This is a genomic window from Peptostreptococcus russellii, assembly GCF_003012055.1.
GTDB lineage: Bacteria > Bacillota > Clostridia > Peptostreptococcales > Peptostreptococcaceae > Peptostreptococcus > Peptostreptococcus russellii.
The window spans coordinates 1-230686 of the sequence record NZ_JYGE01000002.1; the positions used below are offsets into that span (position 1 = coordinate 1).

Annotated in this window: 204 protein-coding genes, 1 other RNA gene and 4 pseudogenes; 175 read left to right on the forward strand and 34 right to left on the reverse strand. The window is 32.3% G+C overall.

The window, feature by feature from the left end:
* Nucleotides 1–116: 116 nt before the first annotated feature.
* Both dhaK and UF10_RS00965 read right to left on the reverse strand, forming a co-directional pair.
* The gene (gene dhaK, locus UF10_RS00960; RefSeq protein WP_106775985.1) at nt 117–1880 is read right to left on the reverse strand and encodes a dihydroxyacetone kinase subunit DhaK; all 1764 of its coding nucleotides are present in this window, start codon (nt 1878–1880) and stop codon (nt 117–119) included.
* 403 nt (nt 1881–2283) lie between these two features.
* A complete protein-coding gene (locus UF10_RS00965; RefSeq protein ID WP_106775986.1) occupies nt 2284–3417 on the reverse strand; it encodes a glycerol dehydrogenase in 1134 nt (377 codons plus the stop codon).
* A 507-nt stretch (nt 3418–3924) separates the two neighbouring features.
* Between UF10_RS00965 and UF10_RS00970 the strand changes: the two genes are divergently transcribed.
* Nucleotides 3925–4980: a PocR ligand-binding domain-containing protein gene (locus UF10_RS00970; RefSeq protein WP_106775987.1), complete on the forward strand. Its 1056-nt coding sequence runs from the start codon at nt 3925–3927 to the stop codon at nt 4978–4980.
* Between the two features lie 365 nt (nt 4981–5345).
* On the opposite strand, the gene aroF is transcribed toward UF10_RS00970, so the two are convergent.
* Nucleotides 5346–6152 carry a 3-deoxy-7-phosphoheptulonate synthase gene (gene aroF / locus UF10_RS00975; protein WP_106775988.1) on the reverse strand — a complete coding sequence of 269 codons (807 nt, stop codon included), beginning with the start codon at nt 6150–6152 and terminating at the stop codon, nt 5346–5348.
* Between the two features lie 358 nt (nt 6153–6510).
* Here aroF and UF10_RS00980 point away from each other — a divergent pair, with 358 nt between their 5' ends.
* A complete protein-coding gene (locus tag UF10_RS00980; RefSeq protein WP_106775989.1) occupies nt 6511–7353 on the forward strand; it encodes a DUF5685 family protein in 843 nt (280 codons plus the stop codon).
* A 14-nt stretch (nt 7354–7367) separates the two neighbouring features.
* Nucleotides 7368–8747 (forward strand): MATE family efflux transporter, encoded by a 1380-nt coding sequence (locus UF10_RS00985; protein WP_330403876.1) that lies wholly within the window; start codon nt 7368–7370, stop codon nt 8745–8747.
* 470 nt (nt 8748–9217) lie between these two features.
* Here UF10_RS00985 and UF10_RS00990 read toward each other — a convergent pair whose 3' ends face one another.
* Entirely contained in the window at nt 9218–10765 is a 1548-nt protein-coding gene (locus UF10_RS00990; protein ID WP_106775990.1) for a hypothetical protein, read from the reverse strand.
* Nucleotides 10766–11061: 296 nt separating this feature from the next.
* Nucleotides 11062–11754, reverse strand: a complete 693-nt coding sequence (locus UF10_RS00995) for a class A sortase (RefSeq protein WP_106775991.1) — start codon at nt 11752–11754, stop codon at nt 11062–11064.
* A 500-nt stretch (nt 11755–12254) separates the two neighbouring features.
* Here UF10_RS00995 and UF10_RS01000 point away from each other — a divergent pair, with 500 nt between their 5' ends.
* The 7 genes from UF10_RS01000 to UF10_RS01030 all read left to right on the forward strand — a co-directional run bounded on the left by UF10_RS01000 (nt 12255) and on the right by UF10_RS01030 (nt 20011).
* On the forward strand, nt 12255–13586 hold the full coding sequence (locus UF10_RS01000) for an MSCRAMM family protein (RefSeq protein ID WP_106775992.1): 1332 nt from the start codon (nt 12255–12257) through the stop codon (nt 13584–13586).
* A gap of 568 nt (nt 13587–14154) precedes the next feature.
* The gene (gene sufC / locus UF10_RS01005; RefSeq protein WP_106775993.1) at nt 14155–14919 is read left to right on the forward strand and encodes a Fe-S cluster assembly ATPase SufC; all 765 of its coding nucleotides are present in this window, start codon (nt 14155–14157) and stop codon (nt 14917–14919) included.
* On the forward strand, nt 14909–16330 hold the full coding sequence (gene sufB, locus UF10_RS01010) for a Fe-S cluster assembly protein SufB (protein WP_106775994.1): 1422 nt from the start codon (nt 14909–14911) through the stop codon (nt 16328–16330). Before sufC ends, sufB begins: the two co-directional genes overlap by 11 nt.
* Before the next feature lie 10 nt (nt 16331–16340).
* Nucleotides 16341–17171, forward strand: coding sequence for a SufB/SufD family protein (locus tag UF10_RS01015; RefSeq protein WP_106775995.1), 831 nt, complete (start codon nt 16341–16343; stop codon nt 17169–17171).
* A gap of 115 nt (nt 17172–17286) precedes the next feature.
* Nucleotides 17287–18522, forward strand: coding sequence for an aminotransferase class V-fold PLP-dependent enzyme (locus UF10_RS01020; RefSeq protein ID WP_106775996.1), 1236 nt, complete (start codon nt 17287–17289; stop codon nt 18520–18522).
* Nucleotides 18512–18955 carry a Fe-S cluster assembly sulfur transfer protein SufU gene (sufU, locus tag UF10_RS01025; protein ID WP_106775997.1) on the forward strand — a complete coding sequence of 148 codons (444 nt, stop codon included), beginning with the start codon at nt 18512–18514 and terminating at the stop codon, nt 18953–18955. The genes UF10_RS01020 and sufU overlap by 11 nt, the downstream gene beginning before the upstream one ends.
* A 240-nt stretch (nt 18956–19195) precedes the next feature.
* A complete protein-coding gene (locus tag UF10_RS01030) occupies nt 19196–20011 on the forward strand; it encodes a hypothetical protein (protein ID WP_106775998.1) in 816 nt (271 codons plus the stop codon).
* Between the two features lie 548 nt (nt 20012–20559).
* On the opposite strand, the gene UF10_RS01040 is transcribed toward UF10_RS01030, so the two are convergent.
* Nucleotides 20560–20964: a hypothetical protein gene (locus UF10_RS01040; protein WP_106776000.1), complete on the reverse strand. Its 405-nt coding sequence runs from the start codon at nt 20962–20964 to the stop codon at nt 20560–20562.
* 82 nt (nt 20965–21046) lie between these two features.
* Nucleotides 21047–21784 carry an HAD family hydrolase gene (locus UF10_RS01045; RefSeq protein ID WP_106776001.1) on the reverse strand — a complete coding sequence of 246 codons (738 nt, stop codon included), beginning with the start codon at nt 21782–21784 and terminating at the stop codon, nt 21047–21049.
* A 200-nt stretch (nt 21785–21984) separates the two neighbouring features.
* On the opposite strand from UF10_RS01045, the gene UF10_RS01050 reads away from it, so the two are divergent.
* From UF10_RS01050 to fabZ, 18 genes are all read left to right on the forward strand, one after another.
* Nucleotides 21985–23247: a hypothetical protein gene (locus tag UF10_RS01050; protein WP_106776002.1), complete on the forward strand. Its 1263-nt coding sequence runs from the start codon at nt 21985–21987 to the stop codon at nt 23245–23247.
* A gap of 469 nt (nt 23248–23716) precedes the next feature.
* On the forward strand, nt 23717–25504 hold the full coding sequence (iorA, locus tag UF10_RS01055) for an indolepyruvate ferredoxin oxidoreductase subunit alpha (RefSeq protein ID WP_106776003.1): 1788 nt from the start codon (nt 23717–23719) through the stop codon (nt 25502–25504).
* Between the two features lies 1 nt (nt 25505).
* On the forward strand, nt 25506–26078 hold the full coding sequence (locus UF10_RS01060; protein WP_106776004.1) for an indolepyruvate oxidoreductase subunit beta: 573 nt from the start codon (nt 25506–25508) through the stop codon (nt 26076–26078).
* A gap of 253 nt (nt 26079–26331) precedes the next feature.
* Complete coding sequence (locus UF10_RS01065; RefSeq protein WP_106776005.1) at nt 26332–27228, forward strand: bifunctional enoyl-CoA hydratase/phosphate acetyltransferase; 897 nt, start codon at nt 26332–26334, stop codon at nt 27226–27228.
* A 168-nt stretch (nt 27229–27396) separates the two neighbouring features.
* Nucleotides 27397–28452: a butyrate kinase gene (gene buk / locus UF10_RS01070; protein WP_106776006.1), complete on the forward strand. Its 1056-nt coding sequence runs from the start codon at nt 27397–27399 to the stop codon at nt 28450–28452.
* 345 nt (nt 28453–28797) lie between these two features.
* Nucleotides 28798–29526, forward strand: a complete 729-nt coding sequence (locus tag UF10_RS01075; protein ID WP_242969002.1) for a helix-turn-helix transcriptional regulator — start codon at nt 28798–28800, stop codon at nt 29524–29526.
* Between the two features lie 420 nt (nt 29527–29946).
* On the forward strand, nt 29947–30495 hold the full coding sequence (locus tag UF10_RS01080; RefSeq protein WP_106776007.1) for an acetyl-CoA carboxylase biotin carboxyl carrier protein: 549 nt from the start codon (nt 29947–29949) through the stop codon (nt 30493–30495).
* A complete protein-coding gene (accC, locus tag UF10_RS01085) occupies nt 30488–31852 on the forward strand; it encodes an acetyl-CoA carboxylase biotin carboxylase subunit (RefSeq protein ID WP_106776008.1) in 1365 nt (454 codons plus the stop codon). The genes UF10_RS01080 and accC overlap by 8 nt, the downstream gene beginning before the upstream one ends.
* 29 nt (nt 31853–31881) lie before the next feature.
* Nucleotides 31882–32727, forward strand: coding sequence for an acetyl-CoA carboxylase, carboxyltransferase subunit beta (accD, locus tag UF10_RS01090; protein ID WP_106776009.1), 846 nt, complete (start codon nt 31882–31884; stop codon nt 32725–32727).
* Between the two features lie 4 nt (nt 32728–32731).
* Nucleotides 32732–33472, forward strand: coding sequence for an acetyl-CoA carboxylase carboxyltransferase subunit alpha (locus UF10_RS01095; protein WP_330403878.1), 741 nt, complete (start codon nt 32732–32734; stop codon nt 33470–33472).
* A gap of 18 nt (nt 33473–33490) precedes the next feature.
* Nucleotides 33491–34066, forward strand: a complete 576-nt coding sequence (locus tag UF10_RS01100) for a MarR family winged helix-turn-helix transcriptional regulator (RefSeq protein WP_106776010.1) — start codon at nt 33491–33493, stop codon at nt 34064–34066.
* Nucleotides 34056–35117 (forward strand): beta-ketoacyl-ACP synthase III, encoded by a 1062-nt coding sequence (locus UF10_RS01105; RefSeq protein ID WP_106776011.1) that lies wholly within the window; start codon nt 34056–34058, stop codon nt 35115–35117. Before UF10_RS01100 ends, UF10_RS01105 begins: the two co-directional genes overlap by 11 nt.
* A gap of 30 nt (nt 35118–35147) precedes the next feature.
* Nucleotides 35148–35372 carry an acyl carrier protein gene (locus UF10_RS01110; protein WP_106776012.1) on the forward strand — a complete coding sequence of 75 codons (225 nt, stop codon included), beginning with the start codon at nt 35148–35150 and terminating at the stop codon, nt 35370–35372.
* An 82-nt stretch (nt 35373–35454) separates the two neighbouring features.
* Nucleotides 35455–36393, forward strand: coding sequence for an enoyl-[acyl-carrier-protein] reductase FabK (gene fabK / locus UF10_RS01115; RefSeq protein ID WP_106776013.1), 939 nt, complete (start codon nt 35455–35457; stop codon nt 36391–36393).
* On the forward strand, nt 36386–37330 hold the full coding sequence (gene fabD / locus UF10_RS01120; RefSeq protein ID WP_106776014.1) for an ACP S-malonyltransferase: 945 nt from the start codon (nt 36386–36388) through the stop codon (nt 37328–37330). Before fabK ends, fabD begins: the two co-directional genes overlap by 8 nt.
* A gap of 3 nt (nt 37331–37333) precedes the next feature.
* Nucleotides 37334–38080, forward strand: coding sequence for a 3-oxoacyl-[acyl-carrier-protein] reductase (gene fabG / locus UF10_RS01125; protein ID WP_106776015.1), 747 nt, complete (start codon nt 37334–37336; stop codon nt 38078–38080).
* Between the two features lie 12 nt (nt 38081–38092).
* Nucleotides 38093–39328 (forward strand): beta-ketoacyl-ACP synthase II, encoded by a 1236-nt coding sequence (gene fabF / locus UF10_RS01130; protein WP_106776016.1) that lies wholly within the window; start codon nt 38093–38095, stop codon nt 39326–39328.
* A 28-nt stretch (nt 39329–39356) separates the two neighbouring features.
* Nucleotides 39357–39782, forward strand: a complete 426-nt coding sequence (fabZ, locus tag UF10_RS01135) for a 3-hydroxyacyl-ACP dehydratase FabZ (RefSeq protein WP_106776017.1) — start codon at nt 39357–39359, stop codon at nt 39780–39782.
* 110 nt (nt 39783–39892) lie between these two features.
* Here the strand turns inward: fabZ and UF10_RS01140 are convergent, their stop codons facing one another.
* The gene (locus tag UF10_RS01140) at nt 39893–40147 is read right to left on the reverse strand and encodes a hypothetical protein (protein WP_106776018.1); all 255 of its coding nucleotides are present in this window, start codon (nt 40145–40147) and stop codon (nt 39893–39895) included.
* Nucleotides 40148–40379: 232 nt separating this feature from the next.
* On the opposite strand from UF10_RS01140, the gene UF10_RS01145 reads away from it, so the two are divergent.
* The 5 genes from UF10_RS01145 (at nt 40380) to UF10_RS01165 (ending at nt 44934) form a co-directional block, all read left to right on the forward strand.
* Nucleotides 40380–41408 (forward strand): MBL fold metallo-hydrolase, encoded by a 1029-nt coding sequence (locus tag UF10_RS01145; RefSeq protein ID WP_242969003.1) that lies wholly within the window; start codon nt 40380–40382, stop codon nt 41406–41408.
* A gap of 186 nt (nt 41409–41594) precedes the next feature.
* Nucleotides 41595–42410: a GTP pyrophosphokinase gene (locus UF10_RS01150; RefSeq protein WP_106776019.1), complete on the forward strand. Its 816-nt coding sequence runs from the start codon at nt 41595–41597 to the stop codon at nt 42408–42410.
* 28 nt (nt 42411–42438) lie between these two features.
* Complete coding sequence (locus UF10_RS01155) at nt 42439–43137, forward strand: metallophosphoesterase (RefSeq protein WP_106776020.1); 699 nt, start codon at nt 42439–42441, stop codon at nt 43135–43137.
* Nucleotides 43138–43252: 115 nt separating this feature from the next.
* Nucleotides 43253–43954, forward strand: a complete 702-nt coding sequence (locus UF10_RS01160; protein ID WP_242969004.1) for a 5' nucleotidase, NT5C type — start codon at nt 43253–43255, stop codon at nt 43952–43954.
* A gap of 362 nt (nt 43955–44316) precedes the next feature.
* Nucleotides 44317–44934 (forward strand): YczE/YyaS/YitT family protein, encoded by a 618-nt coding sequence (locus UF10_RS01165; RefSeq protein ID WP_106776021.1) that lies wholly within the window; start codon nt 44317–44319, stop codon nt 44932–44934.
* 84 nt (nt 44935–45018) lie between these two features.
* Here the strand turns inward: UF10_RS01165 and fba are convergent, their stop codons facing one another.
* Nucleotides 45019–45942 (reverse strand): class II fructose-1,6-bisphosphate aldolase, encoded by a 924-nt coding sequence (gene fba, locus UF10_RS01170; protein WP_106776022.1) that lies wholly within the window; start codon nt 45940–45942, stop codon nt 45019–45021.
* Between the two features lie 285 nt (nt 45943–46227).
* Between fba and UF10_RS01175 the strand changes: the two genes are divergently transcribed.
* From UF10_RS01175 to ssrA, 17 genes are all read left to right on the forward strand, one after another.
* Nucleotides 46228–46716: a hypothetical protein gene (locus tag UF10_RS01175; protein WP_106776023.1), complete on the forward strand. Its 489-nt coding sequence runs from the start codon at nt 46228–46230 to the stop codon at nt 46714–46716.
* Nucleotides 46717–47521: 805 nt separating this feature from the next.
* A complete protein-coding gene (locus tag UF10_RS01180; RefSeq protein ID WP_106776024.1) occupies nt 47522–48667 on the forward strand; it encodes an MGDG synthase family glycosyltransferase in 1146 nt (381 codons plus the stop codon).
* A gap of 420 nt (nt 48668–49087) precedes the next feature.
* Entirely contained in the window at nt 49088–49780 is a 693-nt protein-coding gene (locus UF10_RS01185; protein WP_106776025.1) for a polysaccharide deacetylase family protein, read from the forward strand.
* A 16-nt stretch (nt 49781–49796) separates the two neighbouring features.
* A complete protein-coding gene (locus UF10_RS01190; protein ID WP_106776026.1) occupies nt 49797–50813 on the forward strand; it encodes a lysylphosphatidylglycerol synthase transmembrane domain-containing protein in 1017 nt (338 codons plus the stop codon).
* A gap of 625 nt (nt 50814–51438) precedes the next feature.
* Nucleotides 51439–52782, forward strand: a complete 1344-nt coding sequence (rpoN, locus tag UF10_RS01195) for an RNA polymerase factor sigma-54 (RefSeq protein WP_106776027.1) — start codon at nt 51439–51441, stop codon at nt 52780–52782.
* Nucleotides 52783–53139: 357 nt separating this feature from the next.
* Nucleotides 53140–54189 (forward strand): sugar-binding transcriptional regulator, encoded by a 1050-nt coding sequence (locus UF10_RS01200; protein WP_106776028.1) that lies wholly within the window; start codon nt 53140–53142, stop codon nt 54187–54189.
* Nucleotides 54190–54244: 55 nt separating this feature from the next.
* On the forward strand, nt 54245–55252 hold the full coding sequence (gene gap / locus UF10_RS01205) for a type I glyceraldehyde-3-phosphate dehydrogenase (RefSeq protein ID WP_106776029.1): 1008 nt from the start codon (nt 54245–54247) through the stop codon (nt 55250–55252).
* 337 nt (nt 55253–55589) lie between these two features.
* Nucleotides 55590–56789 carry a phosphoglycerate kinase gene (locus UF10_RS01210; RefSeq protein WP_106776030.1) on the forward strand — a complete coding sequence of 400 codons (1200 nt, stop codon included), beginning with the start codon at nt 55590–55592 and terminating at the stop codon, nt 56787–56789.
* A 40-nt stretch (nt 56790–56829) separates the two neighbouring features.
* Nucleotides 56830–57570, forward strand: coding sequence for a triose-phosphate isomerase (gene tpiA / locus UF10_RS01215; RefSeq protein WP_106776031.1), 741 nt, complete (start codon nt 56830–56832; stop codon nt 57568–57570).
* Nucleotides 57571–57594: 24 nt separating this feature from the next.
* Complete coding sequence (gene gpmI / locus UF10_RS01220) at nt 57595–59121, forward strand: 2,3-bisphosphoglycerate-independent phosphoglycerate mutase (protein WP_106776032.1); 1527 nt, start codon at nt 57595–57597, stop codon at nt 59119–59121.
* Nucleotides 59122–59368: 247 nt separating this feature from the next.
* Nucleotides 59369–60661 (forward strand): phosphopyruvate hydratase, encoded by a 1293-nt coding sequence (gene eno / locus UF10_RS01225; RefSeq protein ID WP_106776033.1) that lies wholly within the window; start codon nt 59369–59371, stop codon nt 60659–60661.
* Between the two features lie 316 nt (nt 60662–60977).
* On the forward strand, nt 60978–61613 hold the full coding sequence (locus UF10_RS01230; protein ID WP_106776034.1) for a DUF3841 domain-containing protein: 636 nt from the start codon (nt 60978–60980) through the stop codon (nt 61611–61613).
* Between the two features lie 103 nt (nt 61614–61716).
* Nucleotides 61717–61947: a preprotein translocase subunit SecG gene (secG, locus tag UF10_RS01235; RefSeq protein ID WP_207654540.1), complete on the forward strand. Its 231-nt coding sequence runs from the start codon at nt 61717–61719 to the stop codon at nt 61945–61947.
* 174 nt (nt 61948–62121) lie between these two features.
* Entirely contained in the window at nt 62122–64263 is a 2142-nt protein-coding gene (gene rnr / locus UF10_RS01240; protein WP_106776036.1) for a ribonuclease R, read from the forward strand.
* Nucleotides 64264–64443: 180 nt separating this feature from the next.
* Entirely contained in the window at nt 64444–67098 is a 2655-nt protein-coding gene (locus tag UF10_RS01245) for a YfhO family protein (protein WP_106776037.1), read from the forward strand.
* A gap of 115 nt (nt 67099–67213) precedes the next feature.
* The gene (gene smpB, locus UF10_RS01250; RefSeq protein WP_106776038.1) at nt 67214–67669 is read left to right on the forward strand and encodes an SsrA-binding protein SmpB; all 456 of its coding nucleotides are present in this window, start codon (nt 67214–67216) and stop codon (nt 67667–67669) included.
* A gap of 78 nt (nt 67670–67747) precedes the next feature.
* Nucleotides 67748–68097: a transfer-messenger RNA gene (ssrA, locus tag UF10_RS01255) on the forward strand.
* Between the two features lie 323 nt (nt 68098–68420).
* Here ssrA and UF10_RS01260 read toward each other — a convergent pair.
* A complete protein-coding gene (locus UF10_RS01260; protein ID WP_106776039.1) occupies nt 68421–69263 on the reverse strand; it encodes a hypothetical protein in 843 nt (280 codons plus the stop codon).
* A 330-nt stretch (nt 69264–69593) separates the two neighbouring features.
* Between UF10_RS01260 and UF10_RS01265 the strand changes: the two genes are divergently transcribed.
* The 13 genes from UF10_RS01265 to nrdF all read left to right on the forward strand — a co-directional run bounded on the left by UF10_RS01265 (nt 69594) and on the right by nrdF (nt 84985).
* A complete protein-coding gene (locus UF10_RS01265; RefSeq protein WP_106776040.1) occupies nt 69594–70013 on the forward strand; it encodes a GtrA family protein in 420 nt (139 codons plus the stop codon).
* Nucleotides 70014–70165: 152 nt separating this feature from the next.
* Nucleotides 70166–71104, forward strand: a complete 939-nt coding sequence (locus tag UF10_RS01270) for a glycosyltransferase family 2 protein (protein WP_106776041.1) — start codon at nt 70166–70168, stop codon at nt 71102–71104.
* A gap of 146 nt (nt 71105–71250) precedes the next feature.
* Entirely contained in the window at nt 71251–71808 is a 558-nt protein-coding gene (locus UF10_RS01275) for a hypothetical protein (RefSeq protein ID WP_106776042.1), read from the forward strand.
* Nucleotides 71809–71921: 113 nt separating this feature from the next.
* Nucleotides 71922–72227: an MTH1187 family thiamine-binding protein gene (locus UF10_RS01280; RefSeq protein WP_106776043.1), complete on the forward strand. Its 306-nt coding sequence runs from the start codon at nt 71922–71924 to the stop codon at nt 72225–72227.
* 362 nt (nt 72228–72589) lie between these two features.
* Complete coding sequence (locus UF10_RS09425; protein ID WP_330403880.1) at nt 72590–73117, forward strand: hypothetical protein; 528 nt, start codon at nt 72590–72592, stop codon at nt 73115–73117.
* Between the two features lie 16 nt (nt 73118–73133).
* Nucleotides 73134–73772 (forward strand): class I SAM-dependent methyltransferase, encoded by a 639-nt coding sequence (locus tag UF10_RS09430; protein WP_334293812.1) that lies wholly within the window; start codon nt 73134–73136, stop codon nt 73770–73772.
* A 237-nt stretch (nt 73773–74009) separates the two neighbouring features.
* Nucleotides 74010–75224, forward strand: a complete 1215-nt coding sequence (gene dltD / locus UF10_RS01290) for a D-alanyl-lipoteichoic acid biosynthesis protein DltD (protein WP_106776044.1) — start codon at nt 74010–74012, stop codon at nt 75222–75224.
* Between the two features lie 143 nt (nt 75225–75367).
* Nucleotides 75368–76972, forward strand: a complete 1605-nt coding sequence (gene dltA / locus UF10_RS01295) for a D-alanine--poly(phosphoribitol) ligase subunit DltA (RefSeq protein ID WP_106776045.1) — start codon at nt 75368–75370, stop codon at nt 76970–76972.
* 12 nt (nt 76973–76984) lie between these two features.
* Entirely contained in the window at nt 76985–78145 is a 1161-nt protein-coding gene (gene dltB, locus UF10_RS01300) for a D-alanyl-lipoteichoic acid biosynthesis protein DltB (RefSeq protein ID WP_106776046.1), read from the forward strand.
* Between the two features lie 195 nt (nt 78146–78340).
* Nucleotides 78341–78580, forward strand: coding sequence for a D-alanine--poly(phosphoribitol) ligase subunit DltC (dltC, locus tag UF10_RS01305; protein ID WP_106776047.1), 240 nt, complete (start codon nt 78341–78343; stop codon nt 78578–78580).
* Nucleotides 78581–78848: 268 nt separating this feature from the next.
* Nucleotides 78849–81389 carry a L,D-transpeptidase family protein gene (locus tag UF10_RS01310; RefSeq protein ID WP_106776048.1) on the forward strand — a complete coding sequence of 847 codons (2541 nt, stop codon included), beginning with the start codon at nt 78849–78851 and terminating at the stop codon, nt 81387–81389.
* Between the two features lie 252 nt (nt 81390–81641).
* Nucleotides 81642–83756: a class 1b ribonucleoside-diphosphate reductase subunit alpha gene (gene nrdE, locus UF10_RS01315; protein ID WP_106776049.1), complete on the forward strand. Its 2115-nt coding sequence runs from the start codon at nt 81642–81644 to the stop codon at nt 83754–83756.
* A 206-nt stretch (nt 83757–83962) separates the two neighbouring features.
* Complete coding sequence (nrdF, locus tag UF10_RS01320) at nt 83963–84985, forward strand: class 1b ribonucleoside-diphosphate reductase subunit beta (RefSeq protein ID WP_106776050.1); 1023 nt, start codon at nt 83963–83965, stop codon at nt 84983–84985.
* Nucleotides 84986–85190: 205 nt separating this feature from the next.
* On the opposite strand, the gene UF10_RS01325 is transcribed toward nrdF, so the two are convergent.
* Entirely contained in the window at nt 85191–85709 is a 519-nt protein-coding gene (locus tag UF10_RS01325; RefSeq protein WP_106776051.1) for a Gx transporter family protein, read from the reverse strand.
* 305 nt (nt 85710–86014) lie between these two features.
* Between UF10_RS01325 and UF10_RS01330 the strand changes: the two genes are divergently transcribed.
* The 5 genes from UF10_RS01330 to UF10_RS01345 all read left to right on the forward strand — a co-directional run bounded on the left by UF10_RS01330 (nt 86015) and on the right by UF10_RS01345 (nt 92860).
* Nucleotides 86015–86779, forward strand: coding sequence for a MerR family transcriptional regulator (locus UF10_RS01330; protein WP_106776052.1), 765 nt, complete (start codon nt 86015–86017; stop codon nt 86777–86779).
* 194 nt (nt 86780–86973) lie between these two features.
* Nucleotides 86974–88758: an oligoendopeptidase F gene (gene pepF, locus UF10_RS01335; RefSeq protein WP_106776053.1), complete on the forward strand. Its 1785-nt coding sequence runs from the start codon at nt 86974–86976 to the stop codon at nt 88756–88758.
* Between the two features lie 165 nt (nt 88759–88923).
* Nucleotides 88924–89094, forward strand: coding sequence for a hypothetical protein (locus UF10_RS09210; protein ID WP_170062417.1), 171 nt, complete (start codon nt 88924–88926; stop codon nt 89092–89094).
* Nucleotides 89095–89144: 50 nt separating this feature from the next.
* Entirely contained in the window at nt 89145–91007 is a 1863-nt protein-coding gene (locus tag UF10_RS01340) for a sigma-54-dependent Fis family transcriptional regulator (RefSeq protein WP_106776054.1), read from the forward strand.
* Nucleotides 91008–91552: 545 nt separating this feature from the next.
* A complete protein-coding gene (locus UF10_RS01345; RefSeq protein ID WP_106776055.1) occupies nt 91553–92860 on the forward strand; it encodes an L-cysteine desulfidase family protein in 1308 nt (435 codons plus the stop codon).
* Nucleotides 92861–93042: 182 nt separating this feature from the next.
* On the opposite strand, the gene hpt is transcribed toward UF10_RS01345, so the two are convergent.
* Nucleotides 93043–93588, reverse strand: coding sequence for a hypoxanthine phosphoribosyltransferase (gene hpt / locus UF10_RS01350; protein WP_106776056.1), 546 nt, complete (start codon nt 93586–93588; stop codon nt 93043–93045).
* A 377-nt stretch (nt 93589–93965) separates the two neighbouring features.
* Here hpt and UF10_RS01355 point away from each other — a divergent pair, with 377 nt between their 5' ends.
* The 4 genes from UF10_RS01355 (at nt 93966) to UF10_RS01370 (ending at nt 99044) form a co-directional block, all read left to right on the forward strand.
* Complete coding sequence (locus UF10_RS01355) at nt 93966–94295, forward strand: ArsR/SmtB family transcription factor (RefSeq protein ID WP_330403882.1); 330 nt, start codon at nt 93966–93968, stop codon at nt 94293–94295.
* 300 nt (nt 94296–94595) lie between these two features.
* Entirely contained in the window at nt 94596–97130 is a 2535-nt protein-coding gene (locus tag UF10_RS01360) for a CoA-disulfide reductase (protein WP_106776057.1), read from the forward strand.
* A 293-nt stretch (nt 97131–97423) separates the two neighbouring features.
* Nucleotides 97424–98698, forward strand: coding sequence for a cell wall-binding repeat-containing protein (locus tag UF10_RS01365; protein ID WP_146130753.1), 1275 nt, complete (start codon nt 97424–97426; stop codon nt 98696–98698).
* A 124-nt stretch (nt 98699–98822) separates the two neighbouring features.
* Complete coding sequence (locus UF10_RS01370; RefSeq protein WP_106776059.1) at nt 98823–99044, forward strand: hypothetical protein; 222 nt, start codon at nt 98823–98825, stop codon at nt 99042–99044.
* A gap of 57 nt (nt 99045–99101) precedes the next feature.
* On the opposite strand, the gene dapA is transcribed toward UF10_RS01370, so the two are convergent.
* Nucleotides 99102–99986 (reverse strand): 4-hydroxy-tetrahydrodipicolinate synthase, encoded by an 885-nt coding sequence (gene dapA / locus UF10_RS01375; RefSeq protein WP_106776060.1) that lies wholly within the window; start codon nt 99984–99986, stop codon nt 99102–99104.
* 567 nt (nt 99987–100553) lie between these two features.
* Here dapA and UF10_RS01380 point away from each other — a divergent pair.
* From UF10_RS01380 to tnpC, 19 genes and pseudogenes are all read left to right on the forward strand, one after another.
* On the forward strand, nt 100554–101747 hold the full coding sequence (locus tag UF10_RS01380; protein ID WP_106776061.1) for an L-serine ammonia-lyase, iron-sulfur-dependent, subunit alpha: 1194 nt from the start codon (nt 100554–100556) through the stop codon (nt 101745–101747).
* Nucleotides 101748–102032: 285 nt separating this feature from the next.
* Nucleotides 102033–102800: a class I SAM-dependent DNA methyltransferase gene (locus UF10_RS01385; RefSeq protein WP_106776062.1), complete on the forward strand. Its 768-nt coding sequence runs from the start codon at nt 102033–102035 to the stop codon at nt 102798–102800.
* A gap of 118 nt (nt 102801–102918) precedes the next feature.
* Nucleotides 102919–103794: an Hsp33 family molecular chaperone HslO gene (gene hslO / locus UF10_RS01390; RefSeq protein WP_106776063.1), complete on the forward strand. Its 876-nt coding sequence runs from the start codon at nt 102919–102921 to the stop codon at nt 103792–103794.
* A gap of 94 nt (nt 103795–103888) precedes the next feature.
* Complete coding sequence (locus UF10_RS01395; protein WP_106776064.1) at nt 103889–104671, forward strand: pseudouridine synthase; 783 nt, start codon at nt 103889–103891, stop codon at nt 104669–104671.
* A gap of 74 nt (nt 104672–104745) precedes the next feature.
* The gene (rlmD, locus tag UF10_RS01400; protein ID WP_106776065.1) at nt 104746–106110 is read left to right on the forward strand and encodes a 23S rRNA (uracil(1939)-C(5))-methyltransferase RlmD; all 1365 of its coding nucleotides are present in this window, start codon (nt 104746–104748) and stop codon (nt 106108–106110) included.
* A gap of 566 nt (nt 106111–106676) precedes the next feature.
* Nucleotides 106677–108344, forward strand: a complete 1668-nt coding sequence (locus UF10_RS01405) for an N-6 DNA methylase (protein WP_106776066.1) — start codon at nt 106677–106679, stop codon at nt 108342–108344.
* The gene (locus tag UF10_RS01410) at nt 108344–108697 is read left to right on the forward strand and encodes a hypothetical protein (protein ID WP_106776067.1); all 354 of its coding nucleotides are present in this window, start codon (nt 108344–108346) and stop codon (nt 108695–108697) included. The genes UF10_RS01405 and UF10_RS01410 overlap by 1 nt, the downstream gene beginning before the upstream one ends.
* A gap of 39 nt (nt 108698–108736) precedes the next feature.
* The gene (locus UF10_RS09390; protein ID WP_278309084.1) at nt 108737–108865 is read left to right on the forward strand and encodes a hypothetical protein; all 129 of its coding nucleotides are present in this window, start codon (nt 108737–108739) and stop codon (nt 108863–108865) included.
* A gap of 129 nt (nt 108866–108994) precedes the next feature.
* Entirely contained in the window at nt 108995–109123 is a 129-nt protein-coding gene (locus UF10_RS09310) for a type I restriction-modification system subunit M N-terminal domain-containing protein (protein WP_242969005.1), read from the forward strand.
* A gap of 61 nt (nt 109124–109184) precedes the next feature.
* Nucleotides 109185–110745: pseudogene (locus UF10_RS01415) on the forward strand (IS3 family transposase); the annotation flags it as partial.
* A 544-nt stretch (nt 110746–111289) separates the two neighbouring features.
* Nucleotides 111290–111886, forward strand: coding sequence for a PAS domain-containing protein (locus tag UF10_RS01425; RefSeq protein WP_170062418.1), 597 nt, complete (start codon nt 111290–111292; stop codon nt 111884–111886).
* Nucleotides 111861–112691, forward strand: coding sequence for a class B sortase (srtB, locus tag UF10_RS01430; protein WP_106776069.1), 831 nt, complete (start codon nt 111861–111863; stop codon nt 112689–112691). Before UF10_RS01425 ends, srtB (UF10_RS01430) begins: the two co-directional genes overlap by 26 nt.
* Nucleotides 112692–112787: 96 nt before the next feature.
* Nucleotides 112788–120986, forward strand: coding sequence for a Cna B-type domain-containing protein (locus UF10_RS01435; RefSeq protein ID WP_106776070.1), 8199 nt, complete (start codon nt 112788–112790; stop codon nt 120984–120986).
* 5 nt (nt 120987–120991) lie between these two features.
* On the forward strand, nt 120992–122557 hold the full coding sequence (locus tag UF10_RS01440; protein WP_106776071.1) for a SpaH/EbpB family LPXTG-anchored major pilin: 1566 nt from the start codon (nt 120992–120994) through the stop codon (nt 122555–122557).
* A 104-nt stretch (nt 122558–122661) separates the two neighbouring features.
* Nucleotides 122662–123528, forward strand: coding sequence for a class C sortase (locus UF10_RS01445; RefSeq protein WP_106776072.1), 867 nt, complete (start codon nt 122662–122664; stop codon nt 123526–123528).
* The gene (locus UF10_RS01450; protein ID WP_106776073.1) at nt 123525–124271 is read left to right on the forward strand and encodes a hypothetical protein; all 747 of its coding nucleotides are present in this window, start codon (nt 123525–123527) and stop codon (nt 124269–124271) included. Before UF10_RS01445 ends, UF10_RS01450 begins: the two co-directional genes overlap by 4 nt.
* 210 nt (nt 124272–124481) lie before the next feature.
* Nucleotides 124482–124838 (forward strand): IS66 family insertion sequence element accessory protein TnpA, encoded by a 357-nt coding sequence (tnpA, locus tag UF10_RS01455; RefSeq protein WP_242969021.1) that lies wholly within the window; start codon nt 124482–124484, stop codon nt 124836–124838.
* On the forward strand, nt 124828–125184 hold the full coding sequence (gene tnpB / locus UF10_RS01460; protein ID WP_106776075.1) for an IS66 family insertion sequence element accessory protein TnpB: 357 nt from the start codon (nt 124828–124830) through the stop codon (nt 125182–125184). The genes tnpA and tnpB overlap by 11 nt, the downstream gene beginning before the upstream one ends.
* 112 nt (nt 125185–125296) lie before the next feature.
* Nucleotides 125297–126871 carry an IS66 family transposase gene (gene tnpC / locus UF10_RS01465; protein ID WP_242969006.1) on the forward strand — a complete coding sequence of 525 codons (1575 nt, stop codon included), beginning with the start codon at nt 125297–125299 and terminating at the stop codon, nt 126869–126871.
* Between the two features lie 301 nt (nt 126872–127172).
* Here the strand turns inward: tnpC and UF10_RS09315 are convergent, their stop codons facing one another.
* From UF10_RS09315 to UF10_RS01515, 8 genes are all read right to left on the reverse strand, one after another.
* Complete coding sequence (locus UF10_RS09315; protein WP_242969007.1) at nt 127173–130604, reverse strand: DUF7601 domain-containing protein; 3432 nt, start codon at nt 130602–130604, stop codon at nt 127173–127175.
* On the reverse strand, nt 130591–131220 hold the full coding sequence (locus UF10_RS01485) for a Spy0128 family protein (protein ID WP_242969008.1): 630 nt from the start codon (nt 131218–131220) through the stop codon (nt 130591–130593). The genes UF10_RS09315 and UF10_RS01485 overlap by 14 nt, the downstream gene beginning before the upstream one ends.
* 19 nt (nt 131221–131239) lie before the next feature.
* Complete coding sequence (srtB, locus tag UF10_RS01490) at nt 131240–132226, reverse strand: class B sortase (RefSeq protein ID WP_330403884.1); 987 nt, start codon at nt 132224–132226, stop codon at nt 131240–131242.
* Nucleotides 132227–132234: 8 nt separating this feature from the next.
* Nucleotides 132235–133362 carry a DUF7601 domain-containing protein gene (locus UF10_RS01495; protein ID WP_106776078.1) on the reverse strand — a complete coding sequence of 376 codons (1128 nt, stop codon included), beginning with the start codon at nt 133360–133362 and terminating at the stop codon, nt 132235–132237.
* A gap of 58 nt (nt 133363–133420) precedes the next feature.
* Complete coding sequence (gene lepB, locus UF10_RS01500) at nt 133421–133963, reverse strand: signal peptidase I (protein ID WP_106776079.1); 543 nt, start codon at nt 133961–133963, stop codon at nt 133421–133423.
* On the reverse strand, nt 133964–134797 hold the full coding sequence (locus UF10_RS01505) for a hypothetical protein (protein WP_106776080.1): 834 nt from the start codon (nt 134795–134797) through the stop codon (nt 133964–133966). It abuts the gene before it with no gap.
* Nucleotides 134798–135176: 379 nt separating this feature from the next.
* Entirely contained in the window at nt 135177–136520 is a 1344-nt protein-coding gene (locus UF10_RS01510) for a relaxase/mobilization nuclease domain-containing protein (protein ID WP_106776081.1), read from the reverse strand.
* A gap of 1 nt (nt 136521) precedes the next feature.
* A complete protein-coding gene (locus UF10_RS01515) occupies nt 136522–136875 on the reverse strand; it encodes a plasmid mobilization protein (protein WP_106776082.1) in 354 nt (117 codons plus the stop codon).
* A gap of 407 nt (nt 136876–137282) precedes the next feature.
* Between UF10_RS01515 and UF10_RS01520 the strand changes: the two genes are divergently transcribed.
* Nucleotides 137283–137426: an SHOCT domain-containing protein gene (locus UF10_RS01520; protein WP_106776083.1), complete on the forward strand. Its 144-nt coding sequence runs from the start codon at nt 137283–137285 to the stop codon at nt 137424–137426.
* 192 nt (nt 137427–137618) lie between these two features.
* Here UF10_RS01520 and UF10_RS01525 read toward each other — a convergent pair whose 3' ends face one another.
* On the reverse strand, nt 137619–138797 hold the full coding sequence (locus UF10_RS01525; RefSeq protein ID WP_106776084.1) for an IS110 family RNA-guided transposase: 1179 nt from the start codon (nt 138795–138797) through the stop codon (nt 137619–137621).
* 273 nt (nt 138798–139070) lie between these two features.
* Here UF10_RS01525 and UF10_RS01530 point away from each other — a divergent pair.
* The 13 genes and pseudogenes from UF10_RS01530 to UF10_RS01590 form a co-directional block, all read left to right on the forward strand.
* A pseudogene (locus UF10_RS01530) lies at nt 139071–140843 on the forward strand (recombinase family protein); the annotation flags it as partial.
* Between the two features lie 687 nt (nt 140844–141530).
* The gene (locus UF10_RS01535) at nt 141531–143102 is read left to right on the forward strand and encodes an SIR2 family protein (RefSeq protein WP_106776085.1); all 1572 of its coding nucleotides are present in this window, start codon (nt 141531–141533) and stop codon (nt 143100–143102) included.
* Between the two features lie 77 nt (nt 143103–143179).
* On the forward strand, nt 143180–143674 hold the full coding sequence (locus UF10_RS01540; RefSeq protein ID WP_106776086.1) for a PcfB family protein: 495 nt from the start codon (nt 143180–143182) through the stop codon (nt 143672–143674).
* Nucleotides 143675–143733: 59 nt separating this feature from the next.
* Nucleotides 143734–144234: a replication initiator protein A gene (locus UF10_RS01545; RefSeq protein ID WP_106776087.1), complete on the forward strand. Its 501-nt coding sequence runs from the start codon at nt 143734–143736 to the stop codon at nt 144232–144234.
* Between the two features lie 307 nt (nt 144235–144541).
* On the forward strand, nt 144542–144772 hold the full coding sequence (locus UF10_RS01550; RefSeq protein ID WP_073126811.1) for a helix-turn-helix domain-containing protein: 231 nt from the start codon (nt 144542–144544) through the stop codon (nt 144770–144772).
* A gap of 11 nt (nt 144773–144783) precedes the next feature.
* The gene (locus UF10_RS01555; RefSeq protein WP_106776088.1) at nt 144784–145389 is read left to right on the forward strand and encodes a DUF1819 family protein; all 606 of its coding nucleotides are present in this window, start codon (nt 144784–144786) and stop codon (nt 145387–145389) included.
* A 14-nt stretch (nt 145390–145403) separates the two neighbouring features.
* Entirely contained in the window at nt 145404–145961 is a 558-nt protein-coding gene (locus UF10_RS01560; protein ID WP_077369894.1) for a DUF1788 domain-containing protein, read from the forward strand.
* A 19-nt stretch (nt 145962–145980) separates the two neighbouring features.
* Nucleotides 145981–149574 (forward strand): BREX system P-loop protein BrxC, encoded by a 3594-nt coding sequence (gene brxC, locus UF10_RS01565; RefSeq protein WP_106776089.1) that lies wholly within the window; start codon nt 145981–145983, stop codon nt 149572–149574.
* Nucleotides 149575–149596: 22 nt separating this feature from the next.
* On the forward strand, nt 149597–153139 hold the full coding sequence (gene pglX / locus UF10_RS01570) for a BREX-1 system adenine-specific DNA-methyltransferase PglX (RefSeq protein WP_106776090.1): 3543 nt from the start codon (nt 149597–149599) through the stop codon (nt 153137–153139).
* A gap of 14 nt (nt 153140–153153) precedes the next feature.
* Complete coding sequence (gene pglZ / locus UF10_RS01575; protein WP_106776091.1) at nt 153154–155748, forward strand: BREX-1 system phosphatase PglZ type A; 2595 nt, start codon at nt 153154–153156, stop codon at nt 155746–155748.
* Nucleotides 155749–155763: 15 nt separating this feature from the next.
* Nucleotides 155764–157809, forward strand: coding sequence for a protease Lon-related BREX system protein BrxL (gene brxL / locus UF10_RS01580; RefSeq protein WP_106776092.1), 2046 nt, complete (start codon nt 155764–155766; stop codon nt 157807–157809).
* Nucleotides 157810–157871: 62 nt separating this feature from the next.
* A complete protein-coding gene (locus tag UF10_RS01585; RefSeq protein ID WP_146130754.1) occupies nt 157872–158828 on the forward strand; it encodes a nucleotidyltransferase domain-containing protein in 957 nt (318 codons plus the stop codon).
* 1 nt (nt 158829) lies between these two features.
* Nucleotides 158830–159360 carry a Cap15 family cyclic dinucleotide receptor domain-containing protein gene (locus tag UF10_RS01590; RefSeq protein WP_146130755.1) on the forward strand — a complete coding sequence of 177 codons (531 nt, stop codon included), beginning with the start codon at nt 158830–158832 and terminating at the stop codon, nt 159358–159360.
* 176 nt (nt 159361–159536) lie between these two features.
* On the opposite strand, the gene UF10_RS01600 is transcribed toward UF10_RS01590, so the two are convergent.
* Nucleotides 159537–159890 carry a plasmid mobilization protein gene (locus UF10_RS01600; protein WP_106776093.1) on the reverse strand — a complete coding sequence of 118 codons (354 nt, stop codon included), beginning with the start codon at nt 159888–159890 and terminating at the stop codon, nt 159537–159539.
* A gap of 411 nt (nt 159891–160301) precedes the next feature.
* On the opposite strand from UF10_RS01600, the gene UF10_RS01605 reads away from it, so the two are divergent.
* Both UF10_RS01605 and UF10_RS01610 read left to right on the forward strand, forming a co-directional pair.
* Nucleotides 160302–160445 carry an SHOCT domain-containing protein gene (locus UF10_RS01605; RefSeq protein ID WP_106776094.1) on the forward strand — a complete coding sequence of 48 codons (144 nt, stop codon included), beginning with the start codon at nt 160302–160304 and terminating at the stop codon, nt 160443–160445.
* Between the two features lie 59 nt (nt 160446–160504).
* Nucleotides 160505–162274 (forward strand): recombinase family protein, encoded by a 1770-nt coding sequence (locus UF10_RS01610; protein WP_106776095.1) that lies wholly within the window; start codon nt 160505–160507, stop codon nt 162272–162274.
* A 272-nt stretch (nt 162275–162546) separates the two neighbouring features.
* On the opposite strand, the pseudogene UF10_RS09530 reads toward UF10_RS01610, so the two are convergent.
* Nucleotides 162547–162627: pseudogene (locus tag UF10_RS09530) on the reverse strand (hypothetical protein); the annotation flags it as partial.
* Between UF10_RS09530 and UF10_RS09215 the strand changes: the two are divergent.
* From UF10_RS09215 to UF10_RS01630, 5 genes are all read left to right on the forward strand, one after another.
* Entirely contained in the window at nt 162614–162784 is a 171-nt protein-coding gene (locus tag UF10_RS09215; protein WP_170062419.1) for a hypothetical protein, read from the forward strand. The pseudogene UF10_RS09530 and the gene UF10_RS09215 sit on opposite strands and share 14 nt — an antisense overlap.
* A gap of 606 nt (nt 162785–163390) precedes the next feature.
* Complete coding sequence (locus tag UF10_RS09220; RefSeq protein ID WP_170062420.1) at nt 163391–163549, forward strand: hypothetical protein; 159 nt, start codon at nt 163391–163393, stop codon at nt 163547–163549.
* A gap of 290 nt (nt 163550–163839) precedes the next feature.
* Nucleotides 163840–164124 carry a type II toxin-antitoxin system Phd/YefM family antitoxin gene (locus tag UF10_RS01620; protein WP_106776096.1) on the forward strand — a complete coding sequence of 95 codons (285 nt, stop codon included), beginning with the start codon at nt 163840–163842 and terminating at the stop codon, nt 164122–164124.
* Nucleotides 164117–164401: a type II toxin-antitoxin system RelE/ParE family toxin gene (locus UF10_RS01625; RefSeq protein ID WP_106776097.1), complete on the forward strand. Its 285-nt coding sequence runs from the start codon at nt 164117–164119 to the stop codon at nt 164399–164401. The genes UF10_RS01620 and UF10_RS01625 overlap by 8 nt, the downstream gene beginning before the upstream one ends.
* 357 nt (nt 164402–164758) lie before the next feature.
* Complete coding sequence (locus tag UF10_RS01630) at nt 164759–167746, forward strand: cell wall-binding repeat-containing protein (RefSeq protein WP_106776098.1); 2988 nt, start codon at nt 164759–164761, stop codon at nt 167744–167746.
* A 336-nt stretch (nt 167747–168082) separates the two neighbouring features.
* On the opposite strand, the gene UF10_RS01635 is transcribed toward UF10_RS01630, so the two are convergent.
* A protein-coding gene (locus UF10_RS01635; RefSeq protein ID WP_242969009.1) for an IS3 family transposase occupies nt 168083–169215 on the reverse strand; the annotation gives its coding sequence in 2 pieces (ribosomal slippage) (nt 168083–168945 and nt 168945–169215; 1134 coding nt in all).
* 553 nt (nt 169216–169768) lie between these two features.
* On the opposite strand from UF10_RS01635, the gene UF10_RS01640 reads away from it, so the two are divergent.
* From UF10_RS01640 to UF10_RS09445, 3 genes are all read left to right on the forward strand, one after another.
* Nucleotides 169769–169981 carry a type II toxin-antitoxin system Phd/YefM family antitoxin gene (locus tag UF10_RS01640; protein WP_106776099.1) on the forward strand — a complete coding sequence of 71 codons (213 nt, stop codon included), beginning with the start codon at nt 169769–169771 and terminating at the stop codon, nt 169979–169981.
* A gap of 29 nt (nt 169982–170010) precedes the next feature.
* On the forward strand, nt 170011–171054 hold the full coding sequence (locus UF10_RS09440; RefSeq protein WP_330403888.1) for an N-6 DNA methylase: 1044 nt from the start codon (nt 170011–170013) through the stop codon (nt 171052–171054).
* 144 nt (nt 171055–171198) lie between these two features.
* A complete protein-coding gene (locus tag UF10_RS09445) occupies nt 171199–173289 on the forward strand; it encodes a restriction endonuclease (RefSeq protein WP_330403890.1) in 2091 nt (696 codons plus the stop codon).
* Between the two features lie 349 nt (nt 173290–173638).
* On the opposite strand, the gene UF10_RS01650 is transcribed toward UF10_RS09445, so the two are convergent.
* Nucleotides 173639–173992, reverse strand: a complete 354-nt coding sequence (locus UF10_RS01650) for a plasmid mobilization protein (RefSeq protein ID WP_106776100.1) — start codon at nt 173990–173992, stop codon at nt 173639–173641.
* 430 nt (nt 173993–174422) lie between these two features.
* Here UF10_RS01650 and UF10_RS01655 point away from each other — a divergent pair, with 430 nt between their 5' ends.
* From UF10_RS01655 to UF10_RS01665, 3 genes and pseudogenes are all read left to right on the forward strand, one after another.
* On the forward strand, nt 174423–175703 hold the full coding sequence (locus UF10_RS01655; protein ID WP_106776101.1) for an IS110 family RNA-guided transposase: 1281 nt from the start codon (nt 174423–174425) through the stop codon (nt 175701–175703).
* 366 nt (nt 175704–176069) lie between these two features.
* Nucleotides 176070–176213, forward strand: coding sequence for an SHOCT domain-containing protein (locus UF10_RS01660; protein WP_106776102.1), 144 nt, complete (start codon nt 176070–176072; stop codon nt 176211–176213).
* Between the two features lie 56 nt (nt 176214–176269).
* Nucleotides 176270–176590, forward strand: a pseudogene (locus UF10_RS01665) (recombinase family protein); the annotation flags it as partial.
* Between the two features lie 99 nt (nt 176591–176689).
* Here the strand turns inward: UF10_RS01665 and UF10_RS01670 are convergent.
* The 3 genes from UF10_RS01670 to UF10_RS01680 are packed head-to-tail and all read right to left on the reverse strand — an operon-like array spanning nt 176690 to nt 178216.
* A complete protein-coding gene (locus UF10_RS01670; RefSeq protein ID WP_106776104.1) occupies nt 176690–177406 on the reverse strand; it encodes a permease in 717 nt (238 codons plus the stop codon).
* Nucleotides 177403–177885, reverse strand: coding sequence for a permease (locus UF10_RS01675; protein ID WP_106776105.1), 483 nt, complete (start codon nt 177883–177885; stop codon nt 177403–177405). The genes UF10_RS01670 and UF10_RS01675 overlap by 4 nt, the downstream gene beginning before the upstream one ends.
* Before the next feature lie 16 nt (nt 177886–177901).
* Nucleotides 177902–178216 carry a cupin domain-containing protein gene (locus tag UF10_RS01680; RefSeq protein ID WP_058258301.1) on the reverse strand — a complete coding sequence of 105 codons (315 nt, stop codon included), beginning with the start codon at nt 178214–178216 and terminating at the stop codon, nt 177902–177904.
* Between the two features lie 121 nt (nt 178217–178337).
* Here UF10_RS01680 and UF10_RS01685 point away from each other — a divergent pair, with 121 nt between their 5' ends.
* The 18 genes from UF10_RS01685 to UF10_RS01760 all read left to right on the forward strand — a co-directional run bounded on the left by UF10_RS01685 (nt 178338) and on the right by UF10_RS01760 (nt 192920).
* Nucleotides 178338–178976, forward strand: coding sequence for a Crp/Fnr family transcriptional regulator (locus tag UF10_RS01685; protein WP_106776106.1), 639 nt, complete (start codon nt 178338–178340; stop codon nt 178974–178976).
* A gap of 168 nt (nt 178977–179144) precedes the next feature.
* Nucleotides 179145–179390 carry an SHOCT domain-containing protein gene (locus UF10_RS01690; RefSeq protein WP_106776107.1) on the forward strand — a complete coding sequence of 82 codons (246 nt, stop codon included), beginning with the start codon at nt 179145–179147 and terminating at the stop codon, nt 179388–179390.
* Nucleotides 179391–179442: 52 nt separating this feature from the next.
* Nucleotides 179443–180654 carry a recombinase family protein gene (locus tag UF10_RS01695; protein ID WP_330403894.1) on the forward strand — a complete coding sequence of 404 codons (1212 nt, stop codon included), beginning with the start codon at nt 179443–179445 and terminating at the stop codon, nt 180652–180654.
* A gap of 57 nt (nt 180655–180711) precedes the next feature.
* Complete coding sequence (locus tag UF10_RS09450) at nt 180712–180957, forward strand: hypothetical protein (RefSeq protein ID WP_330403895.1); 246 nt, start codon at nt 180712–180714, stop codon at nt 180955–180957.
* A gap of 49 nt (nt 180958–181006) precedes the next feature.
* The gene (locus tag UF10_RS01700; RefSeq protein WP_106776108.1) at nt 181007–181435 is read left to right on the forward strand and encodes a serine integrase family protein; all 429 of its coding nucleotides are present in this window, start codon (nt 181007–181009) and stop codon (nt 181433–181435) included.
* Complete coding sequence (locus UF10_RS01705; protein ID WP_170062422.1) at nt 181425–182345, forward strand: zinc ribbon domain-containing protein; 921 nt, start codon at nt 181425–181427, stop codon at nt 182343–182345. The genes UF10_RS01700 and UF10_RS01705 overlap by 11 nt, the downstream gene beginning before the upstream one ends.
* A gap of 142 nt (nt 182346–182487) precedes the next feature.
* Nucleotides 182488–182712, forward strand: a complete 225-nt coding sequence (locus UF10_RS01710; protein WP_106776109.1) for a helix-turn-helix domain-containing protein — start codon at nt 182488–182490, stop codon at nt 182710–182712.
* A gap of 15 nt (nt 182713–182727) precedes the next feature.
* Nucleotides 182728–183228 carry a hypothetical protein gene (locus UF10_RS01715; RefSeq protein ID WP_242969010.1) on the forward strand — a complete coding sequence of 167 codons (501 nt, stop codon included), beginning with the start codon at nt 182728–182730 and terminating at the stop codon, nt 183226–183228.
* A 224-nt stretch (nt 183229–183452) separates the two neighbouring features.
* Nucleotides 183453–183734 (forward strand): hypothetical protein, encoded by a 282-nt coding sequence (locus tag UF10_RS01720; protein ID WP_106776110.1) that lies wholly within the window; start codon nt 183453–183455, stop codon nt 183732–183734.
* Between the two features lie 267 nt (nt 183735–184001).
* Nucleotides 184002–187439, forward strand: a complete 3438-nt coding sequence (locus UF10_RS09325) for an AAA family ATPase (RefSeq protein ID WP_242969011.1) — start codon at nt 184002–184004, stop codon at nt 187437–187439.
* Between the two features lie 16 nt (nt 187440–187455).
* Nucleotides 187456–188760: an McrC family protein gene (locus UF10_RS01730; protein ID WP_106776111.1), complete on the forward strand. Its 1305-nt coding sequence runs from the start codon at nt 187456–187458 to the stop codon at nt 188758–188760.
* Nucleotides 188761–189183: 423 nt separating this feature from the next.
* Nucleotides 189184–189714, forward strand: a complete 531-nt coding sequence (locus UF10_RS01735) for a 2'-5' RNA ligase family protein (RefSeq protein WP_106776112.1) — start codon at nt 189184–189186, stop codon at nt 189712–189714.
* Between the two features lie 126 nt (nt 189715–189840).
* A complete protein-coding gene (locus UF10_RS01740; protein ID WP_242969012.1) occupies nt 189841–190218 on the forward strand; it encodes a hypothetical protein in 378 nt (125 codons plus the stop codon).
* 91 nt (nt 190219–190309) lie between these two features.
* Nucleotides 190310–190921, forward strand: a complete 612-nt coding sequence (locus UF10_RS01745) for a virulence RhuM family protein (protein WP_242969013.1) — start codon at nt 190310–190312, stop codon at nt 190919–190921.
* Nucleotides 190922–190965: 44 nt separating this feature from the next.
* Entirely contained in the window at nt 190966–191118 is a 153-nt protein-coding gene (locus tag UF10_RS09225) for a hypothetical protein (protein WP_170062423.1), read from the forward strand.
* Nucleotides 191119–191204: 86 nt separating this feature from the next.
* The gene (locus UF10_RS01750) at nt 191205–191438 is read left to right on the forward strand and encodes a DUF6429 family protein (protein ID WP_106776113.1); all 234 of its coding nucleotides are present in this window, start codon (nt 191205–191207) and stop codon (nt 191436–191438) included.
* A gap of 410 nt (nt 191439–191848) precedes the next feature.
* Nucleotides 191849–192451, forward strand: a complete 603-nt coding sequence (locus tag UF10_RS01755) for a TetR/AcrR family transcriptional regulator (RefSeq protein ID WP_106776114.1) — start codon at nt 191849–191851, stop codon at nt 192449–192451.
* A gap of 34 nt (nt 192452–192485) precedes the next feature.
* A complete protein-coding gene (locus UF10_RS01760) occupies nt 192486–192920 on the forward strand; it encodes a PEP/pyruvate-binding domain-containing protein (RefSeq protein ID WP_106776115.1) in 435 nt (144 codons plus the stop codon).
* On the opposite strand, the gene UF10_RS01765 is transcribed toward UF10_RS01760, so the two are convergent.
* Both UF10_RS01765 and UF10_RS01770 read right to left on the reverse strand, forming a co-directional pair.
* Complete coding sequence (locus UF10_RS01765) at nt 192884–193225, reverse strand: helix-turn-helix domain-containing protein (RefSeq protein WP_106776116.1); 342 nt, start codon at nt 193223–193225, stop codon at nt 192884–192886. The two genes, UF10_RS01760 and UF10_RS01765, sit on opposite strands and share 37 nt — an antisense overlap.
* A gap of 267 nt (nt 193226–193492) precedes the next feature.
* On the reverse strand, nt 193493–194143 hold the full coding sequence (locus tag UF10_RS01770) for an IS3 family transposase (RefSeq protein ID WP_408633950.1): 651 nt from the start codon (nt 194141–194143) through the stop codon (nt 193493–193495).
* A gap of 229 nt (nt 194144–194372) precedes the next feature.
* Here UF10_RS01770 and UF10_RS01775 point away from each other — a divergent pair, with 229 nt between their 5' ends.
* Nucleotides 194373–194516, forward strand: coding sequence for a sigma factor-like helix-turn-helix DNA-binding protein (locus UF10_RS01775; RefSeq protein WP_330403896.1), 144 nt, complete (start codon nt 194373–194375; stop codon nt 194514–194516).
* Nucleotides 194517–194700: 184 nt separating this feature from the next.
* Here UF10_RS01775 and UF10_RS09280 read toward each other — a convergent pair whose 3' ends face one another.
* Nucleotides 194701–194883: a hypothetical protein gene (locus UF10_RS09280; protein ID WP_207654542.1), complete on the reverse strand. Its 183-nt coding sequence runs from the start codon at nt 194881–194883 to the stop codon at nt 194701–194703.
* A 268-nt stretch (nt 194884–195151) separates the two neighbouring features.
* Here UF10_RS09280 and UF10_RS01785 point away from each other — a divergent pair, with 268 nt between their 5' ends.
* The 7 genes from UF10_RS01785 (at nt 195152) to UF10_RS01810 (ending at nt 202345) form a co-directional block, all read left to right on the forward strand.
* Entirely contained in the window at nt 195152–195952 is an 801-nt protein-coding gene (locus tag UF10_RS01785; RefSeq protein WP_106776118.1) for an SDR family NAD(P)-dependent oxidoreductase, read from the forward strand.
* A gap of 543 nt (nt 195953–196495) precedes the next feature.
* Entirely contained in the window at nt 196496–196819 is a 324-nt protein-coding gene (locus tag UF10_RS01790) for a ThuA domain-containing protein (RefSeq protein ID WP_242969014.1), read from the forward strand.
* 19 nt (nt 196820–196838) lie between these two features.
* The gene (locus tag UF10_RS01795; RefSeq protein ID WP_242969015.1) at nt 196839–197267 is read left to right on the forward strand and encodes a nitroreductase family protein; all 429 of its coding nucleotides are present in this window, start codon (nt 196839–196841) and stop codon (nt 197265–197267) included.
* 331 nt (nt 197268–197598) lie between these two features.
* Nucleotides 197599–197784 (forward strand): hypothetical protein, encoded by a 186-nt coding sequence (locus tag UF10_RS09175; RefSeq protein ID WP_146130756.1) that lies wholly within the window; start codon nt 197599–197601, stop codon nt 197782–197784.
* A gap of 428 nt (nt 197785–198212) precedes the next feature.
* Nucleotides 198213–199592: a DUF262 domain-containing protein gene (locus UF10_RS01800; RefSeq protein WP_106776120.1), complete on the forward strand. Its 1380-nt coding sequence runs from the start codon at nt 198213–198215 to the stop codon at nt 199590–199592.
* A complete protein-coding gene (locus UF10_RS01805; protein WP_106776121.1) occupies nt 199582–201417 on the forward strand; it encodes a DUF262 domain-containing protein in 1836 nt (611 codons plus the stop codon). The genes UF10_RS01800 and UF10_RS01805 overlap by 11 nt, the downstream gene beginning before the upstream one ends.
* A 247-nt stretch (nt 201418–201664) precedes the next feature.
* The gene (locus tag UF10_RS01810) at nt 201665–202345 is read left to right on the forward strand and encodes a type I restriction-modification system subunit M (RefSeq protein ID WP_242969016.1); all 681 of its coding nucleotides are present in this window, start codon (nt 201665–201667) and stop codon (nt 202343–202345) included.
* 295 nt (nt 202346–202640) lie between these two features.
* Here UF10_RS01810 and UF10_RS01815 read toward each other — a convergent pair whose 3' ends face one another.
* Nucleotides 202641–205544 carry a DEAD/DEAH box helicase family protein gene (locus UF10_RS01815; protein ID WP_170062424.1) on the reverse strand — a complete coding sequence of 968 codons (2904 nt, stop codon included), beginning with the start codon at nt 205542–205544 and terminating at the stop codon, nt 202641–202643.
* Entirely contained in the window at nt 205537–207021 is a 1485-nt protein-coding gene (locus tag UF10_RS01820) for a DNA methyltransferase (protein ID WP_106776123.1), read from the reverse strand. Before UF10_RS01820 ends, UF10_RS01815 begins: the two co-directional genes overlap by 8 nt.
* A 21-nt stretch (nt 207022–207042) precedes the next feature.
* Here UF10_RS01820 and UF10_RS09455 point away from each other — a divergent pair, with 21 nt between their 5' ends.
* The 31 genes from UF10_RS09455 to UF10_RS01970 all read left to right on the forward strand — a co-directional run bounded on the left by UF10_RS09455 (nt 207043) and on the right by UF10_RS01970 (nt 230652).
* Nucleotides 207043–207261: a recombinase family protein gene (locus tag UF10_RS09455; RefSeq protein ID WP_456299413.1), complete on the forward strand. Its 219-nt coding sequence runs from the start codon at nt 207043–207045 to the stop codon at nt 207259–207261.
* Nucleotides 207258–208394, forward strand: coding sequence for a recombinase family protein (locus UF10_RS01825; RefSeq protein ID WP_330403898.1), 1137 nt, complete (start codon nt 207258–207260; stop codon nt 208392–208394). Before UF10_RS09455 ends, UF10_RS01825 begins: the two co-directional genes overlap by 4 nt.
* 154 nt (nt 208395–208548) lie before the next feature.
* Entirely contained in the window at nt 208549–209517 is a 969-nt protein-coding gene (locus tag UF10_RS01830; protein ID WP_207654543.1) for a hypothetical protein, read from the forward strand.
* Nucleotides 209518–209531: 14 nt separating this feature from the next.
* Nucleotides 209532–211901, forward strand: a complete 2370-nt coding sequence (locus tag UF10_RS01835; protein WP_106776124.1) for a CFI-box-CTERM domain-containing protein — start codon at nt 209532–209534, stop codon at nt 211899–211901.
* A 3-nt stretch (nt 211902–211904) separates the two neighbouring features.
* Nucleotides 211905–212126, forward strand: a complete 222-nt coding sequence (locus UF10_RS01840; protein ID WP_106776125.1) for a hypothetical protein — start codon at nt 211905–211907, stop codon at nt 212124–212126.
* Between the two features lie 13 nt (nt 212127–212139).
* Entirely contained in the window at nt 212140–212826 is a 687-nt protein-coding gene (locus UF10_RS01845; RefSeq protein WP_106776126.1) for a vWA domain-containing protein, read from the forward strand.
* A gap of 12 nt (nt 212827–212838) precedes the next feature.
* Nucleotides 212839–213603 carry a vWA domain-containing protein gene (locus tag UF10_RS01850; protein ID WP_106776127.1) on the forward strand — a complete coding sequence of 255 codons (765 nt, stop codon included), beginning with the start codon at nt 212839–212841 and terminating at the stop codon, nt 213601–213603.
* 61 nt (nt 213604–213664) lie between these two features.
* Nucleotides 213665–214681 carry a PP2C family serine/threonine-protein phosphatase gene (locus UF10_RS01855; protein ID WP_106776128.1) on the forward strand — a complete coding sequence of 339 codons (1017 nt, stop codon included), beginning with the start codon at nt 213665–213667 and terminating at the stop codon, nt 214679–214681.
* Between the two features lie 64 nt (nt 214682–214745).
* Nucleotides 214746–215033 (forward strand): hypothetical protein, encoded by a 288-nt coding sequence (locus tag UF10_RS01860; RefSeq protein WP_146130757.1) that lies wholly within the window; start codon nt 214746–214748, stop codon nt 215031–215033.
* Between the two features lie 131 nt (nt 215034–215164).
* A complete protein-coding gene (locus UF10_RS09460; protein WP_330403899.1) occupies nt 215165–215266 on the forward strand; it encodes an N-6 DNA methylase in 102 nt (33 codons plus the stop codon).
* 32 nt (nt 215267–215298) lie between these two features.
* Nucleotides 215299–216066: a type I restriction-modification system subunit M gene (locus UF10_RS01865; protein WP_330403900.1), complete on the forward strand. Its 768-nt coding sequence runs from the start codon at nt 215299–215301 to the stop codon at nt 216064–216066.
* The gene (locus UF10_RS01870; protein ID WP_106776130.1) at nt 216059–216418 is read left to right on the forward strand and encodes a restriction endonuclease subunit S domain-containing protein; all 360 of its coding nucleotides are present in this window, start codon (nt 216059–216061) and stop codon (nt 216416–216418) included. The genes UF10_RS01865 and UF10_RS01870 overlap by 8 nt, the downstream gene beginning before the upstream one ends.
* Before the next feature lie 8 nt (nt 216419–216426).
* A complete protein-coding gene (locus UF10_RS01875; RefSeq protein WP_330403905.1) occupies nt 216427–217236 on the forward strand; it encodes a restriction endonuclease subunit S in 810 nt (269 codons plus the stop codon).
* 68 nt (nt 217237–217304) lie between these two features.
* Nucleotides 217305–218324, forward strand: a complete 1020-nt coding sequence (locus UF10_RS01880) for a type I restriction endonuclease (RefSeq protein WP_207654544.1) — start codon at nt 217305–217307, stop codon at nt 218322–218324.
* Between the two features lie 348 nt (nt 218325–218672).
* The gene (locus UF10_RS01885; protein ID WP_106776132.1) at nt 218673–218963 is read left to right on the forward strand and encodes a hypothetical protein; all 291 of its coding nucleotides are present in this window, start codon (nt 218673–218675) and stop codon (nt 218961–218963) included.
* A gap of 28 nt (nt 218964–218991) precedes the next feature.
* The gene (locus tag UF10_RS01890) at nt 218992–219381 is read left to right on the forward strand and encodes a DUF134 domain-containing protein (RefSeq protein ID WP_106776133.1); all 390 of its coding nucleotides are present in this window, start codon (nt 218992–218994) and stop codon (nt 219379–219381) included.
* The gene (locus UF10_RS01895; RefSeq protein WP_106776134.1) at nt 219378–219737 is read left to right on the forward strand and encodes a NifB/NifX family molybdenum-iron cluster-binding protein; all 360 of its coding nucleotides are present in this window, start codon (nt 219378–219380) and stop codon (nt 219735–219737) included. Before UF10_RS01890 ends, UF10_RS01895 begins: the two co-directional genes overlap by 4 nt.
* A complete protein-coding gene (locus UF10_RS01900; RefSeq protein WP_106776135.1) occupies nt 219727–220578 on the forward strand; it encodes a nucleotide-binding protein in 852 nt (283 codons plus the stop codon). The genes UF10_RS01895 and UF10_RS01900 overlap by 11 nt, the downstream gene beginning before the upstream one ends.
* Complete coding sequence (locus tag UF10_RS01905) at nt 220575–221459, forward strand: ATP-binding protein (RefSeq protein WP_106776136.1); 885 nt, start codon at nt 220575–220577, stop codon at nt 221457–221459. The genes UF10_RS01900 and UF10_RS01905 overlap by 4 nt, the downstream gene beginning before the upstream one ends.
* 112 nt (nt 221460–221571) lie before the next feature.
* Nucleotides 221572–221910: a NifB/NifX family molybdenum-iron cluster-binding protein gene (locus tag UF10_RS01910; protein WP_106776137.1), complete on the forward strand. Its 339-nt coding sequence runs from the start codon at nt 221572–221574 to the stop codon at nt 221908–221910.
* 200 nt (nt 221911–222110) lie between these two features.
* Nucleotides 222111–222389: a hypothetical protein gene (locus UF10_RS01915; RefSeq protein WP_242969017.1), complete on the forward strand. Its 279-nt coding sequence runs from the start codon at nt 222111–222113 to the stop codon at nt 222387–222389.
* Nucleotides 222390–222512: 123 nt separating this feature from the next.
* Nucleotides 222513–222713: a hypothetical protein gene (locus UF10_RS01920; protein ID WP_106776139.1), complete on the forward strand. Its 201-nt coding sequence runs from the start codon at nt 222513–222515 to the stop codon at nt 222711–222713.
* 645 nt (nt 222714–223358) lie between these two features.
* Nucleotides 223359–224222, forward strand: coding sequence for an HNH endonuclease (locus UF10_RS01930; protein WP_207654549.1), 864 nt, complete (start codon nt 223359–223361; stop codon nt 224220–224222).
* Between the two features lie 350 nt (nt 224223–224572).
* A complete protein-coding gene (locus UF10_RS01935; protein WP_106776140.1) occupies nt 224573–225439 on the forward strand; it encodes an AraC family transcriptional regulator in 867 nt (288 codons plus the stop codon).
* A gap of 94 nt (nt 225440–225533) precedes the next feature.
* A complete protein-coding gene (locus tag UF10_RS01940) occupies nt 225534–226421 on the forward strand; it encodes a cation diffusion facilitator family transporter (RefSeq protein ID WP_106776141.1) in 888 nt (295 codons plus the stop codon).
* Between the two features lie 78 nt (nt 226422–226499).
* A complete protein-coding gene (locus UF10_RS01945) occupies nt 226500–227123 on the forward strand; it encodes a TetR/AcrR family transcriptional regulator (protein WP_170062425.1) in 624 nt (207 codons plus the stop codon).
* Between the two features lie 16 nt (nt 227124–227139).
* On the forward strand, nt 227140–227841 hold the full coding sequence (locus UF10_RS01950; protein WP_242969018.1) for a flavodoxin family protein: 702 nt from the start codon (nt 227140–227142) through the stop codon (nt 227839–227841).
* 21 nt (nt 227842–227862) lie between these two features.
* Nucleotides 227863–228327 carry a GNAT family N-acetyltransferase gene (locus UF10_RS01955; protein WP_106776143.1) on the forward strand — a complete coding sequence of 155 codons (465 nt, stop codon included), beginning with the start codon at nt 227863–227865 and terminating at the stop codon, nt 228325–228327.
* Between the two features lie 34 nt (nt 228328–228361).
* On the forward strand, nt 228362–229180 hold the full coding sequence (locus UF10_RS01960; RefSeq protein WP_106776144.1) for a CPBP family intramembrane glutamic endopeptidase: 819 nt from the start codon (nt 228362–228364) through the stop codon (nt 229178–229180).
* The gene (locus UF10_RS01965; protein WP_242969019.1) at nt 229164–229781 is read left to right on the forward strand and encodes a class I SAM-dependent methyltransferase; all 618 of its coding nucleotides are present in this window, start codon (nt 229164–229166) and stop codon (nt 229779–229781) included. Before UF10_RS01960 ends, UF10_RS01965 begins: the two co-directional genes overlap by 17 nt.
* Nucleotides 229762–230652, forward strand: a complete 891-nt coding sequence (locus UF10_RS01970) for a GNAT family N-acetyltransferase (RefSeq protein WP_170062426.1) — start codon at nt 229762–229764, stop codon at nt 230650–230652. Before UF10_RS01965 ends, UF10_RS01970 begins: the two co-directional genes overlap by 20 nt.
* Nucleotides 230653–230686: the final 34 nt, after the last annotated feature.

Genomic DNA, 230686 nt, shown 5'->3' on the forward strand with positions numbered 1-230686 from the left:
GAATAGGAATAGGAATAGGAAATTTATAAAATAAAAAACAGGCCATTCTCAGCCTGTTTTTTATTATCATGAATAAGTTTATTAATAATATGAAGATTTTCTATAATAATAAGATATTACTTGCTTAATGATTCAGAAACATCAGTAAAGATTACTCCTAATCCATATGCACCAGCATCAGGATAACCTATACTTCTTTCTCCAACTGTTCCAGCTCTACCCATACGAGCAGCAATCTTTTCAGTTTCCTTAGCACCTGTAACAGCTGCCTTTGCACCTTCCTTTAGTGCATCTATTATATCTACAGAAGAATCATTATTTGCAACATCTATAATTCTATCAGCACATGGAGCTAAAGCATCTACTAGAGTCTTATCTCCAACAACAGCACCTCTACCAAATGAACGTTCGCCAGTCTTTTGAATTCCTTCAAGAGCAGCCTTCATCATCTGACCAAATTCTAGAGTAGTTAATTTCTTCTTTGATTCTGTATTTTTTCCTGCTGCACGGAATGCTGATCCCCAGATTGGACCAGAAGCACCACCACAGTATTCCATAATTACCATTGAGCATGCATCTAAAAATTCACCTATATTGCTGCTTGAATGTTCAACTATTTCATCCCATTCACGTCTTAATTGCTTGAAACCTTTTGCAACACTCATACCAAAGTCTCCATCACCTGCATGAGCATCTAACTCACAGAAAGGAACTTCATTTTTGATTATAGATTCACTCATCTTGTCAACGATAAACTTCATATTTTCAAGAGTTATTTCGTTGTTTTTGATGATTGAGTGTGAACTGTCTACAGTCATTTCATGGCTAACTTCTACATTTTGTTGATCGTTAAGTTTCATGTTTGCATATGGGATGCTTTCAACAGGACCATTTACCTTAAATGTTGGAGTATCACTTTCAGAGTCTATTAAATTCTTTAACTGTTCATCCATCTTAAGTAAAGATACAGATGCTCCTGCCATATCTATACTTGTCATATAATTTCCTACAAAAGTACGATATACCTTTATATTCTTTTCGGTAAGTACACTATTAACAGAGTTGTTTAATAGATATAGTTCCTGTAATGGAGTTGCGCCGAAACCATTTACAAGAAGAGTAGCTTCATCTCCTGATTTTAGGTTTAATTCTTCTATTAGAGAAGTAACCATTCTTTCTGCTAGTTCATCAGCAGGGATTACTTTTTCTCTCTTTATTCCTGGTTCACCGTGTATTCCTACACCGTATTCCATTTCATCTTCAGCTATTTCAAATGTTGGAGTACCCTTTGCTGGTACAGTACAAGAAGTAAATGCAAATCCTATACTTCTTACATTTGCTATAGCATTTTCAGCTGCTGACTTAACTTCAGCAAGTTCCATTCCCTTTTCAGCTGCGGCACCTGCTACCTTGTGAACAAGTACAGTACCAGCAACACCACGACGACCAACTGTATATAAACTATCATTTACAGCTATATCATCATCTACCTTTACATAATCTACTTTTATTCCGTCTTCTTCAGCTAGATATGCTGCGTTTTTAAAGTTCATCATATCACCACTGTAGTTCTTTATAATCAAAAGAGTACCTTTATCACTAGCTGTTTCCTTGATTGACTGGTAAATCTGTATCTGAGAAGGAGAAGCAAATATATCTCCGCATACTGCAGCATCCAACATTCCCTTACCTATAAATCCTGCATGTGCTGGTTCGTGACCACTTCCGCCACCGCTTATTAGACTTACTTTATTTTTATTAATTTCTTTTTTCTTTAATATTTTATATTTCTGTAAAAACTCTAATTCTGGATGGGCCATAGCCATTCCATTACACATTTCTATTACTACCGTTTCAGGCTTATTAATTATTTTTTTCATTTATATTACCTCCTTGCGAGATTAAGATCTCTTTACCTAAAATAAAATTTTATTAAAATTTAAATTGGCCTTAGATATAGATATTCTATACTTTAGAATACTCAATCAAAACTCTAAGCTATAGAATAACTTTGTCTAGATATTAAAATAGTTCTTTATAATTAAATAAAAGCATACTTTAAATAAAGTCATTTCATATAGTTTTGACAATAGCCACTATATTTATATCTAAAACTGACCAAGTATATATATTAGCCCAATCCATATTGATTGAGTGTTCAATACAGATCGGGCAATATATTCTATTGTTAAATGTAAACTAAATTGTTTGTAAGATTTTGAGTAAATCTATTTAAAAATCATATTCTCATGTGATTTTTTACTATATATTACTTATTTATTCTTATAAAAGACCAGCCTTATATTTCTTTCCTATTTCATCAGCTGTCTTTATTGAAGCTGCAACAGATTCTACTGTTATTGGGAATGGCATTGCATAGATAGATTCTTCTGGTATACAAGCCTTTTCAGCAACTTCTAAAAGTTCTTCATCAGATACTGTGCTTACTCCGATATCTTCTAGACACATTGGAAGACCAATGGCATCGCAGAAGTCTAATACTTCAATTATTTCTTCCATAGGAGCATTTTCAAGAGCTAACTGGCAAAGAGTACCAAAAGCAACTTTTTCTCCGTGGAAGTAACCATGAGTTCCTTCTAATATTGTAAGACCATCGTGAATAGCATGAGCAGCAGCTAGTCCACCACTTTCAAATCCTAAACCTGATAGGAATATATTAGTTTCTATTATATTTTCAAGAGCTGGAGTAACAACGTTCATATCACTTGCCATCTTAGCCTTTACTCCATCTTCCATTAATGATTCATAACAAGCCTTTGCCAATACAAATGCTGCATTTGTTCCCTTAGCTTCTGGGCACTTTCCTTCTCTGAATCCACAAGGAAGACCTGCATTTACCTTTGTAAATGACTGAACATTTGCTCTTGCTTCAAAGTAAGTAGATAGAGCATCTCCCATACCTGATACTAGGAAACGAGTAGGTGCATTAGCTACAACCTGAGTGTCTATTAGTATAACACTTGGGCTTTGCTTGAAGTAAGCATAATCATCAAAAGCTCCATCTGGAGTGTATAGAACTGCAGAGTGGCTAGTAGGTGCATCAGTAGCAGCTATTGTTGGAACTATGATAAGATTGTCACCTTCAGCAACACACTTAGCAGTATCTATAGCCTTACCACCACCTAGACCGATTGTACAATCACAATTTTTTTCTTTTGCTAATTCTTGTAGACGAGCAACTTCTTGACGAGAACACTGTCCTCCAAAACCACTTTCTACAAATGTTATATTAAAATTCTTTTCAGTTTCATCCAATTGTGCTTTAACACGCTTTACATCATCTGGATGTGCAATAAGTAATGCAGACTTTCCATAAGTCTGAACAAAGTAACCTAAGTTTAATAATTCATCTTCACCCTGAACATATTTAGTTGGGCATATTAACGCTTTTCTCATTTTTTTACCTCCGAAATTTTCGAACTAATTTAATTAACTTTTTGAATAATTTTTATTAACGATTAATGATTTAAGGTCGATGTTTATCTTGTTCGAAACATTTTCCTTGACTACATAATAGCATATGAGAAAACGTTAATCATTAGAGTTAGATGTCATATAATTATACTTTAGCATCGTAATTTATTTCCTAAAAGGCAAAAATTGTGTATTTATTACATAAAAATTGTAAAATGTTATTGATTTTACAAAGTTTTATGTATATAATGTAAACATCGTAAGTAATATAAAAAAACAAGTTATGAAAAACGTTTTTTTCAATAATTATACAATCAAAGCTAGTAAAATCAATGGCTCATAAGAAAACGATTTATTGAAATAATAGCTTTTTAAGAGGGAGTTTTATCCCAATAAGAAAAAAATAATATCAAAAAATAACGATTATTATAGTATTTAAATCAAATAAGATTGATAAAGTCTTATCACTGATGAAATGGAGGTAATTTTATGTTTCAAATTGAAGATATATTTGGAAATGAAGCTTGGGAAAAGTTACAGGATGCACTTGTTGATGTAACTAAATTGGCTATTACCATAGCTAATTATAGCGGAGAATCTGTAACAAAACATAGTGGATGTAGTAGTTTTTGTAATAAAGTAAGAAACAATGAAAAATTAGGCAAGTTCTGTGAAAAGTGTGATGCAAGAGGTGGATTTGAGGCGATGAGAATAAATCAGCCCTTTATATATAAGTGTCATTTTTCAATTGTAGATATAGCAATACCAGTAGTTGTAGATAATAAGTATATAGGAGCTATAATGGCAGGTCAAGTCAGGCTATCAGATAGTGAAGATGATTTGTTGGAGGTAATAATGTCTCCATCTGGCAGAGAAAATCTAGAAGAAGAAAAACAAAAGTTAATTGATGATTATAATAAGTTACCAATATTATCTATTACTCAGATACAAATGGTTGCAAATATGCTTTATTTTATGTGTAACTATATGTGTAATGAAAAACAAAAATCAATAGAAAAAGTCCAAGAGATAATAAATGATATGTTGCCCAATAATATAGTAAACGCTTATAAGGTAAAGTCATCAAATGAAAGCACCTTTGACGTTACAATAGAAAAGAGCAATCAAAACTATTATGATCTAGATGAAATAAATAAGTATACTACAGGTGAATATACATATTACAGTGAAGTAGTGAAGAAGGTATTTCAGTATATATTCTCTGGCAAGGTAAATTATCCAACTCTTAAAGAAGTAGCAGATAATTGTCATGTTAGTGTTGGTTATTTAAGTAGGATTTTTTCAAAGGAAGTTGGAGAAAGTTATTCTGAGTTTATTTCAAAATTAAAGGTAGACAGAGCAAAAAATATGTTGGAAACTAGCGATATAAGTGTATTTGAGTTAGCTGAGATGTTAGCTTATAAAGATACTGGCTATTTTATAAAAGTTTTCAAGAAACATATTGGTGTAACCCCAGCAGTATATAGAAACTTTATTAGGAAAAAAGAATTGAACAAAAAATATTGTCCGGTTCCAGTTGACTAAAAATATAAGAGCTGCAAAAGTAGTATAGAAAAAGATGATCTAGAACATCGTAATAAAAAAGAGTAAGTTGGCAAAAATAAGTTGAAAAATTATAATTAAAGAATAAATTAGTAAAAAGATGATCTGGAAAATCGCAATAGGAAAGAGCAAGCTGATAAAAATTAAGCTAGAAAGTCGTAATAGGAAAGATCAGATTAGCAAAAATTAAGTCGAAAAATTATAATAAGAAAGAATAGATTGGCAAAAAAAATAAGATAAAAAAGCAATAAAAAAAGAGATATAAGAATTCTTATATCTCTTTTTTTATGTAAAAACTTTTAGCATACAATTCACTTAAATTAGTTGCCATATTTATATTTTTCTTATTATAAAGCATTTTTAATTTTATTTATATTTTTTACAATTTCATCAAATTCATAAGGTGTTATAGCTTGTTCCTTATCTGAAAGAGCATCTTCTGGTGAGTTATGCACCTCAATCATTAGACCATCTGCACCACAGGCAACAGAAGCCAAAGACATAGGCTTAACAAGAGAACTAATACCAGTGGCGTGGCTAGGGTCAACTATAACAGGTAGATGTGTCAATTCTTTTAGCAAAGCGACCGCTGATAGATCAAGCGTATTTCTAGTCATAGTTTCAAAGGTTCTAATGCCTCTTTCACATAAGATAACCTTGTTATTTCCATTAGACATAATATATTCAGCACTAAGTAAAAGTTCCTTTATAGTATTAGAAAAACCTCTCTTTAAAAGTATGGCTTTATCTGTTTTTCCAAGCTCTTTTAATAGTTCAAAGTTTTGCATATTTCTAGCACCGACCTGAAGTATATCTACATCATCAAATAAATCCAAGTGATTTATACCAACAATTTCAGATACAATAGGAAGGCCAGTTTCTTTCTTTGCAAGTGATAAGAGATTTATTCCATCGGCTTTTTTGCCCTGAAAATCATATGGAGATGTCCTAGGCTTAAATGCTCCACCTCTTAAAATATTAGCGCCAGACTTTTTAACTGCTTTTGCAATTTCAACAATTTGTTCTTCAGATTCTACAGAGCAGGGTCCAGCTATAATTGTAAGCTCATCTCCGCCTATAGATACATCTCCTAGAGATACTATTGTGTCTTCAGGATGAAATTGTCTGCCTGACTTCTTTATGTTATCTATCATTATTTCCTCCAAATCTTAAATTTTAATTCAAAAAACTATTTTATATATCTATATTATGAGATTATTTTTTAATAAAACTATGGATATACTATTTTAAAAGATAGTTTTTCCATAGATCTAGCAGATCTCAGAGTATATTTCATAATTACATATTGATTTTATTATAATAAGTCCATACTTTGGACAAAGTATAGAGTTATTATATCATATTTTAAAGATTAATAAAAAATATTATTAATAATGTATATTCAGAAAATATAAGAAAAGTATTGAGGGCAAGGACATAGTTTTGTTTACAAAATCAACAGCTATCATATATACTAGAAAGTATATAGTTAAAGAAAGTTTGAGGTGATTTATGTTCGGTTATGTAAGAATCAATAAAATGGATTTAACATTTAGAGAGTATGAACATTATAAGGCATATTATTGTGGACTTTGCAAAAAATTAAAAAGTGATCATACGGAGCTTTCTAGATTGAGCATTAATTATGATATAACTTTTTTAATACTGATACTGACAAGTGTGTATCAAGCTAAATCAGATATATACCATGAAAGATGTATAGTGAATCCAATTAAAAAGAAAAAGCATATGTCAAATGAGTTTACAGAGTATGCTGCAGCTATGAATATACTGCTTACATACTATAAGCTAGAAGATGATGTGATGGATAGAGGAGATTTAAAGGATAAAATGGCTAGGGCTATGTTTTCTAAAAGTTTTAAAACAGCTTATGAAAAATATCCTCAAAAGTCTGAAATTATAAAATCCAAGCTAAAAGATCTTTCAAAACTTGAAGAGGAAAACTCTAGCAGTATAGATAAAACTTCTAATACATTTGGGGAGTTGATGAAGGAAATCTTTACATATAAAGAAGATGAGTACTCTGTAAGACTGGGAGAAGTTGGTTTTAATATAGGTAAATATATCTATATTATGGATGCTTATGAAGATCTGGATAAGGATATTAAATCAGGAGACTATAATCCATTTAAGGAAGCCAGTGATGACAGGGAACTTCTTAAAAAGAGGGTAGATAAATTGATAATGATGTGTCTTTCTAGATTGGAAAATGCAATTGTATCTTTAGATATAAAAGTTAATAATGGGATTATCAATAATATTATTTATTCAGGCGTTTATTTGAGATATAGGGGAGTTATGAATAAAAATACTAAGGAAGAAAATATGAAATAAATAGGGGTGATTAATTGGCTATTAGTCTTAAAGAAACTGAAAATAAAATGGAAAATATGCCTATAAATAAATTAATTATGAATGTATCGGCTCCGATAATGATATCGATGCTTGTGCAGTCTTTATATAATTTGGTAGATAGCATATTTGTATCAAAAATTAGCGAGGGAGCGATAACTGCTGTTGCCTTGGCCTTGCCGCTGCAACAGTTTATGATGGCAGTGGGGTTAGGAACTGCAGTAGGTGTTAACTCCTACTTATCTAGAAGTTTAGGAGCAAAAGATTATAACAAAGCAAATAAAGCAGCAAATAATGGTATTGTATTAGCATTTTTAAGCTTTGTAGTTTTCTTCTTTATTGGTTTGTTTTTTTCAGAAACTATAATAGGATTACAGACTAGTGATGCAGAGATAATTGCTAGGGGACCTATATATCAACAAATTTGTTGTATGGGTTCTTTGGGTATATTTATGCATCTTATGTTTGAAAGGATATTACAGTCTACTGGAAAAACTATGTACACGATGATTGCACAGTGTATAGGTGCTGTTTTAAATATCGTTTTGGATCCAATATTAATATTTGGATGGTTTGGAATGCCAAAGATGGGGCTTTCAGGTGCAGCTATTGCAACAGTTGTATCCCAATGGATAGGCGCTATGAGTGTTATATACTTTTGTTTAAAATTTAATAAAGAAGTAAAAATTTCTCCAAAATTTATGAAGTTAGATGCAAAAATAGTAAAAAATATATACAAAGTAGGTATCCCGTCAATTGTTATGATATCTATAGCATCAGTAACAGTATTTTGCTACAATAGAATACTTTCAAAGTTTTCAACTACTGCAATTGCACTTTTAGGAATATATTATAGATTACAAGGGTTTATTTATATGCCAATATTTGGTTTAAATAATGGTATGGTAGCAATAGTAGCTTACAATTATGGTGCAAAAAAAATAGATAGAATGAAAGAGTGTATATTTACTGGCTTAAAATATGGAACAGTTGTGATGGTAGTAGGAACAATTATTATGCAAGTATTTCCAAGACCTCTTTTAATGATGTTTAGTGCATCAGAAAAGATGATGAGTATGGGAGTAGTATGCTTTAGAATTTTCAGTCTATCATTTATATTAGCAGGAGTAAGTATTATATGCTCTGGTGTATTTCAAGCAGTTGGAAACGGAGTACTTTCAATGCTTATATCTATTACAAGGCAGTTGTTTATATTAGTTCCTTTAGCATATATATTTTCACTTTCAGGAAATGTAGATATGGTCTGGTGGAGTATGCCAATAGCAGAGGCTTTAGCAGTAATATTGAGTGTTTACTATCTTAGAAAATTATTGATAGATATAGATAAAATTGAAGGAAATAAACTTCTTAATTAGATCTTATCTTTAGATGTTAATCAAAATTAATAGATTTTTTATAAAAGAGAAGCAGAGAAAAATAATATAAGTAATATAAAATATATAAATATAAAAAAGTAATAGAAAAATATGAAAGCAATAAAAGACATAAATAAATAAAAGTATAAAAGATATAAAAGCAATAGAAGACATAAAAGTAATAAAATATATAAAAGCAAGAAAAATATATGAGAATAATAAAAAATCATAAAAGTAGAAGTAATCAAAAGATAGTATATAAAAAGATATGAAAATGGCTTAAACTAGTTAAAAATATGAGAAATAATTATAGTTATAAAAAATAGAAGAAATAAAAAAAGAACCGATTATTTTCGGTTCTTTTTTATTTAAAAGATAAAGTTATTGAGTATAAGCACCTAGATTATATAGAAACTTTCCTACTGTATTTTTCATAAAGATATCTCAGTACCTTATTTAAAATCAAAAATCTAGTGGCCTTTTCCAACTATTCTATATCCTTTATTATTGTCTAACTTTACAAGTGTTATAATAGGGGAGTCTTGTCCATTTAAAATAGATATTTCTTTTTTAAACTTTACATCAATATCTGTAGTAAAGCTTTCTATATGATCTTCAGGAGTGATAGCCTCTAGAGAAGAAGCGTCTATTTCAGATTTTTTGATATCACCTATCAATAAATATTCTACATTGTCTTTAAATTCATCAACCTCTTGATTTACTTGCTGGCTAACTTTTCCGCTCACTGCAGACAACTCAGCTAACCATAATTTATTAGCATTATTGTCTCCCGCATCAAGCATAGTGTAGTATTTTTTTATTAAATCTACACTAGAAAGCTTTGCTAATTCTTGTGAGTCTTCATCATTTCTCATTATAGTGGACAACCAATCGGAGTAACTTTTATTAGTTACTTCCATAAGATTTTTACCATCCAATCTTACAACATCTTGTGGATAAGATATTCCATACATAAATTTTCCAATTAATTTATCATTAACTCTTATGGCTACGATTGCAGCAGGATCATTAATCTTATAATATGATTTTTTTTCATTATCATAATTTAGGCTAGAAAAATTAGCCTTACTTACATAGTATTTTTCCAGGACAATTTTTTGGTTTTTATATTTTTCCAAGCCATCTTTGCTGTCATTTTCTGTTTTTAAAAGATCGTTTACATAAGCCCAGAATAAATTGTATCTATCTCCGTAAGTATCTTCTTTAAAATCTTTTGGAAGTTTTAATTCCAAATCTTCTCCTCGGAAGTTTATCTTTAACTTGTTTTGCTTTGCAATCTTATAAATATCACTTGAAAATTCTGTATTAATATCATCTTGATCTATTAGATTTTCAAGATAGACAGTTGCATATCTTGAAAGAGCCTTGATATTATTATCTATAAGAACCACAGATTCACTGCTGTCCAATAAAAATGGAATATCGACTTTATTCCCATCAGAACTTTTGAGAGTAATAACAGGATTAAACTTTTCAGGCGTTATTTTTTTACTGCCATTGTAGATTGGATAGCCTTGATATTTTTTGAGCTTTTCTTTATTGGCTAACATATCTCCTTCTTTTATTTTTTTAAGGTCAGAATTTAGCCTATTAATTTCGTCATTATAATTTTTCTCACTTTTAACCTTTTCTGTATAGTTCAAGTAATATAAGATTTGATTGATAACATAAGGGTCATTACTTTTTATCTCCTTACCCCAAACTATATAGTCAGATATTGCTTTTGAGTTTTTATTATTAGAGCTTCCTTTTGAGCTACCAACAGAAGCATATCCTTGATAGTTTATTTTTATTGACTTAACATCTTTTAATCCAAAAGTTTTTGAAAGATTGATTGTATCTTTAGCTAGTTTTGAATCATCTTTAAAGTTTACAGTTTCAACTTTTGAATTCGAAGTTTTATTGCGATATTCTTCCCCCTTAAGATTGCAGGCAGACAGAACCATACAAATTGATAGAAATAATGAAAAAAAACTTAATTTCTTGAGTAGTTTCATTTTCTCTCACCTCCAAATATAAAATTTTATACCGACAAGCAAATTTATAAAAGGCAGTTGTATAAAATCACCTTACATAAAGAATGATTATTTATAAAAAACAATTATAATAATAGTGTACAAAAGTCATTTAAAAAAACAGTGTACAAAAATCGTTTTAAAAAATATATAAAATAATTATGTAAAGATAGTTATAAAGATAGTTATAAAAATAGTTATAAAAATAGTTATAAAAATAGTTATATAAATATTATCTATACTAATAAAATCTTTTAATAATTGAAAATTATAGATAACTATTCAGTTATTCCTTCTAACATTCTAGACTCGCTATAAGGATACAGCTTTTTAAACTTACCGACAACAAAGTATCTATAGCCTTCCTCATCTTTGTAACAAGTCATCAAAGATACGATTGCTTTTCCATCTCCATAATTGATCAAGCCGTCATTTATTAAGTCAACTCTTGAATCATCCACCTTCATTGTCTTGTAGGTTTCGTATTCATAGATATTTTTTTTGTTTGTAAGTTTAATAACGTCTCCATTTTTTATATTAAAAAGACCTCCAAATAAAACTTTGTCATTTTTACAGTAGTGACCCGCCAAGGAATAATTACCAAGACCCATTTTTTGATCGGGCTTCATAGTACAGGCACCGTACATCAAACTATTATTTTCCAAGCCATCAAAAATTGCAATATTTTTATTGATAGATGGAATAACTAGCTGACCGACAACCATACTCATATCAGCCTTTTCCCTATTTAAGATTACACCGTTTATATCTATTGGCTCAATTTTAGATTGATCATAGGATTTTGCACCCTTATTTGCGTTTTTCTCAAGTTCCTGAGTTGATAGTTCGTCAATTTTAACTGATTCATTATTTTTTTCAAGAAGCATAGAAGAAATAGCAGGTAAAGAGAATATCAAAATACCGGCCAATATAAGTATAATAGATAGCTTTTTTTTCATATGTTTAGGCATAATACTTCTAATTGATAAATATCAGCTCTATCCCCCTCTCTATTTTTAATAAAATAAATATTGTCATACTATTACATATCATTATATCATTACACAAGGCTAGCTGACTATTAAATATTTTAAATATATTATATATAAAATAAAGCCTTTGATGAAAGTTGAAAATCAATGAAGTAATATTTTTATTTAAAGGAAATTTCTTTTATAAAAGCTATAGCAATTGCCTTAAATAGTATGGATATCAATAACTTTTATACAATAAGATATTTTAAAAAACATATTTTTATGGTATTATGTTATTAGGTATAAGTGTACGTTGTTCTTGTATTATCAATATATTAAATAAAGTCTAGAAGAGGGTAATTATATTAATTTTACAGAATATAAACATTAATACAAATTGTTAAGCACTAAAATGTATATGGATTATTTTTGCAAGATTTTATGAAATAAAGCATTTATGATAGATTAATTTAATTGTTTGGAAGGAGATGCAAGATATGAAACACAAGAAGAAAATTTTAAGTTTATTGGCAGCATTGGCAATTGCAATACCGATGACTATTCCAATGAACACTACAAATTCAGCATTTGCAGAAAGCGTTGAGTTTTTAAAGGTAGATGAGGACAACTCTGGAAATGGAGTAAAGGGTGCGGTATATGACTTTTATGAGATAAATAAAGATGGTATGTCAGATAAGAAGATATTTACAGTTACTACTAATGATAAGGGTAAGCTAGATCCTAATAGCTTTAAGAGTATAGACAAGAATTATTCAAAGAATGTTGTTGATTCAGATGGAAATTTGAATCTTCCAGTAGGCTCATATTATATTGTTGAAACTAAGGCTCCAAATAACTATATGATAAACACTTCAACAGAGTCATTTCTTGTTACTGAAGGTGGATTTTCGACTATCAATACTTCTGATAGAAAGTTCCCAACAAGTCATGGACAGTTGATAATAAGATCATCTGATAAAAGAAATGGATCGGCAGTACCTGATGTTGAAATAGAGTTATTTAAAAAGGATTCTGATGGCAAGTATCAGAGTATAGCAACTTTCTCTTCAGATGTTGATGGATACATGATTACTGCTGATAATGTGGAGATGTATAGGGGAACAGTTGTACTTCCAGTTGGAGAATATATGATTAGAGAAAATAAAGCGGTTAAAGGTTATAAAAAGATAGAAAAGGATCAATATATTTCAATATCAAAAAAGGGAGTAGGAACAACTTATAGAGTCAACTTTGCACATGATATAGCAGACACAAATGGTGGCAATACAGGAAATGGAAACAATGGATCTCAAACTACTGGAGAAAATGATAATGAATCTATAAAAGACAGAGAAACAGGTGTAAAAATTAGAGTTATCAATAAAAAGACAGATAAGCCTTTATCTAAGCAAGGAATAGCTGTATATTTATCATCTACTGGTAAGCAGGTTTATAACGGTAAAACTAACAGTGATGGATATCTTAGTCCTAATGATGCTACTGTAGGTAAGGCTATAACTGAAAATAATGTATTATATCTAGCTCCAGGAAAATATTATTATAAGTTAAGTGAGTATTCTTCAGCAAAACATCATGATTTTACTGTTGAAAAGGGAAAAATAGGAGATCAAGTATTAAAGTTGCAAGTAAACTCTGATGGATCTCTTGCAAATTCTTCAAATACAAAAAAGGGAACAAGTAGCCCATCTTCTTCAAAGTTAGCAAAGACTGGATTTGTAAATACAAAAGTATACGCTTTTGCAGGTATAGCTCTTGTATGTGCGGGTATAGCTTTAGCAGCCAAGAAAAAGAAAAATAATTGGAAATAATTGGAAATACGACATCTAATCGGGTGTCGTATTTTATTGAAATAAATATATAAAAACAAAATATAAACACCTAAAAATCCGAAAATAAATATAATATAAAATATCTAAAAGCAAGAAAGTAAATACAAAATAAAACATATCAAAACAAAAAATAAAATGTATAAAAATTAAAAAATAAACACCCTAAAAAACAAGAAATAAAAAATTTTAAGCTATAAAAAATAAAATATTTTAATTTGTTTTTATAAAAATCCAGCTTAAATTCAAAATTATTTGCCTTTTTATATTGTAAGTAGGAAAAACAATTTCTTGTTTATAAAGAATGGAAATATAGAAATTGAAATAAAAAATTATAATAAAAACAAGTTAAAAATTCTGAAAATTTAAAAAATAAAGGGCAAAAAATGATGATTTTCGGTCTTTTTTTGATGAAATAAAAAAAAATAAAATAAATCCTAGTAAATTAGTCGAGATTAATTGATTTTTTTGGGTAATCATAGTAATATAGTCTTGTATAAAACTTAAATTAAAATAAATTTATAATATAAATGAAAGGGATGTGAATTTAGTGAGCGATATTTTATTAGAAATAAAAGACCTTAGCGTAAAGGTAGGGGAAAAAGATATATTAAAAAATGTAAACCTTGTAATAAGAAAAGGGGAGACTCACGTAATAATGGGACCAAACGGTTCTGGTAAGTCTACTCTTGTAAATACGATAATGAGTAATCCAAAGTATAAAGTAACATCAGGACAGATAATATTTGAAGGAGAGGATGTAACAGCTCTTGCTGCTGACGAAAGAGCCAAAAGAGGTATCTTTATGTCATTCCAGTCTCCAATAGAAGTACCAGGTATAAGTGTTGAAAACTTTATAAGAACTTCAAAGTCTTCAGTTGATGGAAAGCCAGTTTCTGTGCTTAGATTTAATATGGATTTATCAAAGAGAATGAATGAGCTTCAGATGAAGCCAGAATATGCTGCTAGATATATGAACTACGGTTTCTCTGGTGGTGAAAAGAAAAAGACTGAAATACTTCAGATGCAGGTTCTTAATCCAAAGCTAGCTATGCTAGACGAAACAGATTCAGGACTAGATGTAGATGCTGTTAGAGTTGTTTCAGAAGGTATCAAAAACTATAAGAGTGATGATAATGCAGTTCTTATAATTACTCATCACAAAGAAATAATAAGCAACGTTGTACCAGAATTCGTGCATGTTATTATAGACGGAAAGATAGTAAAAGAAGGAGATGCATCTTTAATAAACAGAATCGAAGAAGAAGGTTATGGTTGGATTAGAGATGAGGTGAATTCATCTAATGGAAACTAAAGATTTAAAAAAGAGAACACAGATTGAAGAACAAGATCGTGGTGTTTATGATGTAAAGAATGAATTTAAGTATAAGTCTAAGACAGAAAAGGGACTTACAGAAGAAATCGTTACTCAGATAAGTAAAGAAAAGAATGAACCAGATTGGATGTTAGAGATTAGACTTGCTTCTTTAAAGAAGTTCTATGAACTATCAAACCCTACTTGGGGTCCAAATCTTGATGAAGTAAACATAGATGATATAACAACTTATATCAGACCAGATGCTGAATTGGTTGGAGACTGGGAAGAAGTTCCAGAAGATATCAAAAATACATTTGATATGCTAGGTATACCAGAAGCTGAAAGAGAAAAAAATCTATCAGGTGTTGGTGCTCAGTACGATTCAGAAGTTGTATATCACAATATACAGCAAAACCTACTAGATCAGGGAGTAATATACACAGACTTTGAAAGTGCTGTTAGATTATATCCAGATATAGTGAAAAAGTACTTTATGAAGTGTATATCAAATGCAGATCATAAGTATGCAGCTCTTCACTATGCAGTATGGTCAGGTGGATCATTTGTTTATGTTCCAAAGGGAGTAAATGTTGATGTTCCACTACAGTCTTATTTCAGACTTAACGCTCCAGGAGCAGGTCAGTTTGAACATACATTGATAATAGTAGAAGAAGGGGCATATTGCCACTTTATAGAAGGTTGTTCAGCTCCAAAATACAATGTAGTCAATGTCCATGCAGGTGCAGTTGAACTATTTGTAAAAGAAGGTGCGACTCTTAGATATTCTACAATAGAAAACTGGTCAAGAAATATGTACAATCTAAATACTAAGAGATGTATAGTAGAAAAAGATGGTAGTATAGAGTGGGTATCTGGATCATTTGGTTCAAAGGTATCTTGTCTATATCCAATGAGTATACTAAAGGGAGAAAATGCAAAATCAGAATTCACTGGTATTACATTTGCAGGAGCAGGTCAGTATCTAGATACTGGTACAAAGGTTGTTCACGCAGCTCCTAACACATCTTCAACAGTAAACTCTAAGTCTATATCAAAGGGTGACGGTGTAGCTATTTACAGAGGTCTTGTAAAGGTTACAAAGGATGCTGTAGGATCTAAGTCAACAGTAAGCTGTGAGTCACTTATGCTAGATCAAGAGTCTAGATCAGATACTATACCAGTAATTGATATAGCTACACAGGATGTGGATCTAGGACATGAGGCAAAGATTGGTAGAATAGATGATGAAGTAATATTCTATCTAATGAGTAGAGGTATTAGTGAAGCTGAAGCAAAATCAATGGTAGTTAGAGGATTTGCAGAGCCAATAGCTAAGGAATTACCACTAGAGTATGCAGTAGAAATGAATAACTTAATAAATCTAGAGCTTGAAGGTACAATAGGTTAGGAGGATACAGATGATAGCAAATACATTACCACTTATAACTTGGAGATGGCTAAAGGTAAATGAATCCCTAATCGAATTACCTGAAGTGAAGGACCAAGTAAGTGAAATAATAGCAAAAGAAAATGATAAAGTATCTACTTTATTCGATATAAATGATGTGGAAGAGGGATTCTCTTCTAGACATACAGTAATAAATGTAAAGGCAATGAAAAACTCAACAGTTGATTTATACTATGTTGCAAGATGTCATGAGGAAAACTCAGCTCTAACAGATATCAATGTAGATGTAGAAGAGGGAGCTGTTGTAAACTTTATTCAGATAGAAGCTGGAGCTAAGCGTTCAGTAACTAACTATAGAGCAAATCTTAATGGATACAAGTCTCAGACTAATGTAGAATCAGTATACTTTGTAGACAATGATAACAACTTGGATATATTCTACCATGTTAATCATATAGGAAAAGAAACTGACTCAAATATATTAGTTAATGGTGCTTTAAAGGATAAGGCAAGAAAAACATTTAAGGGTACTATAGACTTTAAAAGAGGTTCTTCAAAGTCTACTGGTAGTGAAGAAGAGTTCGCTACACTTTTAGATGAAAACGTAAGAGCAATTGCAGTACCAGTTCTTCTTTGTCAGGAAGATGACGTAGAAGGTATACATGCAGCAAGTGCTGGTAAGATAGATCAAGATATGCTATTTTACATAATGAGTAGAGGTTTAGATGAAAATGAAGCTAAGAAAATGATAGTGGAAACTAGATTATCTCCAACAATACACAAACTTCCAGACAGTCAATTAAGTAAGGAAGTATGGGAAGATATAGAAAAGAGAATATAAATTAATAATTTTACAAATTTCTAAGGCCTATGTCTTAGAAATTTGTATTAATTAAATATATTATATATTGAAAAAATTATAAAATGCTCGGAAGATTATATGTGAGGTGTAAAAAATGAACAAGGACACAATAATGGAAATAAGAAAAGAATTTCCTTATCTTGATGAAGAAAAGATAGGAAGAAAGATAGTTTATTTAGACAATGGGGCTACTTCTCAGAAACCTCAGTGTGTGATAGATGCATTGTCTAACTACTATAGCTACCAATGTGCCAACCCACATAGAGGTGCACATTATTTAGGTATGCTATCTACTGATCTATATGAAGGTGCAAGAGAAAAAGTAAGAAAGTTCATAAATGCAAAGTCAGTTAATGAAGTAATATTTGTTAGAAATACTACGGAAGCTTTAAATCTTATAGCTTATTCATATGCAATAGATAAGCTGAAAGAAGGGGACGAAATAGTAATATCAATATATGAACACCACAGTAATCTTGTTACATGGCAGTATGTTGCAGAAAAGACAGGTGCTGTGTTGAGATATGTATATCTTGATGATAATAATGAAATGGATATGAAGCAGTACAAAGACATTTTAAATGAAAAGACTAAATTGGTTGCACTTGCAGGGGCATCAAATACTGTAGGTGGAGTAATAGATGTTAAGGAAGTGACAAGATTAGCTCATGAAGTAGGTGCAGTAGTATCTATTGACGCAGCTCAACTTGCTCCTCATTTAATAATGGACGCTCAAGACTGGGATGTTGACTTTTTATCTTTCTCAGGTCATAAGATGTATGCTCCTATGGGAATAGGCGTGCTATATGGGAAGAAGGAAATACTTGATTCTATGACTCCATTTATGTATGGTGGAGATATGATAGAATATGTATATGAGCAGGAAACTACATTTGCAGCAGCACCAGCTAAGTTTGAGGCAGGTACTCAAAATGTTGGTGGAGCAATAGCTTTAGGTGCAGCGATAGATTTTATGGAAAGAGTGGGCATAGAAAATATTCATCAGCACGAATTAGAGTTGACAGAGTATGCTCATAAGAAGATGAGTGAATTAGATTTTATAGAAATTTATTCTACTCCAAACTATCTTAGATCTCCATTGATAGATTTTAATGTCAAGGATATACATTCACATGATGTATCAACTGTACTTGATAGCTTTGATATAGCTATAAGAACTGGTCATCATTGTGCAATGCCTCTACATAGTTTTATACATCAAAATTCTACATGTAGAGCAAGTTTTGCGATATACAATACATTTGAAGAAATTGACTTCTTCGTTGAAAAGTTAAAAGAAGTAAGAAAGGTGATGGGATATGGATCTTAAAAGTTTATATACAGATATGTTGCTTCAAGAAAGCAATAATAAATCTAACAGAAGAGAATTAGATGATCCGACTTTTAAAGAATTAGGACACAATCCAAGCTGTGGGGATGAAATCACACTTGAGGTTGAAATGGATGGAAATACAATTAAAGATGCAAGTTATGTAGGAGAAGGTTGTGCTATATCAAGAGCATCTGCTTCTATGATGATTGATCTTATTAAGGGTAAGGATATACATGAAGCAAAGAAGTTGACTGAAAAGTTTATAGGTATGATTAAGAAAGAAGTAGATGTTGATGATAGCCTAATAGACGAATTAGGGGATGCTGTTGTATTAGAAAATGTTTCAAATATGCCTGCTAGAGTAAAATGTGCAGTACTAGCTTGGCACACACTATCTAATATAATAGATAGCAACTTTGAAGAAAAATAATAACATATTGCTAAAAGTTATTAATAAAATAATAAACTGAAAATTTACTATTTTTTATTTGATAAAGAAAAAATATGCTAAAATATAAATATATTTAAAAAAAATAGTTAAAAAGGCGGACATCAAAGATTTATATAGATGCCCGCTTTTAGCTATTATGGATTTTTTATTTAAATTGGGGTATAATATACTAGAGATATTTTATGGTTAAGGGGTTTATTATTTCTAAGAGGTGGTATTATGGTTTATAATAAGGATAAAAGATTACTTGAATTTGATGAAGAAATAGCTTCTGTTGACGAAGAAATAGAAGCGAGTAGCAATGGAGAAATAGATTCTAATGAAGTTGATAATAGTGATTATGATGAAAAACTAGACTTAGTTGAGGAAGAAGATGACGAAGATGCTGGATTTGAACTCGATGATTCAGGAATGATTCCAATGCTAGAGGAATTAAAGGCTTTGGGAAACGACAATTCTGCTGATAAGGACAAATTTATTGATAATGAAGAGAAATTTTTAGAAGAAAAACCTGTTTTAAATCTAGATTTTGAAGATGAAAGTGAAGAAGTTACAAGAAAACTTGAAATAATGTCAGATGATAACAGTGATGATTTGCTAGAAGATGATGATGTTTTAATGGATAGTTTTGACAAAGATGAAATAATAGAAAAAAACACCCCTGATGAAAAGATAGTTGATGACTATGAAAGTATGTATGATTTTAATTATTTAGATCAATTAGATGATGATTTAGATATAGACAAACAGACTATATTTGCTGAAGATGATTTTTTGCCAGATACTTCAGATGTTAAGGTTAAGTTTTATGATGATGCAAATATAAGTGATAGCACAAATATATTAGAAGCACTTGATAAAATTGCTGATAAATCAGAGATATTAGATGAATTAGAGCGTTTATCAGACAATACCGAAGCGTTAGAGCTATTAGAAGAGGGAATGGATGATTTTCAGGATTATTTAAAGACAATGAAAAGAATAGCAAATTCATTGGAGAGAATAGCCGATTCATTAGAGAAAAAAGATATATAAACATATAAAAAAAGTAGGATTAATTTCCTACTTTTTTATTATTTTATATCTTATTTTTTCATGATAGTATTTAATAAACAAAGTAAAAAAATAGTCATAAAGCAAAAAAATAAATAAAAGAGCCAATACAAGTAGTAGCATAACAAAGTTATCAGCATTTATGGCCTTATAATCAAGAAATAAACTATAAAAATAGTATATTAGTGAAAAGGATATAGATGCATATATTAGCTTTACAATATATTGAAGATATCTTTTTTCTATATTTTTTTCTATAAGAGCCTTTGAAAGTGCATATATCGAAAATAAAAAACAATATGTAAAAAAGTGTCCTTTATTTGAAATTATAAAAAAGGCTAAAATTATAGAAGCTAGGCTGTATATAAAACTATATTTTATACCAAGTTCAATTACAATAATAGAAGGGAATAAAGATGCTAGAGCCATAAGAAATATGGTATTGCTAGGTATTATATTTATTAAAATAAATACAAGACAATTAAAGGCAAGTAGGACTCCAGAAAATGAAATCGCTCTTGCCTTGTTGTTTAGCAGCATGGTATAAGATCTCCACCCATACATTCACAGCATGAATCACAACACCATAGAGTACAACAAGTGTTGCAACAATCGCCACCACAACAGCAGCAACCACTATTATCTAGGTTGTTTCTACTTCTATTATAATAATCTGCCCTATCATTATATCCATTTCTATATTCTACATAATGATTAAAAGCTCTTTCATATTCCTTATTTTCAGGATCCATAAACTTTGCTCTTTTTATAAAGTCTTCACCCTCTTCATAGTAACCGAGGTTCATAGCTGATACACCTCTTAAAAAATACCATTCAGCAGCTCTATAATCAAAACTGCTAAGTTTGTCATAGCATCCTTTAAAGTTGCCCTTACTAAATAAATCTCTTGCACAAGAATAGTCTGCATAGCTCATATTATCACTCCTTTAAATATAAATATATGTATTTCACAGCATATAGTTTAGTGGTCTTTATAAAATTTAAAGATAATAAACTTTATTTACAACAATCTTCTATATGCATTACTTTTGGGGATAGTTGATATATAACATCTTTTCTTTCAACCATTACCTTTGCATTTTCTCTCAAGAAAAGGTCGCTACTCATATATGTCAAGAGTTCTCTGGTAGGGTTGATAGCTATAGGATTTCCAACTCTTTTTAACATTGAAATATCACCATTAGTATCTCCATATGCGAAAGATTTAGACATATCTATATCATATTTTTTTATAAAAATATCCATAGCTTTATCTTTACTCTTAGAATCCCACATTGGAATAACTTTCCCTGTCATCTTTCCATCTTCAACTATATAATTACTTCCCATATTATCATCAACATCATATTTTTCAGCCATTCTCTGAACTAGATAGTCAGGAGATCCAGATATAAATATAACTTTATGGCCTTGTTCCTTATGCCACTTTATTCTAGAACGAGTATATTTATATACTCTGTCAGCCTTTAGCTTTATTACTTGTCTACTAGCAAAATCTATATCCGATTTTTTTAGACCTACGATAGCACTTACATATTGATCTGATATTTCATACATATAATCATCGTAGTTACCCTGTCTTTTATCCCAGTTATTGTATGTAGTCTGAAGGTGGTCTGACCACTCTCCTTCATCAATTAATTCATACTTAATTAGTTTTCTAAAATGTTCTATAAGTAATGAGTCTCTATAAAGAGTTCCATCAATATCAAAAAATGCTGCTGTGTTATTCATATTTCACCGCCTTTTATAATATTATGTTCATTATATCAGAAAAAACAGTCATATTCATTAACTTTAAGTAAAAAAACCAGATAGTTAAGCTAAATTAATATAGATTTACATATTTACGTGACAAGATATGAAACTGTGGTATAATAATATGTTGAGAAAATAAATTCTAATTAACAGTTAGTTTGAACTAAGGAGGGTGTATGAATTTTAAAAAATCTTTTTGTACTAATACTAGATTAATGGGTACTATGATGCTTTTAATAGAGTGGGTAATAGACAATAAGATAATTTCACATATTTTCATGTTAGATGCTGAAGGTCTTGGTATTTCAGACTTTTATATAATGGAAGATGCATCTGAACATGATAGAGAAAGTTTTTATAGACAAAAGTATGGTGGTTTAGGTGGTATAAATATTACTATGAGCGAAGAGGAAGCTTGTTTTTTGGTATATGAATATATGAATAAAAATATTAGATATGAAAAACCGCTACCAGAAAGTTTTAGCAAGGACATAAAAAGTAAATATAGTGAGTTATATAATAAATTGAATATTTTACAAGAACACTCAGATAACGGAAATCTTAAATCAGGCTTAGATCTAGAAAGTGGTATGGATAAAAAACATTCTATTGAAGACAAGAGTTCTTCTGAAAGAATTTTATATAGAGATATGAAAAAGGCTGTTTTTAATAAGATATGTAAGAAGCTAGAAACAGATAATGAGTTTGTAAATTATATGATAATGAGGCTTGTAGCTAGAGATAAAGAATCTTTGCTGTATTATTCAGGAAATGAAGATGTTGCCAATTTACATATTAGCGATATAAACGGTGCACTTTTATATAATGAAATAGAAAAAAAGAAAGACGATAAGTTTGTCTGCAACTGTGTATATGAAGACAGTGATGGATACTATGAAGCAAAAATAGTTGTTATGATAGACAAGGAAGTTGACAAAGATGAAGAAGATATAATACATGAAAATGAAAAAATTAAGTATTCTTTGAGATCTTTCATGATAATGGACAAAAATGCTATATATGATTTTGAAGTATTTGATATTATATCAAAGGAAGAGATGATTGATATTTATAATATAGCTGATAAGTCTAAGGAAAATATGGATTTAATTGAAAACAAAATTTACAATGCGTATCCAGCTATACAAGGTATCCAATTTGAAAGTGGGGGCTTATATATACAGTATTACTTTGATAATACTCATTTGGACAGTGATGTATATGTTATAAATAATGACATAATGTTTATAATTTATTTAAATGAAGATAGGCTATTTCTTGCAACTTATAACGAAAGATCAAGAGAACTAATAGAAGAGTCATTATCAAATGAGTTAGGAAATTTAGTAAATAAGGAAAATGTATATAAATTTGAGCAAAATGTCTTATTTGACTTTGTTGAATCTGGAAATGATGATTTTTATGACTTTATAGACTAGTTTGGAATTTTATAATTGATTTATTTAATAGTATTTACTTGTATTTAAGGCTAATATAATAGATTAATTTAACATATAAAGAAAAAAGATTTATTTCTAATACTTTAAAAATAAATCTTATAGAAAGCATACAGTTTAAACTGTATGCTTCTTTTTATTTTATAAAAAAGAGCAAAGTCTATTTGTAAATATTAGAAAAATATCAACAATTTTTTTATTAAAAAGTTTTTTGATATATTTCTTCAAAAAATAAGATTAAAGGCAAGAAAGTGTTCTAAAATAATAGAAAATTGAGAAAATTAATAGATTGATAAATTGTGTAAAAAAATTACAAAATAAACAATGTGTTGACATAAAAGCTGTAAGTGATATAATTATAGTTATAGATGCGTGTTGATTAATAGCGTATCATTTGAAAACGTTTTAAAATAAATTTATGTTTTTTATTAAATACTTAGGAGGTAGTATTATGAAGAAATTAATGACAGGCGATGAAGCCATCGCTAGAGGTGTATTTGAGGCCGGTGCAAGATTTGCAGCAGCATACCCAGGTACTCCGAGTACTGAGATTTTAGAGAATCTATCAAATTATGACAGAAAATATCTATATGCAGAGTGGGCTCCTAATGAAAAGGTTGCTTTAGAATCTGCTATTGGTGCCAGTGTTGCAGGTGCAAGATCTTTTGCATCCATGAAGCACGTTGGATTAAACGTTGCAGCTGACCCATTCTTTACAGCATCTTACTCTGGTGTAAGTGGTGGTCTTGTTATTGTGTCTGCAGATGAGCCAGGACAGTTTTCTTCACAAAATGAGCAGGATAATAGACATCTTGCAAGAGCAGCTTTTGTACCTATGTTTGAACCTTCTGATAGCCAGGACTGTAAGATTATGGTTAAAGAAGCATATGAACTAAGTGAAAAGCATGATACTCCAATAATGATAAGAATGACTACTCGTGTATGTCACTCAAAGGGACTAGTTGAACTTGAAGATAGAGAAGAAGTAGCTATCAAGAAGTGGAAAAAAGAACCTACAAAGTATGTAATGGTTCCAGCAAATGCTAAGGTAAGAAAGCAGCATGTATTTAAGAGAATGGATGATCTTTATGAATACTCAAATAACTGTGAGTTCAACTTTACTGAGTACAATGATACAAAGATAGGTGTTGTTGCATCAGGTGATTGTTACTTATATGCAAAGGAAGTATTCGGTGATGACGCATCATATCTAAAGGTTGGTTTCTCTAACCCACTACCAGACAAATTGTTTAAGGAATTTGCTGAAAAGGTAGATAAAATATATGTAATAGAAGAAAATGATCCAATAATGGAAGAACATATAAAGGCTCTAGGAATTGCATGTCATGGTAAGGATATATTCCCAAGATATGGTGAGATGATTCCTGAAGTTATTAGAAAGTCAGTTTACGGTAAGGACGTTGAAATATTTGAAGAAGCTAAGGAAGTAATGATCAACCGTGCTCCTACTTTCTGTGCAGGATGTCCACATAGAGGATTTTTCTATACTCTAGGAAAGAGAAAGAATGTTATGATTTCAGGAGATATAGGATGTTATACTCTAGGATTTGGTGCTCCTTATAATGCTATGGATATGACACTATGTATGGGTGCAAGTGTAAGTATGGGTCATGGTGCAGCACAGGTATTTGGTATGGATGATGATCAGGATGTAAGAGTTGTATCTGTAATAGGTGACTCAACATTCTTCCACTCAGGAATTACATCTTTAATTGATGCTGTGTATAACAACAGTAGTGCAGTTACTTGTATACTAGACAATAGAATTACAGGTATGACAGGTCAGCAGCAAAACCCTGGTACAGGATTTACAGCTCAGGGAGAAACTGCTAGTGAAATAGATATAGAAACACTTGTTAGAGCAATAGGTGTTAAGAATATAAAGAGGGTAAACCCAAATAATTTAGATGAAGTAAATGCTGCATTTGATTGGGCTTTAGCTCTTGATGAACCATCTGTAATACTTACTTGGTGGCCATGTGCTCTAAAGGTACAGTCTGAAGAAGATAAGCAGAACTTCCCAGGATCATTCCAAGATAGATATGAAGTAGATGAAGAAAAATGTATAGGATGTAAGAAGTGTACAAAGACTGGATGTCCAGCAATATCATTTAAGACTAAAAAGAAGAAATCTTCAATAGATATTAATAAGTGTGTAGGTTGTAGTGTGTGTGCACAGGTATGTCCTGTAGGTGCAATAGGAAAGGTGGTAAAATAATATGACTAAAAATGTATTATTAACTGGAATAGGTGGTCAGGGAACAATAACTGCGAGTAAACTATTGACAATTGGACTAATGAGCGCAGGTTATGACGTTAAGATGAGTGAAGTCCATGGAATGAGCCAGAGAGAAGGTCAGGTTCTTACTCATTTGAGATATGGAGATAAGGTTTATTCACCAGTTGTTCCACTAGGTGAAGCAGATATAATTATGGGATTTGAAGAATTAGAAGTTCTTAGAAATATAGATTACTTAAAGCCAGATGGTGTAGTGGTATTAAATACTGTTAGATTTAATCCAATAGGAGTTCTTAGTGGTAAGGATAAGTATCCAGACAATACTGTTGAACTTATAAAGGAAAAAGCAGGAACACTTCACGCTTTCAATGCGACTGCAGAGGCTGAAAAACTAGGAAATCAAAAGGTTATGAATATAATCTTACTAGGTACTATAATAAAGAGTATGAAGTTAGAAGATATCGACTGGGACAAGATAATAGAAGAAAATGTCAAGCCTAAATTTATTGATGTAAATAAGAAGGCTTTAAGAGTTGGTATGGGATTAGTATAATAATATAACTCCTTAAGTAATTAAATAATATGATGCTAGCTATATAGAGAGTTGTGTGTGCCAATCTTCAACTCTATAGGTACGGGCAATGATTTGTATAGCTAGCGAATTATTAAAATTATTTATAAACTAAAATATATTATCCAAAATAGTATATAATATATTTAGAGACTAGTTACTTATAATTTTTAACTAATCTGCTAAAATTTATAAAATGAATATACAAGAAGATTACTTGTATTGGGGGTATGGTATGTTAAGAAATTTTGATGAAGTAATAGAAAAAGTAAAAGCATTTCACGAGATGAAACGTTGTGGAGTCTGCATGGCAGATGAAGCAGCAATAGGTGGTGCTTTGGCAGGTGAAGAGTTAGAGCTTGCAAAGCCTATATTTGTAGGTCATGAAGATGAAATACGTAAGATTTTAAAAGAAAAAGGTGCCAATAAGGACTATGAGATAATAAATGTTGAGTCTGATTCAGAAGGTGCTGAGAAGGTAGTAGAACTAGTTAGAGAAGGCAAGATAGACTTTATATTGAAGGGTCATATAGAAACTGCAGTGCTTATGAAGGCTGTTGTTGATAAAGAAAAGGGCTTGAGAACAGATAGACTTATGAGTCATATGTCATTTGAGCAGGTTCCTACATATCACAAATTGATTACCATTACAGATGGTGGAATGTGTATGTACCCAGATGTTGAACAAAAGCAAAAAATCATAGAAAATGCAGTTGAAATATACCATAAGTTGGGATATGAATGCCCTAAGGTAGCTTGTTTATCTGCTATAGAAAAGGTCAATCCAAAGATGCCTTCAACAGTTGATGCAGGCGAGTTAAAGGCTAGAAATCAAAGAGGAGAAATCAAGGATTGTTTAGTTGAGGGTCCAATATCTTTTGACCTTGCATATTCAAAGAGAGCGAAAGAAATTAAGGAATATGACAGTGAAGTGGCAGGAGATCCAGATATATTATTAGCTCCAGATATTCAGGCAGGAAATATATTAGATAAGACATTTAATTTTGCTGCACAAGGTAAGATGGCTGGCTTTATAGTTGGAGCCAAGTGTTTGATTCTGCTTACATCAAGAAGTGCTTCAGCTGAAGAAAAATATTTATCAATAGCTATGGCAGCACTTGTCAACAAATAAAAAGTAATTTAGCCATGAAAATTCTTTGTTGAGAGATTTATTGAAATAAAAAAGAGATATTAAATAGAAACTGTTAAGATAAATAAAATTATAAACCTAATAAAGGCAGCTTTTAGATCCCCTAATTTTGTGGGGTCTGAGACTGCCTAATTTTGAAAGGTGGTATTTATGAAAATACTGATTATTAACCCAGGTTCAACCTCTACAAAGGTTGCTATATATGAAGATTTAGAAGAAAAAATTATAGAAAATATTACGATTGATGCAAGTGTATTAAAGCAATTTGATGACTTGTATGATCAGACAGATATGAGATATAAGCAAGTGATTAAATTTTTAGATGACAATAATATAAAACTTTCTGATTTGGATGTTATAGTATCAAGAGGTGGTATGCTTCCACCTCTACACACAGGTGCATATGTAGTTGATGATGAGTTGTGCGACATTATGAGGAATCATCCAGCTCAGATACATGCATCGAATTTGGGAGCCCTTGTAGCCAGAATGATATCCAAAGAAGCTGATATACCAGCATATATATACGATGCTGTATCAGTTGATGAGTTATCTGATCTAGCAAGATTATCTGGGGTAAAGGAATATCCTAGAAGAAGTTTCTCTCATGCTCTTAATACTAGAGCTGTTGCAATGAAATATTGTGAGGATAAGGGATTAGATTATTATAATTCGTCTATAATAGTAGCTCATCTAGGTGGAGGAATATCTATGAATTTCCAGAAAAATGGTCATCTAGTAGATATATCATCATCTGATGAAGGACCATTTTCTACAAATAGAGCAGGATTTTTACCGATATACAGCTGTATTACAATAGCTGATAAGGGTGGTGCCCAGGCCCTACAAAGATATGAGGATAGCACAGGTGGACTTATATCATACTTGAACACAAATGACGCTAGAGAGGTTGAGAAGATGATTGAAGAGGGCAACGAGGAAGCCCTTATGGTCTATAAAGCTATGGCTTATCAGATAGCAAAGACGATAGGTTCATTGGCTGTAGTTGATGATGGTAAAATAGATGGAATATTATTAACTGGTGGTATGGCATATTCAAAGATGCTTACTCAGTGGGTTATAGATAAGGTATCTTTTATAGCTCCAGTAACTCTTTATCCAGGTGAATTTGAGATGAAGGCTCTTGCATCTGGAGGATATAGAGTGATGAAGGGTGAAGAAAAGGCAGATTATTTAAGATTGTAATTAAAATACCCCCACACAGAAGTAATGTGTTGGGGTATTTTGTTAATCAAAGTATAAAACTATTAATAGAAAACTATATATAATACAGAGTTATAATTAAATATAATGTAGAAATATGTATATAATACAAACTATAATAAGAGTTGTGCGTACAATATAAAACTATATATTGTTTAAAACGAGAGGTCTAAAAGATTAAATGCTAGATTAAAATATATCTGAAATATAATTAGAGTAAATTATAGATAGAAAGCAATTCTTATTTTAATAAATTTATTATAAAAAGTAATCTATTGCTTGAAAAAAATATAAAAATTGGTTATTATAAGAATTGGTGAAAACGTTTTGGAAGGAGGAAGGGCAATTCCTCCCCAACTATGTAATAGATTGGGTATACTTGCCCTAATTAATATGCAATTTGGAGAATATAAAGGAACAGTAAATGATTACGAAACTTTTATGGTATTTTTAAATACTTTAGCTGTTATCATTTCAGAAATGTTTGGAAATAATTGTGAAGTGGTAATTTCAGATCTAGATAATCCTGAGAATTCCGTGCTTTCTATATATAACGGACATGTTACAGATAGAAAAGTAGGAGATCCTCTAAATACTAGATCTGGAGAGTTGATAGAAAGAAGTAAGGGCGGCTATAATATCAATTATAAGAAAGCAAATAAAAAAATAAGGAAAGAAATTAAATCTTCTACAATAGTAACAAGAGCTTTTGGAAGAAATATATCTTTTTGTATAAATTATGATTGTGATGATTTGACAGCGATCCAAAAGACATTAAAGAAATTTTTATCTATGGGGGATGAGGTATACGATGAGTACGATGCCTTTGATAATGGGGAATTGGTAGAGCATAAGTTTATGATAGAGCTTGAAAAGATGGATAAGCCTATAGTGAATATGAATAAAAAAGATAGAATAAGTCTTATTAAAAATTTAAAAGATTCTGGTGTATTTAAGATTCAAAAAAGTGTTCCCTATATAGCAGAACAGCTAGGATTATCCAGATATACTATATATAATTATTTAAATGAAATAGAAAATAGTGACTCTGAATAAAAAAGATTTTAAAAAATGTTTAAAAAGTTTTTTATTGGGCAAACATATAATACAAACATAATAAATTAAAATACTCAATCTCCCCAAATAAGAACCTTACCCCCTAAGGTTCTTATTTATTTTTGAGAAAAAGATTTAAAAAAACATTTTAAATCAGCTTTTTAGCTGATTTTTTTATTTATATAAATAAAAAAACTAAAGTAAAGATTATCTGAAAAAAGTATCTAAGAAATAGTGTCTAAGCTTCAAAACTAAAAAAACTTTATTAATAAATAAATTGAAAAAGACTTATAAAGGTTAGATAATCTAACTTTATTTTGTATTACAAAATAAAATAAGTTGTTGACATATAAAAAACAGTGGACTATAATATAAAAAGATACTTTGACAATCAAAATAATAAATTGAAGAGGTAAAAAAATGGAGATTGAATTTATAAAAGAATTGGCTTTAACAATGAAAGAAATAGATATAAACGAATTGGAATACAGCGAAAAAAACGGTGAAAGAATAAAACTTAAAAGAAATAATAGATTCAAGAGTGATTTTGAAGGTCAAAAAAATATAAGAGAGTATAATGATTTAGATAATTGTCAAAGTAGTTATGAAAAAAAGGATTATACAGATAATACTATAAAAAATATTGATAATCAAAATGATGTTGAATTGGAAAGAAATGAAAAAAATAAGCAGGAAGCTAGTGAAAAATTAGAAGAAGAAAAAAATACTAGTATAAAATCAAATATGATTGGAACTTTTTATAGTAGCTCATCACCCGGAGAAGAAAGCTTTGTAAAAGAAAATAGCAAGGTGAAAAAGGGAGATGTTATATGTATTATTGAATCTATGAAGTTGATGAATGAGATTAAGGCACCTTTTGACTGTGAAATTTCTAAATGCTTGATTCAGGACGAAGAAATAGTAGAATTTGGTCAGGATTTGTTTGAAGTGAGGGGATTTGATGACTAGAAAGATAAATAAAGTTCTAATAGCAAATAGAGGAGAAATAGCTGTAAGAATAATTAGAACTTTAAAAGATATGAATATTAAAAGTGTGGCTATATTTTCAGATGTTGATAGGGACTCTCTACATGCAAAAATGGCAGATGAATCAATATGTATTGGACCCAGAAGTGTAAATGATAGCTATCTAAACAAAATGCAGATAATAAATGCAGCGATTGTTACAGGCGCAGATGCTATACATCCTGGATTTGGCTTTCTATCAGAAAATCCAAGCTTTGCAAAAATGTGTGAGATCTATAATATAAAATTTATAGGACCAAGTAGTAAGGTTATGGAGTTGATGGGAAACAAAGATGCATCAAAACAAATTATGAAGTCAAAGTCTATACCTGTGGTTCCTGGATCAGATGGGGTGGTAGAAAGTATAGATATGGCAAAAAAATTGGCAAATGACATAGCTTATCCAGTAATAATCAAGGCAAAATCTGGTGGCGGTGGAAAGGGTATGAGAGTTGTAAATTGTGAAAGAGAGCTTGAGGGATCTTTTAAATCTGCTCAGAAGGAGGCTGAAAATGCTTTTGCTGATAGGGATGTCTATATAGAAAAATATATAGAATCTCCAAGACATATAGAAGTTCAAATTATGGCAGATGAATTTGGAAATGTAATACACCTAGGTGCTAGAGATTGTTCTATGCAGATGAACCATCAAAAAATAATTGAAGAAGCCCCTGCCAAATATGTTGATGAAGATACACTTAATAGTCTTTATGAAATGTCTATTAATGCTACGAAAGAGCTAGGATATACAAATGTAGGAACCATAGAATATCTAGTATCAAAGGATAATCAAATATATTTTATGGAGATGAATACTAGAATTCAGGTAGAGCATCCTGTAACAGAGATGATAACTGGGATTGATATTGTAAGGGAGCAAATAAATATAGCATCTCAAAAGAAATTATCTTATAAGCAGGAAGATATAGATATTAAGGGACATGCAATTGAATGCAGAATAAATGCTTATGATTCAGAAAATAACTTTTTACCAAGTGTTGGTAAGATAGAAGGAATTAACTTTCCAGGCGGATATGGTGTGAGAATAGATAGTGCAATCTATCAAGGTTATGAGGTGTTACCATTTTATGACTCTATGCTGGCAAAGATAATTACATTTGGAAAAGATAGAGATGAGGCAATAAGTATAATGTTGAGAGCTTTAAGTGAGTTGGCAATAGATGGTTTAAAGACAAATATAAAATTTAATAAAGATATTATTGGAGGCAATGATTTTATATCTGGAAATTTCTCTACATCATACTTAGAAGATAATTTTAAAAAAAGTATAGCCGAATAGAGATTATCTAGATCATAGGAGAAGTATAGATGATATTAGAACATTTTAAAAGAAAAAAATATAAAGCTGCAAACTCTATAAATATACAGGCTAATTTTGCTGTAAAATGTCCAGAGTGTGAGGGTATATTTTTTAAAAATGATATAGACAAAAAAAATAAGATATGTCCATCATGTGGAAAGTATCTAAAAATGAGTGCAAGAGAAAGAATTGAAAGTATAGTAGATAAAGATAGCTTTACAGAGTATTTCAAGGAAAGAAAGATAAGAGATCCACTAGAATTTCCAGAATATAAAGAAAAGCAAGCTAATTTAAGAAAAAAGCTTAAAGAAGATGAAGCTTTGATATGTGGAGTAGCAAAGATAGATGACATTAAAGTAGTGATAGCGGTGATGGATACTAGATTTATGATGGCAAGTATGGGATCTACTGTTGGAGAAAAGATTACTAAAAGCATAGAGTTATCTATTAAAAAGAAATATCCGCTTGTGATATTTACTGCATCAGGAGGAGCTAGAATGCAAGAGGGGATGTTTTCTTTGATGCAAATGGCAAAGACCTCACAGGCAATAGCAAAGCATAATCAAAAGGGACTTCTCTATATTACAGTATTAACTGATCCAACTACTGGAGGGGTGAGTGCAAGCTTTGCAAGTTTAGGAGATGTAATAATTGCAGAAAAAGGAGCTTTGATAGGATTTGCAGGGCCGAGAGTGATACAACAGGTGACAGCTAGTAAACTACCTGAAGGTTTTCAAAGAGCTGAATTTCTATTGGAGCATGGCTTGGTAGATATGGTGGTTCAAAGAGAGATGATGAGAGATACAATCTCCAATATATTGAAGATACACTCTAAGATAAAAAGGAGGGGCTAATACATTGGAAGCAATTGATATAGTTAGAAAGGCAAGAGATGTCAATAGGCTCAAGGCGATGGATTATATTGAGTATTTATGTGAACCATTTGTGGAGCTTCATGGTGATAGACTATTCTCAGATGATGAAGTGATAGTTGCTGGCATTGGTATGATTGAGGAATATTCTGTAATGATAATAGGTCATCAAAAAGATCGTAACTTTGGCATGGCTAAACCTGAAGGATATAGAAAGGTTCTTAGACTGATAGAATATGCACAGAAACATAAAATGCCTGTAATTACTCTAATAGATACGCCTGGTGCTGATTGTGGTATTGAAGCAGAACAAAGAGGACAGTCAAGTGCAATAGCAAATTGTATATGCAATTTCTCGCAACTAAAAATACCGACTCTATCAATAGTAATAGGAGAAGCTGGAAGCGGTGGAGCCCTTGCACTTGGAGTTACAGATGAGATATGGATGCTAGAAAATGGTGTGTATTCTATCTTATCACCTGAAGGATTTGCGAGTATTTTATGGAGAGATACTAATAGAAAAGATGAAGCAGCAAAACTTATGAGATTGACAAGTAAGGAACTTATGGAAGATGGTTTTGTAGATAAAATAATAAAAGAAGATGGTGGAGAATTATATCATCTTAAAAATGAAGTTTTAAAATTCCTCGAGAAAAACTATTTACTTTCTACGGATAAAATTCTAAAGAAAAGACATAATAAATATAGGAAAATACTCGGGGGATAGTATGAAAGAATTGAGTGCATGAAAACTATGGAAGAGACAAACAAAAAAATAATTAATAAAAATTCTATGGAAGATAGTAGTGATGATAGGTTTGAAAAGAACAATAAATCTCTAAACTCTGTGGAGGAGTTGGACTATGATGATACAAGAAAGATTATAAATGATATCATAGTAGATTTATTTAAAAATATACTGATGATTGAAGAAACATCATTGAAATCAAGAGGGATAAAAGATTTATCTCTTACAGAAGTACATGCAATAGAGGCAGTTGGAAATAATGGTGGAAAGAGAATGTCAAAGCTTGCTAGTGATCTAGGTATATCATTGGGAACTTTGACTAGCACTATGGATAAGTTAGAAAAGAAGAATTATGCCCAAAGAATAAGAAGTGAAAAAGATAAAAGGGTAGTAATTGCAAGGCTTACTAATAAGGGTGAGCTGGTATATAAAATTCATAGAAATTTTCATGATGAGATGATTGAAAATTTGATGATAGATTTAAAATTAAAAGAAGATAAGGATTTGATACATATATTAAAAAATATAAATAAATTCTTACTAAAAGAATATGGAGGTAACAATGTCTATTAGCATAATTTCGACAGGAAGTTACGCCACAGATGAAATTCTTGATAATGAATCACTTTCAAAAATGGTAGATACAAACAATGAATGGATATTGGAAAGAACAGGGATAAAGACAAGACATATAGCAAATGATATGACAACAGAAGAGCTTGCTAAAAAGGCTTGTGAGAAGGCTATAGAAAAATTGGATATAAATAAAGAAGATATTAGTCTTTTAATATTTGCGACAATATCATCTGATACAAAAGTTCCTTCTTCATCTTATACATTGGCAGGTGGTCTTGGCATAGAAAAAGCGGTTTGCTTTGATGTAAACGCAGCATGTAGTGGATTTGTATACTCAATGACGATAGCAAAATCAATGATGAGGGATATGAATTGCAAATATGCACTAGTTATAGGTTCAGAAAGACTATCAAAGTATGTTGACTGGACAGATAGATCAACTTGTATATTATTTGGAGATGGGGCAGGCTGTGTACTATTAGAAAACAGTGAATATCAAGCTAACTTGGATGAAGAAGATAGCTTGTATAAAGAAGAAAATTTAAAAGTCAATGAATATCAAAACTCGGAAGTAAAAGCTTTAGATCTTCCAGTAAAACTTGAAATAAAAGATAGTATTTTAGCAGGAAAATATGATGAGAAAAAATATCTGACAGTGGACTCTAAGAATAAACTTACAGATGAGAGTTCGCCTTTTATAGAGATGAATGGTAGGCAGATATACAAGTTTGCTACGGATGTTGGTGTAAAAGTTATAGATAGACTTTTGAAAAGAAACAATATAAGTAGTGAAGACATAGTAATGGTGGTAGCACATCAAGCAAATAAAAGAATAATACAAACTCTTGCAGAAAAGAGCAGTTTGAAAATTGAAAAATGGTTTATCAATTTGGATAAATATGGAAACACATCATCGGCTAGTGTAGCACTTGCACTGGATGAAGCTTTAGAGAAGACAGATTTTGAAGAATATAAAGGAAAGTATCTTTTATCTCTAGCATTTGGTGGGGGCTTAAGCTATGGTGGAATCCTATTTAATATAAAATAATAAAATGAAGGTAAAAAAGGAGAATTAAAAATGTTATCAAAGGTTAAAGAAATATTAGCAGAACAGTTAGATGTAGAATTAGATTCAATAAAGGATGATAGTGATATACAAGAAGATTTAGAGGCAGATTCACTAGATGTAATGGATATAATGACAGAAATAGAGGAAGAGTTTGATATAGAAGTAGAAGATGAAGACATTGAAACACTTAGAACTCCTAAGAAAATAGCTGACTATATATCTAATAAGGCATAGTAATTTAAGCTTTAAAGGTAATAAAGTCAAATCAATATCATAAAACTGTGTATTGAAAATCATGTTATAGAAGGATAAGATTATGAAAAAAAACAATATTTGTGATTTATTAGGAATAGAATATCCTATCTTTCAGGGAGGTATGGCTTGGATTGCGGATGCTAATTTGGCATCTGCAGTATCCAATGCAGGAGGCCTTGGAATTATAGCGGCTGGTAATGCTCCAAAGGAATGGGTTGTAGAAGAGATTAGAAAAACAAAAAATATGACAGACAAGCCATTTGCTTTGAATATAATGTTACTAAGTCCATTTATAGAGGATATTATAGATGCAGTAATAGAAGAAGATATAAAAATAGTAGTGACTGGAGCAGGTAATCCAGGTAAGTATTTTAAGAAGTTAAATGAGTATGGTGTAAAAATAATACCTGTTGTACCATCAGTAGCACAGGCCATAAGGATGCAAAGAAATGAAGGTGTAGTAGCTGTAATAGCTGAGGGTGCAGAGGCTGGAGGTCATATAGGTGTTACAAATACTATGTCTTTAATACCTCAAATTGTCGATAGTATAGATCTTCCTGTAATTGCAGCTGGAGGAATAGCTGACGGAAGAGGTATGAGTGCGGCATTTTGTTTAGGTGCATCAGGAGTACAGCTAGGGACTAGATTTTTATTGGCAAAAGAGTGTAAGGTTTCTGATGGATATAAAGAAAAGGTAATAAAAGCCAAGGATACATCAAGCACAGTGACTGGTCAATCTACAGGACATCCAGTAAGAGTACTTAAAAATAAGTTTGCTAAAAACTTTAAAAAGTTAGAAGAGGCAAATGCAAGTATTGAAGAGTTGGAAAAGTTTGGATCAGGAAGTTTGAGATCGGCAGTAGTAGACGGTGATGTTGAAAATGGTTCTGTTATGGCAGGTCAAGTAGCAGGGCTTGTGAATAAAGAAGAAAGTTGTAAAGAAATAATTGATGATTTGATGCAAGGATATGAAAGGACGGTAAGGTCTATATATGAGTAAGAAAATAGCGATACTATTTCCTGGTCAGGGATCCCAGTATGAGGGTATGGGAAAGGATATACTAGAGAGTAAATCCTGTGAAGATATATATAATATATTTGAAAAAATAGTAGATAAAGAGACTTTTGAAATAGTAAAAGAGGCTTCACTTGAAAGTTTATCAAGAACTAGATATGCTCAGCTAGCTATTTTTTTGAACAGTATGTGCTTATACTCTATAATAAAAGAAGAGATACTTGATAAAGACAATATTCAAGTTGAATCAATGGCAGGGCTTAGCCTTGGAGAGTACAGTGCCTTGTGTGCATCATCTATAATTGATTTAGAGTCAGCTATAGAATTGGTATATAATAGAGGTATTATTATGGAGAAGGGAGCAGCAAACAAAGGATCTATGATGGCTATTTTAAAGTCTGATATGGATACGGTTAGTTCTTTGGTTGAAGAAGCAAGAAAAGAGCAAGTGCTGTCTATATGTAATCTAAACTCACCTTCTCAAATAGTGGTAGGTGGAGAGTACTCAGCCTTGGATAGACTTGAAAAACTATGCAAAGAAAATAAAATAAAAAGGACAGTAAGACTAGATGTAGAAGGTCCTTTTCACACTGAGATTTTGAGGGAATCATCAAATGAGTTTGAAGATTATCTAAAAAGAGTTACTTTTAAAAATAGTAATCTAGATGTATTTTCAAATCTAGATGCAAAAGTATATACAAAAGACAGTGATATAGTAGCTAAGCTCAAGGAACAAATGTGTTCAACAGTTTTATTTGAAGAATGTATTTTAAATATGATATCTCAGGGATGTGATACATTTATAGAGATTGGACCTGGAAAAACATTGACAGGATTTGTAAAAAAAATAGATAAAACAGTAGAAGTATTAAATATAGAAAAATTATCTGATATGGATAAAATAAAAAGATATGAGGTGTAAAGTATGAGTGTTGACAATAGACTTGCCTTTGTAACAGGAGGATCAAGAGGGATAGGAAGAGCAATAGTAGAAAAACTAGCAAATGATGGATACATAGTAGGTTTTAGCTATGTAAGTTCTGATGAAAAGGCAAATTCTATAGTTAAAGAGTTAGAAAGCAAGGGAATGAAGGCATTTTGCGTAAAGTTTGATGTAAAGAATTTTTGCGAAACAGAACACGCTATCTCAGAAATACAAGATAGATATGGAAGTATTGACGTATTAGTTAATAATGCTGGTATTACAAGAGATAAAATGTTTGTGAGAATGAAAGAAACTGATTTTGATGATGTTATTGATACAAACTTAAAAGGCGTATTTAACTGTACTAAGCAAGTAGCTAGAAAAATGACTAAGCAAAAATATGGAAGAATAATAAATCTTTCTTCACTAGCTGGAGTTGTAGGAAATGTAGGTCAAGCGAACTATTCTGCATCTAAGGCTGGTGTAATAGGAATTACAAGAACTTTAGCAGCAGAATTGGGTTCTTATGGAGTTACGGTAAATGCAATCGCACCAGGATTTATAAAAACAGATATGACAGATGCTGTTCCAGATAATATCAAAGAAAATATAGTGAATATGATTCCTTTAAAAGAAATTGGATGCCCAGAGGATGTTGCAAATCTTGTATCTTTTCTTGCAGGTGATTCGGGAAGATATATTACTGGCCAAGTAATCAGTGTAGATGGAGGTCTCTCAGCTATATAGAGGAGGAAAATTATGAAAAAGAGAGTTGTAATTACTGGAGCAGGTGTAATTAGCCCAGTTGGAAATAATGTATTAGATTTCATATCAAATATAAAGGGATGTGTAAATGGGGTTGGAGAAATAAGTGCATTTGATAATTCTCTGTATAAAACCAAGCTAGCAGCTGAGGTAAAAAACTTTAATCCTAAAGATTTTAATATAGAGGGAAGTAGAAAAAAAGATAGATTTTTACAATTTGCAATTGCAGCGGCCAAGGAAGCCTGTAAAAATAGTGCTTATGTCATTAATGAAGAAAATGAATTTAAAACAGGAGTGGTTGTTGGAAGTGGTATAGGTGGAATAATAAGTATAGAAGAAGAGCATAAAAAGTATTTGAATAAGGGACCTAAGAGAGTTTCATCTCATTTTATACCAAAATCAATCATAAATATGGCGGCTGGTCATGTGTCTATAGAGCTTGGGACAAGGGGTGTTTGTATATCTGATGTATCGGCCTGTGCAACAGGAACAGATTGCATAGGACACGCTTATAGACTGATAAAGGATGGATATCAAGATGCAGTATTTGCCGGTGGTTGTGAAGCATCAATATGTGAGCTTGCAATATCTGGATTTGAATCTATGACAGCTCTTTCATTTTCAGATGATATTAACAGAGCCTCAATACCTTTTGACAAGGAGAGAAATGGATTTGTTATGGGAGAGGGTTCTGCAATACTTCTCTTGGAATCACTAGATTCAGCACTTAAAAGAGATGCAAATATCATATGCGAAATAGTAGGTTATGGTCAGACAAGTGATGCCTACCATATAACAGCACCAAATCCAGATTGTAAGGGTGTAGTTAAGTCTATGCAGGACTCAATAAATGAGGCTGAGATAGATATAAGTGAAATAGATTATATAAATGCACATGGAACAAGCACAGCTTTAAATGATGAAGTGGAAACAAATGCAATCAAAAAATTATTTGAAGAACACAGCAAAAACCTAGCTGTTTCATCAACAAAGAGTATGACAGGACATATGTTGGGAGCTGCTGGATCTGCAGAAGCGTTAATATGTGCATATGCTCTAAGAGACGGTTTTATTCCATCTACTATCAACTACAAGCACAAGGATGAAAACTGCGATTTAGATTATGTAGTAGAAGGAACTAGATATGAAAAAATAGAATATGCCATGAGCAATTCATTAGGATTTGGTGGACATAATTCAACTATAGTTTTAAAAAAATATAATAAATAAAAATTTATATATTTAGGAAGGGAAAAATATGTTAAATATAGAAGAAATTAAGGAAATAATACCTCACAGATATCCCTTTTTACTAATAGATAAGATATGTGATATGGAGATAGGAAAAAGTGCCCATTCAATAAAATGTGTAACAGCAAATGAACCCTTCTTTCAGGGACATTTTCCAGAGCATAATGTAATGCCAGGTGTACTTTTGGTAGAGGCAATAGCTCAAACGGGGGCTGTATCAATACTATCTATGGAAGAAAATAAAGGTAAAATAGCATTTTTTTCGTCTATTAAAAATGCAAAATTTAGAAGAGAAGTTAGGCCAGGAGACAAGTTGGATATTTTTGTTGAAATATCTAAAATGAGAAGAAACTTTGGCGTAGGATTGGGAAAAGTTCTATGTGATGGAGAGATTTGTGTAGAGGCAGAGGTATCATTTTTTATAGAACAATAATAAATCATTATATAAGCCCTTGCATCGATGCAAGGGCTTATATAATGATTTTAAATAATCTATAAATTTTAAATATAACTTAAAATATACTCAATAGTATATTTTTATAATTATCTTCTGTTTTTTGCAACAAATGATGCTCCAAGATATTTTTTGATTTCATCTACTGGAGAAAAATCATCTATTAAAAATTCTTTTCCTGTATCTTCAAATATGACCAATACCTCGCAATCACCTTGTAAAAATGCTTTTTTGACAGTTTCTTCTCGAACTTCTCTAACCTTGATGATATCTTTTTTTTCTTTCTCAAAATCTCTTGTATAATAGCTACCCATCATAGTTATTATTTTTGTATAACGATTCATAGATCCTCCTTTTAAAACTAAACTTTATGTGATTATATTTCAGAAAATACTGAAATATATGCAATACAATCCAATATCTTTGCTACTATATAATACCAAGAAAATTGATTATAGTAAATAATAAATTATTATAAATAAAAAAATCGTAAAATTAAATAGTATAATCGTGAAATCTATATTTATTTTGTTATTTATAGGCAAACTATGGTAAAATAAAGGTGGTGATGTAACTATGAAGAGATTGAAAAAGGTTAGTGACGATGTAACTATTAAAAGGTTAAAAAATACAATTGGTGGTATAATTATGATGAAGTTAAAAAATATTAAAGGCAATACTTTCTGGATTAGGGGAGGTACCAATACAGGAGTGTATATTTTCGAGGATAGATCTGCTCTATTAATAGACACGGGTCTAGGCGGAGAAAGACAAGAAAGAATGATCGAAATATTAGATGATAACAATATCACAGTTAAGTATATTATCAGTACTCATGAGCATGAAGATCACAGTGGTGGAAATCATCAAATAAAAGAAAGATACAAGGACGTGAAGATATTTTCTTCATATAAGTCTAAATTATATATTGAGAATCCTGATATATATATGGATTTCTTAACTGGGGGGAGAAGAACCCAGATACTAGAAAAAGAACTGAGTAAGTATATACTTCATCCAAATAAAATAGATGAAGTAATTTATCCAGGGCAGACTTTAAAGCTCAATGGACACGACTTTGAGATTGTAGATTGTTCAGGTCATACGGAAGGCTGTATAGCTGTAATCACAGATGATAAGGTTGCTTTCTTTGCAGATTTAATGATTTCAAAGAATTCTTTAGAGAAGTTTGAGTTTTTATTTATGAGTGACTATTCAAGTCAGATAAAGTCTTTGGACAGAGTAAGAATACTAGATTTTGAACTGGGAATATTAGGACACTCTAGTAAGATTTATTCAAAAAAAGAGATGATGGAAGTAGCAGATTATAACTATGAAGCTTTGATGGGCTTAGTTGAATTTGTACTCAATTTTCTAGAAGAACCAAGAACATTTGATGAGCTTATTAAAGAGTTTTTGGATAGAAGGAAGTTGACTTGTAATTATATAGCATATCTTGAATATAGAAATTCTCTAAATGCTACTATTTCATATTTACTTGATACTGATGTTATTGATTACAGACTTGACAACAATATACTGAAATATGTTATCAATAAAGATGTTTTAAAGGGAAAAGATGGTCTACTTTACTGCGATGTGTAGGGATATGTTTAAATTTTAAAATTATAATCTATAAGCCTATTTATCAAAGTATTAATGTTATAATATAAAAAATAAAACAGAAACTGTTTTTATAAAGTTTCAAAAATATACTAAATAATGCAAAATATTTACTACTTTAAAAGCAATTATTTAATAAAATCAAAGAAATTGAAAGTGGGTGAGACTATGGATTATAGGAGTTGGACAAGAATAATCGCTCCATATTCAAATGCCGTTGAAGAATTAAAGATTAAATTTAAAAATATTAGAAAAGACTATCTTGAGCAAGGACAATACTCTCCAATAGAGTTTGTAACGGGGCGCACGAAGAAGATATCTTCCATTATGGCCAAAATGAAGAAGTTGAACACTACAAATATTGAAGAGGATATAGAAGATATCGCAGGCATTAGAATAATGTGTCAGTTTGTAGAAGACATATATGCTATAGTTGAAATTATTAAGAAAAGAGCGGATATGAGAATAATAAATGAAAAAGATTATATAAATAACGTTAAAAAAAGCGGTTATAGAAGCTATCATTTAATAATTATGTATCCTATAGAGACTATAGATGGTCCAAAAGAATTGCAGTGTGAGGTTCAGATAAGGACTTTGGCAATGAATTTTTGGGCAACAATAGAACACTCTTTGAAGTATAAGTATGACCATTATATTCCTGATGAGTTGGCAAAAAGATTAAAACGTGCTGCAGATGCGGCATTTAGACTTGATCAGGAAATGGGAGAGATAAGAGAAGATATAATAAAGGCTCAGGAGTTATTTACTGAAAAAGAATATGCAACAACAGATGTATATGCAAGAGTAGATAAACTAAAAGAGCTAGGAGACAGTGAAAATTATTTTTATTACAAACATCAAATGGATAAAATGTCTCAGACAAATGATATAGCAGGCCTTATTGATTTGAAGGCAGAGATTGATCATGTGTTAAAAGATGTTAAAATGAGTAGAATACTTGATGATAATGAAATAAGGTAAGAAGATAAAAATAATATGGAGGAAAAATATGAAGATTTTTGCAATAGGAGATTTGCATCTTTCTACTGCAGTAAATAAACCAATGAATGTATTTGGTATGAATTGGGATGACCATGAAGAAAAGATTTTTGCTGATTGGAAAAAAAGAGTATCAGAAGATGATATAGTATTTATTGTGGGCGATATATCTTGGGCGAGCAAGGTAAAAGAGGCAAAAGCAGATTTGGATATAATAGCATCTATGCCTGGAAATAAATATATGATACGTGGAAATCACGACTACTGGTGGAGTACAGCATCTGCTTTAAATAAAATATTTAAAGAAGAAGACAAGATGAATTTTATGAATGTAAACTATCAAGTAGTGGGAGATTATGCGGTATGTGGTACTAGAGGCTGGATATGTCCAAATGATATGAGATTTGAAGAAAAAGATGAAGTAATATATAAAAGAGAAGCGAATAGATTGAAGATATCTCTAGAAGAAGCAGATAAAGCTGGATATGAGAAAAAAATAGTATTATTACACTATCCGCCTAGTAATGAAAGTATGGAAAAAACTTTATTTTTAGATGTGATTAATGAATATAGACCAGAACATGTAATATATGGTCACTTACATGGAGAAGAAAGCTTTGGACTAGGTATAAAAGGCGAAATTGATGGAATAAATTATCACCTAGTATCATGTGATTATTTAGATTTTAAGTTGAAAGAAATAAAATAGTATATAATAAACATTTCTAGACTTGTAATAGACTGTAAAGTATATTACAATCATTAATAATGTAAAGGTTTAAATACCTTTAATGAATAACTAATATTGATGATGAGGTGATATTTTGAGTAAAAAGAGTAGAAATATTTGTATAGATATAGATGGTACTATGATAGACCCATATTTTTTTATACCCTATCTAAATGAATTAACAGGTGAAAATGTAAAGGAAGAAGAATATACTTCTATAGATTGGAATGATACTTATGGACCACAGTATCAAAATATATATGAGAATTTTGATGTGGAGTACTCACACATATATAAAGAAGCAAATATACTGGATGGAGCAAAAGAAGTAGTTGATAAGTTATTAGAAAATGGCAATCAGGTATATTTTGTAACAGCTAGAAGTAAAGACATAGATGAAATAACAAAGTCTTGGATAGAAAAGCAAGGTCTTGATTCTTCTAGAGTGTATTCTTTAAGTGGTAATTCTGGAAAAGTAAAGATGGCTGAAAAGCTTCAGTGTGATTATTTTATAGAAGATGATCCAAACAATGTTAAGAATCTTTTAAAGGCAGGATACAAAGTGCTTTTGATGGATACTAACTACAATAAAGAAGTATTGCCAGAATTAGAAAATGAACTAGAAAAAGAAAAAAATATTAAAAAAGAAGATAAAACCAAGATGAAAACTTATAATCTTGAATCAAAATTAGATTATAAAAAGTATACAAAAGAATTTATGAGTGTGCTTGAAAATAATCTTATAAGAGTTAATAGTTGGTGTGAAATAAAAAAAATACTTGAAATTGTTATATAAAATTTCAACATGATATAAAATAGCCCTAGATAAAAAGATAGAAGGAAATATAGGAATAGATTTTTCATCATACTATGATAAAACAAGGTATGAATTTTCTTTTGAGGGTAAGATAAGTTAATAGGAAAACAGCTGTTAATTTTAGCAGCTGTTTTTTTATTTGGAAATTATAGTTTGTAGTATTTTCTATTTGGAAAAAATAAAATGCTAGTTCCTGATTCAAAATCAAAATAAAATAATTGATTTCTTAAAATAGAGTTTCTTTTGTTTGAAATTACAGCTATATGTTATGATAGAAAGGGAGTATGGTGATTTATTTTTATTTAGAAATAGGTCATTACAGGAAGGTGAGGTAAAATTTATTGGAAGAAAGAGTTCATAGTATAAGTTTATACAGGATAGTAATATATCTTATAGGTCTGAGTGGAACTTGTTTAGGAGTAGCACTTATAATTGAGAGCAAATTAGGGTTAGATGCTTGGAATGCTGTAATGGCTGGTTTAGATATGCAGACAAGTATATCTTTGGGATTATGGTCGGTGATAGTTCAAAGTAGTTTTTGGATTATAGCATCCATTTTGGATAAAAAAATGAATTTATTATGTATATTTCCAATCCTTTGGAAGGGATTTATGCTTGATGTTTCTAAAGCCTTTGTAAGTTATTTGCCACTTGGGAGCGGACTTGGATTTAATATAGTATTATTTTTTATAGGATATATTATAGTTGGTATGAGTACTGGTATTTATGTTTCAACGGGCTATCCGAAGATGCCAATAGACGGTCTAATGCTTGCAATTTCTAATTTCTTCTCTTGGAAAATGAAGTGGGCAAGGCTATTAATTGAAGTGACAGGTTTTATTGTTATGATTTTAGTTTCAGGACCTTTTGGAGTAGGAACTATAATAATAACATTTACAATTGGATACTTTATATCAATTAGTAAGAAGTTTTCAGAAAAATATATAGTATCTATTTAGCAATAGATATTCTAAATTATAGTAAATAAAAACAGGACTGTTTAATTAAACAGCCCTGTTTATTATAAATTTATATCGTATCAATTAAAGAGAATCTTTAGATCCTAAAACATTGTCTATCTTGTCTTCTACAACACTCTTTATAGAATCTCTACCAGCACCTATGTACTTTCTTGGGTCAAACTGCTTTGGATTTTCTGCCATATACTTTCTAACAGCAGCAGTCATAGATAATCTTAGGTCAGTATCCATATTTATCTTACAAACTGCCATTGAAGATGCCTTTCTTAGCATTTCAACTGGAATACCTTTTGCACCAGCAATATCTCCACCAAATTCATTACAAGTAGCAACAACATTTTGATCAACTGCTGAAGCACCATGAAGTACTATTGGGAAGTTTGGAAGCTTACTTTGAATATCTTCAAGTATATCAAATCTTAACTTAGCTTCTCCCTTGAACTTAAATGCACCATGTGAAGTACCGATAGCTATTGCTAATGAATCAACACCAGTTCTAGTAACAAAGTCAACTGCCTGTTCTGGATCAGTATATTTGTGTACATCTGAAGTTACATCATCTTCAGTACCAGCTAAAACACCTAGCTCAGCCTCTACTGAAACATCAAATTTGTGTGCATATTCAGCAACTTTCTTAGTTAATGCTACATTTTCTTCATAGTCTAGGTGAGATCCATCTATCATAACTGAAGTGAAACCAGCATCTATACAAGTCTTAGCCATATCAAAGTTTGGACCGTGATCCAAGTGAAGTGCACAATCTACACCTATTTCATCAGAAGCAGCCTTTACTAGAGCTACTAAAGTATTTATACCTGCATATTCGATAGCAGACTTAGAAGCCTGTATTATAACAGCAGAATTTCTTTCCTTACAAGCCTGAAGAACACCCTGAAGTTGTTCTAAGTTACTTATATTGAAAGCTCCTATAGAGTAGCCACCTTCATATGCCTTTTTAAACATTTCCTTAGTATTAATTAATGCCATAATATCCTCCTTATGAACTTTTAAAACTTACCCATCAACCTTATTATACCAAAAAAAATATAAATATCTACTATTTTGGTGTAATTTTTGCTATAATTTTGTTGATATTATGATTTTTTTATAGAAAAACAAGTTATTTACTATGAAAACGATATTAAATAAGTATATATATTTAAATAATTGAAAATGCTAGATATTCTGACTATTTTATGATGAACTTTAAAATAATATTCAATATTTAGAAAATATTGAATATTATTGGTATTTTGAGGGGGTGGGTGTGCTATGAATTTTAAAAAAATGAGGGCTAAGGATTTTTTAACATTATTGTTGATGACGGCTATTTCATCAATTATTTATTTATTGCTTAAAAATAACATTGACGATAAGTCTATTATTACATTATTTTCTTATATTTCAATAGTTGCTGGAATTATAGTTTTAATCTTTGCTTTTTTAGAAAGCTATAATGGAGATCCATTTGTAACAGGAAAAACACAGACTATAGGAGTGGTTAATAGTTTTGTTGGTGCAGGTTTTGTCATTTTTTTAGCTGCCTTTAAATATGGTTTAATACAAAGTATAATAATTGTAAATATTTTTATGATAGTTAGTCGAGAATATGGTAGATTTTTAAAAAAAAGTTTTTTAAAAAAATATTTATATAAAGTTGGAACTATCATTAAAGTTTTAAATAACAATAAATATATAATATTATTTGACAATAAGGAAAAAAAGTATATTCAAAAAAAGGTGAAAAAAACGTATCAATAGGTGATATGGTAAAAATAGTTGAAGTAAAAGGTAAGTATCTATATGTAGAAAAAATATAAAAGGTTTATGAGAGATAAAAAATAAAAGTTTTCAAAAGATGATAAATAGTGTACTTTTATATAAGTCAAATAAATATTCAATAAGTATAATTATATTTTTAAAATTATACAGGGGATTATTCCTGCAATATTATTGTTACAAAAAACTGAAACATTAGATTTAGAGGATTGTGAAAATCCTGAAGTATATGATATTATTAATAGAGCTTAAATGCAAGAAAGAGAAGGAATATTGATTTGCGTTAATAACTATTTAAAGATATTTAAAGAATTTATAACAGTTTTTAGCACAATAATTGATAATATTAAATTTTAATAAAATTATATTTTCAATAATAATTGTTGTACCTATTATAGAATATATTAAGTTCTAGTATATTAAGTTTTAGTATATTAAGTTCTAGTATATTAAGTTCTAGTATATAATAGGGAGCTATTATAAGAAATTAATATTTAGAGTTATTAATTTGATTTTGAAAAATACTATTAAAGTAAAAGGTATAAAAATTATGAAAGGGGAGCTATTAGCTTCCCTTTTTACTTGTTTAGCAATCAATTAAAATAAGAGAATTTAATAATCCTAGTTAGCTCTATATCAAATATTAAAATCAGTATATAAAATTTAAAAATTAAATTCTTTATAAAAACTTAAGAATTTTATACGCTATATATTTAGTTTTGCAAGGTATAATAAGTTAAGATAGAAAATTAGTTAGAAAATATTTTATTTTGAAAGGGGTGGCATTATGAAAGTATTGATCTTGACAGCCAAGTTTGGTATGGGTCATTTATCTGCATCAAACTCAATAAGGCAAGATATATTAAAATTTGATAGAAATGCTGATATAAAAGTTATAGACTTATTTGAATACTCTATGCCAGCACTATCAGGATATATATATAAAGGCTTTAATTTAATTGTAAAGTATGCTAAAAATCTTTATGGTTCATATTATTCAGCGAATGACAAAAAGATTGAAAGCAAAGATTTAATAACAAGAAAATTTGCAGCTGATTGCGAGAAACTTTTTGAAGAAGAAAAGCCAGATATAGTAGTTTCAACTTTTCCAGTAGTATCTCAAGGAGTGAGTTATTACAAGGAAAAAACATCTTCTAAAGTTGCCTTGATTACTTGTATAACAGATGTTAGCAGCCATTATGAATGGATTGCAGATCATACAAATAAGTATATGGTTCCTTGTCTAGAAAGTAAAAAAGGATTGATTGAAAAGGGTGTAACAGAGGATAAAATAGTAGTATATGGAATTCCTGTATCAGAGAAGTTTAAAGAAAACTACTATAGCCTATCACATCCAGCAGTAGCAGAAAAGAACTCTAAAATATTGGAGATGTCCAATTACAGAAGGAAAAAAGAACTACTAATAATGGGTGGAGGTCTTGGAGTACTACCTGATAATAGGGAATTTTATGAAAAGCTAAATGAACTTGATGGTGTTCACACAACTATTGTGGCAGGGAATAATAAAGATTTATACAATATCTTATATAATAATTATGAAAATATAACAGTGTTAGCTTATACTGACAGAGTGAGTGAATTGATGCAAGATGCGGACTGTGTAGTAACTAAGCCGGGTGGCATAACAATGTTTGAGGCAATATACTCACTGACACCAATAGTATCATTTTCTACTAAACTTCCAAATGAACTAAAAAATATTGATTTTATACAGGATAATAATTTAGGCATAGTATTAAATGAAAGTGCAGAAAAGAGTATAGAAAGAATAGTTAGGTTCGTAAACAACGATAAAAGGACGGATGAAGTTAGAAAATCAATGAACACATTTGTTCAAAGTCTAGATTCTAGATATTTTGATGAATATGTTAGTGATTTACAGCTTATTGATAAAAAGATAGATAACTTATAGTATAAATAACTAGTTAGATGGCCGTTGATAAAGAAATCTTTAATATAAGAAAAAAGGTTGCCCGATACATCAGGCAACCTTTTATTTTGCACTTTTTAAATTAACTATAAGCTTTATATGAAACTATATAAATAAAGAAGATATTTATATGACTTCTTTATTGAATTGATATGTAGTAGACTAGGTATTGAAGTATAGATCTATTGGCAAAGATAATATTTAGTATATGATGACTTTTGGGCAATTAAAAGTAAATAGGAATAAAAATAAAAAATGCTCTATAAGTAAAAATTAACAGCAGAAAAGAATAAAATGTAGAAGTGAAAAAAGCAAAAGTAAAAGAAATATTATAGAAGTGAAAAAAAATTTATAAAAATAAAAGCAAATATTATAGAAGTGAAAGTAAGGAGATGTTGTGATATGTTTATTTTGAAAATTATATTGGGAGTTTCTTCCCTATTTATATTACATTCGATAATACCAACTTATTATAATAAAAAAATAAATAAAAAGGCAATTAGAAAGACAAAAAATAAAAATGAAATAATGTTGACCTTTGATGATGGACCAGACGAAAGATATATATATAAGCTTGCGAAAGTTCTAGAAGATAATGATGTGCATGCAACTTTTTTTATGGTTGCTCAAAATGCTCAAAAAAATCCTGAAATAGTAAAGTTTCTTCAAAAAAAGGGACACAAGATAGGGCTTCATTCTTGGCAACATAAAAATGCTATGCTATATAGTTATTTTTATACAAAAAAAGATTTTGAAAACAGTACATATATAATGAAAAAACTAGGTGTAGAGGATTTATTTTATAGACCTCCTTGGGGTCATACTAATATATTTTCATTAAATTTTGTCAAAAAATATAATATGAAACTGATATACTGGGATGTTATGGCAGAAGACTGGAGCTCTAAGAGTACTCCAGACATGATTTATGAAAAGTTGATGCTAAGAACAAGCTCAAATAGCATAATTTGTTTACATGATGCAGGAGAGAATTCAGGTGGAGCAAAAGATGCACCTTTAAATACTATTGAAGCTTTAAAAAAGGCAATACCAAGTTTAAAGGAAAAGGGATACAAGTTTGTTTTACCAGAATAAAAAATAAGGAGAAAATATGGAAGGATTACAGAATAAAAAAAGTCAGCTATTAGGTATAGGATTTATACTTATATTAATGATAGCCTCTATAATGTATGTCTTAAAAGATGAGTCTATAAATAGTGTTATGGCAGCAATACATTCTGTTAAGGCAGGCTATATATTAATTGCCATAGCCTTGATGTTGGGATATATAATTTGTGAAGGAATAAATATCTGGATAACAATGAGGGCTTTGAACAAAAAAACTAGTATAAAAGATTGTATTGAGTATGGTTTTGTAGGATTTTACTTTAGTTCAATCACACCCTCATCTTCTGGAGGTCAACCAGCTCAGGTATATTTTATGAATAGAAAAGGAATATCTATCACTTCCTCATCTTTAGGCTTGATGATATTACTTTTTGCCCATCAATTAGTTGTTATGCTATATGGTTTAATAGCACTTTTTATTAAACCTGAATTTATGGTTTCGCACAAGGCAGGTTTTCACTTGCTTTTAGCATATGGATTAATATCAAATGCAATAATTTTATTTGGTATATTGTTTTTAATATTTTCACCAAAAGTAGTCTTTAAAATATTAAATACAATGGGAAAACTTCTTTATAAGATTAGAATCATAAAAAATAAAGATAAGTTAAGAGAAAAGATTTCTCAGTCTTTAGAGGAGTACGAGCGTGGTGCTATATATATGAAAGAAAATCCAAAGATATTACTTTATGTGATATTAGTGACTATATTACAAATAACTATGTTGTTTGCTATACCTTATGTAATATATTTAGGTTTTGGACTTAGAAAATTTTCTATGATGGATTTAATATTGACTCAGGCAATCTTAAATATTGCAGTTTCATCACTTCCTCTTCCAGGAGCGGTAGGAGCAAGCGAATCAGTTTTTGTAGATATGTTTAGAAATTTCTTTGGAAGTTTAGTAGTTCCAGGTATGCTTTTAACCAGAATTGCAAACTTCTACATTGTTTTGATAATAAGTGGAATAGTGTCCTTAATTTCTTATATTAGAAAGTAGATAGAAGTATATTTTTAAAAGTGAGCTTCTAATATGACAAGAGTTATTCTATATTAAAAAACAAACAGAAAGCAACTTAAAAATATAATAAAAGATAAAAAAAGAGTGTATTAATATATAAATTAAAGTATTATAAATTTAATAATCTAAAAACTTGATAAGCTATTGTAAGAACCAAGCAATATTAGTATAATATTGCTTGGAACTAAGTAGCGATATTTTATCTATTTAAAAATTGGCAAGCTTCATCACTAAGAAAGTGTGGGAGCTATTTTTATATGTATGGCAAGCCTAATATAGAGAATCTTTTTAACAAAATGATAGATAAATATAGATGAAATTTATATATTAAGAGCTTTAGTTATTTATAAAACATATAAGATATCTATTAATATTATAAATATTGATTAGTTATGTTATAATAAATTGTGTATAAAAATATTATGAATAAGAAAAAAACGAGCTATTATAAGTAAATTTGAGTATATTTGTATATTATAAAATTTTAAAACATAAAAACAAAAAAATATAAAAGTGTTGATAAGTAATAAAAAAAAGTTGAGTTCATAAAAAAGTTTGTTTAAATGATAATTAACGAAAATTTTAGTAGAAGGAGAGTGATTAAATGGCGTTGGAAAATAAAATTAGTCAAACCTTAGCACAAAAAATGACAATTTCAAATAACTTGGTTCAATCGCTAAAGGTGCTGAATATGGGACGTCATGAATTGGAAGAGGCTGTAGAGTTGGAATCTGAGTCGAATCCTCTACTGGATGTAAGTATAGACAAAAATGAGGTAGACTGGGAAAAGTACTTTAAAGATGAAAGAGGATCTTTTAGATTTGACAAAAATGAAGTTGCCTACAATGCAGACGATGAGTTTGATTTTGAAAATATGACGATGAGTGTAGATACTCTCTATGACAGTTTATATGCTCAAATTAGTATGATGAAAGTATCTTTCTATCAAAAAAATATTTGTAAATATCTTATTGATAGCTTGGATAGAGATGGTTATCTTAGAGAAGACGAAGAAATAATAAAAAAGAAACTTCATATTAGCAGTGATTTTTTTAGGGAGTGTTTAGAAATAATACAGTCCCTAGAGCCTGCAGGGATAGCTGCTAGAAATCTCCAAGAATGTATAATACTTCAGATGAGAAGAAATGGAATATATAGTGAAACTTTTGAAGAGATGATAACAAAAGATTTGAATCTAATTGCAAATATGAATATACAGCAGCTTTCATCTAGATATAGATTGAAAAAAGATGAGGTAATTGAATTTATTAAATATATTAAGAGTTTGGATCCTAAGCCTACTGGAGATTATTATGACGAGACTACAGTATATGTATATCCTGATGTTATAGTAAAAAAGATTGATGGGAAGTCAGTTGCAGTGGCTTATAATGAAAAGAGAATGAGCTTGAGTGTCAATCCTTATTACAAAGATTTATTAATGAATACTGATGATAAGGAAGCAAAGCAGTATATAAAAGAAAAACTTAATTCAGCAAAAAAAATGATGAATGATGTTTCTGAGAGAAATACAACTGTAGTAAATATTGCTAATATGATAATAGATGCCCAGAGAGGATTTTTTGATAATGATGAAGATCTAAAACCTCTTATGATGACAGAAATAGCAGAAATATTAGATTGTCATGTCTCTACAATAAGTAGAGGAGTAAGTGACAAGTATATGATTACAGAAAAGGGAATGTTTGAATTAAAATATTTCTTTACAAATGCATATGTTAAAGAAGATGGTAATACAGTATCTTCAAATTCAATAAAGGACAAAATAAAGCATATAATTGATAATGAAGATAAAAAGAAACCACTTAGTGATAAAAAGATAGAAGACTTACTTAAAGAAAAAGGCGTCGATATAGCTAGAAGAACAGTTGCAAAGTATAGAGAGGAACTAGGATATTTAGGATCTTCAAAAAGAAAAGAGCTTTAAAACTTTTAAAAAATACAAGAATTATAAAAAAACAAAAAATATTTCATTTAATAGCAAGTATATGACAAATATACTTGCTATTTTTTTATTAAAAGTGTATTATTTACATATAGGGACTTATAGCGACCCTGTATTTGATTAAAAAACACAAAAAATATAAAAATGGTGAAATGATTGAAATAACGGGTATATATATGATATATGGGATAGATTTAACTTTCATTTAACAAAAAAATGAAAAAAATTCAAAAAAGGTATTGAACTTTTTGTCCCACAAGTATATAATCATAGATGTGGGACAGATAATGAATATCTGGGACACATAACAACCCGTATTTTTTAGAAAAGAGGGCGAGAATGAATAGTTTGATAGAGGTTCAGAAAAAAATTATTCCTCAAGCGATAGAGTTGATGGAAAAAAGATATGCAATACTAAGGCAAATATCAATTAGTCAACCTATTGGAAGAAGAATGTTATCTAATATACTTGATTTGAGTGAGAGAACTACAAGAACAGAAATTGACTTTCTAAAAGAGAAGAAGCTTATAGATATAGCAGTATCTGGTATGACTATCACAGATGAAGGAAAAGAAATATTAGAAAAGTTGGATTCAGTGATGGGAGAAATCATGGGAATATCTGACTTGGAGATTAAGTTGAGGGACAAATTAGGAATAAATTATGTGGTAATATCCAAAAAAGTAAATGAATCAAAGGATATGATTACAGATGGAGTTGCAAAATCAGCAGCAAAGTATATTTTAAAAAATCTAAACCCTCACGACAAGATAGCTATAGCGGGTGGTACTACAATGAGACAAGTTGCATATAATCTTAAAAGTGATAAAGCTTATGAAGTAGATTATAGTAATTTAATAGTAATGCCTACTAGAGGAAGCGTTGGATCCGATATAGAAATTCAGGCCAATAGTATAGCAGCATCATTTGCAAAAAACTTAGGTGCACAAGTAGAATTTTTATACGTACCAGATGAACTAGATGGAAGTGCCAGAGAAACACTGATGTCTATACCAGATGTGAAAAGAACTCTTGATCATTTAAGAGTATCGGACAAGGTGATATTTAGTATAGGTAGAGCAGATGTTATGGCAAAAAGAAGAGGAATGTCTTATGAAGATATTGAAAAGCTTAAAGCAAAAGGTGCAATAGGAGAGGCCTTTGGATACTATTTTGATAAAAATGGTGAAATTGTAATGAAGCTAAATACAGTAGGAATTGATATAGACATGTATAAAAATGCAAAAGACTCTATAGTAGTATTTGCAGGTAGTGATAAGGTTGATTCTTTCTTAGCACTTTATAAACTCAACAAAAATCTAACTTTGATAACAGATGAGGATAGTGCAAAAGAAATATTAAATAAATTATCAGAAGAAACAATATAAGAAAGCAAACAATATTTTAAATTTTAAATAAAACAAATTTTTGGAGGTATTAGATATGGTAAAGGTAGCAATCAATGGATTTGGTAGAATAGGTAGATTAGCATTAAGAAAGATGATAGAACAAAGTGATAAGTTTGAAGTTGTTGCAATAAACGACTTAACAGATGCACATACACTAGCACATTTATTTAAGTATGATACAGCACAGGGTAGATTCGATGGTGAAATAACTGTTGAAGAAGGTGCTTTTATAGTAAACGGTAAGGAAATAAAGGTTATATCAGAAAGAAATCCTGAAAATCTTCCATGGGGAGAATTAGATATTGATATAGTACTAGAATGTACAGGTCTATTTGCTTCAAAGGAAAAGGCTGAAGCACATATAAAGGCAGGTTCAAAGAAGGTTCTTATATCTGCACCAGCTACAGGAGATCTTAAGACTATAGTATACAATGTAAACTCTGATATAATAGATGGAAGTGAAACAGTAGTTTCAGGTGCATCTTGTACTACAAACTGTCTAGCTCCAATGGTTAAGGTATTAAATGATAAGTTTGGTATAGCTGAAGGTCTTATGACTACTATCCACGCTTACACAAATGACCAGAATACTCTAGATGGCCCACACAAGAAGGGTGATTTAAGAAGAGCTAGAGCAGCTGCAGAAAATATAGTTCCTAACACAACAGGTGCTGCAAAGGCAATAGGCCTTGTAATACCAGAATTAGCAGGTAAGCTTGACGGTGCTGCACAGAGAGTTCCAGTTCCAACAGGTTCAATAACTGAATTGGTTTGTGTACTAGATAAGAACACTTCAGTAGAAGAAATCAATGCTTTAATGAAGGAAGCTTCAAATGAATCTTTCGGATATACTGAAGAGCAGTTAGTATCAAGTGATATAGTAGGTATTAGCTATGGTTCATTATTCGATGCAACACTAACAAAGGTACTAGAAGTAGGTGGAAAGCAGTTAGTTAAGACTGTTGCTTGGTATGACAATGAAATGTCTTATACTTCTCAGTTAATAAGAACATTAGGATTATTAGGAAGCTTAGCTAAGTAATAATAAGCAAAATTAAAATTAATCTGGACTAAAGTTTATATTTAAATATATAAGCCTTGATAAAATCCAGTAATTAAAAGTCCGAGAATATAGATTTCTATTGCCTCGGACTTTTTTTAAAAGATTAATTAAAAATTATTTTTTAAACATAACTTATTTTATAAATGATATTTTTATATGTGCTATGCTAATATCGTAAAAATATGATATAATTACTCATATATGCGCTTTAGTATATCTAATGAGGCTTTTGGAAGCTTTTTAAAAATATATAGTATGTAATATAGTAGATAATATAATAAATAATATGTTTAACATAATGTGAAGGAGATTTTTTATGACAATGCTTAACAAAAAAACTATTGAAGATATTAATGTGAAAGGTAAAAAATGCTTAGTAAGATGTGATTTTAATGTGCCACTAAAGGACGGAGAAATAACAGACGAAAATAGATTAGTAGGTGCAATGCCAACAATTAAGTACTTGGTAGAAAATGGGGCAAAAGTTATTCTTTGCTCACACCTTGGAAAGCCAAAGGGAGAAGCTAAGCCTGAACTTACTCTTGCTCCAGTAGCCAAGAGACTATCTGAAATGCTTGATAAAGATGTAGTCTTTGCGGCTGATGATAATGTTGTAGGAGAAAATGCTAAAAAGGCTGTTTCAGAAATGAAAGATGGCGATATAGTACTTCTAGAAAACACTAGATATAGAATAGAAGAAACTAAGAATGAAGAAAACTTCTCAAAAGAACTTGCTTCATTGGCAGATGTATTTGTAAATGACGCATTTGGTACAGCACATAGAGCTCACTGCTCAACTGTAGGTGCTGGAGAATTTTTAGATGAAAGAGTTTGTGGATATTTAATTCAAAAGGAAATAGATTTCTTAGGATCAGCTGTTGAAAATCCAAAGAGACCTTTCTTGGCAATATTAGGTGGTGCAAAGGTTAGCAGCAAGCTTGGAGTTATCAACAACCTTCTTGAAAAGGTGGATACTTTGATAATAGGTGGAGGTATGGCATATACATTCATCAAGGCACTAGGTCATGAAATAGGAACTTCTTTATTAGAAGAAGATAAAATAGATTATGCAAAGGAAATGATGGCAAAAGCTGAAGAAAAGGGTGTAAAGCTATTATTACCAGTAGATGTAGTATATGCAGATAAGTATGCTGAAGATGCTACAGCTCATATATCTGAAGGAAGAGATATACCAGCAGATTGTATGGGATTAGATATAGGACCAAAGACAAGAGAAATATTTGCAGAAGCAATAAAATCATCAAAGACAATAGTTTGGAATGGACCTATGGGAGTATTTGAATTTGAAAACTTTGCAAAGGGAACAAAGGCTATAGCAGAAGCTATGGCAAGTACTGATGCGACTACTATAATAGGTGGAGGAGACTCTGCAGCAGCTGTAAATCAGATGGGATTCGGTGATAAGATGAGCCATATATCAACAGGTGGTGGAGCTTCACTAGAATTTTTAGAAGGAAAAGAACTTCCTGGAATAGCAGCACTTGACAATAAATAATAAAAAATAAGAATTAGTATATAGATGAAGGAGACTTGATATGAGAACAGCAATAATAGCAGGAAACTGGAAAATGAATAAAACTATAAAGGAAGGTCTTGAATTTATAGAAGGAATCAAGGGTAAAACAGAAGGTAATGCAGAAGTTTTGATATGTGCACCTTTTACTTTACTAAAAGATTTAAAGGAAGCTACAAAGGGTACTAATATAAAGATAGGAGCTCAGAATATGCACTATGAAAATTCAGGAGCTTTTACAGGTGAAGTAGCAGCAGCAAACCTTGTTGAGTTAGAAATGGACTATGTAATTATAGGACATTCAGAAAGAAGACAGTATTTCAATGAAACTGATGAAAGCTGTAACAAGAAGGTTTTAAAGGCTATAGAAGTAGGAATAAACCCAATACTTTGCTGTGGTGAGACTCTTGAAGAAAGAGAAGCAAATAAGACTATAGAAAAGGTAAAGGGACAAATAGAAAAGGGTCTAGCAAATGTAGACTCAAAAGATATAGAAAAAGTAGTAATTGCTTATGAACCAATATGGGCAATAGGAACAGGTAAGACTGCTACAGCTGAACAGGCAAATGAAGTTATTTCTGAAATAAGAAATGTTGTAAGAGCTATGTTTGGTGATTTAGCAGATAAGGTTAGAATTCAGTATGGTGGAAGTGTAAAGCCTGCAAATGTAGCTGAAATAATGGGACAGTCTGATATAGATGGAGCATTAGTAGGTGGAGCATCATTGAAGGCAGAAGATTTCTTAGGATTATTAAAGTTTTAAATTAAGTTGTAAAGGAAGATTATTATGAAAAAACCAGTAGTTTTAACAATAATGGATGGTTTTGGATATACAGCAGAAACAGAAGGTAATGCAATAGCACTTGCTGGAACACCTAATTTGGATGCTTTGTGTAAAGAGTATCCACACACGCTAATAAATGCAAGTGGATTAGACGTTGGTTTGCCAGACGGTCAGATGGGAAACTCTGAAGTAGGTCATACCAACATAGGTGCTGGTAGGGTTGTATATCAAGAGCTAACAAAGATATCAAAAGCAATAGTAGATGGAGATTTCTTTACAAATTCAGTGTTATTATCAGCAATGGAAAATGCAAAGGATAAAAATCTTCATATATTAGGACTTTTATCAGATGGTGGTGTCCATTCACATATAGATCATCTGAAGGCTGTATTAGATATGGCAAAGAAGAATAATGTTTCTAATGTATATGTACATGCATTTATGGATGGTAGAGATACAGATCCTCAAAGTGGGAAGACTTACATAGAAGAACTTCAGGCATATATGGATCAGATAGGGTTAGGTAAATTTGCCAGTGTATCTGGAAGATATTATGCAATGGATAGAGATAAGAGATGGGATAGAGTTGAAAAGGCCTATGAAGCAATAGCAGATGGCAAGGGGAACTATTCAACATCGGCACTTCAGTGTATAAATGATTCTTATGCAGAAGGTGTAAATGACGAATTTGTAGTACCTACAGTTATTACAGAAGATGAAAAGCCAGTAGCAAAGCTTGAAGAAAATGATTCAGTAATATTTTTTAACTTTAGACCAGATAGAGCAAGAGAAATCACTAGAGCAATAACAGATAGAAAGTTTGATGGTTTTAAGAGAAATTTAATTACTACTAAGTTTGTTTGTATGACTACATATGATGCAACTATGGAAGATGTAAGTGTTGCTTTTGGACCAGAGAGCATAGTAAATACTCTAGGAGAGTATCTATCTGAAAATAATAAAAATCAGCTAAGAGCTGCAGAAACAGAGAAGTATGCTCATGTTACTTTCTTCTTCAATGGAGGTAAGGAAGAGCCATACAAGGGAGAAGATAGGATATTAATTCCTTCTCCAAAGGTAGCTACGTATGATATGCAACCAGAAATGTCTGCATACGAACTTCTTGAAAAGCTACTAGCAGCACTTGATGAAGATAAGTATGACTTTATAGCAGTGAACTTTGCAAACCCTGATATGGTAGGTCATACAGGTGATATAGCTGCAACAGAAAAAGCAATAAAGACAGTGGATGAATGTGTAGGAAAATTATTTGAGAAAGTTCTTAGCTTGGGAGGCAGCGGTATAATAACAGCTGATCACGGTAATGCAGAACTTATGATAGATAGATTAACAAAAAGACCTATAACATCACATTCTACTAATCCTGTTCCATTTATAGTAGTTGGTGAAGAGTTTAAAAATCATAAACTACTAACAGATGGTAGATTATCTGATATTGCTCCAACAGTTTTATCTATGATGAATTTAGATAAGCCTGAGGAAATGACAGGTCACAGTTTAATAAAATAATCTGTGAATTATAAAGCTAATAATATTTTAATATATAAATTAGAATTAATCATATAAAAAATAATATGGATAGCTAGGAATCAAATAAACTTTATAAAAAATATAAAAATAAAAATAATTTTATTACTTTTACAAATTTACCCATCATTTATTTGTATAAAATAAATTTGATATAAAGTTTTTAGATTTACAGCAATCGTATTTAAGAGATTTAAATAATATGTATTTGAGTGAGAGGAGAGACTATATGTCAGCTATTGAATTAGTATATGCAAGAGAAGTGTTAGATTCAAGAGGTAACCCAACAGTAGAGGTGGAGGTTATACTTGAAAGTGGAGCTCAGGCGACTGCAATAGTACCATCAGGAGCTTCTACAGGTCAGTTTGAGGCTGTAGAATTAAGAGATGGAGATAAGGGCAGATATTTAGGAAAGGGTGTTTTAAATGCAGTAAGCAATGTAAATGAAATCATTGCTCCTGAAGTAGAAGGAACAGATGCTTTTGACCAACCTGGACTAGATGCTCTACTTTGTGAAATAGACGGAACTCCAAATAAGGGCAAGCTAGGTGCTAATGCTATATTAGGTGTATCTTTAGCAGTGGCTAGAGCTGCAGCAGATGAGATAGGACTACCACTATTCCAGTACTTAGGAGGAGTAAATGCAAAGCAGTTACCAGTTCCTATGATGAATATATTAAACGGTGGAGAGCATGCGGATAATAATGTAGATGTTCAGGAATTCATGATACTTCCAGTTGGTGCAAGTTGTTTTGCAGAAGCTTTAAGAATGGGAGCTGAAGTATTCCATTCATTAAAGAAGGTTCTTGCAGAAAGAGGACTTGCTTGTGGTGTAGGTGATGAAGGTGGATTCGCTCCAAACCTTGATTCAAATAGAGAAGCACTAGAATTAATAGTTGAAGCTATTAAGGGTGCTGGACTAGAGCCAGGTAAGGATATTATGTTAGGTATGGACGTTGCTGCTTCAGAAATGTACAATAAGGAAACTTCAAAGTACGAATTAAAGGGAGAAGGCAAGGTTTTATCATCAACTGAAATGATAGACTTATTCGAAGGTTGGGTAAATGAATTCCCAATTATAACAATAGAAGATGGTCTTGATGAAGAAGATTGGGATGGCTGGAAGGCACTTACTGAAAGACTTGGTAAGAAGATTCAGCTAGTTGGTGACGATTTATTCGTTACAAACACAGAAAGACTAGAAAGAGGTATAGAAGGTGGAGTAGCTAACTCAATACTAATAAAGGTAAATCAGATTGGTACTCTTACAGAAACTCTAGATGCTATAGAAATGGCAAAAAGAGCGGGCTATACTGCAGTTATATCTCACAGATCTGGTGAAACAGAAGATACTACTATTGCTGACATAGCAGTTGCAGTAAATGCTGGACAGATAAAGACAGGTGCTCCTTCAAGAACTGATAGAGTAGCTAAGTACAACCAGTTACTAAGAATAGAAGAAATGATAGGTGAAAGTTCAAGATATGAACAGATAAATTCATTCTATAATTTAGATAAGTAATATATAATAAAATATATAAATAAAAACAGACCCTTAAAAATTTTAAGGGTCTGTTTTAGTGTATAAAAGTTTAGCACATAAAGATTTAGTACATAAAAACTATTAGATAAAGTCTAGCGGACAAAATCTAGTATATAAGGAACTAGTATGTAAAAGTTATAACTTTATATATCTATATCCTAGCCTTATTAAAATTAAATCTAAAATTAGAAGTGAGAAAGTATAATTATTGAGAATTTATAGAAAATTACCACAAATAGTGCTATGATTAAATTATAAATATAGCTTGAAGAAAAGACTTAACAGGAGGTAGCTTATGAATAATAAATTTAAAAATCCTTATTCTAGGAATGGAAAGACTATTTTATTTACCACTCAGGACAAAAAATCTTGGGATATACTAAATGAAACTGGAAGATTTATAAATAAAAAACAATATATAAGGAATCATTTTGAAGATATATCAGAACACTTTATTAAAAGCTATGATTGGTTTGTTAAAGAGACCTCTAAGCGAACACAAAAGCCTAGTGATGTCGAATATCAGATATGGTGTTCAGTAAGTGCTAGAAACTGTATGAGACCATCTGAAGGGGAAATTTGTTATATAATCGAGGTTCCAGATGATGAGATTATGTATTTCAGCGGAATGAAGTGGGATTATGTATTAAATCTTCATTACGTTCCAATAAATGATGAAGATTTAGCATCTTATCAAAAAGAAATAAAAGAAAAGGGTTTTAATAACTCCTATGAATTTATAGAAGGAAGATATTCTAGAATGTTTCCTAAGGAGGTAGAAAAAATAAAAGCTAGTTGGCCTAGAATTTTTGACATAGATGAGTGGAATATATTTGATGTTCAGGCAAACATTTGGCAAATAAAAAAAGAATGGATTAAATCTATTGTCGAAGTTGGTGATAGGATAGCAGATGAATATATACTGGATTAAAAATAGCTATGTATAGCTAGTGAGCTTATTGTATTTTAGATAATTTTGTGTTATAATTATGTTTGAATTTTTATGAGAAAGTAATTGTAACGAGGAGGATATTATGTTAGGAAATGTATTGATGGCTATTCAGGTAGCTTTGAGTATAATAATGATTATAGTAGTATTGCCACAAGAGAGCAAACAAACTCAAACACAGGTATTTATAGAGGATTCATCTTCACAGGCATACTTTAAGCCAAAGGGTAAAGAAGCATTCTTGAATAGAATGACTAAGATAGTGTCTGTTCTGTTTTTTATAAATGCAATAGCCTTGGTAATCGTAATGAAATAATAATGCTAAACATCCTTGCAATCTCTTGATTGTTTGGGTGTTTTTTTATATATTTATACTTTTGAAATTTTAAAATATAAATAGAGCTTTATAAACAGGTTAAGAAAAGAAAGAAAAGTTGTAAATACTAAAAATAGTAGGTATAATTTAATTATATGGAAGAGGAGGTAAGATATGTTACCGAATGATATTAAAGAAAATATATTGGGGCTGATCAATGAAGAGGCTTATAAGCCAAGTAAAAAGGATGAATTAGCCAATATATTTGTTGAAGAAGAAAATGATAGGGAAGAATTTTTCTCTATTTTAGATGAGCTAGCAGAAAATGGAGATATATTTATAAATAAAAGAGGAAAAGTAGGAACTCTAGAAGACTATGAGATGAAGAGGGGAAAGTTCCGTTCTACAAAAAGAGCCTTTGGATTTGTTGAATCTGAAGGGGAAGAAAAAGATGTATTTATTCCTGAAGAGGATAGAAATGGAGCTTTTGAGGGAGATATAGTAATAGCTAAATTGACTAAAGAAGCTACTGAAACGAAAAGACCTGAGGGAGTAATAGTAAAAATATTAAAAAGAGAAAACAAGACTGTTGTTGGATTATTCCAAAAGAGCAAGGCATTTGGATTTGTGCTGCCTGACAATAAAAAATTTGACCAAGATATTTTTATACCAAAGAGTGCTATAAATGGAGCTAAAAACAATGATAAAGTAGTGTGTGAGATTGAAGTATGGCCAAAGGATGGTAAGAAACCAGAAGGAAAAATAATAGAAGTAATAGGTCAATCTGGAGAAAGATATGTAGAGATTGACTCTATAGTTAGAGCACATGGATTAAAAGAAGAATTTCCAAAAAAAGTATTTAATCAAACATCAAAAATACCTGATCATATTTTAGATGAAGAAAAAAAGGGAAGACTAGATCTTACAGAAGAAATCACATACACAATAGATGGAGATGATTCAAAGGATTTTGATGATGCTATTGGAGTAGAGTTATTAGACAATGGAAATTATAGATTGGGAGTCCATATAGCAGATGTAACTCATTATGTAACAGAGCATTCTCCCCTAGATAGAGAAGCACTAGATAGAGCAACATCAGTATATCTTGTGGACAAAGTAATACCTATGCTTCCAAGGGAGTTATCGAATGGTATATGTTCCTTAAATCCGAATGTAGAGAGACTGACGGTGTCTTGTATAATGGATGTGAACCCTAAAAATGGAAGTGTGGAAAGTCATGTAATAAAAAAATCTGTTATAAAATCAAAAGCCAGAATGACATATACTGAAATAAGTAATCTTTTGGAAAATGATGATCCAGAAATGATAGAAAAGTATTCTGATTTTATAGATAATCTTAAAAATGCAGAGAAATTAGCAGAAATACTCAGAGAAAGAAGAGAAAAAAGAGGAGCAATTGATTTTGATTTCCCAGAATCTAAAATTGTGCTAGATTCAAAAGGATATCCTTGCAAAATCGAAGAATATGAAAGAAGAACTTCAAATAAAATGATAGAAGAGTTTATGCTATTAGCAAATGAAACGATAGCAGAACATTTTTATAATTTAAAATTACCGTTTGTTTACAGAGTTCATGAGGATCCATCAGAAGAGAAACTTATGAGGCTAAAAAACTTTATTAGTGAATATGGATACAAAATGCCAAATAGCAAGGGTAATGTAAAACCAAAGGATCTCCAAACAGTATTGGAAAGTATAGAAGATAGGGAAGCCAAACAAGCAATCGGTATGATTATGTTAAGAACTTTAAAGCAAGCAAGATATTCCCCAGAATGTCTAGGACACTTTGGTTTAGCGGCACGATATTACTCTCATTTTACTTCACCTATTAGAAGGTACCCAGATCTTCAGATACATAGAATAATAAAGGAAAGTATAGATGGAAAACTGTCAAGCAAGAGAATAAAGCATTTTTCTGAGATATTAGAAGGGGTGTGCAATCAATCGTCTACTCAGGAGAGAGAAGCAGAATTAGCTGAAAGAGATGTTGATGATTATTACAAGGCAGTATTTATGAGTGATTATATAGATGAAGAGTTTGAAGGACATATATCTGGAGTTACATCGTTTGGAGTATTCATAGAGCTCCCTAATGGCGTAGAAGGTTTAATTAGACTTCAAGATTTGCCTGATTACTTTACTTATCATGAAAATTCAATGATACTTGTAGGTGAGCATACTAAGGCTGTACTAAAGCTTGGACAGAAATTGACAATTAGAGTTTCAAATGTTGATATTCCAACAAGAGAGATAGATTTTGAATTAGTTACAGATATATTCAATAAACATTAAAGTATTAGTCAAATATGATTAGTATAAAATATAAAATAAAATTTGAATATAAAATGTGAATGTAAATATCACATAAATCCGATACTAGACAAGTTTATAATAAGCATGTCTAGTATGGTTGTTTTACTTGAAGTATCAACTGTTATAAAGAAAGAATCGAATAAATGAAGGAGTTTTGTGATGGAAAGAAAGAAAATAGATAAAATATTAATTTATCTTTATTATACATTAGGCTTTGTAGCATTAGCAGGAATTATAATAACTATTTTTTATATGAACAATAAAAGTTTAGTATATAATTCAGATGCATTAGTGCAGCATTATCCAACTCAATTTTATTTGAGTGATTTTTTCGCAAACATATTTAAGGGAGTGAAAAAATTCAATTTTAATCTTGGATTGGGACAGGATGTTATGGCTACATATCATTATTATGGTTTAACAGATCCTCTAAATATATTGTTGGGAATATTTAATTACTTAAATCCAAACACATTATATTGTCTTTCTTTATGGCTTAGGTTATATTTAGCAGGAATTGCTTTTGTGTATATGTGTGTTCATTTTCAAAAAAACAATAAAGTAATAGCACTAGCTGCATTGATTTATACATTTTCAAATTATTCACTATCAGGTGGACTTATGCATCCGTATTTTACAAATGCGATGATTTTGATGCCTTTAATGATAGTAGGTGTTGATAAGATGATAAATTATAATAAGGTAACTTTTTTTATAATTGTTTCTAGTTTATCAATTCTTATGAATGTATATTTTTCATATATAATTGCAGTATTTGCCTTTATATATGCTTTGATTAGTATTTTGTTTGAATTTAAAAAAAATGGACTGGCCAAAACAATGATATTATTTGGAAGAGGTATTATTAGTTACCTAATTTCAGTATTTATAGCAGGATTTGTATTGCTTCCTGTTGCATATAGCTTTTTAAATAGCTATAGAACTCAATCTTTGGCATATGAGATACCTTTTCTTGTCAATGGCTACGATCTGATACATTACTTTATGGATATGTTTAAAAATCCAGATGCATCAACTTTTATAGTTTTAGGGATTTCTATAGCGACACTGTTTGCTATTATTAGTCTATTTTCGAATAAGGGAAGTAAAAAAGTGAAGATAATGCTTGTTCTTTTACTTTTATTGATTGCAGTTCCAAAGCTTCAAAGTGCAGTTACAGGATTTTCATATGACAATTATAGATGGTATTTTGTTTTAGAATTAATGTTTGCTTATATATTTGTAGATCAATTTGAAAATCTTATGAATATGGATAGTTTTAGAAAAAATATTATAAGAATAATAATTTTAGCATATCTTTTGATGTATGTATATGTTGAGATAAACACAGCAAATGCTAGATCTATAGAGTTAACAGATGAAAGATTTTTATTAAATATATTGCCAGTAGTGATAGCTTTAATATTAATGTTTATCTTATCTAGAAAAAATAAGAAGTTTAAAAGAAGAGCATTTATTGCAACAACATTCATATTTTTGGGAGTAAATATGGGTATTTATGGGCATAATACTATAAAACAAGATGTCTTGATGGATGTTAGTGAAATGAATAAAATGATATCTAATGACAGCTTAGAGGCGGTATCCAAAAACACAAAAGGAACTTTGGAAAGAGTTGATAATTCGGATCCTAGAAGTATGAATTTTTCTGATATATATGGATATCCATCTTCTTCGGTTTATTATAGTATAGAAAATCAAAATCTATCAAAGTTTAATATGGTATATAGAAATGCAAAGGCATCTCCAATTACTAGGATGCATAACTTTGACAGCAGGGCTATATTAGATGATATAATGTCTGTAAAGTATTATATAAAAGGTAATGATAATAGAGTTCCATATGGATTTGAGAACATAGGTCATAAAGATATTTATATAAATAAAAATTATATTCCTTTTGCTTTTACTTATGAAAACTATATAAAACCTTATGAAGTAGCTTCACTTAGCACTTTAGATATGCAAGAGGCTATGATGAATGCCTGTTTAATAGAGGACAATATTGGAGATGTTAAACACTTAAACTCGGGTGTATTAAGTGATATTAAGCTCAAAAAAACAGAAGTGAATGTAAAGACTGAGACCAGTGGAAAGGTAACAGCAGGTTCAGGTTATAATATAAAATTAGAATATGAAGCAGAGCATGATGGAGAGCTTTATGTTAAGTTGCCTGATGTAGATTCTATAAAGGGCGTTGAGAGAATTTATTTGACAAGTGAAAATGGATACTCCACAATTGATTTAACAAAGCCAAGCTCAAAATGGTATACAGGTGAAAAGGATGTAATAATAAATGTTGGATTTGTAAAAAAAGGTAGAGGAAAGTTAACTTTGAATTTGCCTACAGATTCTGAATTTATAATGGAAGATATCTCTTTAGAGTTGAGAGATATGAGTATAGTAGATGAAAAGGCAAAAGAACTAGCTAAGGAACATCTTGAAGATCTTAAGTTGTTGGATAGTGGATTTACAGGAAATATTTCCAATGAAGGAAATAAGCTAATGTTTATATCTATTCCTTATGACAAGGGTTGGAGTGCAAAGGTTGATGGAGTAGATACTAAGATATATAAGGCAAATGTTGGATTTATGGCAGTAAAGTTAGAAGCGGGAGAACATACAGTAGAATTTAAATATAAGAGACCTTATCAGACAGCAGGATATATTTTTTCTATATTAGGAGTAATCTTTTTTATATTATATAAGATTAAAAGAATAAGTATAAAAGAAGAGGAAGAATATAGAGGAAAACATTCAAAGCCTGAAGGTTGGATAGAAGATGAAAAATAATATTTTAATTTTATTAAATCATTATATTAAATATAGATTGTACTACTGATTATTGTATTTTAAATAATCAGTAGTCGTCTTAATAATAGTTAAGGTATAAAGGGAAGGTGAAGATATGGCAGGAATAAAAGTATTAGCCACAAATAAAAAGGCAAGGCACGATTATTTTATAGATGAAGTCTATGAATGTGGTATAGAACTAAAAGGTACAGAAGTAAAATCTATTAGAAATGGAAGAATAAACTTAAAGGAAGGATATGCTTCAGTGGACAATGGAGAAGTATTTTTAAAGCAAGTGCATATCAGTCCTTATGAACAGGGAAATATTAATAATGTTGATCCTTTGAGAGTAAGAAAACTATTACTTCATAAATATGAAATTAAAAAGTTAATTGGAGCAACAACTATTAAAGGCTATTCTTTGGTTCCATTAAGAGTATATCTGAAAAATAGTAGAGTGAAGGTAGAAATAGGTTTGGCTAGAGGTAAAAAGCTTTATGATAAAAGACAGGACCTAGCTAAAAAGGATGCACAAAGAAGAATACAGAGGGAATTAAGTCCAAAGTATTGATTTTAGCATCGTTTTATAGTAAAATAGTATTATAAGATAGCCTTGGTATTGATGCGTTTAATACTGAAGGTTATATCCGGGGATGCACCGGTTTCGACGTGGGTTTTGAAGTTGGGGCTGCATGTCGTGTTACTCTGGGTCACGTAAAAACTGGGGAAATTTAAAACAAACGCAAACGAAGAAAATTTATTAGCTGCCTAGTGTAGCTTGTCCCTCTTAGTCTACCTGCCGATTAAGAGCTGACACCATTTATGCAGGGAATTGCTTTAGGGATGTCTTGACCTAGAGTTGATTAATTAAGACTGGACAAATTTGACACCTGTCACTCGGTATCAAAGGAGTCGAGAACATTAAAGAGCTGACTAAACATGTAGATGCAACGATGAATTGGCTTACGGACAGGGGTTCGACTCCCCTCATCTCCACCAAATTAAGGTGAAGCTTATGGAAATACTAAACAATGTTTGGTATTTCCTTTTTTATTATAAATAAATCTAATATTGAGAAATATCATATTTTAAGGGATAGAATTAGATTCTATTAGTAAATTGTATGATCTCAATAATGGAATTTTAGTGATATAAGTCTAAGAAGATAAGTACTCTATATATTCAATAATGATAGAAAGAAAACTATATAAAGAGTATAAAAATTGTATTTTATAAAAGGAGTGTATGCTTTTGCATACACTCCTTTTGAATATCCTCTTTGCAACTATAAGAATTTATAAGAAAAATTAAACTTTAAATGATTATTTTTCCTTGTCTACTTTATTAGTATTATTAGATTTTTTATCATTTTCTAGTATATCACTAGGAATTTTTAGTTTTTTAATATTGTCATAGTCAATTTTTGAAGTCATAGTAATTTTTACAGGGGGATTAGTTCCTCCTATATTATCTATGTAATAAGACAGTCTATTTTCCAAAGTAGTATCCACTTGATATTTAATTACTCTAGAAGTTCTCTGATCTATCCAATAGTATGATTTTGTACCCCTTCTAAGCATTTTTATGGTGTCTTCTATTTCTTTATTATTTTTAAAATAAGGATTAGAAGATAATTTTTCGACAATTGAATTAATATGCTCAAGTTTCCTCTTAGAAGATATTTTTATAGTTCTATTTCCATCTACAACTTCTTCCTTTATTACTTCATAATCAGAGATATTTCCTTGCAAGCTTAACAGTTCTAAAATATAAGGAACTTCACTATTTGATATCGAAATATCTCTTTGAACGCTAAAGTCCTCCTTGCTATTAACTTTATTATAAATATCAACTTTATCATTATGTACAATATAATAAATAGTGATATCTCCAAGACTACCGTTATTAGATATTTTTATGATTTTAGGTTTATTTTCAAGATTTATATCATGAATAGTTTGTCCATATACTTTATCATGATTTTTATATTCTTGATAAACATATGTAGAAATAGTTCTACTTTTATTCTTTAAATTCTCCTTACTATTTACAGAGATTGCTTTTTCTAAGAAGTTTTCCTGTTTGTTATTTTTAATATTCTGTCTATTACAAGATGTAAGAGTCAAACAGATAAGGCTCATGACTACTACCATTAATTTTTTCATGGTTTAGCACCTCCTCTTTATATATAATTTGATTATAACATATCACTATCAATAAGTGTTTACAAATGTTGTATAGCTATTTATAAGTTTCTTAAAAAAATATCAGCATAAAAAGTAAGAAAATATTTTATTTGATTAATAAATATATAAAGACAAAAATATTGTTTTAGGTAAATATTAAAAATTTACTTTGTTTAAGCCTTGAAATTAAGATAAAAAAATATATAAAAGAAAAGCTTCCGTTAGATATATTTAAATACAAGCTTGCTTGTATAAAAGAGCATTTTATAGTAAAATCATATTGTATATAAGTTGGAAAATGAGGATTTTATGGAAAAAATATTAAAATTATACAATAAATATAAAGAGTTAATAAATTATGTTATATTTGGGGGTCTGACAACTCTTGTTAACTTTATAGTATATTTTGCGTGTATAGATGTATTAGCTATACATTATCTACTTGCCAATATAATTGCTTGGTTTTTGTCAGTAGTGTTTGCCTATGTAACTAATAGGCTATTTGTATTTGAGAAGGTGAATTTTTCCCTACGCTCTATAGTCAGAGAGATAATACTCTTCTTTGGAGCTAGATTACTTTCAGGTGCAATAGAAACAGCATCCCTATTTGTGATGGTGAGCCTGATTGGGTTTAGTGAAAAAATATCAAAACTAGCAGTAGCTATCATTGTAGTTATATTGAATTATATCTTTAGCAAATTAATAGTATTTAGAAAGTATCAAAAGTAGATAATAAAAAGTCAATGAAAGCTTAAATTGAATTGATATAAGTTTAAGCTTGTAAGATTTTAAGTATTATTTAAATAGGAGAAGAAGTTCCTATGGTTATAAGTAAAAGCTGTATTAAAATAGTATTTATAGTAGTTTATGGGGGATAATAGATGTTTTTATCGATTATAGTTCCTTGTTTTAATGAGGAAGAGATGGTAGAACGGTTTTATGAGGAAGTATTAGAGCATATAGCAAAAAATAAAAATTTTAGCAAATATGAATTTATATTTATAGATGACGGCTCTAAAGATAAAACTCTATCAAAAATAAAGAAATTAAGAGAAAAAGATAAATCTGTAAGGTATGTTTCATTTTCTAGAAATTTTGGAAAAGAGGCAGGTATATATGCAGGTTTAAAATCTAGTAAGGGAGATTTAGTTGTTCTGATGGATGCAGACCTTCAACATCCTCCGAGTCTATTTGAAAAAATGAGTGACTTAATAGTAAATGAGGGTTATGATAGTGTAGGTGCTATTAGAGAAGATAGAAAAGGTGAAGGAAAGATAAAAAGTTTTTTGAGTAGACAATTTTATAAATTTATAAATAAAATATCAGATACTTATATTGAAGAAAATTCAACTGATTATAGAATGATGACAAGGGATTTTGTAAATTCAGTTTTGGAATTATCGGAATATAATAGATTTACAAAAGGTATATTTAGTTGGGTAGGATACAAGAATATAAAAATAAAGTATGAAAATGTTGAAAGAGAAAATGGTAGAAGTAAATGGAGTCTATTGAGTCTTTTTAAATATTCTTTAGAAGGTATTATATCATTTTCAACATTGCCTTTAATTTTTTCAAGTCTTCTTGGTATAATTTGTTTTTTGGTATCAATTATTATGCTATTGGTATTTTTAATTAAAGCAATGGTATTTGGAGATCCCGTCCAAGGATTTCCAACAATAATTTGTACTATATTTTTCTTAGGTGGTATACAGCTTTTGAGTATAGGAGTTTTGGGGCAATATTTGGCAAAGAGTTATTTAGAAGTAAAAAATAGACCTATATACATAGCCAAAGAAACATCTGAACATAGAAAATAAAATGCAATTATCAAGTTTTATTATTAATATTTAAAAATAAATTTAATGCTAATTAATAGAAAAATAAGAATTACTATAGAAAAAATTACTTAGCTATTATTTTATTAAGTAAAATAGTAGCGTATATATAAACAACAGGAGGAAGTATGACAGCTAAAAAGGATTTAAAAAAGAAAAAGTCCAAAAAAAAAGCAAATAAGGCAAGTTCTAGGGCAAAGAGAAACTTGGGAGCAGATAAAGTAGAAAAGCAAAAGCCAATTGCAGAGGTGGTATCAAAAGATAAAAATATAGCAATTATATCTTTAATTCAAACATCTCTAGTGATGGCTCTTTCAATTGCTATGATTTTGGCAAAACCAGGTAAGGGAATAGGACAGAAAATTATAGATCAAAACATTTTTCTTAGTGAAAATATTTTGACTAGAAATGTATTAATTGCATTTGAAATTATAATAGTTGTATTTGCAGTATTTTTTATATATAAGAGTTTAAAAAATGCAAAACTTAAGAAATTCTATTATACAGGAGTGGCACTATTAACAATAGCATTTGCCTATTGTGCAACTCAGAGTGTGGAAAAATTTACAGTTTACTCATATGGAGTAATAGTTTCATTAGTAGTAGCATTTCTTCAAATGTTTAAGTTACGTTTTATATCAAGGATTGAAGAAACTTACAAGGATGAAGAAGTATCAAATGCCTAAATTTTTATATTAGAGTTTAAGTAAAAAATAGAGTTTATATAAAAAGAATAATAAAAAATAAATAGGGTAAATTAAATAGTAGAGAAAATATAATTTTAGAAGGGGTGATTTAAATGGCAGTAGTAGAATTAACAATTTGTCCATTGGGAACAGGTACTAGCAGTGCTAGTAAATATGTAGCAGGGGCTCAGATAGTATTGAGTGAACAAGATAAGGTAAAGTATATGCTCAATCCTATGGGAACTGTAATGGAAGGTGATTTGGATGAGATATTTGCACTTATTAGAAAAATACAAGAAGATGTATTTGATAAGGGTGTGGATAGGGTTTATTCAATCATAAAAGTAGATGATAGACGTGATAAAGTAGCTAGTATGGAACAAAAGCTAGAGTCAGTTAAATCAAGATTAGAAAAATAAAATTATTTTTTAAATATCATTTTTAGAAGGGGCATTGGAATTTCAATGCTCCTTTTAAATATTCAGCAAAAAAATAATAATAGTGATATAATTTCTGTAAGAGTGTAAGAGTGTAAGAGTGTAAGAGTGTAAGAGTGTAAGAGTGTAAGAGTGTAAGAGTGTAAGAGTGTAGAAATATCTATAATAAATAATAATATAATTTTTCTAGATATAAAAAATAATTAGCAAATAAAGCAGGGAAAGAAACACTTATTAAATTAATTAATAAGTTATTCAAACTTTAAAAAATCTTAATAAATGTATTTGTTTTTTTTAAGTATTTTATGATATTATTAGAATCTAAATGTATAGTGGAGGTTGTTATGGAATTACATGACAGTATAGAAAATATAGTTTTAGAAAATCCTATTAGGATAGTGTTTAGCAATAAAAAAAATAAAAGTAATGAATATGAAAAAGTAAAAATTAATAAAAAAGAGTTAAAGGATAGAGAAATTTATCAGCTTGAAAAATTTACAAAGACACAAGTTTTCCATGAAAACATAGAAAAAGAAGAGCTTAAAGAAAGAATGATTTCTATTATGGATAGCTTTAAACAATTATCTGCAATATCAAAAGAATATAATTTTGATATTAGAATATCTAAAAAGGGAAAGGTGTTTTTCTCAAAACATGAACAAAAGAATAAGATAAATATTAACTCAGATCATAATAAAAAGAAAAATTATATACTTCAAGAAGGGATGATTATTCAGCCTTTAATAGATTTAGGTGTATTTAGCAAGGAAGGCAAGATAATCAATTCAAAGTATGATAAATTTAAGCAGATAAATAGATTTGTGGAAATAATTGACCATGAAGTAAAAAAATATAGAAAAAGATTACTCTAAAGAGAGTGGAAATGTTTTGCACATACTTGATTTTGGTTGTGGAAAGTCATATCTAACATTTATTATATATTATTATTTTACAGAAATAAAAAAGATGAATGTTAGAATTACGGGATTAGATCTTAAGAAAGATGTTATAAAAAACTGTAATCAAGTAGCAGAGAAATATAATTATAAAAATTTAAAATTTGAACTAGGAGATATAAACGGTTATAAGTATGAAAATAATGTGGATATGGTAATAACACTACATGCCTGTGATACGGCAACTGATTATGCTCTTTTTAATGCAATTAACTGGAATGCTAAGATGATATTTTCAGTTCCTTGTTGCCAACATGAAATTAACTCTACAATTAATCCAAATAAATTAGATATTTTGACTAAGTATGGTATTGTTCAGGAGAGAGTATCAGCACTATTTACTGATGCTATAAGAGCAAATTTACTAGAAGCTATGGGGTATAAAACACAGTTATTGGAGTTTATAGATATTGAAAATTCACCTAAAAATATACTTATAAGAGCTGTTAAGACAAATATAAGTAAAGACAAAAAGAGAAAAGCCATTGATGAAATAGAAAAAATGAGAGAAGAGTTTAAATTTGATCAAACTCTATACAATTTATTAAAAGATAGATTAGAAGTTTTATAAATAGAAAATTATAGAGTTGAATAATAAAGCTAGTCAAATTGTAACTTTTATCGGAAAAATAAGGTAAATGTAGAAAATATAATTATGATAAGTTACAAAAATTAAAAGAAATAAAAAAACAGTTTAAAATTATTACAATAAAGAAAAGAAAGATAAAAATTAATATTCACAAGAAAAATAGTGATATAATATATTATAAACTTAAAAAACAATATAGTATAATATGAGGTATGAATAATGAAAAAGTTAAAGTATATAATCTTACCTATTCTTATTGCTGCGGGCTTTACATTTGGTCTTAATCAGTATTTGAATAAAAAGAACATAGAAATGCTGCATACAAAAGATCTATATATGACATTGCACGATACAAAGAGTTTAGTGAAGGATAAAGGGGTTTTTGTCAATAATCACTTGATGAGGGATGGTGATATTATGATGCTTGGATCATCTGAGCTAAGTCATTCAACAAAACAACATCCTGATTACTACTTTAATACGGGAAGAACAAAAAACGGTGTGATTACGATTGGAAGAGCTTATACTCAGACATTGCAAGATGCAAGTATAGTGGGTAGTTTAGATAATAATATCTCAGAAAAAAAGGTGGTATTATTGCTTTCAATGCAGTGGTTTATGGATAAAGAAGGTGTATCGCCACATCACTTCCAGACTAGGTTTTCGCCAATACAATTTTACAGATTTTTAGATAATCCGAAAATATCAGATGATGTAAAACATAGATATGCAAAAAGAGTTAATGAATTATTGAAAAATCCTGGAGAGTATAGAGATGAAGCATTGTATGCAAAGATGTATATAGATAAATCATTTAAGGCTAATGTAATGAAAACAATGTTTAGTCCTTATTATTCAGTAAGAGAATCAATGGTTGCTATGAAGGACAAGGGGATTAGTTATAAAAAATTAGATTCTATGTATGATAAAGATGAGGTTAACTACAATATAAAGGGTAAGATTAATTGGGAAGAAGAAATGAAAAAGGCACAAAGTGATGCTGAAAAAAGAGTAGGTAAAAAAGCTGAAGTTTTGGGTGGAGATAGACTTTATATAGACAAGGGTTACTATAAACAGTATATACGTAATAAAGATGACTACTTTAAGAATGTATATAACTATGTAGACTTAAATAGTTCTAAAGAATTTGATGATTTATCAATATTTTTAGATACTTGTAAAGATCTAGGAATTAAACCTACAATTGTATTAATACCTGGTATGAATGAATTTTACGACTATACTGGTATAGATAAAAATGAAAGAACAGAGTTTTTTGATAAAGTTAGGAAAACAATAAATCCGTATGAACATAATCTAGTGGATTTAACAAAAAATGAAGTAAGAAGATATTATTTAAGAGATGTAATGCATCTTGGCACAGTTGGTTGGGTAGACCTATGTAGTCAGGTGTATGATATTTATGAGAGATAGGTGATTTAAATGGATAATAAAAAATATATTTATATGTCAGTATTAATAGTAATAGCTATAATAATGTGTATATTAGTGTTTACTTTTCTTCCATTTAAAGAACTTCCATTTATATATAATGAATTTTAGTCGGAGGTGAGAAGATGAAAAATATTATCAAAGGAGTAAAAAAATACTCTAAAACTGATAGGGTAGCTCTTATATGTGGAGAGGATATTCTAACGTACAAAGATTTAGACAAGTATTCAGACTTGATAGCAAATTATATCTTAGGAAAGTATGATGAAAAGATAGCTGTAGTAATCTATGCAAATAAAGAAAGATTGATACTGCCTTGTATGATCGGGGCTTTAAAATCAGGAAGAGCATATGTGCCTATGGATACAAGTTTTCCAGAACAAAGAGTAAGAGATATACTATCTTCTGTAAAACCGAATATATTATTTAATTTTTCTGATGAAGATTTCTTTTTCAATGAAGATGGAAGTATTAGGGATGAGTTTAAAGATATAGAAATAATAGATAGAAAAAGACTTGAAAATTTTATAGAAAGTAATTTAAATGGAGAATTATCAAGAGAAGTAGCTCAGGAAAAATGGGTGGATGGAGATGAAAATTCATATATTTTGTTCACATCAGGATCGACTGGTAAGCCAAAGGGAGTAGAGATAAGTACTTATAATCTGGATAGCTTTATCAATTGGATGAGCCCAATACTAGGGCTTGATGGTAGTGAAAAGATAGTGATGGATCAGCCAGCCTATTCATTTGATTTAAGTGTGTCGCAGTTATATCCAGGAATAACAAATGGTGCTACTTTGTACTCTTTTCCAAAAAAGATTGTAGCAGATTTCAAATCCTTATTTATGGAAATGAAAAAATCTAATATGGAAGTGTGGGTATCTACACCTTCTTTTGCAGGAATGTGTTTAGCTGATAGAGAATTTAATGAAAATCTTCTTCCTAAGCTAAGAAAAATGTTATTTATAGGGGAAGTGTTGCCAGTTGAAGTGGCAAAAAAGTTATATGAAAGATTTCCTAATATAGAAGTAATAAATGGCTATGGTCCTACAGAGGCAACGGTTGGTGTTAGTCATGTAGTCATAGAAGAGAAGCATATAAACTCAGGAGAAAGTCTTCCAGTTGGTGTTCCTATGCCAAACTGCACAATCAAAATTTTGGATGAAGACGGTAATGAAGTAAAGGATGGAGAAAAAGGTGAAATATCTATAATAGGACCTTCAGTATCAAAAGGCTATTATAAAAACGAAGAAAAAACAAGAATAAGTTTTTATATTGATAAAAGTGCCAACATAGAAAAAAAAGATGAACGCTTTGATGAAGATTTAAATAATCTTAGATTTAGAGCATATAGAACAGGTGATATCGGAATGATACTTCCAGATGGAAATATTAAATATAGTGGCAGAAAAGATTTCCAGATAAAACTACACGGCTATAGAATTGAAATAGAAGATATAGAGAATAATTTGAGAAAGCTGGAAAATATTAAAAATGCGGTAGTGTTACCTATTTATAAGAATGAGAAAATAGCTTATCTAAAGGGCTTTGTTGAGTTAGAAGAGGAAAATGGAAAAAGTAATCTTAAAAATCAGATTGCTATAAAAAAGCAATTAGCAGAACTAATACCAGAATATATGGTCCCAAGAAATATAAGAGTAGTAAGTTCATTTCCTATGAATACAAATGGAAAAATAGATAGAAAAAAACTTTCTGAAGAAGTTTAGTAGGAGGAAAAGATGAAGTTTTCACAATATGAAGGATATTTATATATGTATATTCTGCTTCTTACTATGATTCCAGCAATTACTCTTGGAATACTTGAGAAAAAAATAAAATATTATGGAATGTTGGCTACGGCTTTAATGATATATTTAATTGTTGGTTTGGATGTACAATTTAGATATTTAGCGATATTTATGCTGTGGGAGATGTCTTTAATATTTATATATAAAGCTATCAGAAAGAATAAAAAATCTAAATGGACTTTTAGAGTGTTTTTATTTGCAAGCTTACTTCCCTTAATAATTAATAAAATCTCTCCTATGACGTCATTTGGTGTGATTGGATTCATAGGTATATCATATCTTAGTTTTAGAACTATACAGATAATAATAGAGATATACGATGGTGCTATTAAAGAGCTTGATTTCTTAGATACATTTTATTTCGTTTTATTTTTCCCTACATTGAGTTCAGGTCCAATAGATAGGTCGAGAAGATTTGATGAAGAAATAAATAAGACCATAAGTAGAAAAGAATATATAGATGAATATTTAATACCTGGAATAAAAAAAATATTTCAAGGAGTTTTGTATAAATTTGCAATAGCAACTTTAATACATGTATTTTGGGTGAGTAAAGTGCATCCAACGCCGCATATTATTTCAATAATATCATATATGTATGCTTATACTCTGTACTTATTCTTTGACTTTGCAGGCTATAGTTTGATAGCTGTTGGAACAAGCTACATATTTGGAGTACATGCTCCAGATAACTTTAATAAGCCATTTTTAAGTAAGGATATGAAAGAGTTTTGGACTAGGTGGCATATAAGTTTATCTAGGTGGTTTGGAGATTATATATTTTCAAGATATGTATTAAATGCAATGAGAAATAAAAAGTTCAAGAAAAGAGCTACAGCCTCGCACGTAGCACAAATGATTACAATGACTACAATGGGATTTTGGCATGGGTTTACTTGGTACTATATAGCTTATGGTGTATATCAGGGACTTGCTTTAGTTTTGACTGATGAGTTTACAAAAAAATCAAAGATATATAAAAAGTATAAAAAGGAAAAATTATTTCAATACTTACAAGTTATAGTAACATTCCATATAGTTTGCTTTGGGATGCTGATATTTTCAGGATTTTTAAATCACTATATTAAATAATTATAAGAATGGAAGTCTATTTAGTAGGAATATGAAATTGCAAAGATTTATATAGCAGATGGATTTCTTGTAAAGATAAATATAGAAATTAAAAATGATAAAATATATAAATTATGGAATAGACAAGCTTTTTATAATATAATATTAGCGTATAAATAAGCCAGAAAAAGATAGTTTGAAGGAGGATAAGATTCGATGGAATTACAAGAAAAGGTAATAGAAATATTTGAAGAAGTACTAGGTACAGATGAAATTAAAGAAGATCTTGATTTAGATATGTTTGAAAATGAGTTATTGGACTCTTTGGCGATTATAGAAGTTCTCTTGGGAATCGAGGAAAAGTTGGGGCTTTCACTTCAGCCAACAGATCTAGAGAGAAAGGATATGGCTACTGTAAATAATTTAGTGGCATTTCTGAAGACAAAGTTACAATAATTTTATAAGGCAAGAAAAATAAATAAAAAGAGAGAATCTAAAGTAGATCCTCTCTTTTTTCTTATTATATATTGTATAAATGGACACTCAATCACTAAGTGAATAAAAATAAGTAACAATCTGGTAAATAAGTGTTGAATAGAGATTTATTTATGATAAACTATAGTATGGTAAGTTTTATATATTATAATACTTACGCTGATTTTACTGCACAGATTTTAGCTGTGTAGTTTGAAATAATGATAATTGTTACTGAAAGGGAGTAAAAATGTCAAGAGTTGCTAGGAAGAGACTTGAAAAGGAAGCTAGAAAAAAAAATAGAAGATTTCCTTTTGGAAGGAAAAAATCTCGCTCTACTGACTTTAATATAGATATGGAAGATATAGATAATATATCTAAGTCCCAGCATTCAAAGAATAAAGGTGTAGGGGCTAGTCAATTTATTAAAAATGGAGATAGAGCAAGTGATAGATTGAAAGATGACAGCACTGCTATAGAGCTGCCATCAAATAATAAGGAAAAAACAGGTATATTAGATAAGAATATAGAGAGAATGAAAAGTGAAAGGAGTTCGGAATCTATATTTTCATCAGGTGATACAATGGTTGCAGTTCCTAAGAAAATGAAAACTGCAGACAATATAATTTCTGTTGAAGATGAGAGGATGTACTTTGAAAGAAAGCAAAGGCAGATGAAAAATGGAATCTCAAATGAGGAGGTTCTAACAGTAAATGATATTCATACTGCAGAGGACGAAAAATATAATAGAAATCCAAACTCTCAGGGTATAAATGATACAAGAGATAAGACTGAAGAAAATATAAATGAAATAAAAAAAATAGACATTAAAGAAGCTCCTTTTGAAGATGTTGTAAGGGTGGCTGAGTCGAGACTTGCAGCTGAAAAAGAAAGGCAAAAGAAAATAGCTCTAGAGAAAAAACGAGAGCTAGAAAAACAGCAAATATTATATAATCAAAAGAAAATAGAATTAGCGGAAAAAGAGGGAATAGAAGTGGCAGATAAGGATAAAAAGACATTAAAGGGACCAGAGCTATCTGATTCAAATAATAGTTCAGATAACGTTAATTTAGAAAAAAGCTCAAACAGCAATAATAATTTAAATAATAATGAAAAAGAAGAACTTAATAGAAAAGAAAGAGGACTAAGAGAGCAAATAAAGAAAGAACAAGAATTAAAATTAGCAGAACTTAAATCAGAAGCAGAAAAAGAAAAATCAAAGGTAAAAAAAGATAAAGAGGAAAAAAAGAAAGAAGAAGTAGTAGAAGAAACAGAAAAAGAAACAAAGGAAACAAAAAATGAAGTAGAAACAGAAGAAGTAAAAAATGAAGCTCAGGATGATAAAGAGCTAGATGAAGCTAATGAAGAATTAGATGAGTTTGATGAAGATCCTGAAAATAGTGGAAAGTTTAAAAAGTTTATGAAAAAGACTTTAAAAGTAGTAGCTATTGCACTTGTAGCTGTGTATGCTGTTGGATGTGTAGTATTCAATAATAGATTTTTCATAAATACAAAAGTAAATGGTATGGATGTTTCATTTAAAACACCAGCTCAGCTAGATAATATGGCAGAGGAAAGAGTAAATGGATATAAAATAAAGATTGATGGAAGAAACAATGTGAAAGATGAGCTTACAGGAACAGATATAGATATGAAGTATGTAAAAGATGGAAGCTCAAAGAAAGTAAAAGAAGAACAAGGATTCTTTGGATGGCCAATTGCTTTATTTAGTGGCGAAGATATTGACGGAAAACTAAATGTGGAAGTTAATGAAGCAAAATTAAGTGATGCAGTTGAGGAATTTAATATATTTAAGAAAGAATATATAAAAGAACCTGTAAGTGCATACCCAAGATATTCTGAGAAAGAAAAGAAAATAATAGTAGACAAGGGTGAGTTAGGTAGTATGCCTATTAAGTCTAAGGTTATAAGCTTTGTAGATAACTCTGTAAAAGCTCAAGCCGAAAATACAAAGTATCCAAATGAAGTCTATAAACCACAAAAGAACAAAGCAGATGACCCAAGAATACCAAAAGCAATAGCTGAAATGGAAAAATACACTGGTATCACTGTAGAATACGACTTTGGATATGAAAAATATGTACTAGATGGAAAAGAAATCAGCAAGATGTTTGATGTTGACTCTGAAAATGACTATAAGGTTACATTTAGCAAAGAAAAAGTTAGAGAGTTTGTAAGAAGTCTAAGCAGAAAGTATTCTACTTATGGTGATACTAGAGAGATACCTTCAGCATCTACTGGTGGAAAGTTAAAAGTAAGCGGTGGAATATATGGTTGGTTAATTGATAGAGACGGTGAAACAGATGAGCTAGTAAAGATTATACAGGCTGGCAAGGATGTTAAGGGAAGAGAACCTCTATATCAGCAAAGAGCAATGACAAAAGATAAAAATGATATGGGAAATGAATTTATAGAAATAGATTTATCAAAGCAGCACATGTGGTTTGTAAGAGATGGAGAACCGATAGTATCTACTCCTATAGTAACAGGAAATCCAAATCAAGGAGATGCAACACCTCCAGGAATATATCCTATTACTTATAAGACAAGAAATGCTGTTCTTAGAGGACCTGGATACGCTTCACCAGTCTCATTCTGGATACCATTTAATGGGAATATAGGTATACATGACGCAAGTTGGCAGCCAATATATGGAGGAAATAGATATCTATATGCAGGATCACATGGATGTATAAATACTCCTTATAACAAGGTAGCACAGATATATGAGTATGCAAAAGAAGGTATGCCAGTAGCAGTACACTATTAATAATAAGCTGACTAAATAGTATATCAATATAGAAAATAGAAAATACTAAATATAGTATCTAAATAGAAAAATACACGAAAAAAAATCAGTATGTTGATTTTTATCGTGTATTTTTTGTTTTATAGGGTATAATATATTATGTTGGTTTTTTTATTTATAATCAGTAAATATGAATTTTGATAGAATTATTTAAAAAAATATTTTATAATTTTATAAAAGGATACATAAAGGGATACAAAGGAGATAGAGTGAATGGGAGAGACTAGATATATAGAATTAAACAATGAAGTAATTGTAAGAGATAGACACGGAAAGTATCAGCTGAGCAAGGATAAGGAAGCCTTAGATGCTTATTTATCTGATTCTATTGATAAAAGAATGAAAAAATTTAGTTCTGAAGATGAAAAAATACAATATCTGATTGATAATAAATATTATGAAAAAGAAATTATTGAAATGTATTCAAAAGAGTTTATCTTTGAATTATATAAGTATATAAATTCTTTTGGATTTGAGTTTCAATCATATATGAGCGCAAGCAAGTTTTATGAAAATTATGCACTTAAAACAGATGATGGAAAGTATATACTTGAAAACTATGAAGATAAGATTTTGATTTGTTCGCTAGCAATTGCTGCTGGGGATGAAGATACAGCAAAGAAGGTAGCTGAAAAACTTATAAGACAAGAGTTTCAGCCAGCTACACCAACTTTTTTAAATCTTGGAAGAGAGAGAGCGGGTCAATTAGTAAGCTGCTTTTTATTGACTGTAGAGGATAGTTGCGAAGGAATTAGCTATGCAGTATCATCTGCAAATCATCTATCTAAAATAGGTGGAGGAGTTGCTTTAAATCTTACAAGACTAAGGGCTAGAGGAGAGTCAATAAAAGGTATAGAAGGTGCAAGTGGAGGCGTTGTAGGGGTTGCTAAGATGCTTGAACAGAGCTTTAGCTACTTCAATCAGATGGGAGCAAGACAAGGAGCTGGTGCGGTATATCTTAATATATTGCATGCAGATTTTGAAAACCTAATGGATACTAAAAAAATAAATGCTGATGAGAGGGTTAGACTGACAACTTTATCAATAGGAGCAATTATACCAGATATATTTATGAAGCTTGCAGAGAAAAATAAAAAGGCCTATGCCTTCTACCCTCATTCTATATATAAAAAATATGGACTGCATCTTGATGATTTAAATATGGACGAGTGGTATGATAAGTTGGCTAATGATCCAGATATAAGGAAAAAAGAAATAGATCCGAGAAAAATGCTTACTAGAATAGCAGCAACTCAGATGGAAAGTGGATATCCTTATATTGTATTTATAGATACAGCAAATAAAAATCATACACTAAAAGATCTTGGTATGGTAAGAATGTCAAACTTATGTTGTGAGATTTTTCAATATCAAGTCCCATCTCATATAGAAAGTTATGGATCAAGCAACAGTGTTTGGGGACAAGATGTAAGCTGTAATCTAGGGTCTTTAAATATAGCCAATGTGATGGAACATAAAGATATTGAATCATCTATCAATACTGCTATAAGATTTTTAACAGATGTAAGTGATAAAACGAATATAGAGCAAGTACCCACAGTTAAAAATGGTAATGATAAGAGTCACTCAATAGGATTAGGAGCTATGAATTTACATGGGTTTTTGATGAAAAATAATATAGTCTATGAATCAAATGAAGCTGTTGAGTTTTGTGATGTGTTTTTTGCTATGATGAGATATTTTGCCATAAAGACATCTATGAATATAGCGAAAGAAAGAGGCAAGACTTTTGAGGGATTTGAAAAATCAGAATATGCCAAAGGGGCTGCAAGTGATGTGCTTGGTAAATACTATGTAAAAGATTTTATACCAACTAGTGAAAAAGTTAAAAAATTGTTTGAGGGAATAGATATACCTAGAAAAGAAGATTGGGCAATACTTTTAGATGAAGTCAAAGAAGTAGGAATTTATAATGCTTATTTAATGGCAATAGCTCCTACTCAAAGTATAAGTTATGTTCAAAATTCTACATCTTCAATAATGCCAATCACAGAACAAATAGAAGTAAGAATTTATGGGGATTCAACAACTATATATCCAATGCCTTTTCTAACAAATGAAAATATGCTATTTTATAAGAGTGCATATAATACAGATATGTTAAAGGTAATAGATGTAGTCGCTGCTGTTCAAAGTCATGTTGACCAAGGGATTTCTACAACTTTATTTGTAACAGATGATAAGACGACAAGGGATATTGCAAGATACTATATATATGCATATAAAAAAGGATTAAAGAGTCTTTACTATACTAGAACCAAGATGCTTAGAGAATTAAATAATGAGTGTATATCTTGCTCTGTATAGAAAAGTATAAATAACAGGGTATTAAATACAATCTATTTTTAAATAGATTGTATTTAATACTTGAAGTGGATATATATATTTTTAGAAAAGAAAAAATAATAAAAGGTTGGTAAAAAATGAATAAATTATTTACTATATCTTTTGGTATTTGTTAGAATATAGTAATGAAAGTTTGGATAGATGTAATTAAGTGGAGGCAGAAGAGTATGAAGGAAAAGTATAAGAAAATAGATAAAGAAAAAGATAAAATAGAAAAAGTACATAAGGCAGTTAATTGGGATACTGAAGATGATGATTTTACTCAGGCATTTTGGGATCAAAATGTAAAACAGTTTTGGTTACCAGAAGAAGTTCCAGTATCTAAGGATATTCCTAGTTGGAATGAGTTATCGGAAAAAGAAAGAGTACTCTATAAGAGAGTTTTGGCGGGACTTACTCTTTTGGATACCAAACAGGGAAATGACGGAATACCTTCTATGATGGAATTAACAGATAATTTCCAGAGAAAAGCAGTACTTTCTTTTATGGGAACAATGGAAGAAATACATGCAAAGAGCTATTCAAATATATTTACAACCCTTCTATCTAAAAGAGAAATAAATGATCTATTTGACTGGATAGAAGAAGAGCCTCTTTTACAGAATAAGGCAAAAATAGTATTAAGACAATATAAAAATACAGATGATGAAAAGAGTTTGTATTTATCAATGGCTACAAGTGTATTTTTAGAAAGCTTCTTGTTTTATAGTGGATTTTTCTATCCATTATTCTTGGCAGGACAGGGAAAGATGATATCTAGTGGGGAAATAATATCTCTTATACTAAGAGATGAATCTCTACATGGAAAATATATCGGTCTTCTTGCTCAAGAAAAGTTTAATGCATTTAAATATGATGATAAAAATGAGTTAAAAGATAAGGTATATGATCTTTTGAAAGAACTTATGGAAAATGAAGAAAAATATACTAGGATGCTTTATGAAGGAAGTGGACTAGAAGAACAAGTAATAAATTTTTTGAAGTATAATGCAAATTCAGCACTTACAAACCTTGGATTTGAAGAGTTTTATAAGGTAGAGCCTGTAAATGCCATTGTTTTAAATGGACTGAGCACAGAAACAAAGACACATGACTTTTTCTCAACTAAAGGTAATGGATATCAAAAGGGGATATATGAAGACTTGGAAGATGAAGATTTCTTTTTCCCAGAGAACAATTTTTTGAACTAAGAATATTTGAAAAAATTTAATTGCAAATAATATAAAACTTATATTATTTTATATAAGCTATAAATAATTTGAATGCTTTTAGATATTAAATACAAAAAGAGATATAAGGTAAAAATTTCAAGGTGATTTATATAATTTTTGTATGCAGATGTAATATTTTAAAGCAAATAAAAACACAGTAAAAGGGATGGTCAAGCCATCCCTTTTACTGTGTTTTTATTTTTGAAAAAGCCTTACTATCATTGGCAAACTTTACTACAATTCCTATAAAAACTCCTGTTACAATGGATGCACCAAGCATAAAAGGAAGATAGCTAATCATAGATAAGTTCTCTATTATCATAGCTGCCATCAAGAGCTGCCCTATATTATGCATAATAGCACCACACAAACTAACTCCAATAATTGAAAAACCTTTTATCTTACTAGCTAAATACATTCCAGCTAGGCTGAGATAACCTCCAGCAATACTAAATAAGAGGTATGAAACTGGTCCAGCAAATATAGAGGAAAGAATAATTCTTACCGATAATATAGTAAAAGTATCTTTAAATCCAAAATTCAAAAGACATATAAGGGTAATAATATTACTAAGTCCAAGCTTTGCTCCTGGAAACAGTGCAACCAAAGGATTTGGAATAAAAGTTTCAAGTATATATAGTGCCAAGCTATAGGCAACCATTAAACTTAGCAGTATTAATTTCTGTGTATTATTTTTTTTCATAAGATAGAAAAATTCCTTTCTATTAAACTTTATAGATAAACAATCTCAATTATTATAATAATATTAAATATGAAATATAGCAAGAATTTTATTTTAAAAACAGAACATCTATATAGGGGAAAATATAAAATAAATTATAAATTTTTAGATTACATGAAATTTACATAGAAATGCTATAATAGTCTATATATTGATATTGTAAGTATTGCGGTGTTATAAATATAGTAAAAAAGTTAAAAAATTTTTGATTAAGTATTGACCTTAACCTTAGGTAATACTTTAATCTAGTAGATGGAGGTGTTGATATGGAATATACAGTAAGTCAGTTAGCTAAAATATCTGGGGTGAGCGGCCGCACTCTAAGGTATTATGATGAAATAGATCTACTTAAGCCAAAAAGAGTAGATTTAAATGGATACCGTATTTATGGAAATTTAGAGGTAAATCTTTTACAACAAATACTTTTTTATAGGGAGTTGGATTTTTCTTTGGATGAAATAAAGAGAATATTGAATTCAAAAGAGTTTGAAATTAGAGATGCTTTAGAGAATCAACTATCAAGCCTTCAAGAAAAGAGAAATCATATTGATGATTTAATCAAAAATGTGAGAAAGACAATAAAGTCGATGGAAGGAGAAATAAGTATGAATGATACTGAAAAGTTCGAAGCTTTTAAAAAAGAGCTAGTAGAAAAAAATGAAGAAAAATATGGCAATGAAATTAGAGATTTATATGGAGATACTCAAATAAACAAATCAAATGCAAGAGTAATGGGAATGTCTGAAAAGAATTGGGAAAAACAAGAAAGATTATCAGATGAAATCAATGAAAAGTTAAAAAGGGCTATGGAATCAGGAGATCCTAGCTCAGAAATATCTCAAGAAGTATGTAAACTACACAGAGAGTGGCTATGTATGTTTTGGGGAAAAGAGAGCTATTCCAAAGAAGCACACAAAGCTATGGCTGATATGTATGTAAGTGATGAGAGATTCAAAAAATATTATGATAGGATAGGTGAGGGAGCTGCACAGTTTTTAAAGGAAGCATTAGAAATATATTCTAGAAAATAGATATTAAATATATTTCTAATCATTTTATAGTACTTTAAGCGAAACTATTAGCTATATGGGCAAGAAATGTTTATCCTTTGATATTTAAAAGAGACAAGAGTTTATCTTGTCTCTTTTTTATTGTATATAGAGATTGGACTATCTTAAGAAAACTATGATAAAATACAATTATAATAGAAATATAGGAGGATTTTATGGCTAAAAATAGAAAAGAAATAGAAAATAAATATAAATGGAACTTAGAAAAGATGTATCTTGATAGTTCTAAAATAGAAGAAGATATTAAATTTATAGAGAAATCATATGAAGATATAAAAGAATATAAGGGTAAGATGTCTAATTCAGCAGAAAACTTTTATAATAGTTTAAAAATTATGGAGGATTCATCAAGAAGATTGTCATATCTTTATGCTTATACTCACATGAAGCATCATGAAGATACTAGAATAAATGAAAATCTTGCAGATGCAACTAAAAGTGAGATGATAGCATCTGAACTTGGGAAGGCTACAGCTTTTATTGTACCTGAAATTATAGGGATGGATTCATCTTTATTAGAGACTTTCTTGAAGGATGAAAGGATAGCTCCTTATAAAAAGATGATCGATGAAATACTTAGAGATAAACCATACACTCTTAGTGAGAAAGAAGAAGAGCTAATGGCAGCAGTATCGGATCTTACTGGAGTAGCTGAAAATACATATGAAATGTTGTCTTATGCAGATATGAAATTTCCGGAAATTGAGGATGAAAAGGGTGAGAAGGTAAGACTTGATCATTTTAACTATTCTACATATATCAAAAGCAAGAATCAGAGAGTAAGAAAAGATGCTTTTGAGGCAGAATTTGGAACATACAAAAAATATTCCAATACTATGGCATCTACATTATTTGGAGCAATTAAGTCTGAAATATTTAATGCAAAGACAAGAAAGTATCCTTCAGCATTGTTTGCATCACTATATCAAGATAATATAAGTGTAGATGTTTATAACAATTTGATTGATTCAATACATGAAAATATTCCTGCACTTGATAAGTATCTAGAGATTAAAAAGAAATATCTAGGCTTGGAAGAATTACATATGTATGACCTTTATGTTCCAATGGCAAGAGATTTTAATATGGAGATTTCATATGAAGAGGCAAAAAAAATTATTCTTGAGGCACTTAAACCTATGGGGGAAGGATATACTTCTTTAATTCAAAAGGCTTTTGATGAAAGATGGATAGATGTTTATGAAAATGAAGGTAAAAAGGGTGGTGCATACTCTTGGGGATGCTATGACTCTCATCCTTATATACTGATGAGTTATAACAATGATTTAAACTCTATGTTTACTTTGATACATGAGTTAGGACATTCTATACACAGTTATTTATCACATAATTCTCAGCCATATATTTATTCTAGCTATAAGATATTTGTTGCAGAAGTGGCATCTACAGTCAATGAAACACTACTTATCAAGTATCTACTAAATAATTCAAAGGATAAAACTGAACAGATATATCTTTTGAACTATTACTTAGAGCAGTTTAGAACTACTGTATATAGACAAACATTGTTTGCAGAGTTTGAAAAGATAACACATGAAAAGGTAGAGGCAGGAAATCCTATGACTGCAGATGATTTTACTGAAGTGTTTTATAATCTAAACAAATTATATTACGGTGGAGCTTGTAATGTTGATGAAATAAGTGGAGTAGAATGGGCTAGAATACCTCATTTTTATTCAAACTTCTATGTTTATAAGTATGCTACAGGATTTGCAGCAGCATCTGTGCTTAGTGAAAAGATACTAAATGAAGATGGAGCAGTAGAAAAATATTTAGAGTTTCTAAAAAGTGGTGGCTCAGAATATCCTTTAGATCAGTTGAGAAGCGCTGGTGTAGATATGGAAAAGAAAGAATCCGTTGATGGAGCTTTGAAAATATTTAATGAATTAACAGAAAAACTAGAGGAGCTAGTAAAGTAAATAGAAGATAATTTTATTAGAAATATTTTTAAGTTTGATAGTGTAGGAAAGTTTGACAGTGTAGGAAAGTTTGATAGTGTAGAAATATTTAATATAAAAAAACAATAATATTTCTTCAAATACTGTTTATAAAAAATTATATGTTTAAAGGTGAAGGTGATATAGATGGAAATATTTAATTTTCAAATAATAGCAGGCGTAATGTTATTTGTAATATTAGTTTCAATACAGATTACATTGAATAAAATACTTGTGATCCTTAGAGATATAAAAAGAGACATAAGATTGAGAAATGATGAAATATTCGATGCTAAAAATCCTAGCAAGAGATACTAATTGTATATGCTGGAGGTGAACAGTGAGTAGCTATGTAGGCTATTTAGATTATGAAATTAGATGTAATAAAAAAAGAAATTCAAAAGGTTGCTGAAGCAATTTCTCTAGTTATAAATATAGATGTTACTATAGTAAATGAAGATATGAAGAGAATTGCTGGAACTGGTATATACAAGGATAAAATAAATGAAATAATACCAGGAACGTCAGCATTTAATAAGTGTTATGAAGAAAAGAAAACCCTAGTGATAGATAATCCTAGGAATTCTCTACTTTGCAAACACTGTTATAAGTTGGAAAATTGTAAGGAAGAAGCCGAGGTTTGTTGTCCCATAATATTTGAGGATAAGTGTTTTGGGGTAATAGGTTTAATTGCATTTGATAGTATTCAAAAAAGTAAAATAACGGATAATAAAAATGAACTTCTTATGTTTATTGAAAAAATGGCAAGTTTAATATCTGGGAATTTAAAGGCTGAAATTAAATCCTATCAATACAATATTGAGAAAGAAAAGATATTAAAAGTTATAGATAGTATGGATAGGCCGCTAGTCTCTACTGATGAAAATGGAGTGATAGACTCATATAATAGCAAATTTAAAGATATATTCAAAATAGAAGGAAATCCTATTGGCAAAAATATATCCTTGCTTTTAGATTTTATTAATTTTGATATATTTAAGGATTTAAAAAATAAAAAGAAGCATAGTGCAACCTTTTATTCTGAAAAAACTAATGTTAGAGGTATCTATAATATAAATAAAATTTATTATAAAAAAGATTTAAAGGGATTTGTCATAGACTTTCTAGATAAAAAAGATGCCATAAGAAATTACAATAAAATGAACATAGACTATAAGATGACTATGAATGATATTATTGGTGAATCGGAAATTATGAAGAAGGTAAAGGATAATGCTCTTAAGGCATCTCAAAGTACATCTACAATTTTAATTACTGGAGAAAGTGGTACGGGCAAGGAATTATTTGCAAGGGCAATACACTTTCACAGTGATAGAGGTGACAAGCCCTTTATAGCTATTAACTGTGCAGCTATTCCAGAAGAATTATTGGAAAGTGAACTTTTTGGATATGAAGAAGGTGCGTTTACAGGAGCTAAAAAGGGTGGAAAACTTGGTATGTTTGAGAGAGCAAACAAGGGCACAATATTTTTGGATGAAATAGGAGATATGAGTATACATCTTCAGGCGAAACTACTAAGAGTATTACAAGAAAAAGAAATTCAAAAAGTTGGTGGTAAGGCAGGTATAAAGATAGATGTAAGAATTATTTCTGCAACCAATAAAAACTTATTGGATATGGTAGAAAAAGGGATGTTTAGAGAAGATTTATATTATAGGCTAAATGTCTTGCCTATTAATATCCCAAATTTGAGTGAAAGAAAAGAAGATATACCGCTTTTAGTAAATCATATGATAAAGGTTTATTCTAAGAAACTTGCCAAGAATGTATCTGGGGTTTCGAGTCATATAATGAGCATTTTGGAGATGTATAATTGGCCAGGAAATATAAGGGAGTTACAAAATGTTATAGAGTTTTGTATAAATATGACAAATGAAAAAATAATTTCTGATGTAGAAATTTTAAAGAATAGATTTTCTATGGATGATCAGACAGATTTCATCGACTATATTGAAAACAATAGCTATGATACTCAGGAAATTAGCAAAAAAATATCTAAAAAAAGTGGCAATCTAAAAAATATTGATGAAAATAAAAAAGAAACAATAATTTTTAGGACTATAGAGGATATTGAAAAAGATCAGATATCAAAAGCACTTGAATATTATAGACCTTATAAAAATGATAAGGACAAAGTTGCGAAAGTACTAGGAATATCAAGAGCGACACTATATAGAAAGATTAAAAAGTACAATATAGATATAGAGTAAATAGAAAACAAGTATAAAAAAGACAAATATAAGTATAAGAATTTTGATAAAAAAGATATATATTATATTAAAAAATAACTAAGAAAAATATCTTGATGAAATGATACTTTCTATAACAAATATAAAAAGCAGTATTAAAGCTATACAGATATAGCAAAAGTATAGTAACAAAAGTTATTGAAGAAATGATACTTTCTATAGCAAATATAAAGAGTAGTATCTAAGATATAAGAGAATAGATAAAAATAGTAAAAGTAGAAGGTTAAAAAAGAAATATTGAAATAAAAGCAGAAAAATAAAAAATAATAAATCCTAAAATGATATAAAAATGTTTCAAAATGAGAAAATATAATATCAAGTTGATAATTATATTTTCTCTATTTTTTTATAAAAATAATAAGTAAAAGGAAATAAGCTCAAAGTATTTATAATAGGGTCTATAAACTTATAAAGTCAATATAATTTTAAGTTTATAAAGTTGGCATTGTAATTGCTATTATAATAAGTATAAAAGATATTTTATTATTTTGAAACGGAGGATTATGATGAGAAACTTAAATAAAGAATTTATAGAAATGTTAAAAAATGAGGTGAAGCCAGCAGTTGGTTGTACTGAACCTGTAGCTCTAGCATTAGCCTGTGCGAAGTGTAAGGAATTATTGGGAGAAAAAATAGTAGAAAATAAAATGTTGGTAAGTCCAAGTATATATAAAAACGGTATGTGTGTTGGAATACCAGGAACAGATAGACTAGGGTTAAAAATAGCAGCAGCTATAGGTATTGTTGCAGGAAAGTCGGAAAATGGTTTAAGTGTTTTAGAAGGTACTAGCAAGGAAGAAATCAAAGATGCAGAAGAGTTGATGGATACTGGCAAATTGTCAATTACTCCAGCAGACACAACTGAAAAAGTATTTATAGAAGTTGAGTTTAAGGGTGAAAGCTCTATTGCCAAAGTTAAAATTATGGAAAAGCATGATAACTTTGTATTGTTAGAAAAAGATGGAGTAGTTATTTTAAACAAAGAAAACAAGCCAAATACTGCAGTTGAAGATAAAGAAGAGAAAAAAACTTTGATGGACGATGCAACTTTAGAAGAAATTATAAAAAATGTTGAGTCTTTAAATTATGAAGATATAAAATTTTTAAAAGATGGAGTAGATATGAATCTAAATATGGCAAAAGAAGGTTTAGATCATAAGTTAGGTATAGGAGTTGGATACGGTATCAAAGAAAATATGGAAGAGGGTATTATTGGAAATGATATAATAAATTCTGCAATGATGCTAACAGCAGGAGCATCAGATGCTAGAATGGCAGGTCTTGATATGCCTGTGATGAGCTCAAATGGAAGCGGAAATCATGGTTTAACAGCAATATTACCTATAGTAGCTTATGCAGAAAAGTTCCCTCAAAGTGATGAAAGACTTTGTAAAGCACTAGCACTATCTCATATTACTACTGCTTATATAAAGAACTTTACAGGTAGATTGTCTGCTATGTGTGGATGTGGTGTAGCAGCTGCAACAGGAGCAACAGCAGGTATAGCTTGGTTGATGGATGAAGATATAGATCATATAAGTGGAGCCGTTAGAAATGCAGTGGCAGACCTTAGTGGTATGATATGTGATGGAGCTAAGTCTGGATGTGCTATTAAACTTTCATCAGCAGCAGCATCAGCAGTTAGAAATGCCTTACTTGCAAAAAATGGAAATTATGCAAAAACAGTAAATGGTATAGTTGCAGAAGATGTAGATACAACTATTAGAAATCTAGGAAAAGTAAGTGATAGAGGAATGACTATTACTGATACAATTATACTGGATGTAATGAATGATATGAATAAGGCAAACTAATAAAAAATATAATTAAATATTATTCTGTTTAGAATAATAAAAATATTAGTAAGTTGGTAAGTATAATAAATATATTAATAACCATAAAAATATATTGAAAAGTCTATAAATAAGAGTATAAATAATATAAAAAAGGGATGCACTGAAAATTTTCAGTGCATCCCTTTATTTATAGTGAGATATTAACGCAATTCATTTGTTACGTTAAATATGTAAGGAACATTTCTATACCTATCTTCAAAATCAAATCCATATCCTACTACAAACTTATCTTCTATTGAAAATCCACAGTAGTCAGGGATAAAATCAACCTGTCTTCTGCTTGGCTTATCTAAAAGTACACAAGTTTTTAAACTTTTAGGATTCTTTGCCTTGATATGATTTATTGCAAAAGCCATAGTATTGGCAGTATCAGCAATATCATCTACAATCAATACATCATAAGAAGTAATGTCTTTTAGAGTGATATCCGATTGAACCTTTACCTTACTTGCAGGTGATAAAGAGTCACCATAACTAGAAGTTGTCATGAAGTTTACTCTTAATTGATTTAGGTCTATTTTTCTAACTAAATCAGCACAGAAGATAAAGCTACCTTTTAAAAGAGCAATCACAAGAAGGTTTTTTCCTTTAAAATCATTTTTTATTTCTTCGCCCAACTCAGAGATTCTTTTGTCTAGATCATTTTCACTAAACATAATCTCCCATTTTCTTTCATCTATATTCATTTATTCCTCCAATAAAACACCTGATTATTAATAATTTTATTTAAGTATTATTTATTATACCATAAATTTAGATATAATATACGGAAAATATAGCTAAATAATAAAAAAATAAGATTTAAACAGTATTTATAATTTAATTGATAGAAATATAAAATATACTTGACAAATATATTGCTATATCGTAATATATAAATATACAGAATATCAAATAACTAAAAAATATGTTGAAAATTATTAAAAATATAATATCTTGGTAAAATTCTTGTAAGAAATAGTACTAATTAGTTGAAGAAAATACTTTAATGGGTTAATATGTAGAAGTAAAATACCAACCTAAGAATAAAGTATAGCAATTTTTAAAAGGAGAGATTTGATAAATGATGAATGATAAAGATTCAGAAAACTACATAAGTATGGAAAAATTAGAGAGTTATGCACGTATTTTAAAGGTCATAGCTCATCCAGTAAGATTGTGTATTGTAAAAGGATTAATAGAAAATGGTGGATGTAATGTTTCAAATATCTATTCTTGTCTAGGTGTTCCTCAATCTACAATATCCCAACATCTGGCAAAATTAAAGTCAGAGGGGCTTGTAACTGGAGAAAGAAATGGAAATGAAATAATATACTCAGTTGAAAGTGATGAAGCAAAAAGACTTATTAAGTGCATGATAGAAAGCACAAAATGTGAAAATCTAGAGGATTAGTAATTCCTCTAAGTAAGAATACTTTAAAATGAGTTTTAAGTATTGATTAAAAGAGTATCTCATTGAAAGGATCAAAGAATAATAAATTAAAGGCAAACAATTGCAATTATAAAAGCTAAACATTTGAATATTCAAAAACAGGGTTAGATATGACTTTGTATATTTAAATAGTTTATGTAGACTGACTTTGATCAAGAATTGAGATATTTAAAAAAAGAAAAATATACAGGCAGAAGCTATGGCTTTTTGTTCTAATTAAATTATTTTAAATAATAGGTAAAAATGAGAGGGGAATATGCTATGAAGAAAATTCTTATTGTTGGTGGCGTAGCTGGTGGAGCAACTGCAGCAGCTCGTTTGAGAAGACTTGATGAAACAGCTGAAATAATAATGTTTGAAAGAGGAGAATATATCTCTTTTGCAAACTGTGGACTTCCTTATTATATTGGGGGAGTTATAGAAAATAGAGAAGCTTTACTTGTACAAACTGTAGAAGGAATGAGTGATAGATTTAATCTAGACATAAGAAACTTCAGTGAGGTTGTGTCAATAGATCCAGATAAAAAAGAAATATCAGTAAAGAATTTGAAAACAAATGAAGAATACACTGAAAGCTATGATGAGTTGATACTTTCACCAGGTGCAAGTCCAATTAAGCCTCCAATACCTGGTTTAGATGAAGCTGACAATGTCTTTACTTTGAGAAATATACCAGATACAGATAGTATCAAATCTTTTGTAGATAATAAGAAGCCAGAAGAGGCAGTAGTCATTGGTGGAGGATTTATCGGTGTAGAAATGGCTGAAAACTTAGTAGAAAGAGGAGTAAAGGTTCATCTAGTAGAAATGCTAGATCAGGTAATGGCTCCTTTTGACTTTGAAATGGCACAAATACTTCATGAGCATATGATAGATAATGGAGTTGACCTAGTACTCGGAGATGGAGTTAACTCTTTCAAGAATAATGGAAAAACAATAGTATTAAACAGTGGTAGAGAAATTTCAACTGACCTTACAATTTTATCAATTGGTGTTAGACCTGAAAATTCACTTGCAAAATCTGCAGGTTTAGAGTTGGGTGCAAGAGGACATATCAAGGTAAACAATAAGCTTGAAACTTCTAAGCCAAATATATATGCTGTAGGAGATGCTATAGAAACACAGGATTTAATCTATGGTAAAGAAGCGACAATAGCACTTGCTTCTCCAGCAAATAGACAGGCAAGAATAGTAGCAGATAGAATAAATGGTATAGATGTTAAGTATAAGGGAGTTCTGGGAACTTCTGTTGCCAAGGTGTTTGATTTAGTAGCATCTTCAACAGGACACAGTGAAAAGAAGCTAAAGTCTATGGGAATTAATAACTATGAAGCAATCCATATACATCCACTTTCAAATGCTGGGTATTATCCAACAGCACAGCCTCTTCACCTTAAATTAATATTTGAAGTTCCTTCAGGTAAGATATTAGGTGCTCAGGCTATCGGTCAAAATGGTGTAGAAAAAAGAATAGACGTTATAGCTACTGCCATTGCTGCTAAGATGACAGTTAGAGAACTTCAAGATTTAGAGCTAGCTTATGCACCTCCATTTTCTTCAGCAAAGGATCCAGTCGATATGGCAGGATATGTTGCTACAAATATTTTGGATGGTATGTATAGTTCAGTTCAAGCTAGTGAAATAGATAGTTTGATAGAAAAAGGTGGATATCTAATAGATGTAATAAAAGAAGAAGAACGTATGCTAGGATATATAGAGGGTTCTGTAAATATTCCTCTTGATGAGTTAAGAGATAGATTAGATGAAATACCTAAGGATAAGGATATATATGTTAGCTGTCAAGTTGGCTTAAGAGGTTACTTAGCAGGAAGAATACTTTCTCAAAATGGTATAGAATCTAAGAATGTAGATGGTGGATACACTACTTATAAATATTTAAATCTTGATAATCAAAAGTACAATCAAGAAGTAGATTTAAGAGGTATAGCTTGTACAGATAATGCTGAAGTTCTAAAAAAAAAAGTAAATAATAATTCGGAAGTCGTAAATAAAGCTACTTCTAATACAAAGCCAGATAGCGAAATAATAAAAATTGATGCTAGGGGACTTCAGTGCCCAGGGCCTATTGCTAGAGTATTTGCAGCTATGAACGATGCTAGTGAAGGACAACAGCTAGAAGTCTTGGCAAGTGATCCTGGATTTGGTAAGGATATATCGGCATGGTGCTCAAAGATGAACTATCCAATGCTAGAACTAACAAGAGAAGATGGTGTTACTAGAGCCTTGATAGAAAAATCAACTATGAATGAAAGCTCTTGCTCTATGATGAAAGAAGCTAACAATATTGTGCAAGGTCAAAGTAATTCAAAAGATGGGGCCACTATGGTAGTATTTAGCGGTGACTTAGATAAGGCTATAGCATCCTTTATTATAGCTACTGGAGCAGCTTCTATGGGTAAGGATGTTACAATGTTTTTCACTTTCTGGGGATTAAATATACTTAGAAAAGCTGATGTATCCGTTAAAAAAGAAGGAATGGAAAAAATGTTTGGCAAGATGATGCCAAAAGGTATAGATGAACTAAAAATTTCAAAGATGAATATGGGTGGAATGGGAACAAAGATGATTAAAGAGGTTATGGAAAAGAAAAATGTAGATAGCCTAGAATTGTTGATGAACCGTGCCAAAGAAATGGGTGTTCACTTTGTTGCTTGTGCAATGAGTATGGACATTATGGGAATAAAAGAAGAAGAATTAATAGATGGTGTTGAAATAGCAGGCGTTGCAAGCTATTTATCAGACACTGAAGATTCAAACCTAAACTTATTTATATAAAGATAAAAAGACCGTGATTTAATTTTTAATTGCGGTCTTTTTATTATCAAAACAAGGCAAAATAGATATGATTAAAATACTACTTACTTTGTTGACTAAGCTATAAAAATTGTATATAATTATATATTATGCAGAAATCTAAAAGTAACTTTTCTAACTAATTTTATTTTATGTTTTTATAAAAAAGTTATTTTAATTTTGTATATTAAGTTTTGGATAGCTTTGTGGATAAAGCAGCTATAAAGTGGATATTATTAATAATAAGTATAAATATAGGAGAGGAAGGTAAAATTATGAATAAAAAGAAGAAAAAAATAGGATCGTTAATTATGGCAAGCATAATTTCAGTTGCTACTGTAGCTCAGACTTTTTCTGTTTCAACTTTTGCTTACTCAAGCTATGAAAGAATAGCAGGTGTAAACAGATATGAAACATCAAAGTTAGTATCTAACAGGAATCAAAGCGACACTGTAGTAATAGCAAGTGGAGAAAATTTCGCAGACGCACTTAGCTCTGTTAATTTATCTAATAAATATGGGGCAAGTACAATCTTGACAAATGGAAATACTGATATTATAAACACTCTAAAGGCTAGAAATGTGAAGAAGATATTCTTGGTAGGTGGAGTAAACTCTATACCTCAGAATTTAGAAAATAAATTGAAGGAATCATTTAATGATGTAGAAAGAATAGCTGGTGTAAATAGATATGAAACATCAAGAAAAACAATAAAGAGAACTGGCTATACTAAGCTTGGAGTAGCAAGTGGAAAGACATTTCCAGATGCACTTTCAGCATCAGCTCTTTTAAAGCAAGAAGACTATGGTCTACTATTAGTAGATGGAGACCACAGCTATACGGTACCAGAAGGAACTACTGTTGAGTATACATTTGGTGGTTCAAGAACAATTGTACAAAATGGTGGAGAGAGAATAAACGGCACATCAAGATTTGAGACAGCTGTAAAGATATCAAATATGGTTAAAGATCCAAAATCAATGGCAGTTGTAAGTGGAGATAATTATGCAGATGCTTTATCAGCTACAAACTTAGTAATCTCTGAAGGTGCAATAGTAATGCCAGTACAGAAGTATCCTTACTATGACGTAATAAGAAAAGCAAGACAGGTAGACAAGGTATATTTCATAGGTGGAGAAAACTCAGTAAGCAATGAAACTGCATCTAGAATTATACAAAAGGGTGTAGGTGGTATAGATAAGCCTTCAGCAGGAGAAGATTATGACACAGACGAGTTAACTAGTGATCAGCAAAAGCTTTTGGATGATATTGAAGAACGTGGCAAGCGTATAATAGATGACATTGAAAAGGTAGAAGATGCAATAGATACTCTTAGAAATATCAATTGGCCAAGTGCACAAGACTTTGCAGACAGAGTAGAAGAAATTCAAGATATGATACAGAAGATAAGAGATGATATCAAGGATTTAGGTGATTTAGATATAGGATCTCCAAGTGATATAATAAACGAAATAAAAGATAATTTAATAGATAAATTAACTAGTAGACTATTAGATGCTATAAAAAAATTGATAGGAATACGCAGATAAATAGATCAAAAAATAAAAATTGAATATTTAGCAAAAATAGCTTGATTTTTTTGGTATTACAGATATAATTATGTATAGTGATTTGAAAATAGGTCATGAAAATCCTATGAAAAGGAGAGAAAAAATGAATACTAAAAAAGATAGAAAGTTTAAGATAAATAAATATGTGAGAATTGACAGTCAATCCATATTTGAAGCCAAGCAAAGAATCGCTGTAGAGAAATACGGTGATATATTTGAAGATCAAATATTCTTTGAACTAGAATTGGCATTAAACGATGAGCTAGCAGATGAGCTAAATAAAGAATATAATGAAAGATTTAATTTAGGTCGAGTATTAAATTAGTGATAATAAAAAAGCGTTGGTGAATTCACCGACGCTTTTTGTTATATATAAATTAAATTATAAATCAATTATTCCCATATCCATAAGTAGCGTTGCAATCTGTGCAGCCTTATCTGGGTCCATAGTGCTAAGTGGAAGTCTAAACTCCCCAACATCATAGCCTAGCATATTCATAGTTGTTTTGATTGGAATTGGATTTGGTTCTAAATCAAGAGCTTCAATTAGAGAAAGGTAGTTGAAAAACAACTTTCTAGAAGATAGAAGGTCTCCACTTATAAAAAACTTATATATATCAACAGAAACATCTGGGCATATATTAGCAAGTACTGAAATATATCCATTTGCACCTAGAGAAAGTGCTGGTATTGCCATTTTATCATTTCCACAAATTAATTCCATATCATCAGGTAAAATGTACTTAAGCTTTGCAAATTTATTGATATCATCTGATGATTCTATTATACCAACAATATTTTTAACAACAGTAATTAACTCTATGACTTCAGTTGAAATATCAAAACCACATCTTTCAGGGTCATTTTCTATATAGCAAGGTAGTGAAGACGCTATAGCAATAGCTCTAAAATGGTTTAGAAGGCCATGTTTGTTAGTATGGTTGTAATATGGCGATGATAGTATCAAAGCATCAGCGCCACTCATTTTAGCCCTGATAGATAGTCCTACAGATCTAGCCATATCATTAAAACCAGTTTGAACGATTACTGGAATCTTTTTATCAACTATTTTTACCACTGACTCTATTACAGAGATAATCTCATCATCATTCATAGCTTGGAATTCTCCAGTTGCCCTTCCAAGTACTATTGCACCAATATCATTATCCAAGTGTGATTTTACTAATTTTTCTAGACATTCAAAATCAATTTCATTTGTATCTGTAAATGGTGTTACTAAATTTATTGCACATCCTTTAAAAATCATAGTATTCTCCTTATATATATATTTAGCACCTATATCAAAAGTATATTAAATGAGTTTAATCAAAGACATCTAATATATAAAATAAGTTTTATCTAGTTTTGATAACAAAATGCTATAAAATTCTAATCTTTATCATATATTATTATACCCTATTTTTTGAGTTCGTACACATAAGAATTACTTTTATTTAATTTTAGTTATCAACAGTATAAATCAATATACTTTTATAAAGCTATTGTAATTATAATATTTTGATAGCAATTTTTGGATTTTAAATTATAAAATCAAGAAAATATAAATAAAAAATAGCTATAGAAGAAAGCAATTGAATAATATATGATATATTTAAAATAAAGATGGTAGAATTATTTTAATTTTTAGTTAAATAAGGTTTTTTTGATTAATTACTATCTTTTGTGGTATACTTCTATTGTATAGCAGTATGTATATATTTAAAAATAAATAACAAATATTTTTTGCGATTATAATTAAAAAATATATTTTATGAAAATTAAAAAACTGCAATTAAAGAAATAAGTATATAAAATTTAATGGAGGAATTAAAAGATGGATTCGTTAAAAGAACTGTATAAGATTGGTAGTGGACCTTCTAGTTCTCATACTATGGGGCCACAAAGAGCTGCAAAGAGATATAAGGAAAAGTACCCTGAAGCAGATAGCTACAAATGTACTTTATATGGAAGTTTAGCAGCTACAGGTAAGGGTCATTTAACTGACTATATAATTGAAAAGGAATTTTCACCTAAAAAGGTAGAAATTGTTTGGAGAGCAGATATTACTCCAGAATTTCACCCAAATGGATTAATGATGGAAGCTGTAGATAAGGATGGAAATACATCTAATCCTTGGACTGTTTATTCTGTAGGTGGTGGTACTTTATCAGAAGAAGGAAAAAGAAACCAGCCAGACGGAAAAGTATATTATGAACATAAAAAGCTTGATGATATAATAGATTATTGTAAGGAAAATAATAAAAACTTTGTAGAGTATGTTTTAGATAGAGAAGATGATGACTTCCTAGAATATATGGATACTATAGCAGATGCAATGAAGGATGCTGTAGATAGAGGTATAGAAAGTAGAGAAGTAATCCCAGGAAAGCTTCGTCTAGAAAGAAGAGCATCAAATTTCTATAAGAGATACCTAGCAAATAAGGATTATACTAATCTAAACTATGCATTTGCACTAGCAGCATCAGAAGAAAATGCTTCAGGTGGACGTATAGTTACAGCTCCTACTTGTGGTGCAGCAGGAGTGCTTCCAGGTGTATTTTTCTCATTGATGGTACACAATGGATACAGCAAGCAGTTGATAATTGAAGGATTGATTGTTGCAGGATTAATAGGTAACTTAATAAAAGAAAATGCGTCAATATCAGGAGCAGAAGCAGGTTGTCAGGCAGAAGTTGGTACAGCTTGTTCAATGGCAGCAGCAGGAACATCTTACCTATTTGGTGGAAATCTACAGCAGATAGAATACGCAGCTGAAATAGGACTTGAACATCATCTTGGAATGACTTGTGACCCTGTATATGGATATGTTCAAATACCTTGTATAGAAAGAAATGCTATGGCAGCTGAAAGAGCAGTTGGAGCGGCTAAGTATGCAAACAATACTGAAGGTGAACATACTATATCATTTGACCAAGTAACTGTTACTATGGGCGAAACTGGTAAAGATTTGATGGACAAGTATAGAGAGACTTCAAAGGGTGGACTAGCTAAGTGGTTTGAATGCTAGAGAAGGCTTTTAATCTCAATAATTATAGTGATATTAAATAAAATATGATGTATAATAAAGAAGGTATATTTTTAATATACCTTCTTTTATGTATTGATAATTTTGAAGATAAAAATCAAAAAGTTTGAGAAGTAGAAAATAGAGTATTAATTTTATATAGGGCTTTTTATTTGAGTATAATTGTAAATAGAAGCAAGTATAAAGTTATATTGGACATTTTAGAAAAATATTAGTATAATTTACACTTTAGGAAGAATATAGATTAGATTTTGATCGGGAGGAAGTATGGAACAATACGGCAACTTTGCATATATATATGATGAATTGATGGATGATGTGGACTATGAAAGATGGGTAGAACATATAGAAGAAATAATAGAGGATAATGGCGTAAAAGTTAAAAACATACTCGAGCTTGCCTGTGGAACAGGGAATGTAACTTTATTATTGGCTAATAAAAACTATGATATAGCAGGGGTAGACATATCACAAGAGATGTTGGAAGTTGCCTATATGAAGTCACAGGAAATGAAGACTCCTCTAGTACTACTTGAACAAGATATTGTCGATTTAGATTTTGATTTATATGATCTGGACTGTGTACTATGTGCTTGCGATGGATTTAATTATATTACGTCCTTGGAAGACCTTAAGAAGGTATTTGAAAAGTCATATAGTTTATTGAAAAAAGATGGTATTTTATTATTTGACGTAAGCTCTTACTATAAGATTAAAAATATTTTAGGAAATAATTTTATGGGAGAAACTAGGGAAAACTTAGCCTATATGTGGACCAACTACTTTGACGAAGAAAGTCAACTGATAGATATGGATTTGGACTTCTTTGTAAAGCTAGATGTTGACGATGGTGAAGAAGATAATTTATTTGAAAGATATAAAGAAAATCATCAACAAAGAGCACATAAGAAAAAAGAGTTGGAGAACTTGCTAAAGGATGTTGGATTTGAAGACATAAAAATGTATGGTGATTTTGATATGAATGCGCCAAGAGAAGATTCAGAGAGAATATTTGTAAGTGCTATAAAAAGGTAATAAAAATTATAAGATTGAATGTTAAACTAAAGAAAACTATGAGTTAATAATAAAATTTAAAATATACATAAAAATTGGATATTTAGCTGTATATAAGTATGAAAGAAGAGGTATAAAAATGAAGGATTATTGTTTAAGAGTAACAACTGGAAATAAAGAGGCAAGAGCATTATTTGCAACTACAAGAAATATGGTTGAGGCTGCAAGAGGATATCACAATACAACAAAGGTAGCAACAGCAGCACTAGGAAGAACATTGACTGCAACTTCTATGATGGGACTTATGATGAAGAATAAATCAGATAAGCTATCTATAATAATAAAAGGTGGAGGACCAATTGGTTCTATTATAACTACTGCTGACTCTAGTGGTATAGCAAAGGGATATGTAACAAATCCAGATGTGGAAGTAGAAAACTATGAAAATGGAAAGTTAAATGTTGCTGGAGCAGTTGGAAATGACGGTACTATTAAGGTAATAAAGGATCTAGGATTAAAAGAACCTTATAATGGTGAGTATCAAATGGTTAGTGGTGAAATAGCACAGGACTTTACATACTACTTTACTGTATCAGAGCAGACACCTTCAGCAGTAGCATTGGGCGTACTTACTAAGGCAGAAGAAGTTCAAGAGGCTGGTGGATTTATTATACAAATGATGCCAGATGCATCTGAAGAAACTATTTCTACTATAGAAAAGAATCTATCAAATATTAAGTCTGTTACAGAGATGTTAAAAGAAGGACTTACTCCAGAAGATATGGTAGAGATAGTTCTAGCAGGCTTAGAACCTAGAATACTTGATAAGTCAGAAATAGGATTTGAATGTGATTGTTCAAAAGATAGGGTATCAAAGGTATTTTCAGCAATAGGAAAAGACGAACTAAAGACTATTATTGATGAAGACAAGGGAGCAGAGGTAGGTTGCCAGTTCTGTAACTCAAAGTATCAATTTAGCGAAGAAGAATTAGAAGATATTTACAAAGAATTATAAAAGTAAAAACACGAATAAAGTTATAGTAAAGTATGGCAAGGAGTAATTTTGCTTCTTGCTATATTTTTAGGAAGAATCAAAGAGGTGTATATTGATGAGAATAGATAAACTGCTTGGAAATCTAGGATACGGAACAAGAAGTGAAATAAAAAAACTATGTAAGCAAGGTGCTGTAATAGTAAATGGGAAAGAAGCTAAAAAGGCAGATCAGCATGTCGATCCAGAAGAAGATGAGATATTATTTAATGGTGAGTTAGTTAACTATAGGGAATTTGTGTATTTGATGTTAAACAAACCAGCTGGATACATATCAGCGACATTTGATAGAAATGATGCAACTGTACTTGATTTGATAGATGAAAAATACCATGCCTTTGAGCCAGCACCTGTGGGAAGATTGGACAAAGATACTGAAGGACTGTTGATTATAACAAATGATGGCAAGCTAACTCATAGAGTCTTGTCACCAAAAAAACACATCCCTAAAAAGTACTATGCAATAGTAGCAGGAAGTGTAAACTCAAATGATATCAAGGCATTTGAAAAGGGTATAGATATCGGTGAAGGATATACAACTAAGCCAGCCTCACTAGAAATTATAGGTCAAATTGATTTGGACGATATCTCAGATGAAGAAAATCAGGAAAAAAGTGAAGAAACAAACATAAATCTAGCAGGAGAAGATGTCTATGAAATATACCTTACTATAAGTGAAGGAAAGTTCCATCAGGTCAAGAGAATGTTCCAATCCGTTGGCAAGGAAGTGCTATATCTGAAAAGAGTACAGATGGGTGGATTAGAGCTAGATGAAAGCTTGGAGCTAGGTGAGTACAGAGAACTTACAGATGACGAAATCAAGATGTTGGAAGAAAGATAGATATTTCAAATAAAAAAATAAGATTAATTATAGAAATACTAAAAAGAACAATATAAATATTGAGAGGAAACTTGATGAAGAGAAAAGATATTATAGAATTTGAAGTTGGAAAAATGGAGTTTGGTGGAATATCACGCTCTATATATGATGAAAAAAGAATCAAGATGAAGGGTGGAATCACAGGGCAGAGAGTGAAGGCAGCTGTAAAAAAGGCTAGAAGTGATAGCGGGGAAGTAAGACTTCTTGAACTAATAGAGCCATCTCCACTAGAAACAGCAGAAACTTGTGTACATTTTAGAGAGTGTGGAGGATGTAGCATACTTTCTCTTCCATATGAAAAACAGTTGGAAATAAAAGAAAAACAAGTAATGGAATTATTTGATGGAGCTGAAATATCAGGATTTGAATATCTTGGCATACAGGGAAGTCCATCATCTACTCAGTATAGAAATAAGATGGAATATACTTTTGGTGATGAATTCAAGGGCGGACCTCTATCTTTGGGAATGCATAAAACTGGAAGATTTATTGATATACTGACAGTACACGACTGTAGATTAGTAGACTCTGACTTTGTAGAAATAATGAAAAAGACAAGAGACTTCTTTGATGAAAAAGAAATCCCATATTACAGAAGCTTCAATCACGAAGGATACCTAAGACACCTTGTAGTTAGAAAAGGTGAAAACACTGGAGAAATAATGGTAAACATAGTAACTTCATCTCAGATGGATTTTGATATGAATGAATTTGCAAATATGTTGAGATCTCTAGAACTGGAAAATGAAATAGTAAGCATACTTCACACTATAAATGACGGAATGGCAGATGCAGTTCAATGTGACGAACTAAGAGTGCTATACGGAAGAGACTACTTTAATGAAGAAGTTCTAGGACTTAAATTCAAGGTATCTCCTTTCTCATTCTTCCAGACAAACACAAAGGGCGCAGAAAAGCTATATGAAATAGCCAGAGACTTTGCAGGAGATAAGGGAGATGGCAAAGTTGTATTTGACCTTTACAGTGGAACAGGTACAATAGGTCAGCTAATGGCTCAAAGTGCAAGAAAAGTATACGGAATAGAATTGGTAGAAGAAGCAGTAGAAGCAGCCAATCAAAATGCCAAGCTAAACAATCTAGACAATTGCCAATTCATAGCAGGTGACGTAGCTAAGGTCGTTAGCGAACTTCCAGAAAAGGCAGACCTGATAATAGTAGACCCACCAAGAGCAGGAGTACTAGGAAATGGCGTAAAAGATATAGCTGAATTTGGAGCAGGAGAAATCGTATATGTCAGCTGTAACCCGAAATCATTGGTAGATAACCTAGTTGAATTTCAGACTAGGGGATATAAGGTGGAGAAGGTTCAGTTGATGGACATGTTCCCGAATACACCGCATGTGGAGTGCATAGCGTTGATACAAAGAGAAATTATGTAGAAATCCTGAGATTTAAGCTATTTCATGACTATTTTGTTTTTGAGGAAGATGACCAAAATAACAAGAGAAAAGTGCTAAAAAAGTATTTCAATGTTTCAGTTGTGGTTGACCTAGTTAGTGGAGATACAAGAAAATAGGGACAGTTAAAAATCAGCAAGGATTAAAATACTTGCTGATTTTTGTATTTATACTTTCAGACTTGTTAAAAGGACAAGTCAAGAATGGTGGTTTTGATAATTCTAGAATGGCAAAAAGGAAAAGTCTAGACTTGTTAAAAAGACAACCTAACTATATAGAGATTAGTTAGATTGATAGAGTTAGATTGATATTAGGGGTGGAAGCAAAAAACTTTTCTTTCAAAAGTGGATATAAACTGATACGGAGATATACCGTAACAGGTTTAAAATAAATATTGACATACTAGTAAATAGAATTATATTTACTTATCTATAAAAGACAAAACAGAAATGGTTTAAGTAAACCATTGACAACCATTTCGTATTATGGTATAGTTAAACCATAATCAAAAAGTTTATTCTATTTAACTAAATTTAGGAGGGAATTGTATGGGAAATGAAAATGTTAATGAAGTAATAAATATTCTAAGAGAAAAAGCAAGTGCAGGAAATTATATTTTTGAATTTGTAATTAATTATTATTTAAGTAGAAAGTTAGAAACCCACTCTTTTGATCAAATCCTAGAAAAATTTGAAGATGAAAATATTAAATATAATTTAAGAGCTATTTATGAAGGGGATAATAATTATAGAAAAGGATTTGATAATCTTAAAGATTTCACATTGGATGAAATTATTGAAATTATTGCAGAACTTTCTGAGTTTACTGGTAGAAGAGGAGAAGGAGAAAATACTACAGTAAAGTCAATTATTGATTTATCCTTAGAGCTTTTAAACTTAGAGAAAGAAGATAGATTATTAGATGTGGGCTCAGGAGTTGGGACAACATTGCTAGAAGCATCTAAAATATCTAATATTTCCGGGATTGAAATCAATCCAGAGAATTATATGCTATCATGCATTTTACTTGACCTATTTGATTTGTCAGTAGAAAAGATGATGCATAAGGATGTCTTTACCTATGATTTAAAAAAATTTAATGCTAATAAAGTTTTTATGAATATGCCTATGAATTTGAAAATGTCAGGGAAAAAATTAGAAGATGTTTTAAAATTAAAATTTGATAAGTCAACTTACAAAAACCATATTAAATTTATTGATTCATCTTGGGTTTTTGCCCTAGATATTATTGAAAATACGGGATATGAGAAGTTTGTAATGCTTGTAAATGGAAATCCTCTTTATAGTGATATTCATCAAGATGTAAGAAAAATATTGATTGATGAAGGAAAGGTTGAAGCAGTTATAGCATTGCCTAGCAACTTATTAGCCTATACAGCTGTTCCTATATACCTAGTTGTATTTAGTCATAATAATGAAAGTATAAGATTTGTTGATGCAACAAATCTTTATTCAGATAGTAAATATAGGCATACAATGGAAAAGAAACATATTGAGAAAATTATAAGTGCATTAGGAGAGGATTCTAATATTAGCAAGACCGTGGAAGATAAGAAATTAGAAGAAGAGGATTTTACCCTTGATCCATTAAGATATACAATGCCAGAATTTCCTTTTGAGGAAAGTATAGAATTAAAAGATGTAGTTAAATCCATTAATAGGGGTCACACTATTAGCAAGAAAGACTTAGATGAGATGACATCAGTTCAGCCAACAAATTATCAATACTTGATGCTGCAAAACTTTCAAGATGGCATATTAGATGAAAACTTACCATATTTAAAAGATTTAGATGAAACTTATGAAAGATATTTATTAAAGGATAATTCTATCATAATTTCTAGATTATCACCTTTTAAAATAGGTTCAGTTGATAAGCTTAAAACAAAAGTGCTGGCCAATGGGAATTTATTCTTTTTAGAAATTAATGAAGATAAAATCAATAAAGATTTTTTGACAGCCTATTTGCAAAGTAGAATAGGTTTAAAAGAAATAGAAAAATATGCTAAGGGCTCTACCATGAAAACAATTAGTATAAGGGATCTTGAAAAAGTTAAAATTCCCAAAATTAGTATGGAGAAACAAATTGAGATTGGAGAGAATTTTGTCCTATTAAATTCGGAATTTAAAGCCATTAAGAAAAGAGCTGAAGAAATAGCAAAAGAAAGATTGAACATATTTGAAGGAGGTATATAATGCTTCTGGATAATGAGTTGAAAATCGATATTGCTTCTGATGCAACAAAAATAGTAATGAAAAGGATTATTAGTGCTAGATCCATTAGTGAGTTGAGAGCTTATCTAAAATCAATAGGGCTTGAGGAATTAACTCCAGAGATAGATAATTTCCAGCCTAATGGTGATATTTATATATTAGGAGATTTGAGTATTAAAGATAATATTGTCTATCAAATATTTAAAGACTTAAGTATAGATGTTAATAGAGTAAAAATAGTAAAAGGATATAATGAGTTTAAGACTTATAATTTCAATAGATTTCAACATGATTATTCAGTAAGACTAATTTTCGTAGGACCAATGCCCCATTAAACACAAGATAAGGGTGATTATTCAAGCATTATTTCAAGAATGGAGCAGGAAGAGGGTTTTCCTAAAATTGTAAGGCTTGGTGTAGAAGGTAATTTAAAAGTTACTAAAACAAACCTTAAAGAGGCTGTAATCAAAGAGATAGAATCTAATTATTTAGATACAAATTAACATGCTAGGAAATTTTTAGAATAAAAACTTACAAAATATTTACTTATTTAATTTTATTTCCCAAGATAAATACCTAAAAGACAATAGTTTTGATAAAATAGAGTTAATAATATAGGAGGTTATTTATATATGAATGAAAGAAATAGATATAAGCAAACAGGAATAAATGTACAACAAAAAGCAAATATGATTTGGAATATAGCAGATATACTTAGAGGACTTTATAAACCTCATGAATATCCCTATGTGTTAGGATAGTTGTCGTATAGAAAAAAATAATGTATAATAGAAATATGACAATAACCTAAGGAGAATGATTATGTCTAAAACTAAAAAGAAAAGAAGCTATACCGAAGAATTTAAAACCTCTGTTCTTCAAAAATTAGAAGAACCTAATAATACAATAACAAGTCTTTCTGATGAATTAGGGGTTCCTAGACCCACCATATATCAATGGATTAAGAAAGCTGAAGCAGATAATATGAAAGTTTCAATTAATCATAAAGTTACCAGCAAATGGACTTCAGAAGATAAATTTCATGTAGTACTTGAAACATCAACCTTTTCAGAAACAGAACTAGCAGAATACTGCAGAAGAAAAGGAATTTATGTTGATGAAGTGAAAATGTGGAGAAATCAATGCCTTAAGGCTAATGAAGAAGCAAAAGAAGATCCAAAGGAACTTAAAGAATCTTTAAAGGCTGAAAAGGATTTAAATAAAGAACTGGAGAGAGAACTTAGGCGTAAAGATAAGGCATTAGCTGAAACAGCTGCATTACTAGTATTAAGAAAAAAAGCAAACGCGATTTGGGGGGACCCCGAGGAAGAATGATCAGCGACTCAGATCGCGTAACAGCAGTAATGCTGATCAATGAAGCAAGGGAAAATGGTGCTAGATTGAAACCCGCCTGTGATGAACTAAACATCAGTGAGAGAACTTATCAAAGATGGACTGCACAGGGCATCAGTGAAGATAAAATAAAGAAAGACCAAAGGCCATTAATAGAAAGGCCAACCCCTAAAAACAAACTAACCGAAGCAGAAAGAAAAGAAATAATTAAAGTAGTCAATAACCCTGAATATGCTGATTTAGCACCATCACAAATAGTACCTAAATTGGTCGATGAAGGTAAATATTTAGCATCAGAATCAACAATCTATAAAATTCTAAGGGAAGAAAAAATGAATGCTCACAGGGGCAGAACCAGCCACCAGTAAAAAGGGAACCGCCAACACATATAGCAACAGCCCCAAATGAAGTTTGGACTTGGGATATAACCTGGTTAAATGGATTTATCAAAGGACAGTTTTACAAGCTTTATTTAATAATAGACATGTTCAGCAGACTAATAGTGGCTTATGAAGTTTGGGAAGAAGAAAAAGCTGAACATGCAGAGTATCTAATTAGGAAGGCCACATTATCACAAGGAACAGCAGGGAAGCCATTGGTATTACATTCAGACAATGGCAGTCCTATGAAGGCAGCAACCTTCCAGGCTACACTGGAAAAACTAGGAGTGCAGAGTTCCTTTTCAAGACCCAGAGTAAGCAATGATAATCCTTACTCAGAAGCACTTTTCAAAACAATGAAATATAGACCTAAATATCCCTTCAAAGGCTTTAGAGGCCTAGAAGAAGCTAGAATTTGGGTAGAAAAGTTTGTAAATTGGTATAACAAAATCCATCTGCACAGCGGAATCAAATTCATAACTCCATACCAAAGACACTATGGCCTAGATAAAGAAATTATGAGAAAGCGCCAACAAACCTATGAAAAAGCCAAAGCAAAACATCCAGAAAGATGGTCAAAAGGCATCAGAGACTGGACATTACCTGAATATGTATCGCTTAACCCTATTGACGAGGAGGAAGAAAATGGCTTATTACACAGAAGCAATTTCTTTTTTTTATATTCCGGCAGAGCAGGAATGTATCAGCACTCACGAAGTGAGGGCGCGGCTTGGCATCGAAGATGACATTCTAAGGGGATTGGGGATGTGCCTCCAACAAGCAAAATGCGCCCGTGTACGTACGGGGGCACTGCTTGCCAATTTGTGAAGCAACAATAATTAGCAGTATAAACACTAAAAATATGGTAAAAGTGATGGATTTTCGGGGTGGTGGCATAAGAAATTTGTGTGAAAAATAGAAAATAAGAACGATGACTGAAATTTATTGACTTTGAAGAAAAACTTTGATATAAAAAGGGCAAAATAACAGTAAAGGAAATAAATCAGGGAATTGAACAGATAAATAATGTTGTACAGTCAAATGCAGTAACATTTGAGAAATGTGTAGCTTTCAGTCAGGAAATAAGTAGCGAAGCAGAAAGTCTGCGTGAAATGATCAGGAAATTTAAAGTTGCAGAATAAAATGATATAGATGTCTAAGGATGTCATATATATACAGAAAGGGACTTACATTATGGATACAGGCATACGCAAATTGGTTAATGAAATAGCTGCAGAAGATTTAATAGAATTATTTGCACCAAGTATGGATGATTATCTTTACATTATGAATTTGCAGAAAAACACTTTCAGAATTTCACAGATAGCAGTGGATAGTTTTATGATGTCAGGTAATTCTTTTGATGATGCAGTCAACAGTTTTCAGCTTTTTGTATATAAAGAAGACCGCTCTATGATCGCGGAAGATTTACAGCATATAATAGAAGGAAAAGAAAAGGATCATAATCTGTATTACAGATGGCTTGATAAAAACGGAATGCCAGTATGGATTAATTGTCGTGGAAAAGTCGTTGATGATAAAGATGGAAAACCTCATTATCTTATAGGATGTGTGAATGAAATAGGAAATACCCCGAAAGCAGATAATATCAGTGGACTTTTAGGCGAAAGGGAATTGCGCTCATATATTTCTTCCTATGAAAAGATTGGTCGGTTATTAAATACTTACTGTTGCAGGTATTTAATATGGAAATTGCGAAAGCCGTATAAGTTAAAAGAAAAAGAGATTTCCGACAAAATTATTGATGGTAAACATAGACAAGATGGGTAATAAAAAAAATAATAGATATCAAAAATCAAAGGCGGTTCGAAGCTGCATCTTTGGAACAATGGATAAGGTTATTATTGGAATATGTGTCTTCTGTATCCTGCTTTCAGGGGCGGGTATCTGGTATGGAACGCTTGATTATTTCAAAGCGGAAGAGACCTATGGTGATCTTCAGCAATATATTACTCTAGTGGATGAAACATTGCCGGATGCTGTTAAAGATCAGACGTATTACATTGACTGGAAAAGCCTGCGGGCGATAAATCCGGATGTTGTTGCGTGGGTGAAGATTCCGGGTACAGTGGTGGATTATCCGATCGTACAGACCAAGGATAATCAGTATTATTTAAAAAGGGCTTTTGATGGAAAAAAGAATTCCTGCGGAACAATTTTTATGAATGCGTATAACCGCATGGATTTTTCCGACTATAACACAGTTCTTTACGGACATAACATGAAGAATGGCAGTATGTTTGCAGTGATCAATAAATATAAGGAAGCAGCATTTTATGAAGATCATAAGGAAGTTTGGCTGTTCACACCGTACTGGGAGAGAAAATACCGGATCATATCTGTGCATAAAGCTACGGATGCATCTGAAACATATACAGTGGAGTTTGGAGACAGATATGCTGAGCACGTGACAAAAGAAGCGTCTATGTCTATATATGATACCGGTAATGGTTACAATGTAGATCTTCCAATGATTACACTGTCTACCTGTACAGGAAATGGGTTATTGGAGCGGATGGTTCTTATATGCCAGCCGGTATATGAAACGAAACTTAATCCGTTTATGCAGGATTAAGTTTCGTTTCATAAAATGAGTATAGGATAAAGAAATATAATGGGAAGATCATCGGGAATGCGATTGCAATAAAAGTATAAATTAGGGAGTTTGTTTATGAAGAAAAAAAGAAAAATCAAAAACAGAATGATTGCAACAATATTATGCGTGGCTATCTTGTTTTCGCAGGTGCATATTGTGTATGCTGCAGATTTACAGATATCGGATAGCAACACTGATCAGGTTACAGTTTCTTATGAGGATGATATGGAGCATGAAGGAAATGCAGACATAGAATTTACTGCCGCTCCTTCGGAGAAAACAAATGAAGAACTGGATAATACCGATGTAAAGGTACCCGATATAAATAAAGATACAGAATCAAAAAAAGATGAGGTAAAAACATCTGAAGAAGGCATAAAAGCAGAGACGACAGAGAATATAGATACGTATTATAAGGATGACAAGATATGCATTTATAATTATGATCAATTAAAGCAGATCGGTTCAGATGCCTATATATATACCGGTGATAAGGATGGAGAAATCGGGTCTGGAGAGGTAGTAAAGAGTGAAGGCACAGAGCTGAAATACGGAGCAGATGCTCAGTACAGTTTGATGAATGACATTCAGATAAGCTCTAAACAGATCTGGACAGTGCCAGATTCCTTTACCGGAACGATTACAGGGACAGAAATAGAAGAAAATGAAATACCTACTCTGTACGACAAAGATACGGATACGATCTACCTATATAATCCATATCAGTTAATGGTACTTGCTCAGGAAGAGTCTGAAACTGAACCAGTCATGTCGTTGGACTATGATGCACCGCAGTTTGGTATGGGACAGATGATCTATCCGGATGGAGAGGATCAGGAGTATCTGACTTATGCCAAGTCACATAAGTATGTACTGTCGCAGAAATTTAATTCGGATAAACCGGAACTGGTGGCAGATCAGTTGACAGAAAAAACGGCGACTGGAGTTCAATGGCTGGATGGTGAGCATGCTGACGGAAGAACAAAACCGGGACAGTTATATGTTGAAGTTTCCGGTAAGAAATATATTTTGATTGGAAATGAGTCACAGCTGCGGGCGATTGGAAGCAATAAGAGCGTGACTCCGAGACTATATGTCTATTACAGCCCAGGGTTGGTAAGTGGATTATTTGGTGGGGAACCTTTCTACACACCATACTATCCAGGTGATGCGGATCTTGGACTTGATGCTGTTGCAACAGAAGGTGCAACAACACATTGGACAATAACCGGGCAAAAGCCAGATTCAGTAATAGGTGATAATTCTTATCTATATTATAAAGATAATGGTAAGTATAAGCTGGCAGATGTCGATTTGACAAGCAATGGTATTGTTACAGGGCTGTTGGAGGGAGTAGGAGGACTGTTAGGAACATTATTGGGCGGTCTTACAGTAGGAACTGGTAGTTTGTGTGGCGTTAACGACCAAGGGTTACCTGACAATGAAACAGCAAGCTTGACGAAGTTAAAGCAAGAATACGGTGGTCTGAAATATTCCTCCAACGCGAATTATATTATTTTCCGTGATATTGATTTATCAAAAGAAGGAATAAATTCCAATAAAGAAGATGATCGCTGGACTCCACTCAGGGTATCGGGTGATATCATCGGTGCAAAGTTAGCGGAAGGACAGACGATACTCACAGATGGGAATTCGATTCTGGCAACCGGAAGACCTGTGATCTCCAATATTAATATAAATCAGACTGAGGAAATGGATAGTACGAAGTATATGGGAGTCGGTTTCTTCGGAACGATAACAAACGAGATCAACGTAAATAATGTCGGTATCAGTGCAGGAACGGTAAAAGTATCCAACATTGAATTAAAAAATGTGGATGTTAAAAATAATACGAATAAACACAAAAACACACAGACATTACTCAGTGGGTTAACATCCGGACTAGGATGGCTGGTTGGAAGTGTTGTTGATGTACTGGTAGGTATTTTGACTATTGGTCAGGTGCAATTAAGTCTAAAAGATGTTTTATCAGCCCTGTTGAATGCCAGAGCAACAGATCCAACGCTCTATGCGACGGGAGCTTTTGCAGGAAGAGTAGTCGGTGACGTTGTTATTGAGAACTGTGATGTAACAGGAAGCATCTCAGTTTCAAATATCAATGAACGGACAGGCGGATTTGTCGGATATGCGGAAGGTGTCACTCAGTATGAGGGATTATCAGAAGCTTTGGGTCTGACTGTAGATATCCTGTCTTCCTTATTAAATGCGATACCTGGACTTGGACTTGGCGATCTGATCACAATTCTTTTGAATAATGCACTGGATGTTAGCAGCCTGATTCCGACTGGATACAAAAATGTCACCATACAAAACTGTCATGTAGATGGTCTGACTGGAACAATCGGAAATATAGATAAGAATTTTGCCGGAGGATTTGCCGGACAACTGGTTGGAACCAAAGTATTTGACTGCTCGGTAAAAAACAGTACTTATACCGTTAATACCAAGGAATATGGCGGAGGCTTTGCCGGAATTGGCAGAGATGCCGATATCAAAGGAACTCTAACAGAAATAGGAATTGACCTGATCCGTGTAATGCAGCCGCAAAGTCTGCTGATGGGTTGTGACCTTACAGACTGCAATACTACTGTCGCAGGTGAGAATTATCAAGGCGGCATTACAGGTGCTCTGACAAACAGTTACGCGATCAATTGTGGTGCAAGCGGAAGTATTTCAGTGAAAGCAACAGGCAGCTATGCAGGAGGAGCTGTTGGTACGGCAACCGTCGGTTGGGTTACTAACCTTGGAAAAGATGAAGTATCTGATCCAAGTCTCTTAAAGACAGTAGGAGAATTGCTTACAGAACTTTTGTCCAGTGATTCTGAAAAGGCAGGAATGCTGCTTTCCCTTACTGGTATCGCACCATCTGCAATCCTTGGATGCAATATGAATTGCTCGGCAATCTCAGTAGAAGCTGGAAAAAGCTATGCAGGTGGTATTCTGGGTGGTGGCGATGGTGTCTATCTTGCGGAATCCAGTGTGGATTATTTGACTAAGCTTTCCTATTGGAAATACGAAGTGTTAGACACAGGAATCGTATCACAAAGAGACAACGTGGTTACCGGATTGCAGACAGTAAGGGCAGGGGAAAATCGTGTTGGTGGAATTGCAGGAAGTGTAACGACAGCGAGCATTACAGGACTTTTGAATGGTACACTGGGAATCGGAAACTTTCTGGGATTTACCGTCCATCATGTAACTGTTACAGGAATAGATACCGGATATACCGTAGAAGCCGGAGAAAATTATGCCGGCGGCGCACTTGGTGAGGCAGTTGGCGGAGATATAGAGACTGTTACTTTAGAACGATTAAAGTCTGTCACCGCCAAAAACAGAGTCGGAGGCTTTGTCGGCTGTGCAGGTCCTGGAGATCTGGCGGGAGCAGGAGGCCTTACACTGAATCTGTTAGGACTCAATAATTTATTACAGGTTAAAAATTTATTGAAAACCGGAGAATGGGTCCGCGTTAAGATAACAGATGCCCATGTGATCGGTTATCAGACGAATACGACAGACGGATTGACTGTAACAGCAACAGGAACGAATTCAGATGGAGGAGCAGCAGATTATGTGGCTGGTGGATTCATCGGAAAGAGTAACAGCTGTGAAATCAATCTGTCGGATGTGAAAAATCTGAAAGAAGTATCAGCTAATGATACCGATGGCTTTGCCGGTGGATTTATTGGAACCTCACAGACGGGAGGTCTTGCGGATGTGGCATCTGCTGATGACCTGGATGTCTGGATAGATAAAAAGACAAGTATATTAGATATCAACGGATTACTGACAGCAGTGAAATATCTGATTCCTTCCTACACTATGTGTACCGTTACCTATATTAATGGAGGCGGAGTTTCAGCAGATACAGCTGGTGGTTTTGTCGGAAGTTTTCAGAGTGGAACCGTCAACAATCAGGATGCAGGAGAAGGTAATTATTATTCTGTATACAATCTGGACCATGTAAACGGACAGTCTTATGCCGGAGGCTTCGGAGGAAATGTTTACTCCGGTGCATTGGCGGATGCCGGAGGCGGAATCAGTATTCTTGGAGATCTTAAGGGGCTGAATATTAACGTTGGCGATTTGCTGAACCTGATCAATGCCTACATCCCATATGTACAGTATGCAGGGATCAAGTCGGACAATGGTTTTACCGTTACTGCAAATAAAATAAAATCAGAGGACAGCTACTCCGGAAGTGCCGGAGGATTTATTGGTTACGGAAGTGGTGTTCAGGTAAGCTATTGTGATGTTACGAATTTGAAACATACAGATGTCACAGAGCCTGAGCAAGGTTTGGAATCTACAGATGGCTCAAACTATTTTGATGATGTAAAGAGCCAGTATGCAGTAACCGGTGCCAGATATGCAGGTGGATATATTGGCTATATGAATATTGGTTCCGCAGCTTCCGTTGGAAAAGGTTTAAGTATTATTGGAACAGCAATAGGAATCAACAATGTGCTGGATGCATTAAACGTCGTTGTTTCTACAATTGAACACTCCAATGTTACAGGAAATGTTGGAGGTTTTGCAGTAAAAGCATCCTGGAAAAATACTGCTTCGGATGCGTCGGCGAATGATGTTCTTGGAGATGCAGGAGGATTTGCCGGAAAGATTTCTGGTGGACACATTCAGGATTCCAACGCAAATAACTTCTCTTATATCATTGGCCAGATTACTGCTGGTGGTTACGTGGGAGATCTGGAACCGGGAAATGTAGCAAATGTCCTTGGAGACGCAAGTATTTTAGGCGGACTTGTGAATGTAGAAAGTGCATTAGCATCTCTTGCAGAAGACTTTGTACCAACGATCAGAAACAGTTCCACAACGTGTATTCCCTGCGGTGGTGCAGTTCGGGCAGATGCGGATTCCACAACACAGGTACAACGAGGCATGGCCGGAGGTTATGCAGGACATAATGAAGGCGGTCACATTTGGGGAAATAGTACAAAGAAATGGAAAGGTAAAGAATATGCCGGACCGCTCAGTACCTGTAAGGCAGTTCGGATCCGATCAGTATACGGAGAAGAAATTGCCGGTGGATTTACAGGACTGATGGAGTCAGCCGATACGGCAAGTACCGGAAACCTGTCCTTATTGTGGGGACTGGTAAAAGTAGATAATATTCTAGGAGCTCTCAGCGTTGTCTATCCGACAGAAGAAAATACGGCAGTTTACGGACCGCTTGCTCTGATGGACTATGAGACCTGGAACAAATGGGTAGAGTTTGTCGGGAAATACGGCGGTTACGGAAGTGACCTTGCCTCGCATGGAAAAGTGAACAGCCAGGCAGAACTGGATACAATCATTGGGAAGTATGCTTACGGATACAATGTCGTAGCAGGAAGAGTGAATTACCGGGATGAGATAAAACTGGCAAATGGTGGAGCAGCCGGTGGCTATGTTGGCTCCATGCAGACAGGAACCATTACAAATGGACAGGCTTATCAGGCGAAGACGATTAAAGGAATCCGATGCGCTGGAGGCTTTGCCGGAGAAATGATAAATGGCGGAGCAGCAGATCTTGGTGGTGCTGATATCCTTGGTCTTGATCTGCAATTAGGACAAATGCTGCAGGTACTTAACGTATTTGTGCCGGTGATCAAGAAATCTTCGGTAGAAGGTTACCAGAGTGGATTAATTGTCCAGTCAGAAGGAATCAATGCCAAGGATGCCTGTGGTTATGCAGGAGGTTATGTAGGAAAGCTGATCGGTGGACAGATCTGGGGCGAAAACGATACGCACTGTCAGGTTACAAAGCTGAGACGAGTTGACGGAAGAAGCTATGTTGGTGGATTTGTCGGAAGCTCAAGACCGGGAAGTGTAGCAACAGTGGATCCAACTGCTGGTGAAGGATTATTTTTAAGCAAATTATTAAATCAACTGCTGGATACTCCTGCAGATTTTATAAAAGTCATGGATGCCACTGTAGCAACGATCCGCTATGCAGATGTTATTTCCTGGGATGACTGGGGAATTATCGTAAATGGAGTTTATTCGGGTGGAAGCAGCAACACTTCCTATGCAAAAGCAGCCGGAGGATTTGCTGGAAGTCTTGTCGGAACTGTACTTGGGGAAAAAGATACCAAGGAAGCGGGAATTTCTGCACAGGGAATCCGTTCTGTTATTGCCGGGGAATATGCCGGAGGCTTCTTTGGAATAGCGGATGTCGATGCCGGAGTGCAGGTTTCGGGGAAGACAGAGACAGAATTATTCAAATATCTGCTTCAGCTTGGGCGTACCGATGTCTTGGATGCATTCCGTACTTATGTATATGACGGATCCGTAAGCGGAAGTGCGGATGCCGGCTTAAGTGTAAGTGCACATACAGCCGTGAAAAGCGGGCAGAATGACGCGGTGACATACAGCGGAACAGCCGGAGGCTTTGGAGGCTCTTTATTAAACAGCTCTGTAAAAAACAGCAGTGTTACAAAGCTTTCTAATGTAACCGGCTTAAATAGTAGCGGAGGCTTTATCGGTTATTCCGGAAAAAGTGGTGTTGTGGATCTAAACAAAATCGATGTTCTGGGTAGCAATCAATGGCAACTTCTTGGAGGAGCAGCAGGTGTCCTGGATGTATTTGGTTCACATATTGAGGACAGCGGTGTAGCCGGAGTGGATGGCGGTTATACCGTACAGAGCAGTGGAGGTGAGGAAGAGATTGCCGGAGGTTTTATCGGCTATGCGAATCTGGCGAGGATGTCAGGATGTATTGCCGGAGATAGTAATATTCAGGCAAACGGGCTCAAACAGGTTGCATCCGGAGGAACAGCCGGAGGCTTTGCCGGAAGAACAAGCTACGAATACCTTGGAAATATAGATTTGGATTCCACATTAGTGAATGCATTGCTTACCATTTTAAATCAACTGGTGAAAGCACTTTATCTGGATAAGCTTGAGGCAGCAAATCTATTGAATATTAATCTGGGAATTATTCAGATCAAGGCAGCCTATGAAGGCGATTTATTGAGTGTCAATCTGCTTGGATTAAAAATATCGGTGGGCTTATCCAAGGCTTCTATAGAGAATCAACAGCAGACAGATTTTGCGATTATTAAAATCGGAGATTCCACGATCAAGCTTCCATGTGATTCCAATGGAATCAAACAGGATGATGATACAAAGTCAAATATCAGTATCAGTCTGATCAAAGCAAACCGAACGAAAATCACGGACAGTAATGTCTATGGTATCAGCTATGGATATGATGTCTATGCCGGTGGAGCCGGAAATGATAAAGATGGTTCTGCAGAAGATGGACGAAGCGGCGGCTTTGTTGGATTCAATAACGAAGGTCTTCTTCAGAACAACAATATGTACTACTGTGATGTGGTTCGGGGAACATCAAAACTGGTCGGACCATTTAGCGGAGAAAGCAGCTTAAGTTCTTCCTATTCTTTCAATACAAAAGAGAAGGTCGAAGGAGAGCAGAACAACTACCGTATTTACAGAAAACTGGATACGGCACTGGATCAGATCAAAAAGAATTCAGAAAAATTGAATCTCAGCTATGAAAAAGATGCTTCCAGTGGGTGGGATATTTACACGCTGGGACATATGAATTCGGTAAAAAGCTATGATACTTTGCAAAATGCAAAGCTGACAGATGATACATCGTCTACAACAGCAGAACTGAAAGCATATGAATCGTCAGCGAAAGCAGTATTGATGGCAGATACTAAAACAACATTGAACACAGGAGAAAGTGATACTCCGGAACCGTCCGAGTCACAGGATCCATGTGATAAGCACATCAAGTTGACGATCAATAAGATCTGGAAGGATTTTAACAATTTTGATAAAAAACGACCAGACAATATTACGGTAACAATATCACGTACCTGGACAGACAAGGCAGGAAATGAAAAAACAGAAATAGTACTAGGTTACGAGAGTTACACTATAAAAGGTTCCAGCGATAAATCTAAATGGCAGGAGGTGATAAAAGAACTCCCGGCATATAAGACAGATGGAGATAACATATATTATTACACGTATTCCGTTACCGAAGCGGAGATAGTTGGTTATACGACGACGATAAAGAAATCGGAGGATGGATTTACCTTCACGATAACCAACAACAGACATTTCTCAAGTCTTCCGAATACCGGAGGATATGGAAGATATTTTATTTATCTGATAGCTATTCTGCTTTTCCTGTTATATTTCATCATGAGATATAAAAAATGCAAGGAAAACAAAAAGCTGAAATACTATAAAACAAAAGAAGTTTCAAAGAAAAGGAGGTAACTGGCATGAAGAGAATGAAAAAAATCATGGCAATGCTGCTGGCAGCAATGATGACAATGGCAATGACAATCACTGCATTTGCCGCAGAAGGAACAAACACACTTACAGTTAATGTGAAATCAACAACACCCGCACAGGATTTGAATGGTCAGACAATTAATCTGTACAAATTATTTGATGTGACAGAGTCAGAAAGTGGAGAAACAATAAACTATGCATACACAGTGAATACAGCAACTGGGTATAAAGATGCACTGTTATCTGTATTAGGTTCACCACTTACAGCATCCTCTACGAATGAGGAATTTGTATCAGCTGTTCGTGCTATCGGCAGCAATGATTCTGCAGAAGTACAGAACTTTGCAAACAATTTTACAACGTATGCGTTGACGAATAGTTTGGCAGCAACAGCTACCTCTGGAAAAATCACAGAGAGCAAAACATCTCATGAGTTTACAGGTTTAGATACAGGTTATTATCTTGTGTATGTAACAGGCGGCAAAGAAATTCAGTCTTCTTTAGTTACAGTAGATGCTACAACAAATACAGTAAGCTTAAAAACAGAAGCACCAAGCATTGAGAAAAAAGCTGACAAAGAGACTGTAAATATCGGACAAGTAGTGAAATATACCGTAACAGGTTCTATTCCGGATACAACAGGATATGCAGAATATGTATACAAAATCCACGATGAATTATCAACAGGTCTTGATTTTGTAAATGATGTAGCAGGAACAGCTCTTGGAACAGGTGCTACAACAGTTAATGTAACAGTGGCATTTACGGATAATAGTCTTACAGTAGGAGGAACAACACCTACAACAGCAGCACTTTCCGGTGAAGGCAACAGAAAAATGTCTCTTGATTTATCTGAATGGGTAAGAGCTAACCAGACAAACAAAGGAGAAGAATTCACCGTTATATATTATGCAAAGGTAAATAAAGATGCAGTTGTAACAGAAAAGAACAAGGCTGAGTTAGAGTATGGTAATCAACCGGGTGAAACAACAACTACAACACCGAGTGAGGCAAAGACACCTACCTATCCGTTAGATATCTTAAAGAAAAAAGCAGGTACAGATGAAAAGTTAGCAGGTGCAAAGTTTAAGTTATATTCAAGTAAAACAGATGCGGATGCAAATGATGACACTAAAGCCATTAAAGTTTCTCCAGTAACTACAACAGTTGCAGGAAGCTATGTAGTAGATCCAACATCTTCTACTACAGAATTTGAATCTGTTGAAGAGATTACTGGAGAAGGTTACAACCTTCGCGTCAATGGTCTTGCAGAAGGAACTTATTATTTGGTAGAGACACAGGCTCCAGATGGTTACAACAAGTTGACGGCTCCAATTGAAATTAAAATCACAAAGAGCGCAGATACAGAAGTAAATAATTGGACAATTTCCAAAGATGGAGCAGTTGAAACTGATAAAATCATCGACATCGCAAACAGCACAGGTTCTCTTCTTCCATTTATTGGTGGACGTGGAACTATTGTATTTGCTGTGATTGCAGTTCTTCTGGTATTTGGTGTTGCAGTAAGCTATATCCGTGATAAAAGAAAATAAGTATAATAATTTTTACTAAAGATATAAGTTAGTATTTAAGGAATGGGCGGTTATCTTTCACGGAAGGTAACCGCAATTCCAAGTATAACAACAGGGGGAATGAAATGAAAAGTAAGAAGAAAAATAAGATAACAATAAATGATATCATTCGTCTGATCGTGCTTTTGGTTGCATTCTCCGTATTGTTATATCCAACGTTGAGCAGTTATCTGAATGAAAAGAATAGCTCCAAAGTGGTATCTTATTATGATGAGGAAAGTATAAAGCTAAGCGAAACAGAAAAAGAGCAAATGTTGGAAGATGCGAGAGCATACAATCAGGAAATGTTAGGAAATATCGATCTTATTGATCCGTCCTCAAAGGAGAATACGGAAATTGATGAACGGTATCAGAGTTTATTGAATCCGGATGGAACAGGAATGATGGGATATATCCATATTCCCAAGATTAATATAGAACTTCCTATTTATCATGGAACAAGCGAAGCAGTTCTGCAGGCGGGAGTCGGCCATTTTTGGGGCACGTCCCTTCCGGTTGGAGGTGAAAGTACTCATACGGTATTGACCGGCCACAGAGGGCTGCCCACCAAAACACTTTTTACCAATATAGATAAGCTGGAAGAAGGGGATATATTCTATATTAAAGTTTTAGATGAAACTCTGGCATATCAGATAGATCAGATTTTGACTGTTTTACCGGAAGAGACAGATGCGTTAGCCATCGAATCCGGTAAAGACTATGCAACACTTGTCACTTGCACTCCATATGCGATTAATACACACAGACTTTTAGTCCGTGGATATCGGATACCATATGAGGAAGCAACGGAGCAGGAGTCGGATGTAGATGTGAAACCAGAATTATCCTTTACTGCTAAAGTGTTGATTGTAACAATCATAGTAATTTTCATAGGATTAATTATAACTGTAATGTACAGTATGAGGGATAGAAAAAGGAGAAAAATAAGATGATAAAAAAGATAAAAAGTGTTCGCCTTCTTTTAATGGTCATACTTATTCTTTTCAGTAGTTTTATAGATGTTTCAACGGTTCATGCTGAGGATGGAACCAGAAAAGGAAGTATTCAGATCATTTATAAGGGGAGAAATCATACAGATGAAGAAGTAACTCTTTCCAGAGCAAAGTTCGCAATATTTCCGATTCAATATAAGAAAAACGATGAATGGATCTGGGAAAACGGTTTTGAGAATTCAGGCGTGTCGCTAGGAGACACAAGTGCAGAAGCAAGAGAGAAACAGGCGAAACGTTTATTTGAGTATGCGAAAAAAAGTAATATTTCCGGAACAACGCAAGTAACAGATGACTTGGGTCATGCAAGCTTTGCTGAGTTAGAGGAAGGAATTTATCTTCTTGTACAAATTGGAAATGTGGAATGTGGTACAGATAAATTTGAATCCGCTCCATTCCTTGTGAATATTCCATCTGAAATCAATGGAAAAACAGAATATGATGTAGTGATAGAACCAAAAGGTGAATGGGTTACTCCTGCAAAGCCACTTGTTACACCGACAAATTCAGATAAGCCAGCGCCAACAGAGCCGACTCCAACGAAGCCGGATATACCTGCTCCTATCCAGAACATAATAGATATCGTGAAGACTGGTGATACAACCAATATAATTCCCTGGGTCTTGATTGCGATTAGTAGTCTTGTGATAATTATTGTACTTTATAGAAAACGAAAAGAAAAATAATGTATACGGTAAGCGTTTGATAATATATGTATTGTATAATTATAGGGATATCGCTATGATATCCCTATAATAGTATTTAGTAAGCGTCCAATAATATCATGGGTTTAAAAGTATCTTGCAACATGAGATAATATCCCTACATAGTACTTCTAATGTTAACAAAGTACTTTGCCAACTTTAAAACTGTAGGGAGATGATAGGTTGACCACTATGAAAGCATCAAAACATGAAATACTTAAAGCTCAGTGGCAGGAGTTAATCAAAGAACAAAATGAAAGCGGATTATCAATTAGAGAATGGTGTAGGAGAAATGATATCTCACATGGTAAATACTACTACTGGCAAAGAGTCATTAGAGAAGAAGCCCTAATTAAAGCAGGAACCATGGCAGTTACAGGACAAGGCCAATTTGTAGAGATAAAGTCAGGTAATGGTGATTTTAGAACTAACACTCAAGGTACTTGTGCAGTCCTAAGGTCAAATGGAAATGAGATTGAAGTATTAAATGGTGCAGATCCAAATACATTGAGGTTAATACTTAATTTAATTAGTAATCATGAAAATTAAATTTCCCAATGATATACGAATATACATTGCCTGCGGTAAAACTGATATGAGGAAATCCATAGATGGTCTTTCTGCAATAGTATCTCAAAACTTTAATCTAAATCCATTTGAAAATGCACTATTCCTTTTTTGTGGAGGAAAAAGAGATAGGATAAAGGCCCTCCTTTGGGAAGGAGATGGATTTCTTCTTCTCTACAAAAGATTAGAAGGTGGGGTATTTCAGTGGCCTAGAACCACAGAAGAGGTTAGAGAAATTACCCCTCAACAATACAGATGGTTAATAGAGGGATTATCAATTGACCAGAAAAAAGTCATTCAAAAGATAGATGTTAAAAGGATAGTCTAGGTGGTTGAAAATATTCAAATTCAAATGATTTCAGCCATCTTTTTTCTTGTTTTTGACCTTTCAAAATGGTATAATATGATTAGAAAAAACAGAAAAGAAAGGCTAATTCCCAATGGATAATAATTCTTTAATAAAAACACTTCAAGATACAATTGAATTTCAAAACAAAACCATAGAAGGCCTTAGAGAAGAGTTAAAAAAGGCTAATGAAAACATAGAATACTTAATCAAAAAACTCTATGGAAGGAAAACAGAAAAAACCTCTGCCATAGATGGTCAACTAGTGATTAGTGATATGGAATTAGGTCTATTTAATGAAGCAGAAAAAGAAATGGATACATCTGAACTTGAACCAGTTCCCTTTGAAGAGCCAATTAAAAGAACTAGGAAAGGATACAAGAGAAAAGACCTATTTAAAGACTTACCTAGCCAGAATCTAATATTCAGATTAGAAGAATCACAACAAATATGTCCAATAGATGGAAATAGACTTTCAGTTGCAGGTAAAAAATTCATAAGATCAGAAATTAGATATATGCCAGCAGAAATATCTGTAGTTAATATATATCAAGAAACATATGAATGCAGATTGTGTAAGAAAGAAAACAGGCCTGGAATCTTTAACCCAAATACACCAGAGCCTGTACTTCAACATTCCTATGCTATAGCCTCAAGTGTAGCATGGACAATGTATCAAAAGTTTGTACAATCAGTTCCACTCTACCGCCAGGAAAAAGATTGGAAACAGATGGGCTTTCCAATAAGTCGTGCAACCCTATCTAACTGGATTATAAAAACATCAGAAGAATGGTTAAGTCCAGTAGTAGAAAAACTACAAGAAGAGCTACTAAAAGATAGGTATTTACATGCCGATGAAACTCCAGTCCAAGTATTAAATGAAGAGGGTAGGAAAAACACCACAAAATCATACATGTGGGTATACTCTACTTCAGCTAATGCTGATAAAGGGATTAGAATATTTAAATATGCACCTGGCAGATCTGGAGATAATGCCAAACAATTCTTGAAAGGATTTAAAGGATATCTTCACACAGATGGATTTTCAGGTTATGGCAAAGTAAAAGATATCCATCACTGTTTATGCTGGGCTCATGTAAGAAGATATTTTTCAGATGCTCTCCCTAAAGATATGAAAAGTCCAGAAGCAACCTTACCAGCCACAGGAATAGCATATTGTAACCAGCTATTTGACTGGGAAAGGCAACTTAAAAACCTATCCCCAGAAGATAGAAAAATTAAGCGTCTAGAAAAAGAAAAACCAGTTCTAGAGGCCTTTTGGTCATGGGCAGAAAGCGCAAACAAGAAAGTACTTCCTAAATCAAAGATTGGAACGGCCCTTCAATATGCCCTAAACCACAAGGATAAATTAGAGACCTATCTTGAAGATGGAAACTGTGTCATCTCCAACAATATTGCAGAAAACAGTATAAGACCATTTACAGTAGGTAGAAAAAATTGGACCTTCTGTGGTAGTCCTGAAGGGGCGAATGCAAGTGCAACTGTCTATTCACTGGTAGAAACAGCAAAGGCAAATGGACTAAACCCCTACAAGTATTTAGAGCATATACTGTCAATATTACCAGGTAATAATTTAAAAACCAACCCAAAGGTCTTAGATCTAATGATGCCTTGGGATGAACAAATACAAAATACATGTAAATCTTAATAAATACTATTATAGGGATATCATAGCGATATCCCTATAATTATACAATACATATATTATCAAACGCTTACAATATAGCTCTCCGGAATCTTTAATTCAGAAGCTAATTTTGCCATTGTAACCCTGCGCTTTTTTATTGCCAAATAACAGACAATCCTGATTGCATAATCCGTTGTATTTGTAAGCTGCATAGGTGCTCACCTCGCTCTCTTTTCTTTGTTCCGTACATAAACTCATTGATTGAAACAGGAAGAATCATACTTTTCACTCACACATTTCAAGCATAATTCTTCCTGTTTGTCTAATAACGCTTTTTCATTTTTCTAAGAAATGTCATGCCACCTGCACTTATAACCAATATAACAATCAGCAATAAAATCCATTCGCTATCATGAAAGGTTCTTCCTGTTTCCGGAGGTGCCACTGTAGATGCATTTGTAAACGTAACCTTATCATTTCCTGTTGTTGAAGTTATGATTTTTGCTACTGTTCCATCAGTTGCATCACTGCCATTCAATTTATAGCTTGTCTTGTAATTCTTTCCAGGATCAGTTTCAGTAACTGTATATGTCCATCCTGTTGGCAGACAACTAATGTCTACGGATTCATCTTTTGCCAGGGTAAACGTAGCCTGATTATTTGTAAAGGTGAGATTCTTTACTGCATCAGTTCCTTTTTTTATGAAAATCTGCCCAGCCGTTATAGTAGCGGTACTTGCATCAGTTCCTGATGGTGGAACGGCTTTTATTGTAAACTCATACGATCTATTCGGTTCCATATTGTATCCGGTTACGGTTTTGCTTACCGTTAAAACAGTTGGTTTATAATACAGATTAAGTGTAATTGTATCAGAAGACGAATCATTTTTTACTTCATTTTCTAATTGGTTCCGAGTATCTACTGTATCAAAAACATAACCTGGAAATGTTCCGTTTGCTTCTGGTTTTGCGTACGCTTTAACACTCTCATTTTCTGTTGCAAAGGAAATGGTTCCTGCTGCTGTCTTTCCCAATTTTTCTGTACTATCCGGTACCTTAAGCCAATGCTTCACTTCTACCTTTTTCGTATCAATTTTCTTCCACTGGGCTACAATCTGATATCCCACCTCATCATTCCATACAGACACTGGAAGGTTACGGTTTGCGGCAAATTCATAATTCTCTTCAGAAATACAAAAGACTTCATTATGCTGATATAACTTATCACTATATTGTGGAGTTTCAAACATTGGAGTCAGACGTAGCTTCCAGCCAAGGAATTCATATCCCTCACAGGTTGGTTCTGGCCATTCCTCCCCTATTCGAAAGGTGCTTCCCATACCTCTTGTTCCCTCATGGGTGTTTGGATTTTCTCCATAAGACTGCATTGGTTTGCTTGTTCTAGTATCAAGTTCCTCATTATACGGAATATTTTTCACAACTGCATCTGCCGGAAGCACACCTTCGCCGGCACCAGAATTGTAATGTACATAGACGCTTTCTTTCGTAGACATGAAATAGCCTGCATACAATTCCCAATCGGTATTATGTGTTGTCTTCTCTCCTGCAAATGCCAAAAATTTTTCATACCCTGCACTACTTGCTGCTTCTTTAGCTGCTTCCCAAATTTCATCATAAACTCTAAATTCTTCTTTTTCTCCAAGAGAAGTAGCATTCATATTATTTAGATCATCTACAAAAGCTCTAGATTTTCCGCCATCAGTACTAACTCCACCTGACGTCTGTGCAAAGTCTACACCCACTCCTGCAAATCGATATCCTGGTTTTGGCTTTGCAAAAAATATTCTCACTTGTCTTTTCTTTAAAGTTACTGCTATTTTTTCTCCCACAGGATCCATATTTACCGTATCATTATCTCTCATTGGAACCAGCTTATTCTGATCAGGATCCCACATGACAACATCGATACCTTCACCACTTCGACGGTTGTCTGTTTTTAAACGTACGGTTAAAACCTGCTGCCCTGTTTGATACGGAGCTAAATTAAAAATAAAATCTCTCCATCCTCCGTCTTCACATTGCACATTGAAACTGTATTCGAACCCACAATCTTTTTCATTATCGTTTTTCTTATACTGTTTGGTTATTTGGGCATTCACAATAAGTTTACCAGCATGGCCTTTCACGCCATTATTCGGTCCAACTCCATCTGGAACCTCCTTGTTACTACTTGAAGCTGCTACTGTTTCTCCATTTAATGCCATATGAACCAATCTATATCCTATTTTTGTATCAAATTTTGGAACATCAATAGATCCATCGTACTTCACTTTATCTTCCGTATATGTCCATACAAGTTTATGTTGTTCTGGTAAATAGTCCCATCCATTCTCTTTACTATGCTCAATATTGATATATTCAAATCCATTATTGTCTTCGGTGTTAATCGTTACACGATATACACCCATTTTATCATATGCAATCGTTACTGTATCGTCTTTCTGAAAATTTGCTTCATAATAGGCTTCATATTCATCTCCAGATACTCGTTTAATACTTGTAGACGCATCTGCTGCTGTAACGCTTCCAATTTTATATCTGACTTTATTAGCTGTTCCTGGTTTCACGGTGAACTTCCACGTTTCTCCAGCATTTACACGTATCGTGTCAGCAGTATTTACCTTTACCGTTCCTGCTTTTGTCGTAATCGTACCAGCAACTCCATCTTCCGGGATTTCTTCATTGACTCTAATATTGTAATATTCCTGATAAGTCATTGTAAGTTTCTGACCATCATCCAATTTGATAGCAATCACACCATCGGTGCTGTAATATACAGTGTCATTATATTTTCCGATATAGACACAATCTTTTCCATTTACTCTTGCACTCTTAAATTCATAATTTTTTCCAGTAATTGCTAAATCTTTATGATCTGCAATCGTTCCAAGTTCAATCGTTGTCGGTGCATTTTCGATAGGACTTCCGTTTACATCGACATATTCTACCCGATCTGTTGATGTTGCATTTTCATCACCATTTGCGACACTAATCTGTAATGCTTCATCCAGGCTCTGTACAGATATGCTCTCTGGGACGTTCAGTTCTTCTGGCTGCTCAGTTCCTCCTTCATTATCAATAATCTGTTCCGTCGATTCTTCCGATTTATTCGTATCTTCTGTAGCTACTTGTTCGATTTCTTCATTAACAGAATTTTTACTCTCGGAGTAAGTCATTACAAGCAACTGTTCATCTGTTAGCTTCTTTGCAATATTGCCATCTGTACTATAATAAATATAATTTTCATACTGTCCGATAAATACACAGTCTTCATCACTTACTTTGGCATTCTTAAATTCATAATTTTTATCAGCTATGGTTATTTCTGTATGATCAGAAATTTTTCCAAGCTCAATGGTTGTCGGTGCTCCCTCAATCATTTTTCCATCTTCATCTACATACTTTACTCGATCTGTTGATGGCACTTCACCATTCGCAACTCTATTTTGAATTTCAGCATTCAGCTGTTCCACCTCGATACTGTCCGGAATTTGTTTCTCCGTTTCCTGTTTTGTTTCTTCACTTTCAGAAGTAAACTGATCTGTAGATGGCTCTGATTCTATTTCTGTATCACTTGTAAATGCTTCGGTATCTCCGGTTTCACTTTCTGATTCAAAAGCGGTTGTATCTTCAGCTGATGCATTTACCGTATTCAGAGATAAAAAGCACATAGAAAAAATCAAAATCCAGGAACATGCAATTTTCAAGCATTTATTCCACTTATTGTGCCTCATTTTGTGCATCTCCCTTCTTCTTTCTCTGGTTTTCTCTGATCAAAGCAATCAGGCAAACCAATGAACCCAGTAATAATGTAAAATATCCCATGATAGGACTATCATCTCCAGTCTTTACACTATTGCTCTTACTGATTTTTGATATCAATGATGGTCCAGATTTATCTTTTCCCTGCCAAGTATAACTATTTTTAAAAGAAATTCCTGAAACTTTCTCTCCATCCTGGTTTTCAACCACCGTTATTACTTTCAACTGATTATCTGCATTATAAAATGCTTCCACTGTAATATCATAGTTTCTCTCATCATAGCTATAATTTTCTTTCTTCTCTGTTATCTGACAGATTTTGTAATGATACTGACCTGCATTTCTGATATTCATGGTAATTTCCGTAGCTATATTGCCTTTCATGTTCCAGACATATCGCCGATTGCTGCTGCCATCAGGCATTGGTGCATCTGACTGATCTGTTAGCAAAGCATACATAAATTCATCCGAAACATCCGTATTTTTGCTGTCAAATACCTGTTCCACTGGTATTTTCACTGTAGTATCAGTATCAGCTACAAAGGCTGGTATCTGTATGCTCAGGAAAAGAAGCATGGTCAGGAACACAATGCTGACTTTTTTTAACTCAATTCTTTTCATGTTTTTTCCTTCCCTTCTTTCCTATTTGTCTATTCAACAGTAGTAAGACTATAATAATCAGAATCATCCAAATGATAACCGGAACATTCGTAATCATATCTTTTAATTGATCAATTCCCGTGCCAAGATTCTTTGCTTTTTCTTTTTCCGGATAAACCTGGTCTGTCAGCCTTCCCACTAATACATTTCTTCCATTTGTCATATCAGATGTACATGTGGTCAGCAAAACCAGATGATCATCTTCTGTAATGTTCAACTCTCGTTTATATAAAGCATTGTCTATTATTTCCAGCAGATACGCTTGCTTTGCCTCTGATGTGTCTGGGCACACATTGAAAATCGTTTCATTATAGGCATCTACCTGCATCAATGCATAGAATTCGATTCCATGATCTTTTCCGTCAAAGAAAAGATTTCCATACGGATGCTCATCAAAATATGTCTCATCTGTAAATTTACCGATATCACCAAACATCTTTTCCTTTTCCATGTGGTGACCATAAATAATATTGTTAAAATCTGAAAAGTCTGGCTTATTACCACAATGCAAAAAGATAGCTCCACTTAAAGAATATTTTCCTTCTGCATCTGTATTCATATAAGTATCATCATCATCTGTCTGTAACAGCGGATAATTGATATTAGTATCGTTCACCCGGATCCAGCCAATCACATCCGGATTAATTTTCTGTAATTCTTCAAATGATTTTGTATGTTTTTCTGTTGGAATATAGGTTTCATAGTTTTTCGCATCTGCCGCCTGATAAACCTGGTTTGAATCCCATAACATATAGCATGACAGGAACATTGTCATAAGAACCAGCAACAATGCTATCAGATTTACCATATGATCGATTCCATTCACTATGAACTTTGCTATTTTTTTCATATGAAATATTCCTGCTTTTCTTCTTGATTTAGAAAAAGGAAATGCGGTGGAGCAACGCCGCACACATCCCCTTTCCAGGTTCATTTATAAAATTATTTCTGTAATCTTCTGCGTTTGAAAGCAACGAATGCCATCAGTGCTGCACCGCAAAGAACGATCATCAGAACATATGGAAGAGTGTTCATGATAATACCAGTTGTCGGTACGAAATTGTATGTGTTGGTTACATCAACTTTATTCTGTTTCTGTCCAAGTTTACCTGAAACAGTAATAGCCTCATTGTACTTACCAGCCACTACATTAGTCTGTACTTGTCCGTTAAATACGCTTTCTGCACTTCCTTTATAGTTTGGTGTTGCAGACTCAACTACACTGATCTGTGTTCCTACCGGCACACCTGTTAATTTCATATTTCCGTCTGCTTTCAGTTTAAATGTATAAGTTCCGCCTTCGTTGATTGTAATTTTATTTCCATCAGCATCTTTTACACCACCAAGTGTATTTGCATCTGTTCCTGTTGGGAAAGTAAATGTTGCTGTGAAAGCGAACTCTTTATCTTTATCTAATGTTCCACCATTTGCTACGATTGTCTTAGTTACATTTAAAGAACCATCTGTAACATAAGTCGGATCTGGTTTTGTCGGATCAGGATCAATACCGGTACCGGCTTCCTGTACATAGGTGTTAGTAAAGTTAAATCCATTATTATCCGTATCACTGATGTCTACTTTACCTGTTGCTGCTGTTCCCTTATCGTCTTTTGTCTTATTAACGATAATGTTAGAAATCTCAAGTCCATTGTCACCATTTGAAACATATACATCCATTGTATATTCAGCCTGTGACATAATCATTTTCTGGTGCTCCGTATCAGTAATTGCAGGGGTAGCTGCTGTCTCTTTTACTGTATATTCGTATTTGCCAGCATCTGTCCACTCTGGAAATAAAACTTGAGCTCTTTTTGTTGTAGTTTCTGTATCAGTGGCTGAAAAGCTAATATCCGGAATAGTTACATTCTCAGTATTACCTCCCACCTGTTCAGCTTTAAAAGAAAATGTCTCGTCCTTTCCAACCTCTGTATTAAAGGTTTTACTGATGTAGGCTTCTGTTGTCGTGTCCCCTTCTGCTGCAAATACCGATGTCGGCATTACAAGTCCCATTGTCATAGCACCTGCTGCAACAATAGCGAGCATTTTTTTAGATAATGTTTTTATGCTCATAATAATTCCTCCTTTGTGAAATTTTGATTAGTTTATATTTGATTAACAGAGGAGAGGATTAGATTCCTCTGGTCCGAATAACCGCTATAACTTTTCCTTTGACATCGTTCAAATCAATGCAGCCAAATGTTCGGCTGTCCGATGCCTGCGGTCTGTTATCGCCAAGTATAAATACCTGACCTTCTCCGACTGTTATCGGGAAATCCACTCCATCTTTAAATTGAGTGGTATCAAAATAGATATCCTGTGATACCTGGTCTGCACCATTTATCTTCAGTCCATCTTTCGTAATATCTACGGTGTCCCCTGCAACTGCAACAACTCTACCTGTTGTATTCCTTCCATTGTTTTCAAATACTGCCACATCACCAGATACAAATCTCTTATCCAGCCTGTAATACATGACCAGATCTCCATCTTTGATTGCCGGTTTCATAGATACATCATTGATTCTTGCAATTCCATACAGGAATGTAAAAATAAGAATGATTGCAAAAATAATAATCACAATCTTCAAAAGCAACTGAATGATATCCTGTGCAAGTGATAGTTCCTGTATTGCTTTTTTTTCTGTCTCAATATCAACCTGTTTTTTCATCATTCACGCTTCCATATTCAAACTTAGATATTCAAGGTTTCCGTTTAAACGAGTATGGAAAGGCAACCCTTTTTTAACAGGGAAATATACCTTGTTATCGAAAGCGGTCTCACCAGTTGGTGTATGCTGCATAGATATAACTTGTCTCAAAACATGCTTTGGTGGCTTATGCCAAAAGGATATATCTTCAGCTATTTTTGTTCTCTCTTCATAATTAGGGAAAATTTCCAAGTGTTTACTATAATCAATGTCATAAATTAACGGGTCTAAAATAGGTAAATCCCCAATTGCTTCATATTGTAGCATAAAATAATGTTTTCTATTTTTATTACGACTTTCATAAATCATTTCTTCAATTTTCTGTGAATAAGAGATCTCCTTTTTAATAAGCTCTATAAAAGCCAGCTTCTCACAATCTGATAATATAAAACCCCTAAAACTAATCATAAAATCAAAGTTAGTGCCGTGTCTAAACAATCTACCAGGTAAGGGATAATGTTTTCTATTACCCAACATAATCCCATATCTAATATATGGGGTTACATTTTTATGTGTCTGTGCTTTATAACTATATGTAATAGCATCATGGGTTGTAATGCTATTAATCTTAGATTCAATGATGATACGTGGCTTTATTACTGATTCCTCTTTTTCAAAAACAAGTAAATCAGTTTCAAAGGCCATTGTATGTTCCTTATTCATTTTAAAATCTAAATCGTAGGATAGAATTTCCTGTGCATAAGGAACTTTATTTAATGTATCAAAGTAAATATTATCTCCAAGGTTAGCTCCTTGGAGCAATTTTTTCATGCTATTTGTCCATTCATTTTCTTTCATTTTTGACTTCCCCCAATTATAATTAAAACAAAGCTATAATTTAAGTATACAGCATTTATTGGTTTCTTTAAATTAGAATTATTACTATCGAGTGCTTAATTGTTGGAAAGTCCAGTATTATAATACACACTATGAAGAACCTTTTAATTTTGCCTATACTTTTTAATTATTCATTTAAAGTATAGGAACAGTGTGTTTAAAAATATAATGAAAGGAAAAGCATAGATTATAGTTAGCAAACAGACTTTTTCCCTTGCTAATAGAGGTAACATAAAAGAGTTAAATATATCAACAAGAAAAAGGAAACGCATACAAGTTTTCTAAAAGAAAGAAAATATATAGATTTTTCGAAGAATAATAACTAGGTTTAATATCGAACTCATCGTTCGACCTCTTTCCCTAGATAATTATCATAATTCATCTTATACTGATACAACCTGTCCTGCTCTTGGCGGGAATGATTAAGTTTCTCAATGAGAGACTCTTTTTTTGTATGAAGTTTTTCAAGGTCTTCGTATATTTGTTTGGTAGTAGGTATAACATCAGAGTCCAGGAAACTCTCGGTAACAGCTTTTTTATAAAGCATAAGTTGAGGGCTATATTCGTTAATAAAAGCCTTGTCCTCAGGATGTGCTTTAGCATATTTATGAATTTCTTTATACTGTTCTATGATATATCGGTTCTCCATAATATTCTTTTTTACTTCTATAAGTTTTTCAATTTCTTTATTTTCTGTAAGAAGATTTTGAACTTCGGCAGCTTTTTCATAGAGAGCCTTTTCTAGTTGTTCTCGTGTTTTAAAACCTTCAGTTCTAACCTGGTTAATAGTATCTGCCATAGTAGAAAGGTTATGCTTTGTTGCCCAATACTTGTACCTAGGAGAGCTTTTAACCTTGTCATTAGCACTTATATCAATAACATTATCTAAAGGCTTAAAAGGGGCTTTAGTGCGTTTGTTTTTTATGCCAACTTCTTCTAAGATACGTTCTTTTAATCTTTCCTCAGTATAATTTTCCCCTATTCTCATAGCCCTTGTAAAACGTTGCTGACCATCTATTTTTTTAAAAGAAATATGCTTTCCATTCTTGATTTCATATCCATATTGCTTCATAAGATTAAGAAAATCATCCCAGTCTTTAGCTTTCTTAATTGCTCTATCTATATCAAATTGAAGCCTACCCTTCCATGAGGTACCTTTCTTTCTCTCCTGATATTCCTTATAAGATTTACCTTTAGTTTTATATTTTTTCTTGTATTTCTCATAGTATTCATCAATGACAACAAGATTATTTTCCTTGCAGAGCTTATCACTTTGATACCTAATTCTATGGTAACTTCGTTTATTAGACTGATAGCATTTTCCAGTTTTCCAATTAACATTATTAAAAATAATATGGTTGTGAATATGGTTGCGATCCACATGGGTTGATAGTACATATTCGTATTCACCATTTAAAACTTCTTTGGCCAGAGAAAGACCTATCTCATGTGTTTTTTCAGGGCTTACCTCTCCAGGAACAAAACTTTGTATTAAATGTCTAGCCAAAACTGTTCCTCTAGTATCATTGACTTCCCTTGTATTAATAAATTGTAGATGGGCAGTTGCAGGAGAGCAGTCCTCAGAAATTAATAATATTTGATCATTAGTTTTATCATCGCTAGTAATATAATCAATTGCAAGGCTGAGAGTGGATTTAATGGGATGTATCTTTGTAATTGCCATTTTAATCAGCCTTATTCATATATTTTCTTGTTAGGATATTTTGAATTTTAATTATTTCCCTTGAGATATCATCACTCTCTTTTTTAAGATCTTCAATATCTTCTCTATAGATTATGCCTGTACTATTTACTCGCTTTGCAATTTGATTGATGTTATTTGAATTCTTTCCTATAAGAGTTTGAAGCTTTCTAAAGATATTCATATCAATCACAAAGATAGGGGCTTCAAGTACACATTTTCTAATAAAATGTCCCATTGATTTTGACTTGCTCATTTCAAGCTTCTTTTTAAAAAGTTCTTTTTCTTCTGTCGTTAACTTAATTTCAAGACGTTCATTCCTAAATCTATTTGTCATATGAATTCTCCTTTTCTTTTATATTTATAACAGGGTATTAGGGGTAACCCCTAAATCATTCCGATAGGAACAAGTAGAAAATTGAATAAAAAGAAGTGAGCCTAAAAAGGTCCGCTTCATCAATTTTCTCGTAAGTGTCCGTACACTTACTGTGCTTGCTCATTAAAGTTTTTAAAAGCAGGCATTAAGCTAAGTATTTGATTTATATTCTAATATTACCGCACTTTGGAAGAATTGTCAGCGTGGATTAGCCGATTTTTCTGTGTCCATTTTTTATTTAATCCTTTTAAAAACTTTTTAAAATAGCGAATCAAGATGGTTATATTTTCACTGTTATATATAAGGGGACTTAAGTAGTCTATGAGAATAAAGAAAGTCTTGGTGGTCTTTTAAAGGAGGAAGAATAGATGGAGGACATATTAGAATATAGCATTCAGCTTGCTATGCTCAGGCAATTATTAAGTGAAAAGTTAATAAACAAGCAAGAATACTTTAAGATTAAAAAACTTCTTATGGAAAAATATAATATTTCTTCAGATTTGACCTGCTAAATTTAACTAATCGCGGTAAAATAGGATTGTATAGAGAAATACAAAAGTGAGACTAACTATATGAAGTCAAGATAAATCTTGTAACTTTTTTAGAAAAGGTTTAAGTTTTTAAAAAGATGTTTAGAATTGAAAAAATGCATGACTAATAGAGCAACATTGTTGCCCTCGTAAAAAATATAATATTGATTACATTTAATTTTGTGGAACAAATGCTACATTGTTTTTAAGGAGATAAAAAATTACACGTATTAACTTTTTACCTACATGGCTTTGTGCAACTAAATAATGCTTACCTTCAGACCGCTTCTTATTCATGTATTCTGAAAAGGTAGTATCACGCATAGAAACAAGTCTCGTGGCTTGAATAATAGCCCATCTAAGGTAAGTCGATCCACGTTTAACCATAGGTGTTCTGGAAGCGGTAAATTTTCCAGATTGGTAGGTGGAAGGTTCCATACCTGCAAAGGCTAGAAGCTTGGCTGGTGTAGAAAATCTTTCTATTTCACCAATTTCCGCTAACATGATAGAAGCCAGAGTATAGCTGATACCTGGAATAGTTAAGAGAGGTGTATTAAGTTCATCCACAACTATTTTTATCTGTTTATCCAAAGTATCTATTTCAGATTGTACCGATTGAACAAGTCGTATGGTCTGTTGTAATTCAAAAGATGTAGAACGATTGCTAGAACCAATAGAATTAGAAGCTAATTCTTTTAAAGCAATAGCTTTATCCTTGCCATATCTACCTCTAGAAGCCTTTTTTAGGATGGTTGTAAGCTTTGTTAGATGGCAAGAACTAATCTCTTGAGGTGTTGGCAATTCTAGCAATAAGGCATAGCTAGAATTCTGATGAATAGACCAGATAAATCCTTCAAGCTCAGGAAATATAATATCTAGCAGACGAGTTATAGAAATTTTAAGTTTAGAACGATAACCAACCATTCTGTAACGATGTCTAGTTAGTGACTTTAGTTCTTGAATTTGGTAAGATAAAGGAGAATAGGATTTTGATTCATCGGATAATAGCATCGTTGCAATGACTTTAGCGTCAGTCTTGTCTGTTTTGGTTTTTCTAAGGGTACTGGCCTTACGAAAAAGATTAGTAGCCAAAGGATTTAAAATAGAGATTTGAAAGCCTTTGGAATGCAGATAATTTGTAATGTTATTGCTATAGTGACCTGTTGATTCAAGTCCTATTTTTACATTGTTGACTTTGTTTGAATCCAATATAGAAAGGATTGTATTATAAAGCTTATCAAATCCTTCTTTATCATTATTAATGCGTAATGAATCTGTGTATAATACACCATCAGAGTCAATAATACAGCAATCATGTTTAGATTTAGCAACATCGATGCCTACAAAAATCATAGTAACAACTCCTTTGTAATAATAGTACGCCATGTTTCCACGAACTCTATGTTAAATGTATCCTTGCTATATATAAAACGTCATGCGTTATCTAACTAATTAACAAATCAACACAGAGCTGCGGTTAGAGCCTCAATGAAAACAGTCTGCTTTATAAGAAAAGCTGCTGTAGGTGATTAAACTAATCCACAGCGTCTGATTATGATTATATAGAAAATAATCAAGAAAGGAAAATGTATATGAATTCCTTATGAGTTCATTATACAAGGTGAGATTATGAAGAAGGTTGAAGTCATAAAAGGTGAAGGTCTTTTAAATGGCAGAAGAAATGGTGCAGAGATAAATTTAAAAAGAGTGGCAGCCTATTGTAGGGTAAGTACAGATAGTGAAGATCAGCTTCAAAGTTATCATTCCCAGGTTAAATACTATACAGATTTAATCAATGAAAATCCTGACTGGACCATGGCAGGGATATATGCAGATGAAGCTATCACAGGCACACAGATAGACAAAAGACTAGATTTTCAAAGATTAATAAATGACTCTATGAATGGAGATATAGATATGGTAATTACAAAATCTATATCTAGATTTGCTAGGAATACTTTAGATACACTAAAATATGTAAGGCAATTAAAAGAAATGAATGTGGCAGTCTTTTTTGAAGAAGAGAATATTAATACTCTAACTATGGATGGAGAATTACTCCTAGTTATACTTAGTTCTGTAGCCCAGCAAGAGGTGGAAAATATCTCAGCCAATGTTAAGAAAGGCTTAAAGATGAAAATGCAAAGAGGAGAGCTAGTTGGCTTCCATGGATGCTTAGGCTATGATTATGATAAAGAAAATAAAACTATTTCAATAAATGAGGAGGAGGCTGAAATAGTAAGATATATATTTAAGAGATACTTAGAAGGGGCAGGGGGAAGTGTAATATGCAGGGAGTTAGAAAACCTTGGCCACAGATCTCCTAGAGGCTCTAGTAAGTGGTCAGCAACCACTGTACTGGGAATTATAAAAAATGAAAAATACAAGGGAGATCTTTTAATGGGAAAGACCTTTACTGTTGACCCTATTACTAAAAGAAGACTGGAGAACTTTGGTGAAGAAGATAAATTTCATATAAAAGACCACCATGAACCAATTATAAATGAAGAGGACTTTGATAAAGCTCAAGCTATTAGACTTAGGAGGGCTAAGAATAGAAATACTGTAGGCTCAAAGAATGGTAAAAGAGACAAATTCAGTAGGGAATATGCTTTTTCATGCCTATTAGAATGTGGCTTCTGTGGTTCAAATTTATCTAGAAGATCCTGGCATAGTAATTCCCAATATAAGAAGACTATTTGGCAATGTGTAACTGGAACTAAGAAGGGGAAAAAGTTTTGTCCTGATTCTAAGGGTATAGAGGAAATAGCAATAGAGAAAGCTTTCTTAGAGAGCTATAGACAGCTTACATCAAACAATAAGGATATTGTAAGTAGCTTTCTAGAGTTAGTTGAAGCTAGCTTAAATGATAAAAGTCTTGAGAAATCTATTAAGAAGTTAGAAAGAGAGATAGCTAAAATTTCAAACAAGCAAAATTCTTTAGTTGACTTAAGGTTAGAAGAAAAAATAGATAGTGAACTATATGAAGAGAAATATCTATCTCTACAGAAGCAATATTCAGAGAAAAGCAAAGAAAAAGAAGCTCTTGAATTTAACTTCAAAAATAATAATTAAATAAAAAATAGGATGAAAACTTTTAAGACCATGCTTGAAAGAAAGGAAGTCTTAAAAGAATTTGATAGGTATGTATTTGAAAGTATTGTAGAGAAGGTAATTGTGGGAGAAGGTGATGAAAATGCTAATGTAGATCCATATAAGCTTACTTTTGTATATAAGACTGGTTTTAAGGATAATTTAGATGGAGAGAAATTTAAGACACCGAGGAAAAATGCTAGTGCGAAAAATAAGAGAATAGAGAAAGACTCTGCTGAATTGTATTCCTATGCTAGTAACCATGTAAATAAATCATGTTCCCATAGTAGTGACTCCACATGTGGAGTGCATAGCGTTACTACAAAGGGAAATTATGTAGAAATCCTGAGATTCAAGCTCTTTCATGACCATTTCGTGTTCATTGAAGATGAGCATAATTTTAAGAAAAAAGTACTAAAAAAATACTTTAATGTTTCAGTAGTTGTTAACCTAGAGTGTGGAGACACAAGAGAATAAAAAAGAAATAGCTTAAGTAATTAAAACTTTATTGTATTTTTATTGTATTGTTGAATAAAGTCCTGGTGTTTTATTGTTAAAATATCGGGACTTTTGATATATTATTATTAGTATTTATAAAATGTTAGAAAATTTACTAAATAGTGATATAATTATATTTATATTATAAAAATTGTTATATTTGAGATCGTAAAGATTATCTTGGAAAATATTAGTAATAGATTGAGAAAGTTTTGGAGTTTTAAAGTTTATAAAAACAATACAATATCTATACAATAGATTTTATTAAAAAAAGCTTAGGTAAGTACTTTATAAAAAACATTATTATATTTTTAGTAATTAATCTTATTTATTATATAATTTATTATTATATAATATACTTATATTGAAACTGTTATAGATTACATATAAATATAAAACAAGATAATATATTGCAACTTTGCATTAAGTTTAAAATTTAATAATATAGATAAAATTTCTATGGTTTAATAATTTATATATTGAAAGGAGGAAATTATGAATATAAAAGATTTTGTAGCGAAATTTACAAATCATCCAATTTTATTTGTAGGTTCTGGTTTTAGTATGAGATACTTAAAGAATTCATATACTTGGGATGGTTTATTAGAAAAAATTACGTTTGATATCGCTAATGATTCTGAACACTATATTGATTTAAAAAATCAAGTATATGAAAAAGATACTAAAAATTATAATATGCCTAAATTAGCATTTTTAATTGAAAAAGATTTAAATGCTATAGCACAAAAAGAAAAGGATGGTTTTTTTAAAGATGTAAATAAATTGTTTTATAGTACTATGCAAGATGGAACTCATACTAGTAGGTTAAAAATATATATTTCTAAATTATTAACTGAGTTAAATTATATAGAAAATAAGAATACCGAAATAATCGAATTAAAAAAGGCAAGAAAAAATATTGGATCCATTATTACTACTAATTATGACAAATTAATAGAAGATATTTTTAATTTTAATCCTTTAATTGGAAATGATATACTTTTAAGTAATCCGTATGGATCAGTATATAAAATTCATGGATGTGTATCTAAACCTGATAGTATTATTATAACTGATTCAGATTATGAAGAATTTAATAGAAGGTATGAATTAATAAGAGCACAATTATTATCTTTATTTATACATAATCCAATAATTTTTATTGGTTACAGTATTAGCGATGTAAACATACAGATGATATTAGAAACCATATTTACTTATGTGAGTTCAGATGATAATTTAGCAGAAAAAATAAGAAAAAATTTTCTTTTAGTAGAATATGATAAGGGTTCTAATAATAACGAAGTTGTAGAACATGATATAACGATTCAAGATGTAGCAATTAGAATAAATAAAATTAAAACAGATGATTATATTAGTATTTATGAAGCGATATCAAACCTAAGATTACCTATTTCGGCTATGGATATTAGAAAAGTTCAGACTATAGTAGGAGATATCTATAAAGGAGGTGACTCTAAGAATGCTATAAAGGTACGTATTACCGAAGATTTAGACAATTTGGAGAACTCTGATAAAGTATTGGTTATAGGTTCTGAACATACTATTAAATATGAATTTAGAACAATTTCTGAAATAATGATAGATTATTTTTCTATTATAGATGAAAATAATGTTCAGATTTTAGATTTAATAAATAAGCAAATAATTCAATCCAATCAATATTTTCCAATATATGCTTTTAGCTTAATTAATCCTGAAATTGAAAAAATTGAAGAATTAAAAAAAATACAAAATAATAAAATTGATTATGTAATTAGTAAAATTTCAGAGGTATCAAAGGAAAAATATTATGATATTTATCAAATAGTAAGTGATTCTAGTTTATCAGTAGCCAATAAAGTAAATTCTATCATTTGGAATGTACTTGAAAAAAATATTAAATTAGAAGAATTCAGAAATTTTTTAATTAATTATGATAAGTATATAGAAGATAAAGATATTGAATCTAAAAAAACAACTGATTACAAAAAACTATTATGTATTTATGATATTTGTAAATATTCGCGATTTGAATATAATGGGGAACAAGTCTTATATAATTAACTATATAATTTGACTAATAGCAAGAATAAAATCTTGCTATTTTTTATGTTTAAAAATCAAAAAAGGAGGTTACCTAAATGGTAAATGATGATGTCAATAACAAAGCTATAAACCTTGAAATTAAAGTGGCTCAGTATTCAGCAAAGGCTATTTTGAAAGCTATGAAAAAGATTATAGAAGATGCCGCTGAAAAAAGCCAACCACTTTCAGACTATCTTAGTCAAAAACGAAAGACTAACTCAAGAAAGCTTAAGGATATGGTAAAGAAAGGTCAACTTGAAAATATTGATTTGCAGAAAGGTGAGATTAAGGAATTAAAAAAGCAGCTTAACAGGTATGGAGTCAATTTTTCTATCATGAAGAATAAGGAGTCTGAACTGTATTCTATATTCTTTCAAGCAAAAGATACAAAAGTTATGGACTTAGCATTTAAAAGAGCTATAGAAATATATGAAAAGAAAGAAAACAAAAAAGAGTCTACAAAAGAAATATTAAATAACTTTAAGGAAAAGATGAAAAATATTGCAGTAAAAGACAAGATTAAGGAAAAACGTCATGAACAAGAGAGATAAGAAGATTAGGCATTTAAGAGAAATCTTAGAGGCTTTTTTATTGAGATGAGGTGAAATTAATGGATTTTGATTATTTTTATGGGAGAGATTCTGAAAGTTTTAGATTTATCCGTTTACCCATAGTTCTTATAGAAGATGAGGAATTTAAGGGATTATCAATAGACGCAAAAGTGCTTTATTCAATGTATCTATCTCGAAGTGCTTTATCTTATAAGAATAATTGGATAGATGAAAATGGTAGAGTATATATTTACTTTACTGTTGAGGAAACGGCTAAACAACTTTGTTGTGGAATGAAGAAGGCAGTAAAACTTATAAAGGATCTTGAAGAAATAGGACTTATAAAAAAGAAAAGAAGAGGACAAGGAAATCCTACTAAAATTTATGTTAAAGATTTTATGAGTATTTTTAGAAATGAAAACTCCAGTTTTGTTAAAATGAAAAATCAAGACTTGTCAAAAGGACAAGTCAAGAATGGAGATTTTGACAATTCAAAAATGGCGAAAAGGAAAAATCAAGACTTGTCAAAAAGACAACCTAACTATATAGATATTAGTTAGATTGATAGAGTTATATTGATATTAGGGGGAGAAAAAGGAAAGTACTTTCTTTTCATATAATATAAAAGCTGAAACGGTGGATTACCGTATTAGGTTAGAATGGAGGGTGTTAGTAATAAATGAAACATCAGTCTATGTATTAATCTTTAGAGCTAGACTTGATAGTCTTAGAAGGTTATAAAACTATGTAACAAAGAATTTAAGTTTATAACTCAAAAAACTATAATTATGATATAATTAAATATGGATATAATTTACGCAAACATATAGAAGTATTATATATAGAAAATAAATAAGGAGGATATATATGGGATTCAGCTACAATAAACTTTGGAAGATTCTAATTGATGAAGAGATGAATAAGACAGAGTTCCAGAAAGCTGTTGAATTGAGTCCTACCACAGTAGCAAAACTAGGTAAGAATGAGACAGTAAATATGGAAATTCTAGCCCGCATTTGTGATTACTTTGAATGCAGCATAGAAGATATAGTTTCTTATAGCCCTAAAAAAAGAAAGCATGAAAATGAAGATAAATAAGGAGGTACTTTATGGATAGTAATGCACCATATATAGCTTCCCTTACAAGAGAACCTTTTATGTATTATGAAATGAAAATAACTGCAAAGTTACTTGAGGAAGGATTAAGTGAAAAAGAAGCTATAGAAAAAATATTTAAAGAAAATCTATATCAATATCCTACAGAAAGAAGCCTTAAAATGAGAGCAAGAGCTTGTATAAAAAGATTAAATGCACTTGGAGATGAAGAACTCGTATCCTGGATTATAAATAGACCTTTAGATATTTCAAGACAAGTATGTCTATATGCAATGATGAAAGATTCAAGACTTATATGGGAGTTTATGATTACTGTTATTGGAGAGAAATACAGAACCCGTAATTTTTCCTATAGCAGAATGGATCTAAATGTATTTTTCACTAGACTTCAAGAACAGAATGATACTGTAGCAAGTTGGAGTGACTCAACAATTAACAAGCTTAAATCGGTATTTGCTAGTCTCTTAAAAGAGAATGGATATATAGATAAAACCAGTTCTAAAAGGCTTAATGAAGTGCTTTTAGATTATAAACTAAAAGATAAAATAATCGAAAATGGAGATGCAACTTGTCTTCCAGCTTTCAATTATTTTGAGTAAAGGAGTGTAGCAGAGTGAGCAATATAAACGAAAAACTAGATAGATTAAGAAACTTAATTCAAGATCAAGACTTTCTAACAGGGAAAGGACTGAGCAATGAAGTTAATATAAGAATGTTCTGCTATGAACCTAAGGATGAAATGGCAGTAAGGCATTTTACAAAACAACTTGAAAACGATAATTCCCTGGAATGTAATCTTATTTGTCATAATCTTTATCATGTGTTTTTGGAAATATGTGAGGAAAAAAATATTATTAAGAAGATTCCAGATATGGAAGAAAAAAAAGGAAGCGACTACCTTAAAGATAGGATATTAAAGTTTTCAACAACAAAAGCTTTTGCAGAAAAAATGCAGTATGAACCACATGAAAAAGGAGATGTTCTTTTACTTACAGGAGTAGGAGAAGTATATCCATTTATGAGAGTTCATTCTCTTTTAGAAGAATTACAGACAGGATTTGATGACATTCCTATAGTTGTTCTTTATCCAGGAAGTTTTAATGGTAGATCAGTAACACTATTTAATGAATTTACACCAAATGAGTACTATAGGGCATTTAATATAATTTAGGAAGTGGGAGGGAATATAATTGAGAATACAAAATATGTTTTATGATGACATCAATAGAGAGATAAATGGTGTTATCAAAGTTGATCAAGATACAGAAGGTATAATAGAACAGGAACTTTCAGAATATGTTATTACAAGGGAACTTAAGAAACACTTTATAAGTTTTTTTAATTACTATTCAGATTCTTTTGATAGACCGACTGCTGATACAGGTGTATGGATTTCTGGATTCTTTGGAAGCGGTAAATCTCACTTCTTGAAAATCCTTTCATACATTTTAGAAAATAAAGAAGTAAATGGAATTAAGACTGTAGAGAGATTCAGAGAAAAATTTACAGATGATTTAGCAACATTTATGCTGATTGATAAATCAACACAGGCTCCTACAGAAACAATTCTATTTAATATTGATATAGAAGGGCCTATGGAAAAAAACAAGACAGCAGTTTTAAGGGTATTTGCCAAGATGTTTTATAAACACCTTGGATTTTATGGTGAAAATCTTAAAGTTGCAAAACTTGAACAATATGTTGATAGGAGAGGAAAAACAGAAGAATTTAGACGTGTTTTTGAAGAAAAAAACGGTGATTCATGGATAGATTCAAGAGATGTATTTGACTTCTGTGAAGATGAAGTAGTTGAAACACTTATGCAAGTTCTTGGTATGAGTGAAACAGCAGCCAGAAATTGGTTTGACTCCTCTGAAGAAATTGATATTTCAATAGCACAGCTTGTGTCTGAAATAAAAGAATATGTTGATAGTAAGCCAGATAATTATAGGCTTCTTTTCATGATTGATGAGGTGGGACAGTATGTAGGTGCTGATACTGATATGCTTCTTAATCTTCAATCTTTAGTTGAAAAGATAGGCTCTGAGTGTATGGGAAAAGTTTGGGTAATGTGTACTGGGCAAGAAGCTCTAGATGAAATAATTAGAACAAGGGCAGACGAATTTTCAAGAATCCAGGCAAGATTCAAGACAAGGCTTTCACTTTCTTCATCATCAGCAGATGAGGTTATTCAAAAGAGAATTCTAAAGAAAAATAATGAGTCCAAAGCCTATCTTGAAGATGTTTATGACAAACAGAAAAGTGTTATGGACAATCTCTTTAAATTTAGAGAAGCAGTTGGAGATATAAGAGGTTTTGGAGGTCCTGAAGAATTTTCTATAAACTTTCCCTTTGTGCCATATCAGTTTATTCTCATGCAGAAGGTATTTTCTGAAATTAGAAAACATGGTAATGCAGGAAAGCATTTATCAGGTGGAGAAAGATCTATGCTTTCAGGCTTTCAGGAAGCTGCACAAAGGGTTCAGGATAGGGATGAGTATGCAATAATTCCTTTTTGGATGTTTTATGACACAGTTCATACTTTTCTTGATAGTTCAATTAGAAGAGTAATAGAAAGAGCAGAAAGAGCAGCAAGAGATGATAAGGGTCTTGAACCTATAGATGTTAATGTCTTGAAGCTTCTTTACATGATTAGGTATGTGGAAGATATACCTGCAAATCTTGATAATATTATAATTATGATGGCTGAAGATATAAGAGTGGATAAGATTGATGAAAGAAACAAGATTCAAAAATCATTAGACAGGCTTATTCGCCAGAACTATATTGCCAGAACAGGAGATACATATAATTTTCTTACTGATGCAGAGCAGGATGTAGAAAGAGAAATCAGAGATGAATATGTAGATCCAAGCGAGATTACAAGAAAAATTTCTGAAATGATTTTTGGGAATATATATACAACAAAAAAATTCCGTTATGAAAAGAAATATGACTTTGAATTTGATAAAAAAGTAGATGGTGTAAATTATGGTAATCCAGTTGGAGGAATGGAACTAGAGATTCTTACTATTGCAACAAACGTAATAGATAAACAGGAACTTAGACTGATGACTGAATCTCAGAACAAGGTTCTTGTGGTACTTGAGGATACGGAATACTACAACTTCATAGAAAATGCTATGAAAATAGATAAGTTTGCAAGAAAGAAGAATATCCCACAACTTCCAAAATCAATGCAAGATATTATAAGAAGTAAACAAGACGATGCTGAGCATTTTAAAGAGGATGCCTTAGTGGAACTTAAAGAGGCTTTTATGAAAGCAAAGTTTTATATAAATGGAGATAGGGCTACAGTAAAAGCTGGAACACCACAAGCTAAAATTGATGAAGCATTAGAGTATCTAGTTTCTAATGTATATAATAAACTTGACTTGATTACAAAAAATGCAGATTCAGATGAAGATATTTATAAGATTCTTGATGGAAGAGAAGATGATGGTGTTATGCTAGGGCTGGAGTCAAATAGAAAAGCTGCAACTGAAGTAGAAAACTATCTTATAGCTCAAAATCAGCAACACCTTCCTACTAATATGGCAGACGTTCAGAAAAGATTTACTTCTATCCCTTATGGATGGAGAGAAATAGATATTGCAGCTGTAGTTGCAAGATTAGTTTATGAACAAAAAGTAATTGTTAAATACGGTGGAGAAACCATAAGAACAGATGATGAGAGGCTTCCAGAACTTTTATATAAGAGAAGTGAAATAGGGAAAACAAAGATTCAAAAACGTGAAATGATAAGTATTCAAAAGATAAAAGAGGCAAGAGACTTTTTAAGAGAATTCTTTGATCTTATGGATGTGCCAGAAGATGATGATGGACTTGTAGATTTTATTATTTTAAAATTTGAAAAACTAGAAGTGCATTATGATGAATTACTTAATAAATATGAGGGCAATAACTATCCTGATAAAAAGAAAATAATTGAAGCGAAGGCTACTGTATCAGATTTACTTTATGCAAAGACAGATAATATCGCCCTTGTAAACAAACTTATTGATATGGAAGATGAGCTTGAAGATATGCAGGAAGATATGGAATCTATCGAAGACTTCTTTAAGTCACAGGTAGATACATTTGATGAAGCAAGAAGACTGGAAAGCTTGCTTCGTTCAGACCTAGATTACCTTCAAAATGAAAGTGAAGTAAACAATGCGCTTAATAAAATCAGACTTATAGTCAATATCAATCCTAAAAAAGACAATTTTGATTATAGTGATGTTCCCAGACTTAATAATTATATGAAGGTTGTAAGAGAAGGACATAATAGGCTTCTTGATGGAAAGCGTGAAAAAATTCTTGAAATTGTAAGGCAGTGTATGGAAGAAATCCATAGTGGAGATAGAAATGATAGTTTTATCTTAGATATAATTAAAAAGACTGATGGTTTTTATACACAAAAGAAAAAGGAAATTGCTGAAACAGAAAGTCTTAGAATTCTTGATGGATTTATTCCTAGTCTTTGGTCTGAAAAGGATCGGGCTGTTAAAGATATAATTGCTATTGAAAAAAGTAATGCTGAAGCTGAAAGAAGACGTAATAATGAAGAAGGAAAGCAAAGTAGAGAAAATTATATAGTAAAAGAAAATGAAGCATCAGCTAAGCCTCAAAAGAAAAAGCATATTAAGAAATTCTATAGGCAATCAATATTCCCTGCAAGAACTCTTGAAAGTGAGAGTGAAATAAGGGAATACGTAAAGAGTATTGAAAAAAACCTTATGACTCTCTTAGGAGATTGTGATGGTGTAGAAATAGAATAAGAAAGGAAAGGAATGGTAGGATATGAATAAAGCAGCTATAAAAAACTTTGCAGTCTGGGCAAGAAGAGAACTTATCGAAAAAGTTACTAAGAAAGCAAAGATATATGGAATAGAAAAGGATAAAGAAATGAAGGAGATGGATACTGCTCTTAATGGGCAGGTCCTGACTTTTGATGATAAAAAAGCAAGAAGAATATTAATTGAAAAAATAGATAAAGATGGCTTTGATGAAACTATAGAAGAGGTTGCTTATACATGGTTTAACCGTTTTATTGCCATAAGATTTATGGAGGTAAATGGATATATACCTAGCCATATAAGAGTTTTCACTTCAGAAAATAATGAGTTTGAACCTCAGATACTGTCAGAAGCTATACATATTGATTTACCAGGGCTTGATAAGTCAAAGGTTCTAGAACTTTATAATGCTGGTAACAAGGAAGAGGAACTTTTTAATTATTTATTTATTACTCAATGTAATGCTTTAAACGAAGTTCTTCCAGGAATGTTTCAAAAACTAAATGACTACACAGAGCTTCTTCTCCCAGATGGGCTTTTAAGAGATGATTCTGTAATAGATGTAATGATAAGTGAAATACCTGAGGAAGACTGGAAAGAACAAGTTCAGATAATAGGATGGCTTTATCAGTATTATAATGAAGAAATAAAGGCTGAAGTTATTAATGTTACAAAGAGGAAGAATATTGAAAAAAAAGATATCCCAGCTGCTACACAAATATTTACTACTGATTGGGTAGTTAGATATATTATTGATAATTCATTAGGTAGGTATTGGATTGAACGAAATCCCGATAGTGATTTAAAAGAAAAGCTTGAATTCTTTATAGAGCCAAAGAATGGAGAAATAGAATATATAGAAGAAAAAATAGAACCAAGAGATTTAAGAATTCTTGATGATTGTGTTGGCTCAGGTCATTTTCTCTTATATGAATTTGATGTTCTTATGGAGATTTATAAGGAGTGTGGATATAGGGAAAGGGAAGCTGCTGAATATATTTTAAGTGAGAATCTATATGGTTTAGACATAGATGAGAGGGCAAGGCAACTTGCATATTTTTCACTTATGATGAAAGCCCGTTCTTACAGTAGGAGAATTTTAAATAAAGGCATTGAGCCACATATATATGCAATACCTGATTCTAATAATATAGATAGAAAATACTTTGAAATATTTGGAAATAGCTTAGCAGTAGAAGAAAAAAAAGTAGCAAAAAAGTCTATAGAGGAATTATTAGCTACTTTTAAAGATGGAAAAAATTATGGTTCTATTATAAAAGTTCAAAAAGTAGATTTTGAGCTTTGTAGAAAATATATAGAGGATATGGATCTAGGGCAGATAGATTTATTTACTTATGATGTCGATGAATTTCAAAAGGAAATAAATAATATTATAGATGTAGCTGAAATCATGACTATGAAATATGATGTTGTAGCTACAAACCCACCATATCTCAATAGGATAAATGGACAACTTAAGGAATATGTCAATAAAAATTATAGAGATTATAAGACGGATTTATTTTCAGTATTTATGTATAGAAACTTCGAGTTTTGTAAACCAAATGGATATTCAGGTTTTATGACACCCAATGTATGGATGTTTTTAAAATCATACGAGGAATTGAGAAAGTTCATTGTTGAAAACAAATCGATAGACTCATTAATACAGATAGCAAAGGGGGCTTTTTTTCAAGAAGCAACAGTTGATGTTATCGCATTTGTTTTTAAAAATTCGACTTCAAATACTCCGGGTAAATATATAAGGCTAGAGGAATTTAAGGGTGGTATGGAAGTTCAGAAAGAAAAAGTTCTTGAAGCAATAGAAAACCCACATTGTGGATATTTCTATGAGACAAACACAGATAATTTTTTAAAAATCCCTGGAATGCCGATAGCTTATTGGGCAAGTGACAGTATAATCAAAGATTTTGAAATTGGAACTTTGATGGAAGAAATGTTAGACGTAAAACAGGGTTTAGCAACAGCCGATAATAATAGATTTTTAAGATTATGGCATGAAGTAACTCAGGAAAAATGTAAATTTGACTCAAAGAATGCAGAAGATTTAATTGAGAGCAAGAAAAAATGGATACCATATAATAAAGGTGGTCAAAGAAGACAATGGTATGGAAATTATGATTATCTTGTGAACTGGGAAAATGATGGATATGATATAAAGCATTTTACAGCTTCGAATGGAAAGCAGAGATCTGTTGTTAGAAGTCCAGAATATCATTTTAAAGAAGCTATTACATGGTCGGATATTACTTCAGGAAAATTTGCAATAAGATATAGAATGCCAGGAGGGATACACGATGTAAAAGGTATGTCGGCATTCTATACAGGAAAGGAAAATCTTAAATATATATTAGGATTAATGAGCACACCTATTGCAAATCATATTTTTAAAATGTTAAACCCTACAATAAGTTTGCAGGTTGGTGATTTTAAAAATTTTCCGGTTATTAAAGTTGATGCTTTGGTGGAAAAAAAGGTTATGAACGTTTCGAATGAAAATATTTATCTTTCGAAACAAGATTGGGATATGCATGAGACTTCATGGGACTTTGAAAAATCTCCATTACTTTCAAATAAGGTGGATGGCAGAGTCAAAACTGCTTATAGGAGTTATAAAAATGAAGTAAATGAAAGATTTGCAAAACTTAAAGAAAATGAAGAAGAACTAAATCGTATATTTATAGGGATATATAATCTTGAAGATGAGCTTACTCCTGAAGTATCTGATAGAGATATTACTGTTGCAAAAATCTTCGACAGTAAAAAAGATATAGATGAAGAAATAAAAGGTAACAAGTATGTAATGACTCGTGAAGATGTGGTGAAGAATTTCTTATCCTACTTTATTGGTTGTGCCATGGGAAGATATTCTCTAGATGAAGAAGGACTTGTATTTGCTGGTGGAGAGTTTGATTCATCAAAATATACTATTTTTAAAGCAGATGGAGACGGTATTCTTCCAATAACAGATGAGGAGTATTTTGAAGATGATATTGTGGAACTCTTTGTAAAGTTCTTAAAAATTACATTTGGAGAAGAACATCTAAATGAAAATCTTGATTTTATAGCGTCAGAGCTTAAAGGTAAGAAGAGTGATAGTAGTAGGGAAAGAATAAGAAATTATTTCTTAAATGATTTCTATAAAGATCACTGCAAGATGTACCAAAAACTTCCTATCTATTGGCAATATGATTCTGGTAAGAATGATGCTTGTAAGGGCTTATTTTATCTCCACAGATACGATAAAGATATGTTTGCAAGAATAAGAATTAGCTATGTTTTTGAAGTGCAGGATAGATATAAGCAAGAGCTTGTAAGAGTAGAAGACACTATTGTAGAGTCAAGTGGAAATAAAAAAATAGAACTTCAGAAACGTGCAGATGCACTTAAAAAGAAAATCATAGAATCGCAACAATTTGAAGAGAAAGTCCAGCATATAGCGGATTCCTATGTAGAGATAGATTTAGATGATGGAGTAAAAGAAAATTATAAAATCTTTAAGGATGTATTGGCTAAGATTAAATAGAGGAGGTGGCAGGTTTGGACTTAGAAGAAATTTTAAAAGATTTGCAGAAAAGATTCAAGGAACCCTATCCTGAGTTTTATAATAGGAGAATTATCTTCTGGATGGATAGGGATAGAGAATTTGAAGATGAAATTGATAATCTTGAAATTCCAGGTGTGAAAACAATAAAAATGTCTGAAAACAATAAGTTCAGAGTAAAAAAATTACTATCCTTTGATGACCAGGAGTCAGACTTTCTTGTATACTGCCCTCTTATTTTCAATGAAAAAGAAGATAATTGGATAAATGATGTTATGAGATACAGTGAGGAATTTAGGGCGGATCTTGTATCTATACAGATTGACGAAATGAATTTACCAGATAGCATTGCTATTAGAAAGTCTGTAAAGCTTTATAAGAAGTTCTTTAATGCTAAAGCAAGAAGAGAACTTATAAAGAAAAAGGCAAGTAGAATTGAAAATCCCGCACATTTAGAACTTGCTATTATGGGTGAGATTGCAGGATGTGAAATGCAGCCAGGACTTATTATCAGAGAAGTTTTGAAAGCTGGTATTGAAAATGATAATAATGATATTTATCAGGAATTTATAAATTATGAAATAGATGAAACTTTCTGGAGAATGGTAGGACAAGGAACAGGTTATCAAAGTGAAGAAAAGAGCCTAGAAAATTTATCTATTCATATACTGCTTACTGCAGCTTCAAGAAATATAAATAAAGAAGCATTTATAGGACTTGATAATTTTATTTCCAGTCCACATGAAGCTTTTTGTTTTCAATTTATCGAGGACTGGCTTAGAAATGCTAATGAGAAAAGGAGCCTATATGAACTTGTCCGTTATGTAGAAAAAGAAATTCAACTTGATGAAAGACTGATGAATCTTGATATATCACATTTTGAGAGCAACGAAGCTTTTCCATGTGTTGATGAAATTATACTTATAAAGCTTATGACAAATATTAAAAATGACATTATAGACCCTGAAGAGATTTCAGATATATATGATAAAAGAAGAGTTGTAGCCTGGTATGAAGAATTTAATTCATACTATGAAGGCATTTATAACATGGGCAAAATGAAGGATTTCTATAATAAAAACCAAGCATCATTCCATATGACAAGTGCGAAGGAAGTTTGGAAATCCTATACAGATAAATTTTATTTAATGGATACCTATTATAGAAAATTTCAGAGGGCATATCAGAAAAGCCTTAGAAATTCAAATGCTAAGCTTGATGATTTATTTAAATTTACGGTAGATAGGGCTGAAGGTATATATAAGCATTGGTTTTTAGATAAACTTCTTACTAACTGGTGTAATGTTAGTGGTAGAGAGTTTGAAGAGTATGGAAAAATTTCTGAGATTAAACAGCAGGTTGACTTCTATGACAATAATATTAAAAATGCTAAGACAAAAGTCTATGTAATTATTTCAGATGCAATGCGTTATGAGGTGGCAAAAGAGCTTTCTGTAGAATTAAAACAGGATATGCAATGTAAGATAGAAATTGATGATATGTCGGGGATATTCCCTACTATTACACCTTTTGGAATGGCTGCATTGCTTCCTAATAATGGGCTTCAAACTGAAATTAGAAATAATAATCTCAAAGTTCTTATTGATGGCGAATCAACAGATATGCCTAATAGAGAAAAGGTTTTACAAAAGGCTAATAAGGATTCTAGAGTGCTTAAATATGACGATTTGATTCATATGAAGAGAGAAGAGAGAAAAGCTCAAGTAAAGGGTATGGAAGTTGTTTATATATATCATGATCAAATAGATGCAGCAAGTCATACATCAGACTCTAGAGTTTTCTCTGCCTGTGATAAGGCTATAGATGAAATTAAGAATCTGGTTAGAATTCTTGTAAATGAGTTTTCAGCTGTAAATATAATGATTACCTCAGATCATGGTTTCCTCTATACTTATGAAGAGTTTACTGAGGATGATAAGGTATCTAAAGAAGGCTTTGAAGGTGTTGTTGATTATGGTAGAAGGTATGCAATAATGGATGAATCTGCTAATCCAAGTTTCTTGATGCCTATAAAATTTGTTGATGAAAAATCAGGGCTTAAAGGATTTGCACCGAAACATAATATCCGTATTAAGAAGCAAGGTGGAGGAATTAACTTTGTTCATGGAGGAATCTCACTTCAGGAAATGGTTGTTCCACTAATCAGATACAGACATTTAAGAAATGATAATAAAGAATATCAGAGAAACAGGAGTAAATATGATGTTAAACCTGTGGAACTTAATATTCTTTCAACAGGAAGAAAAATAAGCAATATGATATTCAATCTGTCTTTCTATCAAAGTGAAATGCTTTCAGTAAATAGAGAAGCCGCTAATTTCCTTCTTTATTTTGTTGATGAATATGGAGAAAAAGTTTCTGATGAAGTCCGTATTATAGCTGATAAGAATACTGATAATGAGCAGGATAGAGTATTTAATGTAACATTCAACTTGAAAGCTGGAAAATATGATAATAAAAAGACTTATAACCTTGTTATCTATGAAGAGTCAGGTCAGATTCTACCAAAGAAGATTGAGTTTGTAATAGATATTCCCTTTGCCACAGGTGAATATGATTTCTTTAGTTAAGGGGGGTGACTAGGTATGGAAGATGTAAGTTCAAGAACTGAAATAAAACAAAAACTTAGAGAAAATTTTGATGGAAAAATAGTAGCAAAAGATTTGACTAAAAAAATCAAAGAAGGGGCTAATGTTCCCGTATATGTTCTAGAGTTTTTGCTTGGGCAGTATTGTAGTAGTGATGATGAAGAAATTATTGAAAAGGGTATAGGAACAGTTAAAAAGATTCTTTCAGATAACTTTGTTAGACCTGATGAAGCTCAGAAAATACTTTCTATATTAAGAGAAAAAGGTAGCTTTTCCATTATAGATAAGGTAACAGTAAAACTAAACATAAGAAAAAATAGGTATGAAGCGGAGTTTTCAAACCTAGGACTTAGTGATATTCCAGTACCAGAAGAATATCCAACAAGATATGATAGGCTTCTTTGTGGTGGTATATGGTGTATGATTCAACTTGATTATGATTATGATGAGAATGAGCAGAACAAAAATCCTATTAGCATTACAAGGCTTACACCTATTCAAATGCCACAGGTGGATATAAAAGAGCTTAAAGAAGGTAGAAGCAAATTTACAAAAGAAGAATGGATAGATGTTATGCTTCGTTCTATTGGTATGGAGCCTGATGAATTTGAAGAAAGAGAAAAATGGTTGTTGCTTACAAGATTAATTCCACTTGTGGAAAATAATTTTAATCTATGTGAATTGGGTCCCAGAAGTACAGGGAAATCTCATATTTATAAGGAGATTTCCCCTAATAGTATTCTTGTGTCTGGAGGACAGACTACTGTTGCAAATTTGTTTTACAATATGGGAAGAAAGACAATCGGTCTTGTAGGGCTTTGGGATTGTGTAGCATTTGATGAAGTTGCAGGAATAAAATTCAAAGATAATGATGGTATACAGATTATGAAAGACTATATGGCATCAGGCTCTTTTGCAAGGGGAAAAGAAGAAAAAGCCGCATCGGCTTCAATGGTATTTGTAGGTAATATTAATCAAAGTGTAGATGTACTTTTGAAAACTTCCAGCTTGTTTGATCCATTTCCAGAGGAAATGGCAATAGATACAGCTTTTCTTGATAGAATGCATTGTTATCTTCCGGGTTGGGAGATTCCTAAATTTAGACCTGAGCATTTTACAAATGATTACGGTTTTATTACTGATTATCTTGCAGAATTTATGAGGGAACTTCGCAAGGATCAGTATGGAGATAGCTTAGACAAGTATTTTAGATTAGGCAAGAATCTCAATCAAAGAGATACTATTTCAGTTAGAAAAATGGTTAATGGATATTTGAAAATTGTATATCCACATGGTGAATTTACAAAAGATGATCTTGAAGAGATATTATGTCTATCTCTAGAAATGCGAAGAAGAGTAAAGGAACAATTAAAGAAGATAGGTGGTATGGAATTTTATGATGTGAACTTTTCATACATAGACCTAGATAATTTTGAAGAAAAGTATGTGGGTGTACCTGAAGAAGGTGTGGATAAGCTTATTCCTAATGGAATGCTGAATCCTGGACAAGTATATACAATTGCAAATGGTGGCAATGGAATGATAGGCTGCTATAGATTGGAGTCCCAGATGCTTCCTGGTAATGGAAAATTTGATAGAACAGGACTTGGAACTAATCGTGAATCTAAAGAAGCAAGTAATACTGCTTTTAGCTATCTTAAAGCCAATGGTAATAGGATTAGTGCTTCAATAAGCACAACTACAAAAGATTACATTATAAATTATCAAGATTTACAGGGTATAGGAATGACAGGAGAGTTGGCTCTTCCTACTTTAATTGCATTATGTTCAATTGCACTTGGAAAACCTGTTTTAAGTAACTTGGCGGTACTTGGAGAAATAAGCATTGGTGGAAGTATTATGAAGGTTACAGAAATTGCAGATAGTCTTCAAGTTGCACTTGATAGTGGAGCAAAGAAAGTTCTTATACCTACTGCATCTTTTGTAGATATGGGAGTTCCTGCAGAACTTATGAGTTCATTTCAGTTCTTCCCTTATCAAAGCGCAGAGGATGCTGTATTTAAAGCCTTGGGAGTGGACTGACTCTATACATTTCAGTAGTAAATTAACTGTTATAAAAATTTTAAAGGAGATGATTTAGCTTTATGATTTTTACTGAAGAACAATTAAGAAGCTATGCCAAGCCACTTAGTGAAACTGAAGAAAATCAGTGTAAAAATGCTATAAGAATGGTATCAAATGCCTTAAAAGATTTAGGGCTTAAGGAAAACGAAATGGACACTTTATACGGTGCATCAACTGCTTATGAAATTAGAATGACTGGTGGTGCTACAGGATACGATATTAAATTATTTTTGCAAGGTTCTTATGCAAACAATACCAATGTAAGGGGACATAGTGATATTGATATTGCAGTGGTACAGGAAGATACATTTCGACCTGCATACAGATTAAATGTATCTGGAGCAGACTATGGATTTACAAATGCAACTCCCAGGATAAAAAGTTTTAAAGATGAAGTTGAAGATATATTAAGAAATCACTTTGGTAAAGATGTTGAAAGAAAAAATAAATCAATAAAAATTAATGGGAATTCATACAGAAAGGATACCGATAGTGTACCATCAATGAGACATAGAGACTATAGGCAAGATTATACATTTGATAAAGAAAACTATATCGGTGGTATTTTAATAAAAGCTGATGATGGCCAAGAAATAATTAATTATCCAGAGCAACACATAAAAAATGGAGTAGAAAAAAACAATGATACTAATTATTATTTTAAAAAAATGGTAAGAGTTGCGAAAGAATTAAGATATCAGATGAAAGATTTAGGATATTCATATGCTCAAAAAGCAAGTTCTTTTGGAGTAGAATGTTTGTTGTGGAATATTCCTAATAAATATTTTACCAAATACTCTACTTATTGTTATGTATTTGATGATATTGTTAAATATCTATATGATAATAGATTTAGTCTTCTTGATTTTATGGAGGTAAATAATATAAAAAAATTATGCGATGACTCTTTAGATAGACGAGATATATATAAAGGATTTATTGAAGAGTTGAAAGGTTTTTATAAATATGAAATCTAAAATGAATTACTTATTAAAGTTATCAGCAATAGTTTGCGGTGTTATCTTCCTAATTTTAAAATATTTAAAAGGATCAGGTTCATTGTTAGATAATTGGGAGCTAATTACAGAGGCGGCAGGATATAGTGCTATATTCACTTTGGTATATGAAAAATTCATTTGGAGAATAGACCCTTTAATTAAAATACCTAAATTAGAAAAAGAATATGATGGAATAATAAAATATGAATTTAATGGCTCCCGAGGAACTAAGAATGTAGATATAGAGATTTCCCAAACATTAACTACTATAAATATTTCAATAAAAAGTAATGAAATTACAAGTAATAGTATAACAAGTGAGTTAATAGAAGAAAACAATCAATTCGTACTATACTATACCTATATTACCCATCCAAAGAATGAATTTAGTGATATTAATCCAATTCAATATGGTACTAGCAAGCTTTTAGTTGATAATAAGGATGAATTTCATGGAATATATTGGACAACTAGTAAGACTAAAGGAGATATTTATTTTAAATCAAAGTAAAAAAAGAGGTTTGGCATTTTTACCTCTCGACCTCTTTCTCCAAATAATTATCATAGTTTTTCTTATACTGATATAATATATCTTGCTCTTGACGAGACTGATTGAGTTTCTCAATAAGAGACTCTTTTTTTATATGAAGATTTTCAAGGTCTTCATATATCTTTGTAATTGCGATTTTACTCAGCCTTATTTATATATTTTCTAGTTAACATATTTTGAATTTTTATCAATTCTCTTGAGATATCATCATTCTCTTTTTTAAGATCTTCAATATCTTCTCTATAGATTATTCCTGTACTATTTACTCGCTTTGCAATTTGATTGATGTTATTTGAATTCTTTCCTATAAGAGTTTGTAGCTTTCTAAAGATATTCATATCAATCACAAAGATAGGGGCTTCAAGTACACATTTTCTAACAAAATGTCCCATTGATTTTGACTTGCTCATTTCAAGCTTCTTTTTAAAAAATTCTTTTTCTTCTGTTGTTAACTTAATTTCAAGACGTTCATTCCTAAATCTATTTGCCATATGAATCCTCCTTTTCTTTTATATTTATAACAGGGTATTAGGGGTGACCCCTAAATCATTCCGATAGGAACAAGTAGAAAATTGAATAAAAAGAAGCGAGCCTAAAAAGGTCCGCTTCATCAATTTTCTCGTAAGTGTCCGTACACTTACTGTGCTTGCTATTAAAGTTATTTTAAAAGCAGGCATTAAGCTAAGTATTTGATTTATACATCAATATTACCGCACTATGGAGAAAATGTCAGCGTGGATTAGTCGCTTTTTCTGTGTCCATTTTTTATTTAATCTTTTCAAAAACTTTTTTAAAATAACGAATCAAGCGGATCATATTTTCACTGTTATATATAGGGGGACTTAAGTAGTCCTATGAAAATAAAGAAAGTCTTGGTAACAATTTTAAAGGAGGAAGAATAGATGGAGGACATATTAGAATATAGCATCCAGCTTGCCATGCTCAGGCAATTATTAAGTGGAAAGCTAATAAACAAGCAAGAATACTTTAAGATTAAAAAATTACTTATGGAAAAATATAATATTTCTTCAGATTTGACCTGCTAAATTTAACTAATCGCGGTAAAATAGGATTGTATAGAGAAATACAAAAGTGAGGTGAGATTATGAAGAAGGTTGAAGTCATAAAAGGTGAAGGTCTTTTAAATGGCAGAAGAAATGGTGCAGAGATAAATTTAAAAAGAGTAGCAGCCTATTGTAGGGTAAGCACAGATAGTGAAGATCAGCTTCAAAGTTATCATTCCCAAGTTAAATACTATACAGACTTAATCAATGAAAATCCTGATTGGACTATGGCAGGGATATATGCAGATGAAGCTATCACAGGCACACAGATAGACAAAAGACTGGATTTTCAAAGGCTAATAAATGATTGTATGAATGGTGATATAGATATGATTATCACCAAGTCTATATCCAGATTTGCTAGGAATACTTTAGATACCCTCAAATATGTAAGGCAATTAAAAGAAATGAATGTGGCAGTATATTTTGAAGAAGAGAATATTAACACTCTAACTATGGATGGAGAATTACTCCTAGTTATACTTAGTTCTGTAGCCCAGCAAGAGGTGGAAAATATCTCAGCCAATGTTAAGAAAGGCTTAAAGATGAAAATGCGAAGAGGAGAGCTAGTTGGCTTTCATGGTTGTCTAGGTTATGATTATGATAGTGACAATAAAACTATATCCATAAATGAAGATGAGGCTGAAATAGTAAAATATATCTTCAGGAGATACTTAGAAGGGGCAGGGGGAAGTGTAATATGCAGGGAATTAGAAAACCTTGGCTACAGATCTCCTAGAGGCTCTAGCAAGTGGTCAGCCACCACTGTACTGGGAATTATAAAAAATGAAAAATACAAGGGAGATCTTTTAATGGGAAAGACCTTTACCCTAGATCCTATTACTAAAAGAAGACTAGAAAACTTTGGTGAAGAAGATAAGTTTTATATAAAAGACCACCATGAAGGGATTGTAAGTGAAGAGGACTTTGATAAGGTTCAAGCTATTAGACTTAGAAGGGCTAAGAATAGAAATACTGTAGGCTCAAAGAATGGAAAAAGAGACAAATTCAGTAGGGAATATGCTTTTTCCTGCCTATTAGAATGTGGCTTCTGTGGTTCGAATTTATCTAGAAGGTCCTGGCATAGTAATTCCCAATACAAGAAGACCATTTGGCAATGTGTAAGAGGAACTAAGAAGGGAAAGAAATTCTGTCCTAATAGCAAGGGCATAGAGGAAATAGCAATAGAAAAGGCTTTCTTAGAGAGCTATAGACAGCTTACATCAAATAATAAAGATATTGTAAGTAGCTTTCTAGAGTTAGTTGAAGCTAGTTTAAATGATAAAAGTCTTGAGAAGTCTATTAAGAAACTAGAAAGAGAGATAACTCACCTTTTAAATAAGCAAAATTCCTTAGTAGATTTAAGACTAGAAGAAAAAATAGACGAAGATCTATATGAAGAAAAGTATATAGCTCTTAGGAAGGAGTATTCAGAAAAGAATAAGGAAAAAGAAGCCTTAGAATATAGCCTAGAAAACAATAATGAAATAAAGAATAGGATGAAGACTTTTAAAACCATGCTGGAAAGAAAGGAAATCCTAAAAGACTTTGATAGGTATGTATTTGAAAGTATTGTAGAGAAGGTAATTGTTGGAGAAATAGATGAAAACGGGAATGTAGATCCATATAAGCTTACCTTTGTATATAAGACTGGCTTTAAGGATGGATTAAATGGAGAAGATTTTAAAGCTCCTAGGAAAAATGCAAAGAAGAAAAACAAATTCATAGGAAAAGACTCTGCTGAATTGTCTTCCTATATTAATAACCAGGTAAATAAATCATGTTCCCATAGTAGTGATGCCACACGTTGAGACGGTAGTATTGATGTCAAGGGTGGATAAGTAAGCGTGTAATAAGATAAGTAAATAAAGGCTTTCCGTGATTTGAGATCTGGTTCTAAGCCGGAAGGATAATCACGGATTTTTGCTTTGAGGGAAGTTATCCAAGAATGATGAAATTAAAAAGCCATCAGCAAATGCCGCTGATGACTAAGTGAGTTGATAAGATGGTTGACAAAATAATGGTGAGTTGATTTGGTGGCTATCCAATATGTCTTGAGCAAATTGCAGTACCAAAGCAAAAACTAAATTTCTGAATTCTCAAAGTCTTTTAAGGTGCGCCCATCGGCTGTTTTCCACATAATATTTCCATTGGCACTAGAAAAAGTAACAAAAGCAGCCGCAGTCGAAGGACTACCAAATAATAGTTCAGATCCATATCAAGGTATATTGCATGACTTAGCAAGATATCTTGGAGCACTACATAGAGTAGATGAAAGTGTAATCACAAAGGTACCTTCGCAGACTAAAGCGAATAATTAAATCAAAACAAGCTCAATCGCAAGCGATCTCGCTAGGGTACCAACTAAGCTCAGTCGCAAGCTCCTTCGCAACGGTACCAGGTACCTTCGCACACTAACGTACGAAAGTACGATAGTAAAGGAAAGCTAGATTGAAGTAAAAGTAAAAAATCAAAAGAACTTCAAGGATAGAAATATCTTTGAGGTTCTTTTTTTATTTGACACAAAAGAAACATTTTATGGCTAATTATAAAAGCAAGCTCAATCGCAAGCGGCCTCGCTAGGGTACCAGGTACCTTCGCAGGCTAAAGCGTGGATTGAAGCAAGCTCAATCGCAAACGATCTCGCTAGGGTACCAGGTACCTTCGCAGACTAAAGCGTAGATTTAAAAGCTCAATCGCAAGCGATCTCGCTAGGGTACCAGGTACCTTCGCAGACTAAAGTGTAGCTTAAACAATTCAACAAATTAGATTCCCCACAGGTAGAAATACTTGTGGGGAATTTTTTCATCCGTTTTTATCTCACCAAAGAAATGTTTTACGACTAAAATAATTATATGATTTATATTTTATTGAATAGGTCAATATTTATGATATAATAGGTTTAAGAATAATTAGGAGGTGCCATCGTGGCTGATAAAGTGTTTGGACTTATAGAGAAAATGTATAGGGAAATGCAAGAGGGATTTAAAGGACTAAAATCAGACATAGATGGTGTAAAAGAGGATGTAAAAGGTGTAAAAGAGGATATAGTTAGACTTGAAGATAAAATAGATACAAACATATGATGGATATAAGCAAACTTATGAGAAGGTAACAGAGTTAGATGAGAAGCTAGATAGACATGAAAAACTAATTAAAGGCCATGACTTAGAAATAAAGGTAATGAGAAAAGTAGAATAAACATAAGATTCTTAGCACCTAATTAAAGGTGCTTTTTTAGTAGCATAAATAGTGTAAGAAGGATGTGTCATAAATATTTAATTTCTTTAGAAATAGTCCTCTAGGCTTCAAAGTATTAGCTTTATATTATATGTAAATTATGATATAATATGACTATGTAGAAAGAGGTGATATCATGGAATTCAACATTAGACCATCAGCAGATTTAAGAAATAAATACAATGAAATATCTAAACAATGTAAAGAAACTCGAGAACCAGTTATAATTACAGTAAATGGTAGAGGTGATACAGTGGTTGTTGGATTACAAGATTTTAAGCAAATGAAAGCTGAATTAGAATTGCTAAGAACTCTTGCTGAATCAGAAGATGATGTTCAGAATGGAAGACTAGGATCTATGCAGGAGTCTTTTGATAATCTTCGTGAATCTCTTATAGAGAGGAAAAACGAAAATGTATAAGATTTTAAGGACAGATAAAGCAGAAGACCAGTTGAGAGATATAATATATTATATTGCAGATGAATCAGGAGACATTGATGTTGCTCTTAAGTATCTGGACAAACTGGAAGAAGCTATTAACCAGTTAGAGGAGTTTCCTAATTCAGGAAGTGTACCAAGGTATTCTATTTTAAAGAAACAAGGATACAGGGTCCTGATTGTTGGAAACCATATTGTGTTCTATAAGGTAGATGAAAAGAATAAAGTGGATAAGGATTGCTATCGATTTTCTCCTTGACCAAATAACCAACAAGTAATTTAGAGTGTTCAAGTATTCTTTAGAGTATATTTAGAGGCCTGTGTCACAAATGTTTGTATTCTCTACAAAGAAATATAACAATTAAATGATAAAGGCTTAACAAATAATAGATGAGTCCGATATAGATTATAATGACCCAAAATTGATTATTTATATAAATAATCAATTTTATTAAAAGAATCAACAGAAAATCATAAAATTGTTCGAGAAAATGTGCCTACTATATTGACATAGGTCCATGCCTTGATAATAAAACATTTATCATATAAAGGAGGGGATAAGTTAGCATTAGTATTAATATCATAAATACCTAAAATTTAAGGAGGAGGAATTGTTTTGAAAAAGTACAGTAAATTAATGGCTATTCTTTTAGTATTCGCAATGATACTAGCAGGAGTAGCACAAGCAGCTCCAGTAGTTGAAGCTGAAGAAGTAAATTCAAATGTAATAAGACTTTCAGGTGCAGATAGAATCAAAACATCTGTAAAGATAAGCCAAACAGCTTATAAAGATGGAGCTGAATCAGTAGTAATCGTAGGATATGAAGGAGAAGTAGATGCTCTAGCAGGTACCCTTTTAGCTCATGCTAAAAAAGGACCAGTACTATTTACAAAAAAAGGAAAGCTTTCAGAAGATACAAAAACTGAGATTGCAAGATTGGGAGCCAAGAATGTTTATATACTTGGTGGAACAGCAACAATTGAAGATGCTGTTAAAACTGAATTAGAAACATTAAAGTACACAGTAAAGAGAATATCAGGAAGCAACAGAGAAGGAACAGCAGCAGCAGTAGCAAAAGAAGTAGGCGGAAAGACAACACATGTATTCTTAGCTAGAGGGTATGGCGATTTAAGAGCAGTATTATCAGATGCTCTTGCAGTAGGTCCAGCGTCAGCTAAAGGAAACATGGCAGTACTTTTAACAAGAACAGATAAGGTACCAGCAGCAACATTAAAATCAATGAAAGACTTAGGAGTTACTAATGTAACTATAGTAGGTGGAGAAGTTGCAGTTAATTCAGGAGTTAAAACTGAACTAGAAACATTAAAGTATACAGTAGATAGATTATCAGGAACTACTAGAGAAGGAACAGCTATAGCAATAGCTAATAAGTACTTCGCTGGTAAAGCAAATGCACTAGTTGCAAATGGCTACGGTTCACCAGATGCTCTAGTAGGAGGATACTTAGGAGCTGCAATCGATGCACCAATATTATTCTCTCAAGCAAACAAAGTAAGTGAAGTTACAACAGATTATTTAAAAGCAAACACTGAAAAAGCTTGGATACTAGGTGGAGAAAGAGTAGTAAATAAAGAAGTACTTAATAAAGTACTAGGAGCAGTAGTTCCAACACCAACGCCGCCAAGTACAGGTGGAGGATCAGGTGGAGGATCAGGTGATAATGTAGCAGTAAATACTATTAGTGTGAAACCAACAGAGTTGACATTAAAAGTCGGCGATTCAGGAAATATAACAGCAACAGTTGAGCCGGATAATGCGGCTAATAAGAATGTTACTTGGTCATCAAGTGATACAGCAGTAGCAACAGTTGCTAATGGTAAAGTAACAGCTGTAGCTGCCGGAACCGTGACCATTACAGCAACAGCTGGTGGAAAAACAGCATCAACTACTGTAACTATTGGAGATTCATTAGTAGAAAAATCTGAATCAATCCAAGCAGCAATTAAAGCAGCATCAGCAGGAGATACTATTCTAGTTGCTCCAGGAACTTATAAGGAAGCATTGCAATTGAACGTAGAGAATCTAACTCTAAAATCATTAGAGGGCAGAGATAATACAATAATTGATGCTAGTAACGAGGAAGGTGAAGCAGCAGATTATGCAGTACAAATAGGTAGTTCAGGACTGGGTACAATAACGCTTGAAGGGTTTACCGTACAAGGTTGGAAAAATGGTGGTATAAATCAACCTATGCGAAGCGGTGGAGAAAATTCAGCATTCCATGTTATTGATAATAAAATAATTGCCCCTGAGAAATCTAATGCTCATGGTAATTCCATTCAAGTATCTGGCAATGGTTCTAAGGTAAATGGAAACATTGTAGAAGCAACTACACTTTCCAGCAATAAGTGGTCTGCATCAGGAATTTTAGTAGTAAACGCAGAAAATGTTGAAGTAATAAATAACACTGTCGCAGGAATTGATTCGGCTATATCCCTGGATGGTGGAAAAAATGGAAATCCGACAAGAGAAGTTAAAAATGTTACAATTAAAGGTAATACAATAACTGGTGTAAATACTGGGTTCTTAATAGGATTTAAATCAAACGAGATTACAATTAAAGAGAACAGTATATCAGATGTGACGTACGGAGTTAGGATAGAAAAGACTGACACTCTTTACAGTGACCTAAAGTTAGAGACGCTTCTTATACCCAATACATTCCCAGAAGGTAGTGTGGTTATTGGTAACACGATTATTGTACCAGAAGAAGGGAAAGTATATAATGCAACGACTGGAGATGACTACAATACCATCCAAACAGCAGTCAATGAAGCAGCACAGGGCGATACCATTCTAGTCGCAGCAGGAGAACATACCGATACGATCATAATAGATAGGGGATTGAAGCTGATTGGATCAAAAGCAGGAATTGAAGGAAATGGCACAACAGTTGGCTACATCAGGATAAATACAGATGAACCTGTAGTAATAAAGAATGTTAATATAGCTTCGCAGAAGACAAAAGATACATTGATTCGTTTAAACGGTACATTATCTAATGATACCTATAATTATGATGTGAGATTTGAAGATTGTACCTTTGGTAGCGAAAATCAAAGCACGCTTCCATACCGCTCAATAGGCCTTCGAGAAGCACACTATGGACAGCCCGGATCATTTGTCGTAAAGAATTGTACCTTTTATGAAGCTACTTACAATATCAATCTATTAGCATCTGATAATATATTAATTGAAGGTAATACATTTAATGGTAAAACAAATGGTCTACAATATACCGTTACGGAGCATAACCAAAACAATATTAATATCAAAAACAATATCTTTAACGGGGAAAGAAATATTCTTTTACCTACTATATCAAGTACCGCTTTTTTAAATGAATCAAACGTAGGAATCGGTAATGTTATCGGGAATAATTTTAAAGATGGCGCGCGAATTACCGTTTCAGTCAGCGCTCCATCAGCTGAGACATTAACTATTCCTTACAACACTGGCTTAGGGCGAGATAATTTCTGGTTCAGTTCTTGGTCAATAAATGATACATTCAAGCCCGATGTCACGGGACCACTGACCGAGGAACAGTGGAAAAGTAGGTTAGTAATTGTTCAAGGCGACTAAAAGTAAAAGTAACTAGAAATATACGGCAAGTTTGAGGGAATTAAGCTCCCCTCTCACAAGTCAGAAGATTTTATAGTATCGTAAGAGATTAGACTAAAGCTAGACAGGTGGTCAAAAGTGAATCGCCTGACTAGCTTGGGTAGTGTAAAACAATCTGTACTTTTAAGAAATAAAATGCTCCTTTCTGGCAAGAATCAAAATAAGATTCAAACCAGAAAGGAGCGTTTTTTATGTCAACACCACAACCGACCCCATCAATCCAAACTTATCCCTTGGAAAGGCAACCCTTTTTTAGACAAATTTATTCCGAACAGAAGCTTACCCTCCAAATACTACTTATGCTGCCAATTTTAAAATAGTTCTATTTCTATATTCTATTGGTGATATATAGCCTAGAGACCCATGAATCCTTATATGGTTATACCAATAAATATATTCTGCTAACTGTAGCTCCAATTCCTCTAAGCTCTCAAACCTGTTTTGATATATAAACTCTATCTTTAAAATTTTGTTCATAGCCTCACTTACTGCATTGTCGTAAGGGTTTCCTTTTCTACTTAAAGAACGCTCTATATTAAAGGTTTCTAAAATATTATCTATTTTCATATTATCATATTCCCTTCCTCTATCTGAATGGAATACCTTTATATCATTTAATGAATAGTTACACCTTAATAATGCTTTTTCTATGAGGCTAGCATCTTTATTAGCCCCAGCAGAATATCCTATTACCTCTCTATTAGCTAGGTCTACTAAGGTACATACATAATTCCATCTATTACCTACTCTTACATAGGTAAGGTCGCTCACAGCTACCTCTAGCTTATCTCTATCATCAAATTTCCTATCCACTATATTAGGAATATTTGATTCATTACAGCCCTTGTTATGAACTTTATATTGGGCCACTGTATAATTAGATACTAGTGCATTTGCTTTCATAATTCTGGCTATTCTTCTTCTAGAAACCTGGTAACCTAGATTATCTAGTTCTTTCTTTATCTTCCTTGTACCATAATTATTCCTACTTTTATGAAATATATCTATTATATGTTTTTCTATCTTAGATTCTTCATCTGAAGGATCTGATTCTTCCTTATTTAGATGATAGTAAACCAAACTTCTAGAGACCTCTAATAACCTACATATAGCACTAATACCGTATTTCTTTCTATTAGAAATAATTAGGTCTACCTTTTGCCTAGTAGTAGTGCTGCCTGCTTTAAAATATCATTCTCCATTTCAAGCTGTTTAACTCTTTTTTCTAATTCTATTACTCTTTTTTCTTCATCAGTTCTGTTATTTTCTACATCAAATGACTTAGTATTATTATATCTTACTACCCATTGTCTCATAGTTGAAGGGGATATGCCATATTCCTCACTTAGGCTTCTATATGTGTGATTTCCTTGATTATAAATATTAACTATTTGCTTTTTAAAATTTTCTTCATAATGTTTTCTAGACATTCTTTTCTCCTCCTATAATAATTATATCATGTTCGGAAAAGAATTGTCCTATTTAGTATAGCCCATCCACCTATCTCTCCTAAAGGAATGAAGGAAGTCACTGGCTACTGTTGATAGATTGATTGTTTCTATGTTTTCTATCAACAATCCATTCTCTAATAGGATGTTCTTGTTGATAGTTTGTAGTCTTGATGTCAAGAGTTGCAGAATAGAAAGATTATAAATAAAGGGTTTCCAGACTATGAGTCTTGTTTTCGGTAGTTTTACCGGAAGTACTCATGTCAGGAAACCCTTATTTTTATTGTTGGTGGGAACATAAAAGTGGCAAGGTCGAGTATACAGGATAGATAAGAGCTATTTTGATGAGGGTTGAGTAGATAGGATAGATATAAGATTGATAATATAAATTAGTGATGTTAGTCCTTTAGAGGTGTTAAATGTTATTGTTCTAGGGCTAAAACAAAGCATGAATAGTAATTACCTTTAAGGTGCAAATAAGAGTTTAAATAAACATATCCATGTGTTATAATAAAATGGAAAGGTGGACTAGAATATGGAAAAAGAAAAGAAAATTCAGAAGGAACCTATGGAATTCTACAATATGTCAGATTTTCTCAGGGGTCAATCATCAAAATTAATCACAGGGTTATCTGATGCAGATAAAACTGCTTTTGTGTTGAAAAATGGAAAGCCTGTAGCTGTGCTTATGTCTAATGATAGATATGAAAGATTATTGAAAGCAGGTATTGACATAACGGAATACTAAAAAATACTAGAATAAGAGAGGTTAAATTGATGGCTGTGAAAAAATCAGAATTATATTCCCTTTTGTGGGAAGCGTGTAATAAATTAAGAGGTGGCGTAGAGCCATCAAGGTATAAAGATTATGTACTTGTATTACTGTTCTTTAAATATGTGTCTGATAGATACAAGGGGCAGCGATTTGCTGAGTTTACAGTAAATGAAGGAGCATCTTTTGATGATTTAGTTGCTGCAAAAGGTAAAAGTGATGTTGGGGAGAGAGTTGATAAAATCCTCCAAAAGTTCCTAGAAGATAATCGTCTTCAAGGTTCACTCCCAGATGTAAGTTTTAATAATCCTGAAGAACTGGGATATGGAAAAGAATTAGTTGATAAAGTATCTGGCCTTATAGCTATTTTTCAAAATCCAGCTATTGACTTTAAAAGCAATAGGGCTAGTGGTGATGATATAATCGGCGATGCATACGAATATTTTATGATGAAATTTGCTCAAGAGTCCGGAAAAAGCAAAGGACAATTCTATACACCTAGTGAGGTGTCACGAACTATTGCCAGGCTTATTGGTATAGGGGACATTAAACAAGAAACAGATAAAAAATGGACACTTCACGACCCAGCAGCCGGTACAGGTAAGACCTATGTCTATCTGCGTACAATACTTGAACTACGTAAAAACTATGGCTTCTCTAAGTTTATTATTGTTGTTCCCAGCATTGCTATTAAAGAAGGAGTTTACAAGTCTTTAGAGATTACAAAAGAGCATTTTCAGGATTTATTTGATAATACAATTTATAATTACTTTATCTATGATAGCAGCAAATTGGAGCAGGTCAGAAGCTTTGCAGTAAGCGATAATATAGAGATTATGGTTATCAATATAGATGCCTTTAGAAGGAGCTTTACTGACCCAACCAAAGAAAACAAAGCCAATATCATTCATAGACCTAATGATAGATTAAACGGTATGAAACCTATTGAACTGATACAGGAAACCAGACCCTTTGTTATTATAGACGAACCACAATCAGTAGATACCACTCCTAAGTCTAAGGAAGCCATTAAGTCACTTAATCCATAATGTACCTTACGCTACTCTGCCACCCATGTTGAAAAGCATAATCTTGTTTACAAGCTGGATGCAGTAGATAGCTATAATTTAGAGCTGGTTAAGCAGATTGAAGTTGCTGGCTTTGCCACTAAGGACTATCACAATAACGCATACTTGAAGCTTTTATCTGTAAACAACAAGAAGTCACCTATTACTGCAAGAATAGAGATGGATGTTAAAAATAATAAAGGCGTAGTTAAGCGTAAACCAGTGGTAGTAAGACAAGGCGATGATCTTTATGACAAGTCTAAAGGTCGTGATGTCTACGAAGGATATATTGTCAATGAGATTTATTGTGAAGAAGGAAATGAATATGTTGATTTTACAAGCAAATCAGATATTTTACGCATAGGAAAGCCAGTTGGTGATGTAGATGATTTAGCTATAAAGGAGCAACAGATAAGGAAAACAATAGAGGAACACTTAAATAAGGAACTGGTATTAAATAAGCAAGGGATTAAGGTATTAAGTCTTTTCTTTATAGACCGTGTTGCTAACTATCGCTATTATGATGAGGATGGCAATCCTCAAAAGGGTATCTATGCAGAACTATTTGAGAAACATTATACTGATCTTATTAAAAAGCCTAAGTATAATACCCTATTTAAGGATATTGATTTAGATACTGCTGCTGAAGAGGTCCATAATGGGTATTTTTCAGCTGATAGAAAAGGTGTTTTAAAGGATACCAGTGGGAAGACACTGGCTGACGAGGATGCCTACAACTTGATTATGAAAGACAAGGAACGCTTACTATCCTTTGATACTAAGCTTAGGTTTATCTTCTCCCACTCAGCACTTCGTGAGGGTTGGGATAACCCTAATGTGTTCCAGATATGTACTCTTAATGAAACTAAGAGTGAGGTAAAAAAGCGTCAAGAGATTGGGCGTGGGCTATGCCTTGCCGTGAATCAAGACGGTGAACGTCAACATGGCTTTTCAATAAATACCCTAACAGTGATGGCTAACGAAAGCTACGAGGACTTTGCTGAGGCCCTACAAAAAGAATACGAAACTGAAACAGGTATCAAGTTTGGTATAGTGGAAAGTCATTTATTCGCCAACATCCCAGTAAAGCAGGATGATGGAAGTGAGAAATACTTAGGACAAAAGGCTTCAGAAGCTATCTATAAACAGTTCTTAGACAATGGATATATTGATGAGGCAGGAAAGGTACAAGATGAGCTAAAGATTGCCATAAAGAATAATGACATAAAGATATCTGAAGAATTTGAACCTGTAAAAGTAGAGATTACAGCTCTTGCAAGAAAAGTTTGTAGTACTCTTAATATTAAGAATAATAGCGATAAAAAGAGCATCAAGCTGAATAAACAGGTTTACCTTGACCCTGAGTTCAAGGATTTATGGGATAGGATTAAGTACAAGACCACCTATTCTGTAGACTTTGACAGCGAAAAGCTAATAGACGAATGTTGCAAAGAAATGCAGACCAGCCTATCTGTAAGCTCTGCAAAGCTTATATATACCAAAGCTGGGCTTGATATAAGTGCTGGTGGTGTAGTAGCTGAGGAATCAGATAGATATGCAGTAGGATTGAATAACCTACAGGAAAATATACCGGATATTATTGCCTATTTGCAGAATGAAACTAATCTAACAAGGAAAACTATTGTGGAGATACTATTAAAAAGCAAGACTATTGACTTGTTCAAGAAAAATCCTCAAAGGTATATGGAGCAGGTAGTCCAGATAATATCAGCTAAAATGAGGCATATGATAGTTGATGGTATTAAATACACCAAGATAGGTGACGACGAGTATTATGCTCAAGAACTCTTTGAAACAGAGGAGCTTACAGGCTACTTATCCAAGAATATGATAGAAAGCAAGAAGTCTGTATATGAGTATGTAGTCTATGATAGTGCTAACGAGGAAAGCTTTGCTACTAGTTTTGAGAACAATAAAAACATTAAGCTCTACGCAAAGTTGCCTAACTGGTTTACTATTGCAACCCCATTAGGTACTTATAACCCTGACTGGGTAGTGCTTATTGAAATAGACGGCAAGGATAAGCTCTACTTTGTACTGGAAACTAAGGCTGATATTATGTTTGATGCTCTAAGGCCATTGGAAAGTGCTAAAATTAAATGTGGAAGGAAACATTTTGAGGCTCTAGGCAATGAAGTAGCCTTTGACGATATAGACAGTTTTGAAGAATTTATAGAGGAACAAGTAGTTTTATAGTTATATGTGACAGGCGAAAGATCTTGTCTTCTACCCATTCTCTTAATGAGTTTTAATAAATTTTAAAATTTTTTCTATTTAATTTTAAAGAATAAATATATATGCTTAAGTTTTAGATTTATGTAGATTTGTTCACAAAAAATTTAAGCTATAAAGATTTTATGGTTAATATTTTGGAATATACAATCGAGTAGTAGAAATGTAGGTCTTGTGGATAATTTGGTTTTTAATTATCAACAAGACCCATATTATTAGTTATCTATTAAAATTTTTTTGTAATTATTGTATATATTAGTTTCATCTATTTTTGGAGAATATTTTAAGAAGATTTTTAATTATACTCAGTTGTTTACATAAACTTATTAATATATTTTCTAGATAAAATATTTTGGATTCTTATTATCTCCTTCGATATATTATCATTTTCTTTTTTCAAATCCTCAATGTCTTCCCTATAGATTATTCCTGTACTATTTACTCTCTTTGCTATCTGATTAAGGTTACTAGAATTCTTCCCTATTAGAGTTTGTATTCTTCTAAAAACATCCATATCAATTACAAAGATAGGTGCTTCAAGTACACATTTTCTAATAAAATATCCTATAGATTTTGATTTACTCATTGCAAGTTTCTTTTTAAAAAGTTCTTTTTCTTCTGTCGTTAATTTAATTTCAAGACGTTTATTCCTAAATCTATTTGCCATATGAATCCTCCTTTCTTTTTTATTTAAACAGGGTATTAGGGGTGTCCCCTAAATCATTCCGATAGGAACAAGTAGAAAATTGGATAAAAAGAAGCGAACCTAAAAGGGTTCGCTTCATCAATTTTCTCGTAAGTGTCCGTACACTTACTGTGCTTGCTCATATACTAATAGTATAGGAACAGCTTTAAGCATGTTTCTAAAAATGAACCTAATCATCGATGGTATAATGAAAGTACTAGGGATGTAATGGGATTGTTTCATGTGCTTGCTGGGTTCCTATAAGGATAACTCTTTTAGTAGACTCCACCCTCATTCTATCACCTATCATCTTTTCGGTTGGTTAGGTTCATTTACTGATTACCTGGATAAATCGTGAGCCTGGTGTGGTTTTAGAATAATAGGGCATCCCAAATAGAAGGAGGTAATAACTATGCCAAACAAATTAGTTGCTGGAATAGATATCAGCAAAGCTTTTAGTGATATATGTATTTTATCACCAGAAAATGAAATTATTGTCCATACTAAAATCAATAATGATTATGAGGGTATGAAATCTATTGATTTAACTTTTAAAAAGTTAGAAACAGATTATAATACTCAGCTAGTAGTTATTATGGAGGCTACAGCTCATTATCATCAATTATTGGCTAATTTTTTTCGCAAGCTTGATTATGAGATTATTGTTATTAATCCAATCCAAAGTAATGCTATAAAAAATATTAACATCAGAAAAGTAAAGTCGGATAAAACCGATGCATACAATATTGCACTACTCTATAGGCTTAAAAATTATAGTGAAACCGAGACCCATGCAGATATAATTATTAGTATCAAAAAACTTTGTCGCCAACATAAAGAATTGACTGATGAAATAGTTGAGCATATCAACCGTTTAACAGGTTTTCTAGATACATCCTTCCCTGATTTCAGAAAGGTTTTCACTGATTTACAAGGAAAGACAGCCTTAACTATCCTTGCAGAATATCCAACAGTAACAGCTATTTTAGATCCTGAGTTAGATAAGGCAAAGATAATCAATCAAATCAAAACTATCTCCCATAAAAGCGAATCTTATGCTATTAAGAAATATGACAAGCTTTATCAAGCTGCTAGAAACTCAAGTGAAATTTGCATTTCTAACCTTAGTACATCTATTCTTATACAAACTACAATAGCTGTTATTTTTAGCTTACAAGAAGCTTTAAGGGCTATTGACGATGAGATAAGCAGACTATCAATTGTAGACGAGCAATTCCAAATCAATGTAAAGCTCCTGCAAACAATTCCTGGCATAGGAGAATATACAGCCTGTGTTTTATTATCAGAAATAGGGAACATTGAAAACTTCTCTAAACCTAAACAGTTGGTGGCTTTTTTTGGATTGGATCCAGGTGTATCGCAAAGTGGAAGCTATAACAGAAAAAACAATAAGATCTCAAAAAGAGGCTCCCCTTATGTTCGTACAATTCTTCATATGTTAGCTAAGGCCAATGTATATTCAAATCGTAACAGAGAATATCCAAACCCTGTTATGCGAGATTATTTTGAAAAGAAAATTGTAGATAAACCCTATAAAGTTGTTATGTGTGCTGTCATGAGAAAGATGGTACAAATTATTTTTGCAGTTCTTAGAGATCAAAAACCATTTGAATTAAGAACACCAGATGACCATCAAAAGATGATTCGTCTAAATAATAAACAAGTAGCTTAGTTTTCAAAATTACACATATATTCAGTGGATCTTTTTGTTGTGCCTATTTTTAAAATAACATTTGTTTTTAAAAAAATGGAATTGTTTTTTAAAATTCTCTTGACTTTCTTAGTTGGTCTATTAAGGTTTTTAAAAGCAGGCATTAAGCTAAGTATTTAATTTATATTCTAATATTACCGCACTTTGGAAGAATTGTCAGCGTGGATTAACCGATTTTTCTGTGTCCATTTTTTATTTAATCTTCTAAAAACTTTTTTAAATAGCGAATCAAGCGGGTCATATTTTCACTGTTATATATAGGGGGACTTAAAGCAGTTCTATGAGAATAAAGAAACTCTTGGTGGTCTTTTAAAGGAGGAAGAATAGATGAATGGCATATTAGAATATAGCATCCAGCTTGCCATGCTCAGGCAATTATTAAATGGAAAGCTAATAAACAAGCAAGAATACTTTAAGATTAAAAAACTTCTTATGGAAAAATATAAGATTTCTTCAGATTTGACCTGCTAAATGTAACTAGTCGCGGTAAAATAGGATTGTATAGAGAAATATAAAAGTGAGGTGAGATTATGAAGAAGGTTGAAGTTATAAAAGGTGAAGGTCTTTTAAATGGCAGAAGAAATGGTGCAGAGATAAATTTAAAAAGAGTAGCAGCCTATTGTAGGGTAAGCACAGATAGTGAAGATCAGCTTCAAAGTTATCATTCCCAAGTTAAATACTATACAGACTTAATCAATGAAAATCCTGATTGGACTATGGCAGGGATATATGCAGATGAAGCTATCACAGGCACACAGATAGACAAAAGACTGGATTTTCAAAGGCTAATAAATGATTGTATGAATGGTGATATAGATATGATTATCACCAAGTCTATATCCAGATTTTATGATTAACATTTATTTACTACAAAATGATAAAGGCCATGCTGTCTAGATTAAAATCTAGACAGCATGGCCTTTATTCATGGTTTTAGTTTGATGAATCTATAAATCACTTTCAATCGCCTTAACTGGGCAAACCTTTACTGCTTCATTAAGTTTTTCCTTATTTACTGTATATTCATCATAATCCTTAACAAAAGCTTTTTTTCCATCCATTTTAAATACTTCAGGGTAAATTTTAACACATGAGCTACATCCAATACAAGCTTTTTTATTAATTTCTATACCAACTTTTACTTCTTCCTTATTCGGAATATCTTCATCTTTTATTATTTTATCAGCAATCCAAGAAAATATGATTATAGCTAAAACAGTTAGAACCCAACGTATGATCATAAACTTAGGACCTAGGAATTTTGCCTCGTTTAAAAGCATTGGTATCTTAATTACAGCCCAAGAGCTTAAAATAACTACAATATTTCTTATAGAAGCTCCTTTTTTATGAAGCATTATTGATATTGGGAAGGCAGCATAAATAGGACCTGCTGAAATGCTACCAATTATAAATGATAAGACTAACCCTTTTCCCTTTGCTTCCTTTCCTAAAAGTTGCATTATCTTATCCTTAGGAACCCATAAATCTAAAAGGGCTGTTAAAACAAAAATTACAGGCATTATTATTAACATTTCTTTTATATAATAAGCACTATTTTTGACTGACTCAAAGGCCATTGTTGGCCTAAAAATACTTATTAAAAGGTATACAAGAAGAACTAGTATAAAAAATAAATTATCTTTTGCTTTTTTAATTATGTTCATATAATTACCCCCATTACAAGTGCAATAACTATTGCAAAAACAAAGCTAAAGCCGTTACGAACTAAGGTGAATTTAGTACCAAACTCCTTTTTTTCCAGTGGAAATGTAACAAGTCCAACCATGGTAAGAGTAGTCAAGAAAGCTACTGAAGGGACAATACCTACTCCTGCATCTACTAAAGTTCCTATCAAAGGAAAGGCTATAAATGCTGGAACGAGGGTAATTGTTCCAAGTAAAGCCGAACCAACAGTTGCCAGAAAAAGAGACTGCTTGCTTACAAAGCTTGCAATTTCTGTAGGGGGTAAAAATGTTAGGATTAGACCTATTGCTAAAATAATAGAAAAAATGCTTATGGCCATACCTTTTCCCATATTAAGTGCCATTTTTAAAGCCTTTTTCGTTTTAGCACCATCCTTTTTAAAGGATATGAAAAGAAAAACAAGAGTAATTAACCATAAAATAATTGTAAATATATCCACTTTTATCGCCCTCCTTTTAAGCTTTTGGTGCTGGTGCTTTTACAACAATGATTTCTAGTGTTTCTTTATGAAGATTTTTTACATTCATTTTTGTCCCCTCTGGAATCTTTAATAAGGTATTGTAGCTGTATTCATGAGCTTCTTGTTCATCTAAAGCTATAGATAGAACTCCTCTTATAACAGTCATATAGACATTGGAGTTTGAATAATGCTCTGGTAAACCTTCATTCTCATTAAAAACCATGTGTAGATAATGTATATTTTCATCGAATATAACTTTTTCTACTGCTTTTTCATTGCCTTTTGATAAATTAAATGTTTTTTCTATCATTCTAAATCTCTCCTTTATTATTTTAAAATTAAATTTTATATTTCAATCTTACCATCATAAAACTAAATACAATAGACACCTATGTTTCTTTTTGTTATAATTAAAATAAAAAGGAGAACTTATGATTAATATATTAGAGAATATATCACTCTTTAGAAATGTAGATACTTTACTTTTAAAAAATGTAATTGGAACCTATAATCTTCAAAATAGAATTTATAATAAGGGTAAAACTGTTCATGACCAAAACGAAGTTTGTTCTGGAATAGATGTAATTCTATCAGGCAAGCTTGTTGCTTACTCTTTAACTAGTCATGGTTCAGAAACAACTGTATTTGAATTTACTAGTGGTGGTGTAGTAGGGGCTAATCTTTTGTTTGGTGATAATAACAAATATCCTTTAAATATTTATAGTATAGAGGAAACTAGTCTGATATATATCCCCAAATCTGCTGTAGACACATTGTTGAAAGATCAGCTTTTTGCAATAGAGTTTATAAAAATTTTATCTTCTAACTCACAAGCTCTTAATAGAAAAATTGCAATATACACCCAAAAATCTTTAAGAGAAAATCTCATAAACTACCTGTCTGCTCAAGCCAATATTCAAAATTCTAAAACAATCTATCTTCCCATAAGTAAAAAACAACTTGCAGACCATCTTGGTGTTCAAAGGCCTTCTTTATTTCGTGAATTAAAAAACATGAAGGATGAAGGACTGATTGAAATTAATAACAGAATAATTACTTTACTGATTTAGTAAACATCTAATATTCTCCACCCTTTACTAGTGATTAATGCCTTTATAAAATATGATTAACGTATAAAAGCCTGTGGGAAAACTCCTGCAGGCATTTTTTTATGTTCTTTTTTAAATAACCTCAACTTTTAGCCTTTCCTGTGGCTATTAAGTAGGAGGTAGTGCTATATGAAAGAAATAGAAAATAAAAAGACAAGTAAAATATCCAATGCAATTTTAAAAGAGGAAAATTTATCTACAAGAATATCTGATGATCAGCTGCAAGGAGAATTTAACTATTCACAGGCTGATAAAATCTTAAAGAAGATGCTTGAAAAGGGGTTAATAAATGAGGTGGAATTTAACAAAATTACTGAACTAAATCGTGAAACGTTCTCACCTATTTTAGTAAAGATAATGCCCTTAAATCGTTGATATATAAGGGTTTTAACCGTAACATGTGACCTACCAAAGAGGAGGTGAGACAATGAGAAAGATAACAAAAATTGAAGCAAACAGACCAGATCCGTTTGCTAATCCCAAATTAAGGGTTGCTGCTTATTGTAGAGTATCTACAGATAGTAATGAACAACTTGAAAGCCTAAAAGCACAAACAACTTATTATGAAAAACATATAAAAGCTAATCCTGAATGGGAGTATTTAGGTGTTTACTACGATGAGGGCATTAGTGGGACAAAAAAGGAGAATAGGGAAGGACTACAAAAGCTAATATCTGACTGTGAAAATAAGAAGATAGACTTAATAGTAACAAAATCTATTAGTAGATTTGCAAGGAATACTATGGATTGCTTGGAGATGGTTCGAAGGTTGATCGAAATTGGAGTGTTTATATATTTTGAAAAAGAAAATATTAACACCCAGTCCATGGAAAGTGAACTAATGCTTTCTATCTTAAGTAGCCTAGCGGAGAGTGAGTCAACATCTATTTCAGAAAACAATAAATGGGCAGTCCAGAAACGATTTCAAAATGGAACATTTAAGATTTCTTATCCACCATACGGATATGAAAATATAGATGGCCAAATGGTAGTAAATAAAGAGCAGGCTGAAATAGTAAAGTACATTTTTAGTCAAGCTTTAGCTGGTAAGGGAACTGGGAAAATAGCTAATGCACTTAATAATAGAAACATTCCTTCTAAAAGAGGAGGCAAATGGTCAGGGACTACTATTCGTGGAATTTTAGTAAATGAAAAATATGTAGGTGACGCTCTTTTGCAGAAAACATACACAGATAGTAGTTTTAATAGACGTACCAACTATGGAGAGAAAAATAAGTACCTTATTCAAGATCATCACGAGGCAATTATAAGCCGAGAGGATTTTGAAAAGGCTGCTTTAATCTTGGAACAAAGAGCAAGGGAAAAGGGAATTGAAAAAAGGAATTCAAAATATCAAAACAGATACAGCTTCTCAAGTAAGATAATTTGCTCCGAATGCGGAGGGACCTTTAAAAGAAGAATCCATTCTACAGGCAAAATCAAATATGTAGCGTGGACCTGCAATACGCATCTGACGCATAAAGAGGAATGTTCCATGCTCTTTATCAGGGATGAGGATATAAAGAATGCTTTTATAACCATGATGAATAAGTTAATCTTTGGCAAAGATTTTATTTTAAAACCTCTCTTTAATAAACTTAAAATAATGAGCAAATCAGGCAACCTTTCAAAGATTTAGACTCTAGAAAAACAAATTGAAAGCAATAGAAAGCAACAAGATTTACTAGTAAGCCTTATGGCCAAGAAATATTTAGAGCCAGCTCTTTTTAACAAGGAAAAGAATAAACTTCAAATGGAGGAAAATAACCTTATAGAAGAAAAAGAAGGTCTAATCCAAGACTTAAATGGAGAGTTATCAAAAGGACAGGAAGTTAGTAGTCTAATAAAATATACAAATAAAACGGCTATGTTAACAGCTTTTGATGATGAAGCTTTTATTCATCATGTGGATAGAATTATAGTTTTTCAAGAGAAGAGATAGGCTTTGTTTTAAAGTGTGGAGTTAGACTTAGGGAAAGGATGTGAGGTTTATGGGACATACACCTTATGGATACAAGATAGAAAATGGTGCAGCTTTTATTGATGAGGAAAAAGCTAATAGGATACAAGCCTTTTTTAAGGAATATTTATCTGGACTATCCTTAAGTGCTGCAGCTAAGAAGGCAGGTATTAATGCTTACCATGGGACAGCGGGAAATATGCTAAGAAACAAAAAGTATCTAGGAGATGGATTTTACCCAGCCATAGTTGACAAAGAAATATTTGAACAGGCGGAAATTGAAAGGCAAAAAAGAGCCAGGAAGCTAGGCAGAGTATATGAAAGTAAAGAGCAAGAAAAGCCAGAGCAAGAGTTTGATTTTACTATAGGTTCTATAGATGAAGATTATGAAGACCCTTTTACTCAAGCTGAATATGTTTATGGCTTAATAAGAAGAAAGGAGCGTTCAAATGATACCTAATAGGAATGTAGTTATTATTCCAGCAATGAAGCGATCTGGTAATAATGGTAATAAAGATGAAATACCTAAACTAAGAGTAGCTGCATATTGCAGAGTTTCCACAGATAGTGAAGAACAGTCCAGCAGCTACGATGTGCAAATAGAGCACTATACTGAATTTATTAAAAAGAAAAATGAAGGACATCTTCCCCAGTATTATGTTGAAAATAGCCATGAATCGATTATTCCCAAAGAATTATACTTGCAAGTTCAGGAGGAAATTCATCGAAGAAGCAATATCTACACAGGAGAAGGCAAGAACAAACGAATTTATAGTAGTAAGTACGCATTAAGTGCCATCACCTTCTGTGGAGATTGTGGCGATATTTATAGACGGGTCTATTGGAATATCCACGGAAGAAAAGAATTTGTCTGGCGATGTGTGACTAGAATCGAGCAAGGTCCTGAAGTTTGTAAGAACCGAACCGTAAAAGAAGATGAGCTCTACGGTGCTGTAATGACCGCAATTAATAAGCTGCTTGCAGGTGGGAACAATATGATAAAGACACTGGAAGAGAATATTCATGCGGTGATTGGCGAAACCACAGAATACCAAATTTCAGAGATTAACAACTCACTAGAGGAAAAACAAAAAGAACTCATCAAGCTGGCTAATAAGGGGCAAGACTATGAACACTTGGCAGAAGAGATTGATGAGCTGCGAGATAAGCGCCAGACCCTTTTAGTAGAAGATGCCTCTCTCAGTGGCGAGAACGAGCGAATCGATGATTTGATTGAATTTATCTGCAAGAACAAATTTCGCACCTTAGAATATGACGATAAGCTTGTAAGGAAGATAATCCAGAGCGTTACAGTCTATGAAGACCACTTCGTCATATCCTTTAAATCTGGTATTGAAATGGAAATATGAAAAACAGAAGTAAATAGCCCATGACTCTACAGTAGAGTTGTGGGTTTTCTTTTGCTTGCTGATTATAATAATATTTTAATAACTATTGTGTCTATCAACCAAATGGTTTATAATATTATTAGCGTAAACTTGGAGGTGCTGTATGACTACGGCAGAAATGATTAAAGAACTGTGTGAGCAAATGAATATAAGTGTTTCCGAACTTGCTAGACGTATTGGCCAGACTCCACAGAATTTCAATAAAAAATTACAACGAGAAACAGTAACCTTGGATGAGTTGAAGGCCATAGCTGACGCCTTGGATATTAAATTTGAGCAGGTATTCACTTTGCCTGATGGCAATGAAATAAAGACTGGTAATGAGTAAAGGAGGTGGCCTGATATGATGATCAGTCCAGAAAGTTATTATGAAGAGTACCTTAAAGGAAAAACTAGAGAACAGATAGTGTCGACGATCCGGGGACTTAAGCAAGAAATAGGTCGCCTTAAAAATACGATGGAAAGCCCTGAATATGGCATTAAAGAAATCGTGCATCCGAGTGAAGATACGCGTCTGCACTGTACTCGTGAATACCTGGAAAGAGCGAGACAAGCCTATGCTGAAGCTAGTGGGACTTATACCTTATCAAAATCAGAACAAAAGGCTGCTGACTTTAATGCGAATATAGATGCAATCTGCAAGATTACATTTAGCATCGGAGGCTTCTTTGGAGGCTACCGGAGCTATGTTGTAGAACTAACAGATGGATTGAAAGCCTATACAAAAATATGGGAAGGTGAAAAACTACTCTCGCTATGGGATGAGTATAACGAAGAGCCTTTTAGAAAGGACACTTTTATTGATGTACTTAAGGATCTTCACATTGGTGAATGGCGTAGATGATATTCTACTGAACGCTTCGGATACACGGTATGTGATGGTACCCAATGGGAGTTAGAATTTGAATACAACAATGGCTATAAGCCAGTAAGATTTAATGGTGACAACTCATACCCTTATAACTTCGATAAGTTCCAGATGCTATTTGGTATTGAGGAAGCTGGGGAGGAAGAAGATGATGAGTAGGTTTACAATTTATTTGGCTCAAATTGAAAGGAGGCAAATATTTGGAATGTAAGTTATATTATCCACAAAATGAGGAATTAATCGTTCTTACATATTATAAAAAATGGGAGAAAAAAATAAAATACATTGAAAAAAGTTACAGTTCATTTATGGGGTCATATGTAGTGTTTTTTCATCTATTTGATGCAAGCGATCGGGAAACAATTAACATATATCATGATGATGAGAAAATTTTAGATTCAATTATTCGGGAGGCAGTTTATGAAAACTATATTGATTTATCTAAGTATTATCAATATGATCAGCTAGATCTGGATACTTAATAGAAGGACCGAATAAACAAATTTAGAATAAAATTTAATTGAAGGGGTGTTTAGATGGGAAAAGATGAGACCATGAGAGATAACATAATAACAGAATGGATTATTTCTGGAAATCCTAAAAAGTATAATGTAGTTGGTGCTTTTCATGAACTAGGTAAAGTAGATTGGAAACAGAGTACGAATATTTCTGAAGGTGATATCGTTTATATTTACGTTTCTGACACAATCCAAGCGGTACGTTTTAAATGCAGAGCAAATAAAGTTAATATGAAACAGCCGGATATTGATGATAGTAAATTTGACGTTTCAGGGGAATTTGACGGAACTTATGGAAGATACATGGAACTGGAAATGTTAGAGGAATTTCCAGAAACATTATTTTCTAGAAAGATATTAGAGAATTATGGATTTTCTTCACCACAGAGTCCAATACGACTTCCTGTACAATTGAAAACATACATGGACTTGATTCAAAAATTAAGGGATTCTGAAGAAATGGATCCTGATAAACACGATGGTACTTATGAGCTCGTTAGAGAAACTATAAGGGCTTATTCAGAAATGGATGATCTAAGTGTTTGTGATTACAATGACTTAAATCTTGTTTATCTTATGACGGTAGGTACATGGAAGCACAAAGTCTTATCAAAGAAGAAAATTATTGATTCTAGTAATCTTCCTGGAAAAAGTAAAGAGAAACTTAAGGCCTTACTTGATCTTATTTGGAAAAGAGCTCAAAACAAAGAGTATACAAATAGTGATGGGTCTTTTGGAATGTTTGGCACTGGTTTTTTTTCATTTAAGGGAAAGACAGATAAAGATTCTCCTCAAAAATTTATAAAAGCCTGTGTAGACATACTTGATATTGAAGATGATGATCAGATTTTCGATAGATTTGAAAAAGTGTTGGATAAAAAATATCATGGTATGAAAGCCGCATCTGCATCAATGGTATTACACTGCTTAAAACCATTTACATTTCCTATTTTCAATAGCAATATGGGTTCTGACAATATATACGTTTATCTTGGAATTGATCTAGATAAGAAAACAGAAGTACATACTTATATAAGGAACTGTCGCCAAGTAAAAAAATACAGAGACGAAAAATTTAATATAAAGAATTATAGAATTTTTGATATGGCTGCTTGGAACATAGGAAAAGAACACTCACAGACAGATATTGACTATATTGGTGTTCTTGATTATTTGGATAACAACCGAGATATTCCTTACTCAAATCCTGAAGCTCAAGGTGTTGAAGAGAAAGAAAAACAACGTTTACTAGAAATTAAACATAAAGGTCAGGCTACAGTAGCTGAAATGAAAAAAATGGTTGCTATTTGTAACGAACGGTTTGGGTTAGATAAATGTGAACCCATGTCATGGCTTGACGGCTCAAACACAAAAACAAGAAGATATCTAAGGGCCCAGATGAAATATGGACAGTATGGGGATAATCCTATTAGTATCTCGATCTTTGTAGAGTTATCTGATGAAACTAATAAAAGTAGGTATCGTTTTAGTTTGGAAATAAAGAATGACAGTTCGGATAAGTATCAGATGAAAAAATATCATAGTTTTTTGGATTTGCCAGTTGATAAAGAAAACTCTCTTGTTTATGTTTCTGGAAGTAATGAATTTGGTGCCACAAAGGTTTTAAGTGAATCTGTAGATGAAATAAATCAGAAAATTGCTGATGGTGTTTATAAAAAAGTTCAACTTTGTAGAGTCCAAGAGTGGGTGGATGAATTAACCAATGATGATTATGAAAATGTAATGTTTGAGGCGATTGAATCATTGATCCCTTACTATGAGCACGTTCTAGGAATCGAAAATATAACATACTGGCCAAGTTTAGAAGAATATAATCCCAATATTAGTAAAGATGAATGGTTAAATATTTTATTAGACGAAGGAATCACTAGTAAAGAAGATTTAAAAATGTTCAAGTGCATGCTTCTAGAGGGAGGAGAATCAACATGTGCGAATCTCGCTACAAGGCATGGTAACACTGCTTCATCATACAATATGAGAGGAAGCAATTATGGCAAGAAAATTGTAGATGCAATCGATCACGTCACACCATGCCCGGATGGAGAAAAAAATAGATATTTTCCAATTCCTTTTGTGGGAAGAAATGTCATAGAAGATGGGAATAAAAGATATTCATGGAAGCTTAGGGATGAGTTAAAGGAGGCATTAGAAGAGATGAACTTATCAAAAATGGATCTAACCAATTTGGAAGCTCAAGACATTGAGTATGATAAAAATCTAATACTATATGGACCTCCTGGAACCGGAAAGACATATCATTCTGCCACATATGCAGTAGCAATTTGTGACAATAAGTCTTTGGATGAGTTAACCGATTATGATGCTGTCATGAAACGTTACAATGAGTTAAAGAATGAGCAACGTATTGTGTTCACTACATTTCATCAATCATATGGGTACGAAGAGTTTATTGAAGGTATTAAACCTGTGATCTCAGATGAACGTTCTGATGGTAGCGGAGATGTATCTTATAAAGTTGTGCCAGGCATATTTAAAAGATTCTGTGAAACTGCAAAGAAAACAAAAGTGAAAATGGATAAATTTGATATACCAGAAGATGCATCGGTATGGAAAGCAACAGTGCGTACTTCTGTTAGTGAAGACTGCTTTAAGAATAATCGTGTACGTATTGATTGGGGGATAGAGAGTAAAGGTGCTTCAGCATTTGTTAATGACATGAAACTTGGTGACATTATTATAACTACAAATGGTTCGAGAAGTAAGATAAATGGTATTGCCGTTATCACAAAAGATGAAGCATATTCTCTTGATAGCGAAGATGATGCAACTACAAGAGATGTAATGTGGCTAGCAACACATATAGATGAAGATATAAAAGACATTAATATGAATAGGATGTTGCATAGGATGACCGTTGCCCGTGTTCCAGCCATGCAGGTTAGTGACATCGTCTCCTTAGCAAAAAAATATAACTCTGATCTATATAACACTGAAATTGAGCAAAATGAGAAACCATATGTATTTATAATAGATGAAATTAATAGAGGAAATATATCAAAAATCTTTGGTGAATTGATCACCCTTATAGAGTGTACAAAGCGAGAAGGAATGCCAGAAGCTACTGAAGCTGTACTACCTTATTCAGGGGATCCTTTTAGTATACCTAAAAATGTTTATATACTTGGAACGATGAATACTGCTGATAGATCCATTGCTCTGATGGATACAGCACTAAGAAGAAGATTTAGCTTTTTAGAAATGATGCCTGAAACGGAAATATTACGTTCCATAGGAGCAGACAAGGTTGGAGATCTAAATGTAGCAGATATGCTTGATGTAATCAATGAAAGAATTGGTTTTTTGTATGATAGAGAGCATACAATTGGCCATGCATTTTTTACAGATTTAAAGGATGACGCTTCAATTGAACGATTGAAATGTATTTTTGAAAAATCAGTAATTCCTTTATTACAGGAGTACTTTTATGAAGACTACCAAAAAATCCAGATGATCCTGGGTGATGATGGTAAAGAAAATCCTGACTTGAAATTTATAAAAGATGAAAAAGTGATTGCAAAGAATATTTTCAAAGGTAATGTTGAAGATATTATAGATTTGCCAGAAAAGAAATATTCTATTAATAAAGAAGCATTGTCCAATATTCAAAGCTATATAGAGATACTGTAAAGTGTGGTGAGAAAACATGGGTAAACCGTTTGAGGTAAGAGAATATGATTCAATTATCTGCAATAGTGATTATAAGAATGAAAATAAATACAAGTACCTCATTAAAAAGGAATTTGATAACATAGAAACGTTTATCTATGAATTTTCGGGAAGTAAAGAAAATGCAGATGTATTAGATTTTATGCGTATAGGGTATCGAAGAAATGTTGGTGAGACAATTACCATCAAGAATTATGTTGGTCTAATTCAGATGAAGGATGGGTTTCAGGTTCAAGTTCTACCAAAGATTTCATTTGGAGATGGAGAAGATCCAGGAAATGTTAAGACTAAGAGAGTTTTTCTGCGCATGTTACGTAGCATGAAAGACTTTCCAAGTAAGGTTTTTAATGACGCCAGTCTTAAAATAGATCATATGAATCTATATGAAATTTTTATTAATATGTATCTACAGGAAGTTCGTCATTTGGTGAAACGAGGCATTAAGTCAGCTTATATTTCTCAAGAGGATAATCTGCGGTATTACAAGGGAAAGCTTCTGGTAGGACAGCATTTACGTAACAATTTAGTGCATAAAGAACGTTTTTATGTTGGGTATGAAGAGTTCTTAATGAATAGGCCAGAAAATAAGCTGGTGAAATCAACTTTAGAAAAACTGCAGAAAATAACTACCAGTGCAGAAAATTCAAAAGAGATAAGACAGTTACTTACTGCTTTTGAGTTGGTTGAATCATCTGTAAATTATCAAAAGGATTTTTCTAAAGTAGTTATAGATAGGAATACAAAAGACTATGAAATGTTAATGCAATGGTCAAAAGTATTTCTAATGAATAAGAGTTTTACTACCTTTTCTGGTGCTACAACATCAAGAGCTTTACTGTTTCCAATGGAAAGTGTATATGAAAGTTATGTAGCCCAACAAATGAAAAAAGCATTTCGGCCAAGTGGCTGGGAAATATCAAGTCAAGATAAAGGGCATTATCTGTTTGTAGAACCGAGAAGACAATTTGCATTACGACCTGATATTGTTCTTAGAAGGAATGATCGTACAATAATTCTGGATACTAAGTGGAAAAATCTTATTAATAATGAAAGAGTCAATTATGGGATTTCTCAAAGTGATATGTATCAGATGTATGCTTATTCCAAAAAATATGAAACAGCTGAAATATGGTTGTTGTACCCGATTAACGACGAAATGAGAAATACGAGTCATATAAAATTCGATAGCGGTGATGGGACGACTGTAAATTTGTTTTTTGTTGATGTAGCAGATATTGAGTTAAGCCTCGCGAAATTAAAAAGCATATTAGAAGTAGAATAATAAATTATAGTGGGTTACAAGTGAACATGACCAGCACCTAGAAAATAGGTAGTTGATAAGTTCCCCCAAACGACAGTCAATCTTGGATATGTTCCCTAATATGCATCTCGATAAAAATGGGACAAAAATTGGTCTCAAAAAATTGACTAAATAGCTATAAAGTCCTCTCAAGGCACGTTGAAGCAGTAATTCTGATGACGTATTGTGGTGATGAGGGGAAATAATAGAGAATGACCACAACATATGGTGGTTTGAGGGTAGAATTTGGGTCAAAAAACGGTGTCTTTTCACCGGTTTTTGACCCTTTTAAATAGGGCATATTTGGGGAGGAAATGGTTATATTTGATTGATATATTGATAAGGGAATTATATACTATAGAATAAGTTATATCGAAGTAAAGTTAAAAGATCAGGGGGTATTAAATGGATTTTCAACATGAATCATATATAGTTCTTGATTTACCAAGTCCAGTAAAAGAAAAAATATATGATATTAGAGACTATCATAAAGATACACTGAGGGCCTCATTACCGGTTGAAATAACTGTGGCTGGTTCAAGTGGTGTTGGGGTAATTGAACCTGGACAAGATAAGGAGGTAGTTTTTAATACGATAAAAAACATAGCAATGAACACAAGTCCAATACTTGCTTCATTTGAAGAAGTATTAAGGTTTCCTGGTACAGACTTATTTGTATTTACCCTAAAGAACGAAGAGAGATTTAGATTGTTACACGAAGAAATAATAAAATCTGGTATTAAATTTAAGCCTAATAAATTTCCATATAGGCCATATTGTACCTTAAGAAGCAGAACTCCTATATCCGACAAAGAAGTAGAAGAAATCATGGGAACTAAGTTATCGGATGAATTCATACTTGATACAATTTCAATCTACATGGTTGATAAAATTCCTTTGAATAGATTATATACTGTTAAACTTTCAGGGAAATAATAATAAATTATTAAATAACAATATTTATATAATGTACATCAGTAGGTTGTTGTTAATTATATTATATAATCTTGAATACTAAAATTATAATGAGTAGTAAACATAAAGGTGGTGCCTCTTTTTTTTATGTCTAAAAACAGAAAGAGAGAAATGAGAACAATGTCAAAATTATTTATGTATGGAACATCCTTGGAAGGAATAGAGCAATTGATGGTTATGGTTCCTAATTTCCAGCCAAGGAGAAGTGGTATAGTGATCAATAATTATTTTAACTGCGAAGGAGGTGCTAGAGAATGCAATTGTAATGTTAACAATAGCTGGCATAAATGTGGATACATTGGTTCGGATTTGAAAATTAATGTGGATAGATGTAGATATACGAATCTAGTCAGAGTATGCTTTGGAAAGATAAATAATTATTTTTTAAAAGAAAGATTAAAGAATTTAACAAATAATTTTAAAGGTGAAGTATTTTTAAATCAAAATCATAAAAAAAAATTCTAATAGTTTGATGAATTGGATAAGAAAATGTTATATAATAAAGTAAAAGCAAAAAAAATTGTCTGAAGATAATAAACATTAGGGAGGTTTGGTTTTGAATATAAATCAAAAAGGTGAAATTCTAATTTATCAAACTGAAAAAGGCGAAACTAAGATAGATGTTTATATGGAAGATGGTACTATATGGCTTACACAAAAAAATATTGCACAATTATATGGGAGAAATGTAAATACTATCAATGAACATATTAAAAATATTATTTCAGATGAAGAATTACAAGAAGATTCAACTATTCGGGAATTCCGAATAGTTCAAAATGAAGGTGGTCGTGAGGTTACAAGAGATATAAAATTCTATAATCTTGATATGATTCTAGCTATAGGTTATAGGGTTCGCTCCAATGTGGGGATTCAATTCAGAAATTGGACAAGTAAAATTTTAAAGGAATATATGAAAAAAGGATTTGTAATGAATGATGAAAGGTTAAAAAACCCTAAAAAATTTGGTGATGATTATTTTGATGAACTAATAGAAAGAATACGTGATATTAGGGCATCAGAAAAAAGATTTTATCAGAAGATTAAAGATATATATAGTTTATCTGTCGATTATAATCCTGCTACAGAAGATACAAAGATTGTGAAGACCTTCTTAAGAACAATATTATTGATGAGTATGAACTTGGAGAAGCAGAAGATATTGTAATAAGTAAGCATAAACCAGTTTGTATTAATAAAGTAGGTATATCCGTGCTTGATGATGTTGGGGGATTAAGTGGATTTGCAGATTTACTAGGAACTATCTATGAAGGAGAAGATAAGGAAGAAGTATTTAGTGCTCGTGCATGGGCAAAGAGCCTGGGATGGAGTGCTACAAAAGTTTCTAATAAAATGATGTTATAACTATAAATTGGGTTGCAAAAACATGCATATGAATTGCATAGTAAAGGGAGGATTTTAAAGTAGATAAAACAACTCCGGAAAAAGCAATGAAAGAATTGACAATTATATTAATGTATTTATCAAGATTTAATGAAGGCAACTGTTTTGATTTAAGCATGGATATGACTTGGAAAGGGTACAATTTTGATATTATTAATGAGTTGGATGAAGAGGATTATATTATGCAGGGGAGTTATCGTTCCAAGTCTGTTGCAATAACTGAAGAAGGTATAAGATTAGCACAAAGTCTTTTGAATAAATATAATATAAAGGATTGGTAATAATCATAGAAATATAAATTGTAATGAATAAAGCCTTCAAAAGATATATTTTGAGGGTTTTGTTGCTTACAATTTGAAATAATTGAAAAATATATAGTATGGCTGAATTATTTGAAAAGAAATTATAGAGAGTCAAAATTAGTAAATAAGATACCAAAGTTTTATATTTTCTAAGTGGATATTAAAGCTTTTTCTAAGGGATACACCTTACCAACAAAGGGGGTAATATCTCCCTACAACATCATTATTGACCTCTCAAGGCAGGTTGAAAGGATTTTAAAGGTAAAAAGCTTATAAAAGCAAGAAATGGTAAAAAATATATTTTTGAAAATAGCTGTATATCATTTATACATAATTCACTAATGGGTGATAAAAGCTAAGATAATTATATCGTAACAGAGATGAGTAAAATGGCTAAGGGAACCATACTGACACCAGAGCAGCAATTGGAACGCCGACGTGAAATAAAAAACACTACACTACAGCTTTTTGCAAAAAAGGGTTTTCGTAAAACATCCATGCGTGAAATCTCGAAAGCTCTTGGCATGGGAAAATCAAGTATATATGATTTTTTTGAATCTAAAGATGAAATAGTAGTGTTTGCATTTGAAGAAACAATGGTTGCCGTTGTTGAGAAAACTAAAAAAATATCCGCATCAGACTTGCCACCGGATGAGTCATTGCGTGAGATTATGCGAAATGATCTAGCCTACACAAAGGAAAACAAGCACTTAATCGGATGGTTGAATGCGGAAGTAAGTTATTTGGAAAAACCATACCAAAAGCGATTGCATGATGTCAGGCATCAATATCAAAGTATCATACAGGCTGTCATAGATAAGGGGATAAATTTAGGGTTATTCCGAGAAACTAACTCACTACTAGCAACAAAGTTACTTATAAATTCTATGATTTCTATCGCCTATACTTCCCGACTAACCGGAACTATGGAAGAAATGTTGGAAGAAGCCATGAACATTTTTTTATATGGCATAGAAAATACAAATAAATAAAAAACTTCAAATACTTGCAAAGGAGGTTTTATAAATGAATAAAATATATACTTTGCCACTTTTTGATGAACTAGCGACACTTGAAAACGTTGGTGGAAAAGGAATGTCACTTTCTAAGCTAATTGAGGCTGGTATACCTGTGCCGGATGGTTTCCACGTTACCACCGATGCTTATAAACAGTATATGAATGATAATGAAATCAGTGATTCTATCACTGCACTACTTGATAGTACCGACCCAAGTGATACTAACGGGCTTGAAGCGGTATCACAAAAGATTAGTGAATTATTTGTTAAAGGTGTCATTCCAAGCGAAATAGAAAAAGAAATCATATTTTCCTACAACCATTTGGGGACTACCCCTGTTGCCGTTCGTTCCTCCGGTACTGCCGAGGATTTGCCAGGAGCTTCTTTTGCAGGTCAACATGAAACCTACCCTATTTCTTTTCTACATTGTATTAAAGGTTGACTAATGGTTAAATCTTTGTCATCTATTTCATCAAGTAGGCTTTCAAGTTGTCTGCACCGTGTTGGATTTTCCGCCTTTTTATTCGGAAAAAAGAATTGGTCTACAGACACATCTAAAATGGTAACAAGTTCATAAAAAACTTGCAGGCTTGGGTGCTGTCCACTATTTTCAATAGATGCAATATATTGAGGTGCAATGTTCATTTTATCTGCTAATTGATTTCTCGACATTCCCTTTGTATTTCTTGCTTCCTTTATAGCTTGACCCAAAGCTTTGAAATCGTATTTTTCAACTTTTTTCTTCATATTTTAGTTCACCCTGCTACATTTTACAGTTCAACCTTTAGTCTTGAATATGAGTGGATCTATGTCAATACTTTGGACAGAAATTTAGGTTTTTATTGAATTCCCGCCATCATTAGCAATCCAAACATAAATGCTTGTGATTTATCACCCGTAGGCCATAAACTAAAAGTAAGCTATGTTTTGCCTGGTAATGGGATATTGTAGCATTTACTTATCAAGCCCCGTTGGGTCGCTAACACCTACTTCTGGCTTAAAGTCTAAATCAAACTATGCTGCTCTACATATTTGTTCAAACTTATCTGGTGTCATATAGTTAATTGATGAATGAATTCTTTTTCTATTATAAAATCCTTTAATGTACTGAAATAACACTAGATTGGCATGGTCATAATCTATAAATGTATTCAGGTATACACATTCCTTTTTCAGTAATGCATGGAAGCTCTCTATGCAGGTATTATCATAGGGACAGCCTTTGGCACTGTATGATAATTTAAATGCACTGGATTCTACAGCTTCACGATATTCATTAGATGTATATTGCGAACCCCTATCTGAGTGTATAATTAGAACCTTATCAGGCTTTTGTATTGCTATGGCATTGTCTAATGCCTTTAATACTATAGATGTATCCATGGTCTTTGAATAACTATATCCTACTATTTTTTGAGTATGCAAATCTAAGATCGATGCTAAGTAAGTCCATCCATCTTTTATAGAATGTATATAGGTAATATCAGCTGCCCATTTTTCATTTATTTTAGTTGTTGAAAAGTCTCTATTTAACAGGTTTTCACCTTTATCATATACCTTATTCTTGGATTTATAGGGTTTATATTTCTTTATTACAATAGATTTTATGCCAAGATATTTCATATGCCTTTGGACTCGTTTAATACTAATCTTTTCATAACCAATTTCTTACTGCTGTTACACTTATGCTATATTCACTGGCTACATCCTTTGGTGCTTGTCCTGATATTACTAATTCGGCAATCATTGTTTTAAATTCATCTGTATAGATTTTTCTTTTAGATATTTTACGGAAACTTCCTTCCTTAGTTTGAGTATATATAAAACCTTATTTAGTGTCCATACCTATATACTAACACCATATCTCGAAAAGGACGTCGCTCGGCGATTGCATGTGCAACTTCATAATCTGAATGAGCCATATAAAGAGGTTTTTACTTTACGAGTGTTCGGAGAACTGCCATTCTCACAAATCGGTGAATTGTTTGGGAAAACTGATGGTTGGGCTAGACTAGTTTTTTACAGAGCAAAAAAATAATTACAGGGGCCGATGATCGGAAATATCATGGCAAACTTTATGTAATCTTAGAGCATGATAAATTTGTTGTAAGAATAGATATCCACCATTAAAAGACCGTTGAATATTATTATCAATTTGCTTTGATTGATTATATTTCACAAGAACATCCCTATTTTGTTCATTTTTCTTCTTATTTAATCCATCAATATATTTCTTTATATTTCTTTGCCCATTCAATAGAATCTTGACCATTTAATTTTTCCTCTAGATCCTTAAGGGTGCCAAGTTTTTCAACAATTTTAGTAGTCCATTTATTTCCTTCTACAATATCTTTAATTACATAAAGAGAAGTAGCATTTTTTGATTTAGAAAAATATAGTCTCATAATGGTAGAACCTCCAATCTATTACATTACAACAGATTACGATAAACTACGCAAGAATTGTTTTTTAAGTTTGACAAAAAAATAAAGCCATCTCAATGACTTTAGCGATTATTTTTATGGTCAACTGTCAAAGACCCGAGAAGTCAAACAATTTTTAAATTGCTTATTGATTAACAATCTTAGTTAATGTATACTATATATACTAGATTAACTTTCTGTTAATCCTTAAAATACACAAAAACAGTAATGAACATGGAGGTATGTAATTATGGACAGATTAAAAGGTAAGGTTGCATTGGTAACAGGTTCAACAAGTGGTATTGGTATTGGAATCGCAAAGGTGTTTGCAAGAGAAGGTGCTAAGGTTGTTGTTACTGGAAGAAGAGAAGAAAAAGGACAAGTTGTTGTTGATGCCATTACTAAAGAAGGCGGAGAAGCGGCATATTTATATAGTGACATCACTAAACCTGAATCTATAAAAGATTTACTTCAAGGTGTTGTCGATAAATATGGTAAATTAGATATTTTGGTAAATAATGCTGCCAATGTAACCCTTGCTGATGGGACAATTGAAGAGCTTACCACTGAAATGTGGGATGCTATAATGGAAAGTGATTTAAGAAGTGTATTTATAGCAACTAAGGAAGCGATTCCTCACATGAGAGCAAATGGAAAAGGTTCCATTATAAACATTGGTTCTATGGCTTCTTGTGCAGGAGACTTAGGAACTTCAGCATATGCTTCTGCAAAAGCAGGTGTAAATCTTTTAACTGAATCTACTGCCGTACAGTATGGAAAGGAAAATATTCGTTGCAACTGCATTCGCCCAGGTCTTATTGTAACACCTGAGAACAAGGAGCAACTACCTCAGTTGTTAATAGATATATTCATGAGCAATATTCTTGTTAACAGATATGGTAATCCTGAGGATATTGGAAACCTTGCTCTGTTTTTAGGTTCTGACGAAAGTGAGTATATTACAGGTCAAATTTTAAACGTAGATGGTGGAAGCAATGCTCATGCGCCAACTGTAGCTCAGTTTAGAGAAGCCGGCTCAAAAACTTGGTAAGAAATAGCTAGGTTAATAGTATAATTTATTGATAAGAGTTACCGTGAGGTAGCTCTTTTTTTATACCGAATATTAAAAAAGGTAAATAAATAATTTAACCTACTTAGTCTAAATACACAAAATAAGGTAAAGGCATACATTCACCTTACTTTTTAATTAAATGCTTCTTATTAATTAAACAATAATTAAGTTTTATTTTATTATTGATTTGAAAATAAGTTAAGTATATCTCATCTTTGACAGTTGTGAAACAATAAAACCCTGAAACCTATTGTAATTACAATAAATTTCAGGGTTGTTATATATTTTAAAAGTGTCTAATATTTTTTTTGGTTTCTATAAAATATTTTTCGTTTGCTTTATAGATAGAATTTCATGGCATGTATATTTTTCCCCAATTTTTTTTCAAGGAGACGATATATGATAAGCGAAATAAAACAGGTAGTAAAATGTGCAATTATTCTATGATCACGACTTAAATATACAGGTCTGGCTACCTTTCACGGAGGAATTAATTGGTTTGAACAAGAAAGATACTATGAGATGATAGGGGGATTCTATCTTTATGATACCAAATCGGAAGACTATCAAATTAAGATAGTAAATAAGAATAATGTTGTTACCAAAGAGCAAAATGACTTTATAATTCATAGTGAAAAATACTTCCTACAGAGTGACCCTACAAATGATGTGCTGGCATTTGGAAACTTTTCAGGCATAGATATGCCTATAGCTTGGACTAGAAACTATGGGCAGGGAAGAGTTTTTTATACAGCCTTAGCACATACAGTGGAAGAATTATTTAGCGAAGAAAGCTTAGAAATGATATTAAATGGAATAGATTGGTGTGCAGAAAAAATTATTTAATTATAAGGATGGTATGAATATGTTAAAAGATTTACTAATAAAGCGAAGAAGTATAAGAAATTTTAGGTGTCGAGAAATATCAAATGATATAATAGAATCAATACTTGAAGCAGGGAGATTGTCGCCTTCTGGAGGAAACGAACAGCCTTGGATCTTTGGAGTGATAACTGATAGGAATGTGATTGACATCGTTGCTGATATTACTTACAGTCAAAAGTGGATTAGATCAGCTCCTTTATTAATAGTATTGGTAACTAGATTAGTTGAGGATGAACGTGGAGAAAGAGATATCCATAAGTCTCGATTCCCACATTGGGAAAAAGAAATTGAAAATATGGATAAAGATTTGTTCTCCTGTCTCAATCTTGAGGAGCATCAAACCAAAATACCTGGTACTCATATGGTACTTCAAGCCCTTGAGTATGGCACTGGTTCAACATGGATATAGCATTTTGATGTTAAGATGCTGGGGGAACTGTTAGGGTTACCTAACAATCATATTCCATCAGAAATCATAGCCTTCGGCTATCCCGAGAAGGAGACAACTTGTAGGAAGAAAAAAGATTTAGAGAAAATTGTATTTTTCAATAAGTACAATTAAATGGGTTATACCAGACAATTTTTTAGCAATACATCTTTTCACCAAGGGGATACTATATCCTTACGACATCATTACTGTCATCTCAAAGAAGTGGCACATTATATTGCGAGTATCAGGGTGATAGGATAATACTAGGTGGAAAGGCAGTCTTATACTCTATTGCCGAGATAGACTTTTAATGGAGGAGTGTGTATTTACTTCGATAGATTATATGATTCCAGGTATTACCAAAAAAACCAGTGATTTCCTGTATGAACCAGATGGTGACAGCTATGGGCTAGTCAATGAATTGGAACAGTGGCTTGAGTACATGAATGGGCAAGGAAATACTTTGATTTATAAGGCAATGATAGAATTTATGTAGATATTTTATAAAAATGGTTGAATGTTAGGATTGTTGAAAATATAATCTGACGCCAAGGGGGTAATATCAACCTACGACATCTTTATTGACTTCTCAAGGCATGTTGAGACGGTAGTGTTGATGTCAAGGATAGAAAAGTAAGTTAAGTAAAAAATGATTTCCGTGATTTTGAATCTACTTTTGAGTTAGAAGGATAATCACGGATTTTTGCTTTGTATAAAGTATCTAGGAAAGGTAAAAAATACTAACGATAATCAAGATGGACAAAATAAATAATTGAATTATTTATTAAATAAATATAATATATAAGTGTCTGACATATAAATTTTGTGGATTGCTCAGAAATGCGAGTAACTTTGTGCATAATAGTTTCAGCTTTGAAGAAGTGGGTTGCTTTATTAAGATTATAGAAAAGTAAGGGGAGTATAATGGCATTAGTTCAAAAAGATTTAAAAATAAGCAAAATAAAAGAATTATTTACTATGGATTTAATTTTGCCTTCATATCAGAGACCATATAGTTGGAGTGTCAAAGCAAGTAATACATTGTTTAATGATACATTTCAAGCTTTTAAAAATGGAATTAAGGAATATCGCCTTGGATCAATAATTTTACATAAAGAAGAAGCTGAAAAGTATAGTATTGTTGATGGACAACAAAGGCTTACGACTTTGTCAATTTTGATTTATTGTTTAAGATATGATGAAAAAGGTATATTGAAAGAAAAATATAGTGAACTGTCTGATGAAAAAGGTATGTTGAAAGAAAGATATAGTAGACTATCTGAGGGGAATATTATCAGAAATTTCAGAGTACTAGATAGAAGAATTAAGGAATTAAAAGATGATGAACTTCAAGACTATGAAGAGTATCTACTAAATCAATGTACAGTCGTTCAAATTGTCACTGATAGCGAGCAAGAAGCATTTCAATTTTTTGACTCACAAAATTATCGTGGAAAGGCATTGTCACCTCATGATTTATTGAAGTCATATCATCTAAGAGAGATGGATAGGGAATCTGAAAATCAAAAAGTTCAAATTATAAAGCAGTGGGAAGAGATTAAGCAAGAGGATTTAGATGATCTATTTAAAATTTATTTATACCCATTAACCCAATGGTATAAAAGAAAAGAAGGTTTAGGCTATTCTTCAAGTAAAATTGACTCCTTCAAAGGAATTAAGGAAGTAAGTTTCAAAGGAATTGAGGCAGCAAGTGTCTACAATTATTTAACCTACCATACAGCTAGTAATTTATATGTAGAAGAATATGCTAATAATGAATGGCATAACTTAAAATACTTGAATCAATTTCAATTAACGCAACCTTTAATAGCAGGGAAAAGGTTTTTTAACTACACGCTTCATTATGAAAAATTATTAGGGAAAATACAAAAAAAGCTTGAAAATTATCTTAAAGAAGATCAAGTTCCAAGCAAACGTTCTGGTGATATTTATATTAAGCAGTTGTATGAATGCTCGTTATTATTCTTTGCAGATAGGTTTGGGCTTGAGAGCTTAACTGAATCTGTTATGAAATTACTTTATTCATGGAGTTACTCATTAAGATTGACAATGTATGCAGTATATCCGAAGACAATCAATAAATATGCAATAGGGCAGCATAAACGAGCAAATTATGGAATTGATATGTTTTCTAAAATTAGTGAAATGAGAAATCCAGAAGAATTAAAGTTGCTTGTGCTTGAACGACCAAAGATTGATGAGAAGAATAATAATAGAGAAAAATATAAAGCAGTGTATGATTTATTATGTGAGTGGAATGGGTGGTGTAAAAATGAAGGATGATTTAAAAGAAATATCTGTATTGCACATATTTGATGAGGAAAATTATCTAGTGCCGATTTATCAACGTAATTATGCTTGGAAGGAAACTCAAATAGTACAATTAATTGAGGATATAGAAAGCTCTAAAAGTAACTATTTTTTAGGAAACTTAATTGTGAATCAAAGAGATAATAATGTTTACGAAGTTATTGATGGTCAGCAAAGACTAACAACTTTATACCTTCTAGAAAAATATCTAGAAAAATATCTAGGGATAATACTTAGAAAAGAAGCTTTTCGTTTCGAGGCACGTGAAATATCAAACCATACTCTTTCTTACCTTACAGATAGTAAGCATGAATCAATTGAAAAATTAATACGAGCAGAGAATTTGGAAGACTTATCAGCAGAAATTTTGAATGGTTTTAAAATTATAGAAAACTATTTTAAGATGAAAAATATTGATAAAAAGAAATTTATTAAAAAGTTAGAGCAAGTTTTTCTTATAAAAATTCAAGTCCCAAAAGATATCGACTTAAACCATTATTTTGAGATTATGAATACACGTGGAGAACAATTGGAAGTTCATGAAATAGCTAAGGCTAAATTATTAGAAGTACTTGAAGATGATGATAGAAAGGTTGCTTCTTTGATTTGGGGAAAGTGTTCTGATATGAGTTTGTATGTTCAGATGCAATTCGATGTGAACATAAGAAATAGCATATTTAACAAGGATTGGAGTGACCTATGTGAATCAATTGAAAATTTTGATTCAATAAAAAAAGAAATTTCTATAGACGAGAAGCAGAGTGGTAAAAAATCTTTGATTGATATATTGAAAAGTAATGAATTACCTAGTGATTCTCAATCTGAATATGAATATGAAAGTGAAAATGAAAATGAACGTTTTGAATCAATTCTCTCATTTCCTGATTTCTTATTGCAGGTAAATGCAGTTATGAGAGAATATGAGGAAGAGGATGCAAGCCTTGACGATAAGGAATTCCTTAAAAGTCTATCGTGGATATGGTTAGCAAATGAAGAAGAAAAAGCAAAAGAAAATGCAAAAGATTTTTTATTTCATTTGTTGAAGTGTAGAGTCTTATTTGACAAGTATATTTTGAAACGTGAATTTACTAAAGACTATAAAAGTACTGGAAGATGGTCTTTGCAAGCTCTAAAGAAAGATGATCACATAGCTAAGTACAAAGCCACTTTAGGTAATGAAGGCGATAATAAGAGGCTAAGAACTCTTCAATCCTGCCTGCGTATTACTTATACATCAGCAAAAACTATGCACTGGATTACCCTTGTTTTATCCGACTTATTGAAGAACGAAAAAACCGATATTATAAATATACTAGAAGATTATTGCAGGGGTAAAGTTATTGAGTCAGATTTTGAAAATAGCAGTGGATTTGGATTTAAAGGAATTGTATTTACTTACCTTGATTATTTAATATATAGGGATGGCTATTCATACAAAGGGGAGAAAATTATATCAGCAATGCAAGAAGATTGGCAATTCCAATTTAGAAACTCGATAGAACATTTTTATCCACAACATCCAGTTGGAGGAGAAGTCTGGGAATATGAAAATTTAAATGGATTTGGAAATCTAGCTTTAATAACAGTATCTGGAAACTCCAGTCTCTCCAATTTATCTCCTGATAGAAAAATAAGAGAAGATGAAAATATTATCAAACAAAGCTTAAAGTTGAAAATCATGGCAAAGATGACAAGTATGAGTGATGGTAAATGGACAGTAGAAAAGTCGAAAATTCATAAGGAGGAAATGTTTGAAATTTTGGGAAGAGATGTTTCAGAACTTAAAAATAAAGGATAAAGATTTGGATTATAGAATATGGCAGACAGTCTTGTAGTGATTGATATGAGAGAACTAAGGCAAAGCTAGTCACATAGGTATAGACTTATTCATAAGTAATATAGATAAAATACCAAATAAGGTAGCTATTATAGGATGATTTTGCTTTATTAATTTTATTAATTAAAGGTTTAAGTAATTTATAAATATGTTATACTATATAAGTAGTTAGTAAAATAAATATTTAAAATAATTGGAGGAACGGTATATGTCAAGTAGTCAACAGAGGGCTGAACTTCAGGCACAGATTTGGAAAATAGCCAATGACGTAAGGGGTTCAGTAGATGGATGGGATTTTAAGCAATATGTCCTAGGAACTCTTTTTTATAGATTTATAAGTGAAAACTTTTCTAGTTATATGGAGGGCGACGAAGGATTTAGATATGCTGATCTTTCAGATGATGTAATATCCAAAGAGATAAAAGACGATGCAATTAAATCAAAGGGTTACTTTATATATCCTAGTCAAATTTTTTCGAATATAGCTAAAAATGCCAATAAAAACAAAGATTTAAATACAGATTTGGCAGCAATATTTTCTTCAATAGAAAGCTCAGCGACTGGATATCCATCAGAACAAGAAATCAAAGGACTTTTTGCTGATTTTGATACAACAAGCAATAGACTTGGAAATACTGTAAAAGATAAAAGTAATCGCTTGGCTGCAGTAATAAAAGGTGTTGAAGGTCTAAAATTAGGAGATTTTGAAGAAAATCAGATTGATCTTTTTGGTGATGCCTACGAATTTTTAATATCAAATTATGCAGCAAATGCAGGAAAATCAGGAGGAGAATTCTTTACCCCTCAATGTGTTTCTGAACTTATCGCTAAGCTTGCTATACACAAGCAAGAAAAAATAAATAAAATTTACGAGGAGGCAGTAGCGTGATTGATACAAGGATTAAAGGCTGAAAGTGCCATAGAATAGGGATTTTTGTGAATGACCGAGTGTAGAGGTCTTATTTTTTTGCCCGGAAACAGGAAGATGGCTGCGCCCAAAATAGCGATAACAGTCGGATTTTGCATACGGTATTAACGATAGCAAAGAGGTATCGTTGTAAGGTTGAGCCCCATAACGATTTCATTTTGTGTAGGCATGCCAGGTTTTGAATATAATATTGGTGGCACAATTTGCTGAAATTAAACACCGGACTGCATCACAATGGATACAATCCGGTGTTACATCATTCTTTGTCAAATTGAAGTTCTATTTGCTCATTATCTGAGCGATTAGAAACAAGGTAACTGAAACTGGAATTCAATCTTACACTATCATGAGATATAAGGGCGTAATCCCAAGGTTTTCCGCCATTGTCTTTATTCCAATCGGTGACTGCACGGCAGTAAACGAGTGCAGCATGAGCTTTTTCAATAACAGTTCGGCTTTCCATTTCATTGCTGGCTTTGGTTTCTATCATGAAAATTCCCTGCTCGGTTTCCACGATAAAGTCTGGCTCGTATCTACTTGTGCCACCTGAACCGTAGTAGATATTAAACTGCTTTGAAGATGGTCGTAACCACTTCAGTACTTCTTTGTCATTTTCCAGAACGATGGCAAAGTGGCGTTCAGTGTCGCTATCAAATTTATAAAGAGTATGACACGCTTTAACAAAGCCTTTAAATACTTTTGAGCGAACTTCTCCGGCAGGAATCGTAGCACGTAAATCGAAAATTTCATCGGATTTAATTTTTCCACCAAAACCTGTTTCGATGCGAGAAAATGGTCGCATGGCGGTTGTGCGATATTTAATTTCATCTGTATAGAAATGTTCCATCATCTGTGCGTAAATAATGTCAGCAATTGTCGTTTGCCTTTGATACATCACTTCCGTAGAGTCCTCATCTGAGAGATAAGAGAGAAAATGTGTTTTTACTTCGCCAACCAGTTTATATAATAAATCAGCACAAGTAGAATAATCCACATTATCATGAACGATAATATGACGGACAATTTCATTTTCAGGGGTATCAACCCTTGATAGAGCTGCTATATCAGGATTTTGCTCAAAGGTTTCTCCACCTTCTTTTAATTCCGTACCAATCATGGATTGTCCTGATGGGTGCCATGTCATATTCCTTGTGTTGAGGCTAAAAGCAATGAAGCCTCGTTTGATTTCATTGAACGGCTGGACAACAGCTTGTGGAATAGGAATTATGCTATCGGTAAGAGCTTGAACACAGGTTTCAATGGCTTTTTCAACTACTGCAGTGAGTGCGTCGGGCTGTAAGTTCATATGAGGGAACTGTCTCATTGTTTCGGCAACAACAGTCTGTTGCACAAACTGGCGTGTTTCAGTGTCCTTTACTGCATCAAACGATTTGATTTGGCGATTTAATTCAGTGACACTTTTTGAAGTATATGCTGCTACGAATTTTGCAACTTCCTTTGTCTGTTCTTCTACCTTTTGTTGTTCGGCAGGAGGAGCAGCAGAATAATTGGATGTTTCTCTAAGTGTAAAGGCTAATTGATCTGCAAAGCTGATATCTGAAATGAGAGAATCATATGTTGTAGGCATCTCAATGGTTTCACGGGGACCTTCTGGTTGAGGGTCGGTATCATCGATATAGTATACTTTACGAACAAGCGATTCCGGGCTATTTGCAAGATTAATAATTGCCTCATATTTATCATGGCTGACGATGGAAAGGCGGTCAACTTCATCTACACCTGTGCGTTCTCCATAAGGAAGACGTAAACCACGCCCAATTGTCTGCTCAGTTAGAGTTTCCGATGCAGACGCACGGAGAGGCACAATAGTATAAAGATTCGTGACATCCCACCCCTCTTTGAGCATATTAACGTGGATAACGACTTCAATCTTATTATCAGGATTTTCCAATGAAAGCAACCGTTCGATATTTTCATCCTTTTCTGCACCACGCTGTGCAGAATTAATTTCCATAACTTTATCCGCATAGTATCCATTAAAGAAATCATTTGATTTAATATACTTCATGATTTCTTTGGAATGGTCAGTATCTCTTGCAACAACTAATACGAAAGGTTTTACAACAGGTCTGCCAAAGGTACGTGCGTAGACCTCAAGTCTACTCTTGGTATCTTCATGTAGACGCAGTCCATCATTCAATTTTTCGTGATCTAATTGTTCTGGGGTGTATTCTTCTGGTCTAAAGTCTTTGCGGGTAAAGACTACTGGTACTTTTACATACCTCTCATCATTGAGGGCATGAGCCAACGAGTATTCATAAACAACATTCTTGAATGGGATTTTTTTAGAACCTTTCTGTATCTGAGGTGTTGCTGTAAGTTCTACTCCCATAATCGGACGAAGGTCATTTATTACATCAAAACTTTTATCGGCATGATAATGGTGGCTTTCATCCATAAATATGCACAAGTCCGGCAAGGACTGTAAATATGCAAAGTAGGATTCGCCGAGAACTTCACTTAATCGCTTAATTCGTGCAGGCGCACCGTCTTTAACTTTGCTGTCAGAATTTAACTTTGAAATATTAAATACATTGATAACAACATCATTTACTCCGAAAGTTCCCTGTCTGAACTCGCCGTAATTATCTCCATCTATAATACGTGGTGGATCTACGAATAAATCCAAGCCTCTGAATACATACTTGGGGTTGGATGTAGTACCAAGATCTGCTTTTAGCTTCCTGTAAATAGTCAAATTCGGTGCCATTACAAAGAAATTTTTGATGCCTTTTTCATAGCGTAGATATGCAATGCAGGCACCCATCAATCGTGTTTTCCCGATGCCTGTAGCAAGAGCAAAGCATACGGATGGAAAGTCACGTTCAAAAGAGCCGAGTGTTTTGAAGTATTCTTTGGCAGCAGAAAGGTCATCTGCATAGAAATCAGCTGCAATATCAGCAGCTTTTTCACGTAGAAATTTATCCTTCTTCTCTTCAGTCGGTAATGCTTCGTATTCTGCACGGTTTGTATCAATGATATCTTGCATTGAAGTCGGGTTTTTCTTTAAGCTGATAATATCGCACAGCTTAGCGAAACATTCCAGACTATCCTCTTGGGGCTGACGTAAGGATAATGCATTGCTGATATATTTGGAATGATAGGAATAAAATCTATCGGTGTATGATTTTTTAATCATCTTCCCATTCCTCCTCATCAATAATCGGAATATCAACAACGTTCAGATTGTAGTTATCCACACCGTACTCGCATTTATCAAGTACAGACTTTGGTATCTTTTTAACCTGAATGTTATCATAACGTTTGTCCAGACCGATATCGAAAGCAGGGGTGCAGATGAGCAGGCTTTCCATATTTGAAAGGTCTGAGGCAATGCTGTCCAGCATTTTCGCATCAAGATATTCGGTGGTTACATAAATAAAACTCTTATCTTGACTGTATCCCTGTTTCCAGAAAACATCGGCATCCGGCGCAAAGAAGTAACCGTTTAATTTTGAGACAGCAGCAATCAGCATTGTAGAATTAAACTGCTCGGAAATAACGGGATTTCCGTATTTGTCCTTTTCAATGAGGGAAGGTGCAAGTTCGTAGAACTTATAACCACCACCACCTTGCCAATTTATATCTTTTGTAATTCCACCGTTATCAGTACCATCAATCACTGAATTGAGTCTTGGAATACAATGTGTGTAGCAGTGGTTGCCAAGTTCGATGCCAATGTAGCGTAGTCCCATTTTGTGAGCAACAGCGGCAGTAGTTCCAGAACCTAAAAAACTATCAAGAACTAAATCTCCCGGTTTAGTTGATAAATCAAAAACACGTTTAATTAGTCGTTCTGCTTTTTTGCCATTAGGAAATTCTACGCTTCCTTCTTTAGTTAAATTTTTTGTTTCGCCCACAAAATCCCAATAAGTACCTTGAAGATTCTTCTTGAAAAGTTCGCCGTCTATTTCTTCGGCAACATCACGTAGCCAAGCAAACAGCCTAAAAGATGAACCTTTATAAAATTGTTCATACAATGTTCCTCTATTTCTTCCTGTTTTAGGAACATATTCTATAGAGTATAAATCGCTTTCAATTCCAAGTTCCTGAACTTTTTCCATGACCCTTGGACGAATAGAGCTTTGTGGCATTGCAGTTTGAAAGATGCATTTTGCGTATTTTTTATAGGCTTCAGCTTCAGTAAGGTTTTCATCTTTTATTAAAGCGTTGATTGATTTGATTTCATAATTATCACGTCTGTATATCTTTATTTCATTTCCGTCACCATCAACTGTTGACCCAACATACACCTTATCACCGGGATTGACCAATGCCGTAGTGTATTTCCAACTTTTTCCTTCTTCTCTGTATTCTTCTACCAATCTCGAAATAGGTGAGTATGAATACACGGGAGTAAAAGGTTCAACTTGATTATAATCTTTTGCATAAATCACAATATACTCAATGTTTTTCTTAAGACGCTTATCCTCGCCACCACCAGATGCACCAGCTATATTCTTCATAAGAACACTAATGGTGTTAATGTAGTTAATGCGTCCAAAGACTTCATCCATTAGTACTTTCATATAAGCGTGTTCTGCATCGTCTATTTGAACAAAAATACGACCGTCGGGTGTTAATAGATTCTTGAGAATTTCAAAACGTGCTTTCATTAATCGTAGCCAAACGAGGGCATTTCAGCAACCAACACCAAAAAGCGTGACGGTTTCAACCGCATGGTGGCGGATGCCTTGGCTGGCAAGATAGACCTTATCATTACCAAGTCGGTCAGCCGTTTTGCACGAAACACGGTGGATTCCCTTACCACTATCCGAAAGCTGAAGGAACACAATGTGGAGTGCTATTTTGAAAAGGAAAACATCTGGACATTTGACAGCTCCTTACCATTATGAGTTCACTGGCACAGGAAGAAAGCCGCTCCATTTCAGAGAATGTCACATGGGGACACAGAAAGCGATTTGCTGACGGCAAGGTCAGCTTCGCCTACTCTCGTGTGCTTGGTCTTGAGAAGGGACCTGACGGAAACATCGTGGTCAACCAAGAACAGGCAGAAATTGTGAAGCTGATATTCAGACGATTCCTTGAGGGTATGACACCCCACAGCATTGCGGCGGAACTTACCGATATGGGAATCAAGTCTCCCGGCGGCAAGGATAAATGGAATTCTGCCACGGTACGCAGGATGCTTTCCAATGAGAAGTACAAAGGCGATGCCCTGCTACAGAAGGAGTTCACAGTGGATTACCTTCAGAAAAAGACAAAACGAAACGAGGGCGAAGTTCCCCAGTATTATGTGGAGGGCAACCACGAAGCTATCATCGAGCCGAGCGTATTCGACTTGGTGCAGACGGAACTTGCTAAACGCTCCAAGAAAAGCGAAGCAAGGTACAGCGGGGTCAGCATCTTCTCCAACAAGATAAAATGTGCGGAGTGCGGCAGCTGGTACGGCTCCAAGGTTTGGCATTCCAATGATAAGTACCGCAGGGTGATTTACCGCTGCAATCATAAATTCGATGGGAACAGGAAATGTGAAACTCCTCATGTGACGGAAGAAGAAATCATCGCCGCCTTCATCAAGGCAATGAATATGGTCATAACTGAGCGGGATGAAATCATCGGAAACATCAGGCTGATACGGCAGACGGTATGTGACACAACAGACCTTACGGAAGAACAGGATAAACTTCGCAGTGAGATGGAGATTGTGGTGGAACTGACCCAAAGCTGTGTGGCAGAGAATGCCAGAACTGCACAGAATCAAGAGGATTATCAGAAACGCTATGACGGCTTGGTGGAGCGATACGAAAAGGTCAAAACAAGGTATGATGCCATTGTGGAATCCATCGAGGAAAAGCAGGCTCATTATGAAAAGTTGGGCATTTTCATTGAAACCCTCGAAAAGCAGGGCGAGCCTATCACGGAATTCGATGCCGGAATGTGGGGTAGCATGGTCGAGTACATCACGGTTGATAAGGATAAAAATATGACCGTCACATTCAAGGATGGCTCGGAAACGGAATTATAGTATTTCGGCGTGATGAAACAAACTCGAATATTCGATTTACACAAAACTGTTGTTATCAAACTGTTGAAAACAACAGTTTTTAATTTACATATGTAAAATATATTGACATAGGTAAAAATATGTAATATACTTATTGCAGAAAGGTGGTGTAAGTATGATAGATTTTTATTATCAACTAAGACAAAGGATGGTTGATGCAATGCAAGCGTCCTTAAAGCAAATAAGGCAGGTTTTAGGATTTGGCGTACAGGAATTCGGAGACTTAATTGGATTGACAAGGCAAACAATTAATAATCTTGAAACTCAAAAGAATAAGATGAGTTCAATTCAATATATCGCTGTCTGTGCAGTGATAGATAATTATGTAAAAGACAAGCCAGAATTGTTGCCGATTCTTTCAACTATATTATGTTCAAATGAAAATGAGGGCGCAAGTAGTATATTTGAAACGATTGAAAATGGCTCTCTTTTGAAAAAGTGGTTTATGTGTTTTCCAGATGAATCAAAGATATTTGGTTTTTCATCAGATACCACATCAATTATTGCAAACGAGGATTTTAACAATATTGCAGAGAACTATCGAGTTTTTTTGGATCAAACGGTTTTGTTTGAGGATGGTTTTTCAAATGCGATACAGCCTTTAGCTTTAGCTTTGAAAAATAGCGGCAATAAATTCATTATACCGTTAAAAGTAATTGAAGCAATCCAGCATCAAATGATGAGTTCTGACGAGAGTGATGTTTGTCTTGCGAAGAATGGAATGAAATTGCTTATGGGTATGCAGAATGAGGAACTGGTCGACATACGTGGTGAAAAAAATGATGTAAACATCATCAGCACATTTGTATCGGTCTTTGCTAAGTTCAAATGCGTAAACAGATTAGCTATAATCACCTGTGATGGTAAATTAGCTAAACAGATTGTGGCACTTAATAATGATGCACTTGGTGGCTTTAATATTCTGGTTCTGAAATATTCTAAAGATAAGGGATTTCAAAAATGGGAGCAGGAGGATTTATCTGATGAAGAAATAGAGCAATCTATACTAATGAACGATAATGATGAATTAGAACCTGAGGATAGCTCTACAGCAGGACTAAAGGGCTGGGAATCAATTGACTAAGGGAGGAAGTTGTTATGGCATACGAAACTAACCAGAATGGTAAGGAAACCTACGCCAAAAATGCATTGGACAGTTACGCTAAGGATTGGAAAATTTTCATGGATACCTGCAGTATATTACATTTTGCAGCAGATAAGTTTTGGATGAATATTATTCCCCTTCTTCGGCAATATCAAAATAAAGTGATTATTCCGCTGAGAAGTATTGAAGAATTGCAGAAACACGAAGCAAATACAGGAAAACCTGAACTTGCAGAGAATGCAAAAAATTGTTTGAAAGTATTGCATCAGCTAATCAATGCAGGTTTCGTGGAAATTAGAGGTGAGCAAGGTGATAATTTTGCGGATAATGTCTTTCAAGTGGTATTTACCAAATTTAGAATGACACACAAATTATTACTTATTACACAGGATAATGATTTGGCTAAGGATATCATAGCATTAAATAGCAATAAATCCGTTAGAGCAAACCCTGTCCATGTTAAAAGAATTAATCAGTATGGATTTTTAAGTAATTTCACATGGAATGCGGACAACACTAAGAACGATAGTCCTAAGCGAAATAAAAGACAGAATAATGAAGAAGATTTGGATGAAGATGAGGTCTTTCAAATCTGTAAAAGTGTAACAACACTTGATGATTCAAGACTTGTGGTAAGTCATATTCCAGCAGAAAATGAAATCGTGTATACGTCACGTGATCCAATAAAATTGGAGTCTAAGGTTGCAGCAGGAGGAGAAGGTATCATATATACTACTAACACTCCTTACGTTGCCAAAATATATAAAAAAGAAAATAATACTAAAAGAAAATATGAAAAAATCAAACTTATGCTTAGTAAAGAAATTGAATGCGAAGGTGTGTGTTATCCAGTTGCGGCATTATACAATTCTAATAAAGAGTTTGTTGGATATATGATGCCAAAAGCAAAAGGAAAGGAATTGCAGAAAAGTATCTTTATCAAACCGTTATTTCTGAAAAATTTTCCGAATTGGAAAAAGCGTGATACTGTAGAATTGTGCATTACGATTCTGGAAAAAATCAAGTATCTTCATGACAGAAATATCGTGATGGGTGATATAAATCCGGCAAACATTTTGGTTGTATCCCCAAAGGAAGTTTATTTTGTTGATACGGATAGCTATCAAGTTGAAAATTTCCCTTGCCCTGTAGGTACCAACAACTATACTGCACCAGAAATTCAAAGAAAGCATTTTTCGGATTTCTTACGAACAATGGGAAATGAAAATTTTGCAGTAGCTACACTTCTTTTTATGATTATGCTTCCGGGAAAACCACCATATTCACAACAAGGTGGAGAGGATCCAATTAATAATATTATTAAAATGGATTTTTCGTATCCGTTTGGGGATAGTTCAAACAAGAAAACACCAGATGGCCCATGGCGCTACATTTGGAGTCATTTAACTTATGACTTGAAAAAAGCATTCTATAACACTTTCAGAAAGGGCGGTGATTATTCTACAGAAAATACTCGACTTACGGCTGATGAGTGGCTTCCTATCTTTACATATTATCTTGAATTGTTGGATAGTGGAAAGTTCGGGAAACAGGATAAAATGTCAGAAAAATTATTTCCTACTCGTCACAAAAAGAATCCAAATGTAGAATATACTACCTGCAAGTTGTGTGGCAATGAAGTGTCTGAAAATCAATGCCAAAATGGTATCTGCCGAGATTGCTTAAATAAAGGCGAAGTCTACAGATGTAAAAAGTGTGGCAAAGAGATTCTGTATACAAACTATCAGAAATATGTCAAAAATGCTAAACGTTTTGATGTTTGCCCTGAGTGCTTTGAATATGGAAATAAAGTAAGGATTAGGCAAAATTGTGTTGATTGTGGACGTCAATTTGAAATTACAAATAATCAATACGATTTCTATACCAGGAAAGGATTTGATATTCCGAAACGTTGTAAGTCATGCCGTGATGCTAAAAAGAATCGCTCGTATAGTTCTTCTGGCGGATATTCTTCTCAAACAACGCATACTACATCCTCACATAACAGTGGGTCTTCTGGAAGTAATGGATCATTTTGCTTTATATCAACTGTGATATGTGAGTATTTTGGCAAAGATGATAATTGCGTAGAACTCAGCACATTGCGTGGTTACAGGGATAACTGGCTGAGAAATCAGCCAGATGGACAGCAATTAATTGCAGAGTACTATAACAATGCACCATTTATTGTTAGTAAATTGAAGACATCGGCTAACTATACATATTACTGTCAGTATCTTTGGGATAATTATCTGCAACCTTGTCTTGTGTTTATTGAAAACAAACAGTTTGAATCATGTAAAGGATTATACATTGAAATGTATCAATATTTGAGAGGTATTATCCTAAAAGGAGGGGATTAATCATTGGATTATATGGAGATTAAGCAACAAGTGGTGACAGAAATTAAAGACTTACTACGTGAAATAGAGCCAGCAGTAATAGCGACCATTACGGAGTCTGTAAAGAGCGAGTATGAGCAGACGCTATATGAACAAAAACTGGAGATTTGCGATTTGCAGAAACGTGTGAAAACTTTGGAAGAATCAATTTCTTGGGCTGCATATAAACTTGGCACAGAAATATAAGGAGGATATTAAAATGGATAACAATTTATTGGTAAGATTAGAGGACTTAGTAAACAACCCTACGGCAAGAGTGCCAGTGTGTCTCTGTTTGGACACCAGCGGCTCGATGGGTGGAATGCCTATTGATGAATTAAATGAGGGTGTACGTTTGTTTTATGAAGCTATTCGTGAGGATGAAACAGCACTGTATTCAGCAGAGGTCAGCATCGTGACTTTTGGAGGGGCTGCACAATGTATTGTTGATTTTGCAAGTCTGAAGGTGCAGCCTAACGCACCAACTCTTACTGCTAATGGCATGACACCTATGGGAGAAGCTGTTAATATGGGACTGGATTTGCTTGAACAGCGTAAGGACGAGTATAAAGATCGCGGAGTGGATTATTATCAGCCTTGGTTGGTTCTTATGACAGACGGTGCCCCTAATGGTGATTCAGCAGAATTATCTCGTGCAATAAACAGAACAGTGGATTTGGTTAATCAGAAAAAACTTACTGTATTTCCTATTGGTATAGGCTCTGATGCAGATATGGGAGTTCTTGCTCAGTTTTCCCCTAAGAGACCCCCGCTTAAGTTGCAGGGATTAAAATTCCGTGAGTTTTTTGCGTGGCTTAGTAAGAGCGTATCAAAAACGTCTCAGTCTACTCCAGGTGAAAGTGTAAAACTTGATGTAGAAGGAATCAAAGGTTGGGGCGAATTATAAGGAGGAAAGATTATGGATAATAATATGCTTTTAAGAATAGAAGATTTAGTAAACAACCCTACACCAAGAGTGCCGATATGCTTATGCTTGGACTCCAGCGGCTCAATGGGTGCAGTAGAAGGAGACTGTGTAGCCACAGGTGAAACTGTTTATGAAGATGGTCGTACATGGAATGTTGTAACAGGCGGAACAAGCCGAATTGACGAACTTCAAAAAGGTGTTGAACAGTTTTATGAAGCAATTCGTGAAGACGAAATTGCTGTGTATTCGGCAGAAATATGTATTGTTACTTTTGACAACAAGGCAACGTGTGTTTTGGACTTTGCAAATGTTGAGAGGCAAGAGACAATTCCTGAATTGCGTCCAGTTGGCGATACTGCAATGGGAGAAGGAGTCAATCTTGCATTAGATTTATTAGAACGAAGAAAACAAGAATATAAAGATAAGGGTGTTGATTACTATCAGCCATGGCTTGTCTTAATGACGGATGGAGTACCAAATGGAGATGCAGCCGAATTGAATCGAGCAATATGCCGTACCACAGAAATGGTTAATCAAAAGAAGTTAACTGTATTTCCTATTGGTATAGGCAATGAAAGTGATATGTCTACGCTTAATAGCTTTTCTCCTAAACGTCCTGCATTGAAATTGCAGGGAATGAAATTCCAAGAGTTTTTTGCTTGGCTTAGCAAGAGTGTGTCAAAAACATCTCAGTCTACACCAGGCGAAAGCGTGAAGCTTGATGTAGAGGGAATAAAAGGCTGGGCAGAATTATAAAGAATAAGGTGTCTGACAAGCTCAGTATTTGTCAGACATTGTTATATGGAGGTGCTTTTAAATGTGGAATATAATTCAATGTGCTATACAAGGTCGTGGACATATAAAGTCGAACACACCTTGTCAAGATAAAACATATTCAATGGTTACAGATACTATGCAAGTCATAGCTTTGGCAGACGGTGCTGGATCGGCAAGATTGTCTCATTATGGCGCTGAAACTGTTACAAAGTTTATATGCTCGGAATTGACTGAGAAGTTTGATGCTTACTTTGCTGATAATGATGGTGCGGCTGTAAAACAACAACTTATAGAGGGATTGCTAAAAAGCCTGAACGAAACAGCAAAACAGTTAGATTGTGAAATAAAAGAATTAGCTTCTACTCTATTGTTTGTAGCAGTTAAGAATGAGCAATTCATAATTGCACATATAGGAGATGGTGTGATTGGATATCTTAAGAATAACGAGATAAAAATTGCTTCTCAGCCAGAAAATGGTGAGTTCGTAAATACGACTGTATTCACTACATCAAAAGATGCTATTATGACCATGAAGTTAATTAAAGGTTCTTTAGGAGAAATTCAAGGTTTTGTTTTAATGTCAGATGGAACGGAAACAAGTTTATATAGTAAAAAAGAGCGTAAACTGGCAGATGTCCTAAAAAAGATAATGCAGATGTCTACTATCGTTTCTACTGATAAAGTACAGGAACAACTTAAACAAAGTTTTGAAAATGTAATCATTAATGCAACAACAGATGATTGTAGTATTGCTATGTTGGTAAAAGCAAATGATGCTTTCAGAGGATATTTGCAATTATCTAATGAACATAAATACAAATTATTGGAAATTGATTCCAAGATATCTAAAAAGACAATAAGGAGATACGATGATATTTTGGTATATTTACAAAATAAACAATCCGTATCTCAAATTGCACGTAAAATTCACCTGAAACCAAAATACACAAAAAAATATATCGATAAACTTTGTATGCTTAATTTTATTGAGAAAAACGGTGGTTGTTATCACACCATATTGATTATGCACACAGGAAATGAGAAAAATAATGAGTAAACATAAAGGTCGAATCGTAGAGATTGAAAAACATCAGAGTCGCGGTGTTTATATAAAACAAGGTGTGAAAGGCCCAGAACAGTATAAATACAATAACTATCCCGGTGGAAACGGAACTTATGTGACAGGCGGCGAATACTATGGAACAGTTCTGAATATCAAAATTTATGTATACGATTTTGACAAAAGTGTTGTATTTGATGTATATGAAAATATTCGCACAATAACAGGCAAGAAAAGAATTTCTCCGCAACTCCTTCAGACAATTGAGTCTCATGAAGGCAAGAAGGTTAATGTATATACTGATGATGGATATGAATTTTCTTTTGAACCAGCACAATTACTGGATTAGTAAGATAGGCATTTGCACCCAATCGTTACATCCGTGTGCAAATAAACACGGTACCGTTAAATAATGCACCCACTAAGGCATTGGTGGGTGCATCGTTATAAGGTTATTCGTTATATTGTATCATTTTTGGAATGGTAATAGATCCAGCAGCTGGATCAGGGTCATTACTATTACAAGCAAAAAAACAATTTGATGATCATATAATTCAGGAAGGTTTTTTGGTCAAGAAATAAATCATACAACTTATAACCTTGCACGTATGAATATGTTTTTACACAATATAAACTATGATAAATTTAATATAAGCTTAGGAAATACACTGACAGATCCCAAATTTGGAGATGATAAACCTTTCGATGCGATAGTTTCAAACCCACCTTATTCAGTAAAATGGATAGGAAAGGATGATCCAACTTTAATAAATGATGAAAGATTTGCTCCAGCAGGAGTACTTGCTCCAAAATCAAAAGCTGACTTTGCCTTTGTACTTCATAGTCTTAGCTATCTATCAAGTAAGGGACGTGCAGCTATAGTTTGTTTCCCAGGGATTTTTTATAGAGGTGGAGCAGAGCAAAAGATAAGGAAATATTTAATTGAAAATAATTTTATTGAAACGGTTATTTCACTGGCACCAAATCTTTTCTATGGAACATCAATATCTGTAAATATATTAGTCTTATCAAAAAGTAAGTTGGATAATAATGTTCAATTTATAGATGCAAGTGGAGAAGATTTCTACAAAAAAGAAACTAATAATAATATTTTGACAGAAAAACATATAAAAAATATTATAGATATATTTGATAGCAAAAAAGATATTGATTATGTTTCAAAGTCAGTTACACCTAAAATAATAGAAGAAAATGATTATAATCTATCTGTGAGTAGCTATGTTGAGGCAAAGGACACTAGAGAAGTAATTGATATAGTAGAGCTTAATAAAGAAATAAAAGCAACAGTTGAAAAAATAGATACTTTAAGAGTAGAAATAGATAAAATAATTGAGGAGATTGAGGGGTCTAAGTATGAGTAAATTAGATGACCTAATCAAAGAGTTTTGCACGAACGGGGTGGAGTATTTAAAAGTAAAGGACATATACACAAGGCTTAAAGGAACTTCTATAACAGCTGGAAAAATGAAAGAAATTGAAACTAAAAATGGAGAAATAAGAATATTTGCTGGAGGAAAAACCGTTATAAATGCAAAGGAAGATGATATTCCTAATGCAAATATTACAAGAGTTCCTGCTGTTTTAGTGCAATCACGTGGAGTTATAGATGTCATATATTTTGAAAGTCCATTTACATTTAAGAACGAGATGTGGGCATATACACATGAAAAAACAACAACAGTGAAATACCTATACTATGTTTTAAAGTTTTAAAAAATAATATACAACTATTTAGAGATTCAGCTTCTGGAATGGGGTCTTTACCTCAAATATCCCTACCTGTAACAGAAGATTTTGAAATCCCAATACCACCTATAGATATTCAAGAAAAAATTGTCGAGATTTTAGATAATTTTACAGAGCTTACAGCTCGTAAAAAGCAATATGAATACTATAGAGATAAATTATTAACTTTTGATGATAATGAAGTAGAATGGAAAAAATTGGGAGATGTTGGAGAAATTATTCGTGGAAACGGACTGCAAAAAAAAGATTTTATTTCAGAGGGTTTTCCAGCAATACATTATGGTCAAATCTATACTAAGTATGGATTAAGTGCAGATAAAACATTTATTTATATATCTGAAGATTTAGCAAGTAAACTAAGAATTGCAAAGAATAAGGACTTATTGATTGCAACAACTTCTGAAAATGACGAAGATGTTCTAAAACCTTTGGCTTGGTTTGGAGGCAAAGTAGCAATATCTGGTGATATGATGTTATTTAGGCATAGTTTAAACGTAAAATATATCGCTTATTATTTTACAACTACAAATTTTCAAAGGCAAAAGCAAAAATATATTACTGGAACGAAAGTTAGAAGAGTATCAAAAGATAATATTGAGAAAATAAAAATACCTATTCCATCTCTTGAAGAACAAGAACGTATTGTGTCCATTTTAGATAAGTTTGATACTTTGACTTCATCTATAACTGAAGGTTTGCCTCGTGAGATAGAACTAAGACAAAAACAATATGAATATTATAGAGATATGTTGCTTAATTTTCCAAAAGAAAAAGAAGATAAATAGATTTTAAAACACTAAAGACATTCTTGAATTTTATAAATCTGTTTTAAAGATATTTGAAGGAGAAATATATGTATACTTATAAGACTGTTGCAGAATCAAATAATTTTATAGTTTTAGATAAATTTGATAAGTCTTTACAGGTTTGTGAGAGTTATCAAAATGAATATGATTTGGAAAGAGAACTGATTGAAGATTTAAAGAATCAGGGCTATGAATATCTTCCAAATTTAAGAAGTCCTGAAAAAATGTTAGAAAATGTTCGTGTTCAATTAGAAAAATTAAATGATGTGAAGTTTACTGATGCTGAATGGATTAGGTTTTGTGATAGCTATTTAGATAATCCAAGTGATACTCCTATTGACAAGGCTAGAAAAATTCATAATGATTATATTTATGATTTTGTTTTTGATGATGATCATATTCAAAATATTTATCTAGTTGATAAAAAGAATGTTGGAAATAATAAAATGCAGGTTATTTCTCAATTTGAACAAGTAGGTAGCTATGCGAATAGATATGATGTTACTATTTTAGTGAATGGATTACCCTTGGTACAGATTGAACTCAAAAAACGTGGGATAGCTATTCGTGAGGCTTTCAATCAGGTACATAGATACAGTAAGGAAAGTTTTAATTCAGAGAATTCATTGTATAAGTTTTTGCAGATTTTTGTAATTTCAAATGGTACGGATAGTAGGTATTTTGCAAATACTACGAAAAGGGATAAAAATAGTTTTGATTTTACTATGAACTGGGCAAGGGCAGATAATACTTTGATTAAAGACTTAAAGGATTTTACAGCTACATTTTTTGAGAAGAATACTTTATTAAATATTCTGTTGAAGTATTCTGTTTTTGATATTAATGATAATCTTTTGATTATGCGTCCATATCAAATTGCAGCTACAGAGAAAATTTTATGGAAGATTAAGAGTTCCTATATGTCTAAAGCTTGGAGCAATTCTGATAGTGGTGGATATATTTGGCATACAACTGGGGAACGTGTCATAATAGTGATGGGTGCAGTTTGTGTTATTAAACCAAGGGTTTCAGGAACTTTAAATAAATATATTTCATGCATTGCTTAGAGTAATTAGGATCTAATTGCTGTAAGCAGTGCATGAAGAAAGAATCCAACTTAAACATTAAATTTGATAATGAAAAGGGGATTGATGTGATACCTCCAAAGTTGACAGTCTAATTAATTAAAATTAGATAATCTACTTGGAGATATTTTTATGGGTAAAAGTCCTAAAAACAAGCATAATGGAAGGAGTTATAACTTGTAATTATTGTAATATTAAATAAGAGAATTATATATTTACTTAGTCTAAAAAATTAGTTGCAGATGATTTAAGAAATTTGTTGACATATGCCCATAACCTTTGTTATACTTTCAATAAAGGACATATACCCATAACGAAAGGAGAATTATTATGTTTAGAGAATTTGGAAGAGGGCAAAGGTGTCAAGGAGCTATGTTTACTAGAGGAAGAGCAGGAGGTTTTGGAAGAGGTCAAGGAAGGGAACTTGCAAATGCAAAATCTGGAGCATATCAAGAGTCTGGTAGAAGAATAAGAAGAAGAGATTTTTCATGCCTGGATGGCTACGGTGGATTTTATAATCATGGTTTTGATGGTAAGGAATTATTGAAAAATAAAAAAGAATTCTTGAAGGAAAGGATAAAAGAGATTGATGAGATTTTATTAGAAAATGAAGAGGAGTAATAGATTTAAAAAATAAGGAGGATAAGAATTGGCAAGACCAGTAAAACTAAGAAGAGTATGTGATTTACCAAGAAGAAATCAATTTGAGTCAATGGGATCTTCTAGTGAAGGCTTAGAGGATGTGACTATGACTATAGAAGAATATCAAACAATTAAATTAATTGATTTAGAAGGCTTAACCCAGGAAGAATGTGCTGAATCCATGGAAATAGCAAGGACAACAGTACAAAGGATATATATGGAAGCTAGAAAGAAACTTGCAATCTTCCTAATAAATGGGTCTAGCCTAAAGATTGAAGGTGGCAACTATGTCCTATGCAATGAAATAGGACCAGGGCCTGGTTGCGGTAGATGTAGAGGCAGGGGTCTGGGAAGAGGTAGAAATATGAACCATCAAGGAGGAGGAAGAGATTTATGATAATAGCTATACCAGTAGAAATAGATTCTAAAGAAAGTTTAGTCAGTGAACATTTTGGAAGAAGTAACTACTTTTTAATTTATAATTCAGAGGAGAAAGAATATAAGTTTGTAGAAAATTCAGCTGCAAAAAGTTCTGGAGGTGCTGGAATCAAGGCAGCTCAGATAGTTGTGGATGAAAATGCTCAAGTCTTAGTATCCCCTCAGCTAGGACAAAATGCAGCAGATGTAATAAATGAGGCAAAAATAAAAATTTACAAGGCTCAAGTTGGAAGCATTAAAGAGAATTTACAAGCCTTGGAAGAAGGCAAGTTAAAGCTTCTTAGTGAAATTCATGGGGGGTATCATGGGAATTAAGGGAAAGAAAATTGCAGTCTTAAGTGGTAAGGGTGGTACAGGTAAAACCCTAGTTTCAGTAAACTTGGCTGCCCTTATTTCAGAAGCTAACTATGTAGACTGCGATATTGAAGAGCCAAATGGTTATTTGTTTTTAAAACCAAAAAATATAAAAAATGAAAAGGTTACTAGGGATGTCCCCCTAGTGAATCATGATAAGTGTATAGGCTGTAAAGAATGTGCTGAATTTTGTAAATTCAATGCCTTGGCCTACACAAGTCAGCTGATAGTTTTTGAAAATATCTGCCATTCCTGTGGCGGCTGTATGCTGGTCTGCCCAGAAGGGGCACTTTCAACCAAGGAAAGGGAGATTGGAAGAATAGAAATAGGGAAAAGTAGCGGTGTAAATACCTATACAGGATTTTTAAAGATAGGAGAGTCTTCAGGTACTCCCATAATAGAAAAACTTTTGGATAGGGTATCCACTAGCCCCTTAACAAGCATTATAGATGCTCCACCTGGATCAGCCTGTACGACTATGGATAGTATTAAAGATGCTGACTATTGTATCTTGGTTGCTGAACCAACAATTTTCGGTGCCCATAACTTAGAGATGGTCTATGATTTAGTAGAGCTATTTGAAAAACCTTTTGGAGTAGTTTTAAATAAGACACTAGATGGAGAAAATCCATCCAAGGACTTATGCTTAGAAAAAGATATTAAGATCCTCTTAGAAATCCCCTTCGATGAAGAATTAGGTAGAATTAATTCTAAGGGCCATATCCTAATAAATGAAAGCAAAAAGTATAAAGAAATGTTTGGTGTCTTGCTGAATAAAATTACTAAGGAGGTGGGGAGATGAAGGAACTCTTGATCCTTAGTGGTAAGGGTGGTACTGGTAAAACTACCATAGCTGGTGCCTTTATAAAACTAGCCCAGGCTCAAGCTTTTGCTGACTGTGATGTGGATGCTCCCAACCTCCACTTAAGCATGGAACTCAAAGATGAAGCCAAAGTAAAAGATTTTTATGGTATGGACAAAGCCTATATAAATCAAGATAAGTGTATTTCCTGTGGAATCTGTAAAGAAAATTGTAAATTTGAGGCCATTAACTATGATGGAGACAAAAATAAATACACTATTAATCCTTATGGATGTGAAGGCTGTTCAGTTTGCCAATTTCTATGTCCAGAAGATGCTATAAGCATGGAAAAAGATGTAGCTGGTCAGTTGATTCTCTATGATAAGGAACAAATATTTTCAACAGCAAAATTAAAAATGGGCAGTGGAAATTCTGGACTTTTAGTTTCTGAAGTAAAAAAACAAATAAAATCTACAGATAGAAGTATAGAATTTGCCATCATAGATGGCTCTCCAGGAATAGGTTGCCCTGTTATAGCATCAATTACAGGAGTAGATATGATTTTACTAGTAGCAGAACCAACTATATCTGGGATTAGTGACCTAATGAGAATCATAGATACAGCCAATCATTTTAAGGTGCCCATGGTACTTACTATAAATAAATATGATATAAATGAGGATTTATCAAAGAAGATCGAAGCTATATGTAGGGAAAAAGAAATAGATTTTGTGGGGAAGATCCCCTACGATAAAAAAGCAGTTGAAGCAGTTAATAAGGGACTTACAATTGTTGATATAGATTGTCAAGCAGGAAAAAGCATTAAGAAGGTTTTTGATAAAACTATGGCTTTGTTTTTCAAGAATAAAGAGAATGAATAAGGGGTGTTGTCTAGATTCTAATGACAGGACAGTAGAAGAAATAAACATACTAGGCAATGAATTTTTAAACAATCTGTGTAATAAACTAGAAAAAAATATGGAGGGATAAGATTTGAAAATAGCAATAGCAAGTGAAAATAAAATTGTAAGTCAACATTTTGGTCACTGTGAAACCTTTGAAATATTCAATACTAAAAATGGAGGGATTATCAGTGAGGAATCATTGGAGAACCCTGGTCATAAACCTGGATTTTTACCAAGGTTTTTAAATGAAAATGGAGTAAATGTAATCATATCTGGTGGCATGGGCCAAGCAGCAGTAGATATCTTCAATGAAAACAACATTGAGGTTATAGTAGGAGCTAAGGGGCTAGCTAAAGATTTAGCAAAGGATTATTTAAATGGAGAACTAGAATCAACCGGTTCTATTTGCCACGATCATAACCATTAATTTTATTGGATAAGCAGAAATTAAATATCTGGAGGTTTAGAACTCATTTAATGTCAGCATTTATCGAACAATTAAGAAGAGGTTTTGATATTAGGGTATATAGCCTATAAGATGAATTAAAAAAGAAAGGAAGAATGATTATGAGAAAAATTTTATATTATGGAATGAGTGGAGAAAAAATGTGCTTTCAACACGTTTTATTGAATGCGCTAGATTTACATGAAGCAGGAGAAGAAGTAAAGATAATCTTTGAAGGGGCTTCAGTTAAACTAGTTCCACAATTTGAAGAGGAAAATAACCCCCTATACAATAAGGCAAAGAAAGCAGGGCTAATTGCAGGAATCTGCCTAGCGTGTTCTAAAGTTCTTGAAGTATATGATGATAACTTAAAAACAGAACTTCCCATGCTGGATGATATGAATGGTCATGCAGGGATGAAAAAATACTTAAAGGATGGATATGAAGTTATAAGCATTTAGTAACTACTTAAGAAAAGGAGAGGAAGCTCCTTTTTTGGGGATATTTCTAATTTGAATCAAAGATTTACAGATTGCAAGTAGTAGAAGAACGGAATATAATTGCCTTATAAAGGGGAATAAGAAATGATTTCAAAAGATGCGGTAATATTAGAGGTAGTTGAAAAACATCCAAGTACGGAAGATGTATTTAGAAACTATGATGATATAGCAGGTAAGTGTACTATGTGTCATAACTTATTCGACACACTAGAAGAATTTACAAATATATATGATATAGACTTGGATGATCTTATTACTAAACTTAATAGAGCAAAGCAGAAATAAAATTGAGCTCATCGGACTCCTTCTATTTTAGAATTAATAGTATGTCGATTGAAGTTTGTGTTTAATTTAAGCAAAAAAGGATTATTCATATTTAGAATAATCCTTTTTTATTTGAGAGGCATGTTGCCGATCTAGTGTTTTGAAAGAAAACCTATCACCTAGCTAATGGGGAAATGAGTTGTAGGGGTGCTTTTTTGGTGAAAATAGGGTCTGAAATAAGTTGAAGCGATGGTTTCACCTTAAAATCTCCTAGACTATGTGGTGAACTTTATTCTATATGAGAATAAATGGGATAAAATTATAGCTAATAATCATCAGTTCTTAGGAATTAATAATGCAATAGATACCTTCAAAGACAGAAAAAATCTGTATGATAAACTAGGAGTCTCTTGGCATACTACAGGGAACGTGTCATAATAGTGATGGGTGCAGTTTGTGTTATAAAATCAAGGGTTTCAGGAACTTTAAACAAATATATTTCATGCATTGCTTAGAGTAATTAGGATCTAATTGCTGTAAGCAGTGCATGAGAAGTAAGGATTTTGGTATTTTAATAATTTACAATTATTTAGTATAATTATATTTAAGATGGTAATCAGTTGCGTATATGTAGAATTATGTGCAACTAAATTAAGGAGTGGTAATGTGAAAGGGTATATAGGGGTGACTTCAAGAGAGTGGTTTACGTATTTATCCCAGAGCAATAACTTAGAGGAAGTTAACTTTTGGAGAAAAAATACTAATAATTTTAAGGCTTTAAAAAAAGGTGAATCATTCTTTTTTTTAGTAAAAAATAAAAAAGATATTATGGGGGAAAGGGCAGTATTAGGTAAGGCTATCTATGAAAGGTTCGAAGTATTATCAGTTAATGAGGCTTGGAATAATTACGGCATTAGAAATGGTGATGAAAGTAAAGATAGTTTTACAGCAAGAATGAATAAAATGTTTGGAACTGATACAATTAATAGTCAAATAGGTTGTATTATTTTGTCTGATTTTCAGCCTTTTAAGAACGCTGTATATTTAAGTGAAGTTGGAATTGAATTTAAAAATAGTGTGGTATCTGGAAAAAGAATAACGGAAACTGAAGTAAATATCATAAATGAATACGGATTTAGGGCAGTTGAGTCTGTAATGAGTAAGCTTAAAGAAGCTAATAATATAGGGTTTACGGAAGATGACGAAGGCTTTCCAGAAGGTAAGTTAATATTGAAACAACACTTAATAAAGGAATGTAATAGTGAAGTTGTTAAATTAGCAAAAAAACGGTTTATTCAAAAACACGGCAAACTGTTTTGTGAGGTATGTGACTTTGATTTTAGCATCCGTTATGGTGATATCGGAAAAGGATACATAGAAGGGCATCATACAAAGCCTGTATCTGAAATGGCTGAAAATGAAAAAACAAAGGTTGAAGATATAGCCATTGTTTGTGCTAACTGTCATCGTATGCTACACCGCAAAAGACCTTGGCTAACAATTAATGATTTAAAAAAACTATTGAAGTAACGGGTGTTTTGGTTAAAATGAATTCATTAATAATAAGCTTTGTTTTGAGATTTGGTCTATTTTTCTAATAACTAATCTTATTTGTATATTAACAAATGAGAACTTTTGAGAAAGTGTTAGAGTTTTCTTTAGACCATGGCCACAAGTATCAAAGAGCGAATAGTTATTATCGGTATAATTTTCTAGCTTTTCATATATAAGAAGAAAAAATAGATTTAAACAACAAAGAACTGCAGAAAACAAACTAAGGTGTGACACATCATTTATCATATACGACAATATTTGTTAACAAAAAGTCGAGTTTAATACTGAATCCTTTGCTATAATCGATTTATGAAAGGAGTGAAACGATGTTAAAAGAACTAAATCAAGTCATCAACTATATTGAAAAAAACTTAACTGCAGGTATCACACTTGAAGAAATATCCGAATACGCTGGTGTTTCAGATTATCATTTTCGGAAAATCTTTTATTATTTATCTGGATTAATATTGAGTGAATATATTAAAAACAGAAAACTATCAGAAGCAAATAAGGATTTGTTAAATAACGAAAGAGTAACCGATGTGGCATTCAAATATGGTTATGAATCAATGGATGGCTTTACTCGAGCATTTAAATCTTGGAGTGGATTTTTACCATCGGAAGTTGCGAAAACAGGTGTCAGCAAATCGTTTCCCAAACTTTCATTTTATATCGATGTTAAAGGAGGAGAAAGTATGGATTATAAAATTGTAGAAATGCCTTCATTTAAATTTGCTGGTGTAAGCAAAAGAGTGCCAATGCAATTTGAAGGAGTAAATAATGCCATTAAAGAATTGGCCAATAGTATTACACAAGAGCAAAGAGAAGCAATGTATACCATTCAAAATATTGAACCTTATGAAGTTGTCAATGTTTCTTATGAACATGAGCATAATTTTATGAAAGACGAAGGAGAACTTACTCATTTAATTGGGGTTTTAACCACAGAAGAAAATGCAAGTGAACTTTTAGATGTGATTGAAGTTCCAGCATGCACTTGGGTAGTTTTCCCAAATGAAGGTCCTTTCCCAGAAACATTGCAACAGACTTATGCAAAAACATATTCAGAATGGCTACCTGTTTCTAATTATGAAGTGGTTCAACTTCCTGGATTTTCATTTACCAAGATGGATGAAGAAAAGGAGAATTATGCCTACAGTGAAATTTGGATGCCTGTACGTAAGAAAAGATAGCATTACTATGGTTTGCCCAAGATTGTAGATGTGCTTGCCCCTATACCAATGATAGATATTATAGGGTTATATTATGAGAGAGGTGGTAGTAGTTATGGAAAAAAACAATTATAAAGAAGTACAAAAAATACTGGCTATCATATTAGTTGCAAATTTATTGGTAGCTGGATTAAAAATCCTGGTAGGTACAATTATTAAAAGTACAAGTATGACTGCAGATGGATTTCACTCTGTTTCAGATGGTGCTTCTAATGTTATTGGCCTAATAGGTATTCATTTTGCTTCTAAAGGAAGAGACAAGGAGCATCCTTATGGTCATAGCAAATATGAAACATTAGCAGGACTATTTATATCCCTGATGCTATTTATAGCTGGTGGAAATGTTATTTTAGCTGCCATTGAAAAGTTTAGAAATCCGGTAATGCCTGAAGTAACAACTATGAGCCTTTTGGCCTTAGTATTCACTTTAATTGTTAATATTGTTGTTTCAAATATAGAGTATAGAAAAGGCAAGGAACTTAATAGTCAAATTCTAATTTCTGATTCTATGCACACAAGAAGCGATGTTTATATTTCATTAGGAGTTTTAGCTACACTTATAGCTATTAAATTAGGGCTTCCTATATGGATTGATCCTCTTGCTTCTTTGGTTGTAGCTGCCTTTATTATTCAGGCAGCCTATGAAATATTTAGGAACAATAGTCATATACTGCTAGACGGTGAAGCCATTGATTCAGAGGATATAAGAGAAGTTGTCATGAGTTTTGAAGAAGTAAAGGATGTTCATAAAATCAGGAGCAGAAGCAGCATAAATATAGTAAATGTTGATTTACATTTAGTAGTTGATCCTGAATTAGATGTTGAAGAATCACATAAGTTGACTCATGATATAGAAGATGCTATTAGAGACAAATTTGATGAAAATTTACAATTAATAGCTCACCTTGAACCTCATGAGGATAGTACAGAATCTTCAGAATAAGTTCTTGACAAACTAACACTTGTTAGCTAAAATAAAGCTAACAAGTGTTAGTTATGTAAATCGTTAGGAGGATTATTGTTGACAACTAGAGAAAAAATCATATATGAGGCCTTATCCTTGTTCTCAGTAAAGGGCTATGATGCTGTTACCATTAGGGAAATAGCTTCAGCAGTTGGGATTAAAGAAAGTTCAATCTACAATCATTTTAAGAACAAACAGGATATCTTAAATAAAATTATTGAAGAGACACTTGAGAGATACTATAAAAATTTAGAAAGTGTTCAAGTACCACAATCAGAAGCTGAAAATGTTTCAGAGCTTTACGATAATATTAGCGATGATACATTCTTAGATATATGTACAAAGATTTTTATGTTTTATTTAAAAGATGACTATATATCAAAATTAAGGCGCTTACTAACCATTGAACAATATTCTAATGAAGAGATAGGAGAAACTTTTAGAAATGTCTTCATAGATAGGATTTTAGAAACTCAAAGACAAGTACTACAGAAATTTATTGATAGTGGCAGGTTTATTCAGGGAGATGCCTACACAATGGCCTTACACTTTTATTCACCTGTATTTTTGCTACTATACAAGTATGATAACTGTCCGGAAGAAGAAGAGCAAGCCATTGCTGCACTAAAGAAGCACGCAATTCAATATAATGCTATTTATCGTATAAAGAGGGATCGTTAATGATAGGGGGATTTGTTTGAGAAAAATAGTAGTTTTACATGGACAGATGCATAAAGGCAGTACTTATAATATTACAAAACTATTTTTGGATAATATTGCAGATAAAAATACAGAGATAAGAGAATTTTTCATGCCCAAGGATACACCATCGTTTTGTATAGGCTGTTTTAGTTGCTTCGAAAAAGGTGAGGAAAAATGTCCCCATGCAGACGAGGTCCAACCAGTTATTAAGGAAATTAATGAAGCTGACTTGTTAATATTGGAATCTCCTTGCTATGTTTATGGAATGAGTGGTCAACTTAAAACATTTCTTGATCACCTAGCCTATAGATGGATGGCACATAGACCTTATCCTAAAATGTTCAATAAGGTTGGATTGGTTGTATCTACAGCTGCAGGTGCAGGTACAAAAAAAGTTACAAGGTCCTTGAAGGATAATTTATTTCATTGGGGAATACCAAAAATCTATCGTTATGGTAAGAATGTTGGTGCTTCAAGTTGGGAGACTGTAAAAGCAGAAAAGAAATTAAAGATTGAAAAGGAAGTCAAAAAAATATCTAGTCAAATTGAAAAACAAATCGGCAGGGCAAAGCCAGGATTAAAGACGAAAACAATGTTTTTAATTATGCGATTGGGGCAAAAAGCAAATGATTGGAATCCTACTGATAAAAAATACTGGCTAGAAAATGGATGGCTTGATAGCAACAGACCTTGGTGATGGGAAAGGGGAATTTACTAGATGAAAATAAAGGAAATATTTGATGAAAAACAAAAGATAGAAATCGCTACTAATATATTGAAATCACTTCCCGATTGGTTTGGAGTAGCAGAATCCACACAGGAATATATTGATAAGAGTAGTAAACTGCCACTTTTCTCAGCAGTTGAAGAGTCAAAAGCATTAGGTTTTATTTCTATAAAAGAAAATAATCAATACTCAGCAGAGATCTATGTTATGGGGATACTCCCTGATTATCATAGAAGAGGGATTGGTAGAGCTTTAATTGATAGTGTTATGAGTTGGGCTAAAGAAAAAGGATATGAATTTTTACAGGTAAAAACCTTAGACGAATCCCATCCAGATGTTCATTATTCAGGCACAAGGAAGTTCTATTTATCAGTTGGGTTTAGACCTTTAGAATGCTTACCTGAATTGTGGGGGAAAGAAAACCCTTGTCTAATTATGATTAAACACATTGGTTAAGTTCATTATACATTATTTACTGAGGAGAATTAACATGACTGTAAGAAAAGAATCTATAAATGAAATTAAGTTATTTTTGATATATACATTCTCTATATCATGGATATTTTGGCTAATAATTATTATAGCTAATCAAATATTTGATGCACTTTGGTATGGGGAGATATTAACTTGGGTCCCTATGATAATTGGATCTCTTGGACCCGCTATTGGTGCATACATGATTTATAGGCAGTCTGATAAAAGTATTTCATTAAAGGCTTTTATTAAGTTTGTTTTTAACAAAGATATATCCAAGAATGCATGGTTAATCTTTGGTCTATTTACCTGTTGGCGTTTTCTAATGGTTTGGATTGCATTTGGTATTCAAGAGCCTATTTCTATACTATATATGTTTCTTAATCTACCTCTTTTCATTATTGGAGGTGGATTTGAGGAATTAGGTTGGCGTGGGTATTTGCAACCCAAATTAGAAAAAGTTACAAATTATTTAGCTTCTACACTTATAGTCGGTCTTATATGGAGTATATGGCATTTACCTTTATGGCTGATAAGTGGAACGGTACAAAGTGCATTGCCTTTTGCAGCCTATACATTTCTAGCAATAATTTTAAGTTTCAGTTTCACAACTTTATATAAATATACAGAAAATGTATTCTTATGTGTATTTAGTCATGCATGGTTTAATGGCTGTATAGGACTAGCAGTATATATAGGCAGTGAAGGATATCTACAGTTAAACCTGAATTGGAAAGTTTATATGGTTTTTATTCTAGAATTGATTGTAACTCTCTCCTTAGGAATAAGGTACAAATTTAAAAGGGAGAGAGGATGGGGTGGATATAGTGGTTAACAAGTCAACAATAGAAATAGAAGTAAAAGATATAAAAATGAAATTTAAGACTTCTGCTGAGCTATTCTCACCCAAAGGCATTAATAGGGGAACATTGGCAATGCTGTCCATAGTGAATTTTAGTAGGAATGACAAGGTATTGGATTTAGGCTGTGGATATGGGGTTGTTGGTATTTTAGCTGCAAAAATAATTGGTGATGAGAATGTAATTATGACAGATAAACTAGGCACAGCAGTTCAGATTTCAAGGGAAAATGCTATATTAAATGGAGTTCCAAATATAAGAATATATCAAAGCGATGGGTTTAGAAATTTAGATGAAAAGGACTTTGCGCTAATCCTTTCACATCCACCATATCATGTGGATTTTAAAATACCGAAAGAGTTCATTGAGAAAGGATTTAATAGACTAGCTATTGGTGGAAGAATGTATATGGTTACTAAGAGAAAGGATTGGTATAAAAATAAGTTTATATCAATATTTGGTGGAGTAAAAATTTGCGCGATAGAGAATTATTATGTTTTTATGGCAATTAAGATGAATTCTGCCTATGCTAAGGCAAAGAAGAGGGGGTCATATAATGCAGATTATAGAAGTTAATAATGAAAATATAGGGATCTTGTTTGACTATTGGAATAAGATTGGAGAAGGCATAGCCTATTTTTATAAGACAAGTTATGAATCGTTTAAAAAATCCTTATTAGATGATACTTTTGAAGGCATGTCTATTTTAAAAAGGAATAATCTTTATATTTGTAGTGAAGATGATGAAGTTAAAGGATTTATACAATATGGAATACCAACATTTCATTTTACCCAGGAAGGAAAGATTACTAAAGATATTAATATAGGGGTTATACGCAACCTATATTATGAGCAATCAAGGAATGATATAGGAAATGCCCTTCTAGATTTATCTATGAGATTTTTTGAAAGTAATAGTATAAAGGATATATATGCTTTTTATCATGTAATGGGTATGAGTTGCAATGGAAATCATGGAAAATTACATGAAAGATTTGATTATATAGGAAACCTATTGTATGAAGCAGGATTTGAAGTTGAACATGAAAATCTTTATTATATATGCGATATGAAAGAAAAGGAGTTAGAATACCTAAATAATAGTCATATAGAAGTAGGTGAAATAGAGGATAATAAGCAAAAATTTATACTATATGATGAAAATAAAAATCTAATTGGAAATGCAGAGATAAAATATATAGATAGCCTTACAGGGTTAAGAGAGAAGGACACTATTTATTTAGTTTGGATTGGTATTCATAAGGATATTAAAGGTAAGGGACTAGGCACTGAATTTCTCAATCATATAATTCATTATTGTTTAACTAAGGGATATAGATATTTGCACACAGATACAGCAATAAACAATAAGATTGCTCAAAATTTCTATATTAGAAATGGATTCATAGATAAGGGCATAACAAGAAGCTACATATGCAGGGGCTAAGGAAGGATTTGCCTTCTTACTATTTCTTACTTAT

Excerpts from the sequence above, each read along its gene's own strand:
- UF10_RS09175 (WP_146130756.1), top strand. The coding sequence starts at position 197,599 with ATGGAGGAGTGTGTATTTACTTCGATAGATTATATGATTCCAGGTATT.
- pglX (WP_106776090.1), top strand. The coding sequence starts at position 149,597 with ATGAATAAAGCAGCTATAAAAAACTTTGCAGTCTGGGCAAGAAGAGAA.
- UF10_RS01060 (WP_106776004.1), top strand. The coding sequence starts at position 25,506 with ATGACTAAAAATGTATTATTAACTGGAATAGGTGGTCAGGGAACAATA.
- UF10_RS01370 (WP_106776059.1), top strand. The coding sequence starts at position 98,823 with ATGAATACTAAAAAAGATAGAAAGTTTAAGATAAATAAATATGTGAGA.
- UF10_RS01585 (WP_146130754.1), top strand. The coding sequence starts at position 157,872 with ATGATTTTTACTGAAGAACAATTAAGAAGCTATGCCAAGCCACTTAGT.
- UF10_RS01150 (WP_106776019.1), top strand. The coding sequence starts at position 41,595 with ATGGATTATAGGAGTTGGACAAGAATAATCGCTCCATATTCAAATGCC.
- UF10_RS01065 (WP_106776005.1), top strand. The coding sequence starts at position 26,332 with ATGTTAAGAAATTTTGATGAAGTAATAGAAAAAGTAAAAGCATTTCAC.
- UF10_RS01260 (WP_106776039.1), bottom strand. The coding sequence starts at position 69,263 with ATGAAAAAATTAATGGTAGTAGTCATGAGCCTTATCTGTTTGACTCTT.
- lepB (WP_106776079.1), bottom strand. The coding sequence starts at position 133,963 with ATGATGAAAAAACAGGTTGATATTGAGACAGAAAAAAAAGCAATACAG.
- UF10_RS01880 (WP_207654544.1), top strand. The coding sequence starts at position 217,305 with ATGTATACTTATAAGACTGTTGCAGAATCAAATAATTTTATAGTTTTA.
- tnpC (WP_242969006.1), top strand. The coding sequence starts at position 125,297 with ATGGATAATAATTCTTTAATAAAAACACTTCAAGATACAATTGAATTT.
- sufB (WP_106775994.1), top strand. The coding sequence starts at position 14,909 with ATGGAAACTAAAGATTTAAAAAAGAGAACACAGATTGAAGAACAAGAT.
- UF10_RS01835 (WP_106776124.1), top strand. The coding sequence starts at position 209,532 with ATGGCATACGAAACTAACCAGAATGGTAAGGAAACCTACGCCAAAAAT.
- UF10_RS00990 (WP_106775990.1), bottom strand. The coding sequence starts at position 10,765 with ATGAAACTACTCAAGAAATTAAGTTTTTTTTCATTATTTCTATCAATT.
- UF10_RS01555 (WP_106776088.1), top strand. The coding sequence starts at position 144,784 with ATGGATAGTAATGCACCATATATAGCTTCCCTTACAAGAGAACCTTTT.
- UF10_RS01380 (WP_106776061.1), top strand. The coding sequence starts at position 100,554 with ATGGATTCGTTAAAAGAACTGTATAAGATTGGTAGTGGACCTTCTAGT.
- UF10_RS01020 (WP_106775996.1), top strand. The coding sequence starts at position 17,287 with ATGAACAAGGACACAATAATGGAAATAAGAAAAGAATTTCCTTATCTT.
- UF10_RS09390 (WP_278309084.1), top strand. The coding sequence starts at position 108,737 with ATGGAGCAGGAAGAGGGTTTTCCTAAAATTGTAAGGCTTGGTGTAGAA.
- UF10_RS01180 (WP_106776024.1), top strand. The coding sequence starts at position 47,522 with ATGAAAGTATTGATCTTGACAGCCAAGTTTGGTATGGGTCATTTATCT.
- UF10_RS01755 (WP_106776114.1), top strand. The coding sequence starts at position 191,849 with ATGGCTAAGGGAACCATACTGACACCAGAGCAGCAATTGGAACGCCGA.
- UF10_RS01850 (WP_106776127.1), top strand. The coding sequence starts at position 212,839 with ATGGATAATAATATGCTTTTAAGAATAGAAGATTTAGTAAACAACCCT.
- UF10_RS01795 (WP_242969015.1), top strand. The coding sequence starts at position 196,839 with ATGTTAAAAGATTTACTAATAAAGCGAAGAAGTATAAGAAATTTTAGG.
- UF10_RS01870 (WP_106776130.1), top strand. The coding sequence starts at position 216,059 with ATGAGTAAATTAGATGACCTAATCAAAGAGTTTTGCACGAACGGGGTG.
- dltC (WP_106776047.1), top strand. The coding sequence starts at position 78,341 with ATGGAATTACAAGAAAAGGTAATAGAAATATTTGAAGAAGTACTAGGT.
- UF10_RS01425 (WP_170062418.1), top strand. The coding sequence starts at position 111,290 with ATGGATACAGGCATACGCAAATTGGTTAATGAAATAGCTGCAGAAGAT.
- UF10_RS01210 (WP_106776030.1), top strand. The coding sequence starts at position 55,590 with ATGACAATGCTTAACAAAAAAACTATTGAAGATATTAATGTGAAAGGT.
- UF10_RS01550 (WP_073126811.1), top strand. The coding sequence starts at position 144,542 with ATGGGATTCAGCTACAATAAACTTTGGAAGATTCTAATTGATGAAGAG.
- UF10_RS01825 (WP_330403898.1), top strand. The coding sequence starts at position 207,258 with ATGAGTTCACTGGCACAGGAAGAAAGCCGCTCCATTTCAGAGAATGTC.
- UF10_RS01845 (WP_106776126.1), top strand. The coding sequence starts at position 212,140 with ATGGATAACAATTTATTGGTAAGATTAGAGGACTTAGTAAACAACCCT.
- fba (WP_106776022.1), bottom strand. The coding sequence starts at position 45,942 with ATGGCATTAATTAATACTAAGGAAATGTTTAAAAAGGCATATGAAGGT.
- UF10_RS01450 (WP_106776073.1), top strand. The coding sequence starts at position 123,525 with ATGATAAAAAAGATAAAAAGTGTTCGCCTTCTTTTAATGGTCATACTT.
- UF10_RS01345 (WP_106776055.1), top strand. The coding sequence starts at position 91,553 with ATGAGAAACTTAAATAAAGAATTTATAGAAATGTTAAAAAATGAGGTG.
- UF10_RS01625 (WP_106776097.1), top strand. The coding sequence starts at position 164,117 with ATGTATAAGATTTTAAGGACAGATAAAGCAGAAGACCAGTTGAGAGAT.
- UF10_RS09450 (WP_330403895.1), top strand. The coding sequence starts at position 180,712 with ATGGCCAAGAAATATTTAGAGCCAGCTCTTTTTAACAAGGAAAAGAAT.
- UF10_RS01185 (WP_106776025.1), top strand. The coding sequence starts at position 49,088 with ATGTTTATTTTGAAAATTATATTGGGAGTTTCTTCCCTATTTATATTA.
- UF10_RS01110 (WP_106776012.1), top strand. The coding sequence starts at position 35,148 with ATGTTATCAAAGGTTAAAGAAATATTAGCAGAACAGTTAGATGTAGAA.
- UF10_RS01610 (WP_106776095.1), top strand. The coding sequence starts at position 160,505 with ATGAAGAAGGTTGAAGTCATAAAAGGTGAAGGTCTTTTAAATGGCAGA.
- UF10_RS01310 (WP_106776048.1), top strand. The coding sequence starts at position 78,849 with ATGTCAAGAGTTGCTAGGAAGAGACTTGAAAAGGAAGCTAGAAAAAAA.
- UF10_RS01730 (WP_106776111.1), top strand. The coding sequence starts at position 187,456 with ATGGGTAAACCGTTTGAGGTAAGAGAATATGATTCAATTATCTGCAAT.
- UF10_RS01525 (WP_106776084.1), bottom strand. The coding sequence starts at position 138,797 with ATGATTTTTGTAGGCATCGATGTTGCTAAATCTAAACATGATTGCTGT.
- UF10_RS01820 (WP_106776123.1), bottom strand. The coding sequence starts at position 207,021 with ATGAAAGCACGTTTTGAAATTCTCAAGAATCTATTAACACCCGACGGT.
- UF10_RS01620 (WP_106776096.1), top strand. The coding sequence starts at position 163,840 with ATGGAATTCAACATTAGACCATCAGCAGATTTAAGAAATAAATACAAT.
- UF10_RS01200 (WP_106776028.1), top strand. The coding sequence starts at position 53,140 with ATGAATAGTTTGATAGAGGTTCAGAAAAAAATTATTCCTCAAGCGATA.
- UF10_RS01245 (WP_106776037.1), top strand. The coding sequence starts at position 64,444 with ATGGAAAGAAAGAAAATAGATAAAATATTAATTTATCTTTATTATACA.
- UF10_RS01760 (WP_106776115.1), top strand. The coding sequence starts at position 192,486 with ATGAATAAAATATATACTTTGCCACTTTTTGATGAACTAGCGACACTT.
- UF10_RS01495 (WP_106776078.1), bottom strand. The coding sequence starts at position 133,362 with ATGAGCATAAAAACATTATCTAAAAAAATGCTCGCTATTGTTGCAGCA.
- UF10_RS01265 (WP_106776040.1), top strand. The coding sequence starts at position 69,594 with ATGGAAAAAATATTAAAATTATACAATAAATATAAAGAGTTAATAAAT.
- UF10_RS09280 (WP_207654542.1), bottom strand. The coding sequence starts at position 194,883 with ATGAGACTATATTTTTCTAAATCAAAAAATGCTACTTCTCTTTATGTA.
- UF10_RS01960 (WP_106776144.1), top strand. The coding sequence starts at position 228,362 with ATGACTGTAAGAAAAGAATCTATAAATGAAATTAAGTTATTTTTGATA.
- UF10_RS01605 (WP_106776094.1), top strand. The coding sequence starts at position 160,302 with ATGGAGGACATATTAGAATATAGCATCCAGCTTGCCATGCTCAGGCAA.
- UF10_RS01935 (WP_106776140.1), top strand. The coding sequence starts at position 224,573 with ATGTTAAAAGAACTAAATCAAGTCATCAACTATATTGAAAAAAACTTA.
- UF10_RS09210 (WP_170062417.1), top strand. The coding sequence starts at position 88,924 with ATGGAAATATTTAATTTTCAAATAATAGCAGGCGTAATGTTATTTGTA.
- UF10_RS00980 (WP_106775989.1), top strand. The coding sequence starts at position 6,511 with ATGTTCGGTTATGTAAGAATCAATAAAATGGATTTAACATTTAGAGAG.
- iorA (WP_106776003.1), top strand. The coding sequence starts at position 23,717 with ATGAAGAAATTAATGACAGGCGATGAAGCCATCGCTAGAGGTGTATTT.
- fabG (WP_106776015.1), top strand. The coding sequence starts at position 37,334 with ATGAGTGTTGACAATAGACTTGCCTTTGTAACAGGAGGATCAAGAGGG.
- UF10_RS01515 (WP_106776082.1), bottom strand. The coding sequence starts at position 136,875 with ATGACAAATAGATTTAGGAATGAACGTCTTGAAATTAAGTTAACGACA.
- UF10_RS01365 (WP_146130753.1), top strand. The coding sequence starts at position 97,424 with ATGAATAAAAAGAAGAAAAAAATAGGATCGTTAATTATGGCAAGCATA.
- UF10_RS01650 (WP_106776100.1), bottom strand. The coding sequence starts at position 173,992 with ATGGCAAATAGATTTAGGAATAAACGTCTTGAAATTAAATTAACGACA.
- UF10_RS01920 (WP_106776139.1), top strand. The coding sequence starts at position 222,513 with ATGATTTCAAAAGATGCGGTAATATTAGAGGTAGTTGAAAAACATCCA.
- buk (WP_106776006.1), top strand. The coding sequence starts at position 27,397 with ATGAAAATACTGATTATTAACCCAGGTTCAACCTCTACAAAGGTTGCT.
- UF10_RS01955 (WP_106776143.1), top strand. The coding sequence starts at position 227,863 with ATGAAAATAAAGGAAATATTTGATGAAAAACAAAAGATAGAAATCGCT.
- UF10_RS01030 (WP_106775998.1), top strand. The coding sequence starts at position 19,196 with ATGGTTTATAATAAGGATAAAAGATTACTTGAATTTGATGAAGAAATA.
- dltB (WP_106776046.1), top strand. The coding sequence starts at position 76,985 with ATGAAGTTTTCACAATATGAAGGATATTTATATATGTATATTCTGCTT.
- UF10_RS01785 (WP_106776118.1), top strand. The coding sequence starts at position 195,152 with ATGGACAGATTAAAAGGTAAGGTTGCATTGGTAACAGGTTCAACAAGT.
- UF10_RS01810 (WP_242969016.1), top strand. The coding sequence starts at position 201,665 with ATGTCAAGTAGTCAACAGAGGGCTGAACTTCAGGCACAGATTTGGAAA.
- UF10_RS01360 (WP_106776057.1), top strand. The coding sequence starts at position 94,596 with ATGAAGAAAATTCTTATTGTTGGTGGCGTAGCTGGTGGAGCAACTGCA.
- UF10_RS01410 (WP_106776067.1), top strand. The coding sequence starts at position 108,344 with ATGCTTCTGGATAATGAGTTGAAAATCGATATTGCTTCTGATGCAACA.
- UF10_RS01105 (WP_106776011.1), top strand. The coding sequence starts at position 34,056 with ATGTCTATTAGCATAATTTCGACAGGAAGTTACGCCACAGATGAAATT.
- UF10_RS01660 (WP_106776102.1), top strand. The coding sequence starts at position 176,070 with ATGAATGGCATATTAGAATATAGCATCCAGCTTGCCATGCTCAGGCAA.
- UF10_RS09440 (WP_330403888.1), top strand. The coding sequence starts at position 170,011 with ATGGCTGTGAAAAAATCAGAATTATATTCCCTTTTGTGGGAAGCGTGT.
- UF10_RS01080 (WP_106776007.1), top strand. The coding sequence starts at position 29,947 with ATGGAGATTGAATTTATAAAAGAATTGGCTTTAACAATGAAAGAAATA.
- UF10_RS01695 (WP_330403894.1), top strand. The coding sequence starts at position 179,443 with ATGAGAAAGATAACAAAAATTGAAGCAAACAGACCAGATCCGTTTGCT.
- UF10_RS01015 (WP_106775995.1), top strand. The coding sequence starts at position 16,341 with ATGATAGCAAATACATTACCACTTATAACTTGGAGATGGCTAAAGGTA.
- UF10_RS01275 (WP_106776042.1), top strand. The coding sequence starts at position 71,251 with ATGACAGCTAAAAAGGATTTAAAAAAGAAAAAGTCCAAAAAAAAAGCA.
- dltD (WP_106776044.1), top strand. The coding sequence starts at position 74,010 with ATGAAAAAGTTAAAGTATATAATCTTACCTATTCTTATTGCTGCGGGC.
- UF10_RS01715 (WP_242969010.1), top strand. The coding sequence starts at position 182,728 with ATGATGATCAGTCCAGAAAGTTATTATGAAGAGTACCTTAAAGGAAAA.
- UF10_RS01865 (WP_330403900.1), top strand. The coding sequence starts at position 215,299 with ATGTTTTTACACAATATAAACTATGATAAATTTAATATAAGCTTAGGA.
- UF10_RS01830 (WP_207654543.1), top strand. The coding sequence starts at position 208,549 with ATGATAGATTTTTATTATCAACTAAGACAAAGGATGGTTGATGCAATG.
- fabK (WP_106776013.1), top strand. The coding sequence starts at position 35,455 with ATGAAAAAAAACAATATTTGTGATTTATTAGGAATAGAATATCCTATC.
- tnpB (WP_106776075.1), top strand. The coding sequence starts at position 124,828 with ATGAAAATTAAATTTCCCAATGATATACGAATATACATTGCCTGCGGT.
- rlmD (WP_106776065.1), top strand. The coding sequence starts at position 104,746 with ATGAAGAGAAAAGATATTATAGAATTTGAAGTTGGAAAAATGGAGTTT.
- smpB (WP_106776038.1), top strand. The coding sequence starts at position 67,214 with ATGGCAGGAATAAAAGTATTAGCCACAAATAAAAAGGCAAGGCACGAT.
- UF10_RS01145 (WP_242969003.1), top strand. The coding sequence starts at position 40,380 with ATGAAGAGATTGAAAAAGGTTAGTGACGATGTAACTATTAAAAGGTTA.
- tnpA (WP_242969021.1), top strand. The coding sequence starts at position 124,482 with ATGAAAGCATCAAAACATGAAATACTTAAAGCTCAGTGGCAGGAGTTA.
- UF10_RS01700 (WP_106776108.1), top strand. The coding sequence starts at position 181,007 with ATGGGACATACACCTTATGGATACAAGATAGAAAATGGTGCAGCTTTT.
- dapA (WP_106776060.1), bottom strand. The coding sequence starts at position 99,986 with ATGATTTTTAAAGGATGTGCAATAAATTTAGTAACACCATTTACAGAT.
- UF10_RS01505 (WP_106776080.1), bottom strand. The coding sequence starts at position 134,797 with ATGAAAGAAAATGAATGGACAAATAGCATGAAAAAATTGCTCCAAGGA.
- fabF (WP_106776016.1), top strand. The coding sequence starts at position 38,093 with ATGAAAAAGAGAGTTGTAATTACTGGAGCAGGTGTAATTAGCCCAGTT.
- fabD (WP_106776014.1), top strand. The coding sequence starts at position 36,386 with ATGAGTAAGAAAATAGCGATACTATTTCCTGGTCAGGGATCCCAGTAT.
- UF10_RS01000 (WP_106775992.1), top strand. The coding sequence starts at position 12,255 with ATGAAACACAAGAAGAAAATTTTAAGTTTATTGGCAGCATTGGCAATT.
- hslO (WP_106776063.1), top strand. The coding sequence starts at position 102,919 with ATGAAGGATTATTGTTTAAGAGTAACAACTGGAAATAAAGAGGCAAGA.
- UF10_RS00965 (WP_106775986.1), bottom strand. The coding sequence starts at position 3,417 with ATGAGAAAAGCGTTAATATGCCCAACTAAATATGTTCAGGGTGAAGAT.
- UF10_RS09325 (WP_242969011.1), top strand. The coding sequence starts at position 184,002 with ATGAAACAGCCGGATATTGATGATAGTAAATTTGACGTTTCAGGGGAA.
- srtB (WP_330403884.1), bottom strand. The coding sequence starts at position 132,226 with ATGAACCTGGAAAGGGGATGTGTGCGGCGTTGCTCCACCGCATTTCCT.
- nrdE (WP_106776049.1), top strand. The coding sequence starts at position 81,642 with ATGGGAGAGACTAGATATATAGAATTAAACAATGAAGTAATTGTAAGA.
- UF10_RS01940 (WP_106776141.1), top strand. The coding sequence starts at position 225,534 with ATGGAAAAAAACAATTATAAAGAAGTACAAAAAATACTGGCTATCATA.
- sufU (WP_106775997.1), top strand. The coding sequence starts at position 18,512 with ATGGATCTTAAAAGTTTATATACAGATATGTTGCTTCAAGAAAGCAAT.
- tpiA (WP_106776031.1), top strand. The coding sequence starts at position 56,830 with ATGAGAACAGCAATAATAGCAGGAAACTGGAAAATGAATAAAACTATA.
- accD (WP_106776009.1), top strand. The coding sequence starts at position 31,882 with ATGATATTAGAACATTTTAAAAGAAAAAAATATAAAGCTGCAAACTCT.
- pepF (WP_106776053.1), top strand. The coding sequence starts at position 86,974 with ATGGCTAAAAATAGAAAAGAAATAGAAAATAAATATAAATGGAACTTA.
- UF10_RS01900 (WP_106776135.1), top strand. The coding sequence starts at position 219,727 with ATGGGAATTAAGGGAAAGAAAATTGCAGTCTTAAGTGGTAAGGGTGGT.
- aroF (WP_106775988.1), bottom strand. The coding sequence starts at position 6,152 with ATGATAGATAACATAAAGAAGTCAGGCAGACAATTTCATCCTGAAGAC.
- UF10_RS01325 (WP_106776051.1), bottom strand. The coding sequence starts at position 85,709 with ATGAAAAAAAATAATACACAGAAATTAATACTGCTAAGTTTAATGGTT.
- rnr (WP_106776036.1), top strand. The coding sequence starts at position 62,122 with ATGTTACCGAATGATATTAAAGAAAATATATTGGGGCTGATCAATGAA.
- UF10_RS01355 (WP_330403882.1), top strand. The coding sequence starts at position 93,966 with ATGATGAATGATAAAGATTCAGAAAACTACATAAGTATGGAAAAATTA.
- UF10_RS01740 (WP_242969012.1), top strand. The coding sequence starts at position 189,841 with ATGTCTAAAAACAGAAAGAGAGAAATGAGAACAATGTCAAAATTATTT.
- UF10_RS01815 (WP_170062424.1), bottom strand. The coding sequence starts at position 205,544 with ATGATTAAAAAATCATACACCGATAGATTTTATTCCTATCATTCCAAA.
- UF10_RS01735 (WP_106776112.1), top strand. The coding sequence starts at position 189,184 with ATGGATTTTCAACATGAATCATATATAGTTCTTGATTTACCAAGTCCA.
- UF10_RS01855 (WP_106776128.1), top strand. The coding sequence starts at position 213,665 with ATGTGGAATATAATTCAATGTGCTATACAAGGTCGTGGACATATAAAG.
- accC (WP_106776008.1), top strand. The coding sequence starts at position 30,488 with ATGACTAGAAAGATAAATAAAGTTCTAATAGCAAATAGAGGAGAAATA.
- fabZ (WP_106776017.1), top strand. The coding sequence starts at position 39,357 with ATGTTAAATATAGAAGAAATTAAGGAAATAATACCTCACAGATATCCC.
- UF10_RS01535 (WP_106776085.1), top strand. The coding sequence starts at position 141,531 with ATGAATATAAAAGATTTTGTAGCGAAATTTACAAATCATCCAATTTTA.
- UF10_RS01510 (WP_106776081.1), bottom strand. The coding sequence starts at position 136,520 with ATGGCAATTACAAAGATACATCCCATTAAATCCACTCTCAGCCTTGCA.
- UF10_RS01790 (WP_242969014.1), top strand. The coding sequence starts at position 196,496 with ATGATAGGGGGATTCTATCTTTATGATACCAAATCGGAAGACTATCAA.
- UF10_RS01175 (WP_106776023.1), top strand. The coding sequence starts at position 46,228 with ATGAATTTTAAAAAAATGAGGGCTAAGGATTTTTTAACATTATTGTTG.
- hpt (WP_106776056.1), bottom strand. The coding sequence starts at position 93,588 with ATGAATATAGATGAAAGAAAATGGGAGATTATGTTTAGTGAAAATGAT.
- UF10_RS01800 (WP_106776120.1), top strand. The coding sequence starts at position 198,213 with ATGGCATTAGTTCAAAAAGATTTAAAAATAAGCAAAATAAAAGAATTA.
- UF10_RS01395 (WP_106776064.1), top strand. The coding sequence starts at position 103,889 with ATGAGAATAGATAAACTGCTTGGAAATCTAGGATACGGAACAAGAAGT.
- UF10_RS01640 (WP_106776099.1), top strand. The coding sequence starts at position 169,769 with ATGGAAAAAGAAAAGAAAATTCAGAAGGAACCTATGGAATTCTACAAT.
- UF10_RS01590 (WP_146130755.1), top strand. The coding sequence starts at position 158,830 with ATGAATTACTTATTAAAGTTATCAGCAATAGTTTGCGGTGTTATCTTC.
- UF10_RS01270 (WP_106776041.1), top strand. The coding sequence starts at position 70,166 with ATGTTTTTATCGATTATAGTTCCTTGTTTTAATGAGGAAGAGATGGTA.
- UF10_RS01140 (WP_106776018.1), bottom strand. The coding sequence starts at position 40,147 with ATGAATCGTTATACAAAAATAATAACTATGATGGGTAGCTATTATACA.
- UF10_RS01670 (WP_106776104.1), bottom strand. The coding sequence starts at position 177,406 with ATGAACATAATTAAAAAAGCAAAAGATAATTTATTTTTTATACTAGTT.
- gpmI (WP_106776032.1), top strand. The coding sequence starts at position 57,595 with ATGAAAAAACCAGTAGTTTTAACAATAATGGATGGTTTTGGATATACA.
- UF10_RS01385 (WP_106776062.1), top strand. The coding sequence starts at position 102,033 with ATGGAACAATACGGCAACTTTGCATATATATATGATGAATTGATGGAT.
- UF10_RS01895 (WP_106776134.1), top strand. The coding sequence starts at position 219,378 with ATGATAATAGCTATACCAGTAGAAATAGATTCTAAAGAAAGTTTAGTC.
- UF10_RS00995 (WP_106775991.1), bottom strand. The coding sequence starts at position 11,754 with ATGCCTAAACATATGAAAAAAAAGCTATCTATTATACTTATATTGGCC.
- UF10_RS01405 (WP_106776066.1), top strand. The coding sequence starts at position 106,677 with ATGGGAAATGAAAATGTTAATGAAGTAATAAATATTCTAAGAGAAAAA.
- gap (WP_106776029.1), top strand. The coding sequence starts at position 54,245 with ATGGTAAAGGTAGCAATCAATGGATTTGGTAGAATAGGTAGATTAGCA.
- UF10_RS01435 (WP_106776070.1), top strand. The coding sequence starts at position 112,788 with ATGAAGAAAAAAAGAAAAATCAAAAACAGAATGATTGCAACAATATTA.
- brxL (WP_106776092.1), top strand. The coding sequence starts at position 155,764 with ATGGAAGATGTAAGTTCAAGAACTGAAATAAAACAAAAACTTAGAGAA.
- UF10_RS09315 (WP_242969007.1), bottom strand. The coding sequence starts at position 130,604 with ATGAGGCACAATAAGTGGAATAAATGCTTGAAAATTGCATGTTCCTGG.
- UF10_RS01765 (WP_106776116.1), bottom strand. The coding sequence starts at position 193,225 with ATGAAGAAAAAAGTTGAAAAATACGATTTCAAAGCTTTGGGTCAAGCT.
- UF10_RS01545 (WP_106776087.1), top strand. The coding sequence starts at position 143,734 with ATGGATTTTGATTATTTTTATGGGAGAGATTCTGAAAGTTTTAGATTT.
- UF10_RS01440 (WP_106776071.1), top strand. The coding sequence starts at position 120,992 with ATGAAGAGAATGAAAAAAATCATGGCAATGCTGCTGGCAGCAATGATG.
- UF10_RS01710 (WP_106776109.1), top strand. The coding sequence starts at position 182,488 with ATGACTACGGCAGAAATGATTAAAGAACTGTGTGAGCAAATGAATATA.
- dhaK (WP_106775985.1), bottom strand. The coding sequence starts at position 1,880 with ATGAAAAAAATAATTAATAAGCCTGAAACGGTAGTAATAGAAATGTGT.
- UF10_RS01905 (WP_106776136.1), top strand. The coding sequence starts at position 220,575 with ATGAAGGAACTCTTGATCCTTAGTGGTAAGGGTGGTACTGGTAAAACT.
- UF10_RS09310 (WP_242969005.1), top strand. The coding sequence starts at position 108,995 with ATGAATGAAAGAAATAGATATAAGCAAACAGGAATAAATGTACAACAA.
- UF10_RS01190 (WP_106776026.1), top strand. The coding sequence starts at position 49,797 with ATGGAAGGATTACAGAATAAAAAAAGTCAGCTATTAGGTATAGGATTT.
- UF10_RS01050 (WP_106776002.1), top strand. The coding sequence starts at position 21,985 with ATGAATTTTAAAAAATCTTTTTGTACTAATACTAGATTAATGGGTACT.
- UF10_RS00970 (WP_106775987.1), top strand. The coding sequence starts at position 3,925 with ATGTTTCAAATTGAAGATATATTTGGAAATGAAGCTTGGGAAAAGTTA.
- UF10_RS01705 (WP_170062422.1), top strand. The coding sequence starts at position 181,425 with ATGATACCTAATAGGAATGTAGTTATTATTCCAGCAATGAAGCGATCT.
- UF10_RS01340 (WP_106776054.1), top strand. The coding sequence starts at position 89,145 with ATGAAATTAGATGTAATAAAAAAAGAAATTCAAAAGGTTGCTGAAGCA.
- rpoN (WP_106776027.1), top strand. The coding sequence starts at position 51,439 with ATGGCGTTGGAAAATAAAATTAGTCAAACCTTAGCACAAAAAATGACA.
- UF10_RS01685 (WP_106776106.1), top strand. The coding sequence starts at position 178,338 with ATGATTAATATATTAGAGAATATATCACTCTTTAGAAATGTAGATACT.
- secG (WP_207654540.1), top strand. The coding sequence starts at position 61,717 with ATGTTAGGAAATGTATTGATGGCTATTCAGGTAGCTTTGAGTATAATA.
- UF10_RS01680 (WP_058258301.1), bottom strand. The coding sequence starts at position 178,216 with ATGATAGAAAAAACATTTAATTTATCAAAAGGCAATGAAAAAGCAGTA.
- UF10_RS01445 (WP_106776072.1), top strand. The coding sequence starts at position 122,662 with ATGAAAAGTAAGAAGAAAAATAAGATAACAATAAATGATATCATTCGT.
- UF10_RS01330 (WP_106776052.1), top strand. The coding sequence starts at position 86,015 with ATGGAATATACAGTAAGTCAGTTAGCTAAAATATCTGGGGTGAGCGGC.
- UF10_RS01155 (WP_106776020.1), top strand. The coding sequence starts at position 42,439 with ATGAAGATTTTTGCAATAGGAGATTTGCATCTTTCTACTGCAGTAAAT.
- UF10_RS09425 (WP_330403880.1), top strand. The coding sequence starts at position 72,590 with ATGGAATTACATGACAGTATAGAAAATATAGTTTTAGAAAATCCTATT.
- nrdF (WP_106776050.1), top strand. The coding sequence starts at position 83,963 with ATGAAGGAAAAGTATAAGAAAATAGATAAAGAAAAAGATAAAATAGAA.
- UF10_RS01280 (WP_106776043.1), top strand. The coding sequence starts at position 71,922 with ATGGCAGTAGTAGAATTAACAATTTGTCCATTGGGAACAGGTACTAGC.
- eno (WP_106776033.1), top strand. The coding sequence starts at position 59,369 with ATGTCAGCTATTGAATTAGTATATGCAAGAGAAGTGTTAGATTCAAGA.
- UF10_RS09460 (WP_330403899.1), top strand. The coding sequence starts at position 215,165 with ATGGTAATAGATCCAGCAGCTGGATCAGGGTCATTACTATTACAAGCA.
- UF10_RS01805 (WP_106776121.1), top strand. The coding sequence starts at position 199,582 with ATGAAGGATGATTTAAAAGAAATATCTGTATTGCACATATTTGATGAG.
- UF10_RS01230 (WP_106776034.1), top strand. The coding sequence starts at position 60,978 with ATGAATAATAAATTTAAAAATCCTTATTCTAGGAATGGAAAGACTATT.
- UF10_RS01885 (WP_106776132.1), top strand. The coding sequence starts at position 218,673 with ATGTTTAGAGAATTTGGAAGAGGGCAAAGGTGTCAAGGAGCTATGTTT.
- UF10_RS01655 (WP_106776101.1), top strand. The coding sequence starts at position 174,423 with ATGCCAAACAAATTAGTTGCTGGAATAGATATCAGCAAAGCTTTTAGT.
- srtB (WP_106776069.1), top strand. The coding sequence starts at position 111,861 with ATGGTAAACATAGACAAGATGGGTAATAAAAAAAATAATAGATATCAA.
- UF10_RS01045 (WP_106776001.1), bottom strand. The coding sequence starts at position 21,784 with ATGAATAACACAGCAGCATTTTTTGATATTGATGGAACTCTTTATAGA.
- UF10_RS01520 (WP_106776083.1), top strand. The coding sequence starts at position 137,283 with ATGGAGGACATATTAGAATATAGCATTCAGCTTGCTATGCTCAGGCAA.
- UF10_RS01750 (WP_106776113.1), top strand. The coding sequence starts at position 191,205 with ATGAAAGAATTGACAATTATATTAATGTATTTATCAAGATTTAATGAA.
- UF10_RS01100 (WP_106776010.1), top strand. The coding sequence starts at position 33,491 with ATGAAAACTATGGAAGAGACAAACAAAAAAATAATTAATAAAAATTCT.
- UF10_RS01600 (WP_106776093.1), bottom strand. The coding sequence starts at position 159,890 with ATGGCAAATAGATTTAGGAATGAACGTCTTGAAATTAAGTTAACAACA.
- UF10_RS01690 (WP_106776107.1), top strand. The coding sequence starts at position 179,145 with ATGAAAGAAATAGAAAATAAAAAGACAAGTAAAATATCCAATGCAATT.
- UF10_RS01540 (WP_106776086.1), top strand. The coding sequence starts at position 143,180 with ATGGTAAATGATGATGTCAATAACAAAGCTATAAACCTTGAAATTAAA.
- UF10_RS01040 (WP_106776000.1), bottom strand. The coding sequence starts at position 20,964 with ATGAGCTATGCAGACTATTCTTGTGCAAGAGATTTATTTAGTAAGGGC.
- UF10_RS01970 (WP_170062426.1), top strand. The coding sequence starts at position 229,762 with ATGCAGATTATAGAAGTTAATAATGAAAATATAGGGATCTTGTTTGAC.
- dltA (WP_106776045.1), top strand. The coding sequence starts at position 75,368 with ATGAAAAATATTATCAAAGGAGTAAAAAAATACTCTAAAACTGATAGG.